The sequence below is a fragment of the Klebsiella sp. BIGb0138 genome (assembly GCF_004342285.1).
GTDB lineage: Bacteria > Pseudomonadota > Gammaproteobacteria > Enterobacterales > Enterobacteriaceae > Klebsiella.
Window position 1 is genome coordinate 1 of sequence record NZ_SMCV01000012.1, and the last position, 170,429, is coordinate 170,429.

Consider the following 170,429-nt stretch of genomic DNA (forward strand, 5'->3'; position numbering starts at 1 on the left):
CCATCTTATTATTCTGACTGGTGTTAAACATAGTTCCAAGACTACCTCTTATTTTAAGAGAGGCGAAGTGTCTGGTGATCTATGGGGCTAATCTACCTGAATATTCCTTATCAGGTAGGCATCTCACTTCTTAAGCCCAGATGATACTTAACAATTAATTGCATAGTCTAAAATGTCTGACAGAAATACGATGAATAATCAATCCTCTGTGTTCACACTTATGCCATAAGGTCAGTCATGAAATCAGTAAGTCTGCAAAACATGTATCTTTCTGCAAACGAGGACACCATCGCAATATGGGCGAAAAATGCAGGCATCGGGGAGATCAGAGAAGAAAACTACTACGATCCGCTAAAACTCGCTCTTGCCGCAGGCATACAGCCTCCTGTACCCGTTTGTGTCTCACGTCTTATTGGTGAATTGAAACGACTCACAAAGGATGATCCACTGGCCGATACTCTGCCAACCCAAGGTTTCCATTTTACTTTCTTACCCCTGACTCTGCCGCGGTATAAAGTGAACGAGCTATTGCCAGCGAAAGTGGATCAATTGACAAATATCTGGACTGGATTTCATGGGAAAAAAATTGTTATCAGGGATCTCCGGTTAGTTGCGTTGCCCAGTCAGTTGTTGCTTGCCGGGATCCCTGAGAGTCCTGCGATAGACATGCGTCAGTCATTTTGCGAAAAGGTTCTGAATTCTCACTGGAAAAATGAGTTGCTGATGCGCCATACCGGCAGCCCTTTACCAGCCCCCTTCTGGCACAGCACGCTTCTGCGCTACAGCGCTGCTTTTTTACCCGTAACCTTGCGGCAATTTTTTAGTGAACGTCAGGCCATTAATTTCGGAGATGTTACCGGAGAACTGACATTAGCGAAGATCAATTACAACTGGACAAAATGTTATCCATTAAAGATTTAACTACGGCGATGTGATTACATACCAAAAATAATACTGTATGTCCTCCACTGCGTGCACTGGCGTAAACGCCATCAAAGCCGAATGAATTTAAGTCCACTTCTTGCTCAGCGACAGCCCCAGGCGCCACATTTTCGCCTGCTTGCGCGTAATGACGATATTGCTTTCGCCGGGATTGTCGCCGGGCACAATTTCCATAATGGTTCAATTATCGTCAAGGAAAGGGAAGCAGGCGTATGCCGAAAAAGAGAATGTTCTCGCCGGGGAGTGAGGGAAATAATATGGTTCTGACCTATTGTATTTCAGGTAATAATATTAAATTGTCGCGCTTTTCCCTACCATGCCAGCGAAGTCACCACGCCCAGAAAATGCAGCGCCGGCTTAGGTGAGAGGCCGCCCGCTAAGAACATGGATAGGCATTTACTCGAAAACGACACTCTGCCGCGGGATATTGCATGCCGGCCGGCGGCGCATGACCTGCGGAAAACCGCAGATCATGCGCCGGGGAGAATTATTGCAATGCCGCCAGCTCATCCGCGGTTAACGCTAAGGTTTGCCGGGTGCCGGATTGCGCAGACTGTACCGCCGCTTCTAATACCGCCATCACGGCCAGCGCTTGTAACGGTGATACCGGGTTATCAATTTTGCCGGTTAACGCATCGCGCACGTTAATATAGTACTGCCGCTGGTCGCCCGGCGGGGCGGGGATTGCCCGCGGCTGTGAGCTGGCATCAAACACCACGAGGCTATCGTCGTCATGACCCCAGCTATCGCTACCGGGGATCACCCCCGCCAGCAGCTGACTTTCCTGCTGGTCGGCTTTCTGTTTCACCACGCTACCTTTGTCCCCGTGGACCGTAAAGCGCGATACGCCGCCGGCCACCAGCATACTGCAATGCAGAATCACCTTATGCTGCGGGTAGTTTAAGACCACGTGCGCCCAGTCATTGATTTCCGCGCCCTGGCGCAGGGTAGCAATATTGCCCTGCACCGATTGCGGCAGGCCGAACAGCTGTAGCGCCTGGTCAATCAGGTGCGGCCCTAAATCAAACCATAATCCGCTGCCCGGGACATTTTGTTCTCTCCAGCGGACGCGAACCTCCGGGCGGAAACGATCAAAATGCGACTCAAAGTGCTTAACATTACCGATAAGCCCCTGGTCAATAGCCTGTTTAATCCCGAGGAAATCGCTGTCCCAGCGGCGATTGTGGAATACGGAGAGCAGCAGCTGTTTCTCTTCCGCCAGCGCAATCAGCTCGCGGGCTTCCTGCATATCCAGCGTAAACGGCTTATCGACCACCACGTGTTTCCCGGCGTTCAGGGCCAGTTTGGCTAACGGCGCATGGGTGGCGTTCGGGGAGGCGATCACCACCAGATCGATATCCGGATGCTGAATCGCCGCTTCTGGCGAAGCGATAACCGTGACATCCGCAATATCACGCTTCACCTTCTCTTCGTCGCCGGAGGCGACCACCGCCAGCTTCAGTCCTTCAACCGAGCGGATGAGCGGCGCATGGAATGTTTTGCCAACGAAACCATAACCGATCAGCGCAATATTGATGTTCTTACCATCACCCGCGATTACTTTGTTCATTACCCTCTCCACGTTATTGAGCGTCAACAATATTGACCTGCAGTGCACTATTTTCCCCGAGCTCTTCCCAGGGGCGGTCTAAAAACAGCCGATCGATTTCGGCTAACCCGGCCACCAGATGCGGCTCGCAATGGTTTAATTTCATATGATCGGCGACCAGCCAGCGTTCGGTGCTGGCCGCCAGCATGGCGCGCTTGGTTTCGGCATCGGCCTCCTGGCTGGCGCTTAAACCGAGTTGCGCATGAATGGCGCAGGCGCCGAGGATGGCGATATCGGCGCGATAGCGTGCCAGCAGGGCCAGCGTGGCGCTGCCGGCAAACAGACGCTGCTGCATATCCCATGTCCCCCCCAGCACAATCAGCTGGATATCCGCCCGGGCGCTGAAGTGCTGCGCGATGTCCAGAGAGGGGGTGATGACCGTCATCGGTCCTGTTATCTGCCTGGCGACGGCCAGCACGGTGCTGCCGGCGTCTAAAAACAGCGTCGACCCGCCGGGAATTTTGCCGGCCACCAGCTGGCCTAAGCGCTGTTTGGTCTGCGGCAGCAGAACGTTTCTGCTCTGGCGATTCATGGCGGAAAGGTTAAGGGCGATCGCGCCGCCGTGGTTCTTCTGCGCCAGGCCCTGTTTTTCCAGATCGGTCAGATCCCGACGAATGGTATCGGCGGAAACCTGCAGCTTTTCCACCAGCTCGCTGATACTGACCTGGCCATTTTCGCTGATGAGATCGAGCAGGTACTTCTGCCTCGCGGTTTTATGCATCGAATGTAACTCCGCAAAATGCTGCAATAAATCGCATAATACAGCAAATTGCGGCAAAAGGAATCCCTGCTGCCGGCAGTATCGGGCACAACGGAAGAGGGAACGGTAGCTGAAGGTCACGCTGGAAAAATGACCAGAGTGGGAGAGGTTTCCCTCTCCGCGCGCAGAGAAGAGATTAGTTCAGCGTGATGCGGGCCACGCTATCCGGGCCTTTGGTGGAGTTGTCTTCGTTAAAATCCTGCTTGAGGGTGACAAAAAGCGTCTCACCGTCAGGGGACAACTGCAGGCTGTTCGGATGGCTGGCGAACGACCAGCTGTGCTTGACGGCATAGCTGCCGGCGTCCAGTTGCAGTACCTTCCTCGATTCACGCTGGCTGATGTAAATTTCATTGCGTTTAGCGTTGAATTTAATCCCCAGCGCATCGCCGGCAAGCCGTTTGATCACTTTACCGCTACGTTCATCAAAGACTAACGTCGTTTTGGCCTGGGAATCATCGGTGACAAACAGCCGCCCGGTGGCCGGATCTTCCGCCAGGTTAAGGAACAGATATGACTGGCCATCACCCGGCGTCCAGCGTTGTTCGATGCGGTAGGTCGTCGGATTAATCACCAGGATTTCGCCGCTACCGTTAGCCGCATAGATCCGCTGGGTCAGAGGAGAGTAGATCAGCCCGGTGACCCATTTCCCGGCGTTCTCGATGTGGGTTTTCAGCGTCATCGTCTTCGCATCGACCACGGTAATAAAACCAGGGTCGGCGACACGGCCGATAAACAGCTGATTATTGTGGAACAGGACCTCACGCGCGCCAATAGGGTCGCCATCTTTGTCGGTGCCTGTAAACAGCACCCGCTGCAGGACTTTGCCGCTGTGCGCATCGACTTTCGAAACGCCGCCGTCCAGCGAGTTGGTGGTGTAAAACACCTTCCCGTCATCATCCACGGCCATACCGAAGTTTTTTAAATCCGTGTGCGTTTCCGCTTTAGTCGCCAGGGTGGCGGGATCCAGCCGGTAGATCATTCCGCCGTTGACCGCTTTGAATCCCTGGGCGCTGGCGACATACAGCGCGCCTTCCGCGGGTAGATAGGCCATTTCATATAAGCCATCACCAAGGACGCGTTGCGTCACGGAGGCGGTGTTCTGCGCAGTGGCGGCCTGCGCGGCCGGGGGATTCGCCGCCGAAGCCTGGAAACCCGTCAGGGCCAATGCCGCGGCAAACGCAGCAACAAGCGCCGTTTTACGCGGGGTGAGCAACACTTTCATTCTCGACTCCATCATTGGATAAATGCTTCCCGGCAGGTCAGCGCTGCCCGGGAAAAGGCAAAACAAGAATGAGAATAATAATCATTTGTCCGGATTGCGCAAACGTGGTGCGCCGGTCTGAGATGGCGCGAGAGGGGATTCCGCCGATTCCACCGGCATAAATTGGCGTCTGGGGTGGGCTTTTCACTCTCCTCCCGGCCGTCTGTTAGCGGGATGTGCGCTCAACGTATTGATTTACTGAATATATACATTTACTTACATATAACTTACAAAACAGACTGCGCACAATAAGGCAAATAATTATCATTAACATTCTCATTGGCTGCCGTTTCCCGTTTTTGCGACGCGAAGGCTCATGGAACAGAGCGTTATTTCATCTGCGCTGCGGGCGAAGCGGCGACACCCACAATTATTATTCCTGATGGAAAAGATATGTTTCTCAATGGCAGGGGAAGGTGCGGGCAGCTAGCCGCAACGAGCGTAAAAATACCGTTTACCGTTTCGCTACTGGCGCTGGCGGTTCACATCCTGGCCCAGCCTGCGCGGGCGGCCGAGGAGAGTAAGGATACCGATTCCCGGCAAGAGATGGTGGTCTATGGCGACGCGGGAAAGCGTGCCGATGAAGCGCAGGATTACGCGGTCAAAACCACCCGCGCGGGAACCAAAATGCTGCTGGCCCCGCGGGATATTCCGCAGTCGGTCAGTGTGGTGACCGGGCAGCGGATGAAGGATCAGGATCTCCAGACCGTCGATCGGGTCCTGGCCAACGCGACCGGTGTTTCCGCACAGCAGATTGATAGCGAACGTTCGCAGTACTTTTCCCGCGGATTCGAAATCACCAGTTTCTCCTACGACGATATTCCCACCTCGATGGGCGACGCCTGGAACTACGGCGACGCGGCGGAAGACACGGCGATATACGATCGTATCGAAGTGGTGCGCGGCGCGACCGGTTTGATGACCGGCGCAGGCGACCCCGGTGCGACGGTGAATATGGTGCGTAAAAAAGCGGACAGCAAAACCTTAACCGGGAATATCAGCGCCAGCTACGGGAGCTGGAACAAACAGCGCTATGTGGGCGATATCTCGGGGCCGCTGAACGGCGACGGCAGCGTACGCGGACGGGCGATCGCCGGCTATCAGGACCAGGATAGCTGGCTCGACCGATACCACAAAATCAGGAAGTTTTTGTATGGCGTGGTCGATGCCGATCTCAGCGATCGGACAACGGTTTCCCTCGGCTGGGACTATCAAAAGTCCACTACCGGCAATCCGACATGGGGCGGGCTGCCGAGTCTGTATAGCGACGGCTCGCGGACCCATTACCAGCGCAGCACCAGCACCTCCGCCGACTGGACGCATTATGCGATTGAGTCGCGCAAAATATTCGCAAATCTGACCCATGAGTGGGACAACGGCTGGTCGTTGCGCCTGAACGGCACGCACGGCGAGCAGACCCTGAACGATACGCTGCTATATATCATGGGTAATCCGGATGCGAATAGCGGAGAAGGGGCCACCGGTTGGGGGAGTAAAGATTGGGGTGAACGGACCCTCGACTCGTATGATGCGTATGCCAGCGGGCCGTTTGACCTGCTTGGGCGGCAGCACCAGCTGATGGCCGGCGCCAGCTATAGCCGCCAGCATAACGCGAGCCACAGTCAGGATGGCCCGATGGATAGCGACCAGCTGGGGATCTTTGACAACCGCTGGAACGGGCGCGTCGCGGAACCGGAATGGGGCGACTGGTATCTGAACGCGGATGATATTGTGCGGCAGAAATCCGCCTATACCGCCGCGCGCTTGTCGCTGGCCGACCCGCTGTCGCTGATTATTGGCGCGCGCTACACGCAGTACAGTACCAGCGGCAGCAGCGGCGAGATGCGCAAATACAACATCACGCCGTATGGCGGGCTGGTCTATGACATCACCGAGAGTTTGTCAGGCTATGCCAGCTACACCTCCATCTTCTCGCCGCAAACCAAACGCTCGGCGGGCGGCGGCTGGCTGGCGCCGGTGACCGGGAAAAACTATGAGACCGGGCTGAAAGCGGACTGGATGGAAGGCCGCCTGACAAGCAACCTCGCTATCTTCCGTATTGAGCAGGAGAATGCGGCGGAAGCCGTCAGCGGCGAGTTTGTCAATGGCTCCAGTGAGCAGGCCTATCGCGCCACGAAAGGGGCGGTCAGTAAGGGGGCGGAGTTTGAAGTCAATGGCGCGGTGACCGACAATATGCAGCTGACCTTTAGCGCCACCCGCTATGTCGCCACCGACAGCGGCGGGCGGTACAACAGCTTTGCGCCGCAGACGCAGTTGAAGCTCTTCACACGCTACCGACTACCGGTATTACCAGAGCTGACCGTCGGCGGCGGCGCAACCTGGCAAAACCGGGTGTATCAGGACGTCAGCGGGCCGGATGGCGACACGCAACGTCTGTACCAGGGCAGCTACCCGCTGGTGGACCTGTTTGCGCAATATCAGGTGACGAAGCAGCTGGCGGTGCAGGCAAACGTCACCAACCTGTTTGACCGCGAATATTACTCCTACCTTGATGATTCGGCGGTGTACGGCGAACCGCGCAACGTCTCGGTGAGCATGAGTTACACCTTCTGATGCGTACGGTTCCCCTGGCGTATCGCGGGGGAACCGACGAAATAGTGCTATCTATTGCCCGGCGCCATAGATTTTGCGATACACCGTCGGCGTTAAGCCGGTGACTTTAATAAAGGCCCGGCGCAGGACGTCGCTGCTGCGATAACCGCAGCGGAAAGCCACCGTCTTAAGCGGCACCTGAGCGCTCAGCAGTTCCCGCGCCCGCGCCATTCTTACCCCTTCCAGCCATTCGCCGGTACTCATGCCCATCTCCTGATGAAACAGCCGGTTAAGATGGCGGGTGCTAAGGTTGATATGCTCCGCCATCGTTTTGATTCCGCCGACCTGTTCCAGATGAGTGAGCGTCCAGCGCTGGAGATCCTGCAGTGCGCTTCTACCGTTGAGCGACGCCTGGCGCTTGCGGATGTAATGCCCCTGGCCCACGGGGCGGCGGAAAAACATCACCAGATTAGCCGCCACGTCAAGGGCTACCTCCCGCCCCAGATCCTCTTCGATAAAGCGCAGCGCCAGATCCATCCCGGAGGTGACGCCCGCCGCCGTGCGCACCGGGCCATCCGCGACGTACAGCGCATCGGCATCGACCTGGATGCCGGGATTCGCCGCGGCAAGAGCGTCGGCAACGGACCAGTGGGTGGTGACCCGACGCTTTTCCAGCAGCCCGGTTTGTGCCAGCAGCAGGGCGCCGGTGCAGACCGAGCCGTAACGCCAGCTGGCGCCACAGAGCTGGGTGACGGAGGCGATTTGCCGTACGGTTAGCCGCTGCTGCCCGATGTCGGGGGCGCCGGCGATCAGGAAGGTCATATTGTCGGGGGGCGGGCTCTCTCCCAGCCGGGCGTCGGCGGCCAGGGTCACGCCCGAGGAGGCGCTCACGGTCTCACCGTACAGCGCGAGGATCTGCGGGCGATAAACCGGGCGGCACAGCAGACGGTTGGCTTCGGCGAAGGCATCCAGCGGCCCGGCGACATCCAGCAGCTGTACGCCGGGAACCGCCAGAATCACAATGTGGTGCTGCATTTATTCTCTCCAGGTCCCGATTTGACGTAATGTCCGATATCGTCTGTTTAATACCATTTAAGACAGACGTTGTCTCTACCACAATAGCGCTTACACCCACCTGAGGAGACATCAGATGACTTTTACCGTACAGGGCATCACCATTCCGGACAGCCAGATGGCGCGCGATACCACGGCGTTTATTCGCGATAGCGAATCGGATCTGCTTTTCCACCATTCCAGCCGGGTTTATTACTGGGCCGCGCTTGCCGCCCGGCAGCAGGCGATTAAGGTTGACCATGAATTATTGTACGTCGGCTGTATGTTTCATGATATCGGCTTGACCCACGAACACTGCAGCTGCGATCGGCGCTTCGAGGTGGATGGGGCCAACGCCGCCCGCGAATTTATGCAGGGTTATGGCGTGAATCAAAACGATATCGATAAGGTATGGACGGCCATTGCCCTGCATACTACGCCGGGCATTCCGCAGTTTATGGCGGCGGAAATTGCGCTGGTGACCGCCGGCGTGGAGATGGACGTGCTGGGAATGGGCTACGACGCCTTTAGCGAGGAGGAGCGTACCGCCGTCGTCGGGCAGCATCCGCGCCCGCCGCAGTTTAAGGAGGCGATAATCCAGGCCTTCTATGACGGCATCAAACATAAACCGGCCACTACCTTCGGCAATGTCAAAGCCGACGTCTTGCGCGACAAGGCTCCGGCATTTACGCCGCTCAACTTCTGTCACATTATTCGCGCGTCGCGCTGGCAGGGCTGAGGTAAAACGCCTCCGGCGATCGCTGTAATCACCATCGCCGGAGGCGGCTAGCGCATACTCCGCGCCGATCTCATCCTGCCCGGCGGGCGGGTTCTTTTTTCTGCCGCCGCTTTTCATCAGCGAATTCAGCACCCTGCTTGCTTTAACTCTTGATTAACCGATGTGGCAGGCTAGACTACGAAAATTAGCATTCATTGACGGAGGTTGGGTGGACGCCATTAAGGGAGCGGAATTGAACGTAGCGGATGCCGTTTTTGCATGGCAATTCGACGGGCAGGGCGGCGTGAAGCCGCTGACCGACAGCGACACTATCGATAAGGATCACCCTTGCTGGTTGCATCTGAACTACACCCATGCCGATAGCGCCGAATGGCTGGCATCGACGCCGCTGTTGCCCAATAGCGTGCGCGATGCCTTAGCGGGGGAGAGTACCCGGCCGCGGGTGACGCGCATCGGCGACGGGACGTTAATTACGTTGCGCTGTATCAACGGCAGTACCGATGAACGCCCGGATCAGCTGGTGGCCATGCGCCTGTATATGGATGCGCGTTTAATTGTCTCCACCCGGCAGCGGCGGGTGCTGGCGCTGGACGATGTCCTCGGCGATCTGCGGGAAGGCACCGGGCCGACGGACTGCGGCGGCTGGCTGGTGGATATCTGCGATGCGCTGACCGATCACGCCAGCGAATTTATCGAGCAGCTACACGACCGGATTATCGACCTCGAAGACAATTTGCTGGATCAGCAGGTGCCGCCGCGCGGTTTCCTGGCGCTGCTGCGTAAACAGCTGATTGTGATGCGTCGCTATATGTCCCCGCAGCGCGATGTGTACTCGCGCCTGGCCAGTGAACGCCTGCCGTGGATGAATGACGATCATCGTCGGCGCATGCAGGATATTGCCGACCGGCTGGGGCGCGGCCTCGATGAGATTGATAGCTGTATTTCCCGCACGGCGATCATGAGCGATGAAATCGCGCAGATTATGCAGGAGGGGCTATCGCGGCGAACCTATACTATGTCCCTGATGGCGATGGTTTTTCTGCCCAGCACCTTTTTAACCGGCCTGTTTGGCGTCAACCTTGGCGGCATTCCCGGCAATGCGTGGCATTTAGGTTTTTCCATCTTTTGCATAATGTTAGTTGTTCTCATTGGTGGTGTTGCATGGTGGTTACACCGTAGTAAATGGCTGTAAATAATCGCCTTTTATCGGCGTTCGGATGGGGAAAATCCGGCAATGTTTGAGCGAAATCAATAAACCCTCTCCCCGTTCGGGGCAATATCTCTCTCGCAGGTGAATGCAACGTCAAGCGATGGGCGTTGCGCTCCATATTGTCTTACTTCCTTTTTTTGAATTACTGCATAGCACAATTGATTCGTACGACGCCGACTTGATTAAGTCGGCTTTTTTTTGCTCTCTGCTCGCCAGCTTCTACGCTTAACAGATGCACCCGCTCATAACCGGGAGAGTCAACATGCGATATCAGCCCTTAACGTCAATACCCATCTCACCTGAACCTAACGAGCCGACGCCGGTGCCCGATCCGCGTCCGCGCCCACACCCGTTGCCGGACCCGCCGGCGGATGATGAACCGATTAAATTGTCGCATCAGAGGCGCAGATCTGCGAGGATACGCGCCTGCCAACCGTGCGCCCTTTAATTCGAGAAAAAATTGTGACCGCTTTTTCAACCCTGAACGTTTTGCCCGCCGCCCAGCTCGCTAACCTGAATGAGCTGGGTTATCTCACGATGACCCCTGTCCAGGCAGCCGCCTTGCCCGCCATTCTGGCCGGTAAGGATGTGCGCGTGCAGGCAAAAACCGGCAGCGGTAAAACGGCGGCGTTTGGCCTGGGGTTGCTTCAGCAGATTGATGCGACCCTGTTCCAGACGCAATCCCTGGTACTGTGCCCGACCCGTGAGCTGGCGGATCAGGTTGCTGGCGAACTGCGTCGCCTGGCGCGTTTTTTGCCGAACACAAAAATTCTGACGCTGTGCGGCGGGCAGCCATTCGGCGCTCAGCGTGATTCGCTGCAGCATGCGCCGCATATTATTGTCGCCACGCCGGGCCGTTTGCTCGATCACCTGCAGAAAGGCACCGTGTCGTTAGATGCCCTGCAGACGCTGGTGATGGACGAGGCCGACCGGATGCTGGATATGGGCTTCAGCGAGGCCATTGATGAGGTGATCCGCTTTGCCCCGTCCAGTCGTCAGACGCTGCTGTTTTCCGCCACCTGGCCGGAAGCCATCGCCGCAATCAGCGGGCGGGTGCAGAATGACCCGCAGACGATTGAAATCGATGCCGTAGATGCGCTGCCGGCGATTGAGCAGCAGTTCTTCGAAACCTCTCAGCGCGGGAAGATCCCGCTGCTGCAAAAATTGCTCAGCCAGCATCAGCCGGCCTCCTGCGTGGTGTTCTGTAACACCAAAAAAGATTGCCAGGCGGTGTGCGATTCGCTGAACGCTTCAGGGCAGAGCGCGCTGTCGCTGCATGGCGATCTTGAACAACGCGATCGCGATCAGACGCTGGTGCGTTTTGCCAACGGCAGCTCGCGCGTTCTGGTGGCAACCGACGTTGCCGCGCGCGGTCTGGATATTAAATCGCTGGAGCTGGTGGTTAACTATGAGCTGGCGTGGGATCCGGAAGTTCACGTGCATCGTATCGGACGTACCGCCCGCGCCGGGGAGAGCGGTCTGGCTATTAGCCTGTGCGCGCCGGAAGAGGCGCAGCGCGCCAATATTCTTGCGGAAATGCTGCAGCTGAAGCTGAACTGGATGGCGGCGCCGGCAAACGGCGCCATCACGCCGCTTCACGCGGAAATGGCGACGCTGTGCATCGATGGCGGCAAGAAGGCTAAAATGCGCGCCGGCGATGTGCTTGGTGCCCTGACCGGCGATATGGGTTTTGACGGCGCGGACATCGGCAAGATTAACGTCCATCCGGCCCACGTCTATGTCGCTATACGTCAGGGCGTAGCGCAGAAAGCCTATAAGCAGTTACAGAACGGTAAAATCAAAGGCAAAAATTGCCGCGTCCGCCTGCTGAAATAGAGCCTTAAAAGGCGTCCCGGAGCGCGCTCCGGGACGCCGGGGGTTTACTTCACTTCCACCACGTTCAGGCGCAGTTCATCCAGCGGTGTGCTCTCATCTTCCGGCTGCCAGCCCGCAGGCTGTAGCGGGATCTCTTCACGGTCAAATGCCAGATCGCCACCGTCAACCACTTCAGAGTGGTGGTTAATGCCTTTAAAGTCGAACAGATTAACGTCGCTAAGATGGGATGGCACCACGTTCTGCATGGCGCTGAACATGGTTTCGATGCGGCCGGGGTAACGTTTATCCCAGTCGCGCAGCATGTCGGCAATCACCTGGCGTTGCAGGTTAGGCTGTGAACCGCAGAGGTTGCATGGAATGATCGGGAAACCTTTGGCCTGCGAAAAGCGCTCGATGTCTTTTTCACGGCAGTAGGCCAGCGGACGAATCACGATATGCTTGCCGTCATCGCTCATCAGTTTCGGCGGCATGCCTTTCATTTTTCCGCCGTAGAACATGTTCAGGAACAGCGTTTGTAAAATGTCGTCACGGTGGTGGCCGAGAGCAATTTTGGTTGCCCCTAACTCGCTCGCGGTGCGATAGAGGATGCCGCGGCGCAGACGTGAGCAGAGTGAGCAGGTGGTTTTGCCTTCTGGGATCTTCTCTTTCACAATACCGTAGGTATTTTCTTCGACAATTTTATACTCGACGCCGAGCTGCTGCAGATATTCCGGCAGAATGTGCTCAGGAAAACCCGGCTGTTTCTGGTCGAGGTTAACCGCCACCAGCGAGAACGAAATCGGCGCGCTTTTCTGCAGATTGCGCAGGATTTCCAGCATGGTGTAGCTGTCTTTACCGCCGGAAAGGCAAACCATAATCCGGTCGCCTTCTTCAATCATGTTGAAGTCGGCAATTGCTTCTCCGACGTTACGACGCAGGCGTTTTTGCAATTTATCGAGGTTATATTTCTCTTTTTTAGTAAGCTCTTGATTTTCTTGCATTATTAACATTCTCTAAATCTTAAAGGGGCATATAGGGGGCAAAATGTTTTAAAGCCCAAGCCGGGAGTTCAACATAGAAACCTGGTCGCCGTTCATCTCTTCTATCCATGTACTATAAACGTCGTACACCATTTGCGCGTTTTCATGCCCCATCTGATTGGCTATAAAAGACGGGTTTGCGCCAGCCGTCAGGAGCCAGCAGGCAAAAGTATGCCGCGTATGGTACGGATTCCTGCGGCGAATGCCAGCGCGTTTTACTGCAGCTTCCCATCTGCTGCCTATGCTACTGTGCGAGTAGCAGGGTTTTTGCTCGCCTTTCCTTCTCCGCGGCATGAAAACGAATCGCAATTCCTGTTCCTCGCTTGAACCATATTCCCTGTGGTGAAACGTAATAGTGGATACCGGATGACCAGCCGTCAGTTCATGCTGCGCTTTCAGCGCGTCCAGCGCAGGGCCGAGCAGTTGAATCGTCCGGTTTCCTGCTGCTGTTTTTGGTGGGCCGAACATGCCGTTCGCTGTCAGATTCCGTCTAACGTGTATCACGCCCTTATCCAGATCGACATCCTCCCATGCCAGTGCCGCCAGCTCACCATGCCGCACACCAGAATAGACGGCGAATTTCCACATATTCTGGCTTTGACCACGTTCACTGGCCATGAGGGTTGCAAACTCTTCTCTTGTGAGTGGATCCGGCTTAACCCTGGTTTTGCGCAGGCTTTTTACGCCCTCAAACGGTTTATGCTGGATAAAACCGGATATATACGCAAAACTCAAAATAGAACACAGCAAAGAAACATAATTATTGACAGTTGAAACCGTTCTGCCATTTTTATTTTTACGTTTGTTTTTTGAATAAAAAGTTTCTCCAGTGAGTAATTCATTTCTACAATTAAGTATGTCGCTGTATCCTATAACGTTAAGCATAGTATTTCCGTTCATAATTTTTATTAGCGTATCAACCTGGGATTTTGTTTTCTTTAAGGTATTGGCGCTGATTTCAGTTTCTTTAAGTTTTAGCCATAGTTCGCACAGTTCAAAAAATGTGCTCACCTGTAGAGTAGTGTTTATCGCTGCCGCCTTTTTGGATGACGGGAATCGACGACCGTAATCAAACTCTCCCATGCTTATTTCGCTGGTAATTACCGCTCTTAAATTACCAGCTTTTTTAATATTGGCGGGGCTTACAATCCACCCCTTTAACACCTCGCGGCAGCGCTTACCTTTATACATAAACCAGACGCATATTCTGTTACCACGAATCTCTACGCCTGTAGGAAGTGTTGCCATTTTACGAATCCCGGATAAATTTATTTATTTCCGGATAGTTGTACCAGGTGGTCCCGCGCAAAGTTTTTTCTCCAGAAGGGGAAACTCTTTTGAAGTGAACACCCTCTATCCAGGCTCCTTGACGGTAACGTTCAATCTGCCGGACTCTAAGGCCAGTTCGCGCCATCAGAGCCTTTTCAACCATCCACTCTTCATTAAAAATGATCTGCGCCATATAAGCCTCTCTGGCGACATGCCGAGTATAAGCATGCTCACCGCAGGGGGGTGATAATTCGATATCAGGAAACCTGACCAGGTAAATGACGGAGCCGCCGGGCGCAGTTCATAGCCGTCGCCACGTAACTGCATCGCCGGTTCACTACCTCTACCGTAATTTTCGAACCCTGTACGACGACCGTATAGGTCCGCTTCGTTTTCTGACGACCGTACTCGCCGTAGAGCTCAACATGCTTAGCCAGCGCCGCATCGCATGCCTGGCGGCCGAGAGGGGATTGCATGCTTCGGTTTATCAGTCTCATGCTCACCTCACACAAAAACGTCGACAGGGTCACCGGCGGCGCGTGCGTTATCATTCGCTTCACGACGGAGTCCCAGCACATAGCCAACCGGATCCCAACTGGAAAGAATGGCGTTGAGCTCTTTCTGGCTATGCCAGGAAGTCAGACGTTTTTTCAGCTCAGTGGCGCAAGCGCGCACATTCGCCCGAGTGGGGCCGGCCATCTTCATGCACAAGCACAAAGTCAGAAGCAGATCCGAATATTCGTCGGCGGCAGCGCGCAATGCGACCGGGTCAATGCTGGCCTCGAGTTCAGGTAAACGGTGTTTAAGGCTCATGCTGCACCGCCTTTACGTCGCATACGCGTCGTACCATGCTGAGAACTCTGGAGACCAGTCATGCCTATCACCTACATCAGCGAAAAAATCATGCATTGCGTTGTTGTAGGCCATGTTTTCAACCATGCTGGCGGCCGTGGTCAGAGCCGCTTCCCGGATATACCCGCGCAGGTCACGCTTGCGCCAGTACGGGCTATATTTCGAATCGCAGCGACCTTTGAATTCAACTTCCCAGCGGCGGATACAACGTGCATTTAATGATTTGCTCATAGCATTACCGGGAGGGCGAACCCTCCCGCCTCCCTTAGCTCACGTATTCCGGTTTCATGTCGTCCAGGGTGATGCGGAACTGGTCGTACAGTTCATCGCCCAGGTAACGTTTGGCGGTATTGAGAACACCTTCGGCTTTAGCAAACAATTCTGCGGCTTCCGGATCGCCAGGACTTGGCAGTGAATTGATAGCCGCTTCCACCCGGTTACGGTGATCAGCCAGGTGATATTGACGAACGGCTTTATTTTTCAGTTCCGTGTATAGCGCGGTACCAAGTGTGGGTTTTTGGGTTTCGATGTCGCCACGGATTGCGCTTGCCTGGTCGACTGTCACAGCTTTTTCAATGCGGTCACGCAAATCGTCGGCTAACTGATCGATGTTTTTGGTTGATTCCTGTGCACTGGCTGATGTTCCCGCACTGCTGGCAATCTCATCAATGGTGACCCTTTCAACAGACGAGGGGTTGATCACCTTCTCCTCACGCTCATCAATTTCATCGGGGGTATAGACACCGAGGATCACATCTGGGCAGTACAACCGCGCCCAACGTTTAACGGCAAGATAGGCCAGCTGCTGACGCGGATCGGTTGCCCACAGCGTTGAGTTGCGTACCTGTGCCTGTGAAAGCATCAGGACCAGCTCGCGAGGTTCTGATTCTCCTTTGAGCGTTGCCCAGGCGCGGACGCCCACGCCAGCTTCATCTTTCAAATCCCAGCCTGGAGCGATGTATTTCTTGTTCTGGCTGCTTGTCTTCTCCACGAAGCGCCCAACGATATTTTCCCATGCACCAAACCATTCAAAATGGATCCGGTCTTTGGTTGGGGCCATGGTGTTAATTACCGCATTCACCAGTTGTGCCTCATAACCAAGCACACCTGAGTTACCCACGATGAAGGTTTTCTGTGCCACTGCAAACGGATCCATACCCCAGCGCGCTGCCTGCATCACTACAGCCATGCACGCATCTGGTTTACCGCGGTAATGCTCAGGGACGAAATTTCCACTGTTGGCCATTACTTCAGAAAGCGTGCGCAGGCGGTTGAACAATTCACCGTTCGTCAGAATAGAAACGTTGTCGATCTTCTGGGTCTGGTTTTCAGTAGTTGCGACTAAATTGGACATTGTTATTCCCCTTATGCCTGTACGCGCAGCGCTTCGAGACGGCGCACATCAAAATCGTTAAGTTCTTCGGCGTAGTCTTCAGTGATCGGCGCTGGCCATTCGCCGGTATCGAAACCGTGCGCTATGGCGCGCATCGCTTTGCGGTATTCCAGCATGCCCAGTTCCAGCAGTTCTTCGGATGCCTCGATAATGGCGATCCAGTGGTAGTTCTCGTCTTTGTTGACGAAAATCCAGAAGAACTGATCGAGGGCTGCGGTCTCGCAGTACATTGCCGCGCTCAGGTGATAATCGCGCTCGATGATTTCCCGGTGCAGCTTCGCGCGCAGGCCTTCCTGTTTGACGTTCCACATGCTGATTGTCTTCAGGTCAGCGCCGATGCGCAGGCCGCCCATATCGATCTCAAGGTCTGGGCGCACGCGAATTTCCAGACCAGTTTCTTCATCAATACCGAAATAGCTCACCTCGACGGCCCGGCTCGGGTGCTGGAGCAACTTACCGGCGGTAGGGTGTTTCAACAGTGCTTTCTGAATGGCTAACGCCGTAGCCAACTGTTGACGGGTGACCAGCACTTCTCCTTCCGGGTTCTCGCGCCATGCATCCAGCAGTTCGTCAGCAAACACGGCATCCGGCCTAACCGATTTCACAACCTGAATAAGGTCCGTTTTGGTACCGGAAACTTTCAGTGGCTGAGGCTTCTGGACTTCCTGTGCAACGAGATCAGGGTTGATGATTGCCAACTGTTCAAGCAGCGCATCACGGCTGCCGCTGGTTTTAACCGGCGCGGGCAGGGTGGCGTTGTATTCTTTGATGCAGGCCTTCATTGCTGCCGCGGTAAAGTTTTTATCGTCACCAACGATTCGTTTGAACTCGTCAGGTAATTCCAGGTACGCAATGCCAATTGCATCTTTGTCGCCGCCCAGGGATACAGGCGCGGGCAGTGTGGCGTTATGTGCCTCAAGCAATGCTTTGATATCGTCACTGCTCAGTTGTGCTGGCAGCGTGGTGTTGTACTCATCGATAAAAGAGCGGATCGTCGCGGTGGTGGTGAACGCACCTTCAGGGATTTCGGGCTCGACGCTGAACTCTTTGTCCATGTCGTCCGGCTGCAGCGCCAGTGCATGCACAAGGTTGCCCATATCCAATACCGGGGAGCGCACTTTCTGAATGGTTTTGGAAACGTGGCGTGCGTCGAAATACATCAGCGATACACGGGCATCTTTCACCATCGTCGAGCTGATACCGTTGGCGGCGTGATAAACCTCGTTCGGCAGGCCTTCATAACGACCCGGCTCGAAATATTCCGGCCATGCCGGTTTAACATCTGGCTCGCTTTCTGCGATAACTGGCTCATTCCGGGTTACAGAATCGACATTTTGGTTTACATCACTGGGTAAAGTGCTAACGACAACTTCAGCATCTGAAGGTTTTAATTTCTGGTCATTCAGCACCGCCGCGGTAAGGTCGGGGCAACGCTCGGCCAGAATTTCACGCATATTTACGGCATCTGTTTGCGCAGCAGCTGCATCAGCGCTTTCGCCTGCTGATATCGCATTATCAACTTCGTCTTTGATCGGCTGAGCCGCTTCCATCTGCACATTGCTGGTAGCCTCTTCTTTAGGGCTTGTTGGGGCAGGAGAGGCCATCAGGCCTTCAATCGAGAACACACCGGCGCCAAGGTTGGCAACTTCAGGCTGTTTGGTTTTGGCTTCTTTCACCAGTTCGGCACCAACCACCTGGTAATCAGTGGAAAGGTTTTCCAGATTAGGTTCGCCTGCTTCACCGTCCATTGCTTTTTTCACCGCTTCCAGCGCGACGGTAGCAGAGGATATATGGCCTGCCTTCTTCAGCGTTTCAGCGCTTGGAACATCATGTTTATGCTCTGTTAAATTCGCGTTGATGTAACCGCGTAAACGATCTTGGAAGGGAGTTATGCCGATAGAAGCATCTCTAATAAGGGCAAAAATAGCTGCCCTGGAATAATCAAGGATGCCTGCTGTGCTGCGCAGAGCCGCCGACCATTCTTTGAATGGGCTTTCTTTTTTCTGGACGATTTCTTTCGCGCGCCGATGGATTGAGACCGGGAAATTATAGATATCAAAATCCATCGGTAGGGTTGCCAGGGCTATCTCAACGTCAAGCGTATCGAGGGTGTGCGTGTAATCCGGATTACGATCTGTCTGGTTACCGCCTCCGGCAGTTGTGCCGGTATCAGTGCGCTGCACTGAGGTAATACGATGGCCAGCAGCCCATTCTTTTACCAGGATCCCGCGGTCAAGATGTGGGGTCTCCAGCCATAAATTCAGGAAATTAAGCATCACGCCGAGCTCAGTGCGCTTATCGGTAGGGAATACTTTCTTCACAGCATCTGTAAGTTTCCACAGATTAGCCGTGGTGAGTTTGTCGATTTCAGGAAGGCTCTGCGCCGCCAGCAACAGGTTCTGGATGTAGTAGTTGTCGGTATCCATCTCCATTGTGCCGATTTGGATCCGTTGCTCCTGGGAGACATGGTGCGTCAGGGTATCGCTGAGAAACTGCGAGATGATGCGCTGTGGTTTACGGAGCTTTACCACCGGGTAGAGCGTGTTCTGATCATCGTCCGCGGTGATATCAATACCGTCAGTGCCGGGGTATTCATCCAAAATCTCACCCGTAGTGATATCGACACCATCAACGATAGAGGTACCAGAATCGTCTTCAACGTTGATGTTATCGGACGGCAACGTTACCTCTGGAATTTGCTCCCATGTCATCCCATCTTCACGCAGGCGATAATAATCACAGAAGGTAAAACTAATCTCACCTTCTTCAGGAAGTTCATTAACTACCGGGAAGTTTGTCGCAACGGCTTTGAAATAATCTTTCAGTTTTTTACCTGCTTTAATCAGCAAGTAATCCAGCGTGGCATTCGCCGTTTCATAATCATCGCTGCACCACAAAACCGCTTCGGGTTGGTTAGATTGTTTTTTTGCCCTGCGATACAGGAAAATCGGTTTAACTTCACTCATGACATCTAATCCTCTAATCGTTAGAATGGAGGCGCCCTGGAGGCACCTCGGTTTCAACCAGGTGATGTCCGGTGTAACTTTGGTCGGTGCCACCGGACGGAAGGCCCACCCTGTGTGGGCTTTCGCTTAATGGAAGGTCTGGAAAACCCTTTCGCTGTAATCGCGTTTGTAATCCCGGTAATTGCCAGAGCCTGTTTTTTCGTAATCAGCAATTTTTACAGCCAATAATGAAATGGCTTTAATTGCACACATCTGGCAGTGAAATTCACCAAGTACATAACCACCATCGAGAATGACCGTTGTTTCATTTTTATCAGAAACATGGATAACGCCAGACAGTGATTTTTGGCATTTAAACAAAGCGATAGATTTATTCAGTGGGCTTAAATCGAATTCAATTTGAAATACGTTCATAATTACTCCCGGAATATATTTAGGTTGTAAGTATCCCCGCCAGTTAAACGGCGTAGGACATAAGGTAATATTTGAATCGTTCTAATCAGGGTTCGTTAGCCATGGCGTCATAATCGCCACAACGTTTCGAGCAATACGTTCTTTCTCGTCGTACCTGCTGCGCGCCGTGAATGATGAGGATGGTCATTTTTACTTCTTCCCGTTCCTCAATCGGTTTGCGGCAGTACGCACATTTCTTCTGCATTACTCCTCCTACATCTGCGCCGTGAATCCGGCAGGGTGCTCTTCCAGCAGTCCTTTAAGTGGGTAACACTCACCTTTTACGTCCTGCTCAGCTGCTGCGCTCTGACAGGCCTTCTCACTCTCATACACACCAAGTAAAACTTCCTGCGTACCTCCAACTGTCATGCTGATGGAAAGCACCAGGGCGAACAGCGAACTCATGACGGGTCGCCTTTCTGTGCGAGCAGATAGCACATCCGGCGGATGAACGCGGTCACTGGGCCTAGTCTGACGGCCTGCTGACGAGCGGGTTTGCGTGCGAAATCAATCATTGAAATAACCCCATAGTTCGATGACTAGCACAGTCCAGATTAAGAGCCCGATAAATGCCGAAATGATCAGGGCTTTGATGCCGTTCTTACTCATTTCAACCTCAGCCATTACGTGGCCAGCGGAACGTTTGAACCTACTGCGCGTTGATAAATCCACCTCATCCCGGTCTTCGTATGCGCCGGGCCGCTACTTCGTGGGCGTCCTGCCTGGGTGGTTTGTTGTTACAGGATAATTAAACACTTTGTTTATTATCATGTCAACTAAATGAGCTTTTAAATATAAACAAAAAGTTTAATTTTTTGGGGCGTACAAACCTTGGCTGCATCTTTTTAAAGCAGAGAGCGGCTATAAAACCATCAGATAGGGGCGGACATGGATTACGATGAGGATAAGGCGGGGCTAAAACTCAATGCGTTGGAGCTTCTGTGGTGGATCTGGTAGTGGATGATCACTTGGTCGAACAACATATGGGAAGTCGGGAACGTCATGGGGAAGAGGGCATAAAAAAACCCGGCACGGTGGCCGGGTTGGATTCATAAACTAAATTACTGAAGCATTGACGCAGCGTTTAACATCTTTTCATAATAAAAATTCATATCTTCTTTACTGTACGCATTTATAAGGTTATCTGCATGTTTTTCAAGAAGATTTATTTGCTGTTTTGCGGTTTTTTCTTGTGCTGTAGTTTCAGCTGCATAAATAACAAATGAGTCGATATTATATTTGTAAATTTCACATGCTTTTGAGATTGTTAAAGCACTCACAGCAGCCTCACCCATTTGTTTTTTAATATTTTCAGAACGGAAATCTAAAGTTTCAGTGAGATGGTATTTGCCATTCTTTAGCAAGAAATCGGCAACTAAGCCTTCGTCATCGCTTATAGGATAGTTAGCAACAATCTTGTGCTGATAAAGGTCTTCAGAGTATTTGCTAAAGATTCCGTGCTGCATGAAGGTTGACTTTATTTCAAAGAAAACTTTTCTTTTCAGTTGCTTGTGAGATTGCTTCTGTGGATTTACTAATCTGTTCATCAAATCAGTAATTTTTGTTTCGTAATTATCATTACTTTGAATGGTAAACATACCAAAAGAAGATAATGATAACGATCCCTTAAAAAGGCACGGAAGAAGTTCAACGTCGTTTATTTTGTGTGACAAATCAAAAAGTGAGCTAGAAAGATCTTCCAAGTAATTTTGTGAAAGACCTTTATCAATTGCTTTAAGCTTTGAAACTGAATTAAGCATGCGTACGTCTATGTCGGAGTCATGGTAAACGATCAAGCCAACGTTAATCGTTTCACCTTTCTCAAGATTCGGCGTAACTCTGATTAAGCTGTATTTGAAAGTTTTCAAGAGTTTATCTCCAGTCTTATAGCGTTTATTCGCTCAATTCTTTCCTCACTATCCCACCATTTCAGAAAATATTCTTTATGCATTGGTGGCATCCATGCGACAGGCATAGATTCCAGTATATCAGAGATGGTAGCAACTCCAATTTTCTCAATCTTGTCAAGTACTGACAATGCGCACATTCTTAATTCTGGTGTATCGCCGACAAATTGCTTAGCTATAGACCAGTTTGTTGATGTGCTTGAATCTGTAGGAAGTGTGTGCGGGGTGCTACGTGGCCAACCGATAACAAAAGAGCTCAAGCTAAAATCGAACGTTTTTACTATGATGTGACCGCGCGTATTTTCCATGTAAAGGTAATTATTGAGATGGCGATCAATGTTGTACACGAATTGGTCAAAAGCATAAATTGCCCATAGCTGTTTTTTCAATGACTCAGAGGCGTTCGCCAGCAAATTGATCCATTGCGGGCCGTTAAGTCCTGACTTCCATGCAGAAAACTCAATACGAGAGCCAAATACATACTCGCCATCAGCGATACACTTAAGAACCTTACAAACAGGTGTTGCGATCCCACATCTTTCAGCCAAATTTGTGCAAAACCACTCTGCAGCTGGTACTTGAGTGGGGTTTTGTACAGGGAAAGGAGGTGCGGCTTTCATGCTTTTAACCGCATACTCCATCTCATCAGTGGCAATAGCAAAGCCAGAAAGATGCACTGTACCCAAGTTTGACGGAGTATATTCATTGAATTCTAATTCAAATAAACTTCCTTGTTCCGGGTCTGGTTCGCTATTGTTTGGATCTTGTTCTTCTGCCATCTGCTTTTTACCCCACAAAGAAGACATATAAACCTCATGAAATTAAAGTAACTTTATAATATTATTAGCTTTTTCTATTCCAGTCTCTCATGGCGAGCATAGCCAAGTTATCTCCCCACGCTTCATGTGCGTAAGCAGGGGAGAGCTAGTTTGTTAGGTTTCGAAATGTGTGGTCGAGCAGAGCCTAACTAGGGTAGTTACTCCGAATCACCCTTAATTCGCCGCCCCATGTACTTCGCGTACAGCTCGTCGAGCTCTTTCAGGCGTAGTGACACGACCCGCAACATGTTCTGTTGTTCTTCCTCGTTCGGCAATTGGTTGTAGAGCTCCAGTAGGCGACGTTCGTCTGGTCTTAACCCGTCTTTAGGATCCACATCCTGACCTAAAACCCACTCAAGGCTGACCCCAAGCGCATCGGCGAGTTTTATCGCGGAGCTTTTACCTATCGCACCCCGGACAAACCAGTTGTTAACAGATTGCGAGCTCACACCGCAGATCCTCGCTATATCCGCTTTAGATATGCGCTTTTGCTCGATGATTTCGTTAAGCCGCTGTACCTGCGGGTTATCTGCTTGGTGCGTATTTTTTCTCATATATCACGATTTTAAACTAAATGTTTACCATCTCAACATTCATAAAGTTGACATTAAAATAAACATAATGTTTAATTTACGGGCAACCTTAATGGAGTGGTTTATGAACGCACTTGAAAAAGCCATACATATCGCCGGAGACGCAACAAAGCTGGCGGAAAAATTAGATGTTTCGTCAATGACAGTTAGTCATTGGAAACATCGTCATGCCGGTGTTGTGCCGCAAGGGCGGGTTTTCCCGATTTTTCACGCAACAGGCGTCACCCCGCACGAACTTCGCCCGGATCTCTATCCGAATCCCAATGATGGTTTGTCTTCGCAAGAGTTGGGAGGCTGACCATGCACACTCTTTCTTTTCAACAAAGTACCGGATTCAACGCCGGCTCTCTGATAAAGCTAAATCAGCCGAGAGTGGCTGAGCATGACAATATTCGCTCTGCCGTTCGTGCCTGGGCATCGGTCGCAGGACAGGATGTTGTCTCCGCATACATCATCGAAGAATGGCGCCAGCAGGGCGGCGAGGGCATCGATTTTCCTGAAGACCTCAGCCGTGCTCGTCAGAAACTCTTTCGCTATCTGGATAACCCGGCCGAATCGGAAAAGTACCGCGAGTATACACGCCAACTGACGCCCGCAATCATGGCCGTTCTTCCTCTGGAATACCGTCACCGCCTTCTACCCGAAGACAATTTTATGTCTCGTCTGGCTCGTTTGGAGAAAGAAACTAGCGAAGCAAAGGTGGCTGTTGCTATGGGTGCTCCGCGCCATCAAAAACTGAAAGAGCTCAGTGAGGGAATTGTTGAGATGTTCCGGGTTGATCCGGAGTTGACGGCGCCACTGATGGCCATTGTGACTTCGATGTTGGGGGGCATGTAATGCGTAAGGCCAAAAAAGACGAAAGCCGCGGTGCTGTAACACCAACGGCTCTCAGGTGCAAAAACGAAGAGGTAATTGCGAGGTAAGTATGTCAGGAACCAATGTTGAGGTAAACATCCAGCCAACTCACAGGTGTTCTTTCTGCGGGATGACCAACATCGAGGTTGCGGGAGTTCTAATAGCTGGACCCGGAGTCTCTATCTGTCAGAAATGCGTCTTTATGTGCGTCGATATGGTTTTTAAACACGCCGAAAAGACCGATAAGCCAACGTCATAAGTTCAGGAGTATCTATGCGTGACTATGCAACAGTCGCACCGCAATTCTGGCTAGGGAAAACCGGCCGTGAACTGCGGAAAAAAGGCGCTGAAGCGCAGGTGGTCTCGTTCTATCTGATGACCTCGCCACACGCAAACATGCTCGGATTGTATTACCTGCCAATTCTCTATATCGCCCATGAAACAGGATTGGGCTTAGAAGGGGCTTCGAAGGGGCTTAAAAGCTCCATAGAAGCGGGGTTTTGTAGCTATGACGAGGACACAGAGATGGTCTGGGTGCATGAAATGGCCGCCTATCAGGTAGGCAAGGCATTAAAACCAGGTGATAACCGCTGCGCAGGGGTCAGGAGCGAGTATGCGTCACTTACTGAAAACTCTTTCCTTTCATCATTTTATGAGCGTTATAAAAATGATTTTCATCTGAATATCAAGCGTGAAACGCACCAAATTTCAGAAGGGGCTTCGAAGGGGCTACGAAGCCAAGATCAGGAACAGGAACAGGATCAGGAACAAGATAAAGATAAACATATTTCGGGGCATGGCGTCGCCACTCCCCCAGACGATGAATCTTCCGATGATGTTCCAGCCGAAAAGCCTAAAAGCAGTTACTCGGAAGAATTTGAACTGGCTTGGAGGGAATACCCAAAACGCGCCGGAGGCAATAGCAAGGCCGACGCGTTCAAAGCCTGGACTGCCCGAATTAAATCAGGCGCAACAGTGCAGGAACTTACCGATGGCGTTCGACGATATGCGGGTTACGTCGCTGCTGCCGGAAAACTCAATACCGAGTACGTGAAACAGGCATCCACGTTTTTTGGCCCCTCAAAGCACTACGAGGAGCAGTGGAGCTTTGAAGCACCAATTGGAAAACGGGATCCGAACACAGTGTCCCAGCCTGGCAAGACAATCCCTAATGGGTTCAGGGGGTAGCGATGAAAAATATTGGAACCGGCGGTGTGATGGCCCGCCTGCAAAAAATTATTCCAGCAGGGGTTCAGCCAAAATTCGGCAGCGTCGATGAGTGGCGAACCTGGCAGGCCGAGGAAGGGCGTAAACGTTGCGAGGAACTGGACAAGCAGAACCAGCGGGCGCGTGCTGAGAAAATATTCGGACGTGCTGGGATTCAGGATCTGCACCGCAACTGTACGTTCGCAAATTATCAGGTGGCAGGCGATGGGCAGCGCAGAGCGCTCTCAATGGCGAAAAGCTATGCGCAGAACTTTGGATCTGGATTTGCCAGCTTCGTGTTCAGCGGCGCGCCGGGTACCGGTAAAAATCATCTGGCGGCGGCAGTCGGTAATCACCTTCTTGCTGGTGGTCACTCTGTGCTGGTGGTGACAATCCCAGACCTGATGCTGCGTGTTCGCGAGTGTTATGACGACGGGCAGTCGGAGGCTTCGCTTCTGGACGACCTTTGCCGGGTAGATTTGCTCATCCTGGACGAAGTGGGCATTCAGCGCGGCAGCAGTGGCGAAAAGGTCATCCTGAACCAGGTTATCGACCGCCGATTGTCCTCCATGCGCCCGGTCGGGATCCTGACAAACCTGAACTACGAGTCCCTCACTGAAACACTCGGCGTACGGATCCTCGACCGTCTCCAGATGGATGGCGGTATGTGGGTGAATTTTGACTGGGATAGCTACCGCAAAAATGTGCGCCATTTGCGCATCGTGAAGTGAGGAAACCATGGCCAGAGCATTATCAGTTGCAGAGCGTCGGGAGTACGTCCGTGCGGTTATTAGGATCACCAGACATCAGGGGCGTCTGACAGCCAACGACGCAATGAAAAAACTGGGCCTGTGCCGCAGCACTGTCCAGAAATACTTCCTCGATGCGGAAGCTACCGGCGAAGTAGTTCGCCACGGGCGGCTGGGCTTATTCCGCGATCAGCGCGCCATCATCGACTTTGACATGAAGCGTTTTGGCCTGGTGCCGAAAGTTGCTGTTGGGATGAATTACAGCCTGCTTGGCAGTCCTGTTTTTCAGCGAGTTTTAGATGTTCAGGAGGCTATTCATGGCTAAGAATTCAATCGATGTATACGGTGCCAGCGGCAAAACAAACGTGCTCAATTTCGAGCCTGAAAACCTGCACCTGGTCACCGATAAGACCCACCCACTTTACGATGAGCGTGTACACCTGCCTATCGAGGAAGGGATGGTACTGAACATTGCGGAGCTGGGTGTACTGGAGCCGATCATCGTCTGGAAAGACCCCGAATTGGGGCTCACCTGCGTAGTTGTTGGCCGTCAGCGCGTTAAACATACCCTGGAGGCAAATAAACTCCGTCTGAAAGAAGGCAAAGACCCACTGCTTGTACCTGGAGTCGTTAAGCGCGGATCAGCAAATCAGATGGCTAAATACATGGTCAGTGAAAACGAAATTCGCCGACCTGATACACCGCTTGGCCGGGCTAAAAAAATGTCAGACGCGCTCGACCGCGGGCTCGATGAGGACGACATTGCGGTGTTGTTTGGCTGCAGCGTTCAGACCGTTCGAGCAACGCTCTCCCTTCTCGATGCCACTCAGGCCGTCAGGGAAGCGGTAGAGGCTGGCACAGTTACCGTTACCCAGGCACGTCAGCTGGCATCACTGAAACCCGAAGAGCAGCGGGAAAAAGTGAAAGAGATTGAATCTGCGACCGCTGGGACTACCGGCCATGAAAAAGCCAAGCGTCAGCGCGCCGTGCTTGGCGAAACTAAGTCTCGTCTCAAATCACGCAAAGAAATCACAAAAGCCCTTGAAGCTGCCAGTGGTGAATACGCTGATGCACTGCGCTGGGTGCTCGGGGAGGTTGTATGAGCAAACAACGTAAATGGCGTTTCGTCGCTGAAGGCGCTGAAAAACAACAGGGAGGCTCTTATAGCGGACAGCGCACAGGGTTCTTTCAAGTCTGGTATGTCACTGGCGGTGATGGTGTGAAGTTCCGCCGTTGCCCTTATACGCCTGGCGGCTGGAAGGTCCAGAAAAACCGCACAACGTATGACGATCAACCTGTTGAATATGCCGTCAAAAATCCTGAAGACATTTCAGCCCTTGATGCATTTGTTGGAGAAAAAACATATCCGGGATACGGGAGAGTTCAGGCATGAAAATCAAATGCATAAAAGACACCGAGGGATACTGGACTGAGGGCGAAATGTACCCTGCCCGCATTGTTACTGGCGGTTTTGTTCAAGTTGGTGACGATGACGATCCCAAAGGGGAAGGCTGGAGCGCTGCACCGATGGAATATCGGGAAGATGGTTCGATCGTTTATCAGGTCGGTGGGATTGAAGGCGAAGTTCTGTTTGAGGAGAGTGCAGTGTGAAATTTTCTAAATTCTCTGAGCTGATGACCCGTATCTGGTCTAACCCACTGACGCAACGCCGTGACCCTGCAATTACGATCATCATCCATTCGCCAGGCGGTATCGGAGCAACACCTTCCGTCGAGGTTGAGTCTATTCAGGCTGGCTTCGACTGGGACGCCGGGCAGGTGCTGATTTGCCCGGTGCAGCCTCTGACCACGCTGACGCCTGAACAAGTTGCGGATATCACTGCCAGCGTGCGCCGAGGCCAGTCCTGGCATGCCTTTGAAGCGTACAAAAAACACAAAGCCCAGCTTGAGAATGCAGCGATTGAGAATGCGAAAGTTGCTGGGCAACGCGACGACCTGCTTGCGGCTCTGGTTTCTCTGTCCGCTGTCGCTCGCCGCTATCTGCCTGACTATGACGAACATCCTGAGGTACAGAAGGCCGACGCGGCCATCGCCCGGATTGAAGTGGAGGTAAGGTAGTGGAGCCTTCACTGGAATATGCCTGCAAACGCATTCAGGAATTGGAAAGCCTACTGCTGGTGGACGTGCCTGAAACTGTATGGCCAGCTGAAGTAGCGATGGTCCTGTCAGAAGTAGAAAACGCCGGGGAACTCCCGGCACACCACCAGCGCCGCCTGCAGCACCACATCAACCGGATGTGGCTGGAAAAAATGCCAGTACCGTCAATTATCGCCGCGGCTCGTTCGCTGGCCTGCGCCATGGAGAAATACGCGTGAGAGAGAGCGAAATCATCGTTGATAACTTTGCTGGCGGCGGCGGCGCCTCAACGGGAATCGAGCTGGCGATAGGGCGCAGCGTGGATATTGCTATAAACCACGATCCCAATGCTGTCGCGATGCACACCACTAATCACCCCGACACGCTGCATTACTGCGAGTCGGTTTATTCGGTTCGTCCGAAAGTTGCGACCGCCGGCCGCCGGGTTGGGCTGGCATGGTTTTCACCAGACTGCCGTCACTTTTCAAAGGCGAAAGGGGCCAAGCCGGTAGAAAAGGCGATTCGTGGGCTGGCGTGGATCGTTATCCGCTGGGCGCTTGATGTTGGCCCGCGGGTAATGATGCTGGAAAATGTCGAAGAGTTTAAAACTTGGGGGCCGCTTCTGGCGGCAGAAATGCGCCCAGATCCAGACCGCGTCGGCGAAACATTCCTGGCATTTGTCGGCATGCTGACAACCGGGATCCCGGCGAACCATCCGGCGCTGGCCGAATGCTGCGAATTTCTGAATATTTCGCTGGATAGCGAGGATGCAGCACGGTTGGTAAAAGGTCTGGGATATATCGTTGAGTATCGCGAACTGCGCGCATGCGATTATGGTGCGCCGACCATCCGTAAGCGGTTCTTCATGGTGATGCGCCGGGACGGGAAACCGATAGTCTGGCCGGAAGCCACCCATGGGGATCCGAAGTCTGCCGACGTGCAGGCGGGCAAGCTGTCACCGTGGCGAACAGCTGCGGAATGTATAGACTGGTCTATCCCCGCGCCGAGCATATTCGACCGTAAAAAGCCGTTGGCAGAGAACACGCTCAAACGCATTGCCCGCGGCATACAGCGGTTCGTTATCGACAGCGCTTCGCCGTTCATCGTGAAGTGCAACCACACAACGACCAAAGGAAAATATGACTGTTTCCGGGGGCAGTCGCTGGCGGATCCGCTGCAGACGATTACCAAAACCCACGGCTTTGGGGTGGCGGTGCCGCACCTGACAAAATTCCGCACCGGCGCCACCGGGCAGCCAGTCACCGAACCGGTACCGACAGTGACCGCCGGCACGTCAAAACGCCCGGGTGGTAATGGGCATGCACTGGGTATTGTTGAGGCAGCTCTGGCTCCGTTCCTGGCTGGCAATGGCGGCAGCGAGTACCAGGCAAAACCGCGCCCTATGGATAAGCCCGCTCACACTATCCTGAAGCAATCGCGAGCCTGTTTAGTTGCGCCAGTGATTGCACGTCAGTTCGGCGCCAGCGTAGGGCATCGGGCGGATGAGCCTAGCGCAACAATCACCGCGGGCGGCGGCGGTAAATCACAGCTGGTTGTGCCGACGCTCATTCAAATGGGATACGGAGAACGGCCCGGCCAGGCACCTCGCGTGCCAGGACTGGATAAGCCTCTGGGAACTGTCGTTGCTGGAGGCGGAAAGCATGCCGTTGTCGGGGCGTTCCTGGTGAAACACTACGGCGGGAATTATCAGGGCGCCGGCGTGGGGCTGGATGAGCCAACTCACTCGGTGACGACGGTTGATCATCATGCGGTCGTAGCGGCACACCTTATGGTAAACAACACAGGCCATCCCGGCGGTTCTGTAGAGTCCCCGGCGCATACTGTTACGACAGGCAATCACCACGCGGTTGTTGCTTCTCACCTGGTCAAGCTGCGTGGAACCTGCCGTGACGGCCAACGCGCTGACGAACCTATGCCGACCATCACCGCCGGCGGCCAGCATGTGGGAGAGGTTAAAACGACACTGGCGGTCGAGGACTACGACGAAGAGCGCGCTCAGCAGGTGCTGGCATTTCTGCGGGAATACTGCGGGGAAGACTGCACCGGGCTGGTGGATATTGACGGAGTGACGTTCCGAATTGTTGATATTGGGATGCGCATGCTGCAACCGCATGAGCTCTATCGCGCGCAGGGCTTCCCTGAATGGTACATCATCGACCGGGACTACCGAGGCGTGAAGTACGCCAAGGATAAGCAGGTAGCGCGCTGTGGTAACGCCGTCCCACCGCCATTTGCTGAGGCGTTGGTGAGAGCTAATTTGCCGGAGATGTGCCAGGCGAGGGAGGCTGCATAATGTCTGAATTGCGTTCAGGATGGGGTTACAAAGGGGAGCGGTAGAATCTTAGGTTCACCTATAATCGCATATTAAGCTCGAATAGAGGCAAGGAGATGATATGTTAGGAAAAACTCTTCGTTTTCTCAATAGTTATAGATGGTGGGTCTACCTGTTATGGATAATCCCGACATTTTTTCTTTGGAGTTATCTGGGGTACTATGCCTGGCAAGAAGATCTGGATGCGCCGGGCATGTTATATCTATTTCCTGCATGGGTTATCTGGTTTGTCTTGCATATATGTACGGCAATAATACTTGCTATTGTGCTGGCATTCTGGAGATTCCGGCAAGCTCGATCTGACAAAGCTACGCAGCTAGCCCGCTAGTACTATATAATCCCCTCCAAATTAGAGGGGATTTTTATGTCAAATGAAGAAATGACTCCCGCCGAAAAATACAAAGCATCAAGGAAGCGGTATAAAAAACGATGGCTTGAGTCGGATATTGCCAACGCAAGGCGCTTTGATGAGAAAGAGGTCGCTTCTGTTGACGGCTACAGGTCGCCCTATGACACGCGGAAGAAAAGAGGGAGAACAGCAGATTGACACATTCAAAATGGAACATTGCAGCCAAACCGAAAGACGAACAGGACAAGGTCAATGTTGACCTTGCGGCTTCCGGCGTCGCGTACAAAGAGCGCATGAACATGCCTGTTGTCGCTGAGATGATCGCAAGAGAACAGCCAGAACACCTTCGCGAGTATTTCATGGAGCGCGTGCGATATTACCGCGAGCAGAGTATCCAGTTGCCTCGGGCATCCGATCCGCGTTACATCGAGATGGCAGAGCAAAACCAAAAAAAGTAAATCACGATAAATCAACCCGCTACGGCGGGTTTTTATTTAGCCTGCTAATAAAAAATTAACGTTTTGTGCTGTTAAGATATTGATAAAATCCCGGCATCGGTGTACTGTTTATTTATACAGTATTGTGGCGGGGTAGTTATGAAAGTTGAAATCACGATCGACCGTAAGAAAAAATTGCCTGATGGAGCTGAGCCTGCTTTAGAGGCTGAGTTGCTGCGACGATTAAATCAAAAATATGACAACTGCAAATTGACGATCCGCCGTACAGGGGCTGATGGGCTCAGTGTGTTCGGTGGCATGGCCGGCGATAAAGAAACTATCGAAGAGATCCTCCAGGAGACGTGGGAAAGCGCTGACGACTGGTTTTACTAATTCACCTTTTTTGGTGGCTGGCATTTTGCAAAGTATCGCAGTAAGCGTGTCCCTTTGATGCTGTCGCCGGACTTAATTTTTGCGTCTGTATGTCGCTCAGGGGGTAATGTGAGTGATGGTATTGAGGTTCCTGCTGATCATTCCTGGTACGACGTTGTTAGGAGATCAGACGGTGCCATTATTTGTAGCTTCCCGGCCGAAGGAAGGCATCTGGTTTACAGGGTTAATGGCATAATTTCGATGCGCCCATTATTGCCAGATGAAGAGATTTTTACGCTGAATGGATTTATGAAGTTTGCTCAACGACTTGGCTACCGAGTTTTGCCACCTTCTGATAATATGAAATCAACGGCCTGAACAACCGTTAACCTACTGCGCCACCGGAGATAACGATGGCGCAGCAATTACACCTAATAAAGCAGTCTCAAGGCATACTGATCCCTGCCACGCAGGAGAACAGCGATTTTCTTCAATCAAAATGCAAGCTCGGCGCCGTCCTGGAAGCCGACTACAAACTCGTCCGCAATCCGGCTTTTCATCGCCGTTACTTTGCTTTACTCAATCTCGGATTCGAATACTGGGAGCCTACCGGCGGGGCGATCTCATCCAATGAACGCCGACTGGTGACCGGGTATGCAAAATACCTGGCAGCGTATGGCGGCAATGAATCAGCGTTACTCGATGCCGCCGAGCAATACCTCGACCGGATAGCAGAGAAACGCGCAGGCAGCATCAGCATTTGCAAATCTTTCGACGCCTATCGGGCGTGGGTCATTGTCGAAGCCGGTCACTATGACGCCATACAGCTGCCGGACGGCACCCTTAAAAAACACCCTCGCAGCATTTCTTTCGCCAGCATGGACGAATGCGAATTTCAGGATTTGTATAAAGCATCGCTGGATGTTCTCTGGCGGTGGATCCTCTCCCGTTCATTCAACAGCCCATTGGAAGCAGAGAACGCCGCAAACCAGTTGCTGAGCTTCGCGGGGTGATGGCTATGACTATTTCATGGTTTCATCACCCGGAATGCACAACTCTGCAGGCCGATGAACTGGTGGCTAAATACCGTCAGCGAGGGATAAAGGTTGAACGCAGTTTAAACCCTGACCTCCTTACCTGGACCGTCAGCGTGCAGCTGGAGGAGGACAAGAACCCTCCGCGCCCGGATTCCCGCTGGCGTAACCGGATGTGGGGGTGATTATGGCGAACCTACGCAAAGCGGCGCGTGGCCGCGAATGTACCGTGCGGATCCCCGGGCACTGCAACGGCAACCCGGAAACCAGCGTGCTGGCACATTACCGACTGGCAGGGACGTGCGGTACTGGATGTAAGCCGGACGACACCCAGGCAGCCATAGCATGCAACGGGTGCCATGACGTGATCGACGGCCGAGCCAAAACCACCGATTTCACCTATGACGAATTGCGCCTGATGCACGCTGAGGGGGTAATGCGCACCCTGGAAATCTGGCGGAAAGAGGGACTTATCAAATCATGAAAATCTACGATATCACGCCAATCGGCAAACCCAGGATGACCAGAGCTGATAAGTGGAAGCAGCGTCCAGCAGTAATGCGTTACCGGGCATTCTGTGATGAAGCTCGTCTTCGCAACATTTACCTGCCAGAGTCCGGCGCTCACGTCACGTTCGTCATGCCTATGCCGCAAAGCTGGAGTCAGAAAAAGAGGGCGCAATACGCAGGACGTCCACATCAGTCAAAGCCCGACTGCGACAATATGCTGAAAGCCCTAATGGACGCCCTCTATGACGATGATTCACACGTCTGGGATTGCCGCATCACCAAAATATGGGGCGAGAAAGGGCAGATCATCATTGGGGAATCTCTATGACCCTCGATCACTTCATGCAGTACCAAACCGAGAGCGTTAAGCGCGCCAGTATGCCGCCAGTAGCGAAACATAGCCGTACCAAAACCAATCAGCCACAGAAAGCAGGGGAATCATTGTGAAACTTGAAGCATTACCGAAATTTTTCTCGCCAAAGTCGATGATGCCCGGCGCTGTACCATGTGGGATCACCGCTGAAACACTGTCGATTACCGATGTTATGGCAGCTCTTGGTTTGGCAACTTCAAAATCAGCGATAGGCATCGAGCTCTACCTGGCAAAAGCGGGCGTTCTTCATACGGACAACATCCTCGCCTTTATCTATGAGCTTGCCACTCAACGCGCCAGCCGGAACCGCGCGCTGCAGGCCATGCCGGAACAACAGCGAGAAGCATTCCTGCTCATTCTGGCCCAATACGTTTTTCGGGATTACTCGCTTAGCGCCGCAAGCAGGGTGACTTGCAGTAGTTGCGGCGGGGCCGGGTTCATTGACGCGGAGGTATTCACCAACAAAGTGACCTACCCAGATGGCAAGCCACCGAAATGGGTCAAAGTTACGAAGGGGATCTCCCCATCAGACTGGGAGGAAGTTAAAACCATTCGTGAGCAGGTAAGGGTAATCTGCAAAGCTTGCAACGGGAAGGGAAGCACAAAGAACGAATGCCGCTGCCGTGGACGTGGCGAGGTTTTGGATAAAAAAAAATCTGAGCTGCAGGGGCTTCCCGTTTTTAAGCAATGTCCTCGTTGCAGCGGGCGTGGCTACCCGCGATTGAAAGACACGGAGGTATTCAAAGCGCTGGGCGTTACTGAAACGAGCTGGCGCAGAAACTTCAAATTGTTCTTCGATCGACTGGTGGAGTATTGCCACGTTGAAGAGTCCTTTGCAGAAAAGATTCTCGAAAAGGTAACGAGGTGATTTTTCAGCAGGCTATTGCAAACGTGGCGGAAATTGGCTAATCTCATTTCAACGATGGGATATTTCGCCCACGTTAAAGACGTTTAGACCTCGCCTCGGCGGGGTTTTTGCTTTTCTGGGCTCGCATCTGCGGGCCTTTTCTATTTGTGACGTGCTCAAGCGAGCTGCAACGTAGGCCACCGCAAAGACCTGTGAATCGGCTGGGCCGCAGTTGCTGGCGGTTAATACCAAAACTGAGCGGCAGGAAGTAAGCAGGTGTAGCGGCCTGGTGTCACAACCCTATCCCTTACCTTAGGGCTTAACCGGGAGAAAGCCGCCGGATAAACGTAACCGGCACATATAGGCAGCGGGGCCAGCGTCTGAAGCGAATCCCGATCGCGATGCGAAACCTACATGTCCCAGTTGACCGCAAAGCGACTCCAAAACAGGGCCACAATTTGAATCTGAGCAAACTGCAGTTGAGCTCCCCGTACCAGTAAGCGGGCAAAATTTTTAGGCTGCGCATTTGCGTGGCCTTTTTCATTTGTGCCGCCAGAACGTCACTCGCTCTGTGCTTTGTCGTAAATCCATCTGGCGGCCTTTCAAATAGGCCCACTGTCTGACGGGCTCATAACCCAATCCGGGCAGGTTAAACGCATAGCGCCAACTATGCGTTAACAGGGCCGCCCATTCCTTTCCCCTCTTCAGAGAGGAACTCACAGCAATAAAGAGGGGCATATGTCCGCAGAACCTATTTCTGGCACCGCAGTTGCGTCGGCGGGGCTTGCTGGCGCCAGTGTGTTTGGCCTGGCGACAGGCATTGATTACGGCGTCGTGTTTGGTGCCTTTGCTGGTTCCGTTTTTTATGTGGTAACCGCGGCAGATATTAGCCGAATCAGGCTGGCTGGATATTTCCTGACATCGTTTATCGTGGGCGTGCTTGGCGCCGGGCTGGCGGGTTCAAAGTTGAATTCACTAACCCATTACGATAAACCGCTGGATGCACTGGGTGCTGTTATTTTTTCAGCTTTATGCATAAAGGTGCTTACCTTCCTCGACAGTCAGGATCTGAAAGGCCTGTTTGGAATACTTTCCCGAATATGGGGAGGAGGTTCAAATGGTAATAGCAAATGATCCGGTAATGATGCTCGGCCAGATGGTTAACGCTGTTCTGATAAGTGATACCACGGCAAAGGTGAATTCGATCCTCTGTCTGCTGATAATCGGAGCGTTAATGTTCTATCAGCGTCGAGGCGCAAGACACCGGCCAGCAATATCGTTTCTGGCTTACCTGACAATTCTGGTGTACGCCACCATCCCCTTAAAACTAATTTTCGGTCTGTACCCTCAGTCACACTGGCTGGTGGTTCTGGCAAACATCCTTATTTGCGCCGCCGTGCTGTGGGCTCGGGGTAACGTGGCGCGTCTGGTAGATACTTTGAGGCACTAATGAATCAATCACAGTTTCAGGTGGCGGCTGGTATCAGCGCCGGGTTAGTTGCGCGCTGACAAAGACAGAGACAATAACAAGGCATAATCATGGCAACAGCAGATCAAGTCATCGAGGGCATCCTCGGAAAAGAAGGCGGCTATGTCGATCATCCGTCAGATAAAGGCGGGCCGACCCGCTGGGGCATCACCCAAACCACCGCCCGCGCACATGGGTATACCGGCGACATGCGAAACCTTCCGCGGGAAACCGCAAAGCAAATCCTACTTAATGACTACTGGTCAGGTCCTCGCTTTGACCAGGTGGCGAGTCTGTCAACGGTTCTGGCGGACGAGCTTTGTGACACTGGCGTGAACATGGGACCCAGCGTCGCCAGTAAGTTCTTTCAGCGCTGGCTGACAGCAATGAATATGCGTGGGAAGCTTTATCCTGACCTTATCCCGGATGGCGCGATTGGACCCCGAACCATCACCGCTCTGAAGGGGTATCTTTCTGCCCGCGGGAAAGAAGGCGAGCAGGTGCTACTTAGAGCACTGAATTGCAGCCAGGGTGCCAGGTATCTCGAACTGGCTGAAGGGCGCGAGGCAAACGAGGACTTTCTCTACGGCTGGGTGAAGGAGCGTGTGTTATGAAGATGCTGATTTTCTTCCTGCTGGCGCTGGTGGCCGTGCTGGTCCTGTTGCTACTGCGCAAATACACGCGCCTGGAGTTTGTTGTCCATGCCCGCCTGTTGCTGAAAACGTGGTCTGTGAGGCTGGGTGCTGCCGGCGCGCTGATTGGAGTTTGGGCGCAGTCGTTCCCGGATGCAGCTCTTCACGCCTGGGCGCTGCTACCGCCGGACATTAAAGGCATTCTGCCGCCCAATATCGTGGCGATGATTAGTCCCGCGTTGGTAGTTCTGGCGGTGCTATCGCAATACGTAAGGCAGCCGGCGCTGAAAGAAAAGGCCGACGAACTGAAGGGATCGCCGCAATGAGCTTTGAAATAATCGCCGGGTTGGTGGTTGTGATACTGGGAGCTATCGCCGGCGCGTTCGGTATCGGTCACGCCCGCGGCACCAGTAAAGCCGAAGCAAAGGCAGAGCAGCAACGCACCGAAGAAAACGCCGCTGCTACTGTCGCCGCGGCAGAACGCCGTGCTGAAGTCACGAAAGGGGCCAGTGATGTACAGGAAGACGTTAAGCGTATGGGCGATGACGATGTTGATCGCGAGCTGCGCGAAAAATTTACCCGCCCCAGTGGTAGTTGATACCACCTGCAGCTGGGTGCGGATCATCTACCTGACCGACCACGATATTGATGTGCTGGACACGCAGACCAAGCGTGACATTCTGACGCATAACAAAATGGTGCAGATTATCTGTGCTAAGTATATGAATGCTAAAAGTGCAAGTTAACAAGTTATGGGAGCGGTAAATAGTTGAGAGCAAATTGGTGTTCACAATAAAAATTTTTTTGCTATATTGCTGATGATGCCAGCAACAAATGTAAGTTTCTAACTATCAATCAATAACGTGTTGGCAGATTTTTTGACTACACGGGATGATTTTTATGTCAGAAGCCGCAGCAGAAGTTTTTCAGGATGCATGGCCTGAATTTTTTCCTAAAGGCGTACCACCGAAGGCAGCCGAAGATGCTGAGGGGGAATTTTTTCGGTTAGTTCGTGTAAGTCCCCCTTCTGCACAATGTTTTCTCTCGACGCATGAAGAGTACCCGAATCGCCATAAAAAATGTAAAGGTGAGGCTTTAATATGTATTTTTGGAACCTCTTTCTTTTCTGAAATGAGAGGTGCCAATGATGCTAAAGCCAAATTTCCTGAAGCATTGGGCGACCGTTTGGTTGCTAAAGGTCAGGTAACCCCATTAATGGGTGTTATGAAAAAAACTTTTGCAGATCCTGCTCATTACACAATTTGGCTTAGAACTAATAGCCATGTACATGAACACTTCGAATGTGTGGGAGAAGGCGAATGAGTAATATCTTCCTCCCCAAAACTATGATGGGAACATTAGTTTATAAAAGAGTCTATGAATTCTTTGAAGAGCCTCGTTTCTTTTCAGTAGAAAATGAAGTTGGCTCTTTATACGTAGTGTATTGGATCTCTGAAGATGAAAATTCAGATAGTTGGTTTATCATACCGGTATCCCCAACTAAACTTGAGCTAATTGAAAGAAAGAGAATAGATATTCACTCGGCTCTAACTGCGCATGAGCAAAGTTTTTTTTACAAGGTACAGGCTCCTTACAATAGAGATGAGACTCCCGCTTGGGATGTTTTGTATGCAGAAGACTTAAATAATTATAAATTACCTGCTAGTGGATTATTCATTAGTTCGGTTGTTCCCGTTCTTGGTAATGGACGAATTGGCGCACCAATAAAATACTCCACGCATGAAATACATTTGGAAAAAAGCGCTAGGAAAAGTGAAAGTAATCTTGTTTTAGGCAATGTTTCAAGCGTATGCGACAGATTTAGCGATCTATACAACAGTCTTTTGGATTTTGGCGGCCTTAAAGACAAATTACGTCCAGTTGATGCTCGCCCAGGGTCGTTCATAATCTCATTTCAGGCAGAGAAGCTTTCTTTGTTTGAAGAATTGTTAAAATCTTTAAGCTCTTTGATAGAAGCAAGAGCTAATGTAATTGATTTCATTAATGAAAAAGGGATTGATATTCAGTCACTATCAAACCTTTTTCAGGCAGTTGTTTCTTCCGGTACAAACATGGAGCTCAGAAGCAACGAGACTGGTGAATTGATTTTTGTATTGACAAAGGCTGGGGCTGATTTTTATCTAAAAGATATCAATAAGTTATCAATGTTATCTGTTAGCGGTCACCAGATACCGCAAGCCGATACCTTAGAGCGAGTTTTTAATATCGTTGAAGTAAAATGGCGTGGCGAACCTTGCAGTGAGTTCAATACAGGTCTGCAGGAGCGCCACATATATTATTATATTCATGCTGCTAAGGTATTAGGATTCCTTGATAATAATAGTAAGGTAACATCAGTTGGTCAGCAGTTAATTCAATCAGAAGACGATGTTAAACTTAAGATTGCGGCGAGATGTTTTGAAACCAGTCATATAGGTTGGGCTTGGATAAATTGGGCGGGTGTTGAAAATCTCTCTCAGTTAGAACCGGAAACTGCAGAAGGCTTTCTTTTAGAGCAATGCCATTCTTTAAGTGCCGAAACCGTGTCTAGGAGGTCTAGAACCATAAGACATTGGTGTAAGGTGCTAAAAGGGCATTACACGCCCCTTTAAGTTCAGTCGATGAATACTATTTTTTAAGCCTCGCACCTGCGAGGCTTTTATATTTGCAAGAACTGCAGAGGTAAAAAATGGCAGAAATCACCGCAGAAGAGCAAATTCGGCTCAACCTGCTTTCCACCCTGAACTACGACACAGCAGCCGCTGCTAAGGCGATTTCATTCGTCCAGGATAGTCAGCTGAAGTATCAGATCTTTATCCAGCAATACAGCCGCGTGACGACTGAATCCGAATTGGTCGCCAAGACCATCAAAGCGATTCAGGAAGCGACCGAAGCACTGGCGCTTTTCGACACAGACCTATCCAGCTAAGGCATTACAGCAGGCATTCACTGAGTGCCTGTGATAATGGGTAGTTGAAAATTTAAGCATTTCGCTCCTATCCTGATACTGCAGATAATCTGCGAAAAAGGAGAATGAAATGCTTGATGGATATTTTGGTTTGCCGGACCCTGGAGTCACCATTGAAAATCACCAGCGCTTACTTGCAGTTAAAGCTGCACTGGAAGTAGCTAAGGCATCTGCTGCCTCTGCAGCTGGTGATTCATCTGGCGGAAAGATGTATCAAGACTTGGATTTTGCTACTAGCAAAATTGCTGAACTTGCTGATGCGATTCAGGATGCTTTAGATACAGACAGCGAGTGATTTTTATATAATCGATCCAATTAGATGATTGCTAACACTATTACAAAAGCCACCTCTAACAGGGTGGCTTTTGTAATGGCTTTAATCAAGGGAATTTAGGTATGACGACAGTCGCATGGGATGGGCGCACGCTAGCCTTTGATAGCCAGGCGAGTGCAGGTGATGCCGTCTGTACACTGAGAGAGCAAAAACTATTCTATCCTCGCGATAATGAAGAATGGGCAGTCAATGGCGAGAGAATACTTGCGATCGGCTATTCCGGAGACTGCGGTGCAGAGTTTGAGGTTCAGGACACGATGCGTTCAGGTCTTACCTACGCTTCGACCTTTAACCCGGAAAGTGAATTCAGCGCACTGGCTGTGGCTGGAACTGGTCGGGCGTGGATTATCAGTAAAGGTACCGATAAAACGCATGCCTCAATATCCCTGCAGCTTGACCCCTACGCAATGGGAAGCGGTGGCATGATTGCCAGAGCGGCTATGTATTGCGGGAAGAATGCTATTGAAGCCGTGCGTATAGCCACCGAAATGGATGTGTATAGCGGTGGCAAGGTTCAGTCATTCACGACGAGCGCAGAAGTCCAAAACATCAAACAGGATTAACTCATGGCAAAACCGGACTGGGGCGAGCTTCAGCAACGGTTCCTGTCCGAACATGCCGCAACCGGCGTATCACCGAAGGATTGGTGTGAAGCGCAGGGACTGAACTACGCTACCGCCCGTCGATATATCAAAAAACCTTCTGCGCAAATTGCGCAAAAACCTGCGCAGAAGAAATTGCGCACTGCGCAAAAGGAAAAGTGCGCAGAAGAGCTGGTGGATAGCAAACTCAGTCCAAAGGTAAAGCGCTTTATTGCCGAATACCTCAAGGACCAGAACGCCACTTCTGCCGCTGAGCGTGCGGGCTATAGTGACCCAAATTACGGGCGGCAGCTCCTAACGAATCCTAACGTTGCGCAGGCCATTGCGCAGCAGCAGAAAGCGTCCATCGTGCGCACGCTCGGCAGCGCCGATGAAGTTCTTGAGCAGATGTGGCAACTGGCCACCTTCGATGCCAACCAGCTTTCACAGTATCGCCGCGGGAGCTGTCGATACTGCTGGGGCTTCGGCCATCAGTATCAATGGCGCGATGCGGTTGAGTACGAAGAGAAACGACTCGAAGCGCTTGAGCGTAAACGTCGCGAGCCTTTGGATGATGGCGGCTATGGTTACGACCACACCAGCGCGCCTAATCCTGAATGCCCCCGCTGCAATGGCGACGGCATCGGCCAGCCGTTCTTCGCTGATACGCGCAAACTAGCCCCGGATGCTGCGCTTGCCTATTCCGGCGTGAAACTCGGTAAGAATGGTGTTGAGATAACCGCCATTAGCCGCGAACGAATGTACGAGGCTGTGATGAAACGCCTCGGGCTGGCTGATAGTGAATTTGCCCAGCGTCTGCAGCAGATTGAAATCGAGCGCCGGCAGCTGGAGGTCGAAAAATTACGGAAAGAGCTTCAGGATCCGGACGATGACGAACCGACGCCGGTAGCAATCAATATCAACGTCGTGGATGCAAGAGTGAGGGAAGAGGATGGCGATAGCACCGACGCTTAACATCCCTCAGGCACGATTTCTTGCAATGCAGCACAAATTTAAAGCCTACGTGGCCGGGTTTGGTTCCGGTAAGACGTGGGTCGGCTGCGGCGGTATCTGCAAGGGGATGTGGGAACACCCTAAAATCAACCAGGGCTACTTTGCACCAACTTATCCGCAGATCCGCGACATCTTTTATCCCACGGTTGAAGAGGTGGCCTTTGACTGGGGGCTGAATGTCAAAATCAACGAGAGTAATAAAGAGGTTCACTTCTACGCCGGGCGCCAGTATCGAGGAACGACAATCTGCCGCTCAATGGAGAAGCCGCAAACCATCGTGGGTTTTAAAATCGGCAATGCGCTGATTGATGAGCTAGACGTAATGCCCGCCAAAAAGGCAGAGTTAGCCTGGCGAAAAATCATTGCCCGTATGCGTTACAAAGTGCCGGGTTTGCGTAACGGAATAGATGTCACCACGACGCCGGAAGGGTTTAAATTCGTTTATCAGCAGTTCGCAAAAGCTGTACGCGATAAGCCTTCGCTCTCAACGCTGTACGGCCTGGTGCAGGCATCGACGTTTGACAACGAAAAAAACCTGCCGGAGGACTACATCCCGTCCCTGATGGAGTCTTATCCGCCGGAGCTGATTAAAGCGTACCTGCGCGGCCAGTTTACCAACCTGACTAGCGGGACGATTTACCACCAGTTCGACCGCAAGCTTAATAACTGCAAAGAAGAAGAGCAGCCGGGTGAGCCGCTTTATATCGGTATGGATTTCAACGTGGGGAAAATGGCCGGGATTGTTCACGTTCTCCGCCTCGGGCTCCCCTTTGCCGTAACGGAAATTATCAAGGCTTACGACACTACGGACATGATTCGCATCATCAAAGAGCGATTCTGGCTGTATGACGGCCATGACTACCGAAAGGTGCGGGAAATCTACATTTACCCAGACGCTTCTGGCGATTCCCGGAAATCAGCTCATGCCAGCACTACGGATATCGCCCAGCTTAAGCAGGCTGGTTTCAATGTGATCGTGAACAATTCAAACCCGCCGGTAAAAGACCGTATCAATTCGATGAATGCCATGTTCTGTAACGGCAACGGCGAGAGGCGTTACAAAGTGAACGTGCAACGCTGCCCGGTATACACCGAATCGCTCGAACAGCAAGTATGGAGCGAGAACGGGGAGCCGGATAAATCGGCGGATAACGATCACCCCAACGATGCCGGCGGCTATTTCATCGTGAAACAGTTCCCGATCATCAAACCGACAGGCAAAACAACACCACTTCGGATGTAAAACCATGCCAGATATTTCAACACCCAATCTCGACTACAACGACATGATAGAGGCGTGGGATATCAACGATGCGCTGATGGGCGGGACGCTGGAAATGCGACGTCAGGGGGCGACGTATCTCCCTAAGTGGCCTAACGAGGACCCCGACAGCTACAAGGAGCGTTTAGCAACAGCAACGCTTCTCCCGGCCTATGAGGAAGCCATCAAACAGAACATCGGGAGGGTGTTTGCTGAGCCGACGGTGTTGAGTGAGGACACGCCTGAACTCATACAGGAGCTGGCACCCGATATTGATATGGAAGGGAACCGGCTCGATGTCTGGGCACAGCAATTTTTCAGCATCGGATTTCAATATGGTCTGGTGCATGCGCTGGTGGATTTCCCGAAAATTGACACGGGGGCGGTAAAAACAAAAGCTGACGAAAAAGCCGCAGGTTCTCGCCCGTATGCCACGATGCTTAACCCCCGCCAGGTCATAGGGTGGAAATCGAAAGTGGTCAAAGGGAAGGTGGCATTGACCGACCTGCGCATCAAAGAGGTGATCATTGTCGATGGTGATGATTACGGGCAGACAAAGGTGGAGCAAATACGCCATATCATGCCGCGCAAGGTTGAAATTTACCGCCGTAACAAGGGGGATAACGGTGAAAGCCAGTGGCAGATTTACGACGAGTGGGAAACCAGCCGTGATGATATTCCTCTGGTGACGCTCTACACGAAGCGCACCGGATTTATGCGCGGCTCTCCGCCGCTGCTGAATCTGGCGTTGCTGAATATCAAGCACTGGCAGAGTCAGAGCGAGCAGGACAACATCCTGCATGTCGCGCGTGTTCCGCTGCTGGTGGCTTACGGCCTGGCTGATGGCGAATCGTTGACGATCGGCTCTTCTACTGCGACCCGCTTCGAGGACAGGCAGCGGCAGGGTCTGGAATATGTCGAGCATTCTGGCGCAGCTATCGGTGCCGGGAAAATCTCGCTGGAAGACCTGGAAAACCAGATGCGCCAGGCAGGGGCAAAACTGCTGCGTGCAGAAAACACGTCCACCAAATCAGTAGACCAAACCAATGAAGAACGCATGCAGGAGAATTCACCGCTATATACGATGGCGAGTTCTCTGGAGGACGCTCTCGATAACATCCTTCAAATCATGGCGGAATGGCTGGGCGAAAAAGAGGGAGGCAATGTCGATGTACGCACTGAGTTGGATGTTTCGGCGCAGACCTATGATGCGACCGCGGCGACAGCAGTTCAGTCATTACGGCAGGGTGGAGATATTCGCCAGATTGATGCCGTTCGTGCGCTGCAGGCGTTGAAATTCATCGACCCGGACGCGGATCCGGAAGAGGTGATCGACGAGCTGAAAAATTCGCCAGTAAACTTTGCAGGCGGTTGAGATGGCAACAGCAAATGAAAAACTCGGCGACGAAAGTCTGGCTCATGCAATTTGGGTGAGTCAGTACAGTACCGGCGTTGCGAACAGGATGATAAAAATCCTGAATGATAGCGATGCGGAACTGACGGCCCGGCTGCTGGTGGCGATGGATACCTTCGATGCGGAGAGCTTTACTGTGTCGCGGCTGGAAGCTTTGCTGGTCAGCGTCAGGGCGCTAAATCGTGATGTGGTGCAGTCGATGAGCGAAAGCCTCGCCGGCGAGCTGCAGGAGCTGGCGCAGCATGAGGCAGGATTTCAGTTAAGCCTATTTCAGTTCGCGATCCCTGATGATGTGCTGGCGCTTCATCCGCTGGTGGGCATTTCCCCGGACGCCGTTTATGCCGCAGCTATGGCTCGACCTTTTCAGGGGCGGTTACTGAGCGAGTGGGCGAGCAGCCTTGAAGCCGATCGCATGACGCGCATCACCAATACCGTTCGGCAGGGTTTCCTGCTGGGCGATACAACGGAACAGATTGCGCGTAAAGTTCGCGGCCACGCTAACCGCGGCTACCAGGACGGCGCGCTGCAAATGAGCCGCTCAAACGCCGGTAGTATTGCCAAAACAGCCGTAGGACACCTTGCGCAGACAGCGCGCCAGAGTTTTGCGACGGCGAACGACGACATTCTGAAGGGTAAGCAGTGGCTATCCACTTTGGATAATCGGACATCAAAAGATTGCCGGATTCGTGACCGGCTCAAATACACCCTGGATAACAAACCCATCGGGCACAAAATCCCCTACCTGCAGGGCCCAGGGAAAATTCATTTCTGCTGCCGCAGCACCGAAACCTACATACTCAAATCGGCGGATGAGCTCGGTATTGCTGTGGGGCAAATATCGGATAGCTCCCGTGCCAGCATGGACGGTCAGGTGCCTGCGGATACCGATTATCAGGGTTGGTTCTCGCGACAGTCATTCACGCGGCAGTCCCAGATTGTCGGTGTGACGCGTGCCAGGCTGATTCGTGATGGCGGCATGTCTCCTGATGAGTTCTACAACGACAGGGGCGAGTGGTTGACGCTGGACCAACTCCGCAACCGTGACACGCAGGCGTTCACGAATGCAGGGATGTGATATTCTGTATAAAACATCTTCACTTGAGGTCAGCATGGGCGAAAACCAATCGGATGTAATGAAAATTATTGTTGATGGGAAAGATGTCTTTGTACCGTGTCAGGTGGAAGTATCCATTGGCGGTTATCGAAAAAAGGTCCCGTTAATTGACGAAAGCAATTTGATTGAAGTTACGACGCTCGGGAGTGATGTCCCAGAATTCATTAGCTATTAACGTTGAGATGACTGTTTAAAGGTCGCTAGGGTGAGATTGTTATGACGGTATTACTGATAGGTGGGCCGCACAATGGACGGGAACTAAAAGATACGGATATCTGCCCTGACAACAATGCAAGCGAAGGGCCTGTCAGGGTTCTCAACGTTGAATCTAAAAGTTACAGTAACGCTGTTGATACATACACATTTCTTGGTGAAAAGGAATCTGGAGTAACTGAGTTCCTCTACCATAGTAGTAGCAAATTAAGCTGATTACATAGGGTCGCCTCGGCGGCCTTTTTTATTATCTGAAATTCACAACAGGCTGCCTTCGGGCGGCCTTTTTTATTGCCGTAATCCGGATGGTGAGCGGTGCAACGGTCGGATAACCCCGAAAAGGTATCAACATGAAACTGAAAACAGCAGAAGTAAACGGCAAACAGTATGCAGAAATTGACGCGAACGGTCTGCCCGTCTACGTCCACGGCGATGGACAGGAGGTCGGTTTTGATGCTGTGCAGGCGGTTGGGAAAATTTCCGCGCTGAATGGCGAAGCAAAATCTCATCGTGAAGCCAAAGAAGCTGCTGAAGCCAACCTGGCTAAATTTGCCAAAATTGGTGACCCGACGAAGGCGCTCGAAGCGCTGGAGATGATGACCAAAATCGACCAGAAAAAGCTGATCGACGCGGGTGCTGTTGATCAGGTGAAAGCGGATATCACCAAATCGTTCCAGGCTCAGCTTGATGAAGCCACTCAGCGCGCGACCACCCTGGAAGGTCAGCTTTATCAGGAAATGATCGGCGGCCGGTTCTCTGGCTCAAAATTCATCGCAGATAAAGTGGCTATCCCGGCCGATATGCTGCAGGCGCGCTTTGGTCAGTCCTTCAAAGTTGAGGATGGCAAAGTCGTTGCCTACGACGGCTCCGGCAACAAAATTTATTCCCGCTCTAAACCTGGGGAACTGGCGGCCTTTGATGAGGCGCTGGAGTTTCTGGTGGAGCAGTATCCTCAAAAAGACCACATCCTGAAAGCCAGCGGCAATCAGGGCACCGGTTCGCGCCAGACGCAACATGCATCGGGACAAAAAACGATGAAACGTGACGCCTTCACCAGTCTGAGCCCGACTGATCAGCAATCGACCCTCAAAGACGGTATCACCATCGTCGATTAATTCTTTTGCCAGTCGTCGGATGGCGGCTGGTGCCGGAGCTGGATAGCTCAACCAACCCTAAATTTTAATCTCGAAGGAATCCATATAAATGGCTAACACGCTTACCGGGTTGATCCCGACTATCTTTACGGCTCTGGATACCGTATCGCGCGAGCAGGTCGGTTTTATCCCGGCCGTATCGCGCAATGCCAAAGCTGATGCGGCGGCGAAAGACCAGACAGTAACCGCTCCTGTTGCGCCACCGGCAACTACTGTCGATATTACGCCGGGAGCCACGGCGCCGAATGACGGCGACCAGACGATCGGCACCGTTGATGTCAAAATCACTAAATCCAAAATGGCTCCGGTCAAATGGAATGGTGAGGAACAGTTGGCGCTGGGGCCGGCAGGTACCTACAACACCATTCTGGCGGATCAGTTCAAACAGGCATTTCGCGCACTGGCGAATGAGATGGATGCAGATTTGGCCGCGTTGTATTACGCAACTTCCCGCGCCGTTGGCACTGCCGGCACCGCTCCATTCGGTATTGCGGGTGATTTGTCTGATGCGGCGAATGCGCGCCAGGTTCTTTCCGATAACGGCTCCCCGACTACGGATCTGCAAATGGCCCTCGGCTCTTCGGCTATTGCCAATCTTCGCGGCAAACAGTCTGTGCTGTTCAAAGTGAATGAGTCCGGTACTGATGCGCTACTGCGTGAAGGTGTGGTGGGTCGTCTGGAAGGTTTCAACATTCACGAATCCGCGCATGTCAAAAAACATGCTGCATCTGCTGCTGCCGGTTATCTGGTGAATGGAGCTAAAGCCGAAGGCGACATCCTGATCGCGATTGATACTGGTACAGGTGCTTTTGCAGCCGGTGACATCGTGACTTTTGACGGTGACAGCAATAAATACCTGGTTGCTGTTGCAACCGCCACGACTATCACACTGGCAGCTCCGGGCTTACGTCAGGCGCTGGCCGATAATGCCGCTATTACTGCTGGTGGTTCCTACACCGCAAACATGGCGTTCGATCGCAATGCATTCCTGCTGGCGTCCCGAACCCCGGCAATGCCGCAGGGCGGCGACACCGCGGATGACGTGATGAACGTTACCGACCCGGTATCTGGCATTACTTACCAGGTGGCGCTGTACCGTCAGTACCGGCAGGTGCGTTACGAAGTCGGTTTGTCCTGGGGTGTTGCGTCGGTTAAGCCGGAACATTCAGTGTTGTTGCTGGGTTAGTGAATAAGGGGCTTCGGCCCCTTTTTTAATGGAGGACAAATGGCCGGATTAACCAAAGAACAGCGTGCTCAACGAGCTGCTGGGCAACTTGCATCTACGCAGGCTGATAACAATACTCCTGCACCGCAGGAACCGCAGCTGGTGGCGATGGTTACCGATTTCCAGGCATTCCCAGGCGCGCCGACTACCGCTGATGTTCACCCTGACGAGGTGGAAAACTGGAAGGCACACGGCTGGAAAGAAATGGAGTGATGCATGATTACCTTCATCACCGTTGAAGATGTTGATTCGATTCTTGGGGCATCCTGGACCGATGAAAGCAAAAAAGCTAAATCTGTCCTGATGGCTAACACCTGGATGAATGGCCTCAATCTGAAACTGCCATGCAATAAGGCAACTCACGAAACCATCATTCCTGACGATGTGAAACAGGCCGGAGCCTATGCAGCGCTAGCGGCCTCAAATGGCGGTCTTTATCAGCAGAAAACCGATTCTGGCGTGCTGCTAAGTAAGACAGTGGATGCCGACGATGTCTCTGTGTCAAAGACGTTTGCCGAGCTTGCCACCAACAGTACCGCGTTGCTTGACCCTGATTTGCAACTGGCGCTGGCAATGCTAAAGCCATATGGCGTTAGTCAATCTCAGGTGCGGTTGGTGAGGGGGTGATGTGGGCATTCGTGACGAGCTGCAGGCCGAAGTCGCAGCGGCCTTTGATACCGACCTGAGCGATGCTGTTAATGAGTTCACCGGCAGTTACACCGTTCGTGGCACATGGGATCCGGTAACGGAAACCGGAAGCGAAACGCTGGTGAGCTATTCGGGGCGCGGGGTTCTGGCGCGGTACAAACTACGCCGTATCGATGGCGTTAACATCCTGCATGGTGACCTGAAATTAACCGCCCTGGTTAACGAGGTGAGCGATAAGCCGGCGGTCGGACACTTCATCACGGCGCCGGACCCCATTACCAAAGAGGTTCAGCGCTACGAGGTCATAACAGCCGCGGCTGATTCTGCCGGTGCTGCGTATTCCATCCAGTTACGGAGGGCGTGATATGTCTAAGGGCTGGAGTATCGACCCGGCGGCGTTTGCCGGGCTGGTGGCCGATGATGTGAGGTTGCGGCAGCGAACCATCGCCATTCAACTGCTGAATGAAATCGTGCAACGGTCTCCGGTAGGGAACCCTGAGCTGTGGGCCATTAATGCCACTGCCGTTCAGTACAACAAAGCGGTAGGAGAGTGGAACGAGTCCCTCTATGCCGACCCTGCGAACCTGACGAAAACCGGGCGGCTCAGAAAAAAAGTGCAGGTTAATGACGGGATGGATATTAAACGCTCCGCTGGCTACCGTGCTGGCACCTTCAGGGCGTCACATTTCGTGAGTATTGGCGCGCCGGATTATTCAGTACCGGACGAACCTGACCCGCGGGGCACGATGACGTTTCTCAACGGCAAAAACATCATCGACCAGGTGCAAGCCTATTCGGTGATTTATATCCAGTCAAACCTCCCGTACTCCGTGCCGCTGGAGAATGGACACTCAACACAGGCGCCAACAGGCGTTTATGCCGTCTCGTTTAATGGTGTGATTCAGGCCTACAAATGACCCTCACAGAAATCAGACACGCTGTCATTTCCCGAATGGCGGCGCAGACCGCTATTGCCTCCGAGTCGGTGGACTATCCCAATGGCCCGGTATTCGACCCCAGCGGTCGCAGCATCTGGGCCCGTCTCACCAATATCTCAGGGCAGGCAGGTGCAACCGAAATCGGGGCGGGGCCGGTCGTCCACAGGACTGGCGTACTCATTATCCAGCTGTTCGTTCCGGTAGGCTCTGGAACGCTGCTGATTTCCCAAACGGCGGATCGGTTAACCGAGCTTTTCGAGTTTCAGGACGACGGAAAACTGAGTTATTTCGCCGTCTCTGCTGTGCCGGCGGGTGAAACCGATGGCTGGTCTCAACTCAATCTTCAAATCCCTTATCGCGCTCTGTAGCGCACAAAAAACAGGAGGCTCCTGTGAGCTCAGGTGCAAAAGTAGTATCAGCGGTAATTCGCGAGACAACCCCCGGCATCACGCCTACTGTGGGCTCATGGAGCCTGCTACGCCGTACCTCGTTTGGTGTGAAGCCAACGCAGAATACTAACGATAACGATGAAATCGCTGGTGACCGCATGGCGCAGGGCGTGTCTCGCGGCACGGTAGATGTCGGTGGCGATGTCGGCACGAGGTTTCGCTGGAATCAGCATGATGATTTCCTTGCCAGTTGCTTCGGCGCTGAATGGGTAAACAACGTGCTGACAATGGGCAACGGGCGCATCACTTTTTCAGTGGCCACTTATGCCGATGACGTGGGTATCGCTCAGATTGCTCGCGGCTGCCAGGTTGGTACTTTCCAGATGGAAATCCCGGGCGGCGGGGATATTACCGCGACCATCACGTTTGCTGGTCTGGACTGGGAAACGAAAGGTGACGATACCAGCTATTTCACCACGCCAGTGGATACCGCCGGCACGCTGCGATACTCATTCAAGGAAGTCACGAATATCCGGCTCAACGGCGTTGATGGCGGTACCGGGTTCTGTGTGGATTCGTTCAATATCCAGTTCGACAATAACATGCAGACCCAGCGCTGTATCGGTACCGGTTCCGCATTCGCCGGAGCAAATATCCCGACAACCTTCACGCCTTCTGGACAGGTCACGCTTTCATGGTCAAAAGCAGCCTGGGAGGTTTACAAAAAAACCTTCACCGGCGAAACGGTACCTTTCAGTTTCACCCTGGAAAACACTGAAGGCGCCTATACCTTCGATTTCCCTGAGGTTCAGATTTCCGGCGACTGGCCGGACGCCGGCAACACCGATATTGTTCAGGTCCAACTCGATATCACGGCAGCTAATACGCCACCGACGATCACTCGCGTTCCGAGTATTCCCGCAACGGGCATCAGCGTAGCGCCGGCCACTTCATCGGGTGCGGTTGGTTCTACGGTTAACCTTACCGCTACGTTAACCCCCGCTGACTCCAGTGACACTGTTGTGTGGACCTCTTCGGACCCGGCGATTGCCAGCGTGGTCTCAACCGGCCAGAAAACAGCGAAAGTCACGCGTAATGCTGCGGGTATCGCCACTATTACCGGCAAAGCGCGAGCCTTTACCGCAACCTCAGAAATTACCGTCACGACCCCTTAATTTTCCTGACCCGTTCCGCTGAGTATCGCGGTTCGGGCTTTTTCATGGAGTTTTTATGCTGATCATCAACCCGAAAATTGACCTCAACGGCGAGCGCTGGTTTTTTCCATACAAAAAGCCTGAGGACAGCAAAAAGAAATTCACCCCTGAGGAGGAGTCGTTGTTTAAACTCCGCCTGCTGGTGGCCAGTAGCGAGAATCCTCAATATCGATCACGTAATGCGCTGGTTCGTCGCCATATTGATAAAATGGATGCTGGTTATCAGGTCGGTACCACGGATTTTGACCTCGCCAACGTGGGTGATATTGATTCCGTTGACGATCTCCTGATTGATAATTGTGCCCGTTACCTGCTGAAAGGGTGGGAAGGCGTGGGCGAACTGGTGGATGGTGTGGAGGTTGCGATCGATTACACACCTGAGCTCGGGGCTTTAATGTTGAAGCAGCACCCGGAACTTTACTGGCAGATCATGGCTGAAGCCGCAAACATTGCTCAGGGTAAAGAGCTGCAGACTCAGGAGACCGTGGGAAAGCCTTAGAGGCGCAGAAGTGGTTAAGTGAGTTTGGAGGGGAAAGGGGAGATAAAGCGAAGTGGAAACGCGAAAAACTTGGACTACCGGCTATCCCCGAACCTGAGATCGACGGTGTAACAGCAGAAATTCTTAATGCCTACGCCATCATCTCCCGATCGCGGCAATACGTCGGCATGGCTGGCGTGCCATTGCCGCTTTCGCTGGGCGACATCGAACGCTACCTGGCTTCGCGTTCTATCCTGATTGACCGTACAGAGTTTGATGCTGCGATAATGGCGCTGGATGATGCCTGGCGCGACGTCTGGGCTGTTGAACAGAAGCGGCATAGCAACACCAAATAGTCGTAGCATTGCCCTACATAATTCATGTGTTAGGATGTTTCCGATTGCAATCTAAAGGAAACGAATAATGAAAAAAACGGTAATGGTAGCTTTTGTTCTTCTTCTCGCTGGGTGTGCAACGAAGCAATATCCGCAAGCTCCTGCGGTAACCGGCGAAGAGTCAGCAGCATTAGACTGCACCGCGATTAAGCAGGAAATTGCCAAAACTCACAGTATCCAGAGTGAGATCGAGACGACGGGGCAATTTGACGGTCGTACGGTACTTGGAGCCCTGGGAGATTTCGGGATTGGTAATGGTATGGCTAAAGGTGAAGCGCGTAAAAAGGCCCAGGCCCGCCTTCAGCAACTTGAGTCCCTTAAAGCTGTTAAATGCTCAGATAACAGCGTTTCGGGTTAATTCTGGTCGCCGCCTCCGGGTGGCTATTTGCTGATGGGGGTAGGGATGTGAAAAAGGTTTTGGTAATCGGGCTTAGTTTAATGGCATTGTTGGGCTGTGATGACAAGTTTCAAATATCAAAGTTACTTCCCCCTAAAGATCCACTATCTGTTGCTGAGATGATTGCCACCGGTAAAGAGGAAATGACTTCCGAATGTAAAAAAGGTGATGTTTCTTTTAACTGCGAATTCCTCTCTGGCGATCTGACCGGGACAGGTAAATGGCATCACACTAAGTTGTACCTGCACAACAGCGGGCGTGTAGATATGATTGTTGACGGTAATGTCTATTATCAAAGCGATATCAGTAATAGCAGCTTTGCTGGTCAGGAGACTACTTCTTTCACGATGAAAGGCGTTAGTGGAGATCACGGCGAAGTAAATCTTGTGAGATCGAATGAAGGAAAATCCTTAAATTTTGAGGCCTATAACAAAAGTGATAAACGGTTTGTTATGGGGGGGGTTAAGTTGCAGTAGCCCACTTAGGTGGGCTTTTGCATTTTGTGCTATTTGAATTCTCACTATCTATTCAAATTACCTTAGCGGTAATTTCTTCTTTTGTAAGCCTATCTTTGGGCGCTAACTGGCGGTTTAATCACTCCAGTAGATGCTCTTTAACAGTTAGGTGGGCTTATGGAATTCTTGAGGGATGATGACCATAAAACCTGATACATCCCAAGTTGCATCCGGAATTTCATATCCGTTTTCTTTTAAACTATCAAAGGTAAGCTTAAATACTGCTTCAAAATCGTCGTCACTTAGGCCTTCAAGCTCAAGATCGCTCAGGTGAATGTGAAATGTTGTATGTCCTAGACGAGCTTTATTTATAATTTCCGTGTACGTCTTTTCATAGACAATCTTGGATAGTTCATCCTTCGCTTTGTTGACGATTTTAATAGCATCTTGAACTGTCGGAAGCTCCGAAAAGGGGATTTCTTCGATAAAACTATGTTCCAATCTACTTACGATCTCAGCATTCATTGAACGCCTACGTTCTTTTGATGACTCTTCAATTTTCTCTTTAAGTTCAATAGGAAGCCTTATTCTAAGTTGGGGATCTTCTCTGCTCATGTTATGCATTTCGCCTACAAAAATTCACAATATGTAAATTATGCCCCACGGTGGGGTTGACATCAATGACGCACGGTGTGACACTTTAATTTGTGTCTCACGGTGGGGCATTTAGGAGGGTAAATGGAAAAGGCAAAAGATATGTATCAGCGCAAGGTGCGCTTCCCAGATGATGTCAAACGTGCCATCGAGCGGAATGGTGAAGAAGAGTGTCGCCAGTTCAATACAGAGCTGATTTACCAACTGCGAAAGGCGTACGGCCTGATTGGAGAGAAAAGTGCTCAAGCATAAAAACGACGAAGCCCTAACTACTTGCGATAGTCAGGGCTCCTTATCGAACAAATCCCGCGAAGGAAATATCGACATGGTTAATTTAGCAATAAAACCTACTGAATGCACTATCAACGTCCCGTTCTACGGCTCTGAGTTGTACGTGGTGAACCACAACGGCGAGCCGTATACCCCGATGAAACCGATTGTTGAGGGAATGGGAATGGATTGGGCGTCTCAATTTACCAAGCTAAAACAACGCTTTTCCAAAGGCATTGTGGAAATCGCAATACCTTCAACTGGCGGTATACAAACAATGATTTGCCTTGCCCTTCGCAAATTGGCTGCATGGCTGAACACCATCAGCCCTAACAAAGTTCGCACAGAGTTCCGCGAGCGCGTGATTCGTTATCAGGAAGAGTGCGACGACGTGCTTTATGACTACTGGACGAAGGGGCAGGCAGTTAACCCGCGCAAAGTGAAAAGATCCACCGCAAAGCAGTTAACGCCACTGCGTCAAACCGCAGAGCGATTGATTGCTACCGGGCTCGGGAGGATTTACCCCGATATATGGAAACTGGTACATCAGCGTTTCGATGTTGAGCACATACACCAACTGGAGCCAACACAGATTGGTGAGGCAATTGATTACCTAAATGCCCTTGAAGGCGAATTATTGCCCCGCGAGCCAGTGTTCACACCCGTTCCTGTGAGCTTTCCCCCGCGTAGCGCAAGTCGGGTCATGCTGTATCTGGATGAAAAGGGCGTAGTTCAGGGGACCTTGCCGCTGCAGGAGGATCAGGTCGTAATGTCATTTGAAGGTTTCGTTAGTTATTTCAGGAAAAAGGGGTGGCTGGTAGCCCCGAAAGAGGAGGTAGCGAAAGGATTAATAGGAGCAATACAAAGTTTGCCATAGCGCAAAAAGAAAAACCGCCAGTTGGCGCTGGCGGTCATCACTAACTAAGCAAAAGGTCCAAATAATGCTTAAAGGTAATTTAGCAGTTCAAGTGCGAGATGTCGATCCCCATGCGTTCCCTGTTATCGAATGGGCTGGCGTACGCGTCGTAACCACCGAAACTCTGGCTAACGGTTATGGGACGGATGAGGTGAATATTCGCAATAACCTTTCCAGAAATCTTGACCGCTTTGAGGATGGTAAGCATTACTTTCTTTTAACTGGTTCAGATTTAAGGGAATTTAAGAACAGAGTAACTGATAGTGGCTCTGTTGGGAAACATGCACGTTCACTTGCTCTCTGGACAGAAAAAGGCGCCGCTCGTATGTCCAAGATCATCGATACTGATGAAGCGTGGACCTTCTTTGAGAGGCTGGAGGATTCGTATTTTCGTCCTCAAGAAACCAGCGGACTACCAATGTCCTATGAGGCGGCCCTTGAAGACCTTTTGGTTAAGGTGAAAGAGAATCGTATCGTCACTGAACAGCGTGACCTGGCGATAAAGGAAAAGCTCTGGATCGCTGATAAACGTGAAGCCACGGCGATGGCAACAGCATCAGCAGCTGTTCGCGCTAAAAACAAGTTGGCCGAACGGGTAGGGGAAGGAAAGAACTACGCCGCTATCATCCCGGTAGAGAAGAAACTTAACCAGAAGTTCCAATGGCAGCCACTTCGTAAATGGTGCCGGGAGAATGGCGTAGAGCCCCACGAAGTTGACGATTCGCGCTTTGGCACCGTTAAGTCGTGGCCGCGCGAAGCATGGCTTGCTGTTCACGGAGTGGATCTTCGTAAATTGTTCTAACAACCAGCCCAAAAATGTAGACACTTACCAAACCCGCTTAACTGCGGGTTTTTTATGCCCGGAGAAAGGTAAATGACAGAACAAACATCCCGTCTGGCTATTATTATCGACAGCTCTGGGGCTGAAAAAAAAGCCGATAGTCTGGCTGTAGCTCTCGACAAAATGACCCAATCCGGGGATCAGGCTGTCGCCACCATCACCAAAGTATCCCGAGCTACCGATGAGGAAAAAGCGGCTCTTGATAAACTCCGGGCAGCCATTGATCCCGTTGGCGCTGCTATCAATACCGTGGGCCGTCGCTTTAGTGAACTAAAAAAATACTTCGATAAAGGACTAATTGACGAAGAAGAATTCCGGTCCCTGAAAAAGTTGCTTAACGAAACTACCGATGAATTGACTGGAGTTGCGAAGGCGCAACGTGAGGCTGAAAAGGCTGGGAAGTTGGCAGCTGCGCAACAGGAGGCACAAGCCCTAGCGTTCCAGCGCATGCGGGATAAATTAGATCCGGTTTCAAGTGGTTTAAGGTCGTTAAAAGAACAGCAGAAAGAGATCTATCTGGCTGCCCAACGCGGTGATTTAAGCCTCGAACAATACGATGCCTACAGCAAAAAAATTGCGGAAGCTCGTCGTGAACTGACGGGGGAAGCTCAAGCCCAACGAGATGCGGAAAAAGCAGCAGCGGATGCAGTTAAGCAACAGGAGGCGCAAGCTCAGGCATTTCAGCGGATGCTTGACCGCATTGATCCCCTGTCGGCAGCGCTTCGCAATCTTGAACAGCAGCAAACTGAACTGAATACGGCTCTACAGTCAGGAAAAATTAATCCTGCGCAATATGACGCCTACAGCAAAAAACTGCAGGAGACTCGCCGGGAGGTAACCGGAGAAGCCCAGGCCGAACGAGAAGCAGCAAAAGCTCATGATGAACAGGTTGCCGCTCTGCGACGCCTGGAGGCTCAGATAGATCCTGTAGGTGAAGCTTTTCGGCGCCTGAACGAACAGCAGCGGCAGTTGGATAGCGCCAAAGCTTCTGGGCTGCTATCGCCTTTGGCGTATGATCGCCTGAACAGCAAACTTTCTGAAACCCGTAGTACGCTGGAGAAAACAGGGGCCCAACTCGATAGCACAAGTATGTCAGCAAAACAGACTGCCTGGGCTATGAGGATGATCCCCGCTCAGATGACGGATATCGTCGTCGGCCTGTCTACCGGGCAGTCACCGTTCATGGTGCTTATGCAGCAGGGTGGCCAGTTGAAGGATATGTTTGGTGGCATAGGGCCAGCAATTAAAGGTGTTGGCACCTACGTCATGGGGTTGGTTAACCCCTATAGCGTGGCTGCCGCTGCTGTTGGGTTGCTCACCTATGCCGTCTATCAGAACCGGCGGGAAATTGAAGCTGCAACTAAAATCGCTACGACATCACTCGGCGTGACCGGGGATGCGGCCGAACGACTGGCGCTTAATATGGTTGCCATCTCCGACAAAACCGGGCAGGCGATTGATGACGTCGGCAATATGTTCATCACTACGAATGACGGCGCCAGCGAGGCAATAAACAAATTAATTGATGTCGGTTACAGTTACGACGAAGCACGGCAAAAAGTTGCTCAATACAAGAATTCTGCCAATTTTACAGCGCTGAACGCTGATATTGACCAGCATCGCCGGGAGATCCTGAAAATAGGTGACTCCTGGACTGCGGCGGCAATCAAAGTCAAAAATTATTACACTGCAGCAGATAAAGGCAAACAGAACGTAGCACTTGGTGGGGTTGTAGACCCGACGATGAGGTTTATTGGCCAGGCTATCGAGCTGCGGGGGACCATGAATGATCTGACCATCCAGGGTAATAAGGCAGTTGCAGAATCAGTTGACTGGATAAATAAAGAGTATTTGTCCGCAGACAGAGTTGCCAGTGCAGAAGCTCGCCTAAAGGAGGCCAGAGCACAGTCCAGGAAAATAGCCTTTTCAGGAAATAAGGAGGCGATTGAACAGGCTAATGCCCTGATTGCTGTGCGCGAGAAGGAGCTTGTGCAGGCCAAAAAAAGCCAGCAACCAAAAAAGAAAAAGGAGAAAGCCTACACTGAAGATGGAGCAACCCGACTCCTTGACCAGATAAACCAGCAGACCGCAGCAATGCAGTCTCAACTGGACGCCAGTGACAAGCTGAATAGCGCAACCCAGGCACGGGTTAAGTTCGAACAGCAGATCGCGGACCTTAAATCTAAAACGCAGCTCACAGCCGACCAGAAGTCGATACTTTCCCGTTCTGATGAAATCCTGCAGGCCTACAAGCAGCAGGAGGCACTGCAAAACTCCGTTAAGACGTTGGACGACTACCGGAAAATGCAGGAGCAAATCGCGCCGAAGGAAGTTAAGCAAAACGACATTCTGCAAAAACGTCTGCAAATACTGCAGGAAATGGTGAGGCTAGGTAAGTTAAAAAAACCAGAAGCTAATAAGCAAGCATCTGACCTTATTGCCAGCATGCCATTGCCTGACTCCGTTATATCCGCAGTGAACAAATCAGGAGGAACGCTTACTTCTGGGGCCACTAGCCGCGATTTGTCCGGTCAGGGGCTAAATATGATTGGCCTACAGGTTGACCCGCAGCTTGAAATTATCGAAAAGCTAAAAAAAGCACAGATAGACTATGCCGAATGGATGAAGGTTCAGAATAAGTTAATTGCGCAGGACACCATTCTTACCGAGCAACAGAAGGCTGATCGGTTGCTGGAAATAAGGAATAACCAGCAAGCACTGGATGCAGCGCTTTATGTTGCCCTGGCTCAATCTGCGCAAAACTCTTTTTCCCTCATCACCGACTCAATGGGCACCATGTTCGGCGAGCAGTCTGCGATGTATAAAGCGGCCTTTGTAACACAGAAATCATTCGCTATCGCCCAAGCTGCTTTGCAACTCCCCATGGCGATGGGGCAGGCGCTGGCCGGGTTACCGTTTCCGGCTAACCTGGCTGCCATTGCCCAAGTCATCGCTCTTATGTCCACAATCACTTCCAGCATAACGAGCGCAGCAGCCGTCGGCTTCTCCTCTGGCGGTTATACCGGACCGGGAGGGAAGTATCAGCCCGCAGGCGTCGTCCACAAGGGGGAATATATCTTTGACCAGGCATCCACGAACCGCATCGGGGTTTCAAACCTTGAAGCGCTACGAAACGGGCAACCGCTTGATGCTACGTTGGGCCGCTCTGGGTTCGGTACCGGAGTGCAGAACGTCAGCAATAATCAGCAAACGACTGTAATCCAGCCTAACGTTACTGTGCCGCCAATAACCATTAACGGGAACCCGTCTGATGCGACTGTGATGCTTGTACAACGGGCCGCTCGCGATGGTGCCAAGCAAGGTTATCAGCAGGTAGCTAGCGATCTTGCTAAGGGGGTTGGGCAGGTACATAAGGCGCTAACTGGTGGTTATAACACTGGCAGGAGACAGGGATAATGCCTGATATCTACTACCCCCACGATTCTCTCCCCATGCCACTACAGGAGGGCTATGGGTTTCAGCCCGTTAGCCCCCTGAAACGTACTGATATGAGCACCGGCCGTGCTCGGCAACGACGGGCTTACACATCAACGCCAACCCAGGCAACCATTGCCTGGTTCATGGAAACAGATGCTCAGGGGCTGGCTTTTGAAGCATGGTACCGTGACTCACTTTCGGACGGCGCTGCCTGGTTCATGATGAAGCTGCAAACCCCCGCTGGCGTTAAGTTCTACAAATGTCGTTTTACGGATATCTATCAGGGGCCGGTGCTGGTGGCCCCGATTTACTGGCGGTATTCGGCGACGCTGGAGCTGTGGGAGCGTCCGCTTATCCCAGCGCCGTGGGGTAATTACCCAGAGTGGATTGTCGGGAGTTCATTGCTCGATATCGCTCTAAATAAGGAGTGGCCAAAACATGACGATTCTTAATCGGCTTTATGCCAGCAGCGGATCGGAGGTGATAATTGAAACGCTGCAAATCAATATTGGCGATACTGTTCATTATTTATGTAAGGGCTACGACGATATTACAGCCACGACCGAAAATGACGCTGTTATTACCTTCTCAGCCGCGGCTATCGATATCGCCATCCCGGCCAGAAACAGCGACGGTACACAGGATTTGCAGTTTGCGATCAGCAATATCGATGGTGAGGTGAGTACGGCTATTCGCCACGCCCTTGCAAATCTGGATAACGCCTCGTTGACGTATCGGCAGTACGTTTCAACAGACCTGAGTGCGCCGGCGACGGTTCCCTACACCCTTGCGATTAAATCGGGTTCATGGACGGCAATACAGGCGCAAATCACTGCTGGTTACATGAATGTACTTGATACGGCCTGGCCTCGCTTCCGCTACACGCTGAATGAATTCCCCGGTTTACGCTACATGAATTGAGGTTCCTCCATGTTCAATCCTGATAAATACCGTTCAGTCACTTGGCTGAAGGGGGGGCGCGCTTACCCTGAACTTGACTGTTTCGGCATCGTGAATGAAATCCGGCGGGACCTCGGGCTATCTGAATGGCCGGACTTCACAGGTGTCACGAAAGACGGCGGGGGGCTCGACCGTGAGGCAAGAAAACTGATGCTGCGCCTTGAACGCTGCGAACCTTGCGAGGGGGCCGGGGTAGCTTGTTATTCCGGGTCTACCGTAAGCCATGTAGGGATTGTGGTGATGTTGAATAACCAGTTGCAGGTCGCGGAATGTAACCCTGGTTCAAACGTGACATTTATACCCGTTTGGCGCTTTAAACGTCGGTTTATCAAAGTGGAATTTTGGCGATGACGATACGTATATATCCTTCGCGGCTGCCGGGTGAGCCGCTGGAGAAACATGAACATGGCTCGCTGACATTGCATCAGTGGCTTACAGGTAATGTCAAAAACTACTGCATTGATGACCCACAGCCCATTGCTGTAGAGATTGATGATCGGTCTATTCCTCCATCTGAGTGGGCTTTGTGCCAGATCAGACCTGACAGCGATGTGAAGATTTACCCCGTCCCATATGCAGTTGGGTTTGCTATTGCCAGTCTTGTGATTGCAGTGGCTTCAGCTGCTTATTCAATCTACATGATGAATAATATTGATACCGGTGGTTACACCTCTTCCAACGGTATCGGACTTGACCTAAACCCAGCGAAGGCAAATAACGCCCGTCTTGGCGATCCTATTCGTGAGTTATTCGGTCGCTATCGCTTTTACCCTGATTACGTTGTGCAACCGGTAACGCGGTTTGACCCGGATGACCCGACCCGCATGACAGTTGAAATGCTGATTTGCCTGGGTGTCGGCGATATTGCATTCACAAATGGAGATATCCGTGTCGGTTCGAGTCCTGTCACAGCACTTGGTAGCAAGTTTACCTACAACGTCTTTCCACCCGGCGCAGACGTGTCAGATGACCGTCGTAGTGAAAATTGGTTTAACAGTACAGAGGTTGGCGGGACATCGAGTGGATCGGGGCTGGATATGGCCCAGACGTCGCCTGATTCCACGGATATCACCGCGGATAGCATGACAGTTTCTGGCGCATCGGTAACGTTTTCTGGTCTTCATGACGACAACAATGACGATGAAGAGGATGCATTACCTGAATCCTGGGTGGAAGGGGCGCTGGTGACGATAACAGCCCCGGCCAATTTTGCTGTTTCTACCTCATCAGGGTTTAGTGTGCTGGCGAGTGACACCCTCGTGGAGCTCAACCCTTCGGTGGGAATGCCGGTAACGTTGGAAATCAACGGATCGGAATATGGCCTGTTCATAGCCACTTACATCCCTGGTCAGGCTGCTGTGCCGGGCGTGGGTGGAACTGCCGCAGTGTTGCGCGGGAATGCAGCGCCGACCACCTACGATTTCTCAGTAACGGGACAGACGTTTACCCTGACGTGGCATGCGACCACGTATACCGTTTCGCTGGTGGCGGACTACGGAACTATGTCCGGGTTGCTCGCGGCGATTAACGGCGGGCTGACCGGGTCGGGGTTGGTCGCCCATGATGACGGCGGCGTGGTGCGCATCGTGGAGTTTTCGAGCCCTTGGCGCGGAGGGTCCATCACAACGTCATCACTTCCGGTTTCCGTTTTTGGAGATGCCCCGGAATTTACCGCTGGCACGGCATCCAGTGGCGGTACGCCGGCGATTACAGCAAATGTCACCCTGGCCTATGGTAGCGCCGCCGGGGCCGCTTTCTCAGGTATCCCTGAAGGGACGCAACGGCTGGCACTGTCACATCGCGGTAATGAGTACCGTATTGCAGAAGCCGATGGCACGACGGCAACTGTTCAGCGGATAATTGATGGCGCCGTTGACGCATACTGGCCCGGTTTTTCACCGCGCACGATGATCGACTATGCGGCTACCGGCATCAATGACAATAACACCTGGATGGGGCCTTTCCTGGCCTGCCCCGAAAATGAAGTGGTGGACGCATTCGAGGTGAATTTTTCGTTTCCTTCGGGTATCTGCGGTTTCGACAGCAAAGGGAAAAAACGGATCCGTCATTGCGAGTGGGAAATTCAGTACCGGGTTTACGGCTCCGGCAGCGGCTGGACAAGCAGGCAGGGTGTTTATGCTCTGCAGAACGTCAATGGTCTGGGTTTTACCGAGCGGTTTAATCTTGACGTGGTGGGCCTGGTAGAGGTCCGCTGCCGCCGGCGTAACGAGCAGGGTTCGAACAACGCCAGGGATTCGATGTTCTGGCATGCTCTCCGGGGGCGGTTGCTGGCGCGGCCGTCATCATATGCTGGTGTGACGCTTATGGCGGCCACGGTTGAAACCGGCGGGGTGCTGGCGGCTCAGTCAGACAGGCGCGTCAGTGTTGTTGGCACGCGCATTTATGAAACAGGCGCAGCGCGGAGCATCTCCGGTGCGCTGTATCACGTAGGCCATTCGCTGGGGCTGGCAATGGATGCCGAGGCGATCGATGTGCTGGAATCCACATACTGGACGCCAGGTAGTGAGTATTTTGACTACGCCACTGGCGATAGTATTTCATCCCTCGAAATGCTGCAAAAAATCGCCAATGCGGGGAAATCGTATTTCCTGCTGAGTGATGGGCTGGCATCGGTTGGCCGGGAAGGGGTCAAAAACTGGTCCGGCATTATCAGCCCTCATGAAATGACAGAGGAGCTGCAAACTACGTTCTCTGCGCCGTCGGCTGATGATTACGATGGCGTCGATGTGACGTATATCAATGGCACGACATGGGCGGAGGAAACGGTGCAATGCCGGACGCCAGACAACCCAACGCCGAGGAAGGTGGAGAAATATACGCTTGATGGCGTTCTCGATCAGGATCGGGCTTATCGGATTGGCATGCGGCGCCTGATGAAATATCTGCATCAGCGACTTGGTCACACAACCAGCACGGAGCTTGATGCGCTGGTCTATCAGTTCGGCGATCGCATATTGCTCACCGATGATATTCCGGGCAATAAAACGGTTAGCTCTCTTGTCGTCGATATGACCACTACTGGTGGACAGACCACGTTTTTAGTAACAGAACCGCTCGACTGGTCGTTTGAAAATCCCCGGGCGATTTTGCGTTATCAGGATGGTTCTGCCTCCGGTTTACTGGTGGCCACGCGGGTAGGGGATTACGAACTTTCGGTTCCCTGGCAGCCGGCCTTTGATGACATCCTTCTGGACGATCCGTGCATCGAACCGCCACGGTTGATTTTCTGTAGCTCCACACGCAGTTATTACGACGCTATTTTTGACGAAATAGGATCCCCGTCAGACGGCACCTGCGCGATAACTGCTCGCCAATATTCCGACATTTTCTATCAGTACGACGACGCTACCTACCCCGGCAACGTCGCTTAAAACCCCTTTAAATCCCCGATTAACTTTTTTCGCTTAAACCCTCGTTTAGGCGAACGCTATTTTTTGGAGCAAAAACATGGCCTATGTTCCACCCGTGGGGCAGACAACAGACCCCGATATTTTCCTGGAGAACGTGAAACGCGCCGATGAACTGGTGAACGGGCCGCCGGCCACCATTCCCGACCGTGGCGGGGAACCTCTTTATACCTGGCGACTTCAGCAACAAAAAATGGAAGATACGCTCGATAACTTCCAGGAAAACGGCGGCGCTCTGGGGTTTGGCTCGCGTGATGAATTGCTGGCCTATACGCCGGATAAACCAAACGTCCTAGCGGTCGATACCAGCACCGGAGAGCAATATCTCTGGACAGGCACAGAATGGGTTTCTTCGGAATACCAGGCCAACGAGAAAATCAAAATGCTGAACGAAACCATTCAGAAAGGTAACGCCAGCGAATTAATTTTCAAGGTTGTCGATCTTCTTGGCTGGCGCCAGTTTTACGCGCTGACAAGCGGGGAGTTTGGGACAAAACTCACCCGCATAAAACCTGACGGAATAGAATTATCTGAGTTCAATCTGAAATTCTCCGAAGAGGCTGGATTTTACTTTCAAAACTTTATTGGGCAACGCTTGACGGTCATTGATGAAAATGGCGTTGTTGCTCCGAAGAGTCTGCGCGCGACAGCTGCCGGGGCTTTCGGAACGGATGCTGCGAGACTGGCCCGGAATGGGATTGTGTTTGACGGCGGTAATGCCCGGATCGATATCTCTGGCCCTGAGTTTATCAAGGCGGCCGATATCATTGGCAGAACTAAAACTGTTGTCGATAGATACGGGAATTGGGTCGGGGGCGGGGGCGGAATGTCATTGCAGGACAGGAGCGATATTCTGAACGCTGAGAACCTCAATTATTACAGCCAGGTCCGTAGCCGATACAACACAGACATCGAGCGTCTTGTGTTTGCACTTACGTTAATTCTGGGCTCGGGCCAGTCGCTGGAATCGACTCAGGAGGGGTTCCCGGCGCTGAGCACGAGTGTTTACGAGAATCTGGGTAACCTGATGCTGGGTGATAGCCCGCGGCCAAACAGCAGGACCGCCGCGAATTTCACCCCCGTCGGCACGCCGGAACTGAAGCCGCTAAAAGCTGTTGTGCAAAGCTCGGACGGCTCCACGATTTTGACTACAGCGCAAATTTCTGCGTTACCTGCCGGCGCACCTAACGAAGGTGAAGGTGCAGTGGCGACAGTTAACATGCTTCGGGCGTTGTTCCTGCGGCAGATGTCGTTGCTAACTGATCCCTCTCGCGCATTCGTGCTGGCAAGCTGTGGGGTGAACGGTAGGACCATTGAGGCCCTTTCGAAAGGGGCAACCCCTGAGCTGTATAATCGCGTTCGTGAAGCTGTGACCAAAATTAAAGCGATTGCGGACAGCCAGGGTAAATCGTTTGGTATCGGCGCGATTTTATTTGACCAGGGGCAATGGAACTATAACCCAGCTTATGGGGGGGATGGTACCCGTGAGGGATGGAAGTCTTTATTCCTCAAATATTACGATGATCTGGTAACCGATTTTTGTACCGGACAAAATCCCCCTGCAGTGTTCATGAGCCAGACCGGGGCGGGATATACAAGCGATACAAACGAACTTGCGATCGGGATGGCCCAACTGGACCTGGTGACGGCCGGCGGGAATTTTTACGGCTCCGGTACTACCTACCAGTTGCCGGATAAAGGAGGTCATTTAACCAGCAACGGGTATCGGTGGCGATCTCAGCAGGATGCAAAAGTTGCATTCCGTGTGCTTGTCCTTGGCGAAGGCTGGGAACCGTTACATTGCGTCAGCGCGGAAGTTAAGGGGAATGTTGGCCTGCTCTCTTATGCGGTTCCTTATCCTCCCCTCCAGTGGGGGACGCCCTATGTTGGCAGGACAGCGACCACTTACGCCGATAAGGGGTATCGTGCTACCGATGACAACGGATCACTTCCCATTGCCGCGGCTGAAATCGCCGCAGATACGGTAGTGAAACTGACATTCAGCCGTACCGCCGTCGGTACCGTGAAAATCTGGTATGCCGATAAGACGGTGCATAACGGTAATGGCTGCCTGAAAGACAGCGATCCGTTCCTGGCTACGGAAAATTACGTTTATATCGCGGGTAGCGGCCAGTACGCCGATGAGAATATCCCCGAACTAGTGGGGAAACCGTACCCACTTCATAACTGGGCCTGGGCTCAGGTCATTACCACGATTGCAGCATAAGGAAAATCATCATGGGTATTACGCTTTACACCAATAATACTGAATCCAGCATTTCAGAGCCTGATGGTTATTCGCCAGGATTTGATACAACGTCCCTCCGCCGGGCGGAAATATTTACGTATACCGGGATCGGAAATAATTTAATGCCCGGTGAAGATTTACTCATCACTGTTGGCTCACCATCGTTTATTGATGGAACGCCATTTGTTTCATTCTCTAATAACGCGTCGGTTGCACACCTGAACCTCGGTATTCCTGACAGTGGGGCCCAAACCTGGTTTGCGCTTTTCGATCCAAATAATGACGCATCACAGCGCATTGTTATGGGAAGCTATACCGGCACGAGTGCAAATAATCACCCTGGAGTCAGCATACTTATTGAAGCCAGTGGTGTGATGCGTTTGTCTCAGGGTTATCATAACACCTCGACCGATATTTACGGCGTGGCGTATGGTGATGTATCAACGTTCCACAAAGAAAAACCGATGCTGCTAAGTCTGGTTCTTGATGGTGGGAAAAGCACCCTGACAGACAGGACGAACAATATCGTAACGGGTACGATGTTAACCGGCCCTCTTGAGCGAGCGCCGGCAAATATCCGGGTTGGGAAGGGAGGTGTGGGGTTATGGGGTTCAACTACGGCTACAAGCCGGATAGGTGCCTACCTGGTGTTTGATCGGGTATTGTCTGAGGAGGAACAGGCCACGGTACATGCTTATCTCCTGCGATGCGTCCAGGCGAAATTCCCCTCTGTAACTTTCTGACTTAGCAGTGGCTATCAATATCCCCAACTATGTTTCTGATCTGACCAGAAAAATACATCTCGCATATATAAGAATTTTCTTAGAGGATGAGCCGTGCGCAAAGACGTACACACAGCAATAATGTCATGAAGTTCTTTCCCCCAGGGTGTGCCTGCCCGGGGGAATTTTTTCTTTTTGTCGGTTTTACGTCAGCTTAGTGGCGCATAGTACACCGGGCGCGAACCGGAAATGTAGCCGCCCCCATCACGCCCCCACTCACCGCAGAAAATCCCCGCCGCACCACCCAGCGCATTATGCCCCCCACGAGACAGCAGTGCCCGCTGTGCAGTTATTGCTGTCGCCCAGAACCCGTCGGCCTTAAAGTCTGCTGGGTTGATGGTCAGCGGGAATAGCGCCAGCAGCTTCAGCTTGTTGAGTGCCGCCGCCGAAATTGGCTGGCTGCTGTTATTTTTGAAATCCGTAAACAGGTTCTGGCCAGAAACCGGGATCTGAAGAGAAAACGGCACATTAGCCGACGTCAGGGCCACTCTGACGCTGGTCGGTGTGGTCGCCACGTAATCCCCGCCCGCAATCGAGCCGGTAAATGTCGGGGTAATAAACGCCCCGGTAATCGCATCCAGCGCTTTCCATGCAGCAGATGTCGGGGAGATATCAGATGCGAACAGCGCAGCGTTGTTATCGGGCAGGAACTGCAGTTCACCGGCCATCAGGCGGATGCCATAGTTGTATTCCGCGATATTGCCGCACAGATCAGAAATCCCCGAGAACGTCTTGTCATGCCGCCAGTCAACCGGGCCCGAACCAGTAAACGTGATGCCCGTCGTGTTATTTTTATCGCCCGGCTGGCGACCATCCACGCGCCGGCCGAACTCCGCCGGGTTATCAGAGGAGAACCCCCAGTTGGTGTTGCCCAGCGGTTGCGTGCCGGCTTTGAAGGTTTGCAGGGCCAGCAGGGCGTATTCCGCGACGGTCATTGCGTGCCAGCCCGCGCCGCAGGCTTTCGCCGCGCTGTAGTAGATATAGTTGTCCGGGTTTTGTGAGGTTGGCACGGAATTCGGGAGCGACAGAAATTCCCCGTTTTTAATCAGCCCCTGATAGGTGCCGATAAATAACTGAGGGATTTCTTTCCCGTCAACAATAAATGCCGGATGTGTGCCGGTGCCCAGGCTCGGATCGATAGACTCAATAGTGGCCTTTGGGATGATATTCACAAACGACGGCTGGCCCTTTGCCGTGTAAAGCACCGTCTGTGCGCCGCCGCTGGCAGCTTCTACGGACTGACGCAGAGTGTCTTTAATGATGATGGTTGACATAGTTAGCCCTCGTTATTGTTGGGAGTAGTTAAAATAGGTGTCCAGATATGCCAGTCGTGCTTTAAACCACGTCAGGATCTGGTCAATGCTGGTGACGTTTAATGATGGTTGCGTGGGCCATTTTTTAATGTCCGCTTTTACTAAATCCGGTGAGTATTTGCTTTGAAATTGTTTAAGCAGAAAATACAAATTATCCGGTGAAAAAATCCCCTGATTGCGTAAATCCCCATAGCGTTGATTAACATCGTCGCCATAAGCACTCCTGACTTTCATCCAGAATAAATTTGCGCTTCTGTCAGTCCCCGGCACTGTGTCAGGCAGGTAACTAATCGTCGTCCCCTCAAATTTAAGGCCATAGGTTGTATCGAGGTCATAGGGCATGAAAAACCACTTAACCCCATCCCACGTAATAAACTGCACGTTTTTGGTATTGTCATTCGCCCATAAATCAGTCGCGCCAATGACGGCCAGCAACAGATAAAAATCAATGGCGTTATTTTTATCGAGTTTAGTGGCGATGTTTGCAGTGAAATCAGCCTGTCCTGATGATGCAAAAGCATCCCATGCCTCTAATGCAGCCTGCGTGGCTGCGGTCTGCGTCTTTGGTGCTTTAAAACTGTATTGCGCCTTCATGGCATCGGTGGATAATTTTTTAATATCCACCCATGCCGTGTTGGCATCCATCGAAATATGTATCTTCAATGGGTCGTTTTTAGGGATATTATAATTTTCCTTTTTCTTACCGACGGCCAGAGTGCCAATGCCGTAAAACGCATCATTGACGTACAGTACCGCCGGATAGCCGATCGGATGAGCGCGGGCGCCGGTAGGGAACCCATCAGGCCCGACTTTTCCCACGTAGCAATTATCGATATCCCGTTTCGGCCAGCCATGACGGGAATCCATCATCTGCGACCACAGCAGGAATGATGCATACTGCCGGGCGTGAGTGTTATCAATCCAGTTTGATTTAAACGTCCACTCATCGTGCGGGATGATATCGCCAATCTTTAAATCCATATCCTCATCACGATCTGCGGTTGAGCTGAACGTGATATTGAGATTTTTTTTCGGGAACGTCGCTGATGTGTCACCCTGCACCTCAAAGGTGCTGTAGAACGAAATAACTTTTCCGTCAACATCGAGACGCGCCGTTGTCGGATATTGACCAGCATTTTTATTCGGGGGAACACCACCCGGCGAATTAACGGAGATTCGAATAATTCCTGCCGGCTCACCAAACACAAAATGCGTATCCAGCAGTGGCGGCGATGCCGTAGCGGAGTCTGCCGGGTCGAAGCCCTCCAGCGCAGATAAGGCAACGACCAGTTGCTGGATGATCATCAACCGCGAAAGTTGATTTTCCGGGCTCAGGTAAGCTAACTGACTGTCAACCTCACTAAGTGTGGCCGCGTGCAGCTGCTGCGCCAGATAAATGCGCTGCAACGCGATTTCATTTGCATCCGATTTATCCGCGGTGTCACTGATTGCAGTGATCTGGTTCTGTTGACCCAGATATAACCGCTGTAACCACTGTTCTAACCCATACAGCCAGTCTGTCGCCTGCTGGTTATTATCATCCACGTTCTGTGCCGTATCGTTAATGGCGGACATTTGAATTTGTTGTGAAATATACAGCCGCTGTATTGCCAGGCTCAGTACATTTGCGATATCCGCAAACTGGTATTTATTTTTTGTCCACTTCATCCCGTCCCAGAACCAGTAAGCGCCGGTCGTACCATCCAGCGCCAGGACGTTCGGTTTATCCGGCGTAAATGCCAGCAGTTGCTGTTCATCGGCGAACGCCAGCACACCGCCGTTTTCCTGATACGCGGTCAGCACATCTGCGGCCATCGCCATTATCTGGCGCCATGAGTACAGTGGGTCGCCAGCGCGGTCGGGAACGGTGTCCGCTGGCCCGTTAATCAATTTATCCATGCGCGTGGCATTATCGAGCAGGACCTCCGGGGAGGTGTTCCCGAGCGGTGGAATAAAGGCCATGTTTTTGCTCCAAAAAATAGCGTTCGCCTAAACGAGGGTTTGTGCGAATGATGGGAGCTTTTTACAATCAGTAATTTCAAGGAGTTATAAATTGCTGATTGGCTATGCGCGCGTGTCCACCGGGGATCAAAGCCTCGATTTACAGAAAAACGCACTGATTCGTGCAGAATGTGAGCAGATATTCGAAGATACAGCGAGCGGGAAGAACTCCCGGCGGCCTGGGCTAAAGCGCGCCCTGCGGCGACTCCGCCCGGGTGATGTGCTGGTGGTCTGGAAACTGGATCGGCTGGGGCGCAGCGTGCGGGATTTAATCACGTTGGTGTCAGAGCTGCAGGCGCGCGGGGTGAATTTCCGCAGCCTGACCGACTCGATCGACACTTCCACGGCCGCCGGCCGCTTTTTCTTTCACGTCATGAGCGCGCTGGCGGAAATGGAGCGCGAATTGATAGTGGAGCGTACGCGCGCAGGGCTGGCAGCAGCGAGAGACCAAGGGCGTATTGGTGGCCGCCGGCGGGTTATGACCCCTGATGTCGTCGCGCGGGCGCGCCGGATGCTGGAGAACGGCGCAACCCGGCAGCAGGTTGCAGATGTGATCGGGGTAGGGGTGAAGACCATTTACAAATATTTTCCTGCTGCCACGCCAGCACAATCATTACGTTACATCAGCGATGAAAATTGATAGGCACAACGTTTATTGATCTGGTCAATCTGCAAAACATACTGTATGTGCAACCAGCGTTAATCATGAGGCATCCTGCTGCAGGACAAAATCAACAACGCTTTCCACGCCTCTATCTCTCGTAACCCGAAGGGGTTCGTGTACTTACGCACCCACGAGTTCGTGCGCGCGCTGCAGGAACGAGGAGTTCATTTCTCTGGCCGCGAGGCGAACCAGTGGATAGAACATCACCAGACGTATTTTGTCGATAAGACAACCGATGAGTCAGAAAACCGACTTTGATGCTACGCAATATGGGGAGGGTGCTCTGATGGGTTTTTCGTCGCCAGCAGATGATTATGCAGAATCCTTAACAGTGGACAGTGATGACTTTTGAAGGAGGCGGATAGCCTGGACGCCAGGTGCGAAGAATAGCTGTCGATTTTAATTGAAGGGCTTCCCCAAGACGATATATAAGGGAAAGCCCTTCATTATATTCAGGGCAAAAAATTGAATATCACATATACCAGCGATCAACAATTTTATTATTGTCAAAAGTTATGTTTAAAGAACGAGCATGATACTCGGTATCGCCTGAGACTTTACCCGACGCTTTTGTCGCTGCGCTGGAAGCTGATGAAGCTGTTTCTGCCATACCAAGAGCGCTGGAAACTGCACTGGCACCCGGTATATAACTGGCTATTGAGCTTGCCGTACTGAGATTACCGCTTTTATCATATGTCCATGATACGGTTCCGTCTGAGTTCATAAACTGATCATCCGGGGTACCATAAATAGCCTGAACTTCTGCTTGCGTTGTTTTGTGCGGAACTATATGGGCTTTTACATATGATGAACTGAATTTATCTTCTCCAGTTGCACTGCAACCAACTACAAGGAATGCAAGCAAAAGAGAAGTAAGATATTTACGCATATAAAACCTCATAATCAATTAGTTAAAGTTCCAAATCAATCTCGATTCGTAAGTTTCTGATTCTGCAGGCAAAGATGTTACGGCAGAAAGCAGAGTATTTTTTACCATATTTCTTAACAAATGTTTATCTTTTTTAACCTTTAGTCTCGGATGAGGTGAATAGTATCGGTCAATGATCACATCTAAGAAGTATGTGGCTAAGGCATTGCGATTTTCTCGATTGAAATACGGTATTTCTGGAATGAAATGTCGAGTGGTAATCACTCTCCGCAGCGAAAAAAGAGATAGCCCAAACTGTGATGGAAATCATGGTGATGTTGAATGGAGAAAGTGAAAATTGATGGTTTCTTGTTGCAAAAATGCTCATGAAGTTGTAAAAAAATTGCAGTGAAGAATGTTTTTTTTGTGTTTTTTTTCTGTTTGAACCACCACAACGACATTGCTTGAGGATAACTTGATGAAAATTAAATTAATTGTTTCTTGCGCTCTTCTGGGGTTCGTTTTGTCTTCGCCAGCGATGGCATCTATGGCGAGAAGTTGCAGTGACCCTAATTACCATTGGTATGAGTATAGTGGGATTGAAGCAGCAACCTGCCTTTTCAGTGGGCAGTGGTGAATTTTATCTTTTATTTCATTTGATTATGGTTGTATCAATAATTTGAATTGAATCCTATTTTAATGTAGCTAAATATCAGATAAATGTTATTAAGGCATAGCGCCAAGATAGCGTTCTGGCTATTCAAGAACCCCACCCGACAACCGCATGTCAGAGCTGCCGGGTGGGGTGTAGTGACTCAGGCAGGAGATCACCATTTGCGATTCTAATCAATCTTTTTGCTTTTCTGCAACTTGACGAATTTGTCATGCAACGTTTTCGGAAATAGCTCACTGTAAACCTGCCACAAAATATTCAGCGACCGATGCCCGGTAACCTGGGCTACTTCATGGATACTGAAGCCCGCCTCCAACAAACGACTACCCATCGCGGCATAGGTCGTGTACCTCAGATCCTCAATCCCTGGCGCGCCTCGCACGCGACGACACATGTCGGTAACCGTTTTCTCATTTAAGGGAATATCCTTTCATCATGATCGAGGGGGATGGTGTAGATGTTCACTGCGTTCGCTTAGCAACAGAACTTTGGTACCGGACGCGACGTTGTAACGTCTGATAGGCTCGGGATCATAGGCGATATCACGATCAGCTTCTTCGGCCAGATAGGCTAAATATTCTTCTCGAGTCTGTGATTGAGCAAAACGTCCGCACATGGATACCTCCAGTTTTCAGACTGAAAGTAAAAGAGGGGCATATAGGGGGCATTGAATGAAAAAAAGGGCAAAAAAGGGCATTAAATTTGTAGGTTGGCGTAGGTTAGCGTTATTCGTGTGGGGCGGCAACTGGCTGTATTTAAAGGTAAAAATAATAAATTCAGGGGGTTGCGATTATTTAAAAAACTTATCGAGGTTATATTTTTCTTTCTTGCTAATTTCTTGATTTTGCAGCATTTAATGATAGCTCAATTCATAGTGTGGCGCACGCATTCTGCTCACAGCTCTGCGGGCGATCGCAATTAATGACGTCTTACATTGATGAGTAGAAGTCTGTGGCGTGTATGGTACGGATTCGCGATGGGGATGTCAGCACATTTCAGGCGGTTTAGCCTGACGATGAGTAAGATAAAAAGCCCGCCGTGACGGCGGGCTGAAGAGGTTAACGCACCACCAGCACCGAGCAGTCGGCGTGACGGACAACCGCCGCGGCGTTTGAGCCGAGCAGGTAGGTCGTAATATCCGGACGGTGAGAGGCGATGATCACCAGATCTGCCGGAAGCGTTTTCGCCAGTTCCAGAATATTGTCTTTCGGCGAGCCTTCCTTGACATGGAAATGGACCCGGTCTTCAGGAATGGCAAACTGGGCCACGATCTCTTTCAGACGGGTTGCAGATTCCGCTTTAAACTCATCCATTGGCGGCAGTTCGGTAGTGTAAGCCATCCCCAACGAGGCGTAATAGGGAAGGGATGGAATCACGGTCAGAAAGTGCACCTCGGCATCATCAATGCGCGCCTCGGCTTCAACGTGGCATATGACGCGTTGAGTTAATTCTTTATCTGAGATATCAATGGGTACAAGAATTATTCTGGCCATAAAACCTCCTGTTTAAGTAACCACTTAAAGTGTACGCCATCCTGGTGGATTATGTACCCTATCCGGGTCACATTTTGGCTTTAGCTGCACCGGCGTTCGCTAAATTTCCCCTTAATGACGCCATCATAAAAACGGCCTTTAGACACCACCTGCAGGAAATTGCGGAAGATGCGTTCGGGCACCTTGTCATATTGCAGCGTGGTATTGTCGCGAAAACGAATTTCGAGGATGCCAGAGGCTTCGTCATAAGCGACGGAAGCAATTCGGGATGAGTTAACAGGATGATGATGCATGACAGGCGTCCTTTTACGACAGGCTTTACAGGCAATATATCATCCATTGGGCCACTCTTTTAATACTGTAGCTATATTGTTTTGATTTGATTGAAGTTGCTGGCGTAATGCGCGGCCAGCGGCCTGGGCGTCAGCCCGCACAGGGCCGGCCTGGAACGGGGATGTTGTCATCACGAACGCCATCTTTGCGCTGGTTTATTCTGCCATCAACCCAGGCGGAGATATTTCACCGGAGGCGACAGGCGGCGCCAGCGCCGATCTGTTTCACCTGCGCTTATTGTTGTGGTGCGGATCGGAACGCGCGTATGCAGGAGTAAACAGGACGGCGATGGCGCCGTGGCGTTAATTTTCTGTTTTTTATGAAAGTCGCCATTTTAATTTTTGCAGCGATCGAGGGGGGGGCCGAATATGTCGTCAGTAGAAATATAGTATTAGCGGCATACTGCCTAATCCGGTTGCGGATGTCGGCTTTAGCGCCGTCGGCCGGGCCCGCCGCCGCGCCATTCGCGCTGGCATGTCCGCGGGGGGACTGACTGCTATTTTTTATTTTGCTCTCCTGGCGGCGCGTAGGCTTATGCTCAAAGCGAAAATTAAGACTGGGTAAATAATCGATGATCCGGTGATGAATTGCGGCAGAGTAAATAACGCTGCGCTGATGGTGATAATTACTGTGAATATATGGTATGAAAATATATATAATAAAAATTATACACAGGTCATGTACAGGCGTATTATCCGCGTGTTATATGCCTTTATTGTCGCCAGAATTTATTATTGCCGCCGCATTGTGCAGCAGGTGTATTTTTAGCGGTAGAAATGACAAGCCCGAATCAGTATTCGGGCTTTTTTTATTGCTGGGGTTCTGTACGCCGCGGCTTAACTTTCGGTCACCGGCTTCTCCGCTTTTCCGGCCATCTGCGCCAGGAAGTCGTAGCGTTTTTGCAAATCCGCTGCCGCATCTTTCCACAGCTGCTCCGCTACCTCCGGCTGCTGCGCATTGAGCCGACGGAAGCGTTGCTCGGTAAGCAGCGTTTCGGCCAGCGCGTCGGACGGCGGGCGAGAATCCAGCGCCAGCGGAAGTTTGCCCTCATCCGCACGGCGCGGGTCGAAGCGATACAGCGGCCAGAAGCCGGTCGCGGTCAGCTGACGCATCTGATCGTGACTCAGCGCGAGATCGTAACCGTGCTCTTCGCAGGGGCTGTAGGCGATAATCAACGACGGGCCGGGGTAGGCTTCCGCCTCCTGAATCGCTTTCACCGTCTGATTCAGCTGTGCGCCCAGCGAGATCTGCGCCACGTAGACATGGCCGTACATCATCATGCTGACGCCGAGATCTTTCCGCGCCTTACGTTTACCGTGTTCGCCAAACTTGGTGACCGCGCCGAGCGGCGTGGCTTTCGATGCCTGGCCGCCGGTATTGGAGTAACACTGGGTATCGAGCACCAGAATGTTGACGTTTTCGCTCAGGCTGAGGACGTGATCCAGCCCGCCAAAGCCAATGTCATAGGCCCAACCATCGCCGCCGATAAGCCAGATAGATTTTTCCACCAGCGCGTCGGCATCGGTGAGCAGCTCCTGCGCGTCGGCGACGCCGGCCAGCGCCTGACGCAACGCCGCCACCTGTTCCCGGCGAACCTCGGGCGTCGCTTCGGCCTGCAGCGCGTCGTTCAGCTCCGCCGGGATCTTATCGGCAAACTGCGCCAGCAGTCGCATTACCCGCTGGCGATGCTGATCGACCGACAGACGGAAGCCGAGGCCGAATTCGGCGTTGTCCTCGAACAGCGAGTTCGCCCACGCCGGGCCACGACCGTTGGCGTCGGTGGTATACGGCGTTGATGGCAGGTTGCCGCCATAAATGGACGAGCAGCCGGTGGCGTTGGCGATCAGCATCCGGTCGCCGTACAGCTGGGTCAGCAGTTTAATATACGGCGTTTCGCCGCAGCCGGAGCAGGCGCCGGAATATTCAAACAACGGGCTGATCAGCTGCGAGGTACGAATATCGATGCGTTCCAGCTTGCTGCGGTCAATTTCCGGCAGCTTGAGGAAGAAGTCATAATTCACTTTCTCTTCTTCCACATGTTCCAGGCGCGACATCATGTTGATGGCCTTGATTTCCGGGTTCTGGCGATCTTTGGCCGGGCACACCTCCACGCACAGGTTACAGCCGGTGCAATCTTCCGGCGCGACCTGCAGCACATATTTCTGTCCGCGCATGTCGCGGGATTTGACATCCAGGGAGTGCAGGCTGGCCGGGGCCTCTGCCATGTCCTCCGGCGAAACCACCCTGGCGCGAATCGCCGAGTGCGGGCAGGCGGCCACGCAGTGGTTACACTGGGTGCAAAGCTCTTCCTTCCAGATGGGGATCTCTTCGGCGATATTGCGTTTCTCCCAACGGGTGGTGCCCATCGGCCAGGTGCCGTCCGGCGGCAGGGCGGAGACCGGCAGCGCATCGCCAAGCCCGGCCAGCATCGCGGCGGTGACGGTTTTGACAAAGTCCGGCGCGGCGTCGGATACCACCGGCGGGCGATTCGGACTGGCGGCGTCCACCTGCTGTAACGGCACTTCAGCTAACGATTCACGCGCCAGCGCCAGCGCCTGCCAGTTACGCTCAACCAAATCCTGGCCTTTGCTGCTGTAGCTTTTGGCAATCGCCCCCTGCAGTTCGGCCAGCGCGCTGTCGCCCGGGAGAATCTGCGTCAAATGGAAAAACGCCATCTGCATGACGGTGTTGATACGGGCGCCAAGGCTGCATTCGCGGGCGATCTTCGCGGCGTTAACAATATAAAAGCGCGCCTTTTTCTGATTCAGGGTGGCCTGGACTTCCTGCGGCAGACGCGACCAGACCTCATCGGCGCTGTACGGCGTATTGAGCAGGAAGATTCCGCCGGGCTTCAACCGTTCAACCATCTGATATTTGTCAATAAACTGTAGCTGGTGGCAGCCAACGAAATCAGCCTGCGAAATTAAATAAGAAGAACGAATCGGTTTTTCACTCACCCGCAAATGCGAAACGGTCAGGCCACCGGCTTTTTTCGAGTCATAGACGAAATAGCCCTGCGAGAACCACGGCGTGGAGTTGCCGATAATTTTGATGTTATTTTTGGTCGCCGAGACGCTACCGTCGCTGCCGAGACCGTAGAACAGGGCCTCCAGCTTGGCCTCCGCCGGCAGAGTATTTTCTCCCAGCGGCAGGGACAGGTTGGTCACATCATCGTAGATCCCGACGGTGAAGCGCGGTTTGGGCCGGGCTTCGCGTAATTCATTGAAGATAGCCAGCACGCACTCCGGGCCGAACTCTTTCGACGACAGGCCGTAGCGCCCGCCGATGGTGCGCGGTAAGGTTTCCCGCTCGCCACGGTTAAAGGCTTCCGCCAGCGCGGTCATGATATCGAGATACAGCGGTTCCGCCTGCGCGCCGGGTTCTTTGGTGCGATCCAGCACGGCAACCGCGCGGGCGCTTTCCGGTAGGACTTCCAGCAGATGGGCGGCGGAGAAGGGGCGATACAGGCGCACTTTCAGGACGCCGACTTTTTCACCGCGGCTGAGCAGTTCGTCCACGACCTCTTCACAAGTGCCGATTGCCGAGCCCATGATCACAATCACGCGTTCCGCCTGCGGGTGGCCGTAGAACTCGAACGGTTTGTACTGGCGTCCGGTGGCGGCGGCGAAGTCGTTCATTGCCGTTTCGACATGGTCGTACACCGCGTCATACCACGGGTTGGTCGCTTCCCGAGACTGGAACCAGGTATCCGGGTTGGCCGAGGTCCCGCGAATGACCGGATGTTCCGGGTTCAGCGCACGCAGACGGTGCGCGTCAATCTCTTCCTGCGGCAGCAGACTACGAATGGTGTCGTCCGCCAGCGGGGCGATTTTATTGATTTCGTGCGAGGTACGGAACCCATCGAAGAAATGAATAAACGGCACCCGGCTTTTAAGGGTGGCGATATGGGAAATCAGCGCAAAGTCCTGGGCTTCCTGTACGCTGCTGGCGCACAGCATCGCGCAGCCGGTCTGACGTACGGCCATGACGTCGGAATGGTCGCCGAAGATGGATAGCGCGTGGGTGGCGACGGTACGCGCGGCGACGTGCAGGACAAACGGCATCAGCTGGCCGGCCAGTTTGTACAGCGTGGGGATCATCAGCAGCAAACCCTGCGATGAGGTGAATGAGGTGGAGAGCGCCCCCGTTTGCAGCGCGCCGTGTACGGCGCCAATGGCCCCGGCCTCCGACTGCATTTCCACCACGCGCGGCACATCGCCCCACACGTTTTTTAGCCCGTTACCGGCCCAGGCATCCGCCTGTTCCGCCATCGTCGAACTGGGCGTAATCGGGTAGATGGCGATAACCTCACTGGTGCGAAACGCGACTGAAGCCGCCGCGCCATTACCGTCGATAGTAATCATAAGAAGACACCCTAACATTGCGCAAAAAGAAGGGACCGCCAGACAGCCGCGGATCCTGTAATTATAGTAGTTAGTATAAGGGCATTCTCTATACCCTTGAAGTTATGAGGCTTTCGAGTGCACAAATTGATCCATGAATTCTCCCTGAAGGGGGAGAAGGGAGCGAAGGAGGAGGGCTGATATCTTGCTGATTCTGGTTCAGTTCTCGCGATGTTTCGCCCGCCCCTGGCAACCCGGTCAGCCGCCTGCGCCGCAGCGATTTTTAGCCGTCCCAACCCCCTGCTGTCTGTGCCGATGTTCCATGCTTACATGGGCGTTGCTGACAGCAACGATAGAGCTACAGAGTGGCCACGGGCTGGCAATGCGGGGGCCATGGGGGCGAGCGAAACGCCCCGTGCCGCTCACCCGCAGAGGGTGTGAGAAAGTGCATTATGCAGATGGCAGGGTTTTATCGTGTTAGATGCACAGAATGCATGGTTGAACCCGGGTCCATATGGACGGTATCATCCTGTTCTGTTCCGCCATTAGCTCAACCAGGCAAGAGCATTGCTTTGTGACAGGAAGTAGGGGCCGGGGTTCGAGACCCCGATGGCGGACCACTCTATCTAATCTTCGCCATCTCTTTCTGATAGTCAGAGTACCTGATGATAATCAGACGACCATACTTGCTTCTGGCGATGTACATGGGAAAACCAGTTATTTCATCATGACCGACGTGCAGTTTCCAGCCTCGACCGGCAAGGCTGATTTCAATTGCTGCACATTGCTGTATTATCAGGGTATTACGAAATATTTCCCACGCAAAAGGGAGCTGCTGCGACTCGATGAGCAACGTGTATCGGGCCGAATATCGGCTGAGTTGTTTTCTCAGACTGTACATGGCATCCTCGCCGAAAAAGCCCAGTCACTGGGAAGTTTGTTGGCAGCAAATTATGCAATAACGGGTAAAGGTTGCGGCATGCCTCCCTGTTGATGTTTAAATGATAATCATTATCATCTGTGATGTAAACAACCCTGCGAATGGCAAGGGGTAAGGCATCCGGTCACTCTCCACGAACTTTTCCCGCGCCTTGCCGCCAAAATAGAACCCGGTATTGGGCGGATCACTCTTAACCGCCGGCTGAAAGGTAGAATCATCGCGATACGCTTACCCGCTGGCCCGGCCTGTCAGCCACGGCGCCCGTCGCGGGTAAAGATTGACCACCTGTTCACCCTTCTCTTTTCCTGACAAAATCAACGATCGGCCGGGAAATTTGCTAGAAAATGTTAATGAGGCGCATAAATACGTATTTCGCCTCTCGACGTCCGGCTCTACGCTGCCTATTATTCTTGGGTTTGTTTATTTTAAGATGTTTCTGAGGGAGAGAGACGATGCGAGCTGCGTTTTTAATGGGGTGTGCCGCGTTATTATTGTCGGCCTGTAGTAGCGAACCAGTACAACAGGCAACCGCGGCACACGTGTCGCCGGGCATGCGTGCCGCGATGAGCAGCTCCGGGCAGGCGAATTGCGCGATGGTTGGCGGCTCGCTCTCCGTGGCACGCCAGCTTGATGGGTCAGCGATCGGGATGTGCGCCTTGCCTAACGGTAAGCGCTGCAGCGAGCAAGCCCTGGCGGGCGGTAGCTGCGGAAACTACTAATTCATAAGATCGGCGAGCTTATAGACCAGCGTCCGGTCGGCGGTGGCCAGCGTCAGCTGACTTTCCGTCAGATCAACCTGTGCGCCATCGCGCAGCATTTTGCTCAGGGTGCTATCCAGCGCATTCAGCCCGGGATCCGCGCACAGCATGCGGGTCATGGCCAGCGTTTTCACCTTCAGCTCGCCGTCGCTGATTTTGCCTTTGCCGCTAAAGCGGTTACACATATTGCCTGAAACATACATATCTTCGCCAAAACTCAGTTCCAGCGGTTTTTCCCCTGGCTTCAGCCCCTGACCGTCAACGCTGGTCAGAACAAAACGATGGTGCTGAAGTTGCTCTGCGCCGGTGGAGACCTTGCTGTTGTAGACGCAGCCAGATAACAGCACTCCTGCCGCCAGCAGTGCAGCATACTTGTTCATTATTCCTCCAGAATAGCGATCGCATTGATAAGTTAAGCAGAGTGTAACTTTACGGCAGGCGATTTCTGTGGGGCTTATCTGAAAGTGCCCCCCGCGGAGGGAGGGCACAAAAGGGCAAGGACGATCAGACCAGCGCGTTCGGGCAGGTTTCGCCGTTATCGACCTGGCGCAGGTTGTCCAGGGTGGTTTGCGAAATACCGATCAGCGCTTCGGCGGTCAGGAAGGCCTGGTGCCCGGTGAACAGCACGTTGTGGCATGCCGAGAGGCGGCGGAAGACGTCGTCCTGAATGACGTCGTTGGACTTATCTTCAAAGAACAGGTCGCGTTCGTTCTCATACACGTCCATTCCCAGGGCGCCAATTTTCTGATGTTTCAGGGCATCGATAGCCGCCTGTGAATCAATCAGCGCGCCGCGGCTGGTGTTGATCACCATTACCCCGTCTTTCATCTGGTCAAACGCCGCATGGTTCAGCAGATGATAGTTGTCTTCGGTCAGCGGGCAGTGCAGCGTGATGACGTCGGATTGCGCGTACAGGGTCGGCAGATCGACATACTCGACGCCGAGATCCAGCGCCGCGGCGCTCGGGTAGGGGTCGAACGCCAGCAGGCGCATACCAAAGCCCTTCAGAATCCGCAGCGCGGCAACGCCGATTTTGCCGGTACCGATCACCCCGGCGGTTTTACCGTGCATGGTAAAGCCGGTGAGTCCTTCGAGGGAGAAGTTGGCATCACGGGTACGCTGATAGGCGCGGTGAATACGGCGGTTCAGCGACATCATCATGCCGATGGCATGTTCAGCCACCGCTTCCGGTGAATAGGCCGGGACGCGAACCACCCGCAGGCCCAGCTCTTTCGCCGCATCAAGGTCGACGTTATTAAACCCGGCGCAGCGCAGGGCGATGTACTTCACCCCATACGCTTTCAGCTCTTCCAGAACCGGGCGGCTGCCGTCGTCATTAACGAAAATGCATACCGCTTCGCAGCCGTTGGCCGTTTTCGCCGTTCTTTCGGTCAGCAGAAAGTCGAAAAATTCGAGTTCAAAGCCATATGTATCATTAACATGCTGAAGGTACTTTTTATCGTACTGCTTCGTACTATACACCGCGATTTTCATAAGACTTTTCTCCAGTGATTATACCGCCACGGTAGCATATTTAAAATAATCACACAAATATTAAAAAATAGTTTAGCTTGCTGGTTATAATGATAATTCTAGAGCATATCGCTGAGTAGAGGTATCTCTTTAAAACACAATGTGTTTTACCAAAAACTCACGCTGAACGCGCCGGGTGCCAGCAGTATCAGCGGCCAGAGTAAACCCGAGCTGATATTAGCCAGTTGAAAGCGCCAGAATGGCGTGCCGCTGGCGCCGCTTGCCAGGGGAAGGGTAGCGCGAAGCGGGGAAAGAAAGCGGCCGAAAAACACCGCCCATGCGCCGTGACGCCGGAGAAATATCTGGCTGCGCGCCAGCCGTTCATCGCGCAGCCAGCGCAGGCGCAGCAGGCGATGCTGATGGCGGCGTCCCAGCCACCAGGAGAGCCAGAATCCGCCGATTGCCCCAAGACTGGCGCTTAGCCACATTAATAAAAAATGCGTCAGGCTGCTGGCCGCCAGCGGACCGAACAGCAACAGCCCGGATGTGCCCGGCACCAGCAGCGAAATCAGCGCGCAGGATTTGCTGAACGTCAGCAAAAAGACCAGCAGCAAGAGCAATGCATAATAGCGCTGTGCGTATTCAATGAATGAAACAATCAATTCCACGGGATCCGCCGGCTTCTTTAATCGTATACCACGAGTGTGGCAGCGGGCGGTTAAATGACGGCTAAATAGGTCATGGACAAAATTTCACCGTAGCGATGGCGGCGCAGCAACTATTCTTAGGCTGGATGGAAACTTTAACTCACTGGTCGAACGTGCCACAATAAGCGCTACTTTCGGCTTTTACTTTTGTTGAATCAGGATATTACTGCCCATGAAGGGTAAATATAAAGCCGCCATCGCGCTACTGTTAGCACTTATTCTGCTACCGCTGGCTTTGCTGTCGACGCTAACCCATTGGGTACCCACGCTGGCAGGCATCTGGCTGCCCGCGGGCACCCGTATCGCGTTTACTGACAGCCCGCGCCTGACGCGCTCCGGGTTACGCATTCCCGATCTTCGCTATCTGGTCGGCGATTGCGAGCTGGCGCGCATTACCGACGCTCAGCTTTCGCACCCCAGCCGCTGGCGGCTGCACGTTGACGAACTCGATATCAACAGCGCCTGTCTGAGCAAGCTCCCGGAAAGCGAACCGGCGGCCGGCGCGCCGCGTACCCTGGCGGAATGGCAATCCATGCTGCCCTATAGCTGGCTGACCATTGACAGCCTGCGCCTCTCGCCGTGGGAAAAGTGGCAGGGGCGGCTGGTGATGTCGTTGACCCCGCAGCAGCAGGATATCGGTTATAGCGGTAAAGAAATCACGTTGCAGGCGCGCCTGCGCGGACAGGCGCTGACGGTCAGCGACTTTTCGGCCCGGCTGGTGGACGGCCAGGCGCCGGTTAAGCTCGCCGGCGAGTTTCATATGCCGCTGGTGCCGGACGGTTTACCGGTTGATGGCCACCTGGTCACCACCTTTGAATTCCCGCAAACGGCAGGGCTGGTGGATGCCGAACTGGAGTGGGAGAAGAACCGCGGACAGCTGGTCGTGACCCCGCGCGGCGAGGTTGAGCCGATGCTCGATTTGCCGTGGGAAATCACCCCGGAGCGCATGACTATCAGCGATGGGCGCTGGCATACCGAATATGCCGGCTATCCGCTGAACGGCCGGGTGGCGCTGTCGGTCGGCAACTGGCAACAGGGCACCGAACAGATGCAGGTCAGCGGCCGTCTGAACGTGCTCACCCAGGGGGACGCCGGTAAAGGGAACGCGGTTCTGACCATCGGTCCCGGTAAACTGAGTATCGACGACAGCGACATGCCGCTGCGCTTGACCGGCGAGGCCAAACTCGGCGACCTGATCGTTTATGCCGCGCTGCCGGCGAATCTGCACGGCCCGCTGGCCGCACCTGAACTGGCGTTCCATCCCGGCGCGCTGCTGCGTTCCCGCGGGCGGGTTATTGATTCATTAAACATTGATGAAATTCGCCTGCCGCTGGCTGGGGTAAAGGTGACCCGGCAGGGCGTGGACGGCCGCCTGCAGGCCATTTTGCGCGCCCACGAGCAGGAAATGGGCGATTTCATGCTGCATCTTGATGGCCAGGCCGATAATTTTATGCCCGATAGCGGGCGCTGGCAGTGGCGCTACTGGGGCGAGGGGCATTTTACGCCGATGCAGGCGCGTTGGGACGTAAAAGGCGCGGGGGCATGGATTGACAGTGCGATTGTACTCAACAGCCTGTCGACCGGCTTCGATAAGCTGCAATACGGCACTATGCTGGTGAGCACGCCGCGCTTGACCCTGGACCAGCCGATCCACTGGCTGCGAAGTGAACAACACCCCAGGCTTAGCGGCGCGCTGTCGCTCGACGCGGGGAAAACCACGTTTAGCAGCGGCAGCGAACTCCCGCCCTCGACGTTAAAATTCAACATCGACGGACGCGATCCGACCTGGTTCCTGTTCAACGGTTCGCTGCACGCCAACAAGATCGGCCCCGTGCGGGTGACCGGGCGCTGGGACGGTGAGCGGCTGCGTGGCCAGGCCTGGTGGCCGAAACAGTCGCTAACGGTTTTTCAACCGCTGGTACCGCCGGACTGGAAAATGAACCTGCGCGCAGGGATGCTGTATGCGCAGGTCGCCTTCTCGGCGGCGGCAGACCAGGGATTTGAAGCCGGCGGGCATGGCGTCTTAAAAGGCGGCAGCGCTTGGATGCCGGATAATCAGATCAATGGCGTCGATTTTGTGCTGCCGTTCCGCTTTAGCCAGGGGGCCTGGCAACTGGGGATCCGGCGGCCGGTGACGTTGCGTATCGGCGAAATTGTCAACCAGGTGACGGCGAGCAATTTGACGGCAGACCTGCAGGGGGCTTATCCGTGGAGTGAAAGCGACCCGCTGCAGCTCAGCAACGTCAGCGTCGATATTCTCGGCGGCAAAGTGACGATGCAGCAGCTGCGGATGCCGCAACACGATCCGGCGCTCCTGCGCCTGCAGAATATCTCCAGCAGCGAGCTGGTGAGCGCGGTAAATATCAAACAGTTCGCCATGTCCGGGGCCTTTAACGGCGCGCTGCCGCTATGGCTGGATAATGACCAGTGGATCGTTAAGGACGGCTGGTTAAATAATCCGGGGCCGATGACGCTGCGTCTTGATAAGGATATGGCGGATGCGCTGGTCAATGACAATGTTTCCGCGGGCGCGGCGATTAACTGGCTGCGCTATATGGAGATCTCCCGCTCGTGGACGAGCATCAATCTCGATAATCTGGGCGTGCTGACGCTGAAGGCGACCATCAGCGGAACCAGTCGCGTCGGGGAGCAGAGTAATACGGTGCATTTAAACTATTCTCATCAGGAGAATATTTTCGACCTGTGGCGCAGTTTACGTTTTGGCGACAATGTGCAGGCATGGTTTGAGCAAAACGCCGTGCTTCCCGTGCAGCGCTGTACGGACGGTAAAAAGTGTAAGGAACAACAATGATGAAATTGCTAACGGCGGTGCTGGTCACGATGCTGCTGGCGGGCTGTACGCCACGGATCGAAATCGCGGCATCGAAGGAGCCGATCACCATCAATATGAATGTCAAAATTGAGCATGAAATTCATATCAAAGTGGATAAGGACGTTGAAGAACTATTGAAGTCGCGCAGCGATCTATTCTGAGGTGGCAATGAGAAAACGACGGTTAATCGTGACCCTGGCGCTCGGTCTCCTCAGTACATCGGCGATGGCGTTGACGCTAAATGAGGCGCGTGAACAGGGGCGGGTAGGTGAAACGCTGAAGGGGTATCTGGCTCCTCTACGTCAGGACAAGGAGACGCTGGCGCTGGTAAAACAGATCAATACCGCGCGCAGCGAAAGCTACCAGCAGCTGGCGGATGAGAATAATTTGCCGGTGGATGAAGTGGCTAAAATGGCCGGACAGAAGCTGGTGGCCAGGGCGCAGCCGGGGGAATATGTGCAGGGCCTTAACGGCAAATGGCTGCGGAAATCGCTCCCGCAGTGACGCGTCGGCTTGTCGCTGACTGAGCGCCGCCGGCGATGACGATTCTTTCATCGCCGGCGGCGAGGGCCGGCCGGGCTTAAACGTTTTCGACGTTCAAAGACCGTGACTAGCGATGTTGCTGTAAAATTTTCAGGAAGTCCTGCTTGTTTGAGATTAATGACAGCGCGTTGGCAATGATCTCATCGCTAAAAATAGAGGCGATCTCCTTCAGCACATCGATGTGCTCCTTTTCTTTGGCAATCACTCCGATAGCAATGAACATGACGTTGCTTCTGTCCCAGATGACGCCATCAGGAAACTGAAAAATTTCCACCCCGCTCCTGATAATGATCTGGCCTGCAGATTTCGGCAGGTGCGGGAGCGTAATCCCGTTACCTAAGAAAGTGGAGACCTGGCGCTCTCTTTCCTCAAGAAAAACGATGCAGTCTTCGCTGACATAACCTTTTTTCCTGAATTCATCACCGAGTAGTGACAGGACTTCGGTCTTATTTTTAGCCTTGTAGCCAAGGTGCAGATTATCTGCCGTAATGTTATCGATCATAGTGGGCCGCCTCTGCGCCATGATTAATCAGCACATCGTTGTTATTAGAGGATAACTCTTCTTCCAGTTGTTCCAGGGATTTGTTGGCCGTTTCCGGCAGTGCGGTAACCACAAAGAGAATGGCCAGATAGTTAATCGCGGCAAAAATCAGGAATACCGGGCCTAAACCGAGTTTGGCCTGCAGCAGAGGAAACAGATAGCTGACAATCGCATTCATGATCCACATGAAAAACACCGAAATGCCCATCGATAGTCCGCGATATTTCAACGGGAAGAGTTCGGCTAATACCACCCAGGTAATAAACCCCATGGTTCCTTGCATCACCCCGACAAACAGCGCGCCGAGCAGCCAGATCGCCGTTGCTTTGAGATCGCCGACCAGAGTGTAATCGACGCCGGCAATAATCAGGTGCAGCGTCGCCATAATAGCAAAACCATAAATAATAATGGTCTTGCGTTTAAAACGGTCAACGAGGAACATGACCCCAATCAGCATGCCACCCACCGAGAACACGCCGTTAAGTACGTTGCATATTAATGAAGTTCTTTCGGAGAATCCGGCGGTGCTGAGAATTTCCGTACCATAGTACATAATGACGTTAACCCCGGTGGTTTGCTGCAACGCCGCCCAGATGATACCCACCAGCAGTAATTTAAAAATCCATGGCGTATTGATGATAGTGATAAAGGCGTTTTGGTTACTCGATTTTCTCGCCTCTTCGATGTTGATTAAGGTCGTAATATCTTCATATTCCTGGATGGCCCGTTCCGGAGAGCGAATTTGCTTTAAGACTTCCAGCGCTTCTTCATTGCGGTTCTTGCTGACCAGCCAGCGCGGACTTTCCGGCGAACGCAGCATCCCGACAAATAAACAAATGGCGGGAATGGTCTGGACCATTAACATATATCTCCAGACTTCAGGGAGGTGTCCCCAGACGATGCCAATTACGGCGTTGATAGCGAATGCGGCCAGCTGTCCGATAACGATCGCCACTTCATTGAGGCCGGTGAGCCTACCGCGCATTTCGGTTGGCGCGACTTCGGAGATAAATGTAGGCGCGGTCACTGAAGCGCCGCCCACGGCATAGCCTAACAAGAATCGGGAAATCAGCAGAACGGTGATATCCGGGGCCAGAGCAGACATTAATGCGCCGATGAAGAAAATAAATGACAAGCACAGCAGGTACTTTCTGCGGCCGAAGAAATCGGCAAGCGTGCCGCCGAATACGCTGCCAATGGCGGCGCCAACCAGCAATACGCTCATGACCAGACCTTCCGTTGTCGGAGTCAGGGCCATATATTGTTTTAGTGAAGAAAATGCACCATTAATAACCCCGGTGTCATAACCAAATAGCAGGCCACCGAATGTCGCCACTAAGGTTATTTGGTGCAGGCGTTTTCTTTGCTGTAGGTTCAGATTCATGATAGCTGACATTTTCATACCTTTTATTTTAATTAACGGCACGGAAAAAGTTTCGCTTCAGGTTCGCGCGATAGCGTATGGTCTACCGCCGCGGCACGGCGGCGAATTATTTTTTCCGGTGCAATTATTCGCGCTCACCATCATGCGTTTAATCAACATGGGCGCTGAGGCTTATTTTTGAATAACGGTGTGTTATCAGTATATCTGGCATATTTATTCCTCCGCGGTGGCTATTTAAACGCTAACCCAACAACGTTTTTGCGCGGAACTGGCGATGGCTTCCAGAACCTGAGAAACACGCAGGCCTTCCTGGAAATCGGGCCATAGCGGTTCATCTGCCGCGATGCCGTTTATCAACTCGCCGATTTCAACCGTTTTCTGATCGTTGAAGCCGAAACCGTGCCCGGCGGAGACGCAGAAAGCAGAATAGTTGGGGTGCTCAGGACCAATGAGGATCGTTTTAAAGCCCTGGCGGGATCGGTCATCGTCATGGCGATAGACGTTGAGTTCCGCCATCCGTTCCTGGGTGTAGCTAATCGTCCCCCTGGTGCCGGTCACAACGAACGTCAAACCCATTTTACGCCCGCAGGCAATACGCGATGTTTCAATGACGCCCATCGCGCCGGACTCGAAGCGCACCAGGGCGCTGGCCTGATCTTCATTCTCTACGCTGCGCATTGTTTGCGGATCCCGCGGATCCGGGCGTACCGGGATGACCGTCGTCATATCACCGGAAACTTCTTTTATGCCGCCGACTAAATAATGGGCCATATTGACGATATGGGCCGCCAAATCGCCCAGCGCGCCTAAACCGGCCAACTCTTTTACACAGTGCCAGTCGATAGGGGTGTGTGGGTTAGCCAGATAATCTTCATTATGCGTACCGTAGAAATGGACGATATCTCCGATTTCGCCGCGATCGATAATCTGCTTAGCCAGCTGCGCCGCGGGATTTTTCATGTAGTTAAATCCTACCAGCGTTTTGACTCCCGCCTGCTCAGCTGCGGCGACCATCTCCCGGGCGTCGCTGGCGGTTAAGGCTAACGGTTTTTCGCTATAGACGTGTTTGCCGTGTTTAATCGCTTCCAGAGCAATAGTTTTATGCAAATAGTTCGGCGCACAGATATCCACGACATCAATGTTGGGGTCCTGGCACAGCGTTTGCCAGTCGCCGGTGTAGCGATTGAAGCCAAAATCCTGCGCTTTTTGTCTGGCTAAATCTTCGTTGATCTCTGCCACCATCTCCTTGACCAGCTTGCCTTTCAGTTGAAATACCGTCGGGGCCTGAGCGTAGGCAATGGCATGACAACGGCCAATATAGCCGGTACCGATCAGTCCTACTCTTACTTCCTTCATCTCTCCTCCTTGTTAGCGGGTTCAGGTACCGCTAAGGGTCGTCAGGTTTTGTTTTATAAAGAGTAATATGACGTTTTATTATGAAATAAAATCACAAACATATCTCAATTTGGAAATTTTATTTCATTTCATTTTGTTCAGAAGAGGCTGAATTTTCAAGAGGGATAAAAAAGACATGGTGTAATATGTTGATTTTTAATGCTATTTATTTTGGCGCTTTATGAGTTAAGGAAATTCAACATATTGAATTAAAAGTTAAAATTTTGATGGGAATCACACTTCTAAATCCGCATGATTAATATTGAAATTTAAATTCCATTTTATCGGTTGTTGGCGAGTTCATGTCTTTAGCGGCAGGAAGGGAAATCGCCTGCGCGCTACGCCGCATGCGCCTCGCACGCCCGGGCCGGGACTCGCGGGAGAGGGTCAGACGTTCAATAGCGCGTGCAGGGGGCCGGGGTAAAGAGGCGCGGGCTGCGTCAATCCTCAACGGCAGCGCTTGCGGTATTCTCCAGGCGAAACGCCAAAGCGCTGCTTGAAGGCGGTGGAGAAGTGGCTGTGGTCGCTGAAGCCCCAGCGATAGCCAATCCCCGCCAGTTTTTCATCATCGTGGGCATTGCGCAGCGCCCGGGCGCAGAGGTCGAGACGGCGGTTCTTAATATACTGCGCGACCACCAGACCCTTATCGGCAAACAGCCGGTACAGGCTGCGTACCGACATGCCGGTTTCGCTGGCCAGCCATTCCGGGCGCAGGTGCTCCGCCTGAATGGAATCATCGATTAAATCCATAATTTTCTGAAACTGCTTCTCCCGACGCGAGGGCTGGGCATCGTGATGATGCAGCATCGGCCGTAGCAAACAGACGATAGCCTCCAGCGCCGCTTCACTCTCGCTTGCGGAAAGTCCGGGGCTGCTCATGCTCTCCTGCAACAGCCGCTGGCTGAGCTGCACCATCGGCAGGGATTTTTCCAGCCGCGTGGCGATGCTGATTTCGCTGCCGCGCAGCTGCTGTTCGAGCAATGGTCGGGGCAGCAGCAAAGATGCCTGGCGTGAGGTTTGCTGCCAGAAGATTGAACATGGGCGGGAGGCGTCAATCAGGGCGATATCACCCGCTTCCAGCACCGCCTGACGATCGTCCTGTTCGATGGCCGCCTGGCCGGAGAGCTGGAACACGGTATAAAACCAGTCATCGTTATCGCGCTTAATTTCATCGCGGGTGCGGAAGAGATTAACGCCACAGGCGGTGACGGTGCTGACCTTCAGGTTACCGGCGTAGCTGGCATCGATCTCGCCGTGAAAGCGGCCTTCCAGCGGACGGGCGGCAAAATGGCCGCAGACCTGATTGATTTTCGCCAACCAGCGCTGGAAGTCCTGTCCGTTCTCCACCGTCGTCATAACCCGTCTCTTGTAAAAATAATGTTTTGGCATTGTTGCATTTACGCTGCCGCATTCAAGAGCGCGGGGCGGAGTATATGAAAGAACTATTACCTGAGGCACATTTCTGGGCGCGCAATCTGCTTAATTGCGGCGCTTGTCACAGCAGCAACAACGAATGTCACAGAGAAAAAAGCGGGCGCGCCGGCCTCGTCGTAGACTGAACTCACGATCCGTCAGGAATAAGGAAGCGATATGTCCACAGCACAGGTAGCGCTGCTTGCCAGCGTACAGCAGTTTTTAGACCGGCAGCATGGCTTATACATCGACGGCACCCAGCAGGCGTCGTTCGACGAACGCCGGCTCACCGTCTGGAACCCGGCGACCGGGCAGGCCATCGCCAGTACAGCGGACGCCAGCGCCGCCGATGTCGATCGCGCCGTGATGTCGGCCTGGCGGGCCTTTGTTGCCCGTAGCTGGGCAGGACGCCCGCCCGCCGATCGTGAGCGGATCCTGCTGCGTTTTGCCGACCTGGTCGAGCGGCATGGCGAAGAGCTGGCGCAGCTGGAAACCCTCGAACAGGGGAAATCGATCGCTATTTCCCGGGCGTTTGAAGTGGGCTGCACCCTGAACTGGATGCGCTACACCGCCGGACTGACTACCAAAATCAGCGGGCGTACGCTCGACGTCTCGATTCCGTTCCCGCAGGGGGCGCGTTACCAGGCGTGGACCCGCAAAGAGCCGGTGGGGGTTGTCGCCGGGATCGTGCCGTGGAACTTCCCGCTGATGATCGGCATGTGGAAAGTGATGCCGGCGCTGGCGGCAGGGTGCTCTATCGTTATCAAGCCGTCGGAGACCACGCCGCTGACCCTGCTGCGGGTTGCCGAGCTGGCAACCGAAGCCGGGATCCCGGACGGGGTGTTTAACGTCGTGACCGGTAGCGGCGCCGGCTGCGGCGCGGCGTTAACCTCCCATCCGCAGGTGGCGAAGGTCAGCTTTACCGGCTCCACCGCCACCGGCAAGCAGATTGCCCGCGTTGCCGCCGACCGTCTGACCCGCGTGACCCTTGAGCTGGGGGGCAAGAACCCGGCGATTGTGCTGAAAGATGCCAACCCGGAGTGGGTCATTGAAGGGTTAATGACCGGCAGTTTCCTCAACCAGGGTCAGGTGTGTGCCGCCAGCTCGCGTATCTATATTGAAGCCCCGCTGTTCGATAGCCTGGTGAGCGGTTTTGAGCAGGCGGTGAAGTCGTTGCAGGTCGGACCCGGTATGCAGGAAACCAGCCAGATTAACCCGGTGGTGTCGCGGGCGCACTGTGAGAAAGTGGCGGCTTATCTGGATGACGCGCACAAGCAGCATGCGGAACTGATTAGCGGACAGGCCGGGCCGGATACGCAGGGCTATTATATCGCGCCGACGCTGGTGATTAACCCGGACGCCGGGCTGCGTCTCAGCCGGGAAGAGGTCTTTGGTCCGGTGGTCAACCTGGTGCGCGTCGCCGATGGCGAAGAAGCGCTGCGCCTGGCTAACGACAGTGATTTTGGTCTGACCGCCAGCGTCTGGACCGGCGATTTGACACAGGCCCTGAGCTATACCGAGCGCCTGCAGGCCGGGACGGTGTGGGTCAACAGCCATACGCTCATCGACGCCAACCTGCCGTTTGGTGGCATGAAGCAGTCCGGAACCGGACGCGACTTCGGTCCGGACTGGCTGGACGACTGGTGTGAAACGAAATCGGTTTGCGTGCGTTATTAATCTCTGACCCCAGCGCCTGACGCCCGGCATCCCGCCGTGGCGTCAGGCGCTGAAATATCCCCGCGTGTTCGCTGGCTTATCACTGCGCCGCCATTCTTCTTTCTTCCCCTCCGGCGATTAAACTCTGCTCTCCCGCTGTATTGTCCCGAGCGCTGGCGGGAGGCGCTAAGCGCCAGGCGGGGAGTGACGTCTGAATCTGGCTGGATTTCACCGCAGATGCGCAAACGTGCCCGGGGAGGGCACGTTTAACGCTGTGCAGAATTCCCCGGCCGCATGTCGCGGACCGGGGCCAGGGCTACTTTTTCTTGTCGCCCAGGGTCGGGGTTTCGTCAAAGAAGTTCCACGGCTTCAGCAGCGCATGCGCCCATTCGGTAGGCATAATCGGCCACTCTTCGGCGCGCGCAACGTGGGTGGTGCCGGTGGTGATCCAGACTACGTCGTCGTGGTTATTCAGCGACTCGTTATCGCTGGCATACGCGCCAAGACCGGTATCGTGCACCGAACGGTTGGGGTATTTCCCTTCCGGGTAGCGCTCTGCCTGATGGTAACGGGTCACCCACAGCTGCTTATCCATAAAGCTCAGACGGTGATAAATCCACTCGTCCGGGGCGAATTTGGCGCCGGTTGCCGCCGGGTGGGTACCGCCCGCGTACGGGATAATTTGATACGATACCGGGTTGCCCATCCGGTTCTCTTTGGTGGTGCTGCTCAGCAGACGGATGGTGCCGGGGTCGAACTTCTGCGCCGCCTGCTGCTCGCTGTCGATGCTGTACTGGTTCACCTGCATGGTGCTGGTGCGCGGGCCGCCGGCGGTATTGGGCTTCACTTCCGGGTCCATCGCCACCAGCGTGTTGTTCTCGCCGTCGACGTCGAGATCAAGGCGGAAGTTGTAGATATGCTGGTGGGTGGTGCCGACGATGTTATGGTCGATCAGCGTCCCGTAGCGGGTATCTTCTTTTGCGCTCGGGTCGTGCATGGTCTTCGCCATCACCCCTTTGACCGCTTCAATCCCGGTGGCCCCGGCGTCGATGCCGATGGTGCCGTTCTCGTGGAACACCCAGTCGAAGATATAGTCATAGTTGCCGACGGTGCTGATCCAGCGTACCACCAGTTCGCGACGCTCGGTGCTGACGTTCGGCTGCCCCATCTCCTGGTGCTTATATTCCGGTCCGGCGTAGCGTTCAAAGATGGCGATGGCGCGCGGGATGGTGGTTGGCGCGCCGGTATAATCGGCGATGGTTTCATCCAGCAGCACCGAGTTGGCCGGCGCATCTTTGCCGCGCGCGATTGGCGAGGTCAGGGTACCCATGCCGTAGTCGCCGGAGTCGAGGTAGGCTTTGAAGTACCAGCCGACATCCGGATCGCCGTAAGGCACGATCATCCCGCCCAGCGAACCTTCATACATCACCTGGCGTTTCTTGCCATGGTCGTTGTAAGTCACGGTGGACAAAATGGGCCCCACGCGCGAATTCAGCCGCAGATGGAAATCCCAGTTCTGCCAGTGAATGGTGTCGCCGGTAATGGTGTAGTTTTTCCCTTCCGGCTCGCTGATATCCAGCGGTTTGACGGAGGGCGCTACGCGGTCGCGGCCATCATAAGGGCGCGGCGCCATCGGCACCGGGATCACCGGACCTTCTTCAATCTTAACGATCTTTTTCTGTTCGAGATCCACCACGGCGACCAGGTTTTCGATAGGGTGCGCCCAGTAGTTGCCGTCGCCGGTATCAAGATAGCTCACCACTTTCAGCAGCCGCGCGTCCTGTCGGAGGCCATCTTTGCCGTCAAAGTAGCCGACGGTCAGCGGGGTGGTAATCACTTTTTTGCTATCGGCGATCCCGTGCTTTTTCAGCACCGCGGCAAATTCGTCGCTGGCGTTAATGATATTTTGCACGCTGGAGAAATCATCCAGCAGCACCATGCCGTGCGCATCTTTAATCGGTTTCCAGGAGAGAATTTTTTTGTTCTGTAGATCGACCACGCTTTCAATCACGTGTTTGCCATCGAGCATGATCACGTCGGCGGTTCGCGGGGCATCGACGGCGGTGCCGTTTAAGGCAAAGGCCCATACTGCCGCCTTATCCGGCTCGTGCAGGGAGATTTCGCTGAAACGGGTGTTGGGGCGGAATTGCGGCGCGGCCTTCACGATGGTGACCGCTTCGCTGATTTCGGCGGCGGATAACGAGTTGAGCGGATGCGGACGCTTCTCCACCTGGAAAGTCTGGTCAAGTCCGGACTGGAAGACATCATTGATAAAGGTCTCGGAGACCCACGCTTTGCCGTCTTTCATTACCACCGGAACCTGCAAATTCAGCGGCTTACCGTTGACGATGGCCGTTTTAGCGCCGGGTTTCACTTTGACAAACGCGCCATCCTTAATCAGGGTGAACATCCGGGCATAATCATCCCACTGCACGTCGGCGCCGAACGCCTGCAGAGTCTTATCCATCGGGACCATATGGGCTTCGCCGCCGTGCGCGAACGCCGGAGACTGCCAGGCGCAAAACAGGGCAACGGCCAGGGCTAACGCCGTTTTGCGCGGGGAACGAATTGAGCTATTTGCCATTGTGACCTCATCTTATATTTATATTCCCGTCATGCTGCAGATTGCGTGTTCATCGGCTGCGGGTCCGTGCGGCCCATCCTGCAATCCCAATGATTCAGGGCGAGTGGTGGTATTGCTTGCCGCGGCGAAAAGGCGGCTTCACACGCTTTAACCTACCAGCGGTGAGTGGCAAGACGTTTGCGTGCTCTTGCCAGGTTGTTTGTCAGATGTGCCAGTTATGCGGCGAATGCTTCAGCGCATGGCACAAAAAATGCCTCCGAAGAGGCATCTGGAACCGATGCTGTTGGCCCGGCGCAGGGCAAACACCGCCGCGCGTTAGCCCGGAAAATCGCCGTGCTGGCGGGCCACCAGCGTCAGGATCGAATACAGCGCCACCGGCTGCTGGTGCTGGTTGACTATCTCCACCGCCCACTCCACGACGCCGGTCGCTTTCTCTTCGGCAGTTCGCTGGCGCTTCACCGTTTTCCGCTTGCAGGTCAGCCGCACCTGGATGGTATCGCCCGGCTTCACCGGTTCGATAAAGCGCAGGTTTTCCATGCCATAGTTGGCGATGACCGGACCGACGCCGGCATCCACGAACAGCCCGGCGGCGGCGGAAATCAGGAAGTAACCATGAACCACGCGTTCGCCGAAAATCGAATCGGCGGCGGCAATCTTGTCCATATGGGCGTAGAAGTGATCGCCGCTGAGACAGGCAAAATTAACGATATCCGCTTCGGTCAACGTCCGGCGCGGGGTCAGCAGGCTATCGCCGGGCTGAATCTCTTCAAAATATTTACGGAACGGATGGATGCGATCCTCGTTGACCTGCGCGCCGCGGACCCACTGCTGGCCGATGGCGGCCAGCATGGTTGGGCTACCCTGAACGGCGGTACGCTGCATGTAGTGTTTCACCGCGCGCAGCCCGCCCAGCTCTTCGCCGCCGCCCGCGCGTCCCGGCCCGCCATGGACCAGCTGCGGCAGCGGGGAGCCGTGACCGGTGGATTCCACCGCCGACTCTTCGTTGAGGATCTGAATCCGGCCATGGGCACGCGCGGCGCCGAGAATAAAGCGACGGGCCAGTTCGCCGCTGGCGGTCACCAGCGTCCCCACCAGGCTACCTTCGCCAGCGCGCGCCAGGGCCAGCGCATGTTCGCGATGCTGATAGGGCATCAGAGTGGCCACCGGGCCGAACGCTTCGATGGCGTGCACCGCCGGCGTTTCATCCGGCTGCGGGCAGAACAGCAGCGTCGGGGGGAAGAAGGCGCCGCTCGCGTTGAGATCCGCCTGGCCGCCGAGCAGGACTTCACACCCGGCCTGCACCAGCCTGTTGACGTTCTCCTGCACATCCTGACGCTGGTCGTGACTGACCAGCGCGCCCATCCGGATCCCTTCCTGCGCCGGGTCGCCGACGGTCACTTTTTGCAGGCGGGCAATCAGCGCCTCGCTGACCGCGTTAACCTGCGCCTGCGGGACGATAATGCGGCGGATAGCGGTACATTTCTGCCCGGCTTTGGCAGTCATCTCGCGCACCACTTCGCGGATAAACAGGGCAAATTCCGGCTGTTCCGGGGTGATGTCATCCCCGAGTACGCAGCAGTTCAGCGAATCGGCTTCCATGGTGAAGGGGATCGATTTCGCCACCAGGTTCGGGTGAACGCGGAGCTGTTGGCCGGTATGCGCCGAGCCGGTAAAGGTTACCACGTCCTGACTGTCCAGATGATCGAGCAGATCGCCCGCGCCGCCGCAAATCAGGCTGATGGCGCCTTCCGGCACCAGCCCGCTGTCGACAATGGATTTGACCATGGCCTGGGTCAGCTGCGCGGTAGCGGTCGCCGGTTTGACGATCGCCGGCATCCCGGCAAGCCAGGTTGGCGCCAGCTTTTCCAGCATCCCCCAGCAGGGGAAGTTGAAGGCATTGATATGCACCGCGACCCCGGATTTTGCGGTCAGCAGGTGGCGGGCGGCGAAGCTTCCCTGTTTTGACAGCGGAATCAATTCATCTTCCGGCCACAGCGTATCGTCCGGCAATTCCCGGCTGCCGAGGCTGGCGTAGGTAAACAGCGTGCCAATCCCGCCTTCGATGTCGACCCAGCTGTCGGCGCGGGTCGCGCCGGTTTGCGCCGAGATGGCATATAACGCGGCTTTTTCTGCCAGCAGATGTTTGGCCACCGCTTTCAGCATCGCGCTGCGTTCGATAAAGGTCATGGCTTGTAACGCCTTGCCGCCATGGTCGATGGCAAAGCGGCGCGCCTGGGCCATATCCAGCCCTTCGCTGGTGACCTCCCATAGCGCTTCACCGCTGATGGCGTGGCGAATAGTACGGCTGCGGCCCCGTCCGGTCTGCCAGGCGCCGGATAAGTAGCTGGCTAACTGCTGCATCGCAAATCTCCAAATGTGTTACGTTAAATATTCTTAAATAGTTATTTTATGAATCACAAAATGCAAGGTGCTATTTAATAATTTATTAACATTGTGATCGCGGGCGCTCAGCGTTTCGGCGCTATCCTGTTGTATTTCAGCCTTTTCTCGCATTGTTTTGCGGTAGTCATCACAAAAAGAACAAACAAAATTTGTGGTTTTATTTAACCTGAGTGTAACTTTTATAAAACAAAGTGATTCGCAAATTGGTGTTTATTGAATTTATCGGAATCATAAAGGTGATGACGTGACAGAAGAACAACGCTTTGAGCAGCGCATCGCGCAGGATACGGCCATCGAACCGCAGGACTGGATGCCGGAGGCCTATCGCAAGACGCTGATCCGGCAGATTGGCCAGCACGCGCACTCTGAAATTGTCGGCATGCTGCCGGAAGGTAACTGGATCACCCGCGCGCCGACGCTGCGCCGTAAAGCGATTTTGCTGGCGAAGGTGCAGGACGAGGCCGGGCACGGGTTGTATCTCTATAGCGCGGCGGAAACGCTCGGCTGCGCCCGCGAAGATCTGTATCAGAAGATGCTCGACGGGCAGATGAAATACTCCTCGATCTTTAACTACCCGACGCTGAGCTGGGCGGATATCGGCGTTATCGGCTGGCTGGTGGACGGCGCCGCTATCGTCAATCAGGTCGCGCTGTGCCGGACCTCCTACGGCCCGTATGCCCGGGCGATGGTCAAAATTTGCAAAGAGGAGAGCTTTCACCAGCGTCAGGGGTTTGAAGCCTGCATGGCGCTGGCCGAGGGCAGCGAAGAGCAGCGTCAGATGTTGCAGGATGCCATTAATCGTTTCTGGTGGCCGGCCCTGATGATGTTTGGCCCCAGCGACGACAACTCGCCGAACAGCGCGCGCAGCATGGCGTGGAAAATCAAACTCCACTCCAACGACGAGCTGCGCCAGCGTTTTGTCGATAACACCGTACCCCAGGTGGCGATCCTCGGCATGCAGGTGCCGGACGCCGATTTGCAGTTTGATGAGGCCACTGGCCACTACCGGTTTGGCGCAATCGACTGGCAGGAGCTGAACGAGGTGATCAACGGACGCGGGATCTGCAACCACGAACGGCTGGCGGCCAAACGTAAGGCCTGGGAAGAGGGGGCATGGGTGCGAGAAGCCGCCCTGGCCCATGCGCAGAAACAACACGCCCGCGATGCGGCATAAGGAGAAGCATGATGAGCAACGTTTACTGGCCGTTATATGAAGTTTTTGTCCGCAGCAAACAGGGATTATCCCATCGTCATGTGGGCAGCCTGCATGCCGCCGACGATCGAATGGCGCTGGAAAATGCCCGCGACGTATATACCCGGCGCAGCGAAGGCTGCTCGCTGTGGGTGGTAAAAGCCAGCCAGATTATTGCCTCGCAGCCGGATGAACGCGGGGAATTTTTTGACCCGGCGGAGAGCAAAGTCTACCGCCATCCGACTTTTTACAGCGTGCCCGACGGCATGGAACATATGTGAGGCCGCGATGAACAACCTCAATCCCGTTGCAACCTATGCGCTGCGTCTCGGCGATAACGGTCTGGTGCTGGCCCAGCGCTTAGGCGCGTGGTGCGGCCATGCGCCGGAGCTGGAAATCGATCTCGCGTTGGCCAATATCGGCCTCGACCTGCTGGGCCAGGCGCGTAATTTCCTCAGCTACGCGGCAGAGCAGGCGGGGAGCGGCGATGAAGACAGCCTCGCCTTTTGCCGCGATGAGCGTCAGTACCGCAATTTACTGCTGGTGGAACAGCCGAACGGCAACTTCGCCGACACCATCGCCCGCCAGTTCTTTATCGATGCCTGGCACGTGGCGTTATTTAGCCGCCTGGTGAACAGCCGCGATACGCAAATTGCCGCCATTGCCGCCAAAGGGCTGAAAGAAGTGCGCTATCACCTGCGCTTCAGCCGCGGCTGGCTGGAACGTCTGGGTAACGGCACGGAAGCATCGGCGCAGAAGATGCAACAGGCGGTCGATAGCCTGTGGCGCTTTACCGGCGAACTGTTCCTTGCCGATGAGCTGGAAATCACGCTCGCCGAACAGGGCATTGCGGTTGACCCGCGCGAGCTGCAGGCGGAGTGGCAGAGCACGGTACACACCGCGCTGCTCGATGCCGGCCTGCAGATCCCGCAGGAAGCGGCGTTCCGCCACGGCGGCAAGCAGGGCCTGCACAGCGAACATCTCGGCCCGTTGCTGGCGGAAATGCAGTATCTGCAACGCGCTTATCCCGGTCAGCAGTGGTAACAGGAGGTGGCTATGCAACGTCTCGCCGCTATCGCGCCCGCGGAAATTCACGCTATCTGGGCGGTGTTAAGTGAAATCCCCGACCCGGAAGTACCGGTCCTGACCATCACCGATCTCGGGATGGTACGCAGCGTGGCGCCGCACGGCGAAGGTTGGCTCATTGGCTTCACGCCGACCTACTCAGGTTGCCCGGCGACCGAGCACCTGCTGGCGGAAATCCGCGCGGCAATGACCCGCCATGGCTATACGCCGGTGCATATCGTCCTGCAGCTGGACCCGCCGTGGACCACCGACTGGATGAATCAGGACGCCCGCGAGCGCCTGCGCCAGTACGGTATCAGCCCGCCGCAGGGACACGCCTGCCATGCTGAAATGCCGGGAGAGGTGGCCTGCCCACGTTGCGGCAGCGTCCATACCACGCTGATTAGCGAATTCGGTTCCACGGCCTGCAAAGCGCTCTACCGCTGCGATAGCTGCCGTGAACCCTTTGATTACTTTAAATGTATTTGAGGTTGCCATGACGACGTTTCATTCGCTTACCGTCGCGAAAGTGGAGCCGGAAACCCGCGATGCGGTGACCATAACCTTTGCGATTCCCGAAGCGCTGCAGGCCGACTACGCCTTCCGCCCCGGTCAACATTTGACCCTGAAAGCCCAGCTAGGCGGGGAAGAGCTGAGACGCTGCTATTCCATCTGTCATAGCCGCGGGCCGGGGGAGATCAGCGTGGCGGTAAAAGCCATCGACGGCGGGCGTTTCTCACGCTATGCGCAGAGCGATATCCGCCAGGGGATGGCGCTGGAGGTGATGGTGCCGCAGGGGCATTTCGGCTACCAGCCGCGGGCCGGGCGCCAGGCGGACTATCTGGCGATTGCCGCCGGCTCCGGGATTACGCCGATGATGGCGATTATGAGCGCCACGCTGGCCATCGAACCGCACAGCCGCTTCACCCTGATTTACGGCAACCGCAGTAGCGCCAGCATGATGTTCCGCCAGGCGCTGGCGGATTTAAAAGATCGCTATCCACAGCGCTTGCAGGTGATCCATCTGTTCAGCCAGGAGTCGATGGACAGCGACCTGCTGCAGGGGCGGATCGACGGCGAGAAGCTCCATGCGCTCTCCGGTCGACTGCTGGACTTCAGCCGCTTCGACGAGGCCTTTATCTGCGGCCCGGCGGTGATGATGGAAGCAGCGGAAATCGCGCTGCGGGGGCTGGGGATGGCGGAAAACAGTATCCACCTTGAACGCTTTAATACCCCGGGGAGCGGCGTCAAACGCGCCACCGGCGTGCAGGCGGAAGGCCGCACCGTCACCCTCCGTCAGGACGGCCGCGATCGGCAGATTGCCCTCACCGCGGAAGATGACAGCATTCTGGATGCGGCGCTACGTCAGGGGGCGGACCTGCCCTTCGCCTGTAAAGGCGGGGTCTGCGCCACCTGTAAATGTAAGGTGCTGCGCGGCGAGGTGGCGATGGCCGCCAACTATAGCCTTGAAGCCGATGAACTGGCGGCAGGCTATGTCCTGAGCTGCCAGGCGCTGCCGACCAGCGGCGACGTGGTGGTCGATTTCGACGCGAGGGGGATGGCATGAGCGAACTGCTGATAGCCCGTCACCAGCGGGTCCTGCTGCTGACCCTGAATCGTCCACAGGCGCGTAATGCCTTGAATAACGCGCTGCTGACGCAGATTGCCGACGCGCTGGACGCGGCGGCGTCTGACCCGGATATCCGTGCCTGCGTGATCGGCGGCACTAGCCGCTTCTTTGCCGCCGGCGCCGACCTGAACGAAATGGCGGAAAAGGACCTTCCCGCCACGATGGACGATATCCGCCCCCGTCTGTGGGCGCGAATTGATGCCTTCCCGAAGCCGCTGATTGCCGCGGTCAACGGCTATGCCCTCGGCGCGGGCTGCGAACTGGCGCTGCTGTGCGATCTGGTGGTGGCGGGCGATAACGCGCGCTTCGGCCTGCCGGAAATCACCCTCGGGATTATGCCCGGCGCCGGCGGTACCCAGCGTCTGATCCGCAGCGTCGGCAAAGCGCTGGCCAGCCGGATGGTGCTGAGCGGTGAAAGTATTGATGCGCAGCGGGCGCAACAGGCCGGTCTGGTGAGTGACATCACCCCGGCGCTTTTGACCGACGAATATGCCCTGAAGCTGGCGGCCGCTATCGCCCGTCACTCGCCGCTGGCGCTACGCGCGGCGAAACAGGCGCTGCGCCAGGCGCAGGAAGTGAGCCTGCAGGCGGGACTTCAGCAGGAGCGGCAGCTGTTTACGCTGCTGAGCGCCACGGAAGATCGCCGTGAAGGCATCAATGCCTTCTTACAAAAACGAACCCCGGAATTTAAAGGACGCTAATCGTGGACGCATTTATTCTCAGTGAAGTCGAACAGGGGGTGATGACAATTACCCTCAACCGTCCGGATCGTCTGAATAGCTTTAACGATCTTATGCATCAGCAGCTGGCAGAGTGCCTGACCCAGGCCGAACGCGACGATAGCGTGCGCTGCCTGCTGATTACCGGTGCCGGTCGTGGTTTTTGCGCCGGCCAGGATCTGAATGACCGCAATGTTGATCCCAGCGGCCCGGCGCCGGATTTGGGCCTCTCGGTGGAGCGTTTTTATAACCCGCTGGTCCGCCGACTGGCGGCGCTGCCCAAGCCGGTCATTGCGGCGGTGAATGGCGTGGCGGCCGGTGCCGGCGCCACGCTGGCGCTGGGTTGCGATATCGTCCTCGCGGCGCGTTCGGCGAATTTTGTTATGGCCTTCAGTAAGCTCGGGCTGGTGCCCGACTGCGGCGGCAGCTGGTTCCTGCCGCGAGTGGCCGGACGCGCCCGGGCGATGGGCCTGGCGCTGCTGGGGGAAAAACTCAGCGCCGAGCAGGCCGCGCAGTGGGGGATGATCTGGCAGCTGGTGGAGGACGCCGAGCTGGCGGATACCAGCCGTCAGCTGGCTCGCCATCTGGCTTCCCAGCCCACCTTCGGCCTGGGGCTGATCAAAAAAGCGCTGCTGGCCTCCGGGACCAATACCCTGGATGCCCAGCTGGATCTGGAGCGGGATTACCAGCGCCTGGCCGGACGCAGCGATGACTATCGGGAAGGCGTCAGCGCCTTTCTCGCTAAACGTCCCCCTCAGTTCAGCGGGAAATAAGCCATGAGCAAAACATTACCAACCGTCGCCGTGATCGGCTGCGGCACGATGGGCGCAGGTATCGCCGAAGTGGCCGCTGCCGCCGGACATCCGGTCCTGATCTACGATATCGCCGCCGATGCGCTAACCCGCGCCGTTGACGGCATTGGGCAGCGGCTGGCCTCGCGGGTGGTGCGCGGCAAGCTGGCGGCGGAGCAGGCGGAGGCGTTACTGGCGCGCATTGTTCCGGTCACCGGGCTGGCGGCGCTGGCCGATGCCTGGCTGGTGATCGAGGCGGCCTCCGAACGTCCCGAGGTGAAAAAAGCGCTTTTCGGTCAGCTGGCAGCGATCTGTTCCCCCTCGACGCTGCTGACCAGCAATACCTCGTCGCTTTCGATTACCGCCATCGCCGCTGACGTTAAACACCCGGAGCGCGTTGCCGGGCTGCACTTCTTTAACCCCGCGCCGGTGATGAAGCTGGTCGAGGTGGTCAGCGGTCTGGCAACCTCGCCGGAAGTGGTTGAACAGCTGTGCCAGTGCGTGAGCGCATGGGGCAAACGGCCGGTGCGCTGCCGCTCCACGCCGGGCTTTATCGTCAACCGCGTGGCGCGTCCGTTCTACGCCGAAGCGTGGCGCGCGCTGGAAGAACAGGTCGCCCCGCCGCAGATCATCGATGCCGCGCTGCGCGAGGGCGGCGGCTTCCCGATGGGGCCGCTGGCGCTGACCGATCTGATCGGTCAGGACGTCAACTTCGCGGTGACCTGTTCGGTGTTTAACGCCTTCTGGCAGGACCGTCGTTTTCTGCCGTCGCTGCTCCAGCAGGAGCTGGCGCTGGCCGGGCGGCTGGGCAAAAAAAGCGGCCAGGGCGTCTACCGCTGGCCCGCTGAAGCCACGGCAGAACCGGCGCTGGCTGCCGTTCCCGAGGCGCTGGCGGCGAAAACCGTGCGTCGCATTAGTGACAGTGTCACCGGAAGGCCGCCGATCGCCCTGGACGACGTGCGGGTGGTGGAAACCGAAGGCGAAACGGCCCAGGCGCTGAGCGCGCGGTATGGCGCGCCGGTGGTGGTGTATGACTATTGCGCTGGCGACACCGTCGTGCTGGCGAGTGCGGCCACCAATCCGCCGTCGGCGACCGATAAAGCGGTGCGCTACTTCCAGCAACAGGGCCGGAAAGTGCTGCTCATTGCCGACTACCCTGGGCTGTTGGTCTGGCGCACGGTCGCCATGCTGATCAATGAAGCGCTGGATGCGCTGCAGAAAGGGGTGGCCAGCGCCGAGGATATCGATACCGCGATGTGTCTGGGCGTTAACTATCCGCATGGCCCGCTGGCATGGGGACAGACCTTAGGCTGGGGCCGCGTCCTGCGCCTGCTGGAGAACCTGCAGCAGCACTATGGCGAAGAGCGCTATCGGCCCTGTTCCTTGCTGCGCCAGAGGGCGCTGGTGGAGAGGCTAAATGAGCAATGATGCCTGGCGCAACGCGCGCGTGATGTACGAAAACGATACCTGTGCGAGAACCCTTGGGATCGAGATTATGGCGATGGATGAGGGCTACGCGCAGATGAGTATGACCGTCTCGCCGGCCATGCTCAACGGCCATCAGACCTGCCACGGCGGACAGCTGTTTTCCCTCGCCGATACCGCCTTTGCCTACGCCTGTAACAGCCAGGGGCTGGCGGCGGTGGCCTCGGCCGCCAGCATCGACTTTCTGCGCCCGGCCTTCGCCGGCGACCGGTTGGTCGCCACGGCACGGGTTAAGCAGCAGGGCAGGCTGACCGGCGTCTACGACATTGAAATCGTGAACCAACAACAAAAAACTGTGGCCCTGTTTCGCGGTAAATCGCACCGCATCGGCGGCACAATAACGGGAGAAGTGTGATGCGCGATGCCTTTATCTGTGATGGGATTCGTACGCCGATTGGCCGCTACGGCGGGGCGCTGGCCAGCGTCCGTGCCGATGATTTAGCCGCCATTCCGCTACGCGAACTGCTTAGCCGTAACCCACGCCTGGATCCATCAGCGATTGATGACGTGATTTTCGGCTGCGCCAACCAGGCGGGGGAAGATAACCGTAACGTCGCCCATATGGCGACGCTGCTGGCGGGGTATCCGCCGACGGTTCCCGGCACCACTCTCAACCGGCTATGCGGTTCCGGTCTTGACGCCATCGGCTTTGCCGCTCGCGCCATCAAAGCCGGGGATGCCGACCTGATGATCGCCGGCGGCGTGGAGTCGATGTCGCGCGCGCCGTTTGTGATGGGGAAAGCCAGCGCGCCGTTCCAGCGCCAGGCAGAGCTGTTTGATACCACCATTGGCTGGCGTTTTGTGAACCCGCTCATGCAGCAGCAATTTGGCACTGACAGCATGCCGGAAACGGCGGAGAATGTAGCTGAATTGTTAAATATCAGTCGGGCCGATCAGGATGCTTTTGCCTTGCGCAGCCAGCAGCGGACGGCGAAAGCCCAACGCGAGGGGATCCTGGCGCAGGAAATCGTACCGGTAGCGATCGTCGGTAAGAAGGGGGCTGTCAGCGCCGTGCGCGACGACGAGCATCCGCGGGCGGAGACCACCCTTGAACAGCTGGCGCAGTTAAAAACGCCTTTCCGTAAAGGCGGCGTGGTCACCGCCGGCAACGCCTCCGGAGTGAACGATGGCGCCGCCGCGTTGATTATCGCCAGCGCGCAGCAGGCGCAGGCGCAGGGACTGACGCCGCGGGCAAGAATTGTCGCGATGGCGACAGCGGGCGTCGAACCACGGCTGATGGGGCTGGGGCCGGTGCCCGCCGTGCGCAAAGTGCTGGAACGCGCGGGGCTGAACATTAACGATATGGACGTCATTGAACTAAACGAGGCCTTCGCCGCTCAGGCGCTGGGCGTCCTCCGGCAGCTGGGTCTGGCGGACGATGCGCCACATGTTAACCCCAACGGCGGCGCCATCGCGTTAGGCCATCCGCTGGGGATGAGCGGCGCGAGACTGGCGCTCAGCGCCAGTCTGGAATTGCAACGGCGTAACGGGCGCTATGCGCTGTGTACGATGTGCATTGGCGTGGGTCAGGGCATTGCCATGATCCTCGAGCGAGTGTGAGCTAATTTACCTGCGAGTACCCTAAAATGATAACTAATACAAAATTAGATCCGATTGAAACTGCTTCTCGTGACGAATTACATGCTCTGCAAACCCGGCGCCTGCAATGGACGCTGCACCACGCCTACGACAATGTGCCGATGTACCGTCGCAAATTTGATGCCGCGGGTGTCCACCCGGACGATTTTCGTGAGCTGAGCGATCTGAGCAAATTCCCGTGCACCACCAAACAGGATCTGCGGGACAACTATCCGTTTGATACTTTTGCGGTACCGATGGAACAGATCGTGCGTATCCACGCCTCGTCCGGCACCACCGGTAAACCGACGGTGGTGGGTTATACGCAAAATGATATCGACACCTGGGCCAATATTGTTGCCCGTTCGCTGCGCGCGGCCGGCGGTACGGCAAAAGATAAGATCCACGTCGCCTATGGCTATGGCCTGTTTACCGGCGGGCTGGGCGCGCACTACGGCGCGGAACGCCTCGGGGCGACGGTGATCCCGATGTCCGGCGGACAGACGGAAAAACAGGCGCAGCTGATCCGTGATTTTCAGCCGGATATGATCATGGTGACCCCGTCTTACTGCCTGAACCTGATTGAAGAGCTGGAGCGGCAGATGGGCGGCGACGCCAGCGGCTGTTCGCTGCGGGTTGGCGTCTTCGGCGCCGAACCGTGGACGCTGGCGATGCGCGCCGAGATTGAGCGTCGGCTGGGGATCTCCGCGCTGGATATCTACGGCCTGTCGGAAGTGATGGGGCCGGGCGTGGCGATGGAGTGTCTGGAAACCGCCGACGGTCCGACCATCTGGGAAGACCATTTCTACCCGGAGGTGGTTAACCTGAACGACGGCACGCCGCTGGCAGATGGCGAACACGGCGAGCTGCTGTTCACCACGCTGACGAAAGAGGCGCTGCCGGTGATTCGTTACCGTACCCGCGATCTGACCCGCCTGCTCCCGGGCACCGCCCGCACCATGCGTCGGATGGACCGTATCAGCGGGCGCAGCGATGACATGCTGATTATTCGCGGAGTCAACGTCTTCCCGTCGCAGTTGGAAGAAGAGATCCTTAAGGTGGAGCATCTGGCGCCGCACTATCAGCTGGAGGTCAATCGCCGCGGTCATCTTGATTCACTTTCGGTGCGGGTCGAGCTGAAAGAGAGCAGTCTGTCGCTGAGCCATGAACAGCGTTGCCAGATCTGCCATCAGCTGCGCCACCGGATTAAGTCGATGGTGGGGATCTCGACCGATATCAGTATCGTCAACTGCGGCAGTATTCCGCGCTCGGAAGGCAAGGCCTGCCGCGTATCTGACCTGCGCAAGGTCGCGGCCAACGGCTGACGTTGTTCCTCCCGGCTTGCGGCGAATACGCCGCAAGCCGGGCTGCCCGCCGAGGCGCAAGGTCGTGGCTATGGTTAAGCCGCTTCTTCGCACATTACCCGCCGACGGACCGCGCCCCGCGAAGCTCGCGCTGGCGCGGATTTTCCTGTGCTATGATTCAGAAAGGACAACAATAACAACGGAATGAATCAGATGAGTAAACTCGATACTTTTATTCACCAGGCGGTAGAAGCGATGCCGATCAGCGGCACGTCGCTGATCGCCTCGCTGTACGGGGATTCACTCCTGCAGCGCGGAGGGGAAGTGTGGCTGGGCAGCGTGGCCGCCCTGCTCGAAGGTCTGGGGTTTGGCGAACGCTTTGTCCGTACGGCGCTGTTTCGTCTCAACAAAGAGGAGTGGCTGGATGTGGTGCGTATTGGCCGCCGCAGCTTCTATCGGTTGAGCGACAAAGGGCTGCGGCTGACCCGCCGCGCGGAGCATAAAATCTACCGCGCCAGCGCGCCGGAATGGGACGGGACCTGGCTGCTGCTGTTGTCGGAAGGGCTGGAGAAAAACCTGCTGGCGGAGGTCAAAAAACAGCTGCTGTGGCAAGGCTTTGGCGCATTGGCTCCCAGCCTGCTGGCATCGCCGTCGCAAAAAATGGCCGACGTCCAGTCGCTGCTGCATGAGGCGGGGGTGGCGGAGAACGTCATCTGCTTTGAGGCCCATTCGCCGCTGGCGCTTTCCCAGGCGGCGCTGCGCGCGCGGGTTGAAGAGTGCTGGCATTTAACGGAGCAGAACGCGATGTATGAAACCTTCATTGCGCTGTTCCGCCCGCTGCTGCCGCTGCTGCGCGAGGCGGATGCCGAAGAGTTCACTCCACAACGCTGCTTCCAGATTCAGCTGCTGCTGATCCATTTCTATCGTCGCGTGGTGCTGAAAGATCCGCTGCTGCCGGAGGAGCTATTGCCGGCGCACTGGGCCGGACAGACCGCCCGCCAGCTGTGTATCAATATTTACCAGCGGGTCGCGCCCGGCGCGCTGGCGTTCGTCAGCGAAAAAGGGGAAAGCTCGGTGGGGGAACTGCCCGCGCCGGGGCCGCTCTATTTTCAGCGTTTTGGCGGTTTGCCAGGCGCATCGTATAAGGAGGCGTAATGCCGATTTATCAGATTGATGGAATGACCCCGGTGGTACCGGATGAAAGCTATGTGCACCCGACGGCGGTGCTGATCGGCGATGTGATCCTCGGTAAAGGGGTGTATGTCGGTCCGAACGCCAGCCTGCGCGGCGATTTTGGCCGTATTGTGGTGAAAGACGGGGCTAACATTCAGGATAACTGCGTGATGCACGGCTTCCCCGGTCAGGATACGGTGGTGGAAGAGGACGGGCATATCGGCCACGGCGCCATCCTTCACGGCTGCGTGATCGGCCGCAATGCGCTGGTTGGCATGAGCGCGGTAATTATCGACGGTGCAACCATCGGGGAGAACAGCATCGTGGGGGCATCGGCATTCGTGAAAGCGAAAGCGGAGATGCCGGCGAACCATTTGATTGTCGGCAGCCCGGCAAAAGCTATCCGCACGTTGAGCGAGCAGGAGATGGCGTGGAAAAAGCAGGGGACGCGGGAATATCAGGTGCTGGTTGAGCGCTGCAGGCAGACGCTGCATCAGGTGGAGCCGCTGAAAGAGGTGGAAGCGCAGAGAAAACGTCTGGAGTTTGATGAGCACCTGCGACCGAAATCGCAGGTGTAACGTTCTGTCACGAGCGTCGCCGGCTAAGCGTAGCGCCAGCCGGCTATCGGCCCGTTGGCGATCAGGCCGCAACCACGCTGTCGATGGCCGCTTTTGCGTCGGACTGCGCTTTTGCCGCCACTTCCGGACCGTAAGCAATGCCTTCCGCGAAGACAAAGTTGACGTCGGTGATACCGATGAAGCCGAGGAAGGTCGACAGGTACGGGGTGACCAGGTCAGTGGGGGTATCTTTATGGATACCGCCGCGGCTGGTCAGGACCACCGCGCGTTTACCGGTGACCAGACCTTCCGGTCCTTTCTCGGTGTAACGGAAGGTTACGCCGGCGCGAGCCACCAGGTCGAAGTAGTTTTTCAGCTGGGTCGGGATGTTGAAGTTGTACATCGGCGCGGCAATAACAATCACGTCATTGGCCTGCAGTTCGGCGATCAGCTCGTCGGACAGCGCCAGCGCTTCCTGCTGACGCGGAGTCAGCGGGGCATCGCTCGGACGCAGCGCGCCAACCAGTTCACCATCCAGTACCGGAATCGGGTTTGCTGCCAGGTCACGCACGGTGATAACGTCTTCCGCGTGCTGTTCACGCCATTGTTCAACAAAATAGTCGGACAGCTGACCGGATTGTGAGTACCCTGCCAGAATACTGGATTTCAGTACTAATACTTTGCTCATGGGTGTTTCCTTATATGAGATTGACGGGTCGATGCCCTGGTGCTTGTTGACACTGTATTCACAATCATGCCACAGAGAAAGCGCAATAAATCGAACTCTGTGTTCAGTTTTTTTGAACAAGGCATAGAATTCACAGATGTGGTAATATACAGCAATACTTCAAAAGAGATTTTTCCCGGCAGTGCGCTGCCCGATAACGCTATGACAGAACAACAAATGTTCACCTTCTCTCAGCTATTCCAACAGCTTGACGGCCTGATGCTGCGCGACCGATCGCGCTTTTCCCGGCGCCTGCACGGCGCGAAGAAGGTTAAAAATCCTGAAGCCCAGCAGGCCATTCTTCAGGAGATGGCGCAAGAGATCGAACAAGCCGCAGGGAGAGTCCTGCTGCGCGAAGCCTCGCGCCCGATGATTACCTACCCGGAAAATCTGCCGGTCAGCCAGAAAAAAGATGAGATTTTGCAGGCGGTTCGCGACCATCAGGTGGTGATCGTGGCGGGGGAGACCGGCTCCGGTAAAACCACCCAGCTGCCGAAAATCTGCATGGAGCTGGGGCGCGGGGTAAAAGGGCTGATCGGCCATACCCAGCCGCGTCGTCTGGCGGCGCGCACCGTGGCTAACCGTATCGCCGAAGAGCTGCAAAGCGAGCCGGGCGGCTGCATCGGCTATAAAGTCCGTTTTAGCGACCACGTTAGCGACAACACGATGGTCAAGCTGATGACCGACGGTATTCTGCTGGCGGAAATCCAGCAGGACCGGCTGCTGATGCAGTACGACACCATCATTATCGATGAAGCGCACGAACGCAGCCTGAATATCGATTTCCTGCTCGGCTATCTGCGCGAACTGCTGCCTAAGCGCCCGGATTTGAAAGTGATTATCACCTCGGCGACGATCGACCCGCAACGTTTCTCGCGCCACTTTAACCATGCGCCGATTATCGAAGTGTCGGGCCGCACCTATCCGGTGGAGGTCCGCTACCGGCCGATTGTCGAAGAGGCCGATGATACCGAACGCGATCAGCTGCAGGCGATTTTCGACGCGGTGGATGAGCTGGGCCGTGAAAGCCCGGGCGATATCCTGATCTTTATGAGCGGCGAGCGTGAAATTCGCGATACCGCCGATGCGCTGAATAAGCTCAATCTGCGTCATACCGAAATCCTGCCGCTGTATGCGCGGCTGTCGAACAGCGAACAGAACCGCGTTTTCCAGTCCCACAGCGGGCGGCGTATCGTGCTGGCGACCAACGTTGCCGAAACCTCGTTGACCGTTCCGGGCATTAAGTACGTGATTGACCCCGGGACCGCGCGCATCAGCCGTTACAGCTACCGTACCAAGGTACAGCGCCTGCCGATCGAGCCGGTGTCCCAGGCTTCCGCCAACCAGCGTAAAGGGCGCTGCGGGCGTGTTTCCGAAGGGATCTGTATTCGTCTCTATTCGGAAGATGATTTCCTGTCGCGCCCGCAATTTACCGATCCGGAAATTCTGCGTACCAACCTGGCGTCGGTGATTCTGCAGATGACCGCCCTCGGACTGGGGGATATCGCCGCTTTTCCGTTCGTCGAAGCGCCGGATAAGCGCAATATCCAGGACGGCGTGCGTCTGCTCGAGGAGCTGGGGGCGATTACCACCGACGCGCAGCAGACCGCCTACAAGCTGACGCCGATGGGCCGTCAGCTCAGCCAGCTGCCGGTTGACCCGCGCCTGGCGCGGATGGTGCTGGAAGCGCAAAAACACGGCTGCGTGCGTGAGGCGATGATCATCACCTCGGCGCTGTCGATTCAGGATCCGCGCGAACGCCCGATGGACAAGCAGCAGGCGTCGGATGAGAAACACCGCCGCTTCCACGATAAAGAATCCGACTTCCTCGCGTTTGTTAATTTGTGGAACTACCTCGGGGAGCAGCAAAAAGCGCTCTCCTCGAACCAGTTCCGTCGCCAGTGCCGTACCGATTTCCTCAACTATCTGCGGGTGCGCGAATGGCAGGATATCTATACCCAGCTGCGCCAGGTGGTGAAAGAGCTGGGACTGCCGATTAACAGCCAGCCGGCGGAATATCGCGAAATCCACACCGCGCTGCTGACCGGTCTGCTGTCGCATATCGGGATGAAGGATAACGATAAGCAGGAGTTTACCGGGGCGCGCAATGCGCGCTTCTCGATCTTCCCGGGTTCCGGTTTATTCAAAAAGCCGCCGAAGTGGACGATGGTGGCTGAACTGGTCGAAACCAGCCGTCTGTGGGGGCGCATTGCCGCCCGCATCGATCCGGAATGGGTCGAGCCGGTCGCCCAGCATCTGATAAAGCGTTCCTGGAGCGAACCGCACTGGGAACGGGCGCAGGGGGCGGTGATGGCCACCGAGAAAGTGACGCTCTACGGCCTGCCGATCGTCGCCGCCCGTAAAGTGAACTACAGCCAGATTGACCCGGCGCTGTGCCGCGAGCTGTTTATCCGCCACGCGCTGGTGGAGGGCGACTGGCAGACGCGTCACGTCTTCTTCCGCGACAACCTCAGGCTGCGCGCCGAAATTGAAGAGCTGGAACATAAATCGCGCCGCCGCGACATTCTGGTGGACGACGATACCCTGTTCGAGTTCTACGACCAGCGCATCAGCCATGACGTTATTTCCGCGCGTCACTTTGATAAATGGTGGAAACTGGCCAGCCGCGACACGCCGGATCTGCTCAACTTTGAAAAGAGCATGCTGATCAAAGAGGGGGCGGAGCAGGTCAGCAAGCTGGACTATCCGAACTTCTGGCATCAGGGCAACCTGAAGCTGCGGCTGACCTATCAGTTTGAACCGGGCGCCGACGCCGACGGAGTGACGGTACATATCCCGCTGCCGCTGCTTAATCAGGTTGAAGAGGCCGGGTTTGAATGGCAAATCCCCGGTCTGCGTCGTGAACTGATTATTGCGTTGATTAAGTCGCTGCCAAAACCGGTACGGCGTAATTTCGTGCCGGCGCCGAACTACGCCGAGGCGTTTTTAGGCCGCGCCGCGCCGCTGGAGCTGCCGCTGCTGGATTCGCTGGAGCGTGAGCTGCGCCGGATGAGCGGAGTGACCATCGACCGCGAAGCCTGGCAGTGGGATCAGGTGCCCGATCATCTGAAAATCACCTTCCGGGTAGTGGATGATAAGAACAAGAAGCTGGCGGAAGGACGCTCGTTACAGGAGTTAAAAGATACGCTGAAAGGCAAAGTGCAGGAGACGCTCTCTGCGGTGGCCGATGATGGTATTGAGCAGAGCGGTCTGCATATCTGGAGTTTTGGTCAGCTTCCGCAAAGCTACGAGCAGAAACGCGGGAACTACAAAGTGAAGGCCTGGCCGGCGCTGGTGGACGAACGTGACAGTGTCGCGATCAGGCTGTTCGATAATCAGCTCGAACAGCAGCAGGCGATGTGGCAGGGCTTACGCCGTTTACTGCTGCTGAACATCCCGTCGCCGATCAAGTATCTGCACGAGAAGCTGCCGAACAAGGCCAAGCTGGGGCTCTATTTTAACCCGTATGGCAAGGTGCTGGATCTGATCGATGACTGCATCTCCTGCGGCGTGGATAAGCTGATTGATGAAGCGGGCGGCCCGGTGTGGAGCGCAGAGGGCTTTACGCAGCTGCACGACAAGGTGCGCGCCGAACTCAACGATACGGTGGTGGAGATTGCCAAACAGGTCGAACAGATCCTCACCGCGGTGTTCAATATCAATAAACGGCTGAAAGGGCGCGTGGATATGACCATGGCGCTGGGGCTGTCGGATGTCAAAGCGCAGATGAGCGGCCTGGTCTATCGCGGCTTCGTGACCGGCAACGGCTTCCGCCGTCTCGGCGATACCCTGCGTTATCTGCAGGCGATCGAAAAGCGGCTGGAAAAGATGGCGATTGATCCGCACCGCGATCGGGCGCAGATGTTGAAAGTGGAGAGCGTGCAGCAGGCCTGGCAGCAGTGGCTGAATAAGCTGCCGCCGGGGCGTCGCGGCGATGACGATGTGCAGGAGATCCGCTGGATGATCGAGGAGCTGCGCGTCAGCTACTTCGCCCAGCAGCTGGGGACGCCGCATCCGGTGTCCGATAAGCGCATCGTGCAGGCGATGGAGCAGATCGTCGCCTGATCGGCGGGCTGATGGTCGTTTTAGGGTGGTTTGGGCGAATAAGCGCGTTGGCTGCTCGTGGCATGGATATTCCGTCCAGTTTCGTGGAATATTCCGTTCACGGTAAATCTGGCGCTATTCTCAAACCCGCTGCGGGTGAACGGCTCGGGGGGCGTTTCGCTCGCCCCCCGTGGCCCCCGGCATGGCGCTGAAAACTGCCGCTGCGCGGTACGCTCCACTCCGGCTTCATCTGGCGGACCGGGCAGGACTCGACGTCCCTGTCTCGACCTGTCTCTCTGGCCGCCAGTCCTGGATGCGCGCCTGCGTTCCCGCCAGTTTTCTTGATGCGCCTTAACCCCCGCGCTGCCAACCCGTGGCAATCACGGCGATCCATCAGCCAGGCCCGACCCGCACAAAAGCTACCCGTTGACCCACGCCAGCGTAAATCCATCCCAGCCCTTGCTGCCCACCGTCTGCAGCGCCGTCACCGTCAGGCGCGGATCGCTGCCCATCATCTCAATAAACCGCCGCACGCCCTGGACTCGCTCATCGGCGCTGTGCGGATTGGTCACTTCCCCATCCCGCACCACGTTATCGCCGATAATCAGCGTTCCCGGGCGGGAGTAGCGCAGCGCCCACTGCAGATAGTGCGGGTTGTTGGGCTTATCGGCATCGATAAAAATCAGATCAAACGCGGGGCGATCGCCGAGGCTCTCAAGGGTTGCCAGCGCCGGACCTTCGCGCAGCGTGACCCGATCGCCCACGCCCGCCAGCTGAAGATTCTGCCGCGCGATCTGCGCATGGTGCGGGTCGGCTTCCAGGGTCAGCAGCTCGCCGTCCGGCGGCAGCTCGCGCGCCATCCAGATGGTGCTATAGCCGCCGAGCGTGCCGATCTCCAGCACCCGCCGGGCGCGGGTGATGCGCACCAGCAGCGCCAGAAACTGGCCCTGGTTGGCGGCAACGTCATAGGCCGGAAGGCCGGCGCGCTGGTTATTCTCCAGCACCTGCTGCAAGAGCGGGTCGGACGGGATCAGCGATTCAACAAGATAACTATCTACAGCAGACCATTGTTGTTGCATGCAAAATTTCCTGTATTACATCCCTGATGAATCAGACCAGCCGCCTCCCAGCGACCGGTATAAATCCACCTGCGCCAGCAGCAGATTGTTCTTCACCTGGACAACGCTAATCTGCGTCGCGTAGAGGGTTCGTTGGGCGTCCAGTACGTCAAGATAAGAGGAGTAACCGTTGCGGTAGCGATTCTGCGCAATGCGCAGGGTTTCCTGCGCCACCGCCTGTTGACTCAGCAGTTCATCTAGCTGCTCGCCATAGCGGGTGATGGCATCAAGACTGTCATTGACCTCTTTAAACGCGCCGCGCACCGTTTTCTCATAACCGTACAGCGCCTGGTTGCGCTGCGCCATTGCCACATCCACCTGGGCGTTCAGCGCCTGGCGGTTGAGCAGCGGCGCGAGAATACTGCCGCCGAGACTCCACAGCCGCAGCGGGTTATCGAGCAGATCCGGCAGCGTGCGGTCCTGCAGGCTGCCGGTGGCGGTCAAATTGATCGACGGCAGCAGCTGCGCCTGCGATGAGGCGAGAGTGGCATCGGCGGCGATCAGCTGCCGCTGGGCCTGGGCGATATCCGGACGGCGGTTGAGCAGCGTGGAAGGCAGCTGTGAAGGCAACCCCAGCGGCGTCAGCCGGGCGAAAGCTTGCCGCTTCACCGTCCCCGGGTTGCTGCCGAGCAGGATGCTCAGGGCGTTTTCCTGCTCGGCGATCTGGTGCTGTAAGAGCGGGATCTGCGAACGGGTCGCACGCAGCTCGGAGTCGGACTGCATCAGCTCAAGGCGCGAGGTATAGCCGGTCTCAAACTGGCGTTTAGCCATATTGTAGGCATCTTCGCGGGATTTCAGCGTCTGCTGAGTGACCCGCAGCTGCTCATCCAGCGAGAGCAGGGTCAGATAACCGGCGGCCACCGAGGTGGCGACGGTGAGATCAGCGGCGGCGGCGGCGGCCTTTTGCGCCGCAAGGCTGGCCTGCGCGGCGCTGGCGGCGCTGCGGTTCGCCCCCCAGAGATCCACATCATAGCTGGCGGTTAGCGCGCCTTTATAGACCGTACTGTGAACGGGCAGACCGGTTACGGCGGATTGGCTGCGGGCGCGGGTCCCGGTCAACCCGGCATCCAGCGAGGGGAACAGGCTACTGTCGGCGGCGTAGGCCCGGGCCTGGTATTCATTCACCCGTTCGCGGGCGATCAGCACATCGCTGTTATAACGCAGCGCCTGGTCAACGTACTGATTGAGGGTGCTGTCGTGAAAATTACGCCACCATACGCTCTCCGCCGGGCTGGCTGGCCCGATACCGGCGCGCCAGGCGGCAGGAATTTGCAGTGACGGTTGCGCACGCTGAACGTCCGCCGACTGACAGCCGATCAGCGCGAGAGCCAGGGCGAGGGTGAGCGGGCGAATCATCATTTTTCCCCCTCGCGGGTGTCGATGGTCACCTGTACTGACATCCCCGGACTCAGGCGCTGGCTGTTTTTCTGCCCGTCATCGACGGCGATGCGCACCGGAATGCGCTGGGCGATTTTGACAAAGTTGCCGGTGGCGTTATCCGGTGAGATAGCGCTAAATTCGACGCCGGTCGCCGGGGAGATACTCTGCACGGTGCCGCTGAACTTTTCGCCGTTCAGCGCATCGACGGTAAAGGTCACGGCCTGGCCGAGACGGATCTCCGCCAGCTGGGTTTCTTTCATATTGGCGATGACCCAATGCTGCGGCGGCACCAGCGAGGTTAAATGGGTACCGGCGCTGACGTAGGCGCCGAGACGCACCGAGATCTGCCCCAGTTGACCGGTCGTGGGGGCGACAATCCGGGTATTTTGTAGATCGATCTCCGCCAGCTCCAGCGCGGCTTTGGCGCTGGCGACGTCCGCCTCCAGCGCATCGCGGTTGACGATCGTCGACTGCAGATCCTGGCGCGACATGTCCAGCGTTGCTTTTGCCTGCGCGATATCGGCGGTGCCTTGCGCCGCGCTGGCGCGTGCGGAGTCGCGTTCGCGAATCGACAGTGAACCGTCGGCGGTTAACTCCTGGACCCGTTTTAAATCCGCCTGGGTCTTCTGGTTCTGCGCGCGGGCGTTTTGCAGCGCGGCCTCGTTGCGGATAATCACCGCCTCGGCGCTTTTACGCTGCTGAAGGTTGTTCTTCAACGCCGCTTCTTTCATCGCAAGCGTAGCCTGCGCCTGATGAACGCGCTGTTTATAGATCCGGTCATCAATCTGGAACAGCACCTGTCCCGGTTTGACGTTATCAAAATCCTGCACGTTGACGGCGGTCACATACCCGCTGACCTGAGGGCTGATAAACGTGGTCTGCCCGCGCACATAGGCGTTATCGGTGAACTGGCTGTGCCGGGTAAACGGCGGCAGCTGCCAGGCGTACAAAATGACCAGTACGCCGAGAAGGCCGATGGCGGCGGCGCTAAAAATGGATACCACGCGGATATTATTTCGGGTATTGGCCTGTTGCCTGGCCGCATCCTGCTGACTCATAACGACTCCAGAGTAAAAATTGTAATTGTTATTTGCTGCCCGTCGCATTTTTCAGCGCGATGCGGGCGGTAATTCGCAGTCTTATTAAACGCCAGAACACCCATATCAAGGTCCCGGCGGAAATCGCTGCGGTCAGGAGATAAGTGTCATTGTAGGCAAGAATATTCGCCTGTAGCGTTGAGGCATTCTGCAAAAGGGTACTGGCCTGAACGCTAAGCAAGGCGCTGTCGCCGATCTGGCTTTGGTACATCTGGGTGTATTGCTGTAAGCGCTCGGTAATCAGCGGATTCAGGGTGGTTATCTGGTCGGCGAGCTGGCTGGAGTGAAACTTTTCGCGCCAGGTCTGAAAGGTGCCGAGAATCGCTGAACCCAGCAGGCCGCCGACGTTCTGGCTCATGCCAAACAGCACCGAAAAACTGACCAGGTTGCGCTGGTCGGCAATCACCCCGCCGATCCCTGCCAGCATCGCCGGGGCGAGGAAGAAGGCGCTGCCAAAGCCTAGCAGAAACTGGCTGAACATCAGCTGTTCCGGGCGGGTCAGGGCAGTGGACTGGCTGTCGAGCAACGAGGCTATCATGATCGCCGCCAGCGCGGTGGCGGTTGGCCAGTACAGGCGCTGCGGGTTTAGCGTCAGGCAGCTGGCGACAATTCCGCAGACGATACCGGCAAATATCGACCACGCCAGGTGGGTCATCTGCTCGTTTTGCAGGCCGACGTACTGCAGCCAGCCGATGGCCCCGGTGTTCTGCTCCGCCAGCACGATACGCATCAGCAGCATAATCAGGCCAAGGCGCAGAATACTGCCGCTGGAGAGCCAGTGGGTATTGAGCAACGGGTTGCTGCGGTTGTGTTCAAAGACGATGGCCGACACAATCAGCACCACCGCGCCCGCCAGCGACCAGCCGATCCACGGCGCTGCAAACCACCAGTCGAGGCGCCCCAGCGAAAGAACGGCGCAGACCAGCGCCATGCCGGGAGCCAGCAGAAAGAAGGTGATAAAATCCTTTTTCTCGAACACTTTTTTGCGATCGCTGGGCGGCAGTTTCAGCACCATGACGCAGGCGAGGGAGACCAGCGCCAGCCCCAGTTCGAAAAAGTACAGCCCGCGCCACTCGTCGATTTGCAGCAGTTCGGTCGAGAAAAGCCGGGCGAGGGGGATCGCCAGCGACGAACCGGTGATGCCGATAGTCAGCGCCTTCAGGCGATGGCGGGCGGGCCAGGCCTGAACCTGATAATAAATCCCCAGCGAACTGAGCGCCGCCGCCACCATACCGTGCGCGGCGCGAACCATCAGCGCCGAGCTGAGATCGTTGACGAAAAGGTGGAAAAACGTCACCAGCACGTAGAGGACCAGAAAGCCCTCGGTAAAGGCGCGCAGGCCAAACTGCTGGCGGAATTTAACCAGCAGCAGGTTGATCGATACGTTGGTCATCACGTAGACGGCGGGCAGCCAGGCGATCTCCGTCGACCAGGCGGCAAACGTCCCCTGCAGGTTTTGCAGGTTGGCGGTCACCACCGCATTGCCGAGCGCGCCGGTCAGGCAGACCAGCAGACCGACGATGCCATAGGCGATGCGCTTAGGCGTACTGTGCAGCGGGGTAGACGGCGAACCAAGAATCGCGGGTTTTTCATGCGGCGCCCAGTCGTGGGGCACGTAGGGGTTGCTTTTATGGCGAGGCATTACTTTTTCTCCACCTCGCGCAGCAGCTTTTCCAGCACCCGTTGCGTTTGTGCCCGTTCCTCTGGGGTGATCGCGCTGAGGATCTCTTCACGCAGATCGTCGGCGACCGCTTTAACCTGGCGGTAGAGTGCAAGCCCTTTCTCCGTCGCCACCAGCAGGCGCTTGCGCTTATCGCTATCGGTCATCACGCGCTCCACCAGCTGCAGTTCCACCAGACGGTTGACCAGCGGGACGATGGTGGCGCTCTCCACGCCCACTTCCTGGGCCAGTTCGCTTTGCGAGAGCGGATGTTCATTGCGGGCAATCGCCGAAACGGCGACCCAACTGGCCTGGCTCATGCCGAGGTCCTTCAGCCGGCGATTGACCGCCAGCCGCCAGTGGTGGGCGGTGAGGTGTAACAGATGGGAAAAGGTGAGCTGTCGGTTATCCATAATCGTCTTTAAATCATTAGAACTCTAATGATTTTATGCCTGGCAGAATGGGGAATTCAAGAGCGGATGCTAAAAAGTTGTTAACTCAACGGTGGGAGAGGAAGCGCGCAGGAGAAGAGATCAGGCGGCGGCGTACGGCGTCGCGCGAGTCGACAAAAGAAAACCCGGGCGGCGTTGACGCCTGGCCCGGGTGACCGTTACGACGCTAGCGCCGGATTAGCCTGGATAGATCCCGCGGTCTTTCCGCGCCATCAGGATGCGTTCACAGGCCACGATATAGGCGGCGGTACGCAGGGAGCACGCTTTATCAGAGGCTTTCTCGCAGACGTGGATGATCGCATCGGTCATGATACGGTCCATTTTGGCGTTGATCTCTTCTTCGCTCCAGAAGAAGCTCGCCATGTCCTGGACCCATTCGAAGTAGCTGACGGTGACGCCGCCGGCGTTACAGATAACGTCCGGCACCACGATCACGCCGCGCTCGGCCAGCACATCATCCGCTTCCGGATAGGTCGGGCCGTTTGCCCCTTCCAGCACCAGCTTGCAGGTCAATTTTTCCGCGCGTTCGCGGGTGATCTGGCCTTCCAGCGCCGCCGGGATCAGGATGTCCATCTGGGTGGTCCAGAAGGCGTCTTTGTCAATTTCACGGGCGCCCGGGAAGCCGGCGATCTGCTTCTTCTCGGTCTGCCAGGCGGTCAGGGCCGCCATATCGATACCGCCTTCATTGTACAGGGTGGCGGTATGGTCCTGGATGACCACGATACGGGCGCCGACTTCGGCAAACAGGCGCGCCGCTTCGCTGCCCACGTTACCGAAACCTTGCAGCGCCACTTTCGCGCCTTCAATTTCAATGCCGAAACGGCCGGCAACTTCACGGCCGGTAATAAAGACGCCGCGGCCGGTCGCTTTCTCACGTCCCAGAGAACCGCCGAGGTGAATCGGCTTACCGGTGACAACGCCGGTGACGGTGGTGCCGTGGTTCATGGAGTAGGTATCCATCATCCAGGCCATCACTTTACCGTTGGTGCCGACGTCCGGCGCCGGAATATCTTTCTGCGGCCCGATAATCAGACCGATCTCGCTGGTGTAGCGGCGGGTCAGACGTTCCAGTTCGCCTTCGGAGAGGCTAAACGGGTCGACGCGAACGCCGCCCTTTGCGCCGCCATAAGGAATATTGACTGCGGCACACTTGATGGTCATCCAGGCAGAAAGTGCCATCACTTCGTTCAGGTCAACATCTGGATGGTAGCGAACACCACCTTTACCCGGTCCACGCGAAAGATTGTGCTGTACGCGATAGCCTTCGAAGTGGCGGATGGTGCCATCATCCATCTGCACCGGAATGTCAACGATCAGCGCGCGTTTCGGGTGGCGAAGAGTTTCCACCCAGTAGGCGAGATCGCCCAGATAAGGCGCGACGCGGTCGATCTGGCGCAGGTAGGTTGTCCATGGAGATGTACTACTTTCAGATGCGTAAGATAACTTTTCCATAAGAGTCCTGTTCTCAATGTTATTTATGTCGTGTGAAACCGTGGAATGGCTACAGCAGTAAACTCTGTGCAATGAATGTTATCACCAATTTTATAAACCGGTATTTGACGGCCATTGCGAATTTTACATTTTTGTTAGAAATTTGCTTTTTCGAGTGCATAACTAAGCACGAAAAATCTCGTCATAACGCGCATTAATATGCATATTTTATGCAGTTAAGTGAATATAAAAATAAATTTTCTATATTTATCATTATCTTGATGATCATCAAAAAGTGAATAAAATGAGGCCTGGCGTATTGACTTTGTTGTACAACAGGGCCCAGATTGAAAGCACGCAATACACAAGGTATTAACTGTGAATTAACAAATAACCCCGAACAGAAAAAGGCTTTGTTTTAGTGTGGTGAATTTATTGTCATCGCAACGGGCTCGTTCGTCCGTAATACAGAGCAGGGGGGAAGGTTAATTTCGCCAATCCATGGCTGGCAAAATGAATTATTGCCAGCAATCGTTCCGGAGAATTGTTATGTCAGGCAGTATGACTCGTGAAGATTTTAATACTTACATGGTGCCCTGTTTTGCCCCGGCGCCCTTTATTCCGGTGAAAGCGGCGGGCTCGAAGGTCTGGGATCAACAGGGTAAAGAATATATCGATCTCGCGGGCGGCATTGCCGTTAATTCGCTTGGCCATGCCCACCCGGCGCTGGCCGCGGCGCTGAAGTCACAGCTTGATAACCTGTGGCACATCGGCAACGGCTACACCAATGAACCGGTTTTGCTGCTGGCTAAAACCCTGGTGGAATCGACCTTTGCCGATAAGGTGTTCTTCTGCAACTCCGGCGCCGAAGCTAACGAAGCGGCGCTGAAGCTGGCGCGGAAATATGCCCACGATAAGTCTGGTGCGGAAAAAAGCGAAATTATCGCCTTTCACCATTCGTTCCACGGCCGCACGCTATTTACCGTGACGGTCGGCGGTCAGCCGAAATACTCCGCTGACTACGCGCCGCTGCCGCAGGATATTACCCATCTGCCGTATAACGATATTGCCGCGCTGAAGGCCGCCATTTCGGCGCGAACCTGTGCGGTCATCGTTGAGCCGATTATTGGCGAAGGCGGCGTGATGCCGGCCGATCCGGCCTTCCTGCAGGCGCTGCGTGACCTTTGCGACCAGCACGATGCCACGTTGATTTTTGACGAAGTCCAGACCGGCGCCGGGCGTACCGGCACGCTGTATGCCTACCAGCACTACAACGTCATTCCGGACATTCTCACCAGCGCCAAAGGTCTCGGCGGCGGTTTCCCGATTGGCGCCATGCTGACGAAAGAGGCGTGGGCGCAGGTCTTCCAGCCGGGCACCCACGGCACCACGTTCGGCGGCAACCCGCTGGCGGCAACGGTGGCCAACGCCGTTCTGGCGCAGCTGGATAGCGACCTGCTGGCCGGCGTCAGCCAGCGTCACGACCTGATCGTCGCTAAGCTCAACGCGCTTAACGCCAGATACGATCTCTTCAGCGCGGTGCGCGGGATGGGGTTACTGATAGGCGCGGAGCTGGCAAGCCACCTGCGCGGCAAGGCGAAAATGCTGACTAACCTGGCGGCGGAAGAGGGGCTGATTGCGCTGATTGCCGGGCCTGACGTGCTGCGTTTTGCGCCGGCGCTCAATATTCCGCTGGCGGATATTGAGGAAGCTTTCGTACGCCTTGAGCGCGCCGTCGCCCGCCTGACCAGCTGATCCGGGAGACGGTTTATGATGCTATTTCGTCCCGTTCGGGAAAATGACCTCGATGATATTATCCGCCTCGCATCGCGGGCGGGGGTGGGCATGACCTCGTTACCTAACGATCCCGCGCGGCTGGCGGCGCGGATCCAGCGTAGCGTGGAGACCTTTGCCGGGAAGCTGCCGCGCGGGCAGCAGGGCTTTCTGTTTGTTCTTGAAGATACTCGCCTGGCGCGGGTGGTGGGCGTCAGCGCCATTGAGGTCGCCGTGGGCCTGGATGAGCCTTTTTATAATTTCCGCCTGCAGCGTACCGTGCGCGCCTCGAAAGAGCTGGGGGTCTATAAAAATCAGGAACTGCTGAATCTCAGCTATGATCATACCGGACACAGCGAACTGTGTACGCTGTTCCTCGACCCGGAGTACCAGAAAAATCGCAATGGCCTGCTGCTGTCAAAAGCGCGGTTCTTATTTATCGCCGCCTTCAGAGAGATGTTTTCGCCGCATCTTTTCGCCGAACTGCGCGGGCGCAGCGATGAGCAGGGCAACTCCCCCTTCTGGGATGCGCTGGGCCACCACTTCTTCGACATCCCGTTTGCCGACGCCGACCGTCTGACCGGGAGCGGAATGAAGACCTTTATTGCCGAGCTGATGCCAGCATACCCGATTTACGTATCGCTGCTGCCGAAAAACGCCCGCGAAGTCATTGGCGAGGTGCATGCGAATACCTCCCCGGCCCGCGCGATCCTTGAAAAAGAGGGCTTCAGCTGGCGCGGTTCGGTCGACATTTTCGATGCCGGTCCGGTGCTGGAGGCGGAAACCGACGCCATCAGGGCGATTCGCGAAAGCCGGTTTATTCCGGCTATACAGCTGATGGCGCAGCGGTCGTCGCCGCTGATCGTCGCCAATAACCAGTTTGCGCATTTCCGTGCGGCGCTGATCGCGCCGGAAGAGCAAAACGAACTCAATCAACTAACGCTGGACGCCCTACAGGTGAATGAAACCGATCGGGTTCATGCGGTGACACTCAATCCGGAGGCAAGGACATCATGGTAATCAATGCGCAGTTCATCGCGGGACAATGGCTACCGGGCTCAGGGCCTCAGTTGACGAAACTGGCGCCGGAAGATCGGTCGGTATTGTGGCAGGCGTCCAGCGCCGGCGCGGCGGAGGTTCAGGCGGCCTGCGCCGCGGCCCGTGCCGCTTTTTATTCGTGGTCTCATCTCCCGGTTTCCGAGCGTATCGCCTGCGTGCAGCGCTTTGCTGCGCTGCTGGAGGCCGGGAAAGAGACGCTGGCAACGCTGATCTCCCGTGAAACCAGCAAGCCGCTGTGGGAAACCCGCACCGAAGTTCAGGCGATGATAGGCAAAGCGGGGATCTCCATCGAAGCCTATCACGAGCGTACCGGGCAGCGCGAAACGGCCATGCCGGATGGCAGGGCGCTGCTTCGCCATAAACCGCACGGCGTCATGGCGGTGTTCGGCCCCTATAACTTCCCGGGCCACCTGCCGAACGGGCACATTATTCCGGCGCTGATTGCCGGCAATACCGTGGTGTTTAAGCCGAGCGAACTGACGCCGGCCACCGCCGAGCTGACGGTTAAACTGTGGCAGCAGGCCGGGATCCCGGATGGAGTGATTAACCTGATTCAGGGCGGTAAAGAGACCGGTCAGGCCCTGCTGGAAAACCGCGATATCGATGGCGTGCTGTTTACCGGCAGCGCCGCCGCCGGTTTCCATTTCCACCGCTACCTTGGCGGACAGCCGGAGAAAATGCTGGCGCTGGAGATGGGCGGCAACAACGCGCTGATCGTCGCCGACGTTGCCGATAGCGATGCGGCGCTCAATGTGATTATTCAGTCGGCCTTTATCTCCGCCGGGCAGCGCTGCACCTGCGCACGTCGGCTGGTGGTCAAGCGCGGCGCCGGGGGCGATGCCTTACTGCAGCGGCTGGTCGCCGCCAGCGCCAGGATCCGCGTCGGTAAATGGGACGCCGAACCCCAGCCGTTTATGGGCGGCGTTATTTCCCAGCAGGCGGCGCAGGGGATGCTGGCGGCGCAGGAAAAACTGGAAGGGCTGGGCGGCAGGGTGCTGTTGCGCCTGACGCAGCCGGATCCCGATTCAACGGTATTAACCCCGGGCATTATTGACGTCACCGGGATTGAGGTTCCTGACGAAGAGTACTTCGGGCCGCTGCTGACCATTGTCCGCTATGACACCTTTGATGAGGCGATCCGCATTGCCAATAACACCCGTTACGGGCTGGCCGCGGGGCTGATTTCCGCCGACCCGGCGCTGTTCGAGCGCTTTGCCGATGAGGCGCGGGCCGGGATCGTCAACTGGAACAAACCGCTGACCGGCGCTTCCAGTAAAGCGCCCTTTGGCGGCGTGGGCGCCTCCGGTAACCATCGCGCTTCGGCGTGGTATGCCGCGGATTACTGCGCGTGGCCGATGGCCTCGCTGGTCAGCGAAACGCTGACGCTGCCGGCGACAACCTCGCCTGGCCTGCCATTCTGATAACGGATCATGTGAGGACACTATGTCTGGTTTTGAAGCGAATTTTGATGGCCTGGTCGGGCCGACGCACCATTACGCCGGCCTGTCGGTCGGAAATGAAGCCTCGCAGAACAACCGTGACGGGCTATCCAACCCGAAGAAAGCGGCGCTACAGGGGCTGTATAAAATGAAAACCCTGGCCGATAAAGGCTTTATTCAGGGGATTTTGCCGCCGCAGCCGCGGCCGAATATCAGCGCGCTGCGCGGTCTGGGTTTTCAGGGCAGCGATGCGCAGGTGATCCAGCGGGCGGCCGCCGAGGCGCCGCATCTGCTGTCTGCGTTTAGCTCCGCGTCGTCGATGTGGACCGCCAACGCCGCAACGGTGTCGCCGTCCGCTGACAGCGCCGACGGCAAACTGCACTTTACGGTCGCCAACCTGAACAACAAACTACACCGTTCACAGGAGGCGCCGACCACCGCATCGATTCTGCGCGCCACGTTTGCCGACGCCGCGTATTTTGCTCACCACGATGCGTTGCCGCAGCATGGCGATCTGGGCGATGAAGGGGCGGCGAACCACAACCGTTTTTGCTACGACTACGATCGTCAGGGATTACAGCTTTTCGTTTACGGCAAACGCGCCGCAGGCGGCGTGGCGCCGGGGAAATACCCGGCCCGCCAGACGCTGGAAGCCAGTCAGGCGATTGCGCGTCTGCACCGGTTGAACCCGGAATATACCGTTTTCGCGCAACAGGATCCGACGGCGATTGACCACGGCGTGTTCCATAACGACGTCATTGCGGTCAGCAATCGCCATGTGCTGTTTCACCATCAGCACGCCTTTTTACATCAGCAGGCGGTGCTGGCGACCTTGCGCGAAAAAGCCGCGCAGTTGGATATTCCTTTTACCAGCGTGGAAGTGCCGCAGGACCAGGTCAGCCTCGATGACAGCGTGGCGTCCTATTTGTTCAACAGCCAGCTGCTGAGTAAAGCGGATGGCAAAATGCTGATCGTGGTGCCGGAAGAGTGCCGCCAGCGCAGTAACGTCTGGCAGTATCTGAGCGCGCTGGTGAGCGATAGCGCCTCGCCGATTAACGAAGTGGCGGTCTTTGATCTACGCGAGAGCATGCGCAACGGCGGCGGACCGGCGTGCCTGCGTCTGCGCGTGGTGCTGAATCATGCCGAGCTGGCGGCGATTAACCCGCATAGCCTGATGAATGACGAACGCTATCAGCAGCTCACCCGCTGGGTGGAAAAACACTATCGCGACCGTCTGCATGCCCGCGATCTCGGCGACCCACAGCTGCTGAATGAGGTCTATCAGGCCCTCGATGAGCTGACGCAGATCTTACGTCTGGGGGCGGTATATGACTTCCAGCGTTAAGGGACCGGCAATGAACAAGATGGTGAATGATTTACTGCACTGCCGGCTGGCCGCGTGGCCGTTTCCCGCCGGCGTTGAAGCGCGCTGGTTAGCGGATGGCGTGCTGCAACTGCTGCCGCAGCGGCCCTGGCAGCGGGCCACCGTCGTCTCCGCGGGGATCCATGGCAACGAAACCGCACCGATCGAGATTTTGCTACAGCTGATGCGGTCGTTGAGTCTGGGGCAACAGCCGCTCAGCCATGCGCTGCTGCTGGTCTTCGGCAACCTGCCGGCGATTCGCGCCAGCCGCCGCTATCTGCATAACGACCTCAACCGCCTGTTTGGCGGACGGCACCTTACCGTCGCGCCGGGGAATGAGTCCCGTCGGGCGGCCGAGCTGGAGACGGCGGTGGCCGAATTCTTTACCGCCGCAGATGCCCAGGGCGCGGCGAGCCGCAGGCACCTGGATTTGCACACCGCCATTCGCGGCTCACGCTACCGGCAGTTTGCGCTGTTGCCCGCACGGGAGGGGGAGTATCACGCCGATTTTTACGCGCTGCTGCAGGCCAGCGGTATGGACGCCATCGTGCGCCATACCGAGCCGGGCGGGACCTTTACCCATTACACCAGTGAAAAGTATGCCGCGCAAAGCGCCACGCTGGAGCTGGGTAAAGTGATGGCTTTCGGGGAAAACGACCTCAGCCTGTTTGCCGCCACCGACGCCGCCATACGCGCGCTGATTGCCGACGCGCCGCTGCCGGTACGGGTCAAGGAACCGGCGCACCACTTTGTGGTGCAGGAGAGCATCGTCAAAAGTGCCAGCGATTTCACGCTCAACCTCGACCCGCAAAGCGAAAACTTCACCGCGCTGCCCGCCGGGTATGAAATCGCCCGTCAGCCGGATAAACGGTGGGTGGTTTCTGCCCATGCTCCGTACATCTTATTTCCCAATGCGGGAGTAGCGACCGGACAACGTGCCGGCTTGTTGCTGAAGTCTGCCGCGCCATGCCTTTCTTTGCCTGCCTGAAGGAATCGACATGACTCAACATCAACGCGAGGGGCAGGTTAATCCTGCCATCGACGGGGAGCGCCCGTCGCAGCTCAAACGCGGCCTCGGCGCCCGGCACATTCAAATGATTGCGCTGGGCGGAGCTATCGGAACCGGCCTGTTTATGGGGGCGGGAAGAAACATCGCCGTCGCGGGGACCTCAATCCTCGTGATTTATGTGCTGGTGGGGTTTTTTACCTACATGGTGATGCGGGCGATGGGCGAGGTGCTGCTCACCCGGCTGGATTACCGCTCTTTCGCCGATTTTGTCGGCGACTATCTCGGCCCGCAGGCGAGTTTTTATTTAGGCTGGACCTACTGGCTGAGCTGGGTGGTGACCTGTATCGCCGACGTGGTGGTGTGCGGCAGCTATATGCAGTACTGGTTCCCGGCGATGTCGGCCTGGATGCCCGCGCTCGCCACCCTTGGCATTCTGTTCCTGTTCAATTTACTGTCGGTTAAAATGTTTGGCGAGGCCGAATTCTGGTTTGCGCTGATCAAGGTGGTGACCATCATCGCGTTGATTTTGACCGGCGGATGGATGATCGCCATCGGCTGGACGTCGCCGGATGGAGTTAAAGCCTCGCTGCGCCACATTAGCGACCCGGCGGTGTTTATGCCGCACGGCGTGACCGGGTTCTTCGCCGGTTTCCAGATAGCGATCTTCTCTTTTACCGGCATTGAGCTGCTCGGTACGATGACCGCCGAAACCCGCGACCCTGAGAAGATTTTACCCAGGGCGATTAACGCGCTGCCGCTGCGCATTATCATCTTTTACCTGCTATCGATGGTGGTGATTATCGCCGTCGCCTCCTGGCCGGGGGTGTCGCCGGACGCCAGCCCGTTCGTGACCCTGTTTGCCAAAGCCGGATTGCCGGCGGCCGCGGCGGTGATCAACTTTGTCGCGTTAACCTCGGCGATGTCGTCGGCTAACAGCGGGGTCTACTCCAGCACCCGAATGCTGTACGGCCTGTCGGTGGAAAAGCATGCTCACGGCCAGTTTCGCATCCTGTCGCGCACCACGCGGATCCCGGTACGCAGCCTGCTGTTCTCCTGCTTCTGCATGCTCAGCGGGACGTTGCTGCTGTTTCTGGTGCCGAACGTGATGACGCTGTTCACGATCGTATCGACGCTGGCGGCGATTATGGTGGTCTTCAGCTGGGGGATGATCCTCGTGGCCTACCTGGTTTATCGCCATAAGCGTCCTGACCTGCATCAACAGTCGACGTTTAAAATGCCGGCGGGCGTGGCGATGAGCTGGCTGAGCCTGCTGTTTTTCGCCTTCTCGATTTTTATCATGATCTTTGACCCGGATACGCTGAAAGCGCTGATGGCCACGCCGATGTGGTTTATCGCGCTGTGGCTGTTCTGGAAGATAAAGCAGAAGCGAGAAGGGCAAACTCATCTGCAGAAGCTGAACGCCTGAGTGATGCCGGCATCTTGCCTGCCGGTCTCCCCGGCAGGCGCAAAAGAAGTGACCCCGTTACCTTTCATTACCCGCCGGGGCGTTGTGCGGTTTATCATGTAGCGAAACGTCTTTAAACGGATGAAGCGCTATGCAAAGGAGCGAGCATGACAGAGCATTTCCCATCCCTGGCGGATGACACGCTGGCGGCGGCAAACCGCTTAGGCCAATGGCTGGCGCAGGATGATTTCACCGCGCTGGCGCCACCGCCGCAGCTTGATATCGTGGTGCTGGCGGGTAATGCGGTGATCCCGACCATTGACGCCGCCTGTCGGCTGGCGGCGGATACCGGGGCGCCACTGCTGATTAGCGGAGGTATCGGCCACTCGACGTCGTTTCTCTACGACGCGGTACGCGCCGACCCGCGTTATCGTCTGCTCCCGGTCGCGGCGCGCCCGGAAGCGCATATCCTTGCCGATATCGCCCATCGGTTCTGGCATATTCCGCGGGAAAAGGTGGTGGTTGAAGATCGCTCCACGAACTGCGGTGAGAATGCGCGCTTTACCCGCGAAATGCTGGTGGCTGAAGGGCTGGCCCCTCGTCGCGGGGTGGTGATTCAGGACCCGACCATGCAGCGGCGGACGATGGCGACCTTTGCCCGCGTCTGGCAGAACGCGGAAACCGTGCCGCAGTGGTACAGCATGCCGGGCTGTGCGCCGCTGCTGTGCAATACGGCCGTCGGGTTAGCCTTCCGCGGCGAGCATCGCGGGCTGTGGCCGGTGGGGCGCTATCTGTCGCTGATCCTCGGGGAACTGCCGCGCCTGCAGGATAATCCGCAGGGCTATGGCCCGCGTGGAAAAGACTTTATTGCCCATGTGGATATCCCGGCCCACATTGTCGAGGCAGGGGAGCGCCTGCGCGAAGATAGCCTGCTGACGGAGGCTCTGAACGCCCGTCCCCTGAGCTGACGAATGCCCGTTTGTGACCTGTTTTGCGTAAACGGGCACTTTTTGTTGCCGAAATGTAGCCATTCGCGCCAGATACTGGCCTGTTTTTATGACCTGATTCACAAAATCAGGTGGGCAGTCTGCTGCGGACGTTCCTTGTCGATAGATTTTTAACAAATAAGTTACTTGTTAAAAACAACATATCTACAGGAGCAGGCCATGACAGCACCCGTTCAACACCCGATGTATATTGATGGTCAGTTTGTTGCCGGACGCGGCGACGCGTGGATTGACGTGCTCAACCCGGCGACCGAAGCGCTGATTTCGCGTATCCCCGACGGCACGGCTGAAGATGCCCGACGGGCCATCGATGCGGCGGAGCGCGCGCAGCCGGCGTGGGAAGCGCTGCCGGCGATTGAGCGGGCGGGATGGCTGCGTAAAATTGCCGCCGGTATTCGCCAGCGCGCCGAAGAGATTGCCGGGCTGATCGTCGCCGAAGGCGGGAAAATTCAGCAACTGGCGGCGGTGGAGGTCTCATTTACCGCCGATTACCTTGACTATATGGCGGAATGGGCGCGCCGTTATGAAGGGGAGATTGTGCAGAGCGACCGTCCGGGGGAAAATATTCTGGTGTTTAAACGCGCCCTCGGCGTGACCACCGGGATTTTGCCGTGGAACTTCCCGTTCTTTCTGATTGCCCGCAAGCTGGCGCCCGCGCTGATTACCGGCAACACCATCGTGATTAAACCGAGCGAATTTACCCCCAATAACGCCGTCGCCTTTGCGCAGATTGTCGATGATATCGGCTTGCCAAAAGGGGTCTTTAACCTCGTGCTCGGTCGCGGTGAAACCGTGGGCCAGGAGCTGGCGGCCAACCCGAAAGTGGCGATGGTCAGCATGACCGGCAGCGTCGGCGCGGGTGAGAAAATTATGGCCGCCGCGGCAAAAAATATTACCAAAGTGTGCCTCGAGCTGGGCGGTAAAGCGCCGGCCATCGTGATGGATGATGCCGACCTCGAACTGGCGGTGAAAGCGGTGGTGGATTCCCGGGTGATTAACAGCGGGCAGGTGTGTAACTGCGTTGAGCGGGTTTACGTGCAAAAAGGGATCTACGATCGTTTCGTCAATCGTCTTGGCGAGGCCTTAAAAGCGGTGCAGTTTGGCGACCCGGCCGCGCGGGACGATATTGCCATGGGGCCGCTGATTAACGCCGCGGCGCGGGAACGTGTCGAACAGAAAGTGGCGAAGGCGCTGGCGCAGGGGGCGCGTCTGGCGCTGGGCGGTCAAGCGGTGGCGGGGAACGGCTATTTCTATCCGCCGACGCTGCTGCTGGATGTACGCCAGGAGATGGATATCGTTCATGAGGAAACCTTCGGACCGGTGCTGCCGGTGGTGGCATTTGACACTCTCGATGACGCTTTAGCGATGGCTAATGACAGCGACTACGGTCTGACCTCGTCTATTTATACCCGCGATCTGAACGTGGCGATGAAGGCGATAAAGGGGCTGAAATTCGGCGAAACCTACATTAACCGTGAGAACTTTGAAGCGATGCAGGGCTTTCACGCCGGCTGGCGGAAATCAGGTATCGGCGGGGCCGACGGCCGCCATGGCCTGAACGAATATCTGCAAACCCAGGTGGTCTATCTGCAGTCGTAGGCGTAGGCGTCGCCAGCGGGTAGCCGGGCTATCCGCTGGCGACTACGCCGCTGCCGCTAGCGGGCGAACTTATCCAGGACGCGCACCAGCTGCGTCACAAAACCATATTCGTTATCATACCAGGCCACGGTTTTGACCAGCTGAACGTCGCCGGCTTCGGCAACTTCAAGCTGGGTGGCGTCATAAATGGAACCGAAATGGCTGCCGATGATATCCGAAGAGACAATCTCCTCTTCGGTGTAGCCGAAAGATTCGTTGTTCGCCGCCGCATTCTTCATTGCCTGGTTAACCTCATCGGCGGTGACTTTTTTCTCGAGGAGGGAAACCAGTTCGGTGACCGAGCCGGTTTTGGTCGGCACCCGCTGAGCGTGGCCCTTCAGCTTCCCGCTGAGCTCCGGAATCACCAGACCGATCGCCCTGGCCGCCCCGGTGGTATGCGGAATGATGTTTTCCGCCGCCGCCCGCGAGGCGCGTAAATCTTTCCCCCGCGGCCCGTCAACCAGCGACTGGGTGCCGGTGTAGGCATGAATCGTGGTCATGGTGCCGAGCTTAATGCCGAAGGCATCGTGCAGGACCTTGGCCATCGGGGCCAGGCAGTTGGTGGTGCAGGAGGCGACGGAAATAATCGTGTCATCTGCGCTCAGGGTATCGTCGTTAACGTTATAGACGATGGTTTTCATCTCGCCGGCAGGGGCCGAGATCAGCACTTTCTTCGCCCCGGCATCGAGGTGAGCCTGCGCTTTCTCGGTCGACGTGTAGAAACCGGTACATTCGACGATGAGCTCTGCGCCGACGGCTTTCCACGGAATATGCCGGGCCTCTTTCTCGGCATAAACGGTAATTTTTTTCCCGTCCACGATCAGCGCGTCCTCGGTAAAATCCACGCTCCATGGGAAAGGTCCGTAGTTAGAATCATGTTTTAACAGATAGGCCAACACTTTCGGCGAGGTAAGATCGTTGATCGCCACGACTTCCAGCGGGCTGTGAACCTCCAACAAACGGCGTAATACCAGACGTCCGATACGACCAAAGCCATTAATCCCAAGTTTGCTCATGAAAAGCCTCCCGGTGGGTGGTGGTGAGTGAGGTTGCGGTATTAGACTCTCCAGGCATACTCCAGTCGCCCCGAATCGGCAACCCGGAAAAGCGCCGGGCTGGCTAAGCGTTTGAAAAACTGCACACAAAAGTTCATGAATTTGCCGGGAATCGCGCGTAAGGCGAAAGGCCTATTGCTTACGCCGTACGCTATCTGTCGGGCGGGTGGTTGACGACCCACCTGTCGGCCTTGTGCAGCGCCGACAGGTGAGCGCAGGGTGCGCTATTTTGCCGCGGCGAGGGCTTCTTTTATCCACTGGTCGAAGGTGGCCTGATGAGCGTGAATCCAGCCGTTCACATGGCTCTGAATATCGGCATCAGAGGATTTCCCCTCATGCATCAGCTGGTTCTGAGCGTTAACATCGGCCAGCGGCAGTTGCACGATCGCAAAGAGTTTTGCCGCCGCCGGATTTTTTTCCGCCCAGGCTTTGTTGGCCACCACATGTTCATTATTGACCTTAAAGCCGTAGTTTTTCCCGTTAGGCAGGGTGGTGTCCATCTCTTTCAGCGAACCCGGGTTAGCTGAGAACGGAACGGTAAGCCAGACAACATCTTTCCCGGGCACCATTTCATTGCTGACCCAGTAGGGCGTCCAGGTAAAATAGAGCACCGGCAAACCGGATTTATAGCGCGTTAAGGTGTCGGCGATAATAGCAGAATAGTTTCCCTGATTTTGTTTTACGGTATTTTCTAAACCGTAGGCCTTAATCTGGGTGTCAATAACCTGGCCGCAGACCCAGCCCGGATTACATCCGGCTAAATCGGCTTTACCGTCATCGTTGACGTCAAATAATTTGGCGATTTTCGGGTCTTTAAGCTGGGAAATATCCGTGATGTGATATTTATCCGCCGTTTTCTTATCGATGAGATACCCCTGGGCCGCGCCGCTGATATAGGTGCCCTGGCGATAAAATTTCTTATCTCCGCCGGCCGAATTATACATATCCTTTTGCAGCGGTTGCCAGTTCACCGCCATATAAGTCGCATCCCCCGAGGCAATAGCGGTATAGGCGACATTGTAATCCACTTCCTGCGTCGGCTGCACGTCATAGCCCAGTTTTACCAGCGCTTTATTGATGATTTCCGTCTGGAAAGCCTCTTCAGGAATCGTGCTTTGCAAGGGATACACGGTCACCCCTTGTCCGGGAAGCCCCGCAGCGAAGGCGGCGGGCAGCGTGAGAAGCAGAGCGGCTGCGAGAATACTGGTCTTATAAATAGACATAATAAATAACCCTGTTGTTTGTATTTTATTGAGCCAGAAGCGGCAGGAGTAATCATTGGCGAACGTGCGTGATGATGTGAGGCAATGGCAGGAGGAAAACGCTTGATAGATATTGTGGCGATTGCGCAGGCTTAGATAAGATCATAACTATTGTGTATTGTGGCGTCTGGTCTTTATGAATGAGTAATCAGTAAATTCACCATAGCACACTGAATTCTGCTGGCAACCTTTTATCTCCTGTTATGTGCCCAGGGTCGCGGCTAAATAGCCATCTGGCGGCCGGCGAACGCGACATATTAAGCAGGAAGAACAGCCGGATAAATATATTGTTGGCAAAGGCAGAGGATATTTCCCGGGCCTCCCTGGGCGGGGCCGGGAGATATTCAATCGGGTAGTAAACGGGCCGCAGCGGAACCGCTGGCAACATTGAGATGCCGATACCTGCGACGGCGTTTTAAATCCCCCGATGGCCCAGTGAAGCATGATGGCGATCGGGACGCAGAGGCCATCCGCGCAGCGACCCTCTACTGATTCGCTCCCTCTTTCATGTCTCCTTCCGTTCCATAATGAGATATATTGGGGGAACTAGCGTAAATTATCTTGTTATAGCAGGTGACATCGGAATGGCTCTGATCCCCAAAAACTACACGCGGCTGGAGAGCGGCTACCGTGAGAAAGCACTAAAAATCTATCCGTGGGTATGCGGGCGCTGTTCGAGAGAGTTTGTTTATTCGAACCTACGCGAATTGACGGTTCATCACATCGATCATGATCATACCAATAACCCGGAAGATGGCAGTAACTGGGAGCTGTTGTGTCTGTATTGTCATGACCACGAGCACTCGAAGTACACTGAAGCCGACCAGTACGGCACGACCGTGGTGGCAGGGGAGGATGCGCAAAAAGATGTTGCTGCCGCTACCTATAATCCCTTTGCCGATTTAAAGGCGATGCTGAATAAGAAGAAATAGTCTCCGCGGTGCTCTATATGGGCGCATAGCCGGCGGTTATCTCAGTGAACCCGGAGCGCCGGGCCTTACCTGCCTGGCAGCCCGTAGTCGGGGGGCGGAAGCCCCTCGCTGGCCGGGAAACCTCTGCATATCGCGCCCGGAGATAACTCCAGGCTGAAGATCTCTGACCTCACGGTGGGTAAATGCCTCCGCTCGCCAGAAATAACCCTCGCTAACTGCTTGCTTTTGCACTCATTACCGCAATCCGGGCCGGGTTTGTTAATACTACGTAAAACTTAATGAAATTTTCAGCAAAGGTCGTTATGTTGTCGACATCACTGTTTTATTAAGGGTTTTCCCATGCGCGATAAATACACTGGCCTGCAGATAGGTATCCACTGGCTGGTCTTTTTATTGGTGGTTGGTGCCTATGCCACTATGGAGCTGAGAGGTTTTTTTCCTCGCAGCGCCCGACCGGTCATTAACATGATTCATGTTTCCTGCGGGATTTCCATTCTGCTGCTGATGGTGGCGCGCCTGCTGGTACGCCTGAAATACCCGGCGCCGCCGATTGTGCCGAAGCCCTCGCCGATGATGACCGGCTTTGCGCATCTCGGACACCTGGCTATCTATCTGCTGTTTATCGCCCAGCCGCTGGTCGGCCTGGTCATGATGTATCACCGCGGCAATCCGTGGTTCGCTTTTGGCCTGACCATGCCGTTTGCCGCGCAAAGTAATTTTGAACTGGTGGATACGCTGAAAGGCGTGCACGGTTTGCTGGCGAATACCGGCTATTTCCTGGTCGGTCTGCATGCGTTAGCCGCGCTGATGCACCATTACCTGTGGCACGATAATACGCTGCTGCGGATGATGCCGCGCAAGCGCTGAGCGCCTGCCGGACCGTAAAGACCCCGCTTAATCGCGGGGTTTTTTATTTCTTTCTCCGCAGAGTGTGCTACATCTGATATGAACCGGGGGAAAAGGGGAAGTATGCAAGTCAGAGGTGCCGTCGGGGATGAAGCGCCTGCGCTGTGGGTTATCCGTCATGGCTTTGTCGCGCTGGGTGAAAAACTGCTGCCATCGAGGCTGGCGCAGGCGGATTTACGCCGGGTGGCGATGGCGCGGGAACTCGCCTGAATCCGAATGTTCGTCGCTATACTATGACGGATAGCGGCGTTTCAGTTTGCCACTTCGGCTAATAAAATATAGTATACCCCCCTATATGATATTGAGGGCGTCATCATGCCACATTCACCTGAAGACAAAAAACGCGCGCTGAGTCGCGTACGCCGTATTCGCGGGCAGGTTGAAGCCCTGGAACGCGCGCTGGAATCCGGCGAGTCCTGTATGTCGATTCTGCAGCAGATTGCCTCGATTCGCGGGGCGGCCAACGGCCTGATGGGGGAGATGGTGGAAATTCATCTCCAGGACGAGCTGGTCAGCGGTGACACCACCCCGGATCAGCGCGCGGCGAGAATGGCGGAAGTGGGTCATCTGCTACGATCCTACTTAAAATAAATCACCACGAAGGAAGAGACGGATATGAAATCACGTGCAGCTGTCGCGTTTGGCCCCGGCCAGCCGCTGAAAATCGTTGAGATTGACGTCGCGCCGCCGAAAAAAGGCGAAGTGCTGGTCAAAATTACCCACACCGGCGTCTGCCATACGGATGCCTTCACTCTCTCCGGCGACGACCCGGAAGGGGTATTCCCGGCGGTGCTGGGCCATGAAGGCGGCGGTATCGTGGTCGAAGTTGGCGAAGGGGTGACCAGCCTCAAGCCGGGCGATCATGTTATTCCGCTATACACCGCCGAGTGTCGCGAGTGTAAATTCTGTAAATCCGGCAAAACCAACCTTTGTCAGGCGGTTCGCGCCACCCAGGGGAAAGGTCTGATGCCGGACGGCACCACCCGTTTCTCGTATAACGGCGAGCCGATTTATCACTACATGGGGACCAGTACCTTCAGCGAATATACCGTCTGCGCTGAGATTTCGCTGGCGAAGGTAAACCCGCAGGCGCCGCTGGACAAAGTGTGCCTGCTGGGCTGCGGCGTCACCACCGGTATTGGCGCGGTCCACAACACCGCGAAGGTGAAAGAGGGCGACACGGTGGCGGTCTTTGGTCTTGGCGGGATTGGTCTGGCGGTGATCCAGGGCGCGGTGCAGGCGAAAGCCGGGCGCATCCTGGCGGTCGATACTAACCCGGACAAGTTCACGCTTGCCAAAGAGATGGGCGCGACCGATTTCATCAATCCGCAGGATTACGCTAAGCCGGTTCAGGACGTCATCGTTGAGCTGACCGACGGCGGCGTGGACTTCAGCTTTGAGTGCATCGGCAACGTAAACGTGATGCGCGCGGCGCTGGAGTGCTGCCATAAAGGCTGGGGCGAGAGCGTAATTATCGGCGTTGCCGGCGCGGGCCAGGAGATCAAAACGCGTCCGTTCCAGCTGGTGACCGGCCGAGTCTGGCGCGGTTCGGCGTTCGGCGGCGTGAAAGGTCGCAGCCAGCTGCCGGGTATGGTTGAAGATGCAATGGCCGGCAAAATTCGCCTCGATCCGTTTATCACCCATCGCCTGCCGCTGGATCAGATCAACGAAGCGTTTGCTCTGATGCACGAAGGTAAATCCATCCGTACCGTGATCCACTTCGGCGAAAATTAATCCGCGGTAACATCGCGGCAGTAACCCTCCGGGCATGACGGCGCGATCGTCAGCCCGGAGAGTTCATTATGCGGGCATGGATTTGCGGATGGCGCTAAGTAACGTCTGCGCGCCGGAAGAGAATGCGGCGTCCACCCGGGTCAGGATGCCGATCGGTTCGCCGGCGCCCTGAGTGGCAACCGGCAGGGCGGTCAGCAGGCCGCGGCGCAGATCGTCTTTTACCGCCCCGGAAGGGACAAACCAGATGTAGTCATAATCCACGGTCAGCTGGCGCGATAGCGAGGCGGAGAGCGTCTCGATACAGCCGGCGGGTATTTTACACCCCTGGCTTTGCAGTAAGGTTTCGGCATTCTGGCGCGGAATGGTGCCTTTTGGCGAGACCACCACCGGCCACTCCATCACCCGGCTGAGGGTGACGGTTTCCTGTAATAAAGGGTGACCGGGACGCACCACCAGCTTCAGGGACTCAAGAAACAGCAGTTCGTAATTCAGCCCGCTCATCAGTTCCGGGTCAGACATCCGCCCGATCCCAATATCAATTTCCCCCGACTTTAGCCCCGCCAGCAGCATGGTGTTATTCATGGTGGCGACCTGCAGGGTAATATCTTTCTGCTGCTTGTGAAACTGGCCAATAACCGTCGGCAGGATACCCAATGCGGCGGTGGGGAGGGCGCCGATGCGCACCACATCGTTACTCAACCCCTCTTTACGGTTGAGCGCCTGACCGGCGGTGTTCAGCGCGTCGAGAACTTTTACCGCATGGGTGAGGAACTGTTCGCCGACCAGCGTCAGCTGGGCGCCCAGGCGTCCGCGCTCAAACAGGCGCGTGCCGGTCAACTGCTCCAGCTCATTGAGCGTTTTGGATAACGCGGGTTGACTCAGATTTAGTGTTTCAGCCGCACGCCCCAGAGTTCCCTGTTGAGCGACGGCCACGAAAGTGTGTAGATGGCGCAAACGAATGCGCTGACTGAAGAGACCATTTTTTTCCATAGCTGATGTTAAAAACAGAGCGCACTCAGTGACAAGCGAAGTTGTTTAATTTTGATAACCAGATAGCAAAATATTTTTAACATTTGATCTTGTTATATTACAACTTCTTTCGTTGTGTACGGTGGTGTAAAACAGACGCCCCGCTTCAGGACGGGGCGAAATCAGGGCAGGAGAGGCGTCAGATATCAAAAAAGACGGTTTCATTATCGCCTTGCAGATGAATATCAAAGCGGTAGACGATTTCATTACCGCGCACTTCGCGTTCAGCGATTAAGGTCTGACGGCGGACCTCCCACTCGATCAGATTCAGTACCGGATCGTTGCGGTTGGCTTCCTGCTCATCGGCAAAGTACATCCGCGTATTCAGACCGATATTAATCCCACGCGCGACTACCCACAGGTTAACGTGCGGCGCCATGAGGCGACCGTCGCGGCCCACCACGGAACCCGGTTTGATAGTTGCGAAGCGCCAGATGCCGCTGGCGAAGTCGGAGCAGGTCCGGCCCCAGCCGCGAAACGAAGGATCGATCTTTTTGCTCTGCTGGCGGTCGTCCGGGTGGTGGTAGCGCCCGGCGGCGTTGGCCTGCCAGATCTCCAGCAGTACGTCACGCACCGGGGTGCCGGAGCCGTCAATCACCCGGCCTTCGATAGTAATACGCTCGCCTTCGGTATCAGGGGTGGTAAGCTGCGGGCCGAAGTTTTTTTCAAAGATATGAAAACCCGCGGCGTCCGGCGCAAGGCCGATATGCACGTACGGGCCGGCGGTCTGCGAGGCGGTTTCGGCTAAATACTCTTTCATCGGGCGGCCCCCTGAGTGCGGTTTTCAAACAGCGTGGCGCGATGGCCGCGCAGCACAAGGTCAAAGCGATAGGCCAGACAATCCAGCGGTACCGCGGCGTGGGTATCGAGTTCGGCAATCAGCGTGCGTACGGCGTCGTCGTTATTAATGGTTTTGACGATCGGGCACTGCTTAATCAGCGGGTCGCCTTCGAAATACATTTGCGTAATCAATCGCTGCGCCCACGCATCCCCGGAGAGTGAAAAATGGATATGCGCCGGGCGCCAGTCGCTGACCTGGTTACGCCACGGGTAGGGGCCAGGCTTAATGGTGCGAAAACAGTAGTAGCCGTTGTCATCGGTCAGCACCCGGCCGCAGCCGCCAAAATTGGGATCGATAGGGGCCAGATACTGATCCTTTTTATGCCGATAGCGGCCGCCGGCATTGGCCTGCCAGACTTCCACCAGCGTGTTTTTCATCGGGCGGCCAAAACCGTCGCGCACATAGCCATGCACGATAATGCGCTCGCCGATCGGCAGGCCTTCTTTGGCGTAATTCAGGATCAGGTCATTATCCAGCGGGCCGAGATCGTCGTGGCTGAACACCGGGCCGGTAATTTCTGACAGCGAATTTTGTAGCGAGATCAGCGCATTGCGCGGCGAGCGCAGCACGCTGGTTTTATAGCCCGGGGCGTAAGCGGGAGGATGGCTATTATAATCGCGATGAATAACCTCGCGCGGTGACCATTTATCATTCATAGGGTACGTGCTCCGTTTAATCGGTAGAGGGGCATCTTATTGTCATATCGCCAGAAACAGTGTGTGTAAATGCCTTGTTAATTTAAAGTGAAATTAAAGGGTGTTTTCCATAACCCACCGTTATGTCCCGCGGGTTGTAAAAGAGAAGGGCAGGTTATCCGCATCACAATTTGTAAATTCTTCCCGCCGTCAGCCGGGCCCTTTTCTACACTCCAGGAAGTATTCACTGGAGGTAAGACATCATGGCGAACACCATCACGGCTGATGAGATTCGGGAAAACTTTTCGCAGGCCATGTCGGCGATGTACCAGCAGGAAGTTCCACAGTACGGGACGTTACTGGAGCTGGTGGCGGACGTTAATCTGGCGGTGCTGGAACATAATCCGAAATTGCACGAGCAGCTGGCTAATGCCGACGAACTGTCGCGGCTGAACGTTGAGCGCCACGGCGCCATCCGCGTCGGCACGGCGGAAGAACTGGCGACCTTGCGTCGCATGTTTGCCATTATGGGGATGTTCCCCGTCAGCTATTACGATCTGTCGCAGGCCGGGGTACCGGTGCATTCCACCGCCTTTCGTCCCGTCGACGATGCGGCGCTGGCGCGCAACCCGTTCCGCATTTTTACCTCGCTGCTGCGTCTTGAGCTGATTGCCAACGTCGAGCTGCGCCAGCGCGCGGCGGAGATCCTCTCCCGTCGCGATATCTTTACTCCCCGCTGCCGCGAGCTGATCGCGCTCTATGAACAGAGCGGCAGCTTTACGCCGGCGCAGGCGCGGGAATTTGTCCGCGAGGCGCTGGAGACATTCCGCTGGCACAGCCACGCGACGGTAGACGATGAGACCTATCATGCGCTGCACAACGAACACCGGCTGATTGCCGATGTGGTCTGCTTTCCCGGCTGCCATATCAACCACCTGACGCCGCGCACTCTGGATATCGACCGGGTTCAGGCGTTGATGCCGGAGTGCGGCATCGTTCCGAAAGCGCTGATTGAAGGACCGCCGCGCCGCGATGTGCCGATACTGCTGCGCCAGACCAGTTTTAAAGCGCTTGAGGAGCCGGTCATGTTCGCCGGGGAGCACAAAGGCACTCATAGCGCGCGGTTTGGCGAGATCGAACAGCGCGGGATAGCGCTGACGCCGAAGGGCCGGGCGCTGTATGACCGCCTGCTTAATGAAGCCGGGGTCGGCAAAGACAATCTCAACCATCAGCGCCATCTTCAGGAGGTGTTCAGCCAGTTCCCGGATAGCGAATTCCTGCTGCGCCAGCAGGGGCTGGCGTGGTTCCGCTACCGCCTGACGCCGGCCGGAGAAGCCCATCGCCACGCCTTTGGACCCGGCGACGATCCGCAGCCGTTGATCGAGCGCGGCTGGCTTGTCGCGCAACCGATTATTTATGAAGACTTTTTGCCGGTGAGCGCCGCCGGAATTTTTCAGTCTAATCTGGGGAATGAAATTCAGGCCCGCAGCCACGGCAATGCCAGCCGCGACGCCTTTGAAGCGGCGCTCGGTTGCCCGGTGCTGGATGAGTTCGCGCTTTATCAACAGGCGGAGGAGCGCAGTAAACGCCGTTGCGGTCTGCTTTGAATCCGGTACTCTGCTGACATGAATTATCGACGACCGTAAAAGGAAGCAGGTCATGCAGAATCCATCGACTCCGCTGGTTAACACCCGGCAGGGGACGCTATCCGGTATCGCTGAACGGGGGATTAACATCTGGCGCGGGATTCCCTATGCCGCGCCGCCGGTCGGCGAACTCCGCTGGCGCGCGCCGCGCCCCCCCGCGCGCTGGCAGGGCGTACGCCCGGCCGACGCCTTTTCCGCCGCCAGCTGGCAGGATATTGAGTACTGCCGTGAGCTGGGCGGCGGCGATCCCGGCCGCTTCTCGGAAGATTGCCTGTATCTCAATGTCTGGGCACCCGCCGCCCGTACTCAGCCGCTGCCGGTGATGGTCTGGCTGCACGGCGGCGGCTTTACCATCGGCGCCGGCAGTCTGCCGCCGTACGACGGCAAAGCGCTGGCCGGGCGGGAGGTGGTGGTGGTCACCGTCAATTATCGGCTGGGGCATTTAGGTTTTTTCGCCCATCCGGCGCTGGAGGGGGAGGATGGCGAGCGGGTGTATAATTTTGCCCTGCTCGATCAAATTGCCGCCCTGCAATGGGTGCAGGAGAACATTCACGCCTTCGGCGGCGATGCCACCAATGTGACCCTGTTTGGCGAATCGGCCGGGGCGCGCAGCGTGCTCTCGCTGATGGTGTCGCCAAAATCGCGCGGGCTGTTCCATAAAGCGATCGTGCAAAGCGGCTATACGCTGCCGGACCTGCCGCGTGAAAAAGCGCTGCAGAAGGGGCGCCTGCTGGCGGAACATTTCTCCCTGCCGGAGGCCAGCGCGGAGCAGCTACGGGCGATTCCCGCCGAGGCCTTCTGGTCGCTTACCGCGCCGCTGACGATTGGCCCGGCGCCGATCGCCGGTGATGCGGTGCTACCGCAGCCGATGCTGGAGACGTTCTTTGCCGGCCATCAGCACCCGCTGCCGGTGATGATTGGCTCCAACAGCGACGAGGCCAGCGTGATGGCGGTATTTGGCGTTGATATCGCCGGGCAGATTCAGAAACTGCGCCGCGAACGGCGCTTTGGCCTGGGACTGATAAAGCTGCTCTATCCCGGGGTAAGAGGGGATGAAAACCTCGGGCGCGAGGTGTGTCGCGATATGGCCTTTACCACCCTGGGCTATGTGGTGATGCTGGCCCAGCAGCGGGTGGGGCAACCCTGCTGGCGCTACTGGTTCGATTATGTACCGCAAGCGGCGGATGAGACCTATCCGCACGGCGCGTGGCATGGCGATGAGGTGCCTTATGTCTTCGATACGCTGTCGCTTGCCGATCCGGTGCGCGGCTACGCCAGCGATGAGGACCAGGCCTTTGCCGCCCAGGTGGCCGATTACTGGACCAGCTTCGCGCGGCTCGCCGGCCATCGCTGTAGCGAACTCCCGGGCGCGATACGCTGGCCGGCCAGCCAGCGTGGGCGGGATCGGCTGCTGCGCATCGGCCTGCATAAGCGGGCCGGGTTTAAGCTGGAAAACCGCTTTATGCGTGCGCGACTGGCGCTGTTTCGTCGGGTGATGCGCCATCATGTGACGCTGGATTGATCAGCTCCGCGCGAAAGCGCGCCAGGCCGTCGGCCTTACTCTGCGAACCGCGGACCACCAGGCGATAGCTGGCCCCGGTCTTCACGCTGAGGGAAAAAGGCCGGGTCAGGCGACCCGCGCGCAGATCCTCCGCCACCAGCGTTGCGTCAGCAATGGCGATGCCCAGCCCCTGCATGGCGGCGGTGATCGCCAGATCCATGGTGTCGAAATGCTGGTTTTTACGCATGCTCAGCGGGGCATTCGGGGAAAATGCCGTCAGCCACAGCGACCAGTCGGTCTTATCCCGCGTCGGATGTAAAAAGGTGACCCCGCTGAGCGTCTTATCGCAAGGAATGGCGCCGTTGCTGACCGGCGTCAGCGCCTCTTCAAAGAGCAGATCGCCGGCGCTGTGATGCGTCCCGAAAACGATCGCCGCATCATAGGGTTCCGTTTTGAAATTCACGCTATGTTCGGTGGTGGTGGTGAGGGCGATTTGCAGCTCCGGATGGCGCTGTTCGATGGCTACCAGCCGCGGGACCAGCCAGCGTATTGCGCAGGTTGGCGCTTTCAGGCGCACCACGGTCTGCTGCTGACGCGCCTGCTCCGCCACCGTCACCAGCCGGCCGAAGGCGGACTGCAGCTCGGGGTACAGCGCGCTACCCTGCGGCGAAAGATGCAATCCGCGGGCGTGGCGGGCAAACAGCGGAAAGCCGAACCACGCCTCCAGCGCCGCAATCTGGCGGCTGACGGCCCCCTGAGTCAGGCACAGCTCGCGCGCCGCGTGGGTTAAGTTAAGATGCCGGGCGGTCACCAGAAAGGTTTCCACGGCATGAAAAGGCAGGGCGCTTCGCGACATCTCATCTCCAGCTATGCATTTCGATCATAGGCAGTATGCCAGCTTCGTTGCGGGAATGGGACACTGTGTTCCACTTTCACCGACTAATCCTCTGCCGGCAAGTACACTATGATCTGCCATGTGAAGACAAACTCTGCCGGAACGACAATTTCGGCGGAATAACCTGATGTTTAAATGAGGAGTCAATCATGGCCAAACCCTACGTTCGTCTGGATAAGAATGAGGCTGCTGTGCTACTGGTGGATCATCAGACCGGGCTGTTGTCGCTGGTTCGTGATATCGATCCCGATAAATTCAAGAACAACGTGCTGGCGCTGGGGGACCTCGCCAGATACTTCGCTCTACCCACCATCTTAACCACCAGTTTTGAAAACGGCCCCAATGGTCCGCTGGTGCCGGAACTGAAAGCGCAGTTCCCGGATGCGCCTTATATCGCCCGCCCGGGCAATATTAACGCCTGGGATAACGAAGATTTCGTCAAGGCGGTGAAAGCGACGGGGAAGAAACAGCTCATTATTGCCGGGGTCGTCACCGAGGTCTGCGTGGCCTTTCCGGCGCTGTCGGCCATTGAAGAGGGGTTCGACGTCTTTGTGATCACCGATGCGTCAGGCACCTTTAACCCACTAACCCGTGATGCCGCCTGGGATCGCATGTCGCAGGCCGGGGTGCAGCTCATGTCGTGGTTTGGCGCCGCGTGTGAGCTACATCGCGACTGGCGCAATGACATCGAAGGGCTGGGGACGCTGTTCTCCAACCACATACCGGACTACCGTAACCTGATGACCAGCTATAACACCTTAACCAGCAAGTAGTTTCCCACTTCGGCCAGCGTCTGCTGGCCGCTTACTTTCTTAAGGCATGATCAAAGCTCATAGCTACTATGACAACAATTCGGTTGTCGTCGGGTAGCGCTTTGGATTGAATGATTATGCACATAAAATGAGAAAGGATTAACTATGCGTCTCTGTTCCCCGGTGACCACCCGTTCCAAATTGCCGGATGTCGGCACCACCATCTTTACCGTGATCGGCCAGCTCTCCGCTCAGCATAATGCCATCAACCTTTCTCAGGGCGCGCCGAATTTTGCCTGCGATGAACGGCTGGTGGCGGGAGTGACGCGGGCGATGCAGGCGGGGCATAACCAGTATGCGCCGATGACCGGCCTGCCGGCGCTGAAAGCGCGGATTGCCGACAAGATCGCCGCGCTGTACGGCACCCGCTATGATATCGACAGCGAAGTGCTGGTGACCGCCAGCGCCAGCCAGGGGATCTACTCGGCCATTGGCGGGCTGGTGCATCCCGGCGATGAAGTGATCTACTTCGAACCCTCTTTCGACAGCTACGCGCCGATCGTCCGTCTGCAGGGGGCCACGCCGGTGGCCATCAAACTGACGGTGCCTGACTTCAGCGTCAACTGGCAGGAGGTTCGCGCCGCGATCACCCCGCGTACGCGGATGATTATTGTCAATACGCCGCATAACCCCAGCGGCCAGGTGTTTTCCGCTGAAGATTTAAACCAACTGGCGGCGCTGACCCGCAACACCGATATCGTGATTTTGTCGGATGAGGTGTACGAACATGTGGTCTTTGACGGCCAGCAACATCACGGGATGGCGACCCATCCTCAGCTGGCTGAACGCAGCGTTATCATCTCCTCGTTTGGCAAAACCTACCACGTTACCGGCTGGCGCGTAGGGTACTGCGTCGCCCCTGCGGCGCTGATGGACGAGATCTGCAAGGTTCATCAGTTCCTGATGTTTTCCGCCGATACGCCGATGCAGTATGCCTTCGCCGAGCATATGACCGATCCGCAATCCTGGCTCTCGCTGGCCGCTTTCTACCAGCAGAAGCGCGATCTCCTCCAGCAGCAGCTGGCCGACTCGCCGTTCCGCCTGTTGCCGAGCGCGGGCTCATTCTTCATGCTGGCGGACTACAGCCATTTCAGCGATGAAAGCGACAGCGAAATGGTGAAACGACTGATTACCGACTACGGCGTTGCGACGATCCCGCTGTCGGCGTTTTATACGGATGGTACTGATAACAAACTGATTCGCCTCTCTTTTGCTAAAGATGAAGCCACATTGCGGGCCGGTGCGCAGGCACTGTGTCACGTTAAGCCGCGTTAAGGAGCCACAGGATGAAAATAAAAGCCCTTACCCTCGCTTTGGGGATGATTTGCACCTTCTCTTCGTTTGCCGCCAGCGAGCTGCGCTATGGCGTGGAAGCGGAGTACCCGCCGTTTGAAAGCCGTAATACGGCAGGGGAGCTGGAAGGTTTCGATATCGATTTAGGGAAGGCGATTTGCCAGGCCGCCGGGCGGCAATGCAGCTGGGTAGAGACCTCGTTCGATGCGCTGATCCCGGGGCTGGTGGCGAAAAAGTTCGACGCCATTAACTCGGCGATGAATATCACCGAGCAGCGGCGCAAGAGCATCGATTTTACCCAGCCGATTTATCGCATCCCCTCGCAGCTGGTGGGGAAAGCCGACAGCGGCATGCAGGCGACGCCGGAAGGGTTACAAGGGAAAACTATCGGCGTATTGCAGGGGTCCATTCAGGAAACCTATGCCAAAGAGCACTGGGAAAAACACGGCGTGACCGTGGTGTCGTACAAGGACCAGAACATGGCGTGGGCGGATCTGCTGAACGGCCGTATCGACGCCTCGCTGGTGATGTCTGCCGCCGGGCAGGCCGGTTTCCTCAGCAAGCCGCAGGGCAAAGGTTTTGGCTTTATCGGCCAGCCGGTCTCTGACGATACCATTCTCGGCAGCGGGATCGGTTTTGGCCTGCGTAAAGGCGACGAGGCGAGCAAAAAACAGCTCGACGCGGCGATCGATAAAGTTCGCGCCGACGGCACCATTACCCGTCTGGCGGCGAAATACTTCCCGGGTATTGACGTCAGCGTCAAATAATAGCCGTTCGCCGTCGTTTGGCTTTAGGCAACGGACCGCAGGGAAGCCGGCAGACTCTTTTGCGTGGACTGATGTTGCTGACAGAGGGGAGAGACTGTTTTCCCCTCTGTTGTCGTCAACCGAAAAGTAATAAATGGATTTTTTGGTTGATTGATGGGTTTTCTACGGAAGAGTTGTCACTCCTCTCAGATTTATTGTCAGGTTAAGCGTTCGATTTTCCCGGGTGGCGACTCGTTTTCGATAATCCATCTAAAAATTTGTGCATCCGGGCGAGCCTCTATTATTAATTTGTTCACGGTAAAGCTTTTCTCAAATAAATCAATGTGACTTTGCGGGACAGAACGTGTGTTCTGATACGACGATAGCCCAAACTTTCATACAATCGCAGATTGGCCTCACTTCGCGATCCGGTAAACAGTTCACAATAACGCGATGAGGGAAAAAGGGTTTCACAAGCCAGCAGCAATGAACGACCGATACCTCGGTGTTGATAGTGCGGACTGACGCTGAGACGCCCGATTTCGCAGATTTCACCTTGCAGCGTGGCGCGAACCGAAGCCACCGGAACCCCCTCCAGTTCGACCTTGAGCACAACGCTCCTGGACAGCGCTCGGGTAAAATCAATAAGGGTTTCAGTTAATGGAGGGATCGCGTAGTCAGAATAGGTATCCGCTTCAGTCAGGTAGGCCTCTTTCTGAATGTCGAGAAGTTTTGGCAGATCTTTTACATTTGCTTTTGTTATATTCATGGCGTCATGTATCACATAGGGAAATAAAATATAAGATGTGGCGATTGTTTATTTCACTATAAAAAGAAAACCGCTATCTGAGCTGATCAATATCAACTCTGTTCGGGATGAATTGTAAACGCGGCATTTCTCGGCATAAGGCGTCTTTTCTTTCGAGTCAAGGATGTATAAGCCTTTACCACAAACGATATCCTTAGCCGATTGGCCAGCAGTTCACTGTTTCGCCTCCCACAAGGTGCGGTGAGGCAGACTTTGAAACAGAAACGCGTCCGGCCATGCGCCAGTTTTGGTCGGACGACATGACGAACCCGATCGCGCGCAGGGGCGACGAGGACGACGACGTGGTTTTGTTGAAACTGCGAGCGGCGGTCTTCGGCGAGAATGCTCTGTGAACGAGAATTCAGTCTGGTCTGGTGGACAGAATTATTTCGCGCTTTTTCTGGCGTCAACAATTGGATTATCAATCGTTTTTGTCTAGAGTGGGCGAAATTCACGACGCATCTGTTGGTCGCGTTGCGTATCCATTGGCATAACAGAAGGACGCTTTCTCAGGCATGAATCGCAGACGTTTTCTCAAATCTTCCATGGCTGTTGCCGCCGTATGCGGAACGTCAGGAGTCGCTTCACTTTTCTCTAACGCCGCGCTTGCCGAAGATTCAGGCATTGCTGATGGAATGACGCGCCGTTTTGACTTTTCCGTTTTGCAATCGATGGCGCACGATCTCGCGCGTCAGTCCTGGGGCGGCGCCCCGCGCGACCTGCCGCCGACGCTGGCGAATCTGACCCCGCAGGCTTATAACAGCATCCAGTACGATGCCGGGCACTCGCTGTGGAACAACATCGACGATCGTCAGCTGGACATTCAGTTTTTCCACGTTGGGATGGGCTTTCGCCGCCGGGTGCGCATGTTCTCGCTGGATACACAAACCCAGCAGGCGCGGGAAATTCACTTCCGCCCGGAGCTGTTTAACTATAACGACGCCGGTGTCGACACCAAACAGCTGGTGGGGCAGACCGACCTCGGCTTCGCCGGGTTCCGCGCCTTTAAAGCCCCGGAGCTGGCGCGTCGCGATATCGTCGCCTTCCTCGGCGCCAGCTACTTCCGCGCGGTCGACAGCACCTATCAGTACGGGCTCTCCGCCCGCGGCCTGGCGGTAGACACCTTTACCGATACCCCGGAAGAGTTTCCGGACTTCACCTCATTCTGGTTCGAAACGGTCAAACCGGGCGCGACGGTCTTTACCGTCTATGCGCTGCTCGACAGCCCGAGCGTCACCGGGGCCTATAAGTTTGTGATCAACTGCCAGCAGACGCAGGTGATTATGGATGTGGAGAACCACATCTACGCCCGCAAAGATATCAAGCAGCTGGGTATTGCGCCGATGACCAGTATGTTCAGCTGCGGCAACAACGAACGCCGGATGTGCGACACCATTCATCCGCAAATCCATGACTCCGATCGTCTCGCCATGTGGCGCGGTAACGGCGAGTGGATCTGCCGCCCGCTGAATAACCCGCAAAAGCTGCAGTTCAATGCTTTCGAGGATAAAAACCCGCGCGGCTTTGGCCTGCTGCAGCTGGACCGCGATTTCTCCCACTACCAGGATATTATGGGCTGGTATAACAAGCGCCCAAGCCTGTGGGTCGAACCGCGTAACCAGTGGGGCAAAGGGGCCGTCAGCCTGATGGAAATCCCGACTACCGGCGAAACGCTGGATAACATCGTCTGCTTCTGGCAGCCGGAAAAGGCGATCAAGGCCGGGGATGAGCTGGACTTCAGCTATCGTCTGTACTGGAGCGCGCAGCCGCCGGTGCGTTCGCCGCTGGCCCGGGTGATGGCTACCCGCACCGGGATGGGCGGTTTCCCGGAGGGCTGGGCGCCGGGCGAACATTATCCGGACAAATGGGCGCGGCGTTTTGCCATCGACTTTGTCGGCGGCGATCTGAAAGCGGCGGCGCCAAAAGGCATCGAGCCGGTGATCACGCTCTCTAACGGCGAGGCGAAGCAGGTTGAAATCCTGTACGTCGAACCGTTCGACGGCTATCGCATTCAGTTTGACTGGTATCCGACCAATGACGCCACCGACCCGGTAGAAATGCGCATGTTCCTGCGCTGCCAGGGCGATGCGATCAGCGAAACCTGGTTGTATCAGTATTTCCCGCCGGCTCCCGACAAACGCAACTATGTTGATGACCGGGTAATGAAGTAACCCCTACGGTCGCCCATTCACGCTGCCATGCCGTGGATGGGTTGACCCGCAGTGAGAGACGCCATGTCCGCAGAACAGTCCCCCGCAATTGAAGAGATCCCGGTGACCGGGCAGCTGACGCTGCGCGCGGTCAATGAACGTTACGTCACTGAATTACACCAGCTGGTTGACAAGAACAAGCACTGGCTGCAGAACGCGCTGAGCTGGCCCGCCGCGGTGAGCAGCGAAGAGGAAACCCGTCGCCATGTGCAGGGCAACGTCATGCTGCATCAGCGTGGTTATGCCAAAATGTTTTTACTGTTCCTCCGCGACGAGATGGTCGGGGTGCTGTCGTTCAACCAAATCGAACCGCTGAATAAGACCGCTTATATCGGCTACTGGATCGATGAACATCACCAGGGGCAGGGGCTGCTGTCGCAGGCGCTGCAGGCCTTTATTCACCACTACGCGCACAGCGGTGAAGTGCGCCGGTTCGTCATCAAGTGCCGGGTGGCTAACCACAAGAGCAATCAGGTGGCGCTGCGCAATGGTTTTACGCTCGAAGGGTGCCTGAAGCAGGCCGAATATCTGAACGGCTCGTATGACGACCAGAATATCTACGGACGGATTATCGATAGCGCCGGGTCATGATATTTCCGCGCTCCGGCGCGCGGCGTTGCGCCTTAGCCCGGCTACAGCGAGCCCAGCAGCGGCGTGCGGGTAATATGCTCCGCGCCGTTGATCACTTTGCGGCCGCGCAGATGAATCGCATCGCCGTTAGTTGCTTCGATATGCGCATCGTCGGTAATTTCGACCCGATGTTCGATCACCACATCTCCGCTGATGCGGGCATGCCCCTGAATCAGCACCTCGTCGTCCAGCAGGATCGGGCCGCCGCACAGCCGGGCATGACCGCCCACCATCACCCGATGCTTGAGCAAACAGTTGCCTTCAACGATAGCATTCTCCGCTACCTGCGAGCTGTAGCGGAGCGTGGGTATGGCGTCTTCACCGCGCCCGGCGATGATGCGCGCCTGGTCATACACCCTGGCATTATCGCAAACCCAGACATCGTTTTCTTCGTTGCCCTCCAGCCGCGCATGGTCAAATATTTCCGCCCGGTGTTCAACAAAAGCGTACTCGACAAACGCATCGCCGTAGATCTGCGCCTGATGCACGATGCGCGAGGCGCTGACCGTCGCCCGATGGTAAATCTGCAGATATTTGTCGCGGTCGGCGGTGAGGCCCCTGGCGGCGATGATCAGGCAGTGGGGGAGAATACGCGCCTCGTCGGCGAGACGGCAGTAGCCGCGAACGTGAGAGTCCTGAACCGTGACGTTGTCACTAATTTCGGCGTGATGGCTGATGTGGGCGTCATCCAGCCACGCGTTGCCGCCTATCAGCGCGCCATGGCTGACAATACAGGTCCCGGTGAGCCGGGCATTACCTTCCACCCGCGCGCCGGCAAACACCGCGCTGTTGGGGTCATAAATCCAGCAGTCGCCGTCCTGGCTGAGCGCCGCTTCATCGTCCAGCCAGCCGCCTTCGCTTCCGGCTGACACATCGGCGAAATCGCGCAGGGCGACAATCTGGCGCAGATTGACGCTATGCTTAATCCCGTCCTCGTCATAGTGAATCTGGCGAACCTGCTCGCTGAGACGATATTTGTTCATCACGGCTTCTCTTTACTTTTGGTTAACATAAACATAGCAAAAATCTCCGTAGCGCGGTTTTGAAGGTTCTTTTAAAATGCAACTTAAAGATAAGTTGAAAAATTAAATAAAATGAACAAAAAGCAGCAAACTCAGCAGGTGCTGAATTTACCGGCAGGCTATTTCGGCATGGTGCTGGGCATCATCGGGATGGGCTTCGCCTGGCGCTATGCCAGCACGCTCTGGCCGGTCAGTCAGCGCATTGGCGACGGGCTGGTCGCCCTGGCGACCGTTATCTGGGGGCTGTTGACCCTGGCGTTTGTCTCGCGGGCGATTCGCTCCCCGCACAGCCTGCTGCAGGAGATGCGCCATCCGCTGGCCAGCAGTTTTGTCAGCCTGTTTCCGGCTACCACCCTGCTGGTGGCGATCGGCTTTGTGCCGTGGTTTCGTCCGCTGTCTCTGGTGCTGTTCAGCCTTGGCGTTGCGCTCCAGCTGGCGTATTCCGCCTGGCACAGCGCTGGCTTATGGCGCGGCAGGCACCCCGCAGAAGCCACCACGCCGGGCCTCTATTTACCGACGGTGGCCAATAATTTCATCAGCGCGATGGCCTGCGGCGCGCTGGGCTTTAACGATGCCGGGCTGGTTTTCCTCGGTGCCGGCATCTTCTCATGGCTGAGCCTGGAGCCGGTGATTCTGCAACGTTTGCGTAGCGACGGCGAACTGCCGCTCGGTCTACGCACGTCGTTGGGCATTCAACTGGCGCCGGCGCTGGTCGCCTGTAGCGCCTGGCTGAGCGTCAACGGCGCAGAGGTGGATACCTTCGCCAAACTGCTGTTTGGTTACGGGCTATTGCAACTGCTGTTTATGCTACGTCTGATGCCGTGGTATCTGCGGCAACCGTTTAACGCCTCGTTCTGGAGTTTCTCGTTCGGCATCTCCGCGTTGGCCAGTACCGGGCTGCATCTGGGCCATCGCCACCCGGACGGCTTTTTTCATTTTCTGTCGATCCCGCTGTTTGTTTTTACCAATCTGATTATCGCACTGCTGCTGGTACATACTTGTCTGCTGCTGCTGCGGGGTAAATTGCTGATTCGCGTCGATCGGGCCACATTATTAAAAAATAAGGATTAATCATGACTATCCGTGATGAAAACTACTTTACCGAAAAATACGGAATGACCCGCACCCACTCTGAGGTGGTGCATGCTGCGACGCTGATTCCGCCGGGCAAGGCGCTGGATCTGGGCTGCGGGAACGGGCGCAACAGCCTCTATCTTGCGGCGAACGGTTTTGAGGTGACCGCGTGGGATAAAAACGCGATGAGCATTAAGAATCTGCAGGAGATCCGCGATCGGGAGGGGCTGACGGCGCTACAGACCGCGGTTAAGGATCTGAATACGCTGAGTTTCGATGGCGAGTATGATTTTATTCTCTCGACGGTGGTACTGATGTTCCTCGAGGCGCAAACCATCCCCGGCCTGATCGCCAATATGCAGCGCTGTACAAAGCCCGGCGGCTACAACCTGATCGTCGCGGCAATGGATACCGACGATTATCCTTGCACCGTCGGCTTCCCGTTTGCCTTTAAGCCTGAGGAACTGCGCCGCTATTACGCCGGCTGGAGGTTCCTCAGGTACAACGAAGAGGTGGGCGAGCTGCACCGCACCGACGCTAACGGCAACCGCATCAAGCTGCGTTTTGCCACCATGCTGGCGCAAAAAACGGCTTAACGCGCCGCCAGCAGGCAGAGCTGGAAGGCGGTACGATACGACGCCTCAAAGGCGCGCAGCGGCAGAAACTCAAATTTTGAGTGGAAGTTATGCGCGCCGGTAAAGAAGTTCGGCGTTAACAGCCCTTTGGCCGACAGCGCCGCGCCATCGGTGCCGCCGCGCATCGGGGTCGGCTTCGGCGTAACCCCGATGCTCTCCATCGCGGTAAACAGCAGGTCAATGGCCCGGCGATCTTCGCCAATCGCATTGCTGATATTGCTGTAGGTGTCGCTCAGCGTAAACTCGACTTTAGCCGTTGGATAGTGCGCGGCGATTTTTTCTGCGACGTCGCCAATCTGCTGTTTGCGGCGTAAAAAGCTCTCGCGGTCGAAATCGCGAATGCTGGCCTGCAGCAGAGCGCTGTTTTGATCCCCCTGAATGCCATTAAACCAGACGTAGCCTTCGCGCCCGGCGGTGTGCTCCGGGGTTTGCAGCCGATCGAAATGGCTGATGTAATCGGCGGCCATCAGCAGCGGGTTGACCAGTACGCCTTTCGCTGACATCGGATGGGCGGTGACGCCGGTAAAGCGAATTTCGGCGGCAGCGGCATTAAAGTTCTCATAGACAATTTCCCCCAGCTCGCAGCAGTCGATAGTCCAGGCGAAATCGACGGCAAAACGGCTGAGATCCAGCGCCTTGGCGCCGCGCAGACCCACTTCTTCATCGGGCACAAAGGCGACCACGATGTCGCCATGGCGATGCGCCGGCGTGAGGTTTTCCAGTACCGTCATTACCACGGTAACCGCCGACTTATTATCGGCGCCCAGCACGCTGGTGCCGTCGCTGAAAATAATCTCTTCCCCCGGATAGGCAAGTATTTCCGGGTGCTCGCTCACCCGCAGCCAGATATCCTTTTCGCGATTCAGGCAGAGGTCTTCACCATTAAAGCGCAGAATTTGCGGATGAATATCCGGCGACAGGCCGACGTCGACGGTATCGATGTGGGTGATAAAACCAATGCGCGGCGCGCCGGGGACATTCCCCTTTTTCACCGCGGTCACGGTGGCATGTTCATCGATCACGATATCGTCCAGCCCGAGACGCCGTAGCTCATCGGCAAGCTCGCGGGCCATCTCGTGTTGCCCCGGCGTCGTCGGCAGCGTGGTGGCGCGCGGGTCGCTCTGGCTACTGATGGCGAGATAGCGGAAGAAGCGCTGGGTCAATTGACTGGCGAGTGGAGATGACATAGTGATTCCTTCTTTATTGATTTTTGGGGTGTTTGCAATCTGGCTTTAGTGTTATGTATGGGCAGGAAAACAACAAGCTATTCATTAGCTGACAAATTAAAAAAGGAAAACGTTATGCAACGCAAACTCACCACGCTTGCTCTGACATTAACGGCGCTCACGGTTAGTTCCGCCGTGGGGGCAAAAACGCTGGTTTACTGCTCCGAAGGATCGCCGGATGTGATGTGATAAATATCAATTAGATAGGTGTTTATGGGGTGCTATAGGGGTGCTGTGTAATGCAAAAATAAAACCGGATGCTACATAATGGGCGGCATCCGGAGTTGCGGTTACGGTGTCACTGACCACCGTATTTCATCTGTTCCAGCAGATCGCGGCCTTTTTTCAACTGCGCATCGATGTGGTTCGCAAGGTCCTGAATATGGATCATGCGCGGGGCTTTCTGGCTCTCTGCTGCGCGGAAGGTTGGAATAGGGAGCTCACCCATAGCAGCGCGTTTTTCCGCTGTTGCCGGCTTCAGCCCAAAATACTTTTCGCACACCTGACTGAGCGGCACGGTAGCCGACCCGTATTCGGCCATTAACAAAAACATCGTATTCATCTTCACCTCATACCACTTTCAGGCCACGCCAGTGGCACCACGTCTCATACATCCGCTTAACCACTTCCCGGCAATAGTAGCCGTGATCGTCTCGCGTCAGGTCATACCGGCCGCCGTAGCGCAGCCGGACCCAGATTTCAAATTCTCTGTTCATCGCTCTTTGCCTCCATCGCATCCCGCAGCATCAGGAAGGCTATAGCTGCCGCTCGTAGCGGGTTCTTGTGATTAACCTGAAGCCCTGATTCGTGCGTTGCCTTCCAGACCGTTTTACCGGCAGGCGCGATCCCTATCCGGTATTTCTTCATTGCCGAGAAAAGGTCCTCGGGTCTAGCGAGAGGGAAAAATCCATAGCTATGCTTCCTACCAAATGTCTCCCACAAAAGCTGCGCCCCCTTTGGATTGTTGGGGTGAAGAATCACCTCGTATCCCGGCTTGAGCCGCTGTCCAACCAGTAAGCTAATTTCGCCATCTGATAATTTGCTGTAATTCATCAGAGCTCCTCCTTGCGGTACCCTGCATCGAAAATGCTGCTGGCGAGCGCAATGGCTCTTTCAGCCACCAGGGCCGTGTCGCGCTCACAGAGTGTTTTTGCCATATCCTCAACTGTCTTTTTGCGGTGTTCATCCTGCCGATCGGCAATAATGTCGTTGCAAAGGTCTACGCATTCGGTGCAGATGTTTACGCTGGGCCCGGAGATCAGTTTGTCTTCAGCGATAACCTGCTTGCAGAAGTTGCAAACCGTTTTCGGATCTGGCTCGCGCTGCGGCATCTGGCGCCAATATTCAATAAAGGGATTAACAGGCATCACTTCACCTCCACTTCAATGCCGGCAGCCATAATCACGGCTGCGCAGGCTTCGCGCATACTCCCGGCTCCGGCAGCAAACCCCAAATACCATTCAGCATCAGAGCCAAGCTGCGGAAGGCCTGGCAGCTTCACTTTGATGGCCGTCTTAACTGGCGCACTAAATCCCAGCTTTTCCCGAAGTTCAGCAATAGCAGCATCATGTTCTGCGCGTGCCTCCGGCCCCATAGCATCCAGTTCAGCGTAACGTTCAGCGCGGTTCTGAAGCGCCCGCAATACCAGGTGAGTGCCGACGCCTTTGCCAAACCGGAAGCCGGGTTCAAGAATGACCGGGCAGGGGAGCTTTTCTGGATATTCCGGCTGCAATGTTTCTTTAGAATTCGCCAGAAGCTCAAGAGCCATCGCTACCACCTCGCCCGGGAAGAAAGGTTCACCACCGGCAATTGCTTTAAGCCGTTTTTCGCTGATACTCATCGCTTAGCCTCCCGCAGCAGATGTTTGTAGGCCCGGAGGGCGTGCTTTGTCTGACCGCTCAATACCGTTTTCATGATGAAAAATCCGCTGCTATTGCTGGTCATACCCGGTGTCAGGAACAGAGCTACATCAATCGCCCGGTTGTGCCGGCGGAATTCAAACACCGTGCTGGTGACCACAATGTTTGCAACGGATCCGTAGTCCTGATAATCGATTTTCATGCCAGAGTCCTCGCCAGTAATCGCGCAATACCAAAGAAACAGCAGACACCCGCGGTAAACCCCAGCCTCGAAAGGCTGGAGAAAAACAGAGTGAACATCGCCAGTTCAGATACCTTTTTCATTGATCTGCACCTCCTCAACAGCAGTGATGTAGCCTTTCCATCCGCCATAGCTGTTCACCATTTCGCCCAGGCGTGAAAGGCAGGCGTTCATCCAGCGGATCCCCCGAGGCGTAAGCGCCGGAACTGTTCCCCAGTCGATAAATTGCGAATTGCTGCGATGCAAATATTTGATGAGGTCCAGAATGTCGATGTAATGCGCATGGCGCCGCTCTATGTCCCACCCTTTATCTTTGAGGTAGGAGTCAATGAAGCCCTGCAGCGCTGGCTGGTTAAGCGAAATATCGCCGTGCTGGTGGCGGTACACCGGGCGACGGTGCAGGCTCACCAGATAGAACAGGTACGCGTCGCACACCCAGGTCAAGGCCCGCTGGTGGTCCAGCTCGAGTCTTGCGGATGGCAGCCGGATAACGTTATTCACCGTGGTTATCCTCCCCGAAGATATCCGCCGGATCCTTACGCAGTTCGAAACCTTTGAATTCTGGATGACGCCAGCGCTTACGAGGTGCTGTCGGTGGTGTTGATTCTTCAATCAGAGTGCGCAACGCCAACATGAAGGACTGACGATGTACCAGCAGTCCACGGCTGCCTTTGTATTTCCGGGTTGGCAGATTGGCGAACTGAATAAGATTTCGGCAGGAGGTATCTGACATGCTCGTAGCCAGCGACACTTTATGTACCTGGACAAACTCGGCGTCATTGCTAACAAACCCGGCATTTGTCTCGATAATCTTCGCATTGTCCAGTGGTGCCGGATCCCGATGATCGCCGGTCGCCATAATGACTTTCATCATTGCGAACGCGGTGGCTTCAGCTACAACGCGAGCCAGAGATGTCATGTCTGAGGGAAGGCTCATTTCTGGCTGCTTCGCCTCAACAACTGGCTGATGTTTGCTGTACGAGCCAGTTTCCAGAATGGAAGGAAGCACGTCCTCGCATACCCAATCCTGAATACGCTCGGCGGAAGGGAGTTGGCTGCGTAGGATCAGCCGGAACAAATCAGCCTGACCAGCAAGCTGGGTGCCGCGTGGTTTTTCACCAAAACCTAATTCTCGCGATTCGCTATAATTAAGCTTAATCAGTGACTTGCAATGTTTTGCCAGCGCGTCGGCTGGATTTGCATATCCAAGTTGCTTAGCCAGTTCAACTGCGTCAAAGGCTGGTTTTCCCTCATAAAGAATTCCGCTCATCGAAAAGTTCAGCTCTTCGGAGCTAAAGGTCATCAGTTGGTTTTTCATCATTATCTTCCCTCAGTGCATAACCGGCATGTCTGGCATGCCTTCGGTGTGGATTTGCTCGATAAAGCCGTCGTGCAGCATGTTGAATCCCTCCCGGCCCATAGCTGACAGCCTGAAGCCGTATTCGTCGTCACAGACAACCATGTCCTGATACATGCGCAGCGCCAGCAGCAACCCTTCCTTTTGCCCGTATTTCTCAATGGCGCCGGCCTCAATGTGATTAGCGAGTGCAAAGCGTTCCGGCCCCGGGTAGACGCTGATTGCACCGTGCTCCCCGGAATAGATAACGGCTGTATCAGCGCCGCCTTCGTCGTTCGTAACGTCGACAGTCCCGTTCTTCTCCCGTTCCTCGGTAATGAATACCGCGGCGAGCAACCAGCGCCAGACGATGATTTGCTGCTCGATGGTGAGCGTGATCCAGCTGCTTTCTACCGCTTCCATGATGCAGGCCAGAATGCTCATGCCGTCGGCGAGACTTTTGTCATAGCGCCCGTTATCCAGCTCACGAATGGCAGCGGAGTAGGCAGTAATCCTGTTTACAGATATCCGGATGCCGGTTGACGTTGGTTCCGGGTTAAATGCTGTGTGATCCATTGCGTACCTCTGCTGGTTTGCTGGCCCTGAGTTCTTCACGCTCTTTCACGTAGCGGTCGTGCATGGCATCCCACTTTTCGCACCATTTCTGCATTTCACGCTTGCGGGCGAGGATGCGACGCAGACGGCGAACGGTGCGCTGGTGGGCGCGGTGATATTCGTCGGTAGTTTCGCCACGGCGCCACATTTCGTTTCCTTCGTGCTCCACAAGGTAATCAGGGTGGCGCTGCTTAAACCCGGACAGAGCAAAGGCATGCGATGTTAGAAAGTGGGCCAGCCAACTAATGGCGGTACCGCGGCTAAAGCAACGCTTCATGCGGCCGTGACGAATAGCGGCGTAAAGGTCGCCGACGGGCGTGTGGTGCTTCTGTAATGCCAGGTCAATAGCGCTGGCGGTGCGGTTGTCGATCATCGTTTAATTTCCCCTGAATATTTTTCGTGAGACATCACTTCCCAGTTCCGGCCGTCGTCTTTCGATAAGAGCCGCCAGCGTGGGTTAACCTTCAGGCTGAGATATCCCGTGCGGTGCGTACGCCGTGCATAAATGCGCTTCCGGCGGTACCGCAGCAGGACCTGCATCGCCTGCAGGTGTACCCGCTCAGGAATGCGTATTGCTGTTAGTGCCACAGGTATCTCCTGTTAGTTCGTGCTGGGGGGGGGGTAACATTCCAACCAGCCTGGCGGGCCATTTCGATAAATCCGGTCAGCGTCAAAAGATGCTCGTCATCAGCAAGGCGGCGGTCGGTGACCAGACCGTTACGCACATAAACCAGCACTCGCCCGGAAAAATCGGGAGAAACATGCAGATCAACCGCCAGTACCCGGGAAAGGGTTGGAGCGCCATTGCGCGAAAATGTATTCTGACTAATCATCAGTTAATTCCTCCGCTGACATGTTTTTCTTTTGCGTGGGCGATTAATTCCGAAAAAATATCATCTACAATCGCCTTGCCTGTTTCGGTCAAATATTCGGTGTGGCTGTTAATATCAAGGCTGTTCATATACGTTTTGCGTAGAAAACTATCAGACTCTGAGCCAAATTCCGCGCGAACCTGTTTTTCGAATCTCAGCAGAAGTTTTTGCATTGATTCTTCGTTGATTTCGATAACCTGAATATCGCTATCTGGCATGTTCACAGAAAGACAATACCCGCCTGTTTTACGCTTTAGCCGATGCAGAGTTGCTATGGCAATTCTACGGCGATAGATTTCAATTACGTTTTGTCGTTCCACCGTCCCTTTCCTCCTCGGCATTCATCCAGGTTTCAATATCTGCTGATATATCGTAAGCAAGGTTAATAAGAGAGAATCGCTGCCCGTCCTCAAGCTGGTAGTAGTTTTCAGCCACCGTTTGAATCAGGTGATGCAACCTTTCTGAAGTAATACTTATTTCCTGCAAGGTCATGTTTTTTGCTGACACAGCCATTATTACCTCCCATAAGCCTTGCGGAGGTACAATTCTGCAATAAGTTCGTGCCCGCTCGCCGCGTACAGGCGGGCTAATTTATATGCTGCTCGGTCGATGATGAATGTCATAATAAATCCCTCGCTAAATTTAGGGTGCAGGATTCCCCACCGGTTAAGGTGTTAATTAAAACTGTTTTGGTTAATTCAATTTTGCTTCGATGTTTTTCAATTCACTGCAAACTTTTATCGCATAATCGAAGATTACTGATGCCATATACATGGCTGGTTTGCCATTATCTTCATCTGTGAAGTAAGCCTCATTATAAATATGCGCAAGCTCTTCGAGTTTTCTTGCCGTAATGGTCGCGTGAAAAACATCATCAACAATATCAGCGCCGCTCTCGTCCCGTTGGGGGGGGGGGGCTGATACATCGCTGAGCGTGTTGATATATTCATTCGCAGTGTCGAGCGTCTTTTTCATTGAACGAATCAGGCAAGCTATAGCGCAATCTGTTTCGTGGTCTTCGCTGCTATTTTTGTAGATGGTTTCAAGAAGCACAGTATTCTCGATAATATCAGCAGAAATAGTTTCAAGCATCTGAACGGGAGTATTCATTTGTTTGCCTCAAAATTATGTACGCGTTCGAGTTCTTCATATGCTCGCGAAGCCAGGTACCGAATGCCATTGGATGCTTCTTTAATGGTATCCGCATCAAGCTGTTCAGCGCTTAACTCAAGTGCTACGAGCAGGGCGCATACGTTATTAGTGTATTCCATCGCGCTAATGAGGTTCGGGTGGTTGGTGGTGTTGGTTTTCATTCTTCCACCTCTTTATTTGCGCTGTTAATAGTTTTCTGCATTGAGTTAACCATGTCCCAAGCTATGCCAAGGCACCCCTCAATATCATCAGGTTCACAGTTGTTATCTTTTACAGCCTGACACAGCATCGACAAAAAATGACCAAGCTTAGTCAAACTATCGGAGCAGAAATTAACTTTTTCGGTTTCTGTTATCATCTTCATATTCACCATGAGAGTGATTACTCGGTGAATTAAAGGTAACTAAAGTATCATTTTGGTGCAAGTGGTTTTGATACTTTATTTTCTCTACTTATCCAAAAAAAAGCCGGCATAGCCGGCATCTGATTGATATATAATTAAAATATGTCCCACCTGGCATCAACAACCACACCGATTATTTCGCACTCATCATCTAGGGGGATCATAGGATATTGAGGATTGAGGGGTTTCAGATACCCAGCCCCCATGTCAGTTACATACTTTTTAAAAGTAACATCCCTGCTACTTCTCTTTTGCGCGATAACATAGCAGTTTGAGTAAGGTTCTTTTTCTGGATCAATAAGTATGGACATACCTTCAGGAAAGGTTACCCCTGCATGCGAAGTCATAGAATCGCCTTTTACCTCAAGCCAAAAACCTCTTTCGCCAGCGTACTTTACAGAATCAATCCAGTTTTCAATATCATACATATTATAGTTATCGCCACATTGCGCAAATTGACCAGCTTGAACCCAGTTTAACTTCGGGTAGCTGTATCTGCGCTGTGGTTGCACGGTCTCGGTTACGTTATTAACCCAAGCTGTATCACTGATAGGTTTCTTTTGTGGTTGGGTTTGTGGCAGTTTTTCCTGCGTTCCCTTACCAGTCTGCAGCCACTCAGGTTCGCATCCAAGTGCGGATGAGATCTTAAAAAGAGTATTGCTGTTAAAGTTTTTTGTTAGTCCAAGCTCCGCTTTACTGATAGCTACCCGCGTGACACCTGCTTTTTTGGCAAGAGCCTCTTGCGTGAATCCTAACAATTCGCGTCGGCTTATCAACCGGTCTGCTAACGAACTCATGAGTCATCCCCCTAAAAGAAACTAAAGTAACATTTCGTTTTGATACTTTGGATTCTATTTGCTACTATCGATTGATACAATAGTTTCGACGCCGAGAGATGAAAATGACTCTGTTTGAAATCCTTAAGCAGCAATTTAAGACAAATACCGCTATCGGGAAAAGATTCCCACGCAAAGGCAAACCGAGAAGTAGTCAGGCCGTAGGGAAGTGGGAGATGCGTGGAGTTCCAGAGGATGTTGCGATCTTATGTCATTTGGATTCAAAAATCCCATACACCCACCCAGGAATTAGCAACGGTTCCAATGAGGTGTGACATGTCACCCGAAGACTTCATTCGCAAGCACATTACGGCGGCGCTGACCGTAGAAGGCTTCGCGCCGTCGGTGGTTCAGGGGGGGGGTAGCCAAAGGTCTGGAACATTACCGCTGCATGTCGCAGTCAACCAAAAAGGGGAGTTGTTTTGCGGATTGCCTTTTTCGAGCCCGTCAGTGGGCTTTGGGGCAGACAACTACCGCAGAACGGAAAGCAGCAAAGAAAAAGCCGGGAAGAGGTGGTGGCGCTCAACCCGGCCTGTTCTGACTTTCGACACAGCATTTGTTTTGAAATGACCTCGGGGGAAATTTCATGAAAAACCATACCAGATTTTTCGATTACAAATCAAGCGTGAGCAATCGCGACAAAGAATTGGCAGGTGCAGCATGAGTAATACAAATTTTGTTCATCACTACCCGTTCTCCAGCCCGCTACAGCGCCTGATTATGATCCGCATCTTAATGGCAGGGTCACTGGATGGCGAAGGTGAGCGCGTCCTTGGGCATGATGTCCTGGCAAATTTCTGTTGCTGTTCAAAGCAAATGATCTTCAAAGAAGTGAAAAACCTTGAGCAAGCTGGTCATCTTACCGTTCGCCAAATAGGGGCCCTTGTGACTGGATTAAAGGTGTGCCTTGGGCCGGCGCTAGGGTACACCATCACCCCGACCACTGGTGATGCGAAATGAGCATGCTATTTAATTTCCGTCCACTGGTTATTAACCCTGAGCTTGCCACGCGCATCGGTCTCAACGAAGCGATTGTCTTGCAACAGGTTAACTACTGGATTAACGACAAAGAGCAGGGTGTGAATTTTGAGGGCCGCCGCTGGGTGTTCAACAGCTATGAGTCGTGGGTAAAACAATTCCCGTTCTGGTCAGCAGATACCGTTAAACGCGCTTTTACATCACTCGTCAAACAGGGATGTCTTGATGTTGAGCAGCTCAATAAGTCCCAGCATGACCGGACAAATTACTACACCATCAACCATGATTGCGAGCTACTCAATGATGCGGAACAGGTACCCTCATCGAACGGGGCAAATTGCCCTGATCGACAAGCGCAGGATGCACCGATGGATGAAGGCAAAAACGCCCGATCTCTAACGGTTACTACAACAAAGACTACTACAGAGACTAAATCTATTGGCGCATCGGCTGACGCCTCTGCACCGGCACGCCCTGCAAAACAGGATTATTCACCTGAGTTCGAAACAGCCTGGGATGCTTACCCCAAACGCGCTGGTGGCAATTCCAAGGCGGGGGCTTTCAAAGCCTGGAAAGCTCGCCTGAAAGACGGGGTTAAGCCTGATGACATGCTGGCAGGTGTTAAGCGCTATGCAGCCTATGCCCGCGCAACCGGCAGCGTCGGAACCCAGTTCGTTAAGCAAGCTGCCACGTTCTTCGGTCCCGATCGCCACTTCGAAGAATCCTGGCAATCGCCATCCGCTCCCGGCGGTGGGCGCCCTGGCGTGCTGCCGGTATCTGGCTTCAGTGAGCAGAACTATGGCGAATCAAGTTGGGACTGGTAATTCAGGGGAAATGACATGTTAAATTTAAACCAACAAAAAGCGCGCCACGACCTGAAAGCCGATCGGGAGCGCCTTGCAGAAGAATTAAATTTTGCGCTGGAGCACAAACTCCCGTGGGGATACAGCGGCTGGAACTCAGGAAACGCCGAGATTACCTCCTGTGAAAAGCATGGAGATTTTGAGCGATTCACGCTGGTGGGAAAGGCTTTTCGCGGCGGTGAGAATTTCAAACATTCGCAATGTCCTGCATGCCTCCGTGCTCAACTGGCAGAGATTGACGCGGAGCTGCGTGCGTTACGCGTCGCTGACCTGATGGACAACGCAGGCATCGCCCGCCGTTTTGAAGAATGCGAATTCGAAAACTATCGCCCGGTGAATCAGGGGGCTAGCAAAAATCTGGCCGGCTGCCGCCATTATGCCGAAAACTGGCCGCAGGTATTTGCGACCGGAAAGGGGCTTGTGATGACCGGCAACTGCGGTACAGGGAAAAACCACCTGGCCATCTCGACAGCGAAAGCCATCATCCGTAACCATCTCGCCAGGGTTGAAATTACTGATGTGATGCGCGTTATGCGGGCCGTGAAAAGCACGTGGCGCCATAATTCCGAAACCACAGAAGACGGCGTGCTGGAACACTATGCATCGCTGGACCTGCTGATTATCGACGAGGTGGGGGTGCAGTTTGGTAGCGCTTCTGAACTGGCCATCCTGCAGGAAATCATCAACGCCCGCTACGAGAGCATATTACCCACCATCCTGATCAGCAATCTGACCTTCGAGCAGCTTAAGGACTCCATTGGTGAGCGCATCGTAGACCGGGTAACCAACGGTGGTCGAAATCGGCTGGCGTTCAACTGGGAAAGCTTCCGTGGAAACGACGGGGTGCCTGAATGACACCTGTTTGGAAAAACGAGGATCTGGAAGGAGCGGTTATTGGCGCCTTATTTTTGCGCGGTGCTGACCCTGAGGTACTGGATATCCTTTCCCGGCTGCCGGCGAGTACGTTCTCGGTGCGTCAGTATCGAGAAATCTATACCGGCATCTGTCAGCAAGCCCGCGGTGGCGGAGTGATTGATCCGCTGCTGCTCTGTGAGTCTCTGCCAGCGCTTCAGACCACCATACTTGAAGCCACCCGCGTTAGTTGGGCGAAATCGGCTTTGGTCTCTTACATCGACGTTCTGCGTCGCAATGCAGGTGTCCGTGATGCAGAGGCCGCACTGGAAAAGGTGCTAAACCAGATTAAGAGTGCCAGCAACGGTGATTCTGCGCTGGCTGCTCTGGAGTCCGTAAAACAGGTGGTTTCAGCCATCGATATTTCTGCAGATACTGTGCAGCCTGTCCATATTTCCGATCTGCTCACCGCCGTGGCTGACGAGGTAGAATCCCGCAGCCAGGGGAGGGAGGAAACCCGCAGCCTGCTTACTGGCATTGCGGAGCTTGATGCGAAGACGGGTGGCATTGAATCCACGGATCTGGTGTTTATCGCGGCGCGTCCCTCGATGGGCAAAACAGAGCTGGCGCTGGACATCATCGAGAAAGTCTCAGCGCAGGGGCATGGCGTTCTGTTTTTCAGCATGGAGATGTCCGACACGCAGATCGCCAAACGCATGGTTTCTGCCGCTGGCGGTATGCCTGTATCCCGATTGAAGGCAGTCGAAAAGTTTGAGGATGAAGACTGGGCGCGATTCTTTAACGGTATGGAGCAACTGGTTAACCGCAGCGTTTGGATCACCGACGCAACCAACCTCAATATCGACCAGATTGTACAAACTGCAACCCGCTATAAGCTGGAGCATCCAGAAATTGCCCTGGTGGTCATCGACTATCTCGCGCTGATCAAAATTCAGAGCACGGCCCGCTATGACCTGGCGGTAGGGGAATTGTCAAAGGGGTTGAAACGTCTCGCCAAGACCAACAAAACGCCAGTTATCGCCCTGAGCCAGTTATCCCGCGGGGTAGAATCTCGCCCCAACAAGCGCCCGATGAACTCTGACCTAAAGAACTCCGGGGAGATTGAGGCGGATGCTGACCTAATCCTGATGCTGTATCGCGATGAAGTTTACGACCCGGAATCACCTGCAAAGGGCATAGCCGAAATCAACGTGACAAAACAACGCAACGGCGAACTGGGGACAATTTATCGCCGGTTCTATAACGGGCATTTCCTGCCGATCGACCAGGACGAAGCCCGCCAGCGCTCAACCCCCAAACCTAAAACGCAGCAACGTCGCTATACCAGAGGGAGCCAGGAGAATAATGCAGATTTTTAACATCACCCCAATGGGCAAGCCCCGACAAACCCGCGCCGACAAATGGAAACAACGAGAAGTAGTGCTTCGTTACCGGGCGTTCTGTGATGAGGTCAGGCTGAAGAAGGTCGTTATGCCAGAGGCGGGAAGTCACATTACTTTCATCCTGCCGATGCCGGAGAGCTGGAGCCAGAAAAAACGTGCAGCAATGGATGGTCAGGCTCACCAGCAAAAGCCGGATGCCGACAACATGATTAAAGCGTTGATGGATGCGTTGTTTGCTGACGACGCTCACATCTGGGACTTTCGGGTGACAAAGCTCTGGGGTGTAACCGGACAAATTTTAATTTCTGATATCGGAGAAGTGGCCGCATGAAACTGGAATCAGCACTCAAACACTTTAGCCCCCAGGGGATGCATATCAGCGACGACGTGAAAAGCACATCGCCGAATCGCCTGAATGGTACAGACGTTATGACCGGGATCGGGGTGACCAGCAGCCGCGCACGATTCGGGCTGGCGGCGTTCTTCGGTAAGGCGGGCATCAGTAAAACCGATGAGCAACTGGCCGTTCAGGCGCTGGCGCGACATGCCCTTGATACAGCACCTAAAAACGTGCGGAAGGCCGCAGGTAAAGCGCTGGGGCGCTGCTGCCTGGTGCTGGCGAAATTTGCCTTTGCGGAGTATTCCCGTTCAGCTGAAACAACCGGGGTCTGCAGGGTATGTAGCGGTACGGGGAAGATGCAGACGACTATCACGGAGCGAAAAGTCACATACCCGTGGGGTAAGGCGCCTTATTGGGCGAAAAGGTCACGCGCTGTTCGTCCGTCCGACTGGGAGAAGTGGACCGAAGTAACTGCCATCTCCAGCGCTAAATGTGAAGCCTGTGACGGCAAAGGGATGATTAACGCCCGCTGCCGCTGCGGTGGTTCCGGCCAGGTTCTGGATCGCAAAGAGACTAAAGAGCGCGGGGCCCCGGTATATAAAACCTGTGAGCGTTGCTCCGGTAATGGTTTCACCAGTGTAAAATCTGCGGATGCCCACCGTGCAATTCAGCTGCATATTCCGGACCTGCACCAGTCCTCATGGTCACGCAACTGGAAGCCATTCTATGAAAGGCTGGTGGATATGCTCTGCAAAGGGGAGAAACAGGCTGCGGCGGAATTTGAGAAAGCGACCAGTTACTGAAGTGATCAAAGCATATGGCGACACTTTTTTGCACGATAGAGTTGACTTTGCATAAAAGTGTCCTGTATGCTTCTAATCATGGATACTTACATCCAAATGAAACCGATTACTAACCCTGCCACCCGGCGGGGTTTTTGCTTTCCGGCGATACGACAGGGGTATTCGCGAGATGCATTGCATCAGTACCCCTGTCACATCGTCGTATATTGCATTGAAACGAAATTTGTCAGATGTTAAATTTATGACGTGGTGAATCCCCCTATGCGGAGGGGCATTGTCAGTCTGATTTATTTTTGCGCTTATTGCGAGTCGTCCCCGGACTGGCGGCGGCTCACCGGGAGGCACCCGGCACCACACCCAATATAAAAATGATGATAGCTGTAAGGCCCACTTCGGTGGGCTTTTTCTTTGGGCAAAAAAAAAGCCCGCATGGTTTCATGCAGGCAAGGCAGTTACATTTAGATTTTGTCCCGGTATATGTTTTTTTGTCCAGAAGTCGAAAGATACTGTCTCGAATACATTTTGTAAATAACGGATTCAAATCACAAGGCCATGCATTTGCATGGCTTTTTTATTATCAGGTCCCGCGGGAATCACCATCGACACGCTTCGTTGTTAAATCCATCCCGACGGGCCTGACCCTTTTCTTGCACACAGCGCCATCCGTCCATAACGGAGGTGAGGCTTATGAAAATGCCCTACAAACAAGATTTCATCGCTGCGCTACTTGCGTCCAGAGAGCAGGGCATAGGCGCGATACTGGCGTTTATTATGGCGTACCTCCGTGGGCGCTATAACGGCGGTAAGTTCTGGAAGGTGATTGTTGACGCCTTGATGTGCGCGATGATCGCCTGGTTCATAAGAGACCTGTTGAATTTTATCGGCTGGAGTTCTGACCTGGCCTATATCGGTAGTGTTTTTATTGGTTATCTCGGAACAGACACGATCGGCTCGTTGTTCAAAAAGCTCGCAGCCAAAAAAGCAGGGGTAGATGATGCAAACCAGTCCTGAAGGCATTGCGCTGATAAAGAAATTTGAAGGTTGCCGGCTGACCGCATACCCCGACCCGGGAACGGGGGGTTCCCCGTGGACTATCGGCTACGGCTGGACGTTGCCAGTTGATGGTAAACCGGTCAGGCCGGGAATGACCATCGACCAGGCTACTGCTGACAGACTCCTGAAAACAGGGCTGGTGAGATACGAAAACGACGTGCTGAAAATCGTGAAGGTTAAGCTGACCCAGTGTCAGTTTGATGCATTGGTATCTTTCGCCTACAACGTCGGTTCGCGTGCTCTCTCAACCTCTACTCTCCTGAAAAAAATCAATGCTGGCGATGTAAAAGGCGCAGCTGATGAGTTTCTGCGTTGGAACCGATCGGGCGGAAAGGTTATGCCTGGGCTAACGAATCGCCGCAAGGCTGAGCGTGAGATTTTTCTGTCATGACTGCCGAAACAATTCTGGCGCTGGTGAAAAAGTTCTGGCTGCCGGCTCTCATTGCTGTGCTGATTGGCGCACTGGCTATCGCTGCCAGTCATTACAAAGGTAAAGCAGAGAGCGAAACCGAGCGGGCCAATAAAGCAGAGCACAGCCTCAGCCTGGCTAACGCCACCATCACCGACCTGCAGACCCGGCAGCGTGACGTTGCGGCACTGGATGCGAAATACACGAAGGAATTAGCCGATGCAAAAGCTGAAAATGATGCTCTGCAGCGCAAGCTTGATAACGGTGGTCGGGTGCTCGTCAAAGGCAAGTGTCCAGTGTCAGCCGCAACCCAAACCGCCGGCGCCGCCAGCATGGGCGATGATGCCACCGTCGAACTCTCTGCAGTTGCTGGACGAAACGTTCTCGGTATCCGGTCCGGAATCCTCAGCGACCAAACAGCCCTGAGAGCGCTGCAGGAATACATCCGCACGCAGTGCCTGAAATAGCATTCTCCATGCGCCGTATCGTCGCAGCATCCCCATATTAACCATGACCGCAGCCCGACGGGGCACTCCTCTGCGTGAGTGTGTGGGGATAATCAATAACGATAAATTCCGCCTCTTCTCGCATCCACGGAGTGCGACAAGACGCTCATAGCGGCCCAATGAAGCCGTGGAAGAAGAATTCATGTGGTTTATAAAATTCTGTAAGTGGTGCTGAAAATTACCATTTACAGAATTATGTATAAGCTTTATCACCCTGTTGTCATTCGAATTACGGGGTGGATATAAATAAACCCAGCAGGAAACTCTGATAATGACTACAAAATGCATTTCTACCGGCGGCGTACCTGTGGAGGTAGCCATTCCATCTGATATCCCATCGGAGCAAACAATCCCAAATGGCACGGCAGATCAACTGCAGTCGGGAACAGATACAACGCCTCGTCTATTTACAGCAAAAATGATTCACGATGAGATTGCGCGGCAGATCGCAGCAATCCCAGCATCGTAAGGAACATCCAATGGCAAGGCCAACCAAGTACCAGAAGGCGTATGCCGAGCAGGCTCGCAAGCTGTGCATGCTTGGTTATACCGATGACCAGTTAGCGGACTTCTTTAGCGTAAGCCAGGCGACGATAAATCGCTGGAAGAAGGACCACAAAGAGTTTTGCGAGTCCATAAAAAAGGGAAAAGACATTTCAGACGCTGAAGTGACTGATAGTCTTTACCAGAGGGCGATGGGATTTGTCGCCCCTGATGTGGACATTCGCGTCATTGACAACAAGATAGTTAAAACTGCCATAACCAAGCATTACCCCCCGGATACAGCAGCCGCCATATTCTGGCTTAAAAACAGGCAGAAGAAACTATGGCGAGACAAGATTGATCACAGCATTGAGGGGGCCAATGGCGGTCCTGTTGAGGTGGTCAATTATACGGCTGCGGATTATGCGAAAGCACAAGCGGCGATGGAGGGTAGGCTAGAAGATCTGGACTGAGTCTATGAGCGAAATTATCGAATGGGAGGACTTGTCATTCCCTGAACGTGTAGTAATTCGCTCAAAGTCCACAAAGTCATTCCTGAACTTCACCCGGCTGTGGTTCGAGATCATTCAGGGAGATAGGCTTCTGGTCAACTGGCATCACCGACTGATGTCCTCGAAAATTGATGATCTTCTCGCTGGGCGACTACGCCCTCGCAATCTGATTATCAATATCCCCCCTGGCGGGACAAAAACCGAGTTCTTCTCCATTCACTTCCCGGCGTATGTCAACGCACTGGTGCAGGAGAAACGGCTTAAGCGCTTTCGCAACCTGAATATCTCTTTCGCTGACACTCTCGTTAAGAGAAACAGTCGGCGCACCCGCGACATTATCGCCAGTCGTGAATATCAGGAGTTCTGGCCCTGCTCGTTTGGTGTCAACCAGGCGGAAGAGTGGGAGATAAAGGACGATAAAGGGCGCTCTATAGGGCAGACGGTATCGCGCTCAAGCAATGGGCAGATCACCGGTGGTCGTGGTGGTTACTATGGTCCGGAGTTCTCCGGCATGGTAATGCTGGACGACTACAACAAGCCAGTTGACATGCTCAGCGAGTCCCGACGAAAAAGCGCGAATACTCTGCTGGTAAACACCATTCGTTCCCGTCGCGGCGATAAGTCGAAAGAGCATCCGACGCCATTTGTAAGCATTCAGCAGCGCCTCCACACCGATGACGCAACTGGCTTCATGCTTTCAGGTGGGATGGGTGTGCAGTTCCATCACGTCGCCATACCGGCCATGATCGACGAGAAGTACATCCAGTCGCTTGATGAGCCGTGGCGCTCGCTTTGCTGGGAAACAGTCAAAGATACCGATTCTGTGGTTGTTGGTGGTGTTCGTTACTGGTCCTACTGGCCGCAGATGGAAGACGTCAACGACCTCCTGCAGCTGTGGGAAAAGGATCGCTATACCTTCCTGTCGCAATACCAGCAAAACCCGATGGCGCTGACTGGCGGGATCATCGATACAAGTTGGTTCAGAACGTACACCACACTGCCGAAGCTTACGCACCGTGCCGTGTACGTCGATACGAACAGTGGAAAGGTGGAGGACTGGCTGGATTACACCGTGTTTACGCTGGCTGGCATGGGCGTCGATGGCAACCTGTACATCATCGACGTCGTTCGCGGTCGGTGGGACCCGGAAGACCTCCTGAAGAAAGCGGAAGAGGTTTGGGAAAAATGGCGCCTGTCTGGCTCCATGCGGGTTATGCCGCTGCGTCATATGGCCATTGAAGAGAAGCAAGCCGGACAGGGCCTCATCACAACGCTGAAAAAACGTAGCCAGACACCCGGTCAGCTCGCTATCCCGGTGAGAGAAATCCCCCGCGGAACCGGGCAGAACAAGCTAGTTCGCTGCCT

The 170,429-nt window shown here is 54.9% G+C and carries 190 protein-coding genes, 1 tRNA gene and 5 pseudogenes; 124 read left to right on the forward strand and 72 right to left on the reverse strand.

Features of this window, described 5'->3' with window-relative positions; translation table 11 throughout:
* Nucleotides 1-237 precede the first annotated feature (237 nt).
* Complete coding sequence (locus EDF73_RS22120; protein ID WP_132731201.1) at nucleotides 238-921, forward strand: hypothetical protein; 684 nt, start codon at nucleotides 238-240, stop codon at nucleotides 919-921.
* A gap of 508 nt (nucleotides 922-1,429) precedes the next feature.
* Here EDF73_RS22120 and EDF73_RS22125 read toward each other — a convergent pair.
* From EDF73_RS22125 to EDF73_RS22135, 3 genes are all read right to left on the reverse strand, one after another.
* Entirely contained in the window at nucleotides 1,430-2,512 is a 1,083-nt protein-coding gene (locus tag EDF73_RS22125) for an oxidoreductase (RefSeq protein ID WP_132731202.1), read from the reverse strand.
* 13 nt (nucleotides 2,513-2,525) lie between these two features.
* Nucleotides 2,526-3,272: a DeoR/GlpR family DNA-binding transcription regulator gene (locus EDF73_RS22130; protein WP_132731203.1), complete on the reverse strand. Its 747-nt coding sequence runs from the start codon at nucleotides 3,270-3,272 to the stop codon at nucleotides 2,526-2,528.
* A 175-nt stretch (nucleotides 3,273-3,447) separates the two neighbouring features.
* On the reverse strand, nucleotides 3,448-4,533 hold the full coding sequence (locus EDF73_RS22135) for a YncE family protein (protein WP_132731204.1): 1,086 nt from the start codon (nucleotides 4,531-4,533) through the stop codon (nucleotides 3,448-3,450).
* Between the two features lie 432 nt (nucleotides 4,534-4,965).
* On the opposite strand from EDF73_RS22135, the gene fhuE reads away from it, so the two are divergent.
* Nucleotides 4,966-7,146, forward strand: a complete 2,181-nt coding sequence (gene fhuE / locus EDF73_RS22140) for a ferric-rhodotorulic acid/ferric-coprogen receptor FhuE (protein ID WP_132731205.1) — start codon at nucleotides 4,966-4,968, stop codon at nucleotides 7,144-7,146.
* Between the two features lie 51 nt (nucleotides 7,147-7,197).
* On the opposite strand, the gene EDF73_RS22145 is transcribed toward fhuE, so the two are convergent.
* Nucleotides 7,198-8,160, reverse strand: coding sequence for a helix-turn-helix domain-containing protein (locus tag EDF73_RS22145; RefSeq protein WP_132731206.1), 963 nt, complete (start codon nucleotides 8,158-8,160; stop codon nucleotides 7,198-7,200).
* A 115-nt stretch (nucleotides 8,161-8,275) separates the two neighbouring features.
* Here EDF73_RS22145 and EDF73_RS22150 point away from each other — a divergent pair, with 115 nt between their 5' ends.
* The 3 genes from EDF73_RS22150 (at nucleotide 8,276) to dbpA (ending at nucleotide 11,963) form a co-directional block, all read left to right on the forward strand.
* Entirely contained in the window at nucleotides 8,276-8,917 is a 642-nt protein-coding gene (locus EDF73_RS22150) for an HD domain-containing protein (RefSeq protein WP_132731207.1), read from the forward strand.
* A gap of 208 nt (nucleotides 8,918-9,125) precedes the next feature.
* Complete coding sequence (gene zntB, locus EDF73_RS22155) at nucleotides 9,126-10,109, forward strand: zinc transporter ZntB (protein ID WP_132731208.1); 984 nt, start codon at nucleotides 9,126-9,128, stop codon at nucleotides 10,107-10,109.
* A gap of 480 nt (nucleotides 10,110-10,589) precedes the next feature.
* A complete protein-coding gene (gene dbpA / locus EDF73_RS22170) occupies nucleotides 10,590-11,963 on the forward strand; it encodes an ATP-dependent RNA helicase DbpA (RefSeq protein WP_132731211.1) in 1,374 nt (457 codons plus the stop codon).
* 44 nt (nucleotides 11,964-12,007) lie between these two features.
* Here the strand turns inward: dbpA and ttcA are convergent, their stop codons facing one another.
* The 14 genes and pseudogenes from ttcA to EDF73_RS22240 all read right to left on the reverse strand — a co-directional run bounded on the left by ttcA (nucleotide 12,008) and on the right by EDF73_RS22240 (nucleotide 23,194).
* Nucleotides 12,008-12,943, reverse strand: coding sequence for a tRNA 2-thiocytidine(32) synthetase TtcA (gene ttcA, locus EDF73_RS22175; protein ID WP_132731212.1), 936 nt, complete (start codon nucleotides 12,941-12,943; stop codon nucleotides 12,008-12,010).
* 48 nt (nucleotides 12,944-12,991) lie between these two features.
* Entirely contained in the window at nucleotides 12,992-14,230 is a 1,239-nt protein-coding gene (locus EDF73_RS22180; RefSeq protein ID WP_132731213.1) for a site-specific integrase, read from the reverse strand.
* Nucleotide 14,231: 1 nt separating this feature from the next.
* Entirely contained in the window at nucleotides 14,232-14,444 is a 213-nt protein-coding gene (gene xisR, locus EDF73_RS22185) for an excisionase family protein (protein ID WP_132731214.1), read from the reverse strand.
* A 64-nt stretch (nucleotides 14,445-14,508) separates the two neighbouring features.
* Complete coding sequence (locus EDF73_RS22190) at nucleotides 14,509-14,748, reverse strand: DUF4060 family protein (RefSeq protein WP_132731215.1); 240 nt, start codon at nucleotides 14,746-14,748, stop codon at nucleotides 14,509-14,511.
* A gap of 7 nt (nucleotides 14,749-14,755) precedes the next feature.
* Entirely contained in the window at nucleotides 14,756-15,064 is a 309-nt protein-coding gene (locus tag EDF73_RS22195) for a hypothetical protein (RefSeq protein WP_132731216.1), read from the reverse strand.
* 30 nt (nucleotides 15,065-15,094) lie between these two features.
* A pseudogene (locus EDF73_RS22200) lies at nucleotides 15,095-15,334 on the reverse strand (hypothetical protein); the annotation flags it as partial.
* Between the two features lie 34 nt (nucleotides 15,335-15,368).
* Entirely contained in the window at nucleotides 15,369-16,457 is a 1,089-nt protein-coding gene (locus EDF73_RS22205) for a RecT family recombinase (RefSeq protein ID WP_132731217.1), read from the reverse strand.
* An 11-nt stretch (nucleotides 16,458-16,468) separates the two neighbouring features.
* On the reverse strand, nucleotides 16,469-19,462 hold the full coding sequence (locus EDF73_RS22210) for a RecE family exodeoxyribonuclease (protein ID WP_132731218.1): 2,994 nt from the start codon (nucleotides 19,460-19,462) through the stop codon (nucleotides 16,469-16,471).
* Between the two features lie 126 nt (nucleotides 19,463-19,588).
* Nucleotides 19,589-19,876, reverse strand: coding sequence for a DNA breaking-rejoining protein (locus EDF73_RS22215; RefSeq protein WP_132731219.1), 288 nt, complete (start codon nucleotides 19,874-19,876; stop codon nucleotides 19,589-19,591).
* 85 nt (nucleotides 19,877-19,961) lie between these two features.
* Complete coding sequence (locus tag EDF73_RS22220) at nucleotides 19,962-20,120, reverse strand: YdaE family protein (protein ID WP_132731220.1); 159 nt, start codon at nucleotides 20,118-20,120, stop codon at nucleotides 19,962-19,964.
* A gap of 8 nt (nucleotides 20,121-20,128) precedes the next feature.
* Nucleotides 20,129-20,320, reverse strand: coding sequence for a DUF1482 family protein (locus tag EDF73_RS22225; RefSeq protein ID WP_132731221.1), 192 nt, complete (start codon nucleotides 20,318-20,320; stop codon nucleotides 20,129-20,131).
* A gap of 656 nt (nucleotides 20,321-20,976) precedes the next feature.
* A complete protein-coding gene (locus tag EDF73_RS22230; protein WP_110217910.1) occupies nucleotides 20,977-21,783 on the reverse strand; it encodes a DUF3037 domain-containing protein in 807 nt (268 codons plus the stop codon).
* Complete coding sequence (locus EDF73_RS22235) at nucleotides 21,780-22,628, reverse strand: hypothetical protein (protein WP_132731222.1); 849 nt, start codon at nucleotides 22,626-22,628, stop codon at nucleotides 21,780-21,782. The genes EDF73_RS22230 and EDF73_RS22235 overlap by 4 nt, the downstream gene beginning before the upstream one ends.
* Before the next feature lie 170 nt (nucleotides 22,629-22,798).
* On the reverse strand, nucleotides 22,799-23,194 hold the full coding sequence (locus EDF73_RS22240) for a helix-turn-helix transcriptional regulator (protein WP_132731223.1): 396 nt from the start codon (nucleotides 23,192-23,194) through the stop codon (nucleotides 22,799-22,801).
* Between the two features lie 103 nt (nucleotides 23,195-23,297).
* Here EDF73_RS22240 and EDF73_RS22245 point away from each other — a divergent pair, with 103 nt between their 5' ends.
* From EDF73_RS22245 to EDF73_RS22485, 50 genes are all read left to right on the forward strand, one after another.
* Nucleotides 23,298-23,531: a YdaS family helix-turn-helix protein gene (locus EDF73_RS22245; RefSeq protein ID WP_046852408.1), complete on the forward strand. Its 234-nt coding sequence runs from the start codon at nucleotides 23,298-23,300 to the stop codon at nucleotides 23,529-23,531.
* A 2-nt stretch (nucleotides 23,532-23,533) separates the two neighbouring features.
* Nucleotides 23,534-24,070: a toxin YdaT domain-containing protein gene (locus EDF73_RS22250; protein WP_132731224.1), complete on the forward strand. Its 537-nt coding sequence runs from the start codon at nucleotides 23,534-23,536 to the stop codon at nucleotides 24,068-24,070.
* 88 nt (nucleotides 24,071-24,158) lie between these two features.
* Complete coding sequence (locus EDF73_RS22255) at nucleotides 24,159-24,347, forward strand: ClpX C4-type zinc finger protein (RefSeq protein ID WP_132731225.1); 189 nt, start codon at nucleotides 24,159-24,161, stop codon at nucleotides 24,345-24,347.
* Between the two features lie 14 nt (nucleotides 24,348-24,361).
* Nucleotides 24,362-25,276: a DNA-binding protein gene (locus EDF73_RS22260; RefSeq protein WP_132731226.1), complete on the forward strand. Its 915-nt coding sequence runs from the start codon at nucleotides 24,362-24,364 to the stop codon at nucleotides 25,274-25,276.
* A gap of 2 nt (nucleotides 25,277-25,278) precedes the next feature.
* Entirely contained in the window at nucleotides 25,279-26,025 is a 747-nt protein-coding gene (locus tag EDF73_RS22265; RefSeq protein WP_132731227.1) for an ATP-binding protein, read from the forward strand.
* A 7-nt stretch (nucleotides 26,026-26,032) separates the two neighbouring features.
* Nucleotides 26,033-26,368, forward strand: coding sequence for a DUF977 family protein (locus EDF73_RS22270; RefSeq protein WP_132731228.1), 336 nt, complete (start codon nucleotides 26,033-26,035; stop codon nucleotides 26,366-26,368).
* Nucleotides 26,361-27,146 (forward strand): ParB/RepB/Spo0J family partition protein, encoded by a 786-nt coding sequence (locus EDF73_RS22275; protein ID WP_132731229.1) that lies wholly within the window; start codon nucleotides 26,361-26,363, stop codon nucleotides 27,144-27,146. The genes EDF73_RS22270 and EDF73_RS22275 overlap by 8 nt, the downstream gene beginning before the upstream one ends.
* On the forward strand, nucleotides 27,143-27,436 hold the full coding sequence (locus EDF73_RS22280) for a hypothetical protein (RefSeq protein ID WP_132731230.1): 294 nt from the start codon (nucleotides 27,143-27,145) through the stop codon (nucleotides 27,434-27,436). The genes EDF73_RS22275 and EDF73_RS22280 overlap by 4 nt, the downstream gene beginning before the upstream one ends.
* A complete protein-coding gene (locus EDF73_RS22285) occupies nucleotides 27,433-27,654 on the forward strand; it encodes a hypothetical protein (protein ID WP_064182630.1) in 222 nt (73 codons plus the stop codon). Before EDF73_RS22280 ends, EDF73_RS22285 begins: the two co-directional genes overlap by 4 nt.
* Nucleotides 27,651-28,121, forward strand: coding sequence for a hypothetical protein (locus EDF73_RS22290; protein ID WP_132731231.1), 471 nt, complete (start codon nucleotides 27,651-27,653; stop codon nucleotides 28,119-28,121). The genes EDF73_RS22285 and EDF73_RS22290 overlap by 4 nt, the downstream gene beginning before the upstream one ends.
* Nucleotides 28,121-28,378 (forward strand): hypothetical protein, encoded by a 258-nt coding sequence (locus EDF73_RS22295; protein ID WP_132731232.1) that lies wholly within the window; start codon nucleotides 28,121-28,123, stop codon nucleotides 28,376-28,378. The genes EDF73_RS22290 and EDF73_RS22295 overlap by 1 nt, the downstream gene beginning before the upstream one ends.
* On the forward strand, nucleotides 28,375-30,453 hold the full coding sequence (locus tag EDF73_RS22300; protein ID WP_132731233.1) for a DNA cytosine methyltransferase: 2,079 nt from the start codon (nucleotides 28,375-28,377) through the stop codon (nucleotides 30,451-30,453). The genes EDF73_RS22295 and EDF73_RS22300 overlap by 4 nt, the downstream gene beginning before the upstream one ends.
* Before the next feature lie 403 nt (nucleotides 30,454-30,856).
* Nucleotides 30,857-31,039: a hypothetical protein gene (locus EDF73_RS22305; RefSeq protein WP_132731234.1), complete on the forward strand. Its 183-nt coding sequence runs from the start codon at nucleotides 30,857-30,859 to the stop codon at nucleotides 31,037-31,039.
* Nucleotides 31,036-31,299 (forward strand): DNA polymerase III subunit theta, encoded by a 264-nt coding sequence (locus EDF73_RS22310; protein ID WP_132731235.1) that lies wholly within the window; start codon nucleotides 31,036-31,038, stop codon nucleotides 31,297-31,299. Before EDF73_RS22305 ends, EDF73_RS22310 begins: the two co-directional genes overlap by 4 nt.
* 138 nt (nucleotides 31,300-31,437) lie before the next feature.
* Nucleotides 31,438-31,671, forward strand: a complete 234-nt coding sequence (locus EDF73_RS22315) for a DinI family protein (protein WP_104897251.1) — start codon at nucleotides 31,438-31,440, stop codon at nucleotides 31,669-31,671.
* A 108-nt stretch (nucleotides 31,672-31,779) separates the two neighbouring features.
* Nucleotides 31,780-32,028, forward strand: a complete 249-nt coding sequence (locus tag EDF73_RS22320; RefSeq protein ID WP_104897250.1) for a hypothetical protein — start codon at nucleotides 31,780-31,782, stop codon at nucleotides 32,026-32,028.
* Nucleotides 32,029-32,063: 35 nt separating this feature from the next.
* Nucleotides 32,064-32,663 carry a DUF1367 family protein gene (locus EDF73_RS22325; protein WP_132731236.1) on the forward strand — a complete coding sequence of 200 codons (600 nt, stop codon included), beginning with the start codon at nucleotides 32,064-32,066 and terminating at the stop codon, nucleotides 32,661-32,663.
* Nucleotides 32,663-32,869, forward strand: coding sequence for a hypothetical protein (locus EDF73_RS22330; RefSeq protein WP_064385688.1), 207 nt, complete (start codon nucleotides 32,663-32,665; stop codon nucleotides 32,867-32,869). Before EDF73_RS22325 ends, EDF73_RS22330 begins: the two co-directional genes overlap by 1 nt.
* 2 nt (nucleotides 32,870-32,871) lie before the next feature.
* Nucleotides 32,872-33,168, forward strand: a complete 297-nt coding sequence (locus EDF73_RS22335) for a DUF1364 domain-containing protein (protein ID WP_064385743.1) — start codon at nucleotides 32,872-32,874, stop codon at nucleotides 33,166-33,168.
* Nucleotides 33,165-33,521 carry a RusA family crossover junction endodeoxyribonuclease gene (locus EDF73_RS22340; protein WP_064385686.1) on the forward strand — a complete coding sequence of 119 codons (357 nt, stop codon included), beginning with the start codon at nucleotides 33,165-33,167 and terminating at the stop codon, nucleotides 33,519-33,521. The genes EDF73_RS22335 and EDF73_RS22340 overlap by 4 nt, the downstream gene beginning before the upstream one ends.
* Nucleotides 33,518-33,640, forward strand: a complete 123-nt coding sequence (locus EDF73_RS27800; protein WP_240790569.1) for a hypothetical protein — start codon at nucleotides 33,518-33,520, stop codon at nucleotides 33,638-33,640. The genes EDF73_RS22340 and EDF73_RS27800 overlap by 4 nt, the downstream gene beginning before the upstream one ends.
* The gene (locus tag EDF73_RS22345; RefSeq protein WP_132731237.1) at nucleotides 33,637-34,434 is read left to right on the forward strand and encodes an antitermination protein; all 798 of its coding nucleotides are present in this window, start codon (nucleotides 33,637-33,639) and stop codon (nucleotides 34,432-34,434) included. The genes EDF73_RS27800 and EDF73_RS22345 overlap by 4 nt, the downstream gene beginning before the upstream one ends.
* A 717-nt stretch (nucleotides 34,435-35,151) precedes the next feature.
* Nucleotides 35,152-35,547: a phage holin family protein gene (locus EDF73_RS22350; RefSeq protein ID WP_132731238.1), complete on the forward strand. Its 396-nt coding sequence runs from the start codon at nucleotides 35,152-35,154 to the stop codon at nucleotides 35,545-35,547.
* Nucleotides 35,531-35,863, forward strand: coding sequence for a phage holin family protein (locus EDF73_RS22355; protein ID WP_243655253.1), 333 nt, complete (start codon nucleotides 35,531-35,533; stop codon nucleotides 35,861-35,863). The genes EDF73_RS22350 and EDF73_RS22355 overlap by 17 nt, the downstream gene beginning before the upstream one ends.
* A gap of 89 nt (nucleotides 35,864-35,952) precedes the next feature.
* Nucleotides 35,953-36,495, forward strand: a complete 543-nt coding sequence (locus tag EDF73_RS22360) for a putative peptidoglycan-binding domain-containing protein (protein WP_132731239.1) — start codon at nucleotides 35,953-35,955, stop codon at nucleotides 36,493-36,495.
* On the forward strand, nucleotides 36,492-36,839 hold the full coding sequence (locus EDF73_RS22365; RefSeq protein WP_132731240.1) for a hypothetical protein: 348 nt from the start codon (nucleotides 36,492-36,494) through the stop codon (nucleotides 36,837-36,839). The genes EDF73_RS22360 and EDF73_RS22365 overlap by 4 nt, the downstream gene beginning before the upstream one ends.
* On the forward strand, nucleotides 36,836-37,111 hold the full coding sequence (locus tag EDF73_RS22370; protein ID WP_132731241.1) for a hypothetical protein: 276 nt from the start codon (nucleotides 36,836-36,838) through the stop codon (nucleotides 37,109-37,111). Before EDF73_RS22365 ends, EDF73_RS22370 begins: the two co-directional genes overlap by 4 nt.
* A complete protein-coding gene (locus EDF73_RS27805) occupies nucleotides 37,062-37,259 on the forward strand; it encodes a hypothetical protein (protein WP_132731242.1) in 198 nt (65 codons plus the stop codon). The genes EDF73_RS22370 and EDF73_RS27805 overlap by 50 nt, the downstream gene beginning before the upstream one ends.
* A 154-nt stretch (nucleotides 37,260-37,413) precedes the next feature.
* Complete coding sequence (locus tag EDF73_RS22380) at nucleotides 37,414-37,836, forward strand: hypothetical protein (protein ID WP_132731243.1); 423 nt, start codon at nucleotides 37,414-37,416, stop codon at nucleotides 37,834-37,836.
* On the forward strand, nucleotides 37,833-39,125 hold the full coding sequence (locus EDF73_RS22385) for a DUF6575 domain-containing protein (protein WP_132731244.1): 1,293 nt from the start codon (nucleotides 37,833-37,835) through the stop codon (nucleotides 39,123-39,125). The genes EDF73_RS22380 and EDF73_RS22385 overlap by 4 nt, the downstream gene beginning before the upstream one ends.
* Before the next feature lie 77 nt (nucleotides 39,126-39,202).
* On the forward strand, nucleotides 39,203-39,442 hold the full coding sequence (locus tag EDF73_RS22390; RefSeq protein WP_132731245.1) for a DUF2560 family protein: 240 nt from the start codon (nucleotides 39,203-39,205) through the stop codon (nucleotides 39,440-39,442).
* Between the two features lie 109 nt (nucleotides 39,443-39,551).
* Entirely contained in the window at nucleotides 39,552-39,776 is a 225-nt protein-coding gene (locus tag EDF73_RS22395; protein WP_132731246.1) for a hypothetical protein, read from the forward strand.
* A gap of 101 nt (nucleotides 39,777-39,877) precedes the next feature.
* Entirely contained in the window at nucleotides 39,878-40,378 is a 501-nt protein-coding gene (locus tag EDF73_RS22400) for a hypothetical protein (protein ID WP_132731247.1), read from the forward strand.
* A 3-nt stretch (nucleotides 40,379-40,381) separates the two neighbouring features.
* Complete coding sequence (locus tag EDF73_RS22405; protein WP_132731248.1) at nucleotides 40,382-41,371, forward strand: terminase small subunit; 990 nt, start codon at nucleotides 40,382-40,384, stop codon at nucleotides 41,369-41,371.
* Entirely contained in the window at nucleotides 41,349-42,653 is a 1,305-nt protein-coding gene (locus tag EDF73_RS22410) for a terminase family protein (protein ID WP_132731249.1), read from the forward strand. The genes EDF73_RS22405 and EDF73_RS22410 overlap by 23 nt, the downstream gene beginning before the upstream one ends.
* Nucleotides 42,654-42,657: 4 nt before the next feature.
* Complete coding sequence (locus EDF73_RS22415; RefSeq protein WP_132731250.1) at nucleotides 42,658-44,046, forward strand: DUF4055 domain-containing protein; 1,389 nt, start codon at nucleotides 42,658-42,660, stop codon at nucleotides 44,044-44,046.
* Nucleotide 44,047: 1 nt separating this feature from the next.
* Nucleotides 44,048-45,160 (forward strand): phage minor head protein, encoded by a 1,113-nt coding sequence (locus EDF73_RS22420; RefSeq protein ID WP_132731251.1) that lies wholly within the window; start codon nucleotides 44,048-44,050, stop codon nucleotides 45,158-45,160.
* 34 nt (nucleotides 45,161-45,194) lie between these two features.
* Nucleotides 45,195-45,374 carry a hypothetical protein gene (locus EDF73_RS22425; RefSeq protein WP_132731252.1) on the forward strand — a complete coding sequence of 60 codons (180 nt, stop codon included), beginning with the start codon at nucleotides 45,195-45,197 and terminating at the stop codon, nucleotides 45,372-45,374.
* Nucleotides 45,375-45,762: 388 nt separating this feature from the next.
* Entirely contained in the window at nucleotides 45,763-46,527 is a 765-nt protein-coding gene (locus EDF73_RS22430) for a DUF6651 domain-containing protein (protein WP_132731253.1), read from the forward strand.
* 88 nt (nucleotides 46,528-46,615) lie between these two features.
* On the forward strand, nucleotides 46,616-47,752 hold the full coding sequence (locus EDF73_RS22435) for a P22 phage major capsid protein family protein (RefSeq protein WP_132731254.1): 1,137 nt from the start codon (nucleotides 46,616-46,618) through the stop codon (nucleotides 47,750-47,752).
* Nucleotides 47,753-47,791: 39 nt separating this feature from the next.
* Complete coding sequence (locus EDF73_RS22440; protein WP_132731255.1) at nucleotides 47,792-48,004, forward strand: hypothetical protein; 213 nt, start codon at nucleotides 47,792-47,794, stop codon at nucleotides 48,002-48,004.
* A 3-nt stretch (nucleotides 48,005-48,007) separates the two neighbouring features.
* Nucleotides 48,008-48,418 carry a protein singed gene (locus EDF73_RS22445; protein WP_132731256.1) on the forward strand — a complete coding sequence of 137 codons (411 nt, stop codon included), beginning with the start codon at nucleotides 48,008-48,010 and terminating at the stop codon, nucleotides 48,416-48,418.
* Nucleotide 48,419: 1 nt separating this feature from the next.
* Entirely contained in the window at nucleotides 48,420-48,803 is a 384-nt protein-coding gene (locus EDF73_RS22450; protein ID WP_132731257.1) for a glutamate 5-kinase, read from the forward strand.
* Nucleotide 48,804: 1 nt separating this feature from the next.
* Nucleotides 48,805-49,356 (forward strand): hypothetical protein, encoded by a 552-nt coding sequence (locus EDF73_RS22455; protein ID WP_132731258.1) that lies wholly within the window; start codon nucleotides 48,805-48,807, stop codon nucleotides 49,354-49,356.
* Nucleotides 49,353-49,745: a phage tail terminator-like protein gene (locus EDF73_RS22460; protein ID WP_132731259.1), complete on the forward strand. Its 393-nt coding sequence runs from the start codon at nucleotides 49,353-49,355 to the stop codon at nucleotides 49,743-49,745. Before EDF73_RS22455 ends, EDF73_RS22460 begins: the two co-directional genes overlap by 4 nt.
* A gap of 23 nt (nucleotides 49,746-49,768) precedes the next feature.
* Complete coding sequence (locus EDF73_RS22465) at nucleotides 49,769-50,941, forward strand: phage tail tube protein (RefSeq protein ID WP_132731260.1); 1,173 nt, start codon at nucleotides 49,769-49,771, stop codon at nucleotides 50,939-50,941.
* Nucleotides 50,942-50,996: 55 nt separating this feature from the next.
* Entirely contained in the window at nucleotides 50,997-51,479 is a 483-nt protein-coding gene (locus EDF73_RS22470; RefSeq protein WP_132731261.1) for a hypothetical protein, read from the forward strand.
* A 167-nt stretch (nucleotides 51,480-51,646) separates the two neighbouring features.
* Nucleotides 51,647-51,814, forward strand: coding sequence for a hypothetical protein (locus tag EDF73_RS22475; protein WP_243655254.1), 168 nt, complete (start codon nucleotides 51,647-51,649; stop codon nucleotides 51,812-51,814).
* 67 nt (nucleotides 51,815-51,881) lie between these two features.
* Entirely contained in the window at nucleotides 51,882-52,211 is a 330-nt protein-coding gene (locus EDF73_RS22480) for a hypothetical protein (RefSeq protein ID WP_132731263.1), read from the forward strand.
* 47 nt (nucleotides 52,212-52,258) lie between these two features.
* The gene (locus EDF73_RS22485; RefSeq protein ID WP_132731264.1) at nucleotides 52,259-52,726 is read left to right on the forward strand and encodes a hypothetical protein; all 468 of its coding nucleotides are present in this window, start codon (nucleotides 52,259-52,261) and stop codon (nucleotides 52,724-52,726) included.
* 144 nt (nucleotides 52,727-52,870) lie between these two features.
* Here EDF73_RS22485 and EDF73_RS22490 read toward each other — a convergent pair whose 3' ends face one another.
* Entirely contained in the window at nucleotides 52,871-53,320 is a 450-nt protein-coding gene (locus EDF73_RS22490) for an Arc family DNA-binding protein (RefSeq protein ID WP_132731265.1), read from the reverse strand.
* Nucleotides 53,321-53,443: 123 nt separating this feature from the next.
* Between EDF73_RS22490 and EDF73_RS22495 the strand changes: the two genes are divergently transcribed.
* The 10 genes from EDF73_RS22495 to EDF73_RS22540 all read left to right on the forward strand — a co-directional run bounded on the left by EDF73_RS22495 (nucleotide 53,444) and on the right by EDF73_RS22540 (nucleotide 66,203).
* Nucleotides 53,444-53,611 carry an Arc family DNA binding domain-containing protein gene (locus EDF73_RS22495; protein WP_132731266.1) on the forward strand — a complete coding sequence of 56 codons (168 nt, stop codon included), beginning with the start codon at nucleotides 53,444-53,446 and terminating at the stop codon, nucleotides 53,609-53,611.
* Nucleotides 53,612-53,684: 73 nt separating this feature from the next.
* Nucleotides 53,685-54,506: a phage antirepressor N-terminal domain-containing protein gene (locus EDF73_RS22500; RefSeq protein ID WP_132731357.1), complete on the forward strand. Its 822-nt coding sequence runs from the start codon at nucleotides 53,685-53,687 to the stop codon at nucleotides 54,504-54,506.
* A 64-nt stretch (nucleotides 54,507-54,570) separates the two neighbouring features.
* Nucleotides 54,571-55,347, forward strand: a complete 777-nt coding sequence (locus EDF73_RS22505; RefSeq protein ID WP_132731267.1) for an ORF6N domain-containing protein — start codon at nucleotides 54,571-54,573, stop codon at nucleotides 55,345-55,347.
* Between the two features lie 72 nt (nucleotides 55,348-55,419).
* The gene (locus EDF73_RS22510) at nucleotides 55,420-58,803 is read left to right on the forward strand and encodes a phage tail length tape measure family protein (RefSeq protein WP_132731268.1); all 3,384 of its coding nucleotides are present in this window, start codon (nucleotides 55,420-55,422) and stop codon (nucleotides 58,801-58,803) included.
* Nucleotides 58,803-59,276 carry a hypothetical protein gene (locus EDF73_RS22515; protein ID WP_132731269.1) on the forward strand — a complete coding sequence of 158 codons (474 nt, stop codon included), beginning with the start codon at nucleotides 58,803-58,805 and terminating at the stop codon, nucleotides 59,274-59,276. Before EDF73_RS22510 ends, EDF73_RS22515 begins: the two co-directional genes overlap by 1 nt.
* Nucleotides 59,263-59,745 (forward strand): DUF1833 family protein, encoded by a 483-nt coding sequence (locus EDF73_RS22520; protein WP_132731270.1) that lies wholly within the window; start codon nucleotides 59,263-59,265, stop codon nucleotides 59,743-59,745. The genes EDF73_RS22515 and EDF73_RS22520 overlap by 14 nt, the downstream gene beginning before the upstream one ends.
* Before the next feature lie 9 nt (nucleotides 59,746-59,754).
* Nucleotides 59,755-60,135, forward strand: coding sequence for a nitrite transporter (locus tag EDF73_RS22525; RefSeq protein ID WP_132731271.1), 381 nt, complete (start codon nucleotides 59,755-59,757; stop codon nucleotides 60,133-60,135).
* Nucleotides 60,132-63,176 (forward strand): host specificity factor TipJ family phage tail protein, encoded by a 3,045-nt coding sequence (locus tag EDF73_RS22530; RefSeq protein WP_165905777.1) that lies wholly within the window; start codon nucleotides 60,132-60,134, stop codon nucleotides 63,174-63,176. The genes EDF73_RS22525 and EDF73_RS22530 overlap by 4 nt, the downstream gene beginning before the upstream one ends.
* 76 nt (nucleotides 63,177-63,252) lie before the next feature.
* Nucleotides 63,253-65,439: a hypothetical protein gene (locus EDF73_RS22535; RefSeq protein ID WP_132731272.1), complete on the forward strand. Its 2,187-nt coding sequence runs from the start codon at nucleotides 63,253-63,255 to the stop codon at nucleotides 65,437-65,439.
* An 11-nt stretch (nucleotides 65,440-65,450) separates the two neighbouring features.
* Nucleotides 65,451-66,203, forward strand: coding sequence for a hypothetical protein (locus tag EDF73_RS22540; RefSeq protein WP_132731273.1), 753 nt, complete (start codon nucleotides 65,451-65,453; stop codon nucleotides 66,201-66,203).
* Between the two features lie 188 nt (nucleotides 66,204-66,391).
* Here the strand turns inward: EDF73_RS22540 and EDF73_RS22545 are convergent, their stop codons facing one another.
* Both EDF73_RS22545 and EDF73_RS22550 read right to left on the reverse strand, forming a co-directional pair.
* Entirely contained in the window at nucleotides 66,392-67,516 is a 1,125-nt protein-coding gene (locus tag EDF73_RS22545; protein ID WP_132731274.1) for a hypothetical protein, read from the reverse strand.
* Between the two features lie 12 nt (nucleotides 67,517-67,528).
* Nucleotides 67,529-69,517 carry a CotH kinase family protein gene (locus tag EDF73_RS22550; RefSeq protein ID WP_132731275.1) on the reverse strand — a complete coding sequence of 663 codons (1,989 nt, stop codon included), beginning with the start codon at nucleotides 69,515-69,517 and terminating at the stop codon, nucleotides 67,529-67,531.
* A 91-nt stretch (nucleotides 69,518-69,608) separates the two neighbouring features.
* Here EDF73_RS22550 and EDF73_RS22555 point away from each other — a divergent pair, with 91 nt between their 5' ends.
* Complete coding sequence (locus EDF73_RS22555; RefSeq protein ID WP_132731276.1) at nucleotides 69,609-70,196, forward strand: recombinase family protein; 588 nt, start codon at nucleotides 69,609-69,611, stop codon at nucleotides 70,194-70,196.
* Nucleotides 70,197-70,271: 75 nt separating this feature from the next.
* Nucleotides 70,272-70,507 (forward strand): annotated as a pseudogene (locus EDF73_RS27810) (hypothetical protein).
* A 185-nt stretch (nucleotides 70,508-70,692) separates the two neighbouring features.
* On the opposite strand, the gene EDF73_RS22565 reads toward EDF73_RS27810, so the two are convergent.
* From EDF73_RS22565 to nifJ, 6 genes and pseudogenes are all read right to left on the reverse strand, one after another.
* The gene (locus EDF73_RS22565; RefSeq protein ID WP_132731277.1) at nucleotides 70,693-71,109 is read right to left on the reverse strand and encodes a hypothetical protein; all 417 of its coding nucleotides are present in this window, start codon (nucleotides 71,107-71,109) and stop codon (nucleotides 70,693-70,695) included.
* A gap of 821 nt (nucleotides 71,110-71,930) precedes the next feature.
* Nucleotides 71,931-72,167: pseudogene (locus tag EDF73_RS27815) on the reverse strand (site-specific integrase); the annotation flags it as partial.
* A gap of 45 nt (nucleotides 72,168-72,212) precedes the next feature.
* A pseudogene (locus tag EDF73_RS27820) lies at nucleotides 72,213-72,377 on the reverse strand (SOS response-associated peptidase); the annotation flags it as partial.
* Nucleotides 72,378-72,819: 442 nt separating this feature from the next.
* Nucleotides 72,820-73,254, reverse strand: a complete 435-nt coding sequence (gene uspF / locus EDF73_RS22580) for a universal stress protein UspF (RefSeq protein WP_132731279.1) — start codon at nucleotides 73,252-73,254, stop codon at nucleotides 72,820-72,822.
* A gap of 80 nt (nucleotides 73,255-73,334) precedes the next feature.
* Nucleotides 73,335-73,547, reverse strand: a complete 213-nt coding sequence (locus EDF73_RS22585) for a KTSC domain-containing protein (RefSeq protein ID WP_132731280.1) — start codon at nucleotides 73,545-73,547, stop codon at nucleotides 73,335-73,337.
* Between the two features lie 876 nt (nucleotides 73,548-74,423).
* Complete coding sequence (nifJ, locus tag EDF73_RS22590) at nucleotides 74,424-77,951, reverse strand: pyruvate:ferredoxin (flavodoxin) oxidoreductase (protein ID WP_132731281.1); 3,528 nt, start codon at nucleotides 77,949-77,951, stop codon at nucleotides 74,424-74,426.
* 518 nt (nucleotides 77,952-78,469) lie between these two features.
* Between nifJ and EDF73_RS22595 the strand changes: the two genes are divergently transcribed.
* The 3 genes from EDF73_RS22595 (at nucleotide 78,470) to EDF73_RS22605 (ending at nucleotide 79,589) form a co-directional block, all read left to right on the forward strand.
* Nucleotides 78,470-78,550 (forward strand) — tRNA-His (locus EDF73_RS22595).
* A 107-nt stretch (nucleotides 78,551-78,657) separates the two neighbouring features.
* Nucleotides 78,658-78,924: a hypothetical protein gene (locus EDF73_RS22600; protein ID WP_132731282.1), complete on the forward strand. Its 267-nt coding sequence runs from the start codon at nucleotides 78,658-78,660 to the stop codon at nucleotides 78,922-78,924.
* 398 nt (nucleotides 78,925-79,322) lie between these two features.
* Nucleotides 79,323-79,589 carry a DUF333 domain-containing protein gene (locus tag EDF73_RS22605; RefSeq protein ID WP_132731283.1) on the forward strand — a complete coding sequence of 89 codons (267 nt, stop codon included), beginning with the start codon at nucleotides 79,323-79,325 and terminating at the stop codon, nucleotides 79,587-79,589.
* Here EDF73_RS22605 and hslJ read toward each other — a convergent pair.
* From hslJ to EDF73_RS22620, 3 genes are all read right to left on the reverse strand, one after another.
* Nucleotides 79,586-80,008: a heat shock protein HslJ gene (hslJ, locus tag EDF73_RS22610; protein ID WP_132731284.1), complete on the reverse strand. Its 423-nt coding sequence runs from the start codon at nucleotides 80,006-80,008 to the stop codon at nucleotides 79,586-79,588. The genes EDF73_RS22605 and hslJ overlap by 4 nt on opposite strands.
* 124 nt (nucleotides 80,009-80,132) lie before the next feature.
* Nucleotides 80,133-81,122, reverse strand: a complete 990-nt coding sequence (locus tag EDF73_RS22615; protein ID WP_132731285.1) for a 2-hydroxyacid dehydrogenase — start codon at nucleotides 81,120-81,122, stop codon at nucleotides 80,133-80,135.
* 146 nt (nucleotides 81,123-81,268) lie between these two features.
* Complete coding sequence (locus tag EDF73_RS22620) at nucleotides 81,269-81,769, reverse strand: DedA family protein (protein ID WP_132731286.1); 501 nt, start codon at nucleotides 81,767-81,769, stop codon at nucleotides 81,269-81,271.
* A 211-nt stretch (nucleotides 81,770-81,980) separates the two neighbouring features.
* Between EDF73_RS22620 and EDF73_RS22625 the strand changes: the two genes are divergently transcribed.
* Genes EDF73_RS22625 through EDF73_RS22635 form a run of 3 tightly spaced genes read left to right on the forward strand, consistent with a single transcriptional unit; the run spans nucleotide 81,981 to nucleotide 85,145 of the window.
* Nucleotides 81,981-84,620: a YdbH family protein gene (locus EDF73_RS22625; RefSeq protein ID WP_132731287.1), complete on the forward strand. Its 2,640-nt coding sequence runs from the start codon at nucleotides 81,981-81,983 to the stop codon at nucleotides 84,618-84,620.
* Nucleotides 84,617-84,802, forward strand: coding sequence for a YnbE family lipoprotein (locus EDF73_RS22630; protein ID WP_132731288.1), 186 nt, complete (start codon nucleotides 84,617-84,619; stop codon nucleotides 84,800-84,802). The genes EDF73_RS22625 and EDF73_RS22630 overlap by 4 nt, the downstream gene beginning before the upstream one ends.
* Nucleotides 84,803-84,809: 7 nt before the next feature.
* A complete protein-coding gene (locus EDF73_RS22635; RefSeq protein WP_132731289.1) occupies nucleotides 84,810-85,145 on the forward strand; it encodes a YdbL family protein in 336 nt (111 codons plus the stop codon).
* Between the two features lie 106 nt (nucleotides 85,146-85,251).
* Here EDF73_RS22635 and EDF73_RS22640 read toward each other — a convergent pair whose 3' ends face one another.
* The 4 genes from EDF73_RS22640 to feaR all read right to left on the reverse strand — a co-directional run bounded on the left by EDF73_RS22640 (nucleotide 85,252) and on the right by feaR (nucleotide 89,860).
* Nucleotides 85,252-85,686, reverse strand: a complete 435-nt coding sequence (locus EDF73_RS22640; protein WP_132731290.1) for a PTS sugar transporter subunit IIA — start codon at nucleotides 85,684-85,686, stop codon at nucleotides 85,252-85,254.
* Nucleotides 85,676-87,121, reverse strand: a complete 1,446-nt coding sequence (locus EDF73_RS22645) for a sugar porter family MFS transporter (protein ID WP_132731291.1) — start codon at nucleotides 87,119-87,121, stop codon at nucleotides 85,676-85,678. Before EDF73_RS22645 ends, EDF73_RS22640 begins: the two co-directional genes overlap by 11 nt.
* 222 nt (nucleotides 87,122-87,343) lie before the next feature.
* Complete coding sequence (locus EDF73_RS22650) at nucleotides 87,344-88,465, reverse strand: Gfo/Idh/MocA family oxidoreductase (protein WP_132731292.1); 1,122 nt, start codon at nucleotides 88,463-88,465, stop codon at nucleotides 87,344-87,346.
* A 486-nt stretch (nucleotides 88,466-88,951) separates the two neighbouring features.
* Complete coding sequence (gene feaR / locus EDF73_RS22655; RefSeq protein WP_132731293.1) at nucleotides 88,952-89,860, reverse strand: transcriptional regulator FeaR; 909 nt, start codon at nucleotides 89,858-89,860, stop codon at nucleotides 88,952-88,954.
* Between the two features lie 234 nt (nucleotides 89,861-90,094).
* On the opposite strand from feaR, the gene EDF73_RS22660 reads away from it, so the two are divergent.
* A complete protein-coding gene (locus EDF73_RS22660; protein WP_132731294.1) occupies nucleotides 90,095-91,594 on the forward strand; it encodes an aldehyde dehydrogenase family protein in 1,500 nt (499 codons plus the stop codon).
* A 295-nt stretch (nucleotides 91,595-91,889) separates the two neighbouring features.
* Here EDF73_RS22660 and tynA read toward each other — a convergent pair whose 3' ends face one another.
* Together tynA and paaZ are read right to left on the reverse strand one after the other, a co-directional pair.
* Complete coding sequence (tynA, locus tag EDF73_RS22665) at nucleotides 91,890-94,157, reverse strand: primary-amine oxidase (RefSeq protein WP_132731295.1); 2,268 nt, start codon at nucleotides 94,155-94,157, stop codon at nucleotides 91,890-91,892.
* Nucleotides 94,158-94,472: 315 nt separating this feature from the next.
* Nucleotides 94,473-96,518, reverse strand: coding sequence for a phenylacetic acid degradation bifunctional protein PaaZ (paaZ, locus tag EDF73_RS22670; RefSeq protein WP_132731296.1), 2,046 nt, complete (start codon nucleotides 96,516-96,518; stop codon nucleotides 94,473-94,475).
* 286 nt (nucleotides 96,519-96,804) lie between these two features.
* Between paaZ and paaA the strand changes: the two genes are divergently transcribed.
* The 13 genes from paaA to paaY all read left to right on the forward strand — a co-directional run bounded on the left by paaA (nucleotide 96,805) and on the right by paaY (nucleotide 108,075).
* Nucleotides 96,805-97,734 carry a 1,2-phenylacetyl-CoA epoxidase subunit PaaA gene (gene paaA / locus EDF73_RS22675; RefSeq protein WP_132731297.1) on the forward strand — a complete coding sequence of 310 codons (930 nt, stop codon included), beginning with the start codon at nucleotides 96,805-96,807 and terminating at the stop codon, nucleotides 97,732-97,734.
* Nucleotides 97,735-97,745: 11 nt separating this feature from the next.
* Nucleotides 97,746-98,033, forward strand: coding sequence for a 1,2-phenylacetyl-CoA epoxidase subunit PaaB (paaB, locus tag EDF73_RS22680; protein ID WP_132731359.1), 288 nt, complete (start codon nucleotides 97,746-97,748; stop codon nucleotides 98,031-98,033).
* Between the two features lie 7 nt (nucleotides 98,034-98,040).
* Nucleotides 98,041-98,796 carry a 1,2-phenylacetyl-CoA epoxidase subunit PaaC gene (gene paaC / locus EDF73_RS22685; protein ID WP_132731298.1) on the forward strand — a complete coding sequence of 252 codons (756 nt, stop codon included), beginning with the start codon at nucleotides 98,041-98,043 and terminating at the stop codon, nucleotides 98,794-98,796.
* A gap of 12 nt (nucleotides 98,797-98,808) precedes the next feature.
* Complete coding sequence (paaD, locus tag EDF73_RS22690; protein ID WP_132731299.1) at nucleotides 98,809-99,306, forward strand: 1,2-phenylacetyl-CoA epoxidase subunit PaaD; 498 nt, start codon at nucleotides 98,809-98,811, stop codon at nucleotides 99,304-99,306.
* A 7-nt stretch (nucleotides 99,307-99,313) separates the two neighbouring features.
* Nucleotides 99,314-100,384 carry a 1,2-phenylacetyl-CoA epoxidase subunit PaaE gene (paaE, locus tag EDF73_RS22695; RefSeq protein WP_132731300.1) on the forward strand — a complete coding sequence of 357 codons (1,071 nt, stop codon included), beginning with the start codon at nucleotides 99,314-99,316 and terminating at the stop codon, nucleotides 100,382-100,384.
* Nucleotides 100,381-101,148 (forward strand): 2,3-dehydroadipyl-CoA hydratase PaaF, encoded by a 768-nt coding sequence (gene paaF / locus EDF73_RS22700; protein ID WP_132731301.1) that lies wholly within the window; start codon nucleotides 100,381-100,383, stop codon nucleotides 101,146-101,148. The genes paaE and paaF overlap by 4 nt, the downstream gene beginning before the upstream one ends.
* A gap of 2 nt (nucleotides 101,149-101,150) precedes the next feature.
* Nucleotides 101,151-101,939, forward strand: coding sequence for a 2-(1,2-epoxy-1,2-dihydrophenyl)acetyl-CoA isomerase PaaG (paaG, locus tag EDF73_RS22705; RefSeq protein ID WP_132731302.1), 789 nt, complete (start codon nucleotides 101,151-101,153; stop codon nucleotides 101,937-101,939).
* Nucleotides 101,940-101,942: 3 nt separating this feature from the next.
* Nucleotides 101,943-103,385, forward strand: coding sequence for a 3-hydroxyacyl-CoA dehydrogenase PaaH (paaH, locus tag EDF73_RS22710; protein WP_132731303.1), 1,443 nt, complete (start codon nucleotides 101,943-101,945; stop codon nucleotides 103,383-103,385).
* Nucleotides 103,375-103,797: a hydroxyphenylacetyl-CoA thioesterase PaaI gene (gene paaI, locus EDF73_RS22715; RefSeq protein ID WP_132731304.1), complete on the forward strand. Its 423-nt coding sequence runs from the start codon at nucleotides 103,375-103,377 to the stop codon at nucleotides 103,795-103,797. The genes paaH and paaI overlap by 11 nt, the downstream gene beginning before the upstream one ends.
* Complete coding sequence (gene pcaF / locus EDF73_RS22720; protein ID WP_132731305.1) at nucleotides 103,797-105,002, forward strand: 3-oxoadipyl-CoA thiolase; 1,206 nt, start codon at nucleotides 103,797-103,799, stop codon at nucleotides 105,000-105,002. The genes paaI and pcaF overlap by 1 nt, the downstream gene beginning before the upstream one ends.
* 26 nt (nucleotides 105,003-105,028) lie before the next feature.
* Complete coding sequence (gene paaK, locus EDF73_RS22725) at nucleotides 105,029-106,345, forward strand: phenylacetate--CoA ligase PaaK (protein WP_132731306.1); 1,317 nt, start codon at nucleotides 105,029-105,031, stop codon at nucleotides 106,343-106,345.
* A 192-nt stretch (nucleotides 106,346-106,537) separates the two neighbouring features.
* Nucleotides 106,538-107,479, forward strand: coding sequence for a phenylacetic acid degradation operon negative regulatory protein PaaX (paaX, locus tag EDF73_RS22730; protein ID WP_165905778.1), 942 nt, complete (start codon nucleotides 106,538-106,540; stop codon nucleotides 107,477-107,479).
* Nucleotides 107,479-108,075, forward strand: coding sequence for a phenylacetic acid degradation protein PaaY (paaY, locus tag EDF73_RS22735; protein WP_132731308.1), 597 nt, complete (start codon nucleotides 107,479-107,481; stop codon nucleotides 108,073-108,075). The genes paaX and paaY overlap by 1 nt, the downstream gene beginning before the upstream one ends.
* A gap of 61 nt (nucleotides 108,076-108,136) precedes the next feature.
* Here the strand turns inward: paaY and azoR are convergent, their stop codons facing one another.
* The gene (azoR, locus tag EDF73_RS22740) at nucleotides 108,137-108,742 is read right to left on the reverse strand and encodes an FMN-dependent NADH-azoreductase (protein ID WP_004861333.1); all 606 of its coding nucleotides are present in this window, start codon (nucleotides 108,740-108,742) and stop codon (nucleotides 108,137-108,139) included.
* A gap of 258 nt (nucleotides 108,743-109,000) precedes the next feature.
* Between azoR and hrpA the strand changes: the two genes are divergently transcribed.
* Entirely contained in the window at nucleotides 109,001-112,846 is a 3,846-nt protein-coding gene (hrpA, locus tag EDF73_RS22745; protein ID WP_243655255.1) for an ATP-dependent RNA helicase HrpA, read from the forward strand.
* Nucleotides 112,847-113,244: 398 nt separating this feature from the next.
* On the opposite strand, the gene EDF73_RS22750 is transcribed toward hrpA, so the two are convergent.
* From EDF73_RS22750 to EDF73_RS28020, 7 genes are all read right to left on the reverse strand, one after another.
* Nucleotides 113,245-113,904: an O-methyltransferase gene (locus EDF73_RS22750; protein WP_132731310.1), complete on the reverse strand. Its 660-nt coding sequence runs from the start codon at nucleotides 113,902-113,904 to the stop codon at nucleotides 113,245-113,247.
* A 15-nt stretch (nucleotides 113,905-113,919) separates the two neighbouring features.
* Nucleotides 113,920-115,299 carry an efflux transporter outer membrane subunit gene (locus EDF73_RS22755; protein WP_132731360.1) on the reverse strand — a complete coding sequence of 460 codons (1,380 nt, stop codon included), beginning with the start codon at nucleotides 115,297-115,299 and terminating at the stop codon, nucleotides 113,920-113,922.
* Nucleotides 115,299-116,381, reverse strand: coding sequence for an HlyD family secretion protein (locus tag EDF73_RS22760; protein ID WP_132731311.1), 1,083 nt, complete (start codon nucleotides 116,379-116,381; stop codon nucleotides 115,299-115,301). Before EDF73_RS22760 ends, EDF73_RS22755 begins: the two co-directional genes overlap by 1 nt.
* 28 nt (nucleotides 116,382-116,409) lie before the next feature.
* Entirely contained in the window at nucleotides 116,410-118,062 is a 1,653-nt protein-coding gene (locus EDF73_RS22765) for an MFS transporter (protein ID WP_132731312.1), read from the reverse strand.
* On the reverse strand, nucleotides 118,062-118,493 hold the full coding sequence (locus EDF73_RS22770; RefSeq protein WP_132731313.1) for a MarR family transcriptional regulator: 432 nt from the start codon (nucleotides 118,491-118,493) through the stop codon (nucleotides 118,062-118,064). Before EDF73_RS22770 ends, EDF73_RS22765 begins: the two co-directional genes overlap by 1 nt.
* A gap of 216 nt (nucleotides 118,494-118,709) precedes the next feature.
* Complete coding sequence (locus EDF73_RS22775) at nucleotides 118,710-119,984, reverse strand: Glu/Leu/Phe/Val dehydrogenase (protein WP_132731314.1); 1,275 nt, start codon at nucleotides 119,982-119,984, stop codon at nucleotides 118,710-118,712.
* Nucleotides 119,985-120,177: 193 nt separating this feature from the next.
* On the reverse strand, nucleotides 120,178-120,309 hold the full coding sequence (locus EDF73_RS28020) for a hypothetical protein (RefSeq protein ID WP_347812718.1): 132 nt from the start codon (nucleotides 120,307-120,309) through the stop codon (nucleotides 120,178-120,180).
* A 203-nt stretch (nucleotides 120,310-120,512) separates the two neighbouring features.
* Between EDF73_RS28020 and EDF73_RS22780 the strand changes: the two genes are divergently transcribed.
* From EDF73_RS22780 to aldA, 8 genes are all read left to right on the forward strand, one after another.
* Complete coding sequence (locus tag EDF73_RS22780) at nucleotides 120,513-121,718, forward strand: bifunctional succinylornithine transaminase/acetylornithine transaminase (RefSeq protein WP_132731315.1); 1,206 nt, start codon at nucleotides 120,513-120,515, stop codon at nucleotides 121,716-121,718.
* A gap of 18 nt (nucleotides 121,719-121,736) precedes the next feature.
* Nucleotides 121,737-122,756 carry an arginine N-succinyltransferase gene (astA, locus tag EDF73_RS22785; protein ID WP_165905781.1) on the forward strand — a complete coding sequence of 340 codons (1,020 nt, stop codon included), beginning with the start codon at nucleotides 121,737-121,739 and terminating at the stop codon, nucleotides 122,754-122,756.
* On the forward strand, nucleotides 122,750-124,216 hold the full coding sequence (gene astD, locus EDF73_RS22790; RefSeq protein WP_132731317.1) for a succinylglutamate-semialdehyde dehydrogenase: 1,467 nt from the start codon (nucleotides 122,750-122,752) through the stop codon (nucleotides 124,214-124,216). The genes astA and astD overlap by 7 nt, the downstream gene beginning before the upstream one ends.
* Nucleotides 124,217-124,238: 22 nt before the next feature.
* Nucleotides 124,239-125,579, forward strand: coding sequence for an N-succinylarginine dihydrolase (gene astB / locus EDF73_RS22795; RefSeq protein WP_132731318.1), 1,341 nt, complete (start codon nucleotides 124,239-124,241; stop codon nucleotides 125,577-125,579).
* A gap of 10 nt (nucleotides 125,580-125,589) precedes the next feature.
* Nucleotides 125,590-126,585, forward strand: a complete 996-nt coding sequence (astE, locus tag EDF73_RS22800) for a succinylglutamate desuccinylase (RefSeq protein ID WP_132731319.1) — start codon at nucleotides 125,590-125,592, stop codon at nucleotides 126,583-126,585.
* Nucleotides 126,586-126,595: 10 nt separating this feature from the next.
* Nucleotides 126,596-128,032, forward strand: coding sequence for an amino acid permease (locus tag EDF73_RS22805; protein ID WP_132731320.1), 1,437 nt, complete (start codon nucleotides 126,596-126,598; stop codon nucleotides 128,030-128,032).
* A gap of 146 nt (nucleotides 128,033-128,178) precedes the next feature.
* Nucleotides 128,179-128,979 (forward strand): YdcF family protein, encoded by an 801-nt coding sequence (locus EDF73_RS22810; RefSeq protein WP_132731321.1) that lies wholly within the window; start codon nucleotides 128,179-128,181, stop codon nucleotides 128,977-128,979.
* 198 nt (nucleotides 128,980-129,177) lie between these two features.
* The gene (gene aldA, locus EDF73_RS22815; protein WP_132731322.1) at nucleotides 129,178-130,617 is read left to right on the forward strand and encodes an aldehyde dehydrogenase; all 1,440 of its coding nucleotides are present in this window, start codon (nucleotides 129,178-129,180) and stop codon (nucleotides 130,615-130,617) included.
* A 56-nt stretch (nucleotides 130,618-130,673) separates the two neighbouring features.
* On the opposite strand, the gene gap is transcribed toward aldA, so the two are convergent.
* Together gap and proX are read right to left on the reverse strand one after the other, a co-directional pair.
* Entirely contained in the window at nucleotides 130,674-131,672 is a 999-nt protein-coding gene (gene gap, locus EDF73_RS22820) for a type I glyceraldehyde-3-phosphate dehydrogenase (protein WP_132731323.1), read from the reverse strand.
* Nucleotides 131,673-131,935: 263 nt separating this feature from the next.
* Complete coding sequence (proX, locus tag EDF73_RS22825; protein ID WP_132731324.1) at nucleotides 131,936-132,934, reverse strand: glycine betaine/L-proline ABC transporter substrate-binding protein ProX; 999 nt, start codon at nucleotides 132,932-132,934, stop codon at nucleotides 131,936-131,938.
* A 623-nt stretch (nucleotides 132,935-133,557) separates the two neighbouring features.
* Between proX and yajD the strand changes: the two genes are divergently transcribed.
* The 5 genes from yajD (at nucleotide 133,558) to EDF73_RS22845 (ending at nucleotide 136,545) form a co-directional block, all read left to right on the forward strand.
* Nucleotides 133,558-133,905: an HNH nuclease YajD gene (gene yajD / locus EDF73_RS22830; protein WP_132731325.1), complete on the forward strand. Its 348-nt coding sequence runs from the start codon at nucleotides 133,558-133,560 to the stop codon at nucleotides 133,903-133,905.
* Nucleotides 133,906-134,244: 339 nt separating this feature from the next.
* The gene (gene cybB, locus EDF73_RS22835) at nucleotides 134,245-134,772 is read left to right on the forward strand and encodes a cytochrome b561 (protein ID WP_132731326.1); all 528 of its coding nucleotides are present in this window, start codon (nucleotides 134,245-134,247) and stop codon (nucleotides 134,770-134,772) included.
* A 102-nt stretch (nucleotides 134,773-134,874) separates the two neighbouring features.
* The gene (locus EDF73_RS27500; RefSeq protein WP_165905779.1) at nucleotides 134,875-135,021 is read left to right on the forward strand and encodes a hypothetical protein; all 147 of its coding nucleotides are present in this window, start codon (nucleotides 134,875-134,877) and stop codon (nucleotides 135,019-135,021) included.
* 105 nt (nucleotides 135,022-135,126) lie between these two features.
* Nucleotides 135,127-135,402, forward strand: a complete 276-nt coding sequence (locus EDF73_RS22840) for a metal/formaldehyde-sensitive transcriptional repressor (RefSeq protein WP_132731327.1) — start codon at nucleotides 135,127-135,129, stop codon at nucleotides 135,400-135,402.
* A 24-nt stretch (nucleotides 135,403-135,426) separates the two neighbouring features.
* Entirely contained in the window at nucleotides 135,427-136,545 is a 1,119-nt protein-coding gene (locus tag EDF73_RS22845; RefSeq protein WP_132731328.1) for an S-(hydroxymethyl)glutathione dehydrogenase/class III alcohol dehydrogenase, read from the forward strand.
* A 66-nt stretch (nucleotides 136,546-136,611) separates the two neighbouring features.
* Here EDF73_RS22845 and EDF73_RS22850 read toward each other — a convergent pair whose 3' ends face one another.
* The 3 genes from EDF73_RS22850 to pcaH all read right to left on the reverse strand — a co-directional run bounded on the left by EDF73_RS22850 (nucleotide 136,612) and on the right by pcaH (nucleotide 139,071).
* Nucleotides 136,612-137,535, reverse strand: a complete 924-nt coding sequence (locus tag EDF73_RS22850; protein WP_132731329.1) for a LysR substrate-binding domain-containing protein — start codon at nucleotides 137,533-137,535, stop codon at nucleotides 136,612-136,614.
* A gap of 178 nt (nucleotides 137,536-137,713) precedes the next feature.
* Nucleotides 137,714-138,334 carry a protocatechuate 3,4-dioxygenase subunit alpha gene (gene pcaG, locus EDF73_RS22855; RefSeq protein ID WP_132731330.1) on the reverse strand — a complete coding sequence of 207 codons (621 nt, stop codon included), beginning with the start codon at nucleotides 138,332-138,334 and terminating at the stop codon, nucleotides 137,714-137,716.
* On the reverse strand, nucleotides 138,331-139,071 hold the full coding sequence (pcaH, locus tag EDF73_RS22860) for a protocatechuate 3,4-dioxygenase subunit beta (protein WP_132731331.1): 741 nt from the start codon (nucleotides 139,069-139,071) through the stop codon (nucleotides 138,331-138,333). The genes pcaG and pcaH overlap by 4 nt, the downstream gene beginning before the upstream one ends.
* 242 nt (nucleotides 139,072-139,313) lie before the next feature.
* On the opposite strand from pcaH, the gene EDF73_RS22865 reads away from it, so the two are divergent.
* Both EDF73_RS22865 and EDF73_RS22870 read left to right on the forward strand, forming a co-directional pair.
* Nucleotides 139,314-140,657, forward strand: coding sequence for a VOC family protein (locus EDF73_RS22865; protein WP_132731332.1), 1,344 nt, complete (start codon nucleotides 139,314-139,316; stop codon nucleotides 140,655-140,657).
* A 52-nt stretch (nucleotides 140,658-140,709) separates the two neighbouring features.
* Nucleotides 140,710-142,218 (forward strand): carboxylesterase/lipase family protein, encoded by a 1,509-nt coding sequence (locus EDF73_RS22870; RefSeq protein ID WP_132731333.1) that lies wholly within the window; start codon nucleotides 140,710-140,712, stop codon nucleotides 142,216-142,218.
* Here the strand turns inward: EDF73_RS22870 and EDF73_RS22875 are convergent.
* Entirely contained in the window at nucleotides 142,157-143,053 is an 897-nt protein-coding gene (locus tag EDF73_RS22875; protein WP_132731334.1) for a LysR family transcriptional regulator, read from the reverse strand. The two genes, EDF73_RS22870 and EDF73_RS22875, sit on opposite strands and share 62 nt — an antisense overlap.
* Nucleotides 143,054-143,241: 188 nt before the next feature.
* Between EDF73_RS22875 and ycaC the strand changes: the two genes are divergently transcribed.
* From ycaC to EDF73_RS22890, 3 genes are all read left to right on the forward strand, one after another.
* On the forward strand, nucleotides 143,242-143,865 hold the full coding sequence (gene ycaC / locus EDF73_RS22880) for an isochorismate family cysteine hydrolase YcaC (protein WP_132731335.1): 624 nt from the start codon (nucleotides 143,242-143,244) through the stop codon (nucleotides 143,863-143,865).
* Nucleotides 143,866-144,009: 144 nt separating this feature from the next.
* Entirely contained in the window at nucleotides 144,010-145,179 is a 1,170-nt protein-coding gene (locus tag EDF73_RS22885; RefSeq protein WP_132731336.1) for a pyridoxal phosphate-dependent aminotransferase, read from the forward strand.
* Between the two features lie 11 nt (nucleotides 145,180-145,190).
* Nucleotides 145,191-145,964, forward strand: coding sequence for a transporter substrate-binding domain-containing protein (locus tag EDF73_RS22890; RefSeq protein ID WP_132731337.1), 774 nt, complete (start codon nucleotides 145,191-145,193; stop codon nucleotides 145,962-145,964).
* A gap of 292 nt (nucleotides 145,965-146,256) precedes the next feature.
* Here EDF73_RS22890 and EDF73_RS22895 read toward each other — a convergent pair whose 3' ends face one another.
* Entirely contained in the window at nucleotides 146,257-146,712 is a 456-nt protein-coding gene (locus EDF73_RS22895) for a GNAT family N-acetyltransferase (RefSeq protein ID WP_132731338.1), read from the reverse strand.
* Nucleotides 146,713-147,266: 554 nt separating this feature from the next.
* Between EDF73_RS22895 and EDF73_RS22900 the strand changes: the two genes are divergently transcribed.
* Entirely contained in the window at nucleotides 147,267-148,922 is a 1,656-nt protein-coding gene (locus EDF73_RS22900; RefSeq protein WP_132731339.1) for a glucan biosynthesis protein, read from the forward strand.
* A gap of 63 nt (nucleotides 148,923-148,985) precedes the next feature.
* Entirely contained in the window at nucleotides 148,986-149,552 is a 567-nt protein-coding gene (gene rimL, locus EDF73_RS22905; protein ID WP_132731340.1) for a 50S ribosomal protein L7/L12-serine acetyltransferase, read from the forward strand.
* Nucleotides 149,553-149,593: 41 nt separating this feature from the next.
* On the opposite strand, the gene ydcK is transcribed toward rimL, so the two are convergent.
* Nucleotides 149,594-150,574 (reverse strand): YdcK family protein, encoded by a 981-nt coding sequence (gene ydcK / locus EDF73_RS22910; RefSeq protein ID WP_132731341.1) that lies wholly within the window; start codon nucleotides 150,572-150,574, stop codon nucleotides 149,594-149,596.
* Between the two features lie 111 nt (nucleotides 150,575-150,685).
* Here ydcK and tehA point away from each other — a divergent pair, with 111 nt between their 5' ends.
* Both tehA and tehB read left to right on the forward strand, forming a co-directional pair.
* Nucleotides 150,686-151,684, forward strand: a complete 999-nt coding sequence (tehA, locus tag EDF73_RS22915; RefSeq protein ID WP_132731342.1) for a dicarboxylate transporter/tellurite-resistance protein TehA — start codon at nucleotides 150,686-150,688, stop codon at nucleotides 151,682-151,684.
* Nucleotides 151,685-151,686: 2 nt separating this feature from the next.
* Nucleotides 151,687-152,283 (forward strand): tellurite resistance methyltransferase TehB, encoded by a 597-nt coding sequence (gene tehB, locus EDF73_RS22920; protein WP_132731343.1) that lies wholly within the window; start codon nucleotides 151,687-151,689, stop codon nucleotides 152,281-152,283.
* Here tehB and pepT read toward each other — a convergent pair.
* The 20 genes and pseudogenes from pepT to EDF73_RS23015 all read right to left on the reverse strand — a co-directional run bounded on the left by pepT (nucleotide 152,280) and on the right by EDF73_RS23015 (nucleotide 160,823).
* Nucleotides 152,280-153,509, reverse strand: a complete 1,230-nt coding sequence (pepT, locus tag EDF73_RS22925) for a peptidase T (protein ID WP_132731344.1) — start codon at nucleotides 153,507-153,509, stop codon at nucleotides 152,280-152,282. The genes tehB and pepT overlap by 4 nt on opposite strands.
* Before the next feature lie 337 nt (nucleotides 153,510-153,846).
* Nucleotides 153,847-154,110: a pyocin activator PrtN family protein gene (locus EDF73_RS22930; RefSeq protein ID WP_132731345.1), complete on the reverse strand. Its 264-nt coding sequence runs from the start codon at nucleotides 154,108-154,110 to the stop codon at nucleotides 153,847-153,849.
* A gap of 7 nt (nucleotides 154,111-154,117) precedes the next feature.
* Entirely contained in the window at nucleotides 154,118-154,264 is a 147-nt protein-coding gene (locus tag EDF73_RS27505; RefSeq protein ID WP_165905780.1) for a hypothetical protein, read from the reverse strand.
* Nucleotides 154,248-154,601, reverse strand: a complete 354-nt coding sequence (locus EDF73_RS22935; RefSeq protein ID WP_047934984.1) for a phage protein NinX family protein — start codon at nucleotides 154,599-154,601, stop codon at nucleotides 154,248-154,250. The genes EDF73_RS27505 and EDF73_RS22935 overlap by 17 nt, the downstream gene beginning before the upstream one ends.
* 113 nt (nucleotides 154,602-154,714) lie before the next feature.
* Nucleotides 154,715-154,915 (reverse strand): annotated as a pseudogene (locus tag EDF73_RS27970) (ClpX C4-type zinc finger protein); the annotation flags it as partial.
* Nucleotides 154,915-155,142, reverse strand: a complete 228-nt coding sequence (locus EDF73_RS27510; RefSeq protein WP_165905783.1) for a hypothetical protein — start codon at nucleotides 155,140-155,142, stop codon at nucleotides 154,915-154,917. The pseudogene EDF73_RS27970 and the gene EDF73_RS27510, both read right to left, overlap by 1 nt.
* Before the next feature lie 242 nt (nucleotides 155,143-155,384).
* Nucleotides 155,385-155,609, reverse strand: a complete 225-nt coding sequence (locus EDF73_RS22950) for a hypothetical protein (protein WP_047934981.1) — start codon at nucleotides 155,607-155,609, stop codon at nucleotides 155,385-155,387.
* On the reverse strand, nucleotides 155,606-155,731 hold the full coding sequence (locus EDF73_RS22955; RefSeq protein ID WP_132731346.1) for a sodium:solute symporter: 126 nt from the start codon (nucleotides 155,729-155,731) through the stop codon (nucleotides 155,606-155,608). The genes EDF73_RS22950 and EDF73_RS22955 overlap by 4 nt, the downstream gene beginning before the upstream one ends.
* Nucleotides 155,715-156,149 (reverse strand): hypothetical protein, encoded by a 435-nt coding sequence (locus tag EDF73_RS22960; protein WP_132731347.1) that lies wholly within the window; start codon nucleotides 156,147-156,149, stop codon nucleotides 155,715-155,717. The genes EDF73_RS22955 and EDF73_RS22960 overlap by 17 nt, the downstream gene beginning before the upstream one ends.
* Nucleotides 156,142-156,966, reverse strand: coding sequence for a BRO family protein (locus tag EDF73_RS22965; RefSeq protein ID WP_132731362.1), 825 nt, complete (start codon nucleotides 156,964-156,966; stop codon nucleotides 156,142-156,144). The genes EDF73_RS22960 and EDF73_RS22965 overlap by 8 nt, the downstream gene beginning before the upstream one ends.
* Nucleotides 156,967-156,978: 12 nt before the next feature.
* Nucleotides 156,979-157,497 (reverse strand): hypothetical protein, encoded by a 519-nt coding sequence (locus EDF73_RS22970; RefSeq protein ID WP_047934987.1) that lies wholly within the window; start codon nucleotides 157,495-157,497, stop codon nucleotides 156,979-156,981.
* 43 nt (nucleotides 157,498-157,540) lie between these two features.
* A complete protein-coding gene (locus EDF73_RS22975) occupies nucleotides 157,541-157,972 on the reverse strand; it encodes a hypothetical protein (RefSeq protein ID WP_085397483.1) in 432 nt (143 codons plus the stop codon).
* The gene (locus EDF73_RS27830) at nucleotides 157,969-158,187 is read right to left on the reverse strand and encodes a hypothetical protein (RefSeq protein WP_085397484.1); all 219 of its coding nucleotides are present in this window, start codon (nucleotides 158,185-158,187) and stop codon (nucleotides 157,969-157,971) included. Before EDF73_RS27830 ends, EDF73_RS22975 begins: the two co-directional genes overlap by 4 nt.
* On the reverse strand, nucleotides 158,178-158,432 hold the full coding sequence (locus EDF73_RS22985; protein ID WP_132731348.1) for a hypothetical protein: 255 nt from the start codon (nucleotides 158,430-158,432) through the stop codon (nucleotides 158,178-158,180). Before EDF73_RS22985 ends, EDF73_RS27830 begins: the two co-directional genes overlap by 10 nt.
* Complete coding sequence (locus EDF73_RS22990) at nucleotides 158,432-158,791, reverse strand: hypothetical protein (RefSeq protein ID WP_227517252.1); 360 nt, start codon at nucleotides 158,789-158,791, stop codon at nucleotides 158,432-158,434. The genes EDF73_RS22985 and EDF73_RS22990 overlap by 1 nt, the downstream gene beginning before the upstream one ends.
* Nucleotides 158,769-158,984, reverse strand: a complete 216-nt coding sequence (locus EDF73_RS22995) for a hypothetical protein (protein WP_227517253.1) — start codon at nucleotides 158,982-158,984, stop codon at nucleotides 158,769-158,771. Before EDF73_RS22995 ends, EDF73_RS22990 begins: the two co-directional genes overlap by 23 nt.
* A 180-nt stretch (nucleotides 158,985-159,164) precedes the next feature.
* The gene (locus EDF73_RS23000) at nucleotides 159,165-159,581 is read right to left on the reverse strand and encodes a hypothetical protein (protein ID WP_047934975.1); all 417 of its coding nucleotides are present in this window, start codon (nucleotides 159,579-159,581) and stop codon (nucleotides 159,165-159,167) included.
* A complete protein-coding gene (locus tag EDF73_RS23005; RefSeq protein ID WP_047934974.1) occupies nucleotides 159,578-159,784 on the reverse strand; it encodes a hypothetical protein in 207 nt (68 codons plus the stop codon). The genes EDF73_RS23000 and EDF73_RS23005 overlap by 4 nt, the downstream gene beginning before the upstream one ends.
* Nucleotides 159,781-159,981, reverse strand: a complete 201-nt coding sequence (locus EDF73_RS23010) for a hypothetical protein (protein WP_132731349.1) — start codon at nucleotides 159,979-159,981, stop codon at nucleotides 159,781-159,783. The genes EDF73_RS23005 and EDF73_RS23010 overlap by 4 nt, the downstream gene beginning before the upstream one ends.
* Before the next feature lie 140 nt (nucleotides 159,982-160,121).
* The gene (locus EDF73_RS23015) at nucleotides 160,122-160,823 is read right to left on the reverse strand and encodes a S24 family peptidase (protein WP_047934972.1); all 702 of its coding nucleotides are present in this window, start codon (nucleotides 160,821-160,823) and stop codon (nucleotides 160,122-160,124) included.
* A gap of 104 nt (nucleotides 160,824-160,927) precedes the next feature.
* Here EDF73_RS23015 and EDF73_RS27835 point away from each other — a divergent pair, with 104 nt between their 5' ends.
* From EDF73_RS27835 to EDF73_RS23080, 14 genes are all read left to right on the forward strand, one after another.
* A complete protein-coding gene (locus EDF73_RS27835; protein WP_072060157.1) occupies nucleotides 160,928-161,137 on the forward strand; it encodes a hypothetical protein in 210 nt (69 codons plus the stop codon).
* Between the two features lies 1 nt (nucleotide 161,138).
* Nucleotides 161,139-161,432: a hypothetical protein gene (locus EDF73_RS27515; RefSeq protein WP_047934971.1), complete on the forward strand. Its 294-nt coding sequence runs from the start codon at nucleotides 161,139-161,141 to the stop codon at nucleotides 161,430-161,432.
* 90 nt (nucleotides 161,433-161,522) lie between these two features.
* On the forward strand, nucleotides 161,523-161,822 hold the full coding sequence (locus tag EDF73_RS23025) for a hypothetical protein (RefSeq protein ID WP_064385959.1): 300 nt from the start codon (nucleotides 161,523-161,525) through the stop codon (nucleotides 161,820-161,822).
* Nucleotides 161,819-162,664: a hypothetical protein gene (locus EDF73_RS27840; RefSeq protein ID WP_047934969.1), complete on the forward strand. Its 846-nt coding sequence runs from the start codon at nucleotides 161,819-161,821 to the stop codon at nucleotides 162,662-162,664. The genes EDF73_RS23025 and EDF73_RS27840 overlap by 4 nt, the downstream gene beginning before the upstream one ends.
* Before the next feature lie 15 nt (nucleotides 162,665-162,679).
* On the forward strand, nucleotides 162,680-163,558 hold the full coding sequence (locus EDF73_RS23035; protein ID WP_127673830.1) for an ATP-binding protein: 879 nt from the start codon (nucleotides 162,680-162,682) through the stop codon (nucleotides 163,556-163,558).
* Nucleotides 163,555-164,934: a replicative DNA helicase gene (locus tag EDF73_RS23040; protein ID WP_127673831.1), complete on the forward strand. Its 1,380-nt coding sequence runs from the start codon at nucleotides 163,555-163,557 to the stop codon at nucleotides 164,932-164,934. The genes EDF73_RS23035 and EDF73_RS23040 overlap by 4 nt, the downstream gene beginning before the upstream one ends.
* Entirely contained in the window at nucleotides 164,921-165,289 is a 369-nt protein-coding gene (locus EDF73_RS23045; protein ID WP_047934966.1) for a RusA family crossover junction endodeoxyribonuclease, read from the forward strand. Before EDF73_RS23040 ends, EDF73_RS23045 begins: the two co-directional genes overlap by 14 nt.
* On the forward strand, nucleotides 165,286-166,101 hold the full coding sequence (locus EDF73_RS23050; protein ID WP_047934965.1) for an antitermination protein: 816 nt from the start codon (nucleotides 165,286-165,288) through the stop codon (nucleotides 166,099-166,101). The genes EDF73_RS23045 and EDF73_RS23050 overlap by 4 nt, the downstream gene beginning before the upstream one ends.
* Before the next feature lie 687 nt (nucleotides 166,102-166,788).
* On the forward strand, nucleotides 166,789-167,112 hold the full coding sequence (locus EDF73_RS23055) for a phage holin, lambda family (RefSeq protein ID WP_132731350.1): 324 nt from the start codon (nucleotides 166,789-166,791) through the stop codon (nucleotides 167,110-167,112).
* The gene (locus EDF73_RS23060) at nucleotides 167,093-167,545 is read left to right on the forward strand and encodes a lysozyme (protein ID WP_132731351.1); all 453 of its coding nucleotides are present in this window, start codon (nucleotides 167,093-167,095) and stop codon (nucleotides 167,543-167,545) included. Before EDF73_RS23055 ends, EDF73_RS23060 begins: the two co-directional genes overlap by 20 nt.
* Nucleotides 167,542-168,030: a lysis protein gene (locus EDF73_RS23065; RefSeq protein ID WP_132731352.1), complete on the forward strand. Its 489-nt coding sequence runs from the start codon at nucleotides 167,542-167,544 to the stop codon at nucleotides 168,028-168,030. The genes EDF73_RS23060 and EDF73_RS23065 overlap by 4 nt, the downstream gene beginning before the upstream one ends.
* Nucleotides 168,031-168,340: 310 nt before the next feature.
* Entirely contained in the window at nucleotides 168,341-168,538 is a 198-nt protein-coding gene (locus tag EDF73_RS23070) for a hypothetical protein (RefSeq protein ID WP_132731353.1), read from the forward strand.
* A 10-nt stretch (nucleotides 168,539-168,548) separates the two neighbouring features.
* Complete coding sequence (locus EDF73_RS23075; protein WP_132731354.1) at nucleotides 168,549-169,025, forward strand: terminase; 477 nt, start codon at nucleotides 168,549-168,551, stop codon at nucleotides 169,023-169,025.
* A gap of 4 nt (nucleotides 169,026-169,029) precedes the next feature.
* The coding region (locus EDF73_RS23080; RefSeq protein WP_132731355.1) for a terminase at nucleotides 169,030-170,429 on the forward strand (1,400 nt) is incomplete at its 3' end.

Coding starts and splice junctions, on each gene's coding strand:
- EDF73_RS23010 (WP_132731349.1), bottom strand. CDS start 159,981: ATGATAACAGAAACCGAAAAAGTTAATTTCTGCTCCGATAGTTTGACT.
- EDF73_RS22535 (WP_132731272.1), top strand. CDS start 63,253: ATGGCCTATGTTCCACCCGTGGGGCAGACAACAGACCCCGATATTTTC.
- proX (WP_132731324.1), bottom strand. CDS start 132,934: ATGTCTATTTATAAGACCAGTATTCTCGCAGCCGCTCTGCTTCTCACG.
- EDF73_RS22255 (WP_132731225.1), top strand. CDS start 24,159: ATGTCAGGAACCAATGTTGAGGTAAACATCCAGCCAACTCACAGGTGT.
- EDF73_RS22225 (WP_132731221.1), bottom strand. CDS start 20,320: ATGAGTTCGCTGTTCGCCCTGGTGCTTTCCATCAGCATGACAGTTGGA.
- EDF73_RS23000 (WP_047934975.1), bottom strand. CDS start 159,581: ATGAATACTCCCGTTCAGATGCTTGAAACTATTTCTGCTGATATTATC.
- EDF73_RS22325 (WP_132731236.1), top strand. CDS start 32,064: ATGGCGCAGCAATTACACCTAATAAAGCAGTCTCAAGGCATACTGATC.
- paaE (WP_132731300.1), top strand. CDS start 99,314: ATGACGACGTTTCATTCGCTTACCGTCGCGAAAGTGGAGCCGGAAACC.
- EDF73_RS22550 (WP_132731275.1), bottom strand. CDS start 69,517: ATGGCCTTTATTCCACCGCTCGGGAACACCTCCCCGGAGGTCCTGCTC.
- EDF73_RS22975 (WP_085397483.1), bottom strand. CDS start 157,972: ATGATCGACAACCGCACCGCCAGCGCTATTGACCTGGCATTACAGAAG.
- xisR (WP_132731214.1), bottom strand. CDS start 14,444: ATGGCGCAGATCATTTTTAATGAAGAGTGGATGGTTGAAAAGGCTCTG.
- paaB (WP_132731359.1), top strand. CDS start 97,746: ATGAGCAACGTTTACTGGCCGTTATATGAAGTTTTTGTCCGCAGCAAA.
- EDF73_RS22775 (WP_132731314.1), bottom strand. CDS start 119,984: ATGGAAAAGTTATCTTACGCATCTGAAAGTAGTACATCTCCATGGACA.
- EDF73_RS22330 (WP_064385688.1), top strand. CDS start 32,663: ATGGCTATGACTATTTCATGGTTTCATCACCCGGAATGCACAACTCTG.
- EDF73_RS22260 (WP_132731226.1), top strand. CDS start 24,362: ATGCGTGACTATGCAACAGTCGCACCGCAATTCTGGCTAGGGAAAACC.
- EDF73_RS22600 (WP_132731282.1), top strand. CDS start 78,658: ATGACCGACGTGCAGTTTCCAGCCTCGACCGGCAAGGCTGATTTCAAT.
- EDF73_RS22270 (WP_132731228.1), top strand. CDS start 26,033: ATGGCCAGAGCATTATCAGTTGCAGAGCGTCGGGAGTACGTCCGTGCG.
- paaI (WP_132731304.1), top strand. CDS start 103,375: ATGAGCAATGATGCCTGGCGCAACGCGCGCGTGATGTACGAAAACGAT.
- EDF73_RS23060 (WP_132731351.1), top strand. CDS start 167,093: ATGATGCAAACCAGTCCTGAAGGCATTGCGCTGATAAAGAAATTTGAA.
- EDF73_RS22430 (WP_132731253.1), top strand. CDS start 45,763: ATGAAACTGAAAACAGCAGAAGTAAACGGCAAACAGTATGCAGAAATT.
- aldA (WP_132731322.1), top strand. CDS start 129,178: ATGACAGCACCCGTTCAACACCCGATGTATATTGATGGTCAGTTTGTT.
- EDF73_RS22365 (WP_132731240.1), top strand. CDS start 36,492: ATGAAGATGCTGATTTTCTTCCTGCTGGCGCTGGTGGCCGTGCTGGTC.
- EDF73_RS22360 (WP_132731239.1), top strand. CDS start 35,953: ATGGCAACAGCAGATCAAGTCATCGAGGGCATCCTCGGAAAAGAAGGC.
- EDF73_RS22500 (WP_132731357.1), top strand. CDS start 53,685: ATGGTTAATTTAGCAATAAAACCTACTGAATGCACTATCAACGTCCCG.
- EDF73_RS22275 (WP_132731229.1), top strand. CDS start 26,361: ATGGCTAAGAATTCAATCGATGTATACGGTGCCAGCGGCAAAACAAAC.
- EDF73_RS23065 (WP_132731352.1), top strand. CDS start 167,542: ATGACTGCCGAAACAATTCTGGCGCTGGTGAAAAAGTTCTGGCTGCCG.
- EDF73_RS22530 (WP_165905777.1), top strand. CDS start 60,132: ATGACGATACGTATATATCCTTCGCGGCTGCCGGGTGAGCCGCTGGAG.
- EDF73_RS22265 (WP_132731227.1), top strand. CDS start 25,279: ATGAAAAATATTGGAACCGGCGGTGTGATGGCCCGCCTGCAAAAAATT.
- tynA (WP_132731295.1), bottom strand. CDS start 94,157: ATGGCAAATAGCTCAATTCGTTCCCCGCGCAAAACGGCGTTAGCCCTG.
- EDF73_RS22480 (WP_132731263.1), top strand. CDS start 51,882: ATGAAAAAAACGGTAATGGTAGCTTTTGTTCTTCTTCTCGCTGGGTGT.
- EDF73_RS23035 (WP_127673830.1), top strand. CDS start 162,680: ATGTTAAATTTAAACCAACAAAAAGCGCGCCACGACCTGAAAGCCGAT.
- EDF73_RS22850 (WP_132731329.1), bottom strand. CDS start 137,535: ATGGAAAAAAATGGTCTCTTCAGTCAGCGCATTCGTTTGCGCCATCTA.
- astD (WP_132731317.1), top strand. CDS start 122,750: ATGGTAATCAATGCGCAGTTCATCGCGGGACAATGGCTACCGGGCTCA.
- EDF73_RS22875 (WP_132731334.1), bottom strand. CDS start 143,053: ATGTCGCGAAGCGCCCTGCCTTTTCATGCCGTGGAAACCTTTCTGGTG.
- EDF73_RS22355 (WP_243655253.1), top strand. CDS start 35,531: ATGGTAATAGCAAATGATCCGGTAATGATGCTCGGCCAGATGGTTAAC.
- EDF73_RS22525 (WP_132731271.1), top strand. CDS start 59,755: ATGTTCAATCCTGATAAATACCGTTCAGTCACTTGGCTGAAGGGGGGG.
- EDF73_RS22505 (WP_132731267.1), top strand. CDS start 54,571: ATGCTTAAAGGTAATTTAGCAGTTCAAGTGCGAGATGTCGATCCCCAT.
- EDF73_RS22750 (WP_132731310.1), bottom strand. CDS start 113,904: ATGCAACAACAATGGTCTGCTGTAGATAGTTATCTTGTTGAATCGCTG.
- EDF73_RS22545 (WP_132731274.1), bottom strand. CDS start 67,516: ATGTCAACCATCATCATTAAAGACACTCTGCGTCAGTCCGTAGAAGCT.
- EDF73_RS22405 (WP_132731248.1), top strand. CDS start 40,382: ATGGCAAAACCGGACTGGGGCGAGCTTCAGCAACGGTTCCTGTCCGAA.
- cybB (WP_132731326.1), top strand. CDS start 134,245: ATGCGCGATAAATACACTGGCCTGCAGATAGGTATCCACTGGCTGGTC.
- EDF73_RS22630 (WP_132731288.1), top strand. CDS start 84,617: ATGATGAAATTGCTAACGGCGGTGCTGGTCACGATGCTGCTGGCGGGC.
- astA (WP_165905781.1), top strand. CDS start 121,737: ATGCTATTTCGTCCCGTTCGGGAAAATGACCTCGATGATATTATCCGC.
- ttcA (WP_132731212.1), bottom strand. CDS start 12,943: ATGCAAGAAAATCAAGAGCTTACTAAAAAAGAGAAATATAACCTCGAT.
- EDF73_RS22510 (WP_132731268.1), top strand. CDS start 55,420: ATGACAGAACAAACATCCCGTCTGGCTATTATTATCGACAGCTCTGGG.
- EDF73_RS22440 (WP_132731255.1), top strand. CDS start 47,792: ATGGCCGGATTAACCAAAGAACAGCGTGCTCAACGAGCTGCTGGGCAA.
- EDF73_RS22585 (WP_132731280.1), bottom strand. CDS start 73,547: ATGCATCATCATCCTGTTAACTCATCCCGAATTGCTTCCGTCGCTTAT.
- astE (WP_132731319.1), top strand. CDS start 125,590: ATGAACAAGATGGTGAATGATTTACTGCACTGCCGGCTGGCCGCGTGG.
- EDF73_RS22245 (WP_046852408.1), top strand. CDS start 23,298: ATGAACGCACTTGAAAAAGCCATACATATCGCCGGAGACGCAACAAAG.
- EDF73_RS22805 (WP_132731320.1), top strand. CDS start 126,596: ATGACTCAACATCAACGCGAGGGGCAGGTTAATCCTGCCATCGACGGG.
- EDF73_RS22625 (WP_132731287.1), top strand. CDS start 81,981: ATGAAGGGTAAATATAAAGCCGCCATCGCGCTACTGTTAGCACTTATT.
- EDF73_RS22240 (WP_132731223.1), bottom strand. CDS start 23,194: ATGAGAAAAAATACGCACCAAGCAGATAACCCGCAGGTACAGCGGCTT.
- rimL (WP_132731340.1), top strand. CDS start 148,986: ATGTCCGCAGAACAGTCCCCCGCAATTGAAGAGATCCCGGTGACCGGG.
- EDF73_RS22235 (WP_132731222.1), bottom strand. CDS start 22,628: ATGTCTTCTTTGTGGGGTAAAAAGCAGATGGCAGAAGAACAAGATCCA.
- EDF73_RS27510 (WP_165905783.1), bottom strand. CDS start 155,142: ATGGGGCCGGAGGCACGCGCAGAACATGATGCTGCTATTGCTGAACTT.
- uspF (WP_132731279.1), bottom strand. CDS start 73,254: ATGGCCAGAATAATTCTTGTACCCATTGATATCTCAGATAAAGAATTA.
- EDF73_RS22495 (WP_132731266.1), top strand. CDS start 53,444: ATGGAAAAGGCAAAAGATATGTATCAGCGCAAGGTGCGCTTCCCAGAT.
- hslJ (WP_132731284.1), bottom strand. CDS start 80,008: ATGAACAAGTATGCTGCACTGCTGGCGGCAGGAGTGCTGTTATCTGGC.
- EDF73_RS22490 (WP_132731265.1), bottom strand. CDS start 53,320: ATGAGCAGAGAAGATCCCCAACTTAGAATAAGGCTTCCTATTGAACTT.
- EDF73_RS22955 (WP_132731346.1), bottom strand. CDS start 155,731: ATGAAAAAGGTATCTGAACTGGCGATGTTCACTCTGTTTTTCTCCAGC.
- EDF73_RS22640 (WP_132731290.1), bottom strand. CDS start 85,686: ATGATCGATAACATTACGGCAGATAATCTGCACCTTGGCTACAAGGCT.
- EDF73_RS23050 (WP_047934965.1), top strand. CDS start 165,286: ATGAAACTGGAATCAGCACTCAAACACTTTAGCCCCCAGGGGATGCAT.
- EDF73_RS22180 (WP_132731213.1), bottom strand. CDS start 14,230: ATGGCAACACTTCCTACAGGCGTAGAGATTCGTGGTAACAGAATATGC.
- EDF73_RS23025 (WP_064385959.1), top strand. CDS start 161,523: ATGAGTAATACAAATTTTGTTCATCACTACCCGTTCTCCAGCCCGCTA.
- EDF73_RS22390 (WP_132731245.1), top strand. CDS start 39,203: ATGGCAGAAATCACCGCAGAAGAGCAAATTCGGCTCAACCTGCTTTCC.
- paaK (WP_132731306.1), top strand. CDS start 105,029: ATGATAACTAATACAAAATTAGATCCGATTGAAACTGCTTCTCGTGAC.
- EDF73_RS22845 (WP_132731328.1), top strand. CDS start 135,427: ATGAAATCACGTGCAGCTGTCGCGTTTGGCCCCGGCCAGCCGCTGAAA.
- EDF73_RS22780 (WP_132731315.1), top strand. CDS start 120,513: ATGTCAGGCAGTATGACTCGTGAAGATTTTAATACTTACATGGTGCCC.
- EDF73_RS27835 (WP_072060157.1), top strand. CDS start 160,928: ATGACTCTGTTTGAAATCCTTAAGCAGCAATTTAAGACAAATACCGCT.
- EDF73_RS22520 (WP_132731270.1), top strand. CDS start 59,263: ATGACGATTCTTAATCGGCTTTATGCCAGCAGCGGATCGGAGGTGATA.
- EDF73_RS22395 (WP_132731246.1), top strand. CDS start 39,552: ATGCTTGATGGATATTTTGGTTTGCCGGACCCTGGAGTCACCATTGAA.
- EDF73_RS23075 (WP_132731354.1), top strand. CDS start 168,549: ATGGCAAGGCCAACCAAGTACCAGAAGGCGTATGCCGAGCAGGCTCGC.
- EDF73_RS22425 (WP_132731252.1), top strand. CDS start 45,195: ATGGGCGAAAACCAATCGGATGTAATGAAAATTATTGTTGATGGGAAA.
- EDF73_RS22135 (WP_132731204.1), bottom strand. CDS start 4,533: ATGAAAGTGTTGCTCACCCCGCGTAAAACGGCGCTTGTTGCTGCGTTT.
- EDF73_RS22120 (WP_132731201.1), top strand. CDS start 238: ATGAAATCAGTAAGTCTGCAAAACATGTATCTTTCTGCAAACGAGGAC.
- EDF73_RS22995 (WP_227517253.1), bottom strand. CDS start 158,984: ATGGCTGTGTCAGCAAAAAACATGACCTTGCAGGAAATAAGTATTACT.
- EDF73_RS22280 (WP_132731230.1), top strand. CDS start 27,143: ATGAGCAAACAACGTAAATGGCGTTTCGTCGCTGAAGGCGCTGAAAAA.
- azoR (WP_004861333.1), bottom strand. CDS start 108,742: ATGAGCAAAGTATTAGTACTGAAATCCAGTATTCTGGCAGGGTACTCA.
- EDF73_RS27800 (WP_240790569.1), top strand. CDS start 33,518: ATGACCCTCGATCACTTCATGCAGTACCAAACCGAGAGCGTTAAGCGC.
- paaZ (WP_132731296.1), bottom strand. CDS start 96,518: ATGCAGCAGTTAGCCAGCTACTTATCCGGCGCCTGGCAGACCGGACGG.
- hrpA (WP_243655255.1), top strand. CDS start 109,001: ATGCTGCGCGACCGATCGCGCTTTTCCCGGCGCCTGCACGGCGCGAAG.
- EDF73_RS27505 (WP_165905780.1), bottom strand. CDS start 154,264: ATGAACAGAGAATTTGAAATCTGGGTCCGGCTGCGCTACGGCGGCCGG.
- ydcK (WP_132731341.1), bottom strand. CDS start 150,574: ATGAACAAATATCGTCTCAGCGAGCAGGTTCGCCAGATTCACTATGAC.
- EDF73_RS22370 (WP_132731241.1), top strand. CDS start 36,836: ATGAGCTTTGAAATAATCGCCGGGTTGGTGGTTGTGATACTGGGAGCT.
- EDF73_RS22895 (WP_132731338.1), bottom strand. CDS start 146,712: ATGAATATAACAAAAGCAAATGTAAAAGATCTGCCAAAACTTCTCGAC.
- pepT (WP_132731344.1), bottom strand. CDS start 153,509: ATGTCATCTCCACTCGCCAGTCAATTGACCCAGCGCTTCTTCCGCTAT.
- EDF73_RS22400 (WP_132731247.1), top strand. CDS start 39,878: ATGACGACAGTCGCATGGGATGGGCGCACGCTAGCCTTTGATAGCCAG.
- paaD (WP_132731299.1), top strand. CDS start 98,809: ATGCAACGTCTCGCCGCTATCGCGCCCGCGGAAATTCACGCTATCTGG.
- EDF73_RS22900 (WP_132731339.1), top strand. CDS start 147,267: ATGAATCGCAGACGTTTTCTCAAATCTTCCATGGCTGTTGCCGCCGTA.
- EDF73_RS22540 (WP_132731273.1), top strand. CDS start 65,451: ATGGGTATTACGCTTTACACCAATAATACTGAATCCAGCATTTCAGAG.
- EDF73_RS22660 (WP_132731294.1), top strand. CDS start 90,095: ATGTCCACAGCACAGGTAGCGCTGCTTGCCAGCGTACAGCAGTTTTTA.
- EDF73_RS23045 (WP_047934966.1), top strand. CDS start 164,921: ATGCAGATTTTTAACATCACCCCAATGGGCAAGCCCCGACAAACCCGC.
- EDF73_RS23055 (WP_132731350.1), top strand. CDS start 166,789: ATGAAAATGCCCTACAAACAAGATTTCATCGCTGCGCTACTTGCGTCC.
- pcaF (WP_132731305.1), top strand. CDS start 103,797: ATGCGCGATGCCTTTATCTGTGATGGGATTCGTACGCCGATTGGCCGC.
- EDF73_RS22810 (WP_132731321.1), top strand. CDS start 128,179: ATGACAGAGCATTTCCCATCCCTGGCGGATGACACGCTGGCGGCGGCA.
- EDF73_RS22890 (WP_132731337.1), top strand. CDS start 145,191: ATGAAAATAAAAGCCCTTACCCTCGCTTTGGGGATGATTTGCACCTTC.
- EDF73_RS22615 (WP_132731285.1), bottom strand. CDS start 81,122: ATGAAAATCGCGGTGTATAGTACGAAGCAGTACGATAAAAAGTACCTT.
- EDF73_RS22340 (WP_064385686.1), top strand. CDS start 33,165: ATGAAAATCTACGATATCACGCCAATCGGCAAACCCAGGATGACCAGA.
- EDF73_RS22210 (WP_132731218.1), bottom strand. CDS start 19,462: ATGAGTGAAGTTAAACCGATTTTCCTGTATCGCAGGGCAAAAAAACAA.
- EDF73_RS23005 (WP_047934974.1), bottom strand. CDS start 159,784: ATGAAAACCAACACCACCAACCACCCGAACCTCATTAGCGCGATGGAA.
- EDF73_RS27840 (WP_047934969.1), top strand. CDS start 161,819: ATGAGCATGCTATTTAATTTCCGTCCACTGGTTATTAACCCTGAGCTT.
- EDF73_RS23070 (WP_132731353.1), top strand. CDS start 168,341: ATGACTACAAAATGCATTTCTACCGGCGGCGTACCTGTGGAGGTAGCC.
- EDF73_RS22605 (WP_132731283.1), top strand. CDS start 79,323: ATGCGAGCTGCGTTTTTAATGGGGTGTGCCGCGTTATTATTGTCGGCC.
- EDF73_RS22840 (WP_132731327.1), top strand. CDS start 135,127: ATGCCACATTCACCTGAAGACAAAAAACGCGCGCTGAGTCGCGTACGC.
- EDF73_RS22435 (WP_132731254.1), top strand. CDS start 46,616: ATGGCTAACACGCTTACCGGGTTGATCCCGACTATCTTTACGGCTCTG.
- EDF73_RS22420 (WP_132731251.1), top strand. CDS start 44,048: ATGGCAACAGCAAATGAAAAACTCGGCGACGAAAGTCTGGCTCATGCA.
- EDF73_RS23015 (WP_047934972.1), bottom strand. CDS start 160,823: ATGAGTTCGTTAGCAGACCGGTTGATAAGCCGACGCGAATTGTTAGGA.
- EDF73_RS27515 (WP_047934971.1), top strand. CDS start 161,139: ATGTCACCCGAAGACTTCATTCGCAAGCACATTACGGCGGCGCTGACC.
- EDF73_RS22205 (WP_132731217.1), bottom strand. CDS start 16,457: ATGTCCAATTTAGTCGCAACTACTGAAAACCAGACCCAGAAGATCGAC.
- EDF73_RS22130 (WP_132731203.1), bottom strand. CDS start 3,272: ATGCATAAAACCGCGAGGCAGAAGTACCTGCTCGATCTCATCAGCGAA.
- EDF73_RS27500 (WP_165905779.1), top strand. CDS start 134,875: ATGCAAGTCAGAGGTGCCGTCGGGGATGAAGCGCCTGCGCTGTGGGTT.
- tehA (WP_132731342.1), top strand. CDS start 150,686: ATGAACAAAAAGCAGCAAACTCAGCAGGTGCTGAATTTACCGGCAGGC.
- paaC (WP_132731298.1), top strand. CDS start 98,041: ATGAACAACCTCAATCCCGTTGCAACCTATGCGCTGCGTCTCGGCGAT.
- EDF73_RS22150 (WP_132731207.1), top strand. CDS start 8,276: ATGACTTTTACCGTACAGGGCATCACCATTCCGGACAGCCAGATGGCG.
- EDF73_RS22145 (WP_132731206.1), bottom strand. CDS start 8,160: ATGCAGCACCACATTGTGATTCTGGCGGTTCCCGGCGTACAGCTGCTG.
- EDF73_RS22305 (WP_132731234.1), top strand. CDS start 30,857: ATGTCAAATGAAGAAATGACTCCCGCCGAAAAATACAAAGCATCAAGG.
- EDF73_RS22380 (WP_132731243.1), top strand. CDS start 37,414: ATGTCAGAAGCCGCAGCAGAAGTTTTTCAGGATGCATGGCCTGAATTT.
- EDF73_RS22645 (WP_132731291.1), bottom strand. CDS start 87,121: ATGTCAGCTATCATGAATCTGAACCTACAGCAAAGAAAACGCCTGCAC.
- ycaC (WP_132731335.1), top strand. CDS start 143,242: ATGGCCAAACCCTACGTTCGTCTGGATAAGAATGAGGCTGCTGTGCTA.
- gap (WP_132731323.1), bottom strand. CDS start 131,672: ATGAGCAAACTTGGGATTAATGGCTTTGGTCGTATCGGACGTCTGGTA.
- EDF73_RS22410 (WP_132731249.1), top strand. CDS start 41,349: ATGGCGATAGCACCGACGCTTAACATCCCTCAGGCACGATTTCTTGCA.
- paaH (WP_132731303.1), top strand. CDS start 101,943: ATGAGCAAAACATTACCAACCGTCGCCGTGATCGGCTGCGGCACGATG.
- EDF73_RS22445 (WP_132731256.1), top strand. CDS start 48,008: ATGATTACCTTCATCACCGTTGAAGATGTTGATTCGATTCTTGGGGCA.
- EDF73_RS22415 (WP_132731250.1), top strand. CDS start 42,658: ATGCCAGATATTTCAACACCCAATCTCGACTACAACGACATGATAGAG.
- EDF73_RS22460 (WP_132731259.1), top strand. CDS start 49,353: ATGACCCTCACAGAAATCAGACACGCTGTCATTTCCCGAATGGCGGCG.
- EDF73_RS22125 (WP_132731202.1), bottom strand. CDS start 2,512: ATGAACAAAGTAATCGCGGGTGATGGTAAGAACATCAATATTGCGCTG.
- yajD (WP_132731325.1), top strand. CDS start 133,558: ATGGCTCTGATCCCCAAAAACTACACGCGGCTGGAGAGCGGCTACCGT.
- EDF73_RS22190 (WP_132731215.1), bottom strand. CDS start 14,748: ATGAGACTGATAAACCGAAGCATGCAATCCCCTCTCGGCCGCCAGGCA.
- EDF73_RS22965 (WP_132731362.1), bottom strand. CDS start 156,966: ATGAAAAACCAACTGATGACCTTTAGCTCCGAAGAGCTGAACTTTTCG.
- nifJ (WP_132731281.1), bottom strand. CDS start 77,951: ATGATTACTATCGACGGTAATGGCGCGGCGGCTTCAGTCGCGTTTCGC.
- EDF73_RS22335 (WP_064385743.1), top strand. CDS start 32,872: ATGGCGAACCTACGCAAAGCGGCGCGTGGCCGCGAATGTACCGTGCGG.
- EDF73_RS22985 (WP_132731348.1), bottom strand. CDS start 158,432: ATGATTAGTCAGAATACATTTTCGCGCAATGGCGCTCCAACCCTTTCC.
- astB (WP_132731318.1), top strand. CDS start 124,239: ATGTCTGGTTTTGAAGCGAATTTTGATGGCCTGGTCGGGCCGACGCAC.
- EDF73_RS22870 (WP_132731333.1), top strand. CDS start 140,710: ATGCAGAATCCATCGACTCCGCTGGTTAACACCCGGCAGGGGACGCTA.
- EDF73_RS22765 (WP_132731312.1), bottom strand. CDS start 118,062: ATGCCTCGCCATAAAAGCAACCCCTACGTGCCCCACGACTGGGCGCCG.
- tehB (WP_132731343.1), top strand. CDS start 151,687: ATGACTATCCGTGATGAAAACTACTTTACCGAAAAATACGGAATGACC.
- pcaG (WP_132731330.1), bottom strand. CDS start 138,334: ATGAAAGAGTATTTAGCCGAAACCGCCTCGCAGACCGCCGGCCCGTAC.
- EDF73_RS27805 (WP_132731242.1), top strand. CDS start 37,062: ATGTTGATCGCGAGCTGCGCGAAAAATTTACCCGCCCCAGTGGTAGTT.
- EDF73_RS23040 (WP_127673831.1), top strand. CDS start 163,555: ATGACACCTGTTTGGAAAAACGAGGATCTGGAAGGAGCGGTTATTGGC.
- fhuE (WP_132731205.1), top strand. CDS start 4,966: ATGTTTCTCAATGGCAGGGGAAGGTGCGGGCAGCTAGCCGCAACGAGC.
- EDF73_RS22195 (WP_132731216.1), bottom strand. CDS start 15,064: ATGAGCCTTAAACACCGTTTACCTGAACTCGAGGCCAGCATTGACCCG.
- EDF73_RS22635 (WP_132731289.1), top strand. CDS start 84,810: ATGAGAAAACGACGGTTAATCGTGACCCTGGCGCTCGGTCTCCTCAGT.
- EDF73_RS22865 (WP_132731332.1), top strand. CDS start 139,314: ATGGCGAACACCATCACGGCTGATGAGATTCGGGAAAACTTTTCGCAG.
- EDF73_RS22470 (WP_132731261.1), top strand. CDS start 50,997: ATGCTGATCATCAACCCGAAAATTGACCTCAACGGCGAGCGCTGGTTT.
- EDF73_RS22215 (WP_132731219.1), bottom strand. CDS start 19,876: ATGAACGTATTTCAAATTGAATTCGATTTAAGCCCACTGAATAAATCT.
- EDF73_RS22250 (WP_132731224.1), top strand. CDS start 23,534: ATGCACACTCTTTCTTTTCAACAAAGTACCGGATTCAACGCCGGCTCT.
- EDF73_RS22350 (WP_132731238.1), top strand. CDS start 35,152: ATGTCCGCAGAACCTATTTCTGGCACCGCAGTTGCGTCGGCGGGGCTT.
- EDF73_RS22930 (WP_132731345.1), bottom strand. CDS start 154,110: ATGAATACGATGTTTTTGTTAATGGCCGAATACGGGTCGGCTACCGTG.
- EDF73_RS22385 (WP_132731244.1), top strand. CDS start 37,833: ATGAGTAATATCTTCCTCCCCAAAACTATGATGGGAACATTAGTTTAT.
- paaF (WP_132731301.1), top strand. CDS start 100,381: ATGAGCGAACTGCTGATAGCCCGTCACCAGCGGGTCCTGCTGCTGACC.
- EDF73_RS22760 (WP_132731311.1), bottom strand. CDS start 116,381: ATGAGTCAGCAGGATGCGGCCAGGCAACAGGCCAATACCCGAAATAAT.
- EDF73_RS22935 (WP_047934984.1), bottom strand. CDS start 154,601: ATGAATTACAGCAAATTATCAGATGGCGAAATTAGCTTACTGGTTGGA.
- EDF73_RS22650 (WP_132731292.1), bottom strand. CDS start 88,465: ATGAAGGAAGTAAGAGTAGGACTGATCGGTACCGGCTATATTGGCCGT.
- EDF73_RS22950 (WP_047934981.1), bottom strand. CDS start 155,609: ATGAAAATCGATTATCAGGACTACGGATCCGTTGCAAACATTGTGGTC.
- feaR (WP_132731293.1), bottom strand. CDS start 89,860: ATGACGACGGTGGAGAACGGACAGGACTTCCAGCGCTGGTTGGCGAAA.
- EDF73_RS22755 (WP_132731360.1), bottom strand. CDS start 115,299: ATGATTCGCCCGCTCACCCTCGCCCTGGCTCTCGCGCTGATCGGCTGT.
- EDF73_RS22770 (WP_132731313.1), bottom strand. CDS start 118,493: ATGGATAACCGACAGCTCACCTTTTCCCATCTGTTACACCTCACCGCC.
- EDF73_RS22315 (WP_104897251.1), top strand. CDS start 31,438: ATGAAAGTTGAAATCACGATCGACCGTAAGAAAAAATTGCCTGATGGA.
- EDF73_RS22515 (WP_132731269.1), top strand. CDS start 58,803: ATGCCTGATATCTACTACCCCCACGATTCTCTCCCCATGCCACTACAG.
- paaX (WP_165905778.1), top strand. CDS start 106,538: ATGAGTAAACTCGATACTTTTATTCACCAGGCGGTAGAAGCGATGCCG.
- EDF73_RS22565 (WP_132731277.1), bottom strand. CDS start 71,109: ATGCGTAAATATCTTACTTCTCTTTTGCTTGCATTCCTTGTAGTTGGT.
- paaY (WP_132731308.1), top strand. CDS start 107,479: ATGCCGATTTATCAGATTGATGGAATGACCCCGGTGGTACCGGATGAA.
- EDF73_RS22475 (WP_243655254.1), top strand. CDS start 51,647: ATGGCTGGCGTGCCATTGCCGCTTTCGCTGGGCGACATCGAACGCTAC.
- EDF73_RS22885 (WP_132731336.1), top strand. CDS start 144,010: ATGCGTCTCTGTTCCCCGGTGACCACCCGTTCCAAATTGCCGGATGTC.
- EDF73_RS22455 (WP_132731258.1), top strand. CDS start 48,805: ATGTCTAAGGGCTGGAGTATCGACCCGGCGGCGTTTGCCGGGCTGGTG.
- pcaH (WP_132731331.1), bottom strand. CDS start 139,071: ATGAATGATAAATGGTCACCGCGCGAGGTTATTCATCGCGATTATAAT.
- EDF73_RS22285 (WP_064182630.1), top strand. CDS start 27,433: ATGAAAATCAAATGCATAAAAGACACCGAGGGATACTGGACTGAGGGC.
- EDF73_RS22220 (WP_132731220.1), bottom strand. CDS start 20,120: ATGCAGAAGAAATGTGCGTACTGCCGCAAACCGATTGAGGAACGGGAA.